We start from the raw sequence: 230,686 nt of genomic DNA, 5'->3' as shown, positions 1-230,686 counted from the left end.
TTGAACACCTTTTTGCACCGAGGGGTGAGGGAACCCTCATTTCATTCGTCAAACCACCATCATGCTGGCGACGACCCGGAAGGGAACATTATACCCATCTTGGCGAGACGGCACGAGCCACGAGTGCGTGACGGATTTCTCGAGACCCAAGGATCTTGCTTCACTGAGCGATGCAAACCAGCAACAACGCTTCATTGATTCACCGTTAACTCATTGGTTAATCAGGGCTGGCAAGGCGCTTAAAGATTTACTAAATCAGTATAGTAGGAGAATGATAACAAACGGTGTGAAACATGCCGGTAAATGACATTCACAGACGGACCGCATGGCTTGATGTTCCAGGAGAATATCCATGAATACACACCAACCAGCCGTACAGCTGCTTGATGCCGGGGAGCCCGCCTTCCATGACGCCACCAACCTGCTTAAAGCCATGGCCAATGAAAATAGGCTCCGCATCCTCTGTCTTCTCGCCGGACAGGAACTCTCAGTCTCGGAGCTCAATGCCAAGCTCAGCCTTAGCCAATCGGCACTTTCACAACATCTCGCCATTCTCCGCCGGGAGAGCATCGTCACGACACGACGTGCATCGCAGACGATCTACTACTCCCTCCATGGCGAACAGGCGCATCACATCATCTCGGCGTTGTCGGATCTTTATGCAGCACAGTAAGGGGCCTCAACGCTTCAACCAGCGGGTCGCATCCACTGCTTCAATAGCACGCTGAACCCCTCGTTCCACACCTTGCTCCAGAGCGAGACCCATTCGAGCAGCAACACCCTTCCGCGTTTCCAACTGCAGTGTCATGACTTTGGCCTGCTGCATCCGTTCCAATAAATACGCTTCACTGGTCTTTACAGCATCAGCCAAGCCGTTTTCCACCGCATCGGTGCCATACCAGACTTCCCCGGTCGCCACTGAATCAATATCGAGTCCAGGGCGGCGCTGACCGACATACTGTTTGAACAGATCATGGATGTGTTGGAGGTCGCCACGGAACTTCTCACGTCCCTCATCAGTATTTTCGCCCAACACTGTCAACGTCCGTTTATATCGGCCGGCAGTCATGACCTCGACATCGATATCATGGCGCTTGAGCAGGCGATGCACGTTCGGAAGCTGGGCAACCACGCCGATCGAGCCGAGAACGGCAAACGGTGCCACGATCAACCTTTCGGCACAGCAAGCCATGAGGTAACCACCGCTAGCCGCCACTTTATCGACGCACACTGTGGTATGGATGCCCGACTCCCTTAGACGATCAAATTCTGCCGCTGCCTGGCCATAGGCATGGACCAGGCCACCGGCAGATTCCAACCTCAACACGACCTCGTCCCCCTCACCAGCGATTCCCAGCAGCGTCGATACCTCCTGGGACAATCGGGATGTTGCCGATGCTTTCAAATCGCCATGAAAATCCAACACCCAGACACGGCTATCGGCCGACTCCTCGGAGCGCCTGCGGACCGACAGCTTGTCCTCTTTGCGGAAGGCCTTGATCATCGACTTACGAGCTTTCGACGTCAGACCGGACAAACGGAGTTGACGGTAGCGCTTACGATAACGCTGGTTCAAATCCTCGACTCGCAAGCGCGATTTCTCTCCTCCCTGCATCGACCGGGAGCGCGTCACCAGCGCGATCGCCACCACCAGCGCCACTAACAGCGTAAGTATCTGGGCGAGAAACATCGCAAAATCATTCAACCATTCATTCACTCTCGACTCCTTGCCAGCTCAACACAAATAACCGCATTATGCGCCTGCATGCTGCTTATGATACAGATGCGACTTGATTTAAACGAACGTTTTAAATACGCTGAAATCACGTAAGGAACATCACAAGGCCATCCCCATGAATCAACCTATCATCGATAAACTCCAGCAACGCTTCGATGCCGGTGCAGCACAAGGCATGAATAATATCTTTCAGTTCTGTTTCAGTGATGCAGATGATTACTACCTGGTTATTCGTGACGGCACCTTGGATGTACTGCAAGGGGAGCACGAGGATCCCTCAGTGACACTATCCATGAGTACCGATACCTTGAAAGGCATCATGAGTGGTGACATCAATGGCATGAACGCTTTCATGACGGGCAAACTCAAAGCCAGCGGCAATGTCATGCTAGCGACTCGCCTGACAAGCCTGTTTCCCAAGCATGAGTAATCAGCGCCTTGCCACTCCCTTGAGGTGAGTTTCGATGAGGGCCCGCGAGATGGAATAAGGCGGGGGTAACTGTGGCAAGTGTCCTGGAGAAAACCAGGCAGCATCAATGATCTCCTCGTGGTCGATCATGATCCGACGACTCGCCGCCTCCGCATAAAACCCCAGCATCAATGAGTGAGGAAACGGCCACGCCTGACTGCGGAAATAGCGAATCCGGCCGAGGCTGAGCCCCACTTCTTCATGCACTTCTCGGCGAACGGCACCCTCGGCATCTTCCCCCGGCTCGATGAAACCCGCCAGCGTGGAATATCGTCCAGGAGGAAAACGTGGGCTGCGAGCCAGTAATAATTCATCCCCGTGCGTTACCAGTGTAATGATACACGGGGAAATCCGTGGATAATTGCGGTGACCGCACGACGAACAGTGCATCGCGAACTCGCCGGGCACTTGAGTCGTGATTGAACCGCAACGGCCACAATACCGATGATTTCGCCGCCAGCTGGCCACCTGTAGCGCCGTCGATAACAGGGCAAACCGAGACGCTGGCAAACGGGCGAGCCAAGTGCGCCCTTCCGGCCAGTTCGCTCCCGCCGCCGCCTCCTCAACGACCACGGCTACCGGTTCATCGTGCCAGAAGCCGAGAGGCACGGCATGATCCGGCCACGGACCAGCGGGCTGCAAGAATCCGTCATCATCTGCCGGTTTGACGTTGCCGGCAGCCACATGAATCGTTCGTCCAGCCGAGACCCCCAGCGACGGCATATCGCGGCGAAACATCAATGCCTCGTTACCGTATCGTCATCGACGTATTGTTCCAGGCTATCCCAAAGACATTGCCCGGCAGACTCACGAATCCCCTGCAGCTTGGCTTCATGCGCCTGACGCTCCGTTTCATCCGGAAGACGAACCGAGAGCCGCGGTCGTTGTTCGTCAAGGCGGCGGATTCCCTGAGTCATCGATTGCTGCTGCCCTGATGCATTCACTGTCGCCGTCGCTTCGGCATCCAGTGAAAGAGCGGTCTGCCCCCCTGTCATTGCCAGATAGACATCCGCCAGGATTTCCGCATCGAGCAAGGCACCATGCAGAACGCGATGGCCATTATCGATGTCATAACGCTTGCAGAGAGCGTCGAGACTGTTTCTTTGCCCTGGGTGCTTTTCACGAGCCATCGTCAAGGTATCAAGCACGCCGCAGTGTTTGGCAACAGGACCGAGAAGAGGCTCGCCCCTCACCGCGTTCAGTTTTTCAAATTCATGATCGATAAAGCCGACATCGAAGGGAGCGTTGTGAATGACCAACTCCGCGCCCTTGATGAATTCCCAGAACGCGTCGGCGACCTCGGCAAAAACCGGCTCGTCGGCAACACGTTCGTTGGTGATGCCATGCACTTCAATGGCTTCGGCCTCGATCTCACGCTCAGGGTTGATGAATTGATGATAGGTTCGCCCGGTGAAGCGTCGATTGATCATTTCGACGCCCCCGATTTCGATCAACCGGTGTCCTTCACGCGGATCGATACCCGTCGTTTCCGTATCCAGAATGACCTGACGCATAGCGTCCTCTTATATCGCAGTGTCTGATGTTTCCCGCGCCGCCCCTCAAGCCAGCGCATCATCGATAGCCTGGTTAGCCAGTGCATCGGCCTGTTCGTTACCTGGATGCCCGTTGTGGCCCTTGACCCAATGCCAGTCGATCCGATGACGGCGGGTTTCATCCAGAAGTTCGCGCCATAGTTCGGCATTCTTGACCGGCTGGCGCGATGCTGTCTTCCAGTTACGTCGCTGCCAGTTGGGAAGCCATTGGGTCATCCCTTTTCGCAAGTATTCGGAATCGGTCCACAACTCGACATGGCAAGGTCGCTTGAGTGCCCTGAGCGCCATGATGGCGGCTTTCAGCTCCATGCGATTATTGGTCGTATCCGGCTCGTAACCATTGAGGGCCTTGTCATGATCTCCGCTTTGCAGCCAAGCCCCCCAACCTCCGGGACCAGGATTTCCACGGCATGCGCCATCGGTATAGATAATCACGTGCGGTAGTCGGGTGTCGGGCTCAGGCGACTCGTTCACTTTCCACCTTGAGGTCTGATTGTCGAATCATTCGGGTCGCATGACCCAATGTCGGTTGGTTCAGAGGGACTGCCAACGGCATACGCGACGGTTGCGCCTGGATCGATTGAGAACGTCGTTTGGCGCGAATCATGAACGTATCGCCCAAAGGCAGATTGTGACGTCGCCCCAGTGACTCCAACCAGGCGTTGCGGGGCACGCTACCCGGCCAATGAAAACCGCAGTAGTCTACGCGCTCGATTTCGAAATCGACAAATGCCAGCCAGTCGCGCAGACGTCCGGGAGTGCGCCAGTGACCATTCCATGGCATATGCCGCCGCCGACGCGGCAGCGCACGAGACAATCCACTCAACCCCATGGGCCCCCATCCGAATATGACCAGGCGGCCACTGTCTGCAGTCACACGAGCCGCCTCCTGAAGCACATGGTGAGGGTTGGGAACGATCTCGAATAGATGATGGACCACGACCAACTGTATGCTTTCATCCGGTAGCGGAAGTTGGTCAGGGGGACATACCAGGGTCGAGGGTCCTTTGGCGAGCTCAACGGTCGGTGACCACTCCATGGCATGGCGTATCGGACACATGTCCGACAGCGGCGGTGCCATGCTCAATTCCAGACGATGAAGGCCATGCAGGCTTTCACATACCGGCCCAAGACAGGCACGTTCTGCTTGCCAGTGGGCCTGACCATCGGTTGAAGCCCAGTAACGACGGCCGTCACGAACCATTTGCGCCAGAGATATCGTCATATCCGAATTTGACACACTAGGCCAGAGCCTCCAAAGTCTCACAGTTTATGATTCGATCAAGTTACAGTCATTATGGCAGCAGTTCGAGCGTCATGTCTCTCATGGCAGCGGCTGTTGCATGACTATAACGGGAGCTGCCTGATTGGTTAAGTCATTAATCTCGATCAAACCGAGGACAGTATCGCCATGCTCAGTGTGACACCGATTCCAGCCCTCAATGATAACTATATCTGGGTGTTACGCCAGGATACCACCTCACGAGTTGCCGTCGTCGACCCGGGAGACGCCTCGCCGGTGATCGACTATCTCGAGCGTGAAGCGCTGCAGCTCGACAGCATTCTCATCACGCACCATCACCATGATCATACAGGCGGATTGGCCGATCTCGTGCAACGTTATCGCCCTCGTGTCTATGGCCCGGCCAATCCTGATATCAAGGGGATCGACGAGCATCTCGGTGAGGGTGACGAATGCCTGGTCATGGGACGTCAGTTTCAGGTGATCGACGTTCCAGGCCATACACTGGATCATATTGCCTATTTTGCAGCCGGTGTCCCTCCTCTGCTGTTCGCTGGTGACAGCCTCTTTTCTGCTGGATGTGGACGGCTATTCGAAGGCAGTCCTGAACAGATGTTCGCATCCCTGAATAAATTAGCCGACTTGCCCGACGACACTCTGATTTTCGCCGGGCATGAATACACACTGGCCAATCTGCGCTTTGCCAAGGCCGTTGAACCGGATAATCCGAACATCGATGACTACGCCAGTGAGTGCCAACGCTTACGCGACCTCGATCGACCGACACTGCCATCGACCATGGGACGCGAAGCATTGATCAACCCATTCTTGCGTACCCAGCAGGACACCGTGCGCCAACAAGCCGCCACCCAAGGTGACGCGGATAGTACACTGGCCACCTTCACCACGCTTCGCGCCTGGAAAGACCGCTTCTGACCTGATCCAAGACAGACTTATTGATGGACGCCATAAAGCGCCCGGAGACACTCATGACTTACCGAACGACGCGTCGTTTCACACTTGGTTTGGCAGGCAGCGCGTTACTGTGCAGCATCCTCATTTCTGCCGCCGGAGCCCACGCCGAGAATCGTGCTCGGACCGATGACTCTGCCTATCGCAGTTCATCGGCCATGGTGCAGGACACCCATTTCTGGGATGCCCTGGAGCTGGAGCCCGCCGTTCACGAAGATGCCTGGGCTCGCTTGCGTGACAACTTTCAATGGCAACGCGATGTCGACCATCAACGTGTTCAAGAATGGATCGACCACTATCGCGCCAGCCCGGAGAACATTGCCGAGATCACTGAGCGGGCCCGTCCCTGGCTATCGTGGATCATTCAGCAACTGGAAGAGCGTGACATGCCGGGCGAGCTTGCTCTCGTTCCCTTTGTCGAGAGTTCATTTGATCCGACGGCACGCAATCCCGGTGGGGCTACCGGCCTGTGGCAGTTCATGCCCGGAACCAGCGACGCCCTCGGATTGTCGCGTACCAATGGTTATGACGGCAGGCTCGACGTCGTCGCCTCCACCGATGCCGCCCTGGATTATCTGGAGGAACAGGCCGATCGCTGGTACGACGGTGATATCGAATTGTCGTTGGCTGCCTACAATGCTGGATCGGGAACCGTCAACCAGGCACGAGAGGCGGCCCGCCATCGTGGGGAGTCGGGGGATTACTGGGACCTCCAGCTACCGCGTGAGACCATGAACTATGTGCCGAAGCTGTTGGCACTCGCCGCCATCATCGACGATCCCGAGCATTACGATGTCGCGCTACCGGAGATCGATGACTCCGCAGCGTTCGCCGAGGTCGAGGTCGATCGCCCGATCAGTCTTGACAAGGCGGCCGAACTCGCCGGCACCACCCGTACTCGGTTGGAAGAGTTGAACCCGGCGCTGGTGCATGGACGGCTCGATCCGAATGTAACGACAGCTCTGCTAGTGCCCGCCGGCAAGCAGGAAGAACTGCAGGCATCGCTGAACAACGGCGACACCATGACAGCATCCAATAGTAGCGGCGGCGACACCTATCACGTCCAGCAGGGTGACAGCCTATCGGCCATTGCCAATCAGCATGGTACAACCGTCAACGAGCTTCGCGCGGCTAATTCATTAAACGACAACACTCTCCAGGTCGGACAGACACTGCAGATTCCCGACTCGACAACGACACTGGCCCAGTCTTCAGACGACCAAGCAGAGCGTCCTCACACCGACAGTTGATAAAACGCTAACCACCGCCGTTTACAAGTGCCGCTCTCGCTGACACCTTAGCCAGAGCGGTAAGGCGCGTGACCAGGAGACACGTCATCGGCGTCCGACATCGCTGCAACATGGAACGACTCCGTCTCTTCGGAATCACAGTCAGGATCCACTCATGTCGGTCAACTCACCATCAAGATACGCCTTGCTATTCATCGTCATTCCGTGGTTGCTACCCGCATCGCTTCTTGCGGACCCTGCGGAAGACGTTGAAACGGTTCACGGTCTCTCGCTTTATGACGAACCGGCCCTGTCCGAGGATTTCGATCACTTTCCGCATGTCAACCCTGACGCACCGAAAGGCGGCACTCTCCGTCGTGCCGCGACAGGCAGTTTCGACTCGACCAACCCATTTATCACTAGCGGCACCTCTGCCTCCGGGCTTACCCAGACCTATGACACCCTGCTGGTCGCCAACCCTGACGAACCCTTCTCCATGTATGGCCTGGTGGCAGAAGGTATCCGCCTGGATCCTGATCGTCGCTGGATGGAGTTCGATTTACGTTCCGAAGCGCATTTCCATGATGGCGAACCCCTGACAGCGGACGATGTCGTTTTCAGCCTTGAAACGCTCGTTGAAAAAGGTCAACCATTCTATGCCTCTTACTATGCTGATGTGACCGATGCCAAAGCCATGGACGATCACACGGTTCGTTTCGAATTCGCCGAGGAAAACTCTCGCGAATTGCCTCTGATACTCGGGCAGATGCCTATTCTTCCCGAGCATTTCTGGAAAGACAGGGAGTTCAACCGCTCAACGCTTGATCCCCTCCTGGGCTCGGGTCCTTACCGTATCGACGAAATCGATCCCGGTCGTCGAATCACTTACCGTCGGGTCGAGGATTATTGGGGGCGAGATCTGGCCGTCAATCAGGGACGCTATAATATCGACCGCCTGATCTATGATTATTACCGGGACCAGACCGTTGCACTGGAAGCATTCAAGGCCGGCAATCTCGATATGCGCCAGGAAACCAGTGCCCGGCTTTGGGCGACCGCTTACGATTTTCCTGCTGCCGAAGACGGTTACATAGAACGCCTGATCATCCCTGACGGGCAACCGGCCGGAATGCAGGCGTACGTCATGAACCTTCGTCGCGAGACATTTCAGGATCGTCGCGTTCGCGAGGCCCTGAATCTGGCATTCAATTTTCCCTGGCTCAATGACAATCTCTTCTACGGGGCCTATGAACAGACACACAGCTTCTTCGAAAACTCGGAAATGGCTGCCGAAGGCATGCCGTCCGAGGAAGAACTGGCACTTCTGGAGCCTCATCGCGATGAGTTGCCGGACGAGGTCTTTGACGAACCATTACCCATCGATCATCCGGAGGATCGTCGAGAACGACTGAAAAAGGCTTACGAGTTACTCCTTGATGCCGGCTACGAAGTCCGCGATGGCGTGCTTGTCGATACCGAAAACGGCAGGCCATTGCGACTGGAAGTCCTGCTCTACGACAGTCAGTTCGAGCGCGTGACCCAACCGCTGTTGCATAATCTCGAGCGCTTGGGCATACAGGGCAATATCCGCCTGGTCGACGTCAACCAATACCTGAACCGCTTGAGCAATTTCGATTTCGACATGATCGTCGGCAGCTTCCCGCAATCAGCCAATCCCGGCAATGAACAGCGCGAGTTCTGGACGACACCCTATGCAGACAGGCCGCGAAGCCGCAATCTGATAGGACTTCGCGACCCGGTGATCGATACGCTGGTCGAACAATTGATCCGTGCCGATTCCCGCGAGGCGCTCGATACGGCGGCCCGCGCGCTTGATCGCGTGCTGCGCTGGGGGTTCTATGTCATCCCCCAGTGGCATATGTCAGGGACCCGAATCGCCATGTGGGACAAGTTCGAGTGGCCCGAACCCTTTCCGGAGTACCAGCGAGACATGGATGCTTGGTGGATCGATCCCGAGCGGGAACGCGCCGTGCGAGAACGCCAGCGTAATGAATAACGATCAGGCTCAGGAGTCACCGTGGGCACTTATGTAGTTCGTCGTCTATTGCTGATGATCCCCACCCTGTTGGGCATTCTGCTGCTCAATTTCATTATCGTGCAAGCAGCACCGGGCGGGCCTATCGATCAGATGCTCGCACGCTTCGAAGGCATGCAGGGAGCGTCGAGCACGCGTCTGGAGGGTGGCGGTGGCGATACAATCGCCACCAGTGAATCTCGGGGAGCCAGAGGTGTCGAAGAACGCTTCGTTCAACAGCTTGAACAGCAGTTCGGCTTCGACCAGCCTGCCCATGAGCGTTTCATCACGATGGTGGGCAATTACGCCCGCTTCGATTTCGGTGAGAGTTTCTTTCGCAATCGCGATGTGCTCGACCTCATGATCGACCGGTTACCCGTCTCGATCTCCCTGGGACTGTGGACCACCCTTCTCGTCTATTTCGTTTCGATCCCTCTGGGGATTCGCAAGGCATTACACCATGGCTCACGATTCGATGTGTGGTCTTCCGGACTCGTCATCGTCGGTTACGCGATCCCAGGGTTTCTGTTCGCGATCCTGCTGATCGTCTTGTTCGCCGGCGGTAGCTACTGGGAACTGTTCCCGCTTCGTGGCCTGACATCCCCGAACTTCGATGAACTCTCCCTATTTGGCAAGATCAAGGATTATTTCTGGCATATCACGCTCCCGGTACTCGCCTCTGCCATCGGTAGTTTCGCCACCCTGACCATGCTGACGAAGAACAGCTTCCTCGACGAGATTCACAAACAATACGTTCTTACTGCTCGGGCCAAGGGAGCCGGCGACCGTCGGGTACTGTACGGGCACGTCTTCCGAAACGCCATGCTGATCATCATCGCCGGGTTGCCTTCCGCGCTGATCGGCATATTCTTCACCGGCGCCTTGCTCATAGAGGTCATCTTTTCACTCGATGGTTTGGGACTGCTCGGTTTTGAAGCCGTAATGCAGCGGGATTATCCCGTCATTTTCGGAACCTTGTTTATCTACACACTGATTGGCCTGATACTCAAATTGATCTCCGATCTGACCTATGTCTGGGTCGACCCACGCATTGATTTCGAGACCCGGGAGTCCTGATGGCAATGTTACGGTCTCTTACCACACGACTTTCTCCCATCACGCAACGGCGACTGTCGGTATTCCGACACAACCGGCGCGCCTACCTCTCTCTATGGATTTTCGGGCTCCTGTTCCTAGTCAGCTTATGTGCGGAACTGATCGCCAATGACAAGCCGCTGATCATGAAGTATCAGGATCAATGGTACGTCCCCGTCCTGGTCGACTATCCCGAGACCGAATTCGGCGGTTTCCTACCGACACCCGCCGACTACCATGACCCTTTCGTACGCGACCAGATCGAATCGGATGGCTGGGCCGTGTGGCCTATCATCCCCTATTCCTACCAAACGCTCGATATGGATCTGGGGCGTCCGGCACCTTCACCGCCCGAAAGTGAACACTGGCTCGGTACCGATGACCAGGGCCGTGACGTCCTTGCCCGCGTCATCTACGGCTTTCGCCTGTCGGTGATCTTTGCTCTGGTGTTGACGGCAGGCTCATTGATCATGGGCGTGGTCTTTGGCGGTATTCAGGGCTATTTCGGTGGAAAAATCGACCTGATCGGACAACGATTGACCGAAATATGGTCCGGCCTACCAGTGCTCTTCCTGCTGATCATTCTTTCCAGCCTCGTCGAACCCAATCTATGGTGGTTACTGGGTATCATGCTGTTGTTTTCCTGGCTGGGACTGGTCGATATCGTAAGAGCGGAATTTCTCAGGGCACGCAATCTGGAGTACGTTCGAGCGGCTAAAGCCCTGGGATTGCCATCACGGTTGATCATGTGGCGTCACGTGCTACCCAATGCCATGGTTGCCACCATGACATTCATTCCCTTCATTTTCACTGGTGCCATCACCACACTGACAGCACTCGATTTCCTCGGCTTCGGGCTGCCACCCGGTTCTCCCTCACTCGGCGAACTGGTCGCACAGGGCAAGAGCAACCTGCAGGCTCCCTGGTTGGGAATCACTGCCTTTTTGAGCCTTTCCATCATGCTTTCACTACTCGTTTTCATCGGTGAAGGGCTGCGTGATGCATTCGATCCACGTCATATCCAAGCAGCGGCTCCTTCACCAGCAGCCACTGCCCCCAGGGAGACTACCGATGGCGCGTCCTGACATCTTGCTGCGAATGGATGATCTATCGATCGAATTCGATGGCAGCCGTGTCGTCGACCGGCTGACACTGGAGATCGGCCGTGGAGAGACATTGGCTCTGGTCGGCGAATCCGGATCGGGAAAATCCGTCAGTGCCCTGGGAGCCATGAACCTGCTGCCACCCAACGCCAAGATTACCGGTGAACGCTGGTTAGGCGATACCGATCTGGCCCGTCTTTCCATGCAAGGCTGGCAACATGTGCTGGGGTCACGGGTTGGATTCATCTTTCAGGAACCCATGACATCCCTCAATCCTCTGCATACCGTCGCCAAACAGATCGGGGAATCATTGAGACTCCACCAGGGACTGCGCGGCAAGGCGGCTAGACAACGCGCTCGAGAACTTCTGGAGCGTGTACAGCTACCACGCCCCGACGAGCTACTCGATGCCTGGCCGCATCAACTCTCAGGCGGCCAGCGCCAGCGAGTCATGATCGCCATGGCCATCGCCAATCAACCTGACCTGCTGATCGCCGATGAGCCGACCACGGCGCTGGATGTCACAGTACAACAGGAGATACTGACGCTGTTGGCGGAGCTGCGCGATCAACAGGGAATGGGGATGCTGTTCATCACTCATGATCTCAATCTGGTACGAAGCCATGCCGAGCGAGTATGCGTCATGCACCACGGCAAGGTTCAGGAAACCGGCTCCGTATCACAGGTCTTTACCTCACCAGCGAGCGATTACACGCGCACCTTGCTTGACGCCGAACCTGTCGGCAAACCTGCACGCCTCACGCATGCCACGACTCTGCTGCGCGCCAGCCAATTCAGCGTAAGCTTTTCACGTCCACGGCGCCTGTTTTCTCGACGCCCGCCCCCCTTCGTGGCCGTTCAACCCTTGTCGCTGAATGTCGCCAAAGGGGAAACATTAGGCATTGTCGGTGAATCCGGCTCGGGGAAGACAACGCTGGCGCAGGCCTTGCTGCGCCTGGTCCCCAGCCAAGGGGAAATCGATTTCGATGGCCAGCGGCTCGACACCCTCACCGGTAATGCATTGAGACGTCACCGCAACCGCTTCCAGATCGTTTTTCAAGACCCCTATGGCTCCCTTTCGCCACGCCTGCCTGTATCAGCCATCATCAGTGAAGGGTTGCGCTTCCACCATCCGGAACTTGATGACCGGGAGGTCGAACGTCGTGTCAGAACCACACTGAGTGAAGTCGGCTTACCTACGGACTGTGCGGCACGCTATCCCCACGAGTTTTCGGGAGGTCAACGCCAACGAATCGCGATTGCCAGGGCTATCATTCTCGAGCCGGAGCTGATAGTGCTCGATGAACCGACGTCAGCCCTGGACAGAACGGTTCAAAAACATCTGGTGGAACTGCTTCGTGACCTGCAGGTGCGTCGCGGTCTGAGCTATTTGTTCATCAGTCACGACCTGAGTGTTGTCCGGGCCATGGCACACCGTGTCGTCGTGCTCAAAGATGGCGAAATCGTCGAGAAAGGCGACTGCGAGCAAGTGCTCAATACCCCTTCACATCCCTATACTCGAACGCTCATCGAAGCTGCTCGACCAGCCAACACTTGATGACGTGGTCCGCTTAACTTTCAATCAAATGAGCAGGCCTTGGGTAGATAACGGTATAAATCGACGCATGACGACGCTTTTCAAAAGGATAGAATTTCAGCTTGTCGAAGCATTCGACTCTCGCCGGGGGCAAGGTCGGGATCCAGGCTCACCGGCCCGACCGACTCCCGGTGCAGTGCTTCGACATGGTTACCGAAAGCAGCAAACATCCGCCGTACCTGATGATACTTGCCCTCTTGAATCGTTATCCGCGCGTCCACGGGAGACAATAGCTCCAGACTGGCAGGACGGGTGACCCTGTTCTCCCCCTTCAACTGTACACCTTCAGCAAAGGCCTTTTTCACCTTTTCAGCCACTTCCCCTTCCAGGGGATCGGCCAGCGTGGCGAGATACACTTTCTTGCAGGCATGACGTGGAGAGGTCACCCGATGCGACCACTGCCCGTCATCGGTCAGAAAAACCAGGCCGGTCGTATCGACATCCAGACGTCCCGCGGAATGCAAACGCTGCACGTTCGGCAGATCTATCAATTCGAACACGGTCTGATAATGGGACGAATGCGACGTACACTCGATCCCCGACGGCTTGTTCATCATCAGGTACCGTGGACCGGAAAGTACCAGGCGCTGCCCCAGCCATTCGACGTCATTCTCTTCGGTCACTTGCATCGCCGCATCCCGGGTGACATGGCCATCGACCCGCACTTCTTCACGTCGGATCGCCCGTTTGGCGAGATTACGCGTCAGCGACGCCGTGTCACAAAGATACTTGTCCAATCGCATCAGACCTCCAGGGTAAAGCGGTCGGCATCCATCCAGGCCGGAAACTTGTCACGAAAACGATCCAGCCCATCACGATCTAGACTCCCCGTCTTGATGAACGGTGAATCGCAGGGTTCGTCGATCAATGGGTCGCCCTTGTAATCGATCAGCATCGAATCGCCCGCATAATTGAGCCCCTTGGCATCTGCCCCCACACGATTCACACCGATGACATAACAGAGATTTTCAATGGCTCGCGCCTGCAGCAATGTCCGCCAGGGATGCCTTCTGGGAGCCGGCCAATTGGCAACACACAGCAACGCATCATATTCGAAATGGTCATCACCGCGAGGTTGCTGACGCAACCACACCGGAAAGCGCAGGTCATAGCAGACCGTCAGCAACAATCGAACCCCCTTGAGCTCGACAATGACACGATCATTCCCCATCCCATAGCGCTCATGTTCACCGGCCATACGGAAGAGATGGCGTTTATCGTAATGCGCGAGGCTTCCGTCCGGCCGGGCCCAGATCAGTCGATTGAAATATGTCTCTCCCTCCTTGATCGCCAGGCTACCAGTAACGACACACCCCCGTTGGCGGGCCTGGCTCTGCATCCAGGCCAGTGGTTCGCTATCGTCCACCGATTGCGCCATCTCGCGTGAGTTCATGGTGAAACCGGTAGCAAACATTTCAGGTAGAACGATAAGATCGGTTTCACTTGCGTCGATATCTTCCAGCTGTCCAGCCAGGCGCTGACAATTGGTGGCGGGATCCTCCCAACGCAAGTCACACTGCACCAGTGTCGTTCTCAGTTCGCTCATCAGCCACCCCCTCACACGGTCATGGATGCTCTCAAGCAGCAACGGACCCTCATCGTGACGTTCGACGACATCTCCATGCCGGCGCGCATGCCATATGGTACATTAGGCGTTTTCGATCATGAGGATACCATGGCTGCCTCGACACCCCCTACTCCGGATCGCCACGCAATCAAAGGGGTCGGATACGGGCTGACCGCATATTTGATGTGGGGCTGTTTTCCTCTTTTCTTTGCCCTTTTCGAGGGGATTCCCTCCTGGGAAGTCCTTATCCACCGCGTTCTGTGGTCCTGCGTTTTTCTGGCTGGCCTGATCACCTTGCTGCAACGCTGGAGGCCGGTCATTACGGCCCTTTCACAACCGCAACGGCTGGGTCGTGTCCTGGCCTGTGCCTTGCTCATCGGCTTGAACTGGGGGATTTACATCTATGCCGTCGAGAGTCGGCAGGTCTTTCAGGCCAGCCTCGGCTACTTTCTCACACCGCTGGTCAACGTTGCGCTCGGTATGCTGGTATTGCGAGAGCGTATGACATGGTTACAGGGCGTCGCCGTAGGGCTTGCCACACTGGCGATTGCCATCCAGTTGATTGGACTGGATCAGCTTCCCTGGATAACCCTGACCCTGGCATTGTCATTCGGGACATACGGGCTCCTGCGCAAACAGGTGCCACTGGATGGATTGTCGGGGTTATTCGTGGAAACGCTGCTGATATTCCCTCTGGCGCTGTTGGCCATCGGATGGCTGACCTCGTCGGCCGACTCGCACTTTCTCGAGGCCCCCCGTACGACGCTGTTGCTGATCGCCAGCGGTATCATCACAGCACTTCCATTGATGGCCTTTGCCGGCGCCGCGCGTCGCTTGCGACTGGCCACATTGGGCTTTTTGATGTACCTCAACCCTACCATCCAGTTCATGATTGCCCTGCTGGTTTTTCATGAACCGTTATCAAACGCCCAGCTCGGTACCTTCGTGCTCATCTGGATCGGCTTGGGCCTGTATTCATGGTCGGCTTGGCAAGGGCGCCCCCGGGACACCGTACGGAAAGCACAGGACAAGACCACCTAGGCTCCCCGTTTCGTCATCACGGATACCAGATAATCCAACAAGGCATCAAGCACCTTCATGGTGGGTACTGTGCCTTGCCACAACGTGACGCCCTCCTTCAGCGCAAGACTCTCCCGGTACAAACGCGCCTGGGTATCACTGGAACGATCCATCAAACCGGTCATTCCCAATGATGACAGGATATCGCCATCGAGCCCTGGCAGCATGATCTGGCACTGATGTACGCCTTGTGAATTCAGTACGAAACGGTAAGCGTCATCCTGCAGCCTCCATTCGCTCAAGCGAAGCCGGCTGATATGCCTGATCCATTCGGCACGAGGATCCTTTCGCAACACCTCGTGGGCGATCCGGCCATTGATACGGCGACTCTGGTACCTGACATTGATCATCGGATAGAGAAAACCACGACGTTGGATCATCCAGTCCAGCGCCTGCTCCAGAGCAACGCTCTTGCCTGCAGTCAGTGCCAATTCACGTCGAGATAGCGCATTTTTTACCGTGCTTTCGCGCAACTGGCATGCCGCGGCGATCTCTCGAGACACGACGAAACCGGGGTTATTTAGTTGCAGGTTCAAATGCCGGGCCTGTACCAGGCCCGGCTCAGGCTCCAGTTTCAAACGCAAGGCGCCCAGGGCCAGCATATGCTCCAGACGTTGAACCGACTCGACCTGATCACGACGATGTTCCAGCCCTCGCAATAAGGCAACGAAGGCTACGAAGTCCTGGCAATCGAGGGCTCTGTCAGCAACCAGAGGACTCTCCCCCAGAATGAGCGATCGCCAACGTTCTGCCTGCTTGTTCAGACGCGCCCACCATGTCGCTTCATTGGAGCTCTCGGATTCCGAATGCTTCAACAAGGACTGCAAGGATCCAACGATCGAGCGGCTCGCTACCTCGAGATCCTCGGCCACGACCGATGCTGTCAATACTCTCTCGAGTCGCTGCCCCAACAATCCAGGATGCAACCCCTGCACCGACGCCCCAATGCCATTTGACATGCACGCTCCATGAAAGCCCGACTTCCCGAGAGGAAGGTGATTATCGATAAGTATTTAATAATACTTAACGGCAAAACAAGCGTCTTCTTGAGGAAAACGTATCGAAAAGAGGTCAATTGACCGAAAATGCAAAGCTGTTCTCACGTCCTCGCTCGTGTCATGACATCGCTTCCGGGTGATAGCCGATGCGAAATCCTCCCCAATGCCTACCTGCGACAAAGACCGGTACCGACAAATCATGCATGACCTCGCCGGTATCCCGCTTGTATGTCTGCACCAACAAAGGCGATTGATGGGCACCACAACGACTCCCCGTAGGATCATCGAAGAGTCGTTTACTACGACTGTATTTCAGATCCGTTTCGTAATCACCGGTCGGTTCCTGGCTGACGTGCTGGTTATGGGTCGGTACATACCCACGTTGGTCACAAGTGATGGCATAGGTCGCGCCCAACGATGTCAGCAGCGGCTCCTGAATGTTCGGTAGATGGCGATCCGTGAAGTCATCATAGCCAGTTCGATACTTTTGGGGATGCGTGTTGTCGATGGGATGGTAATCCCCAGAGAAAAGTTGTTGTTCGCTTAGCGAACCCTCGGACAATGCCTTTTCGAACAGTCGACCGATAGTATCCGCGGCAGCACGTGCTGCTGCATAAACCTGCTGATGCCGGCCCGGTAGCCGTTGTTGCGCCAATTCACCATCCACCCCTTCCGCTGCCTCCATCAGGGCATGCGCCTGAGACGCAAGGTCATGCATATCGCGATTCCCTTCATCGACCTCGTCCTCCAGGATCGATAGCGTGCTGGCCACCTGTTGGCTATGTTCGTTCGTATTGCTGATGGCCTCGGCGATGCCCGTTACTTGCTGTTCGACATTCTCGAAGTCGTGCGACACGATCTCGAGTTGAGCCCCCACATCCTCCACGGCCTTGGCTCGGTTCCCGACCCGGTGCATGAGATGCCCGATCGTATCCACCACTCGGTGGCTGCTATCGCCAATTTCACTGACCAATGACTCGACCTGAGACGTCGCCTTGGCGGTCCGGTGCGCCAACTCGCGGACTTCCCCCGCTACCACCGCGAAACCACGGCCATGCTCACCGGCTCGAGCGGCCTCAATAGACGCATTGAGCGACAACAGATTGGTCTGTTCTGCGATATCTTCAATCAAACTGGTCACATGGCGAACACTATCGCTCTTGGTATTCAGGGCCTCCAGCAATTCCAGCGACTCGTCTGAGCGTTCCGCCAACGCACGCATTTCCTCGATCACACGACCCAAGGCGTCGCGGCTGGAGAGATTCGAGTCACGAGAGCGGCTCGCCAGATCTGCCACCGCCTCGGCGCTGCGCGAAACCTGTTCAATCGATGCCGAAATCGCCTCCATGCTGGATACTGCCTCTTTGACGACTCGGCCTTGTCGCTCCAGACGCTGATCCATCCTGTCGGCATGAAAGGAAACCTCGGCTGACGCAATCGCCGTACTGCTTGCGCGTTGCATCAAACGATGCGCCATCCCCCTGAGGGATCGATAGTCTCTTTGTGGTGAAATCCATCCCAGGCGCTTATCCGCCGCCAAGGCTTTCGAATCGGAAGCGTAAATGGACCAGAAGCTGCCGACCGTCAATCCTGCCCCTGCTAACGCTGCCATCCCCAATGACAGGTAGACGACTTCATTTGCCCCGCGCATGACCGTTAAGCCGACCGCTACCAACAACAACGTAGCGGACACCACCACACAGAGTTTATGCATATCCACTCCCAAGCATGTGCATTGGAATATCTATCTTTTTTATCGGTCATGCTTGAAAAATCTGCGTAGGACTTTGGCAGTATCGACCAACGTTGACTTATCCTTTCAGACAGGCCTGTTCATGGATAAGGACAAGAAAGGGGCGCCAAAAGGGCGCCCCAGCGTTAACACATGGAATGAGCATGCAGAAGACCGGAGGCGATTACTGCCCCCCGGAGGGGAAATGGAATTCCGCTTGGGTCGTTTCGTAGGGGGAAGGCCAGCGTTGCGACACCGCCTTGCGACGCGTGTAGAAACGCACGGCATCCGGCCCGTAAGCATGCAAATCGCCGAACAGTGAGCGTTTCCAGCCACCGAAGCTGTGATAGGCGACAGGCACTGGCAGCGGGACATTGATACCCACCATGCCGACTTCGATGCTGTCGGCGAATCGGCGGGCCGCTTCTCCGTCACGAGTGAAAAGGCAAGTACCATTGCCATACTCGTGCGCATTGATCAAGTCTATCGCGGCATCCAGGCTGCTGACCCGCACCACGCAGAGAACCGGGCCAAAAATTTCTTCTCGGTAAATGCGCATATCGGGTGTCACCCGATCGAAGAGACAACCTCCCACGAAGAAACCATCCTCGTACCCACGAACCTTATGGCCGCGACCATCAGACACCAAATCGGCGCCGGCAGCCACGCCGTCGTCGATGTAACCCAACACCTTGTCACGGTGCTCTGAGGTAACCAGCGGTCCCATATCGAGCCCCTTGTCGGTGCCGGGGCCGATTTTCAATTCAGCTATCTTGGGTTTGAGGGATTCAATCAGACGATCCGCGGTTTCATCCCCCACACATACCGCGACGGAAATCGCCATACAGCGTTCACCACAACTGCCATATGCGGCCCCCATCAACGTGTTGGCAGCGTTATCGATATCGGCATCGGGCAATACCACTGCATGATTCTTGGCCCCACCCAATGCCTGGACACGCTTGCCGTTGGTGCAACCCCGTGAATAAATCGTCTCTGCGATCGGCGTGGAGCCGACAAAAGACAATGCCTTGACATCGGGCGCATCAAGCAACGTTTCCACCGCCTCACGACCCCCATGGACCACATTGATCACCCCACTGGGCGCGCCCGCTTCTTCCAGCAGTTCAGCAATGGCCAACGATGACGTCGGGTCCTTTTCCGACGGCTTGAGAATGAAGGTATTGCCGCAGGCAATCGCCATCGGATACATCCACAGCGGCACCATGGCCGGAAAATTGAATGGCGTAATGCCGGCCACGACGCCCAATGGCTGGAAATTGGACCATGCATCGATAGCCGGGCCGACATTATGGGAATACTCCCCTTTCAACAGTTCGGGCACCCCACAGGCATACTCGACATTTTCGATGCCGCGCTTGAGTTCGCCCAAGGCATCCTCGACCGTTTTACCGTGCTCCTCGCTGATCAGCTGTACCAAGCGGTCGGCATGTTGTTCCAACAATTGCTTGAAACGATACATCACCTGCGCGCGCTTGGCGGGAGGCGTGTCGCGCCATGCCGGATAGGCCGCCTTGGCCGCGGCAATGGCCTTCTCTACAGTAGTGGCATCGGCATCCGCCACTTCACGAACCACCTGCCCCGTGGATGGATTGGTCACCTCCAGGCGACGGTCACCGGCGATATGTTCTCCGCCAATGAAATGTGAAATGAATTCCATCGAGTGCTCCTGACAAATGTCTCGTTTAATAGAATGGCTGATCAGCTCAATCGAGCCGGTTCAGGGTCGAGGCCACGGCATCGAAAAGCCGTTCCAGTTCGACCGCTGTAGTAGAGAACGGCGGGCCGAACTGCAGCGTGTCACCACCATAGCGGACGTAGAAACCAGCCTCCCAGAGAGTCACGGCGGCATCACGCGGCCTGACGGTCGGATCACCATCGCGGGGTGCCAGCTGTAGCGCGCCGGCCAAGCCATAATTGCGTATATCCACGATATGCGCCCCGCCTTTGAGCGCATGCAACCCATCCTCGAAAACGGGTGACAACGCACGCACCTGAGCGGGAAAATCCTCACGTTCGAACAGATCCAAAGCCGCCAGCGCAGCAGCACAGGCCACAGGATGCGCACTGTAAGTGTAGCCGTGGGAAAATTCGATGGCATGCTGGGGACTATCGACCGCCATGAAGGCATCGAAGATCGCATTGGATGCAATGACGGCACCCATCGGCACGGCACCATTGGTCAACTGTTTGGCGACGTTCATGATATCGGGCGTGACACCGAATGCATCAGCACCCGTATTGGCTCCGCAACGTCCGAATCCGGTGATCACTTCATCGAAGATCAGCAGGATGTCGTGTTGATCACAGATCTCCCGTAAACGTTGCAGATAGCCGATCGGCGGGACGATGACGCCGGCGGAACCCGACATCGGTTCGACGATGACCGCGGCAATGTTGGACGCATCATGCAAGGCGATCTGGTCGAGCAGTGCGTCGGCCAGTTCCGCGCCACTTGTCGCCTGCCCTCTTGTGAAGGTCTGGTCGGTCTGCAAGGTATGCGGCAGATGCGTCACATCCATCAACTGGCCGTACTGCTTGCGATTGGGACCAATGCCGCCCAGACTGGTACCGCCGACATTCACCCCGTGGTAGCCTTTGGCACGACCAATCAACCGGGTCTTTTCCGGCTTGCCCTTCAGCCGCCAATAAGCCTTGGCCATTTTGATCGATGTATCCGCCGCCTCGGAACCCGAGTTGGTAAAAAAGACATGATCCAAGCCGGCCGGCATCAGACTCGCCACTTTCTCGGCCAATTCGAAAGCCAGGGGATGGCCTACCTGAAACCCCGGGGCAAAGTCGAGCCGACCCAGCTGTTTGGCAACCGCCTGCTGAATTTCCTGCCGGTTGTGACCTGCACCGCACGTCCAGAGACCTGACAGAGAATCGAACAATCTACGCCCTTGCCGATCGATGAGATAGCGTCCATCTGCCTCGGCCACCATTCGTGGATGAGCACGAAAATCGCGATTGGCCGTGAATGGCATCCAATAGGCGGTACTCGAAGCGATCGAGTCATCACTGACAGCCTCGAAGGCGGACGTCGGCGACACATCCCAAGGGCCCATGAGCAAACTCCTGTGATCATTGATACGGTGTATTGTGCAGGCACTCATAGCTTGGCTGGCCTTATGTGTTTATAAAAGGCATAACTACCAACATTCACGTCAGTAAATCGTTACGTGATTCCCCCATTACACCGTGTCCCTCAAAATCAAACGCGCATTCAGGTAGCCTTGCACCCTGACGATACTCACGCTCAAGGGCCCATCATGCTGAAGCGCTATTTGCCGATACTGCAGTGGCTTCCTCACTACAACCGACATGCGATGGTCGACGATACACTTGCTGCCTTTGTCGTTACCTTGATGGTGATCCCCCAGGCCCTGGCTTATGCCCTCCTGGCCGGTCTGCCTGCTGTCGTCGGCCTGTATGCGAGCATTCTGCCTCTCGTGGTCTATACGCTGTTCGGCACCAGCCGCACCCTGGCCATCGGCCCGATGGCGTTGATTTCCCTGATGACCGCCGCCGCGTTATCCAAGGTGGCACCACAAGGCAGTGACGCCTATATCGAAGCGGCTATCACCTTGACCTTGATGGTCGGCATTCTGCTGACGCTGATGGGCGCATTGCGTCTGGGTTTTTTTGCCAACTTCCTGAGTCACCCCGTCATTTCAGGCCTCTTGAGTGCCTCAGGAGTCCTGATCGCCGCCAGTCAGCTTGCCAATATTGCCGGACTCCCCGGTTCAGGCTTCACGCTGACCACACAGTTGGCCAATATCTGGCACCATCTCGATCAACTCCACCCGTTGACCCTCGCCATCGGCGTGGTCTCCTTGATCCTGTTATTGGCGATTCGCCGCTCACGCCCACTGCTTGAACGTATCGGGCTATCAGCCATCTGGGCGCAATTCTCGGTCAAGATGGGGCCGATCCTGGTGGTAGGCATATCGACCTGGCTCTGCTGGGTGTGTGATTTTGCCGCGCAAGGCCTGGATGTCGTGGGTGATATTCCCAGCCGTCTCCCGCCACTCGGCATTCCCTCGACGGATGGAGAGGTATGGCAGTCATTATTGGTGCCGGCCCTGATGATCAGCGTCGTCGGGTTCATCGAGTCGGTGGCCCTGGCCCAGATGCTTGCTGCGAAGCGCCGTGAGAGCATTTCTCCCAATCAGGAGCTCATCGGTCTGGGCACCGCCAACATTGCCTCCGCGCTCTCTTCGGGCATGCCGGTCATCGGCAGTTTGTCGCGCACGATGGTGAATTTCGATGCCGGAGCACGTACACCGGCCGCGGGAGCGCTGGCAGGACTCGGCGTTGCATTGGTAACGCTTTTTCTGACACCGCTCATCAAATATCTGCCAATAGCCACCCTGGCCGCAATCATCATCGCCTCTTCGATCCCTCTGATCGATATCGCTACCATTCGTCGTACCTGGCGCTATTCGCGCAGTGACTCTTCCGCCATGGGCGCCACTATCGTTCTGACGCTTCTGGAAGGCGTGGAATTGGGCATCATGGCCGGTGTCACCTTGTCCATCGCCTTGTTCCTTTACAGAACCAGCCGGCCGCACAGCGCTCTGGTAGGTCGATTACCCGGCACGGAACATTTTCGCAACATCGATCGCCACGAGGTGGAAAGCGCCAGGCACTTGGCCCTGCTACGAATCGATGAAAGTCTCTATTTTGCCAATGCGCGTTATCTGGAAGATACCGTCTATGACCTGGTTGCCAAACATCCGGATATCGAGCATGTAGTGCTGATTTGCTCGGCAGTCAATCTTATCGATGCCTCGGCCCTGGAGAGTCTGGAGGCCATCAACAATCGTCTCGACGACTCTCGGGTCACCCTGCATCTGGCCGAGGTCAAGGGGCCGGTAATGGACAAGCTCAAATCCAGCGATCTGCTTGATCACTTGACCGGTCGGGTGTTCCTCAGCACTTATGATGCCTGGCGAACGCTCCATTGACGACGCCCTGCCATCGTTTACCCTTCTTCCACCTGAGACTTGACCTTGTCGACGATATAACGACCGATGGGAATCGCCGATGTGGCCGCCGGCGACGGGGCATTGCACACATTGACCGTGCGTCGGGTGTTGACGAAGAGAAAGTCATCAATGAGTTTGCCCTGGCGTGACACGGCTTGTGCACGAACCCCCGCCGGGTAAGGCTCCAGGTCGTCCAATGACAGGCTGGGGCAGTATCGACGCACGTCGTTGAGATAGCCTTTCTTGAACCAGGAGTTCTTCAGCTCCGTCAGTCCCGGGCGCCAGTATGCCGACAGCACCTTGCGAATCCCGCGGTCGGCCAGCAAGCCAACCGTATCCGGTAATGACACATCACGCTTGCGATAACCTTCACGCTTCAACGCCATGACGGCATTGGGCCCGACGGTGACCGTTCCATCGATCATACGTGTCAGGTGAACCCCCAGAAACGGCATGCTGGGGTCCGGAATCGGATATATCAGATGGCGAACGATCGAATCGTGCTGACGAGACAGTCGGTAGTACTCGCCCCGAAAAGGACAGATAGTGAATTTCGGATCCTTGCCCAGAAGCTTGACGACACGATCGGCCATCAACCCAGCGCAAGCGATCATGTATCGTCCGACAAACTCGCCGCGGTTGGTTTTGACCACGACTTCACCGATTCGCTCTTCCAGCCCGGTGACGCGTGTCGAAAGCCGAATCTCGCCACCCAGTGACTCGAATTCTTCGGCCATGGCCTGGGCGACACGACGATAATCGACGATGCCACTGGACGGCACGAAGATCGCCCCGCGGCCGGTGATGGCCGGCTCGCGCTCATGGAGTTCATCGCCGCTCAGCCACTGGCGCTCGAGACCATTGGCGGCCGTGCGTTCCCATAACGCTTTCATACGCTCCATTTCAATATCATTGGTCGCGACCAGGAGTTTGCCGCATTCTTCGTAGGGAATGTCATGCTGCTCACAGAACGCCTTGGTCTGGCGATTACCTTCACGGCAGAAGCGAGCCTTGAGACTCCCTGGCGTGTAATAGACACCGGCATGAATGACACCGCTGTTGTGACCGCTTTGATGGCTCGCCAACGTCTCTTCCTTGTCGATCACGACGATCCGGTGGCCCGGATATTCCTCAGCGAGTTGTTTGGCGGTCGACAGGCCAAGAATACCGCCGCCGATGATGATGAAATCGTACACAAGCACCTCAGAATCGATGTCCTGCCCTGTGCTATACAGCGTCAAGGCTTCCCGCTCGCCACTTGATGGCTATGCTCGATATAATCCCATGATTGTAGAATATCGACATTCGAGAACAATGTCCTTCGTCGCAAGGAAATGCTGCATCAATGGATAATCCCCCTCGACAGAACCTTGGCATCAGCGCTTATCAGCATCTCAAGCGCGATATCATTCGTGGTGTCTTCGCTCCCGACGAGAAATTGCTGATGAGTCGGCTCAAATCACGTTACGACCTGGGTGTCGGGCCGTTGAGAGAAGCGCTCTCGCAATTGGTCGCAGAACGATTGGTCGTGGCCATCAGCCAGCGCGGTTATCGCGTCGCCCCCGTCTCGCTGGCGGAACTGGAAGACATCTATGATGCACGCGCCGAACTCGAGGCGATGATGCTGCGCCTGTCCATCGAACGCGGTGACGATAGCTGGGAAGCGGACATCCTGGCGACTTCACATACGTTGAACAAGGTCATGGAAGTCCACAGCCCCGATGATGTTCTGGATATCTGGGACAACCGCCATAAAGCCTTTCACGCCGCTCTCGTCGCCGGTTGCGGTTCGAATCACTTGCTTCGGGCGCGAGCCGGACTCTTCGATCAGGCGGAACGTTACCGCCATCTTTGGCTTCAGGAAACCGTATTCTCGGATCAGGCGCTAGAAGAGAAACGGCGCCAGCACAATGCGCTGGTCGATGTCGCCTTGAGCCGGGATGCCGAGCGTGCCAGCCGTATGATGCGCGACCACTTGCTGACGCCAGTACCGGTCATTACCGATGTATTGAAGCGACGAGAATTGGTGTAACCGCTCCCCGCCTCAGGCAAGAAAGCGGCTCAAAAAATCATGATGTTCGCGCTGTGCCTGACCCAATGCCACGGGCTGCAAGCGAACCACCTGACCTGGCTGGCACTGGGCCAGGCGCGAACAAGCCAATGGGGTCAATGTTCCCATCCGCGGATACCCTCCAATCGTCTGCCGATCGTTGAGCAACACGATGGGCTGCCCGTCCGACGGCACTTGCACTGCGCCAAGCGCGATACCTTCGGATATCATCGAGGTCACACGGCTTCGTAGCGATGGACCGGCCAGGCGTACGCCCATGCGATCGGCCCGGTCGTCGATATGCCAGTCGGCGTGAAACGCGGTGAATAGACTACGCCCCGTGAACTCGGCCACCTGGGCACCGGGCACCATCGACAATGAGCTCTCCTCCTGATAGTTGATTGTCGGGACCTCTGCCGGCGATGGCAAGCGCCGGTCGGCCGACAATGCATCGTCTGCCGCGAATGCCACTCTGTCACCGCTTGCCAGTGCATGCCCCTGTCCATCGTGCCCTCCCAGGCCGTCACGAATGACGCAAGCCACACTGCCCAGTACCGGATCAGCGACAAAGCCGCCTACCACAGCCAGATAAGCGCGAATCCCGTTGACCGGCACTTGGAAGGTCAGGTATTGCCCCTCTCGAACAGCGAAGGTCTCTCCCGGTTTCACTGGACGCCCATCCAGGCATGCCTGTAAGTCCGCTCCCATCAGCGCCAGCGTGGCATCGCGTTCGACAACAAGCGAAAGGTTGCCAAGCACGATTTCCAACGCCGGAGTATTCCAGGGATTGCCAAGCAGATAGTTGCTCCAGGCCCAGCCATGCAAATCCGCTGGACCCCCTTGCGTGGCACCCAACCGTCGGACACCGAAACGGCCGGCATCCTGCAGCGTTGTCAATGGTCCCGCACGTTCGACTCGCAAGCCGCTCATTCGCGATCTCCCTGATCCTCTGTGGCCGACTGGCTAGAACGTTCCTCGACAGGCGTTACATCGCCCCCCATCTCCACGAACGTGTCGCGATCGATGGCCACGAAGCGTACCCGATCACCGACCTGAAGCAGACTGAACCCTTCTGTCTGGCGGTCGAACAGTCTCACAGGCGTCCGTCCGATCAGATTCCATCCCCCGGGCGACAGACTCGGATAAGCCGCCGTCTGGCGTTCCGCCACAGCGACACTCCCGGCAGGCACCCGCTTGCGAGGCGTTGCCAGCCTCGGGACGACCAGGGGATCGTCGAGCCGCCCCATGAAGGCATAACCGGGCGCGAATCCCAACGCAAATACGCGATAGTCACGACCGCGATGCATATCGATGACACCATCGAGATCGAGGCCACTGGCGGCCTGCAACCGCGCGAGTTCCGGCCCCACCGATTCGTCATACCAGACAGGGAGCTCCTTCAATGGGGCATCGGCACTCACATCATCCGGTGCAAGCCCTTCAAGGATACGAACAAGCCGCTGCCGGGCGTCACCGGCATCAAGCTTCATGACATCGTAATGGACCAGTACCGTGGTATAGGAGGGAACGAGGTCGACCAGAGCATCGTCGAATACACTTTCGCATTGCCGACAAAACGACGTCAGCCACGGCATATTCGCCTCATCGATAGTATCGAACAGCCGCACGACCCACGCATCGATACCGGCATTTTCCAGACGCGGTAAACTCAATATCTGTCTCCCATGCAGGGCTTGCGAAGTCGCGGATCATCCGCACAGCATCACCGTATATCCATGATCTTATGCCCCGGGCATGAGGCAAGACCACTATCACACAGCGCGCGGATTGCGTGGGTAGAAGCGCTCGGGCTGGCATTCGATGTGAGGAAAGAATTTGGTGTCCTTGTAGGGCATTTTCATATACCCCGATACCCCCAACCCTTCGATGCGATCCACCGCTTTCAGAATATCGTCGAGGCAGCTACGAAACTCGGCTTCTCTCGAGGGATCGAGCAAACGATAATAGCTGTGAATCTTGAGATGCCTTGGCAACGCTTCGAAGATGATCATGCCGGTATGGTGAATACGGTTCAGTGCTTCCAGGCATGTCATGATACGTTCCGGCAGCACCAGGAACTCTTCAGGATCGGGCCCATCCTCGAAGTATGAGTGCTCGCGAGACCTGTCTTCCAGTTCAGGGACATCACTGACTTCATAAGACAGTGTCATTCCCTCGGGCAGAATAAAAGGCGCCTCAGACGAGTCGCGGTCGATATGCAAGGTGTTTCTGGCGTTGAAGAGACAACTCTTGAAGATACCGCGCCGATGGATCGCCCTGGCCAACGTTACCAGATTGTTGACTGCCACGATAAAGGCCGGCTTGAGCGATCGATCATGCAGGTTCAGTGAGGTATCGAAATACACGCCTTCCGCTTCCCAGCGGATTGCCAACCCCCCGACCACTGGATAACGGCCAAGACGGCTGACGGCGGCGAGAAAGGCTTTCTCCGTATCCCCCATGCCCTGCATGAAGTTCTTGTAATAACGATCGAGCTGAACGTCATTGACATCATTCAATGACGTTATCGAACTCTCCTCACGCAGGAACGCCTTGCGGGAGCTATAAACCACGGTATCGATATCCCGATCCAGTGAGCGCCCCCAGATCGGCACCAGCGGCGTTTCAGGTGGTCGCGGGAGATCGAGCATGACCGTACGTGCCATGCGCGGCATGGCATCGAGAAAATAGTCGCCGGCCTGCCGGCGAACCGAGCCATCCGTCGACAGCATGGCATCCAGCACGCGGGCGAATTCTCTCGGTAGACCCAGCGAAACCGCAGGCATCACCCGGCAACCAAAACGGCAGGACTGCCCTGATGCCAGCGCGTAGAGCGTTGCTGCCGCCCCCTGTTCATCGAAGCGAGGCGATGACAGCGCTCCATCCAGTTGCTCTTCACCGATGAAATACACATCACCCAAGCGCGCATTGCTCTGCTGCAGATTGTCGGGCATCAACTCCATGGCATGAGTGGATACGAACTGCAAGTCGGCATCGAGCTGAGCGAATACCGACGACCCCCAATCGATCAACGCCACGGATTCCCGATCAGGATCAAACACCAGATTCGATGGTTTGATATCACCATGCACGACGGGCTGGCCTGCCGGACCGATATCACGCCGCAGGTAGCGAAGGATATCTGCCAGCTGCGCGGCAATACGAATGATCAGCCTCGGTGACAAGCGCCCATGTCGCAGTGAGACGTCTTCGAGATTGGTCCCGGGAGCCCGCTCCATGACCAGCATCGACTGTTGCCGCACTCGTTGGAATGCGATCAGCCGGGGAACATGGGAGTGAGCAACATGACCGAGCATGAAGGCTTCTTCCTCCAGTCGATCCTGAACATGACGGGGCAAGGTGATACGGGTGAATTTGAAAACGTGCTCGCTACCATCCCCCACTCGCCCGGCGAAGACAAACGCATACGCTCCCTTGCCGACGAGCTCGATATCCCGATAACCGAGCTGCTCGAGCTGCTGCTGACAAAGCCCGATCCAATCCTTGAGTTTCTTGGCATCCTGATGGCTGAGCAGATAGATCGACTGCTCTTCGGGAATGTAGAACTGTTGCAAGGCCGGCGTGGTCATATATACGCCTCACCCCATGTGCAGCAGCATTGTCTCCGGCGATTCCAGGTAGCTTTTCCAGTCATTGCAGAAACGCGCCATGGTTCCCCCATCAAGCACTCGGTGATCGCCGGCCCAGCTTACCGTCATGATCGCCCGTGACACGACGTTGTTCTGCACGTCAAAGCGTGGCAACCATTGAATCCGGCCCAATGCGACAATAGCCACTTCAGGCGCGTTGATGATCGGCGCCGCATAGGTCCCTCCCAGCACGCCGATATTGGACATACTTATCGTCCCTCCCTGTAAATCCGCTCTGGCGAGTCGTCCTTGACGAGCGTCTTCCGTGAGCCGGGCGATTTCCGCCGCGATTTCCAGCAATGTCAAACGTTCGGCATGCTTGACATTGGGTACGACCAGTCCGTTTTCACTGTCCACGGCCATGCCGATATGGCAGGCAGGCTGATAATGAATTTCACTGGCATCCTCATTGAGCCGAGCATTGATCAACGGGTGTTCCCGTATGGCCAGTGCCAACGATTTCATGAACAGCGCCATCAAGGTCAAGCGTATCCCGGCTCGCTCGGCACCGGATTTTAGCCGCTCATACACTGTCAGCAGCTCGGTAACATCGACTTCATCGCCATAGACGAAATGGGGAATGGTCCTTGCCGCTGCCTCCATGTGTCTGGCCATGACCGACCGAATCCCCGTCATGGGCTCGACCTGCGCCGTCACCTGCTCATCCGTTTCGAGACAGGCCAGCACATCCTCCTTGAGCACTCGCCCATCCTTACCGGATCCCGCAATCGTGTCGAGATTCAATCCATGCTCGCGTACCAGACGTCGTACTGCCGGACTGGCAGGCGTGCGTTGACGATGCGGTGATGATGAGATCGACTCGTTCGCCGGTATGGTATCAGCCCTCGATTCCCTGGCCGCCGATACCGGTTCGTCAGCATCGTTCTCCGACGTCGGTTCGACGCCAGACGCGTCGCTTTCCTCCCAGGCAAACAATGGCGAATCGACCTTGGCCACGTCCCCTTCCCGATAATACAAACGGGCAATACGTCCCGTCGCAGGCGCGGGAATTTCCACCAGTGCCTTGTCCGTCATGACCTCCACCACCGGCTGGTCTTCTTCGACTCTGTCGCCCTCGGCAACCAGCCATTTGACCAGCTCACACTCCACGATGCCCTCACCGATATCGGGTAGAATGAAATCGCTCATCATGGACCTCCGTCCGGATCAGAATTCGATGCTGGCCTTGATCGCGTCATGCAGTTTCCACTGATCCGGCATGTACTCCTTTTCCAGTGTGAGCGGAAACGGCGTATCCAGACCGGCGACGCGGGCGATCGGTGATTCGAGATAAAGGAAACAGCGCTCTTGTATCGTCGCGGCAATTTCACCGGCAAATCCACCGGTCAAAGGCGCTTCATGCGTGATGACCAAGCGCCCGGTCTTGAAAACCGACTCGGCTACGGTGTCCACGTCCCATGGCAATAGTGTTCGCAGATCGATCACTTCACAGGAGACTCCCTCGTTTTCTACCATCTCCACCGCGGCCTCGATCATCGTCATCTGTGCTCCCCAGCCAAGCACGGTGACATCGTTACCCTCCTTGAGGATTTCAGCGTTACCCAAGGGCAACTGGTAATCCGCATCGGGCACCTCACCGGTTGCGGCTCGATACAGCCGTTTCGGCTCGAAAAACAACACAGGATTGGCATCACGGATCGAGGCCAGGAGCAACCCTTTAGCCTGGTATGGATTACGCGGTACAACGATCTTCAGGCCTGGAGTATGCGTGAAATACGCCTCCGGGGACTGGGAGTGGTAAAGTCCCCCGGAAATGCCACCGCCATATGGGGCACGAATCGTCAGTCCCGCCACATTGAAGAGATTGCCCGAACGGTAGCGGAACTTGGCGGTTTCATTAACGAGTTGATCGAATGCCGGAAAGATGTAATCGGCAAACTGGATCTCGGCAATGGGAACGGCCCCCTGAGCAGCCAGCCCGTTGGCGAAACCGACGATACCCTGCTCGACTAGGGGCGTGTTGAAACAACGCGCCTTGCCGTAACGCTCCTGGAGATGACTGGTGGCCCGGAACACTCCGCCGAAGGTGCCGACATCCTCTCCGAAGCAGATCACACGCTCATCTGATGCCATGGCCATATCGAGCGCATTATTGATGGCCTGCAACATATTCATGGTAGGCATCGTTACGTCCTTCCCTGCGGCTCATCGGTATTATCGATCCCGAGAGATCGGGCGCCACGCGGATACTGCTCCGGATAGCGACGAATATGAGCTTCCAGTGCATCGAACTGCTCCTGGAGCCGCAGGGGCACTTCATCGTAGACATCGCTGACCAGGCTCTCGAGTGGTGGGGGCGGTCGTTTTTCGGCTCGTTTCATGCTTTCGAGCACATCGCGTCGATAGCGTTCGAGCAATTCGTTCTCCTCGTCCTCACTCCACCATGATCGGTCGATCAACCACCGTTTCATGCGACGGATGGGGTCCTTGACACGCCAGGCTTCCTCCTCCTTGCGCGAGCGATAACCTGACGGGTCATCGGAGGATGAGTGTGCTGCCAACCGATAGGTCATCGCTTCGATCAGGACAGGATGATGATGTTCCACAGCCAGACGACGCGCCTCGCGTGTCGCCTCATGAACGGCAAGTACATCGTTGCCATCGACACGCACCACATGCATCCGATAGCCGAATGCTCGTGGCGCTACCCCATCGGCCGCGTACTGTTCAATAGCCGGCGTGGAGATCGCGTAGCCATTGTTACGACAGAAAAAGATCACCGGTACGCGATGCACCGTCGCCATGTTCAAGGCCGCATGAAAGTCCCCTTCCGAGGCCGCGCCTTCGCCGAAGAAGGTGATGGTGCAATGCCCTTCACCCGCCAGCTTCTGCCCGTACGCATAACCGGTCGCCTGAGGAATCTGGGTAGCCAATGGGGAGGAAATCGTCATGTAATGCAGCTCGGCCGACCCATAATGAATAGGCATCTGGCGCCCCCGACCATAGTCGAGGTCATTGCCGAACAGTTGGTTCATGAACTCATCGATACTGAACCCTCGATAAGCCAGTGCCCCCTGCTCACGATACTGCGCCATGATCATGTCACTATCGTCCAGTGCCGCGGTAGCACCGATGACAGCCGCCTCCTCTCCCGTGCATTGCAGATAGAAGCTCAAACGGCCCTGACGCTGGGCTGCCATCATGCGTTCATCCAGCACCCGGGTGAACACCATCGCCCGATAGATGTGCAGCGCCTTGTCACGCTCCAGGGACGGCGCGTCTATGCCGGGGTACAGCACGCCTTCCTGATCGAGTAACGCAAAGGTGGGCAAGCGATATTCGTCGCCATCGAGGAATTCGAGAACGTTGACAACGTTCGATTTAGCGGTGGAACTCATGACCTCATCCTCGGGTATCGGCGGAGGTACACCGCTCCCTTGTGGGGAACGGAGGGCCACGATCGTCCCGGTCAGGATGTGCCGAGGACGATACTCTATTTAACGTTAACGTAAAATGAATGAAAGCACACACTCCTGACAAGCAGGGAGGCGTCAACCTTGGTCGTATGCTGCCAGACCGCAACCGACGCGTTCGAAAATGCTATCGACACAAAGCGCCAACAGGGCTATCACGATCGCTCCCTGGACGATATAGGCACCGTTGCCATTGACGATACCTGCTATCAAGGGGTCTCCCAATGTCTTGGCGCCGATGGTCGAACCAATCGCCGCCGTCGCGATATTGATGGTGACGGACGTCCGGATACCGGCCAGAAGAATCGTGCTGGCCAATGGCAGCTCGACCTGCCACAACCGCTGCATCGACGACAGGCCCATCCCTTTGGCAGCTTCCATCACATCCGCATCGATACCCTGCAAACCCGCCAGCGTATTGCGAACGATAGGTAGCAAGCCATAGAGCACCAGGGCGATGATGGTCGGCACAGTCCCGAACCCCAGGGCAGGTACCGACAGCGCCAGCACGGCGACAGGAGGAAAGGTCTGGCCGATGGAGGCCAGTTGGCTGACCAATGGCAGAAAATCCCGTCCCCAATCACGGGTGACGGCAATACCGGCACCGACCCCGATTGCTGTCGCGATCACGCCGGCAATGGCGACAATGGCAATGTGATTGCCCAATAGCGCAAGGAATGAGTCACGCCGATAGATGACATCCCCCATAGCCGGTAACCACAAACGCATTAGCGTGTCGAGATGCGGCAACGCCACGACGACCACCAACAGCAGGAGACTCCATAACAGTAACCGCCAATTGGCGCGACGCACCTGCCTCATTCGTGCGACTCCCGGATCACGTCCTGCCAATGCAGTGTACCGATACGCCCCCCCCCCGCCATCCAGCACCGGCAGCTGAGCCGTTTTGCGCCATAGCATGACCGATAACGCATCGCGCAATGAATCCGTATTACGGACCCCTTCGACATCGGATGCCCCTACCGCACTGTCATGACGCATCCGAGCCGATACTGTCATCAGGGAAGCGTGCTTCAAGCCACGATCCCGGCCTCCCAGTAACGATTCCACGTAGGCGTCGGCTGGCCGACCGAGCAAATCCATCGGCGTCCCCTGCTGTACGATACGACCGGCTTGCATGACGACAATGCGATCCGCCAGCTTGAGCGCCTCATCCATATCATGGGTGACGAAAACAATGGTCTTCTTGAGCCGCCCCTGCAAAGCGAGCAGTTCTTCCTGAAGCGTTTCCCGGGTGATGGGATCAAGCGCACCAAAAGGTTCGTCCATCAAGAGCACGTCCGGGTCAGCCGCCAACGCGCGAGCGACTCCCACCCGCTGCGCCTGACCACCGGAAAGCTGTGCGGGATACTTTCCGGCGAATGCCTCGAAATCGAGATCCAGCATGGACATCAACTCTTCCACTCGCGCTTCGATGCGTGTGGATGGCCACTTGAGCAATCGCGGTACCAGACCAATATTGCGAGCCACCGACCAGTGCGGAAACAGACCGGTATTCTGGATCGCATAACCGATACGGCGGCGCAACTGGTCAGGGTTGAACGAACGAATCTGCTGACCTTCGATACGGATTTCACCGGCACTGTGTTCGATCAGGCGATTGATCATGCGTAACGTGGTCGATTTACCGCACCCCGACGTTCCCACGAGCACGCACAGCTCGCCATGACCTACAGACAAGTGGATATCGTCAACCGCAACTTCCTGACCGAAGCGTTTCGTCACGCCATCAAGGGCGATCATGGATGCATGATCGTCACGCATTGACATCTCCTCGTCGGCACCACGCGGCCAGTGCACTCAGCGCCGTATCCACGAGCACGGCCATGATGATGATTGGCAGCGCCCCCAGCAGCACCATATCCATGGCAGCCTGCCCCAGTCCCTGGAAGACGAAGGTTCCGAAACCACCGGCACCGATCAACGCTGCCACGGCCGCCAATCCGATCGCCTGGACACTGGTTATGCGGACGCCTTCGATGATGACGGGCAACGCCAGTGGCAACCTCACCTGAAAGAACACTTGCCAACGGCTCATCCCCATGCCGCGGGCGGCATCGATCACCTGAGGATCGATACTCTCGAGAGCGACATAAGTGTTACGTGTCATGGGCAGAAGACTATACCCGACCAACGCCAATAAAGCCGGTGCCCAACCGATACCCTGAACGCCCAGATCGGCCAGTATCGAAAATCGCGACGACAACCAGGCCAGAGGTGCGAGCAACAAACCGAATAACGCCAGGCTCGGTATCGTCTGGATGACGCTGAGTACCGCAAAGACACCCCGCTGCAAGCGTTCATGACTGCGCATCAATAGCGCCAGCAATACGGCCAACATCAGGCTGACAGCGACCACAGCACTGACGAGGGCAACGTGATAGTGCATCGCGTCCATGAATTGTTCGGTATTCCCCTGATATTCACGCACCAGTGCCAGGTCGCTCAAGGCACCCAGCCAGAAGGGAAGCGATATCAATGCGATCAGTGACAGCCACAGTGACCAGCGTCCGAATCGAGGGACATGCAACCTGGCCTGTAATTCGAGCAGGATCAGCAGGGAGAAGAATAGCCACGCCCACAGACCGGGACCGATACTGGCTCGTGCCGCCTGTTGAGAAGAGTCGACCACCATTTGGCAGAACAGACTCAACGCCCAGGGCCATGATACCAGGTAGACAAGCGTGATCGTCAGCATCGCATAGTCTCCCCAGCGCGGAGGAGACCACCACGACAGGCAAACCACACCGACCAGAGGCAAGAGAACCGGAATCAGCCATTCGAAGCCGACAATGGCGACCAGTGAATAGTCTTCGCCGGGTGCAATACGATTCGGCTGGACGCTGACCACACTGAGCAGGGCCAACGTCAGCAATGCAGCCATCGATAAAACGACGAGCACTCGGTTATGCGGCGGCCGGAGCACGGCAGAGCATCCACTCAGGCAATGAAGTGATCAAATGCACGATCACTCTTCCATGGAGGCCAGAAAGTCCTCGGCCACACTGGCAGCATCGACACCTTGCACAGCCACTTCGCCATTGAGTCGCTGCAGGGTTTCGAGATCCAGCGCCTCGAACACCGGCGTCAAGAGCGATTCGATTTCCGGATGCGCCTCGAGGACGTCACGACGCACCAATGGCGCTGGTTGATAGACAGGCTGTACGCCAAGGGAGTCTTCCAGCACGACCAAATCGAGGGCACCGAGACCGCCATCTGTCCCATACGCCATGGCGGCATTCACCCCATCGGTTTGTCGTGCTGCAGCACGCAGGGTAGCAGCCGTATTGCCGCCGGACAGAACGACCAACTGATCGGAGGAAAGCTCGAACCCATACGCCTCTTCAAAGGCGGGTAAAGCGGAAGGCGACTCGACGAACTCGGAACTGGCAGCGAACTTGAATTCACCACCGTTCTGGAGATAGTCCGCCAGATCTTCGAGCGTTTGGAGATCATGCTCGCGCGCAAGGTCGCCGCGAACACTCATGGCCCAGGTATTATTGGCATCGGCCGGAGTCAGCCAGACGAGATCGTTTTCCGCCTCATCGAGCTGCTTGACTTCCTCGTAGGCGGCCTCTGCATCCTGCCAGACCTCGCTGTCTTCTCGGTCGAAGAAAAACGCACCATTCCCGGTATATTCAGGATAGATATCGATTTCACCCGCAATGATGGCTTCACGTACGATGCTGGTCCCACCCAGCTGCAAACGGTCCTCGACCTCGAGGCCGCCCTCTTCCAGTGTCTGGATGATCAATTCGCCCAATACCGAGCCTTCGGTATCGATTTTCGACGAGACGACAACAGGATTGTCAGCATGAGCATGGCCCACCAGCATGCCGCCACCCACTACCAGCGCGACGATACCCTTCAACGTCCTGTCCATGGGGACGCTCCCTTATCAGCAAACCAATGTGTTTCCAGTATAAGGAAGCTCTTCCCCGCTGTCAGGGATCATCGGCCAGGAGACAATCAACGCTCGGTGTCTCCGTGACTCACATCGTTAACGCTGGGGTTGTCGATCAAGAACCCAGGTTGTCCCCTCTCGCGAATCCTTGAGGATGATGCCCATAGCCGCCAATTCATCACGAATGCGATCGGCCGTCGCGAAATCCTTCGCGTTCTTGGCCTCTTGCCGTTCGGCAATACGTGCCTCGATGTCGGCTTCGCTGAGAGGTAATGCACTGTTTACACCGCGCAGGAAATCAGCAGGGCGTTGATAGAACAGCCCCAGTACCTCGCCCAACCTGAGGAGTTCGGCCGCCAGGGCAGGTGCTCTCCCCTCGTCCTCCGACTTGGCCCGGTTGAGTTCTCGAGCCAGGTCGAACAGTGCCGCCAACGCTTCAGGCGTATTGAAATCATCCGCCATGGCGGACGAAAAGCGCTGAGCAAAACGATCGTCGACACGCCCGGCCTCCGGCGTCACGCCATCGAGAGCGTTGTAGAAACGTTCCAGTGACTTGCGCGATTCATCGAGTGCCTCAACGGAATAGTTGATCGGGCTACGATAGTGGCTGGCGACCAGCAGATAACGCACGACTTCCGGATCATGAACCTCGAGGATTTCCCGAATGGTGAAGAAGTTGCCCAATGACTTGGACATTTTCTCATCATCCACCCTGACAGCACCGGCGTGCATCCAGGTATTGACGTAACGCTTGCCGGTAGCGGCCTCACTCTGAGCGATTTCGTTTTCATGGTGAGGAAAGGTGAGATCAGGCCCGCCACCATGAATATCGAAGGTTTCACCGAGGCAGCATGTCGACATGGCCGAACATTCGATGTGCCAACCGGGGCGCCCCATTCCCCAAGGAGAGGGCCAGCTGACCTCGCCGGACTTTGCCGCTTTCCACAATACGAAATCGAGGGGGTCCTCTTTGTGTTCGTCGACGTCGACGCGCGCGCCGGCCCGCATATCATCGAGATCGCGGTTATTGAGCTTGCCATAGGCCTCGAAACGACGCACGCGGTAATAGACGTCGCCATTGTCGGCAGAGTAGGCATACCCCTTGTCGATCAGCGTACTGATCATCGCCACGATGGCATCGATATGAGCGGTGGCACGAGGCTCCTCATCGGGACGAAGCACGTTCAAGCGCGTTTCATCCTCATGCATCGCTTCTATCATGCGGTGCGTCAAACGATCGATCGGCTCACCATTCTCTTCCGCACGGCGAAGGATCTTGTCATCGATATCGGTGATATTGCGCACATAAGTGACATCATATCCCGCCTGGCGCAAATAACGGGTAATGACATCGAATGCCACCATGACGCGTGCATGGCCCAGGTGACAATAGTCATAGACGGTCATGCCGCACACATACATGCGGATCTTTCCGGCTTCCAACGGTACGAACGCTTCCTTACGACGAGTCAGGGTATTGTAGATCTGCATGCTCAGCTCTTCTTTTGCATTTTCGCCCAGGTATCCTTTAGCCCAACGATACGATTGAAGACCAGCGCTCCATCGCGACAGGCATAGCGATCCGCACAGAAGTAGCCGACACGTTCGAACTGGAAGCGTGATTCAGGCACCGTCTCCTTGAGACCAGGCTCAGCGATACCTTTCAGGGTGACCAATGACTCGGGGTTCAAGTGCTCGAGAAAATCAGCATCCCTGTCCTTATCGGGCATCTCCACCTGGAACAGGTTATCGTATAACCGCAGCTCCACCGGGACGCCATGTGTGGCACTGACCCAATGGATCACTCCCTTCACCTTGCGCCCTTCCGGATTCTTACCCAAGGTGTCGAAATCCACTGAACAATGAAGTGCCTCGATCTCCCCTGTGTCGTTCTTGATGACGTCGTCACAACGGATCACGTAACTGTTGCGCAGACGCACTTCCTTGCCGGGCGCCAACCGGAAGAACTTCTTGGGAGGCTCCTCCATGAAATCATCACGGTCGATCCATATCTCCCGATTGAGGGGAATACGGCGTGAAGGCATGTCGTCACGCGCCGGATGCCCCTTGACGTCGTACACCTCTTCAAAATCTTCAGGTACATTGGTGAGGATCACCTTCAGCGGCCTCAGTACACACATGGCCCGCGGCGCGTTATCCTCGAGGTCGGAACGGATGGCGTGATACAGCATCGCGATATCCACCAGGCCACCATCGGCACGAGTCACGCCGATCATCTCGCAGAACTTGCGGATCGACGCCGGTGTATAACCACGCCGACGCATGCCGGATAATGTCGGCATACGGGGATCATCCCAGCCATCGACGAAACCATTGTCCACGAGCAACTTGAGTTTGCGTTTGGATGTCAGCGTGTAATTCATGTTCAGGCGCGCAAACTCGATTTGCCTGGGGACACTGGGCACTGGCAGATTCTCGAGGAACCATTCGTACAGTGGGCGGTGATCTTCGAACTCCAGAGTGCAAATGGAGTGAGTGACCCCTTCGATCGCATCCGACTGACCATGCGTAAAATCGTACGATGGGTAGATTTTCCACTTGTCACCACTCTGATGGTGGCTGGCATGGCGAATCCGATACAGAATAGGATCACGAAGATTGATATTGGGTGATGACATATCGATCTTGGCACGCAGAACCTTTTCGCCTTCGGCAAACTCTCCGACCCGCATGCGTTCGAGAAGATCCAGATTTTCCTCCACCGAACGATCTCGATAGGGACTCGGCTGACCAGGCTCAGTCAGGGTGCCACGGTACTCCCGGATTTCATCGGGAGAGAGGTCGTCGACATAGGCCTTGCCTTCCCGCACCAGATGCTGTGCCCAGGCGTATAGTTGATCGAAATAGTCCGACGCATAACGCACATCACCCGCCCATTGAAAACCCAGCCACTGCACATCGTCCTTGATCGCATCGATATAGGCCTGCTCCTCCTTGGCGGGGTTGGTATCGTCAAAGCGCAGATGGCAGTCACCACCGAACTGTTCGGCCAGACCGAAATTCAGACAGATCGATTTTGCATGGCCGATATGCAGAAAACCATTCGGCTCCGGTGGAAAGCGAGTAACGACTTTTTCGACCTTGCCCGCTTCGACCTCTTCTCGAATCTGTGTACGAATGAAATTCGGGGCAGTGGTGCTGTCATGGCTCATGAGTAATCTGCAAACCTCTTGCTAGGTACCGGAAGGACAGAAGTCGACTTCGCGTATCGGTGCAAAACGGCTATTATAGCGTGACGCTACCGCGCAACGCCAAGGCACACCCGTTCATTTGTTGCTGGCTACCATGCCACGACGGGTATGATGCCAACACATCACGTAATCGAGAATCACGTCATGATCGTTCTAGAAACCAGTTTCGGCGACATCATCGTCGAATTGCATCACGACAAGGCACCACAAACCGCCGCCAATTTTGAACGCTACGTCGCCGACGGGCATTATGACGACACATTGTTTCACCGTGTCATTGATGGATTCATGATTCAGGGCGGCGGTTTCGATACTCGCTTCGAGCAAAAGCCGACCCGCGCCCCCATCGACAATGAGGCTGATAACGGACTATCCAACCATCGTGGTTCGCTGGCCATGGCCCGCACTCAAGATCCCCACTCCGCATCGGCGCAGTTCTTCATCAATGTCGCCGATAATGACTTCCTGGATCATCGTGACAAGTCGATCCAGGGTTGGGGGTATTGCGTGTTTGCCAACGTGGTTTCCGGCATGGACGTGGTCGACAAGATACGTGCCGTGCCAACGACCCGTCGGGGTATGCATGCCGATGTTCCCGCCGAAGACGTGCTCATTCGGCGTGCCTATCGCCAGGACTGATATCCTCTCAGCATCGACTTTTCACCTGCGATCTGGAACAACTCATGACGACGCTGTTGATAGCCGACCTGCACCTCCATCCCGGCGCTCCAGAAATTGCCGACGGTTTTTTCAACTACATCGAGCATCGCGCACAACATGCCGAGACACTTTACATTCTCGGTGATTTCTTCGATGCCTGGATCGGCGATGACATTCTCGATACACCGGGCATGCATCCACTCGCTGAACGTGTGGTTGCCAGCCTGTCGGCACTAAGTCGACAGGGAACCGCTGTCTATCTGATGCACGGCAATCGCGACTTTCTTCTTGGTCAGCGTTTCGCCGATCAGTGTGGGGCGACGTTGCTGGACGAGGCCACCGTATCGGAAATCGGAGGCCAACGTTACCTTATGATGCATGGTGATAGTCTATGTACGCGGGATGACGCCTATATGGCATTTCGTGCCCAGGCGCGAGACCCTGAGTGGCAAGCCTATATTCTGTCGTTACCCATAGAACAACGCCTGGAGCTGGCCAAGACCCTGAGAACCGAATCCGGTGATGCCATCTCCAACAAAGCCGAAGACATCATGGATGTCACACCGGTGGAAGTCGAAACGATAATGGCAAAACATGCAGTAACCACGTTGATCCACGGACATACGCATCGACCGGACGTTCATGACCTGACCGTCGATGGAAAGCCGGCAAAACGTTACGTACTTGGCGACTGGCGACCCGACCAAGGGTGGGACATACTCATCACTTCCGGTCAAGCACCTCAACTCCGCCGTTTCCCACTTAGAGAGCCGCTCTCCCGGGACTGACGACAAAGCGGCCGGTTGAGTTCCAACCGGCCGCCTGACCTGATCCCGCTTGCGTAGATAATACCGTTACCGGTCGATCGTCGCTTCACTCCTGAGGTTTTCCAGGAGCCCTTCAATCGCCGCTTGAGCGCGGAGACGCTCCGCCATGTCCGTCACAGAGTTCTCGGGTGACTCAGCCTCGCCTTCCTGGACGCTGTCCAACGCGATCAAGGCAACCGAATCGTTGGTTGTCGCCCGACCATACGTCGACTCATCACCTTCCGGTGCCTGCAAACGGAATGCACCACGCACAATCGCTGATTCAACCTCATCATACTCGCGAGTGACATCTTCAACCCGTTGCCAGTCGATATCCAGCGACTCGCCGTTACGCAGGCTTTCCAGATGTGACTGAGCCAACTCTTCGAGAGCGTCCTGCAGCTGATCTTCCTCAACAGCAGCTTCCACCTCCTCCCTGACTTCATCCAACGACAACGTCGTCTCAGAACGGTGATCCACCACCCTCACAACGAGATGACGATCGTCATCCAGCTCAATGACTTCGCTGTTGTAGCCATTCTCCAGTACATCCTCACTGAAAGCCGCTTCCATGACACCAGACTCGCCAAGGACACCATCGGCGCCATCACGAGACACCCAATCGCTCTCCTCGAGGGGCACACCAATATCTTCGGCAACACTGGCCAGGTCATCCGCCGCAAAACTTTCATCGATCAACTGCTGGACGCGATCGTTGAACTCTTCCTCGACTTTGTCCTGCGCAACGTCATCGCGAAGCGTATCGCGCATCTCGTCAAAAGATGGCATATCCATTTCGGTGACCTTGATCAAGTGGAGACCATTATCGGTCTCCACGATATCGGAAACCTCACCCTCGTCGAGAGAAAAAGCGGCCTCATCAAACGCCCCCCCAAAAATACCGGGGGTAATGACACCAAGATCGCCACCCTCTTCCGCCGACCCGGAATCATCAGAATACTCAGCAGCCAGCTCAGAAAAATCGTCACCCTCATTAATGCGATCACGTATCTCTGCTAATTGCTCTTCAGCGTCGTCACGATCACGCTCATCCAGCGACAGCATGATGTGGGAGACTCGGCGGTCCGCATCCTGTGATCGCTCGGCATATGCATCACGTAATGCCTCTTCATCGACCTCGATATTCTCAGACAACCGCTGACGATCTACGATCACATACTCCAGCTTTACTTGCTCCGGCCGCCGATAGTCATCCTGATGCTGTTCATAATACGTCTCGATGTCATCGTCACTGACGTCAGGCATCGCCTCGAGATCATCTTCGGTAAGATGATGATAACGAAAGCTGCGACGCTGATTCTCGAGAGTATTCAAGCGTTCCGCTTCATAAGGCAACGAAAATTCACTCATCGCCAGGCCTTGTTGCAGCTGACGTTGCTGCAAATCCTGTCTAAGCCTTTCACGAAACGTAGTAGGGGTATACCCGGCTCGGGACAAGCGCTGCTGGAAGAGTTCAGAAGAGAACTCCCCATCACTATTCTGGAATTCCGACAGCGAAACGATAACCTCATCAAGCTGTTGCTTGGACAAGGTCACACCGCCATCTTCAGCATATTGCGTAAGCAGCGTCGTAGTGATCAGCTCATCCAGAATTTCCTGCCGTGCCTCGTCTTCCTCTCCTGATGAGATCTGGCCACTCTGCATCGCTCGCTGGAAATTCATGTCCAGTTCTTGGCGGGAAATGCTTTCGCCATTAACTTCCGCGATTTCGTTCTCGTCATCGCCAAACAATCCAAGCAAGGATTCAGCTCCGAACAGAGCCATAGCCAGGACGACAACGCCAATAATGATCTTGACACCCCAACTGCTGGAGCCTTCCCGGATACGTTGCAGCATGTGCTGGCCTCACACTACGCACTTAACATCAATCTCAAGTGCAAAATTCAACAGACTAACAAAAAGGCGCACCGCTCACGCGATGCGCCTGGATACGAACAACAGTGTCGAACACTATCGGGTTCTCAGTTGACCGAATCCTTGAGCGCTTTACCTGCCTTGAAACTCGGCACTTTAGCAGCATTGATCTGGATGGTTTCACCCGTTTGCGGATTACGACCCGTGCGAGCCGCACGCTCCTTGACGGAGAAAGTGCCGAAACCTACCAAAGAGACTGAATCGCCTTTTTTCAAGCTGTCCGTCACACTATCAACCATGGCATCCAAGGCACGGCTGGCAGCAGCTTTAGGAATATCGGCAGACGCGGCGATCGCTTCGATCAGCTCGGATTTGTTCACACTTCACCCCTTGACTGTTACGGAATTTGACTCTTGATTGGCGCTTTCTCAGGCTACCTTGCATTATCTATTAAAGAGACATTTTATAGCAATGCCTTGAAACAACGTCAAGCAACCTTTCTCGCCAACCCCATCATGTCAGGCTTTGCTTTCTGGCACTTGGGAAAATTATCACTAATGCGTACTAATCACTGAATGGGAAGAGACAGGATCATTTCGATGTTTTTCATCGTTTTCAATCTCAGTATTCCCAGCCAAGGCCACGTCCAGAACATCGTCAATCCAGCGCACTGGCCTTATCTCCAACGCATCCTTGATATTGTCCGGGACCTCTTTGAGGTCGCGCCGGTTTTCCTCGGGTATTAGCACAACCTTTATACCACCCCGTCGGGCCGCCAGCAATTTCTCCTTTAGCCCACCGATCGGCATGACTTCGCCACGGAGGTTGACTTCACCTGTCATCGCCACATCGCAACGAACCGGGCGCTCAGTATAGGCCGAAACCATCGCTGTCACCATGGCAATCCCGGCACTCGGACCATCCTTGGGTGTCGCACCCTCAGGCACATGGATATGCAGGTCCTCTTTCTCGAAGCGTTCCGGATCGACGCCCAGCTGCAGAGCTCGAGCCCGCACCACCGTCAGGGCGGCACTCACGGACTCCTTCATGACATCTCCCAAGGAGCCTGTCTTATTCGTGCGTCCCTTACCTGGCGTGACCACGGACTCGATATTCAAGAGTTCGCCTCCGACGGAGGTCCAGGCCAGCCCGGTAACTCGTCCAACCTGATCTTGCTGATCCGCCAGCCCATAACTGTAGCGACGTACACCAGCATACGTTTCAATATCGTTCGCTGCCAAGGCATGGGGCGCTTGAGCACCTTCCTTCTTCTCCGCCTCGAGGCGTTGGCGCAGGACCTTCCGGCAAACTTTGGCCACTTGACGCTCCAACTCACGCACACCCGCTTCACGCGTATAATAGCGAATGAGCTCCAACAACGCGTCATCACCAAAGGTCAACTCATCCGACTTGAACCCATTGGCCTTCAATTGTTTGGGAACCAGGTAACGGCGCGCGATCGCCAGTTTTTCATCTTCCGTATACCCCGGCAATCGAATGATTTCCATACGATCCAGCAGAGGTTCAGGAATATTCATCGAGTTGGCAGTGCAGATGAACATGGTGTCGGACAGGTCGTAGTCCAACTCGAGGTAGTGATCGCTGAACTTGTCATTCTGTTCCGGGTCGAGAACTTCCAACAGCGCAGACGATGGATCACCTCGATGATCCATTCCCAGCTTGTCGACCTCATCCAGCAGGAACAGCGGGTTTCTAACGCCTGCCTTGCTCATCCGCTGTACGATCTTGCCCGGCAATGAACCAATGTACGTGCGGCGGTGGCCACGAATTTCCGACTCGTCGCGGACGCCACCCAATGCCAGACGAACGTACTTGCGGTTAGTCGCCCTGGCGATCGATTGTCCCAGTGACGTTTTACCAACCCCGGGCGGCCCCACCAGGCACAGCACCGGTCCTTTGAGCTTCTTGACACGTTTCTGGACAGCCAGATACTCAAGAATGCGCTCTTTGACTTCCTCGAGTCCGTGATGGTCTTCATCCAGAACGTTGGCTGCCCTGACCAGATCATGCTTGACGCGTGTACGCTTTTTCCAGGGAACGGAAATCAGCCAATCCAGGTAGGAACGTACTACCGTTGCCTCAGCCGAGGTCGGCGCCATCATCTTCAGCTTGCCAAGCTCCTGGTTGGCTTTTTCGGCAGCCTCCTTGGGCATACCGGAATCCTTGATGGCCTGTTCGTACTTATCGGCTTCGTTCGGTGCATTTTCGAGCTCACCCATCTCCTTCTGGATGGCTTTCATTTGCTCATTGAGATAATACTCGCGCTGGGACTTCTCCATCTGATCCTTGACCCGCGAGCGAATACGCTTCTCTACCTGCAGTAGATCAATCTCGGACTCAATGAGCGCCATCAGGTGTTCGATACGGTCACGAACACGGTCCATTTCCAGCAGTTCCTGCTTGTCGTCGATCTTTAATGACAAGTGAGCACAGATCGTATCGACTAGCCGACTCGGATCTTCAATGCCTGATAAGGAACTCAGTACCTCGTTAGGTACCTTTTTGGAGAGTTTGACGTACTGCTCGAACTGATTGAGCAACACACGTACCAGTGACTCTTGCTCACGGGAACTCAGCGGCTCACTTTCTCTCAGAACGATTTCAGCTTGCGTATAGCCACCTTCGGCCAGACTGATCTTGCCGACATCCGCACGGGAATCACCTTCGATCAGCACTTTGACCGTGCCATCAGGTAGCTTCAGAAGCTGCATGATTTCGGCAACGGTTCCTACCGAAAACAAATCGGCACTGTCAGGATCATCCTGGCCCGCTTCGCGTTGAGCTACGAGAAGAACGCGTTTATCGGCTTCCATTGCCGCTTCAAGTGCCTGAATGGACTTCTCGCGGCCAACAAACAATGGAATTACCATCTGCGGGTAGACGACCACATCGCGCAACGGTAACAGGGGGAGACTCATGGTCTGTGCGTCGTGCTGCTGCATCGCAGACGTACCTCAAAGATAAAGATATTTAATCAGGTGATGGGGATGAATAGAGGCAATTCCAAGGTGTGACAACGCAAACATCACTGTTTATCCGCCGCCCATCATGTAAAAGGGGCCGCAAGGCGGCCCCTTAACTCATTAGCACGTCTTAACCGCCCTTGCCGGCCACCTTGTTCTCTTCGTGCTGAGAATAAATCAGCAACGGATCGCTTTCACCTGCTATCACCGATTCGTCGATAACCACCTTGGCCACACCCTCCAGGGAAGGCACCTTATACATCGTATCCAGCAAAACCCCTTCGAGAATGGAACGCAAACCACGAGCTCCCGTCTTGCGAGCCATGGCCTTGCCGGCAACGGCGCGAAGCGCATCCTCCCGGAAATCCAACTCCACTCCTTCCATCTCGAACAGTTTGACATACTGTTTGATCAGTGAGTTCTTGGGTTCCGTCAGAATCTGGACCAGCGCATCCTCGGACAACTCGGTGAGTGTCGCGATGACGGGTAGACGACCGACGAATTCCGGGATCAGTCCGAATTTGACCAGATCTTCGGGCTCGACATCCATGAGGACGTCTCCGACCCCTTTCTCGGTTTCCTTGCTTTTGACCGTTGCATTGAAACCGATACCACCTTTTTCGGCACGGTCTCTAATCACTTTGTCGAGCCCGGCAAATGCCCCGCCGACGATAAACAAGATATTTCCTGTGTCGACCTGAAGAAATTCCTGTTGTGGGTGTTTGCGACCGCCTTGAGGTGGAATCGACGCTGTCGTGCCCTCAATCAGCTTGAGCAGCGCTTGCTGAACCCCCTCACCCGACACATCGCGAGTAATCGACGGGTTATCGGACTTGCGGGATATCTTGTCGATCTCATCGATGTAGACGATACCCTTCTGGGCCTTCTCGACATCGTAATCACACTTCTGAAGCAACTTCTGAATGATGTTCTCGACATCCTCACCGACATAGCCCGCTTCGGTGAGAGTGGTAGCGTCGGCAATGGTGAAGGGCACATTAAGCAGACGAGCCAGCGTTTCCGCAAGCAACGTCTTGCCACTGCCTGTCGGTCCAATCAGAAGAATATTCGACTTGCCGAGTTCGACGTCGTCAGACTTCGTGTCAGCGCGAAGACGCTTGTAGTGATTGTAAACAGCAACCGACAGCACCATTTTGGCACGATCCTGCCCAATCACATAGTCATCGAGCGTATGACGCAGTTCACTTGGCGCCGGCAGCCGCTCTTCCTCGACCTCGGAATCGGCTTCAAGCACTTCCTCGCGAATGATGTCGTTGCAAAGATCGACACACTCATCGCAGATATAAACGGACGGGCCTGCAATCAGTTTACGAACTTCGTTCTGGTTCTTGCCGCAGAACGAGCAGTACAGTAGCTTGCCGCTCTCGTCCTTGCCCTTGCCGTCGGCCATTCGCGTACCTCTCGACTTGCAGCGGCCTCATGGGCTCACTGGAAAATACATGTAATTAATGCGTTGCAATCCACGCTATCAGGATGTCGGGCGCTTATCCAGCATGGCATCGATCAAGCCGTACTCGGCAGCCTGCTCACCGGTCATGAAATTATCACGATCCGTATCCGTGGCAATCGTTTCGATAGACTGGCCGGTATGGTGCGCCAGTATGGTATTGAGGCGATGCCGGATGCTCAGAATCTCCTTGGTATGGATCTCGATATCTGATGCCTGCCCCTGATAACCACCCAATGGCTGATGAATCATCATACGTGAATTGGGCAGGCAGTATCGCTTACCGGCAGCGCCGCCAGTCAGCAGAAGCGCCCCCATACTGGCCGCTTGCCCGATACAGACGGTCGATACGTCCGGCTGGATGAACTGCATGGTGTCATAGATGGACAAGCCTGCCGTCACCGCACCACCCGGCGAATTGATATAGAAATGAATATCCTTATCCGGGTTTTCGGACTCGAGATACAACATTTGCGCCACAATCAGATTGGCGGTGTAGTCCTCGACAGGTCCAACGAGGAAGACGACGCGCTCCTTCAGCAGGCGCGAATAAATATCATAGGCCCGCTCACCGCGTGCGTTCTGCTCGACCACCATCGGCACCAGGCCGCCCGCGTTTTGAATATCGAAATCGCTGCTCATCGCTGTGACGTCCTTCAACGTGCTTGGGTATTCGCATAACTGACGACGATAGGCCCCCGACCCGATCCTGGCAAGCCAGGTAAATGTCCGGGGCAGATCACCATCAGGCTTGAGTCTCGTCCTCGGACGCCTCGTTTTCATCAGCGTCATCGTCTTCAGACTGCTGCTGTGCCGCCTGAAGCGCTTCCTGATATGACATCTCGACATCCTTGACGCTGGCCTGTTCCAACAGCCTATCGACAGCCTTGTCTTCCAGGATCGACGATTTGATCTGATTCTTGAGCTGCTCGTTGTTCATATAATACTCAACGACCTGCTCAGGCTCCTGGTATTGCTGGGCAACTTCCTCGACCTTGGCCTGAATCTCGTCATCGCTGGCATCGATCTCGTTGACCTTGATGACTTCTGCCAGCAGCAAACCAACCTGTACCCGGCTTTTGGCCTGCTCGCTGAAAAGTTCATTCGGCAATTGGGAGACATCGAAATCTTCCCCCAAGCCGAATTGCTGAGCTGCCTGTCGCTTGAGCCCATCGGTTTCCTGATCGATGAGAGACTGAGGCACAGCAATATCATTGGCCTTTTTCAAGGCTTCCAGCACCTGCTGCTTGACACGATTGTCAATTGCCTTATCGGCCTCGCGCTGCATATTCTTCAGAACTTCAGCACGAAACGTCTCCTCACTGCCATCTTCCACGCCAAACTTCTCGAAAAACTCGGCGTCGATTTCAGGCAACTGCTGAGTGCTGACCTTATGAATCGTGACTTCGAAGGTTGCCTCTTTGCCAGCCAATTGCTCGGCTTGGTAATCCGTCGGGAAGGTTACATTGAGCGTCTTGTCTTCCCCGGGCTTGGCACCAACGAGCTGTTCTTCGAAACCGGGTATGAAGCTACCCGACCCCAGTACCAGTTCATGGTTGTCAGCTTTACCGCCGTCGAAGGGCTCACCATCGATATATCCCTGGAAGTCGATGGTGACCTGATCGCCCTCGGCAGCTTCACGATCGACCTCTTCCCATGTCGCGTGCTGCTTGCGAAGCGTCTCGATCATCTCATCGACATCAGCATCGGAGATATCGACAACCGGCCGCTCGACTTCGGCGCCCTCGACACCATTCAACTCAACTTGTGGGTAAATCTCCAGTGTCGCCACGAACTCGAGATCTTTACCTTCCTCGTCAACCGTCGGCTCGATTTGCGGGTACCCTGCTGGATTGAGGCTCTCCTGGGTAATCGCCTGGACATACCGCTCACGCATCATTTCACTGACGACTTCGTTGCGAACACCACGCCCGTAACGTTGACGGATCACCGACATGGGCACCTTGCCCTGACGAAAACCATTGAGACGAACGTTCTTCGCGGTGTCCTTGAGACGAGACGCGACGGCCTGATCCACCTCGCTCGCGGGCACTTGAACCTTGACGCGACGTTCGATCTGGGAGGTCGTTTCGACGGAAACTTGCATGAATAGTCCTCTACCGACTGGAGGCGTTCCAGTGAATGCGTTGAAAAGAAGATCAAAGGGGTAATTTTAAGAACCCTACACTGCGCTGGCAAGCGCCATGGTAACTATATGGGGGCGTGAATGGTGGCATTACAACCATCCAATACCGATTTTTACACCCGACATGGCGTAAAAGAGCCTCAAGCATGGCTCATGACGATGCCATGGTAACGCAGAAAAGGAATAGTCGGAAATCAGGCCAGGAAGGAGATGGGGTGGATGATGGGGATCGAACCCACGACCACCGGAGCCACAATCCGGGGCTCTACCACTGAGCTACATCCACCACGACAACAGCCGAAGATAGGGGGCACGCGTGCTGCTACGACTCGAAACGGCGGCCGGCCCGAACACGAGAAGCGAAATGGGGTGGATGATGGGGATCGAACCCACGACCACCGGAGCCACAATCCGGGGCTCTACCACTGAGCTACATCCACCACGACTGCATCACACTTCAGCAAAGACCATCAGTATCCATCCAACCAGGCAAGTGGCACGCCCAGCAGGACTTGAACCTGCAACCTACGGCTTAGAAGGCCGTTGCTCTATCCGGTTGAGCTATGGGCGCATACTACTGGTCATGTGTCCTGCAAGCAACTTACAACTGACCAACATGCCAACCGAATCAACACGTTATGGTCGGGGTGGAGGGATTTGAACCCCCGACATCCTGCTCCCAAAGCAGGCGCGCTACCAGACTGCGCTACACCCCGATGCCAGCCGCTGCACGACCTCAATGCCGCTACCACAGGCTCGCCAATGCGAGGCGTATTCTACGGATGTTTTCCCGTCGGTCAAGTCATTACGCTCACAAACGAACAGCGACTTTGCTACACACTCAGCACGTGCGAAAATCACGCCTCTTCATCCACGGACTTTGCGGGAGACATGCATGACCGCTCGACTGATCGATGGCAAGGCGATTTCCGCCCACATTCGCCAACAGGTAGCCCACCAAGTCGCTGCTCGCATCGAATCAGGTCACCGGCCACCGGGGCTGGCCGTCGTATTGGTTGGCGAGGATCCCGCTTCGGAAATCTACGTTCGCAACAAGCATCATGCGTGCGAAGAGGCTGGCCTGCTGTCGAGGCGGTATCAACTACCCTCCGATACTCGCCAGGAAGACCTTGAAGCTTTGATAGATGACTTGAATGCAGACTCTTGCATTGACGGCATTCTTCTCCAGTTGCCGTTGCCCGAACACCTCGATGCCCGCCCTCTGCTGGAACGCATTCATCCCGACAAGGATGTCGATGGCTTCCACCCTTACAATCTCGGTCGACTGGCGCAACGACTTCCCTTGTTACGCCCCTGCACCCCCAAGGGCATCATGACACTACTCCAGGAGAGCGGCCTGGCCGTGCGCAGTCTGGATGCCACGATCGTCGGTGCTTCAAATATCGTTGGCCGCCCCATGGCACTGGAACTCATGCTGGCCGGCTGCACCACAACCGTCTGCCATCGCTTTACCGAAAACCTGGCGTCTCACGTGCACCGCGCCGACCTGCTGGTCGTTGCGGTTGGCAAGCCCGGCATCGTCGATGCGAACTGGGTCAAAGACGGCGCCATTGTCATCGATGTCGGCATCAATCGGAACAGCGAGGGCCACCTGACAGGGGATATCGACTTCGAGGTGGCCTCAAAGCGAGCGAGCCATATCACCCCGGTACCGGGAGGCGTAGGCCCCATGACTGTCGCATCGCTTCTCGAGAACACCTTGTTTGCTGCCGAATTGCACGACGCCGAGTAGACGCGAAACCTCCATCAGACTCAGGCCGCCCTGGCCTCTAAAGCTTTCACTTCGCTTGTCGATAACCTTCAAGGGCCCATTCAGAAAAAAGACAAGGGAGTGAGAAAACGCATCATGAGCGATCCTATTCATGACCTGAGCCAGGGAACCCAAGGGCTGACTCCACAGCAGCGTCTGGACACGATGCTCGCCCATCTCGGCAGACAACCAGGACCGACGATGGCCGAAGAGGATGCCGCGCAGAGCGAAGACGCACCACCAACTCGCGGTGAATTGACGGCATCCCTGTCACGCATCAACGAAGCGATGCGCCCTTATCGCATATCGTTCGACATCAACAGCTATGAGAATCGCACGGTTGCCATGATCATCGACCGGAACACCGGCGAAGTGATACGCCAGATTCCGCGAGAGGAGGTGTTGCGTATCGCCGAATCATTGAGTGAAATGCAGGGACGACTCATCGACTTGAAGGCCTGATCATTTCATGCCCCCCATCTCCAGGGAAACACGTGACGACTCTCGAAGACACCTTCCTCTCCTGGTCATCTACACTGGAGGCACTATCGGCATGGTGCCAAGCAAGCGAGGCCTGGCCGCATCGCCGCATTTCGAGCCGAGGTTGAGAAACGCATTAGTGACACTGCCTCAAGAGCGTCGCGATGCCCTGCCCACATTCGATGTCATCGAGACCTCTCCTGCCATCGACTCCAGTGCCGCCTCGCCCCATGACTGGCAACGACTCGCTGACCTGGCAAAGGCTCGACAGTCAGGCTACAAGGGTATCGTCATTCTGCATGGCACCGACACACTGGCATGGACAGCCAGTAGCCTGGCATTTCAACTTCAAGGCATAGGCATACCGATCGTCGTCACAGGTGCCATGCGTCCACTTGGAAGTGACGGCAGCGATGCGCTGGATAATATCGAGGCCGCCTTGCGCTTTGCTTCTTGTCCCGAGCTTCAGGAAGTCGCGGTCTGTTTTGCAGGCAAGCTCACTCGTGCCACCAGGACACGCAAGCAGCATACGCACGCACTGGATGCATTCGACAGCCCTAACCTCGCGCCCATCGGGGAACTTGTCGATCACCACCCGGTCATCAAGCCCTCTCGGACATTAGCAGCGCAGGGGCGTCCGGCTCCACCGACTGCCGCCGATTATCAGACACTCCACCCCTCGGCAGTGGCCCGAATCGTTTTATGGCCGGGGATCGATGCGAAACTGGTCAGACAATGGCTTTCCAATGCCCATGTCCGAGGTGCGCTTCTGGAAGTCTGGGGCGGGGGGAATATTCCGGATGATAGCGCCTTGGCCAACACCCTGGCCGAAGCGTCAGCGTCAGGGCGCTTGCTGGCGGCCATCAGTCAGTGTCCCAAGGGAGAAATATCGATAGGGGCTTATGCTGCCAGCCATAGCCTGGAGAATGCCAACGTCCTGTCCGGTGGTGACATGACGCCAGAAGCGGCCATGACCAAACTGTTTCATCTTCTCGCCCTCCCCATCAGCCATGAAGCGCGTCGCCACCGGTTCATGGCATCACTCGCCGGAGAGCGATAGGCATCAAACCTGCATGTTCATGATATCCTTGTAGGCCGTCACCAGTCGGTTCCTGACCTGCACCCCCATTTCAAAGGCGACACTCGCCTTCTGCTTGTCGATCATCACATCATTAAGGGCCACGTCGGGGTCACCCGCCTGAAATGCGCGCTCCTGACTTTTCGACGCCTGCTTGAGCTCATTAATCCTCTCTATCGAAGACTGCAGCTCATCAGCAAAGCCCGTATCGCCCACTGCAGTTGAGACCTGCTGCCCTTTTTCAGGCGTCATCGATGCCTGGCTGGCCATGGACTGCATCTGCGCCAAGGCGTCTTGCATAGCGCTTGAACTCATATCCAACTCCTGCATATGAACCGAGTGACAGCAAGCCTAGCAAGTTCCAGGAATCACCAACCCCTCAATTGCCGCATAAAAAGTCGGCTTTTCTTCCCTTTAGCCTTGTCGCGTTCACGCATAATGTCGTCCATCACTCGTCCGCCCGTGGAATACCAGTCGCGATGAGCCACGTGGGATAGACGCAGACCACCGGGTCGTAGAGCAAATGAAGATTGCTGAATCGATGGATTGTGGAGCCGAAAGTCGCAATGAATCCCGTAATCACCCCCTCGACAACCGGAGGGGAGCATGAGTAACGCCGCCTCGGCCAACGAGACGACGAACAGGAATACGTCGAGTCAAGCTGCCAATGGCCGGCAAATGCTCACACGACTACAGGAACAGCTTCGCGGCAACCCTCTGGTGCCGCTGCTGATCGTTGTCGCTGCAGTCATTGCCATCATTGTCGCACTGATTCTCTGGGCGCAAAGCCCGGACTACCGCGTTCTATACAGCAATCTGGCAGAATCGGATGGTGGTCAGATCATTGATGAGCTCGATCAGCGGGAAATCCCCTATCAGCTCAGCAACGGCGGCAGCACCTTGCTGGTTCCCAGTGACCAGGTCCATACGCTGCGGTTACAGCTGGCCGAGCAGGGATTGCCTGAGGGCGGCAATGTCGGCTTCGAAATCATGGACAACCAGGCATTCGGGGTCAGCCAATTCACCGAGCATGTCAACTATCAACGCGGCCTCGAGGGTGAACTGGCCCAGTCGATGGAATCTCTCGGCCCCGTCTCCAGCGCCCGTGTCCATATCGCCATGGCGAAACCTTCTGTCTTCGTGCGTGAGGAAGAGCCCGCCAAGGCCTCCGTTGTCCTGACACTACATGGTGGACGTACATTGGGCGATGGGCAGGTCAATTCCATCGTCCACATGGTTTCAAGCAGTGTCCCCGAGCTGGCTGCCGAAGATGTCAGCGTCGTCGATCAACGAGGCAACCTGCTGTCCAAACCCGATGATGGCAACGGAGACCTCGATGGCACCCAGCTGAGTTATGTCGACGAAATCGAACGCTCCTATCAGCAGCGCGTTGAAAACATCTTGTCCCCGATCCTTGGTCGGGACAATGTTCGTGCCCAGGTCGCGGCCCAGATCGACTTTTCAAGCCGCGAAGAAACACGAGAGCAATACGGTCCCAATCAGGCGCCCAATGAAGCAGCGATTCGTAGCGCCCAGGAAAGCGCCTCATATGAAGGCGGTGATGAACTCGCGCTCGGCGTCCCCGGCGCCCTTTCCAATACGCCTCCCGGCACGGCTGCTTCCCCCATTCAGAATCCCGCTGATGGCGCAGGTGATGAAGAAGGGGATGCCGGCAATGACGACGAGGGCGCCGATGAGGAAGGAGACGAGGACAACGGTACGCCAGGACGTCAGCAGCATGATCGTGTCATCAACTATGAAGTCGACCGTAATGTCGAGCATATTCAGCATCGACGAGGCAAGGTCGATCGCCTGTCCGTCGCCGTTGTCGTCGATTACCAGGAGAGCACCAACGAAGACGGCGAGGTCGAAGCCACTCCCATCAGTGACGAGCGGATGAACCAGATTCAGGGACTGGTACGTCAGGCCATGGGCTTCTCCGAAGCGCGTGGCGATCAACTGGAGATCGTCAACAGTCCGTTCACCGACGAAGGAGAACAAGAAGCCGAGAGAGTCTGGTGGCAATCTTCCGAAATCCAGCATCTGGCATTCACTCTCGGACGTTACCTGCTTGTCGCCATCGCCGCCCTGTTGCTGTACTGGCTGATACTGCGCCCGTTCATCCGGCGTTATACCGAACAGCCGACCCTCGCACCCGCCGGCACTTATGCCATCAGCGACGACAGCGAGGATGAAGAAGATGATGACGAAGAACCACGCGAGGCAGAGTCCTATACACCACCGCGCCGTAAGGGCCCTCAACCGGCCGATTATGAGCAGAGCCTCAAGGACGTCCGTGAGATCGCCCAGGAAGATCCTCGCTTGATTGCCATGATCGTACGCAGCTGGATTAATCAAGATGACTAATTTTGCGACCCAGAAGATGTCCAGTGCCCGCCGAAGCGCCATTCTGCTTCTGGCCCTGGACGAGGACAGCGCTGCGGAAGTGTTCAAGTACCTCTCCCCCAAGGAGGTGCAGGATGTCAGCCAGGAAATGGCGACCCTGGATCAGGTGTCGCACAAGGAGATGCATCAGGTACTGACAGAGTTTCACGACGAAGCCCAGCAGTTCACGGCCGTCAACCTGCATTCCAGTGATCACATCCGCTCGGTCCTGACCAAGGCATTGGGGAACGAACGAGCCTCCAGCCTGATCGAGGATATCCTCGAAACCACCGGTACCGGCTCAGGGATCGATGCGCTAAATCTCATGGAAGCGTCCATTGTCGCCGAGATGATCCGTGACGAGCATCCACAGATCATCGCCACCATTCTGGTTCACCTCGAGCGGCATCAGGCAGCGGATATCATCGAACTGTTCGACCAGAGCCTGCGTGACGACGTCGTGCTCCGCATTGCCACTTTCAGCGGTGTGCAACCCGCAGCCCTGCAGGAATTGACGGAAGTTCTCGGCGGTATGCTGGACGGCCAGAACCTCAAGCGCAGCAAGATGGGCGGGGTCCGCACCGCAGCCGAAATTCTCAACCTGATGAATTCCAGTCAGGAGGAGGAAGTCATCGATACGGTAAGAGCCCACAGCGAGGACCTGGCGCAAAAGATCATCGACGAGATGTTCCTGTTCGAGAACCTGCTCGATCTGGACGACCGCAGTATTCAACTGGTCCTCAAGGAAGTCGACACCAACTCACTGGTGGTCGCGCTGAAAGGTGCTCCCGATGCCCTGATGGAAAAGTTCATGCGCAACATGTCGCAGCGTGCCGCACAACTGCTCCAGGAAGATATGGAATCACGCGGTCCGATACGTGTTTCCCAGGTCGAAAACGAGCAGAAAACCATTCTGCAAGTGGTCAGAAGGTTAGCAGATAGCGGCGAAATCGTCCTCAGCGGTGGAGACGACACCTATGTCTGATCCTCTCTTCTCCCATCCTCATACCAAAGGGGACCAGTGGCGCCGTTGGCAGATGGACGAACTGGGCAAGCGCGAACAAGATCAACATTCGCGTGATCGTCAGCGACGAGAGGCGATCCGGCAGCAGGCCTACAAGCGTAATGCCGAATATGAAGCGTTACGAGAAAAGGCCCGCGAAGAAGCTCGCAAGGAGGGATACCAAGCCGGATATGAAGCCGGTTACGCCGATGGGCATGCCAAAGGAGAGGAAGAAGGTCGTTCGGTGGGCCAACAAGCAATGCAAGCGCAGGCACGTGATCTTCTCGAGCCCATAACGCCATTGGCCCAGCGTTTCAGCCAGGCTCTCGAACGGCTTGACGAAGAGATAGCGAACGAACTTGTGGCGTTGGCCTTGTCGACAGGACGTCAGCTCGCCGGCGATGCGCTGCAAACCTCTCCGGAACAGATCCTCGAGCTGGTTCGGGAATTACTCCACGCCGAACCAGCGCTGACGGGCAAGCCCCGCCTGTGGCTGCATCCCGACGATCTCGATCTTGTCAAGCAGCATTTAGGCGTCGAATTCGAGGCTGCCGGCTGGCAACTTCAACCCGATGACCAGATATCACGAGGCGGCTGCCGGGCCACTAGCGCCAATGGTGAACTCGATGCCACTTGGGAAGAGCGCTGGCGAACCATCACCCGCCAAGTCAGGCATCGCTACCAGGCAACCGACTCTTCGACCGAGGACGATCAGGCATGACGCTCGTTGCGACCGCCAATCCGCACCACTCTCACTGGCAGCAGACACTGCAGCGAGTCGGTGCCCGGGTCGATCGGATTCCCCGTTACCGGGCCAGTGGTCGGATCATCCGTGCGACAGGGCTGGTGCTGGAAGCAGTCGGACTACAGGTTGCATTGGGCAGTGCCTGCCATATCGAACTGCATGCCCATGAAGGCGAACGCGGCAGACAGTTCGCGGAAGCGGAAGTCGTCGGTTTTGCCGGAGAAAAAGTGTTCCTGATGCCACTGGCCGAGTTGAGCGGTCTGGTGCCCGGTGCTCGCGTATACCCTCTTGGTGATGGAGATGCCAGCAGTGCCCGCCGCTTCCCGCTGGGAGATACGCTGCTCGGCCGTATCGTGGACGGCAACGGACGCCCGCTGGACAGCGGCCCGCCGCTTGGTGAAGCGCCGCACGCTCCGCTTGCCACACCGCCACTGAACCCGTTGAATCGTGCGCCGATCGAGACGCAGATCGATGTCGGTATCCGTGCCATCAATGCCCTTCTCTGTGTCGGCCGCGGTCAACGCATGGGGCTTTTCGCCGGTTCCGGGGTCGGCAAATCCGTGCTACTGGGCATGATGGCCCGTTACACGCAGGCGGATGTCATCGTCGTGGGATTGATCGGTGAGCGAGGACGAGAAGTCCAGGATTTCATCGACAACATCCTTGGAGAGGAAGGTCGACAACGTGCCGTGGTCGTCGCGGCGCCAGCGGACACCTCTCCGCTGCAGCGGCTTCAAGGCGCGTCCTACGCCACACGTCTGGCGGAAGATTACCGTGACGCAGGATGTAATGTCCTACTGATCATGGATTCTCTGACGCGCTATGCCATGGCGCAGCGGGAAATCGCTCTGGCCATTGGAGAACCACCGGCTACCAAAGGTTATCCCCCATCGGTTTTCGCCAAACTCCCTAATCTCGTGGAACGAGCTGGCAACGGCAAACGCGGAGGTGGCTCGATCACGGCGTTCTATACGGTTCTCACCGAGGGGGATGACCCCCAGGATCCAATCGCCGATTCGGCACGCGCCATCCTCGATGGACACATCGTACTGTCGCGAGAACTCGCTGAAGCCGGACACTATCCGGCTATCGACATCGAAGCGTCCATAAGCCGCGCCATGGGGGCCATCACTGACGGGCGGCATCAGCATCAGGCCCAGCAGTTCAAACAACTCGTTTCACGCTATCAGCGCAACCGGGACCTGATCAGTGTGGGGGCCTACAGTCCGGGACACGACCCCGACCTGGATCAAGCCGTACAGATGTACCCGCAACTCGAACGCTTCCTGCAACAAGGCATGCAAGAACGCGCCGATATTGATGCATCACAGCAAGCCATGGCGGCACTGATGGGAGGTAAGCGATGACAGACCGGACACCGCTGGACACACTGGTCGACCTGGCACGCGAAGCACGGAATAGTGCTGCGAAGGCCCTTGCCGATGAACGTCAGACCCAGCAACAGGCGCATGCCCAGATCAAGACTCTCGAAAACTATCGGCTGGAGTATGCCCGACGGCTCCAGAGCGCCATGAACAGTGGTATCGATCCGGCCAGCATGCAGAACTACCAACAATTTCTGCATTCCCTTGATGCCGCCATCGATCGCGCCCATCAAACACTGGCCCAGCAGCGGCAGCGGGTCAGCAAGAGCCAGGAACAATGGCAGCAGAAGCAACGAACGCTCTCATCGTACGATACCTTGATCTCACGACGGGAGGCGCGGGAACAATGGATACAGCACCGTAGGGAAATGCGCTTCAACGACGAAATGAGTGCCAATATGCAGCGCCGGCAACAGGGCGGCCATCAGGAAGATTCCGGGTATGGCTACTAGCCTGGTGCGGCGAGTTTCCCCCGGGTGGTGAGTGATATACGCGATAACGACAGCCAGGAAACGGCGTGTGCCGTTACCTGAATGAGGAGGCCACATGGATATTACGACATTATTGGCCGCAACCGGCAAACCCTCTGCATCGGCATCAGGGCAATCACGGGATGCCGGAGGCGACATGGATGCATTCGCCCGTCAACTGGAACACGTCAGCCGTCAGCGAGAAGGCAAGGCTGGCGATGAGGTCGATATGCCTCTGGCAACACAAGTCGATGGTGACAAGGGAGCATCCCTTTCTCTGACGCAGATCATGCAGCAGCTGGCCGACCCAGATGGGCTATCTGACGACACGATAGACAGCTTGGCTGACAAGCTGGCCACCCTGCTCGACGCGGATCAACTGGGTCCTGATGCCTTCGTCAAGAAACTGAACGATGACGCATTATTGGATGAAGGCATGCCACTCGGCGATCTCATGATCGAACAAGGGATCGACCTGGACAAACTGTCCAACGATGAAGCGTTCGCCGCCATCCAGCAGCAGTTATCCCAAATCGATGATGCCGGTCAGCTCAACCAGATTGCCGCCAGCATTGCGGATACCGGAGTTTTCGGTCGTAATGCCCAAGCTACCGTCGAGGGCCAGCCATCCCCAAGCCCCACCAGGCTGACCGGTGACGGTTTGGCTAATGCCTCTTCGCAGAATGGCAACGGTAACCAGAGCCAACTGTTGTCCCAGGAACTGCTGACCAGTCGCCATGCCCTGGCTCAGGCTCAACTGTCTCAGCAGCCCAATACGCAAGCATCGGCCATGACCGTGATGACCCAATCCGGCCAGGGGGAAGCCGAGGCTCTATGGAAGGATGTCGGTCTCCGGGACAACCCACTATTATCCAAAGGAGACGACTCTCCTCGCCATGCTGATCTTCAAGCCGGCTTGACCTCTCTCTCTTCACCGGCCCAGGGCATGACATCCGGAGCGACGTCCACGTCGGCTACCGCCATGCCCACTCCCACATTGACGCAACCTATCTCCAGCCAGGCCTGGCAGCAGCAATTGGGACAGCAGATGATCAACATGTCACGTCAGGGGGATCAGCAGGTCGACCTGAAGCTCAACCCACCTGAGTTGGGGCCGCTTTCGGTCAGCCTGAAGGTGGGTGATCAGGGCGCCCAGGCGCAATTCCTCTCCTCCCATGCACAGGTGCGACAGGCAGTAGAACAGGCCATACCACAGTTGCGTGAGGCTCTGGAAGAGCAAGGAATATCACTCGGTGAAGCCATGGTCGGGGAACATCCCCAAGGTCAGCAGCAACAAGCCGGGTTTAGCGACGAGGGTTCAGGGAACCGGGTTGCCATACCGGGAGGGAGCAGCGGATCGGTCCTCGATGAGCAGCAGACCGGTCTCATACCCGCTTCGACCGACATCAACACAAGCTTGAATGGTCGAGTCGATCTGTATGCGTGAATTCAACCATGGGCCGGTGGCACTAGCCTACATTCTTGCCAATATCCGCCGATAACCCTAGCAGAGCCGGTTACAATCATCGCAAAGCGTGAAGATAAGCGTGATAGTCCGGCTTTTTCAAACCATGGCGATGGCTTGGCTATCGCCATAATTTTCACTGCCTCCAGATCGACACCGCAAGGGCCGATTGGAGGCCGACCGAAAGCAAAATGGCGAAGGTAATGGCAAAGCAACGTAGCAGCGGAACACGCAAACCCTGGTGGATACTGGGCCTGCTGATCATTTTTCTATCCATGGGAAGCTCGGCAGCCGTCTACTATCTTCTGGATGACGGTGGTGGCGATACGGGTGAGCAGCAGACGCAGCAAGAGACGGAGCAGCCCACACCCAAGCCCAGCTATGTGAAGATCGAACCGTTTACGGTCAATCTGCAAAGCGATGAATACGACCAGCGTCTGTTGTATGTCGGGCTGTCACTGCAGGTGACTGACGAATCGACGAAAGAGACACTTGAAGAAAACATGCCGCAAGTCCGCAGTCGGCTTCTGCTACTGATGTCCAGCCAGAATGCTGAAGAACTGACATCTTCAGAAGGCAAAGATGCGCTGACTGACCAGATCATCAGTCTCTTTGACCGTCCCATCGCGGGAAGTGATGAGCCACTGACCATCGACGACGTGTTGTATACCGAATTCATCGTCCAGTAAACGTCATACGACGACTGGCGGGCCAAGACTACGGAAGTGCTCTAGCGCTATGTCCCAAGACGATCTGCTATCGCAGGATGAAATCGACGCCCTCCTCAAGGGAGTGAGTGGCGAAGAAGAATCGGCCCCTGCCGCCGACCAGGGTGATGATTCTCGGATCAAGCCTTATGATCCTGCCACGCAACACCGGGTGATCCGCGAGCGACTCCATGCGTTGGATATCATTAACGAGCGCTTCGCTCGCCACTTCCGCATGAGCCTCTTCAACCTGTTGCGGCGCAGTGCCGATATCACGGTGGATACCGTGCGATACCAGAGCTATAGCGATTTCGCACGTAATGTTCCCGTGCCGACCAACATTAACCTGATTGCGATGAAACCGCTACGAGGCTCCGCGGTTGTGCTGTTTCCGCCCAATCTGGTTTTCATGGTGGTCGATAACCTCTTTGGCGGCGATGGACGCTTCCTGACCAAATCGGAAGGACGGGAATTCACCCATACCGAACAGCGCATTATCCAGCGCATGCTCAAGCTTGCCATCGACGGCTATCAGGAAGCCTGGACGTCCGTCTATCCGCTCGAAATCGAGTATGTGCGTTCGGAAATGCAGATCAAATTCGCCAATATTACCAATTCACCGAACGAGATCGTCGTCAACAGCACGTTCCACCTGGAAGTAGGCAATCTCAGCAGCTACTTCCAGGTCTGCATGCCGTATTCGATGATCGAGCCACTGCGCGACCAGTTGACCGGCCCACTTACCGACAGTCATCCCGAGGAGGACCGTCAGTGGGGACAGCGCATGGCCGGTGAAATCAAGCAATCCAATGTCGAGTTGATTGCGAATTTCGTCGACATCCCCTCGACCCTCGGTGAGGTCATGTCGCTCAAGGTCGGGGACGTACTTCCCATCGATCTGCCGGAAAACGTGACAGCCAACGTCGATGGCGTACCTGTCATGCACTGCGACTACGGCAGCCAGAATGAGCAACGTGCTCTGCGAGTCAAGCAGCTGATCGACCACGCACCGGGTCATCATGCCAAGCAGGACACCTTCGTCAAACAGTCGACGCCGCAAGCCAAGGAATCTGACAATGACTGATCCCAAAAACCCCGAAAACCAAGACGAACCCAACCTGGACGATGATTGGGCAGACGCCATGGCGGAACAAGGGGCCGATAGTGGCGAGGAGGATCCCTGGGCAGCGGCGCTTGCCGAACAAGAGGCCGCTGAACAGGCATCTGAGCAGGACGCGCCTCAGGAAGAAACTCCACAACCATCTCAAGCCGCCGGCGACCAGGTTTTCAAACCACTGGACAAGGATTCCGGCAACAGCGGCATGCGTGATCTGGAAATGATCATGGATATCCCGGTCAAGCTGACTGTCGAGCTCGGCCGGACACGCATCACGATCAAGCAATTGCTGGAACTGGCCCAGGGGTCCGTCATTGAACTCGATGGGCTGGCCGGTGAGCCCATGGATATATTGATCAATGGTTACCTGATCGCCCAGGGCGAGGTCGTCGTCGTCGATGACAAATACGGCATTCGTATCACCGAGATCATCACCCCATCCGAGCGTGTCCAGAAACTCAACCGATGAGCGAACCGTCCACCGCATCACAAGGGAGCCAACCCAGCGTCGATACCAGTGGGGTCGACGCACTTTCTGCCAACGACTGGGAATCGGTCGCATCGGGTAGCGATGCATTGCTGAGCATGGCGGCACTGGGCAAGACGGCTGCCGTCCTGGCACTGGTCATCGCCTTGATTCTGTTATGCAGCTATTTGCTCAAGCGGTTCGGCGGCCACCGTCATATCGGTGGGCGTCACTTGCAGGTCGTGGGTAGCGTCGGTGTCGGTCAAAAAGAGCGGGTCGTCATTGTTGCTGTCGAGGATACCTGGCTGGTCTTGGGTGTTGGCAATGGGCAGGTCAACAAGCTTCACGACCTACCGGCCCCCACTGCAGACCTCCACGACGCCCCCGACGCCTCCGGGGGAGAACACGGCAATGACGGTTTTGCCTCCCGTTTCGCACGAGCGATGCGCGACACGACTCGCGAGCGACTGTCATCACGGAATTCACGAGGTCAACGGTGAAGCCGCTATTCTCGATCCTGATGCCGGCACTGCTCATGCTATTGCCGGCACATGGCATGGCTCAGGAAATTCCCGGGATCGTCAGCCAACCCACGGAAGACGGCGGTCAACAGTGGTCCATCCAGCTTCAGACCCTGTTGCTTCTCAGTGCCATGGCATTCTTGCCGGCAATGCTGTTGATGATGACGAGTTTCACACGGATCATCATCGTCCTGAGCTTGCTGCGAACCGCCATGGGCACGCAATCCACGCCCCCCAATCAGGTCATTCTGGGATTGGCGCTCTTCATGACGCTGTTCATCATGTCGCCGGTGTTCGCTGAAGTCTATGAGGTCGCCTGGCAGCCACTCTCCAATGACGAGATCAACTTTGACACCTTCCTGGAGCGCGGAGTGCAGCCATTCCGGGAGTTCATGCTGGCTCAGACACGGGAGCCGGATCTCGCGCTTTTCGCACGTCTGTCCGATACCGGCGAGATGCAAGGCCCCGAGGATGTCCCCTTGCAAGTGCTTCTCCCCTCGTTCGTTACCAGCGAACTGAAAACCGCCTTTCAGATCGGCTTCACCATCTTCATTCCTTTTTTGATCATCGACCTGGTCGTCGCCAGTGTCTTGATGTCCCTGGGCATGATGATGGTACCGCCGGCGACAATTTCACTGCCATTCAAGTTGATGCTGTTCGTTCTGGTCGATGGCTGGCAGTTGCTGGTGGGCTCATTGGCGGAAAGCTTTTATTTATGACCCCGTTAACGACAATATATGATCCGCTATCGCTACGCGCGGATACCAGGTAGGCGCAACGCGCCGAGGAGGTCCGACAATGTCACCGGAAATGGTTATGGGCATGGCGTATCAAGGCATGCGTGTCACGCTATTTCTCGCGGCTCCACTGCTTCTCACAGCCCTCGCCATCGGTTTGTTGGTCAGCCTGTTCCAGGCCGCGACTCAGATCAACGAGATGACGCTGTCCTTCATACCCAAGATGATCGGTGTGTTCGCCGCTCTCACCGTGGCGGGTCCGTGGCTACTGAAAGTGATCACGGATTTCACGCGGGAACTGTTCACCAATATTCCCACGATGATCAGCTAGTGCCATGGTCGAGGTGACCTTCGCACAATTGCAGGCATGGCTGGTCGCCTTCTTGTGGCCATTTACGCGCATTACGGCATTCTTCATGGCCTCACCGCTATGGGGGCACAGCAGCGTCCCGAATCAGGCCAAAATTGGGCTCGGTGCGTTGCTTGCCATCGTCATCGCTCCGACCCTGCCCTCCATGCCGGAGATACCGATCATGTCCTGGGCAGGGCTGGGCATCATGGTCGAACAGGTCGTCATCGGTGTATCGATCGGTATCGTGATGCGTGTCATGTTCGCCGCCGTTCAAGCGGCCGGCGAGTTCATCGGGCTGCAGATGGGCCTAGCCTTTGCCACCTTCTTTTCGCCTGATACCGGGGCCAACTCCATGGTCCTGTCCCGTATCTTCTACATGATCGCCCTGCTGATGTTCCTGGCGCTGAACGGCCACCTCATCGTCATCGAAATTCTAGCCACCTCGTTCGATACCTTACCGATCGGCATGGGACGCTTCGATGCCGGTGCCTTCGAGATGATCGCCCGATTCGGATCGACCATTTTCCTGTCAGGCATGCTGCTTGCCATCCCTCTGGTCGGCGCCCTGCTGATCATCAATCTGTCTCTGGGAATTCTCAATCGCGCCGCACCACAGCTGACGGTATTCAACATCGGCTTTCCCATGTCACTGACGGTAGGCGTCATTCTGTTGATGGTCTTGATGACCGACTATCAACGCTTTCTCGAAGGGCTTTTCAGTGAGACGCTCTTCTTCCTGAGAGACATGCTGGACACCATGGCACCCCTGAACGGTCAAGGGCCCCGATAAACGGAGCCCTTCCCTGCCATGTCCCGCGTTATCCTGTACTACTCAGATCTGATCGAACAACGACAGACTATTGATGTCGGCAAACGCTTTCTGTGATGCCTGAAGTCCGACTTGCGCCAGGCTGTACTCGGATATCGCTTCGGCGTAGTCGAGATCCACGAGCTCGGACATGTTGTTCTCGTAGCTCAATGTCCGATTGTCACCGACAGCATCGACGACATCGAGCTCATTGATGCGCGCCCCGACGGAAGCACGAACCGTCAACACATTGTCGAGGCTGTTATCCAACTCGCGGCTGACGCTCGACAAGGTATTACGCAAGGCGGCATCATCGGCCGGCGTCTGATTCTCGTTTTCCAATGCCGCGATGGCGTCTTCCATGCTCCTGAACAAGTTGGTATTACCCTCTTCCGCCGGTGCGACATGGAAGCTGTCACCGTCTCCGGGAGCGTCTCCCTTGAATGTCATTTCCAGGCCTGCGAACGACAGCGGCACATCACCATTTTCGAGGCTCGAATACGCGAGGCTCGTATCCCCGGTTTCGTTGAGCTCCATGGGATCGCCAGCTTCATCGAGAACCTCGACACGCATCTCCCCACCATCCTCGTAGAACTCAACGTCGTAGGCTTCACCGTAGCCGTCGGCCGTCGCATCCACGCGGTTGGGACCCTTGAAGGTCACATCACCGATGTTGCCGTCATCGGCACGCGCCACGTATCCCGCGCCGTTCGGCACACTATTGAATACCGCGTCGCCACTGTCTCCGGACGGCATCTTGCGCGAAGCATCGATCTGCTGTTCCTTGACCTGGTCGTCACCGACGTAGCGCACTTCACCATCACTGCTGACATAGGGCGGATCCGATTCCTGGTAGCCGCCGAACAGGTAGCGTCCGTTGCCGTCGGTGCTGTTGGCTTGACCGATCAGGGTTTCATAAATGCCTTTCAATTCGCTGGAAACGGATTCTCGGTCGGCATCACTGAGCGTGTCATTGCCGGCCTGCACGATCAGTGTCTTGGCACTGCTGATGGCATCGCTGACACTGTCAAGGACGCTCTCTTCCTGGCTGAGGCTGTTGCGTGCCGACACCCGTGCATCGGCATACTGCTCGGTCACGGCCAGGGACTGCGATACCCCAACCGCTCGCGATGCCGCCTGGGGATCATCGGATGGATTGACGACCTTGCGTCCACTGGCGATCTGCTGACCGACCTGCATGAATTCGCTCTGCTGGCGATTCATGGATGACATGCCCTGTTCGAACATGGTCACGCTACTGATACGCATCATGCCCTTCGTCTCCTTGACTTATTCGGCTCAGCGCAATCCGAGAATAGTATCCATCAGGGTCGTGCCGGTTTCGATGACCTTGGCATTGGCCTGGTAGAACTGCTGGTAACGCACCAGATTGGCAGCTTCCTCATCGAGGTTGACTCCGGATTCGGATTGCTGCACCTCCCGGAGTTGTTCGGTCAGCCCTTCCTGGGCATCCAGGTTGACCTGGGCGATATTGGTGTCATTGCCAACGTCGCTGACCATCGACGCGTAGGCTTCACTGAAACTGGCCTGGTTGCCAACGACATCTTCATCCTGAAGGTTCTGCATCGCCAGTGCATTGCGGTTATCGCCACTGCCGGATGCGGCCTGTCCCATGACGAGCGAGTCATCGACCTCCGGCATGCCATCCAGCGTCATGCTGACACCGTCAATGGTCAGGGTATCGCCGGATTCAAGCTCGACACTCGTCGTGTCTGCTACGGCTTCACCATTGACAAGGACATCGGTCCCCAAGGCGTCATTACCCGGATCGGACGCATTCTCCAGGGTAAAGGAATCGCCATCCGTATCAGACACCGTCATCTCAAGAGGGTCGTCAGGCAGGTTATACCCCGCTTCCGTACGAATCTCATCGACGGCAAGCTCGCCCTGATTTCCCGCTCCGGGTTCGACGGCCAACAACTGGCCGGCGGCGATATCCGCGCCTTCGTTGATCAGGTTCTCGATACCGCCGGCGGCATCACGAGTCGGTTGCACCTGAAAACGATCCCCCGCGTCCGGCTCCTGATCGAGCGACACTTGAACGCCATCAAAGGTGAGGTCATTACCATCCTCCTCGAAAGCGACATCTTTTCCGGTATCCAGGCGCGTGACGCTATAGTCATCACCGTCATACTGAATTTCATAATCGCCGGTCGTCAGCTGGCGCGTATCGGTAAACGATGCCTCAATACCGGCATCGCTGGTGTTGTTGTCGTTAGCGATCGCCTTGGGAGCCGCCATGGAGAACATGTCTGCTCCCCGTTCCCCGTTGAGGTCGACGCCCTGACGCTGTTGATCGTTGAATTCAGCGGCAATGTTGATGGCCAACTGCCCTATCTGATTCTGTACCTTGTCGAGCGACTCATTGCGAAAGCGCAGCAAGCCACCCAGTTCCCCCTCTTCGAAGGTCTCCGAATCGAGTTCCTGAAGATTGCCCCCGGAGTCGCGATATCCCACTACCGTACGCTCGGGGTCGGCGCTGGAACTCATGGTTTCGAGCTTGTTGACCCGATCGCCTGAGACCAGAGACTTCCCATTGCCGATCGTGAGGTTGTAGGTGTCGCCGTCCTGCTTGACCACGTCCACGTCGGCAATCTCGCTGATATCGGAGATCAACTGATCGCGCTGGTTGAGCAGACCGTTGGGTGCCTCACCGTTCTTGGCCCTGGCCAGAGTGATTTCCTTGTTAAGACTGGCCAGCTCTTCGGCGGAGTTGTTCAACTCCGTGACCGCATCCTCGATACGTCCATTGATACCTGACTGCATATCGTTGAGATAGCTATCGAACGACCGGAACTGCGCCGCCAGCGTATCGGCATTCCCCATGACTCCCTGACGCGCCGCCGGGTCGGAAGGCGATCCCGCCAGATCTTCCATCGATGAGAAGAAGTCCTGGATCAATGGCGACAAACCGGCTTCACGATCCGCCAACAAGTCATCCACTTGACTGATCTGGCCTTCATAAGCTTCCAATGCGCTGGACGCACTCTTGGCCTCATTGAGCTGGCCGGCCACGAATTCATCGAATTGCCGCTGAACATCGTTGACCTGGACACCACCGCCGGTGACATTCTCTCCCAGCAGCGTCAACTGACGATTGTAACCTTCGGTATTGACGTTACTGATGTTGCTACTGGTGGTCGACAGTGCTTGCTGTGCCGTATTCAGACCACTCAACCCAATCGAAAAGATACTCATGATTCCCTTCCCCAGGCGATACTACTCAGGTTATCGACCCATCACCGAAAAACTTGAGGGGGGCGATACAAAATGGCGGCCACTGAATCAGAAAATTCGTGAAGGCACCTGCTCGGTGGAGAAAGACGCCCGGCTGGCCGTCGTGGTGGTCTCGTCATTGCCTTCCGCACCGCTGTCGAAGCCATTCATGACGGCAATCAGCTTGTCCGCATAGGCGGGATCCGTCGCATATCCCGCCTGCTGTAGCTCACGGGCGGCCGCTTCAGGTGACGATGCCGTCAATACACCGGCATAGCGCGGATTGTCACCTATCAAGCGCGCATAATCCGTAAAGGCGGATTCGAAGTCATCGTAGACACGGAAGCGATCTCGCACGCTGCGGGACTGACCGTCGATATACTCTGTGGTCGCGATATCGGTGGTTTTCCCCTCCCATTGGCTGCCGGCCTTGATACCAAACAGGTTGTGACTGTTGCCGCCGTCAGCCGTGGGGATCTCACGACGCCCCCAACCAGTTTCCAGTGCGGCCTGTGCCAGAATCACGTCGGCCGGCACCCCGGTTTCGTCACTCGCGGCCTGGGCCGGCGCTTTCAGATCATTGAGGAAGGCCTGTTTGTGTGACTCGGTTTCCGTTGCCACAGACTCATTGCGACTCTCTGCTTGCGATGCAGCCGGCCGAACATCCAGTTCGTCAGCAAGTCGTGACTCACTGCTCACCGTCGCGGATGGCTCTTGATCCGACGTCTCGTCGATTCCCAGAACTCGGGGGGTACCACGAGGAATACCGGCAATCAGATCATCACCGTCGCCACCATTTTCGGCATCACCGTCTGCCGAGTCGGCCGGAGGCACCATGCCCCGTTGCTCGAGTTGTTCGACCAACTGATCCGCCACGCCGAGTCCTTTGCCGGACAGATGCTGCGACCATTGCTGGTCGAGCATCTGCGTATAGAATTCCGTCTGCTTGCTGCTTAAAAGGCCGGATTCAGGCACCGTGTCACGCATGCTTTTCATGACCATCTGCAGCAGAATCGATTCGAACTGCTTGGCGGCCTGCTCCATCTCCTGTCGCGGTGCATCCCGAGCACTCTGCTTCATGCGCTCCAGACCTTGCATATCCAGCGAAAACTGTGAGCTCAGATCATTGCCGATAGTCATCAGATGATCTCCAGCTCAGCCCGCAGCGACCCTGCCGCTTTCAGCGCTTGTAGAATGGAGATGAGATCCTGCGGTGTCGCACCCAATGTATTGAGCGCGTTGACGACATCGACCAGATCGGCACTATCATCCATGTATTGCAGGGGCGCTTCCTGTTGCTCGATATTGATATCGGCCTCGGGCGTGACGACAGTCTCCCCCTCCCCGAAGGGATTCGGCTGCGATGCATTGAAACGCTGACTGATCGTGACCGAGAGATTGCCATGAGCCACAGCGGCACGATGCAATGACACCGCACTGGATAACACCACCGAGCCCGTCCGTGAGTTGACCACGACCTTGGCCGGCCCTTCCCCGGGATCGACATCCAGATTCTCGACACGCGCCAGGAAGTTGACCCGTTCGTTCTCGGTCATCGGCGCCCGCAAGCGAATGACCCGGCTATTGACGGCACTGGCAACCGTTGAATCGAATTCGCCATTGATCGCTTCAACGACATCGCGCGCTGTCCCGAAGTCGGCCTCATTCAGCTCCAACTCCATGGTCCCGTCCTCGGCAGCCATTTGAAGCGGGACTTCCCGCTCCACCGTCGCGCCGCCATTGATCCGTCCACCCGCCTGCTGGTTGATCTCGACACTACTGCCGGCCGCTTCGGCACTGGCCCCCCCGACATGCAGGTTGCCTTGCGCCATGGCATAGATTTCACCATCCGCCCCCTTGAGCGGAGTCATCAACAACGTGCCACCACGCAAGCTGCGGGCATTACCGACCGAAGAAACCACCACATCCAGTTCCTGCCCCTGCTGCGAGAACGGCGGTAATTCCGCCGTCACCATGACCGACGCGACATTTCGGACCTGCATATTGGTGCCTTCCGGCACATCGGTACCCAGTTGCGACAGCATGTTCTCCAGGCTCTGCCCCGTGAAGGGGGTCTGCATGGTCTGGTCACCGGTCCCGTCAAGACCAACGACCAGGCCATACCCCACGAGCGCGTTGTTGCGGACACCCGCAAAACTGGCCAGGTCACGCAAACGTTCGCTGTAGGCAGGCGCACTGAACGACAGCAGCGTCGTCAGGGTCAACAGCAGGGCCAAAGGTCGAGAAGCACGGCGATACGAGATCATCTGAATCATACTCTTGAGGTGATACGGGCCAGGGTCAAGGACATCGACATCGGGTCAGAACGGCGACACATTGAGGAAGAAGCGTTGCAACCAGCCCATATGCTGTGCTTCATCAATGTAGCCATCTCCCACATATTCGATACGCGCATCCGCCACTTCGGTGGATGGAACCCGGTTGCTGCCATCGATGGAACGTGGGTTGACCACACCTGAAAAACGAATGAACTCAACGCCCTGATTGATGGCGATCTGTTTTTCGCCACGAACACGTAGATTGCCGTTGTTCATCACTTCCAGCACGGTCACGGTCATGGTCCCAGTAAAGGAGTTGCTCGCTTCGGAGCCACCGCCCCCTTCGAAGTCGTTCTGGCCCTCCAGCTCATAGCCGTATTCCGCCAGGGCATCCAGGGCATCCGGCAACTGTTCCAGTCCCAGCGAACTCGACCCATTGCGGTTGGCGGAGGAAGACGAATCCTTGCTGGCGCTGACTTCCTCATCGACGACGATCGTCAGCACATCCCCGGGGGCCCGTGGGCGCCGATCCTCGAAGAGAGGCCGGTAACCGCCATTGGACTGATAGATGGCGCCATTAGCCTGGCCTTCCTGGGGTTCCGGTATATCAATCTGCTCTTGTTCCCCCACCACGGACGGGCGCGGCAGCTGGGCACAGCCGACCAGCGCTACCATCAGCAAGAGAGCGAATGACAGACGAAGATAACGGTATAAAACCAGTCTATGCATCATGACCGCTCCGCCAGAATCACAACTGGCTCAACCGGCCGAGCATCTCATCGGATGTCTGAACCGCCTTGCTATTGATCTCGTAGGCACGCTGGTTCTGGATCATGCTGACCATTTCCTCGACGACATTGACATTGGATGTCTCGACATAGCCCTGCTCAATGGTTCCCACCCCATTCATGCCGGGGATGTTGTCATTACGCGGCCCGGAGGCTTCGGTTTCCCGGTACAAGTTTTCACCGATACTTTCCAGTCCCGTCGGATTCACGAATGAGGAAAGCGTCAACTGCCCGACTTCATTCTCCTGTGGCGTACCGGGCTCGGTCACGGAAACGATGCCATCCTTGCTGACATTCACCGAAAGCGCATTTTCCGGGATCGTGATAGCCGGCTCGACCGGATAGCCATTGGCCGTGACGAGCTGGCCGTTCTGATCCAGCTGGAAGCTGCCATCCCGCGTAAACGCGGTCGTTCCATCCGGCATCATGACCTGGAAGAATCCGTCACCCTCGATGGCAAGATCACGCGAATTGCCGGTATTTTCCAGGTTGCCCTGGGTATGGAGACGTTCGGTCGCCACGGGACGAACCCCGGTCCCCACTTGCATGCCGGACGGCAACGTATCCTGGGCATTGGATTGGGCCCCGGGCTGACGCATGTTCTGGTACAGAAGGTCCTCGAAAACCGCCCGGGAACTTTTGAAGCCATTGGTCGACACGTTGGCCAGGTTGTTGGACGTTACGTCCATCTGAACCTGCTGGGATTCCAGACCGGTCTTGGCGGTCCATAATGATTTGATCATGATTGCATCTTCCCTGCGTACACGGCGTCAGCCGCTGATTGAGAGCAAGTTATTGGCGCGCTGAGCATTTTCATCAGCGGTTTCGATGCCCTTCATCTGCATGTCATACCGACGTGCACTGTCGATCATTGCTACCATCGTCTCGATCGGGCTGACATTACTGCCCTCGAGCGTACCGGTCGCAATGCGCACGTCTTCATTCTGCGGCAAGGCATTGATATTGCCTTCATCATCAGGAAGCGGACGGAACAAGCCATCATCGCCACGTTCCAGCGATTGATCCTCGGGGTCGACCAGTTTCAGTCGACCGACATTGGCAATCGCATCCGGAGGCTGGCCCTCTTCGAGCGCACTGATGGTGCCATCTTCACCAATGCTGACATCCGCACCGAGGGGGATGACGATAGGACCGTTTTCACCGATGACGGGGCGCCCGCCACTGGTCAGGAGGCCATCTGCATCGACCTGAAGATCACCACGACGCGTATAGGCTTCACCGCCGTCGTCGGATTGCACGGCCAGCCAGCCGTCATCCTGAATCGCCACGTCCAGTGCCCGGCCAGTGGCATTCATCGGACCCGACGACATATCGGCCACCGGCGTGGATGCCGCCACGGAAACCCGCGTCGGCATGCCTTCCCCCTCGACGGGAACCGCACGCATGGCGGACATCTGGGCGCGAAATCCGGTGGTAGAAGCATTGGCCAGGTTATTGCTGACCACGGCTTGTTGATCCATGGTCTGCTTGGCACCGCTCATCGCGGTATAGAGAACGCGATCCATCTCAGCCCCCGATTAACGTAGGTTGACGGTGCCCTGCAGCACTTCGTCCTGCACCTTCACGGTTTGCGAGTTGGCCTGATAGTTGCGCTGGGCAATGATCAGGTCGACCAGTTCGCCGTTCAGGTCCACGTTGGAGGTTTCGATGGTGCCGGACTCGATCGAACCGAACACCCCTTCACCGGCCTGGCCCAGCAATGCCTGACCGGACTCACTGGTTTCGGCCCAGGCGTTATCGCCTACCGGGTCGAGCCCTTCCGGATTGCGGAAATTGGCCATGGCGATGGTGCCCAGTACCTGGGACTCTTCATTGGAGTAATTGCCGATGATATTACCGGACTCATCGATGGTGGTGCCGACCAGGCTGCCGGAGCTGTAACCATCCTGGTTGAGGGAGCTCAGCTCGAAATCGTTGCCGAACTGGGTGGAGCCGGCAAAGTCGAAATCGAAGTCCATTTCTTCGGCACCATTGCCCGGATCGTAGGTGTAGTTACCAATGGCGTTGCCATCCAAGGTGCCATCGTCATTGAAGCTCAATGAGGTATCTCCACCTGTATCAGCTGATTCGCCATCGATAGTGGGTTGCATCTCCCACTCATTCTCGGCGACCTTGGCAAAATACATGGTCACGTCATGGGAGTTACCTAACGAATCATAGACCGTGGCACTGTTTGAGTAGGAATAAGTATCAGAGTCATTAGGATCAATACCTCCCGCAGTGAGCTCCTCAGATCCCGAATCCAGATTCAAGCTGGCCTCGACGCCAGTAGTCGCTGTCGCTTCCAGCGCATCGGAGGGAACCTGCAACTCTTCCGGCTGTCCACCCGCGCCGACGCCTGCCGGGTATCCCGTCAAGCGTGCGCCCTGGGCGTTTTGCAGATAGCCGTCGGAGGTCATGGAGAGCTGGCCGTTACGGGAATAGACGACCTGATCGTTCTGTGTCATGCGGAAAAAACCGTCGCCGCTGATCGCCAGATCGAGGTCACGGCCACTGCTTTCCAGGGTGCCATCGGAAAAGTCCTGCATAACGCCGGAAACCCGAGTACCCAGACCGACTTCGGCGCCGGCATAGACATCGGCGAACTGTGTGTTCGAGCTTTTGAACCCGACAGTCTGCGAGTTGGAGATATTGTTACCGACCACATCCAGGTTATCGGCGGCGGCATTGATACCGCTGAGCGCTTGTGAAAAACCCATGTTCAGCTCCCTGTGCTTTTGCTTGTGCTACCGGCTTGCGTACCGGTATGCGCCTTGATAATTACCGCGATGCGTATGTACCGTTACGATCCGATCAATTCAGAATCTGTCGGATATCGGCCATGCCGACCTGCCCCAGATCCAGGGCCCCGCCAAGATCCAGCAACGGACCGTTTTCACCTTCCGCCACACCAGACACACGGGCATAGCCGAGCGTCTCATGCGCTACCGACTCTCCGTCCTGCGTGGCCTCTATCGACACGTTATAGGTACCATCAGGTGCCGTTTCACCATTTTCCAGGGTGCCATCCCAGGTAAAGGACTCGACCCCTTCGTCAAGTGACCCGACATCGAAGCTCCGAACGGCTTCGCCGTTGCCGTTAGTGATGGTGGCGGTGACTTCCTCAGCCGGTGAATCCAGCTCGATGCCGAACGGTGTCGTCGACCCTTCGCTGACCAGCACGTGATCCGCAGGTACCAGTACGCCTTGATCGATCAGTGAAGCTGCCTGGAGAGTATGCCCCTCGTCGATCTGGCTATTGATATCCTCCAGAGAAGAGTTGAGGTCATTGATCCCCTGGACCGTATTGATCTGCGCCATTTGCGAGGTCATCTCGGCGTTTTCCATCGGGTTCATGGGATCCTGGTTCTCGAGTTGTGCCACCAGCAATGTCATGAAACTGTCACTGATGTCCTCGATTCCGCCACCCGTCGTGCCGCCAAGACCACCAGAAGCGCTACTCCCTGCATTGACGCTATCGAGCACCGAGCTATCGATCGTGTTACTCATCGTGCTGACTCCGATTAGTTCTCGCCGATGGTCAAGGTTTTGGTCATCAGCTGTTTACTGGTATTCATCACCTCGACGTTGGCCTGATAGGAACGCGACGCCGAGATCATGTTGACCATTTCATGGGCCGGCTCGACGTTGGGCATCGTGACGTAGCCCTCTTCATCGGCGAGCGGATGATCCGGCTGGTACTCTTGTCGCATGGGGGATTGATCTTCAATCACCTCATCGACACCCACACCGCCAATGCCATTGCGACGATCGGCCCGTGTCTCGAACAAGACCTGCTTGGCACGATAAGCTTCGCCATCCGGACCCGCCACACTATCCGCATTGGCCAGGTTGCTGGCGGTGACATTCATACGCTGTGACTGCGCACTCATGGCCGAACCGGAAATGTCAAAAACGGAAAACATCGACATATGATGTCACTCCTGTTGAATCGTTACTCGGGCTGCATAGCGCTCTTGAGCCCCTGGATACGGCTATTCGCGAACGTCAGGCTGGCCTGATAACGCATGGCATTGTCGGCGAATTGAGTGCGCTCACGATCCATATCCACGGTATTTCCATCCAGACTGGGCTGGTCGGGCACGCGATACTTCATATCCACACCGGCGGAGGCAGGAGCCTGACCGGCAATATGACGTGAAGAGGTCACCGCCAATTCGGTTCCACGACTTTCGGCCCGCCCCTGTTGCATGACTCGCGACAACTCACTGGAGAAATCGAAATCGCGCGCCTTGTAATTCGGCGTGTCGGCATTGGCGATATTGCTGCTCAACACCTCATGGCGTTGTGAACGCAGGTTGAGCGCTTCCTTGTCAAAGCCCAAGGCGGCACTTAATTGGTCGATCATCCTTCTGGCCTCGTTACTGTCACCGAAATGTCTCGGCAATCACCAAAGGAAATTGGTCACGATGAAGAATAGTGGCGTTCCTGTCAGGACAAAGGGATGAATAGACCCGTTTTCGATAGCCATTTTCCGAGATGCCTTGCTCCGGCACGCTCTAGAATTGGCAGTCAGGATAGACTCAATCTGTTCAACCGCGATCGATCGGATATCGCCATGTCTCTAGCCAGTCCTTCATCACAGTGCCGATGGTTTCTGTGGGGCATTCTGCTCTCGGTCCTGCTCGCTCCCAATGTCATGGCGAGTGAGGAAGTGGTCCAGCGCGTTCAGCAATTTCTCTACGAGCGTGCCAGTGAAATGGGGGATGAAGTCCAGATCGATGTTCGGCCTCCCTCAGCCCAACTCAACGAGTGCGTTGCACCGGAGCCATTCCTGACCAATGAAAACACCGAGCTTGCCGGACGCGTCTCGGTCGGGGTCAAATGCGGAGACAATGGTCAGCAAGTTCGTTACATGAGAGCCAATGTCGAAATCATTGGAGATCATGTCGTACCCAGACAGGACATCGCTCCGAATACCGTCATCAAGGCTGACATGCTGGAAACAAAGGAGGCCGAACTTGGCAGCCTCCCCCGTGATGCCATCGTGACCCCCGAACAGGCGATCGGACAGGAAGCCGCACGCATGCTCTCTTCTGGCGAACCGTTCACCGAACGCCAACTGCGTGAAGTCGCGCTGGTCGAACGCGGGGCTCGGGTCAAGGTCGAGGCGCGCGGCGAAGGCTTCTCCGTCTCGCGTAAAGGCGAGGCCATCGACAGTGGCGGCATGGGTTCCAAAGTTCGAGTACGGATGGACAATCGCGATACCTTGACGGCACGCGTTACCGGCGAGGATCATCTGGAAGTCGATCTGCAATAATCAGGGTTCAAGTTCTTTCCCGAGTTGCCGATACTGAGGGAAAGACATGCTCGAGAGATATGCCCGTGAAAATCGATAGCACTCAGCCGCTGACTCGCCCGGATCAACAGCAAGGCAGCGACAAGGCGCAGAAATCGCATGGCAAAGGCGAGACCGCCGACGTCTCGTCGCCCGCTGCCGTAACGCATCTTGGCCAGCATAGCGGCGATACCAGTCAGGATATCGACAGTGCTCGGGTCGAGGAAATTCGCCAGGCCATCAGTGAAGGGCGGCTCGAAATTCGCGCCGACAAGATTGCCGACGGCCTCATCGAAAGTGTGCGTGACATCCTCGACCCGTCACCCCGCGAATAACGAGCAACGTTCACCGCATCTATCACAGGATCCGACATGAGCTTGAGCAACCATCTCAAACGACAGCGGCAATGCCTGTCAGGCCTGCTTGACCTGCTCGAGGAAGAGCGCCGCAACCTGGCCGTCGGTCGGGTCGATGGTGAGCGGCTCAATGACCTGTCGGAACGCAAGCGACAATGGTTCGAGCAGCTTGAGCAACTGGAATCACAACGTCGCCATGCACTCCAACGGCTCGGCTATGCAGACACGCGTCAGGGCAGTGACCAGGCGGCACGTGATGCCGGTTGTCAGGATGAATGGCAGTCATTTCGCGACATGGCCGAGCGCGTTCGCCGACTCAACCATCTCAACGGCGAGATCATTCAGAATCGCTTGAGCCACAACCAGCGTCTGCTGAATTTCCTCCATGAAGCAGCCGACAATGGCCTCTATGGCGCAGATGGCCAGGCCCGCAGACAGGGCCTTGGTCGCGTTGCCTCCCGGGCCTGATGGGTGTTGTACACCATCCTGCCCTAAAGACGCGCTTCGACGCGCTCCAGGATCTGTCGGCTTACCTGATTGACCAATGGCTTGGCCGCTTTGTTGACGGCCTTCTCGATCAATCGATTACGAATCTGATATTCCAAGGTCAACGTCACTTTCGTACCCTCCTCAACCGGCGCCAGACGATAACGCCCTTGGTTATGGACGCCATGTAGCGATTCCCAGGCGAGTACGTCAGGGGCACGCGATTCGGTGATCTTGACATCGAACATCCAGTCCATTCCGACAGCGTGGACATGCCAGCGGTAACAACGATCGCCCAGCGGCTCGATCGCCTGTATCAGATCGGAATAGTCGACGAAATCCTCGACACGCTCCAGCAACGCAAAAACGCGTTCCGGTGGAGCATGGAGAATTTCGCTGTGTTCGATGATTGCCATATCGCTCCCTGGCGGTGGTTCTGCAACACACGAGAGTAACGGTCGCGGGTGAAGATCGCTACCCCGATTCTGGCTACTGTCAGCCATGGTGGTTACAATAGCGCATCATGTTCGGACCGGACCCCGGACACCCTTTCTGCTGCTCGGGCAGTGGGGACCAACAAATTCTCCGATACAGGCCATTCCCATCATGTCTACTTCTCCATCGGACGCGTCCCAGGACGATGATGCCGTTGTCATCTATTCAGGCGGCATGGACTCCTTCACCGTCCTGCATCATGCGATTCACCTCGGCTACCGCATACACGCCCTATCTTTCCACTATGGGCAGCGTCATGCCCGAGAACTCGATGTCGCCGCACAGGTATGTCGACAATTGAAAGTGCCACACCAAGTCGTTGATATCCGCTCTATCCATGGCTTGATCGATCGCTCCGCCTTGACGGATAGCGACCGCGACATGCCTGGCGGAGAATACGATCACGACACCATGGCCGCCACGGTCGTTCCCAATCGCAACATGATCCTACTGTCCCTGGCCATTGCCAAAGCCGTCAATATCGGTGCCAGACGAGTTTTTTATGGCGCGCATGGTGGCGATCACGTCCTTTATCCAGACTGTCGCCCCGCCTTCGTGCAGCGAATGAACGATGTGGCCGCTATCGCCAACTTTGACGCCGTCGATATCGTGGCGCCCTACCTGGAATATGACAAGGCCGACATCCTTGCTGATGGATTGGCGATGGGGCTCGATTACCGCGATACCTGGACATGCTATCTTGGCGAGGAGAAAGCGTGCGGTGATTGCGGCAGCTGCCGGGAACGCCTAGCGGCCTTCAATGCCAACGGCGTGGTCGATCCCCTTCCCTACCGACAAGGGGGACGCTGATGTATCACGTCAAGGAAGCCTTTTACACACTGCAGGGAGAAGGTGCGCAAACCGGTCGCGCCAGCGTATTCTGTCGTTTCAGTGGCTGCAACCTGTGGTCGGGACGTGAGTCGGACCGCACGAAAAGCCTATGCCGGTTCTGCGATACCGACTTCGTCGGAACCGATGGCCAGAATGGCGGCCGTTTCGCGAACGCCGAATCCCTTGCCGATCACCTGCATGCACTCTGGCCCACCCGAGCCATGAGAAGCTCCCCCTATGTCGTCTTCACCGGCGGAGAACCCCTGCTGCAGCTCGATGATGCTCTCATCACCGCCATGCAGGCACGGGGTTTCGAGGTCGCCGTGGAAACCAACGGCACGCTACCCGTGCCGCCCGGTATCGACTGGTTATGCGTCAGTCCGAAGGGCAAGAGTCCACTCGTCATCGAGTCCGGCGATGAACTGAAGCTGGTCTATCCGCAGGTTGATGCGCCTCCGGAACGTTTCGATACCCTGCGCTTCACGTATTTCTTCCTCCAGCCGATGGATACATCGCCACGGGAGCAAAACAGTCACACAGTGCCCGACACCGTTGCCTACTGCCTGCGATACCCCCAATGGCGACTGTCTCTGCAAACCCACAAGATCATAGGGATCGACTGATGACGCTTTTCGTCAACGATTTGACGCATATGGATGTGTCACTGTATTGCCCAGAACGAGGTCTGGTGGGCGCCTCATGGCATGTCGATGTGGTTCTCGACGGTGAATTGGGCCATGACGGCATGCTGTTCGATTTCGGAGAGGTCAAGCCCTGGATCAAGGCTCGACTCGACGGCGGCATGGATCACACATTACTGGTACCGACCGAGGCTCCCGGCATCACTGTGATCGAATGCAGTGAAGGACTCTGCCTGCGAGCCTCGCAACCCTATCCCCTGGAAATCCGCGGCCCCAGGCAGGCGTTCACATTGCTCCCATGGAAGGAAATCACTCATGGACGTCTGGCCGAGCGACTTTCCGCCGATTTGATGCGCCGCCCTCCTCCCCGGGTCAATGACATTCGCCTCGAGTTGCGTCCGGAATCCATTGACGGTGCCGGTTACCAGTACAGCCATGGACTCAGACACCATGAGGGCAACTGTCAGCGCATTGCCCATGGCCATCGCTCAAGACTCCACCTTTGGGTGCAGGGTCAGCGAGCCCCCGATCTGGAGAGGCAATGGGCGGAATGGTTAGACGGTCGCTATCTGGTGGATGAACACGATATTGTCCCCGCCAGTGATGACGACATCCGTGGGTTCTTGACACTCCGGTATCAGGCATCACAAGGCCGTTTCTACCTTCGACTGCCCAGCGCGCGGTGTGTCATCATGCCGACGCCGACCACGATCGAACACATAGCCGCCTGGTTGGCACAACGGGTTGCAGAAAGTAGTGGACAGTCGATACGCATAGCAGCCTTCGAAGGTATCGACAAAGGTGCAATGGCCGAGGCTCACCCGTGATGTCGATTGTTATCGCGTCCGATACCCACACCCACGACGGTGAATGCCGCCCAGGCTGCGGTGCTTGTTGCATCGCCCCGTCCATCACATCACCGATCCCCGGTATGCCGGACGGCAAGCCACCCGGCGTGCCCTGCGTCAATCTGGATGATGATTACTTGTGCCAGCTCTTCGGTGATCCGAGACGTCCTCAAGTATGTCAACGCTTCGATTACGACCCTGAGCTGTGCGGCGACAACAGGCAACAGGCATTAGCCACGTTAGCCGCATGGGAAGAAGCGACCTGACCTTATTATCGTCTCCTTCAGGATTCGACATCGACCGGATGCGCCTGACGCTGATCCAACAAGGTTCGCCAACGTACCAGCACCGGGGCATCGGTATGCGAGACTTGGGCAAACAGTCGTCTGAAGCGTACCCGAGCTTCATCATCACCCGGCTCGATCAGCGTCAACCAGAGTTCCAGCGCCCCCAGTTGTTGATGCAGATTTTCATGTTCTCTCGCCTGATCCAACGCTTGCTGGACAAGCACGCGTAACGTGGACACCGGCTGTCCCAGACGATGACGTACCCGTGCCAGCTGACAGGCGAGCTCCGGAACGTACAAAGACTGACGCTCCTGGGCAAACAGCAGGCATTGGTCCAGATAATCCTCCGCTCTGCTATATTCCCCCAAGGCAATACAGGCATCGACATACCAGAGGATAGGACGTTGATAGCGATCACGTCCTGTCACTTCATCGAACTCTTCCATCGCACTTTCAAGCTGCTCGAGCCCGGCCGGGTCGCCAGACAACGCCCGTTTCCAGCCGAGCGTACACTGCGATGACAACTGCCACAGATGCAGGTCCGGAGAGCCGGTGAGGTCGAAAGCTCGTTGGGCACGATCGTCAGCAAGATGGACATGCCCGAGCTGTCGATACAGCGCCGCAGCGAACAACAAGGCCATGGCCAGAGAGCCGGGGTGGTTGTAGGCTTCCGCCATCCGCACGGCCGCTTCGGTCTGACGCTCGGCACGCCGATAGTCGCCGCGCAGGCACAGCGCCCAGCCCTGGAAACAGGCGGCCGCTACCTGTGGATGATCCGAGAACGGCAGCCATTCGATCAGCATCGGTTGATTGAGCGGATCAATCTCCTCCAGATGACCGTAGGCCTGGCGAATACGACCGGCCCAGTATTCACAGTTGGCGCGCGCATAGTCGGCCAGACGACGATAACGTGGATCGTCCATTCCGGCCGCCAGATCGGCCAGCTTGGAGGCCAGCGTGAAGGCGTCGGCATGCGCATGACGCTGACTGCATCCGACCCACAGTCCCCAGGTCACGAGGAAGCGCGGTTCCAGATCCTCTTCATCCTCCAAGGCCTGATCGCTCCCCTGCGCTTCAAGCAGTTGCCGGGCCTTGACGAAACTGTCATGGGCTGTCGGCGAACCATGCCCTTCCAAGGCAAACGCCGCTTGCCCCCGCACCGTCAACAGGCTGATCTCACGCTCATCCTGGTCATCGACATGCCTCAGACTCGCCAGGCCGAAATCCGCCATTTTCAGCGCCGTACGGTTGGCACTCACCTTGAGTGCTTCACGGGCGGCCAACTCGAAATAACGTGCCCCACGTGCGTAGTGACCACTGCGGCGAAGATGCATCGCGAAATCTCCCGGATGGCGACTGATCCATACCGGGAAGCGTTCTTCGATCAGGCTGACGATCTGGCGATGAATGCCTACCCGCACATCACGCGGGCAAGACAGGTAGGCCGCTTCCTGAAGCAATTGGTGGCTGAACTGGTAATCACACTCATCATCACGACCGCAGGGCTCGACGATCTCCAATCGGCACATCTGCTCAAGAGCTCGTTTCAATCGTGCATCCTGCCACCCACTGCAGGCGGCCAGGAAATCAAGTCGGAACTGACGACCCAGAACGGCAGCCATATAGGCGATATCACGGTCAGTATCGAGTTGATCGATACGACTTGCCAGTAAGCCGAGCAGGCCACGCGGCAATTCGTCGACATCGATGCTACGCCCCTCACGACGATCCATATCCAGGCGTCGACAGATCTCTTGCAGGTACAGGGGAACCCCATCGCAGCGCTCGATCAACTGGCTGCGTAGACGTGGACTGAGGTGTAAACGATAACGACGAGCCAATTGCGACAACAGGCGTGATGATTGCTCTTTATCGAGCCGATCCAGGACGATCTGTTGATCCCAGCGTAACTTGACCGGCAGCGACTCACGGCCGTGGTGGCTTGCCACCAGCAGCAATGGGCAGTTGATAGGCAAGCGCGCCTGCAATCCGGCCAACACCTTGACGGAAGGTTCATCCAGCCACTGCAGATCATCGATCATCAAGACCAGTGGGCGACTGGCAGTCGTTTCCTCAATGAGTCGATGCAGGAGTTGCACCACCAGTTCGACAGCCTCGCCACTTTGGGTCAATGCCGATGTCCGAGCCGGTTCGCGTAACCCCAGGGCCTCTTCGAGCCATTCACGCTGCCCCGGCTCGAGATCCCATTGCATCGCCCCGAGCAAGGTATCGATATGTGTGGTCTGCAGCTCTTCCCCCAGATGCCAACGCAACACATATCGCGCCACACCATACGGTACCTGCACCGACAGTCGAGTATTGGGTTGCCAGCAGACCGCAGCTTCACGGCGACGCTCGAGTTGACGAAACCCCACCAACAACGCCGATTTTCCCATTCCCGAGGCACCCCGCACCAACACGCTCTGGCGAAGACCGATACCGGCCCGAGCGAGGGCGTCACGCAACATACGCAATGCCGACTCTCGGCCCACCAGCGTCGGGGGCAAGGCATCCCGCCCCCCCTCGTTGGTTCCCAGTACCAGAGCACGTAGATGTACCTTGCCATCGCTAGCCAGTAGTCTCGACGACAGGCGGGGCTGCAGATCCAGCGCCGGCGGCATGTGCTGGCTCGCCTCCTGCGAAATCACCAGCTCACTGCCCTCGGCTGCACTCATCAGTTCCAGAGCACGCTGGGTGACCTGCCCAAGCGGGTCGACCAGTTGGCGCTCGGGGAGATAGACCGCCCGCCCGCTATTGAGGCCAGCCGCGAGTTCGAATCGGGGTGCCTCGCCCTCTCCGGACCAGTGGCGTGCGCTCTCATCCGGTAACGCGCGACGGCAATGCTCATATAGTGCCACCAATTCAGCCAACTGGTGCGCCTGGCCATGGGTTCCGAAACAAGCCAGCCCTAACCCTCCGGTCGCCCCGGGCAACCAGAATCCGCCGAGATGATGACATTGCTGCTCCAGCCAGCGCATCAACTCGAACTGCAACGAGAGACAAGCCCGGGTTTCAGCACGATCCTGACACGCCTCCACAAGGCGCAGTCGAATGGCCATCACTGATAGCTGGCGATGATCGACCTCATCTTCATGGATAGGTGCCGTATCCAGAGACAGTGCGCGAGAAAACGCCCCCTGCGGAGAAAGCCCCTGCATATCGGGCTGACCTTCGGACCAATAGCGGGCCAGCTGCAGGAAACTCGGCTCGGGTTGCTGACCGGACAGTGCCAGCAACTGCAAATACGCGTTATACTGTTCATGAGCTGCTGCCGACTGCCCCTGTTCGGCCAACTGGCGTACCAATCGCTCATGAAAGGGACCGTAGCCGGAAAAACGGCTTACCAGGGTCCTCAATACCTGATCGGGGACATGATCATGCTGATCAAGCACCGTTTCGGCAAAGGCAATGACGCGCTGCCGCCATTCGCTACGCACGCGAACCAACCAGCGCTGGAACTCGGCGCATGAGGTCAACTGCAACTCTTCGACCAGATCACCGCGATAAGCCTCCAGTATCCGTTCCAGCGTGGCGACCTCGGCTGTCGATTCGAGCAACTCCTGCAGCTCGTGGAGGTCGAAATGCCAGTGTTCCGGTATCCGGAACGCAATGGTCTGACGTGACACGCTCAATACCTGATCAGCGTCCTGCCCCAGTGATTGACGCAAGCAGTGCAGCGCATGACGTAGGTTCGTACGCCCCGATGACAGCCCTTGATCAGGCCACAAAAGCTCAGCAAGCGTGGCTCGGTTGACCGGCTGTTCGTGCAACAGCAGATAGACAAGTAATGCCTTGACCTTGTCGTAACTGAATTGAGTCAGGACATCCTCACCGAGCGTGAGGGAGAAATGACCGAACAACGATAACTGCTCGTTGACAGAGACGTCCCGCATGGTTCTGGTTCCTGCGTTGTTCTGGTTTAGCAATCGTCGTCCACCCGATGCCGATGCCCTTCTTGCGTGGCCTTTCAGGCAGCAGACGGCATGCCACTATGGAAGCGGAAGCTCGCGTCCGGCGAACTGATCAACTGCTCTTCCACGGCCAGGAATGCATCGATTCTCGCATCGACATCCTCATCCTTGATACCGGCAGCCACATCCCTTGCCAACATCAGATAGTCCTCGTAATGACGCCCCTCTGACTTAACCAGACTGCGATAGAACTTGGCAAGCTCCGCATCGAGGTGAGGGATCAATTGAGCGAACCTTTCACAGCTACGCGCTTCGATAATGGCGCCCACAATCAGAATATCGACCAACCGGCGAGGCTCTTCACTGCGAACGTGTGCATGCAACTCCTTGGCGTAACGGGAGGCGCTCAACTGTCGGTACGTGATCCCCCGCTCCTGCATCAATTTGACGACCTGCTCGAAATGCAGGAGTTCTTCACGTGCGAGCTGCGACATCTTGGTCAACAATACCGGCCGGTCCACATACCGATACATCAAACTCATCGCCGTCGACGCGGCTTTCTTCTCGCACTGGGCATGATCGATCAGGAGCAATTCCTGATGCTCGAGCGCTGTCTGAATCCACGCCTGGGGTGTCACGCAGGGCAGAAACTGCAACAGTTCCTGAGGTAATAGCGATTCAATACTGTCATTCATTGCATGTCCTCATGGCTACCTAGCTTACTCCAACGGGTCTCGGAACACAGTATCATCCTGCCACTGCATCCTCATCGACCAAAGTCCGAGGATTGTCGACAACGTTTCGCTTAACATTGTCGACATTTTCACGTAGAATCCGCCCCACTTGACGGACGCTGTTTCCGGAACACATAACGATCTTTTCGCCGACGTTCGCCGCCGTAGACAGAACATACCCAGACATGACTCTGGAGATCGGGTGCACACACCATGTCGCGACGCTGCATTCCTTGACCGGGATGCCGTCTGATTGGTGACAAAGGTCGTTTCAGCAACGCAACTTGATGAGGGCTTTATCGTGCTTGAATCCTATCGCCAACATGTCGAGGAACGCGCCCAGCAGGGAGTACCGCCCAAACCACTGGATGCCGAGCAGGTCGCCGGGTTGATCGAACTCCTCAAGAATCCGCCCGCCGGGGAAGAAACGTTTCTTCTGGAACTGCTGACGGACCGCGTGCCTCCCGGCGTCGATGAAGCGGCCTATGTCAAAGCCGGCTTTTTGACGGCCATCGCCAAGGGAGAAACACACTCTCCGCTGATCGACAAGGCACAAGCCGTCAAGCTACTGGGGACCATGCAAGGCGGTTATAATATCGCCACGCTGGTCGAATTGCTCGACGACCCCGTCCTGGCCGAGGAAGCAGGCGAACAGCTCAAGCATACCTTGCTGATGTTCGACGCCTTTCACGATGTTGCCGATCGCGCCAAGGCTGGCAACCCTGTCGCCCAGTCCGTCCTGAAATCCTGGGCTGAAGCGGAGTGGTTCCTTTCCAAGCCCAAGCTCGATGAGAAGATCACTTTGACGGTCTTCAAGGTTCCGGGTGAAACCAATACGGATGATCTCTCCCCTGCCCCGGATGCCTGGTCACGGCCCGATATTCCACTGCACGCCAACGCCATGCTCAAGAATCCCCGGGATGGCATCGACCCCGATGCACCTGGAGAAAAAGGCCCGCTGTCTCAGATCGAAGCGGTTCGCGCCAAGGGGCATCCCGTCGTTTACGTCGGGGACGTGGTCGGCACGGGTTCTTCGCGCAAGTCCGCCACTAACTCCGTCCTGTGGTTCTTCGGTGATGACATTCCTAATGTCCCGAACAAGCGTTCCGGTAGCTTCGTGTTTGGCGGCAAGATTGCCCCGATCTTTTTCAATACCATGGAAGATGCCGGCGCACTGCCCATCGAAATGGACGTCTCCGGAATGGACATGGGTGACGTCATCGACGTCTATCCATACCAAGGCAAGGTTTGCAGGCACGGCACCGATGACGTTCTGACCACGTTTGAACTCAAGACTCGCGTCATCCTCGATGAAGTTCGTGCCGGGGGGCGTATTCCCTTGATCATCGGGCGCGGCTTGACTGACAAGGCCCGCAATGAGCTCGGCCTTGGGCCATCCGATGTCTTCAAAAAGCCTGAGCAACCGGCTGACAGCGACAAAGGGTATACACTGGCGCAAAAAATGGTTGGCAAGGCATGTGGCATGGAAGGTGTGCGTCCTGGCATGTACTGCGAACCGAAGATGACTACTGTCGGCTCACAGGATACGACTGGCCCGATGACACGAGACGAGCTCAAGGATCTGGCCTGTCTCGGCTTCCAATCCGACCTCGTCATGCAGTCCTTCTGCCACACCAGTGCCTACCCCAAGCCGGTCGATGTGGAAACCCATCACACCCTTCCTGACTTCATCATGAACCGTGGCGGCGTCTCTCTGCGTCCAGGGGATGGCATCATTCACTCCTGGCTCAATCGCATGCTGCTACCTGATACGGTCGGTACCGGCGGTGACTCGCATACGCGCTTCCCGATGGGTATCTCGTTCCCGGCCGGCTCCGGCCTGGTCGCCTTTGCCGCAGCGACAGGCGTGATGCCGTTAGATATGCCGGAGTCGGTACTGGTTCGATTCAAAGGCAAGCGACAGCCTGGCGTTACCCTGCGCGATCTGGTTCACGCGATACCCTATTACGCCATCAAACAGGGGCTGCTGACCGTCGAGAAATCCGGCAAGCAGAATGCCTTTTCCGGACGTGTCCTTGAAATCGAGGGACTCGAAGACCTTACTGTCGAGCAGGCATTCGAGCTCTCGGACGCATCAGCCGAACGCAGTGCCGCCGGCTGCACCATCACGCTTTCCGAAGAGAGCGTCAGCGAGTATCTGAAATCCAACATCACGCTGTTGAAGTGGATGATCAGCAACGGATATGGCGATGAGCGTACGATTGGTCGGCGCATCCAGGCAATGGAAGAATGGCTGGAGAATCCCAGCTTGATGCGTGCCGATAGCGATGCCGAGTATGCCGAAGTGATCGAGATCGATCTTGACGAGATCAGCGAGCCGATTCTGTGCGCTCCCAACGACCCGGACGATGCACGTACGCTCTCCGATGTGGCTGGTCAGCAGATCGATGAAGTCTTCATTGGCTCGTGCATGACCAATATCGGCCACTTCCGCGCTGCCGGCAAGCTGCTCGAGAAACAACCCGCCGGCAGTCTGAAGACGCGCCTGTGGCTGGCCCCGCCGACCAAGATGGATCAGCACCAATTGACCGAGGAAGGCTACTACGGTATCTATGGTCGTGCCGGTGCGCGAATGGAGATGCCCGGTTGTTCACTGTGTATGGGCAACCAGGCACGGGTCACGCCGAACTCCACGGTCGTATCCACCTCGACTCGCAACTTTCCCAATCGTCTGGGAGACGGAGCCAATGTCTTCCTGGCCTCGGCAGAGCTCGCCGCAGTCGCTGCCGTCGAAGGACGATTGCCGACCGCAGATGAGTACCGGGGATACATGCGTGAATTCGACGCGATGGCTGGAGAGATCTATCGTTACATGAACTTCCATGAAATCGAGGAATTTCAGAAAGCCGCCTCGAACGTGATCCCCATCGCCCAGGAGGCCTGACTGCCACCTCAGGATTCAGGAAGTCTGGGAATTTCGACTCCGATGCTCGCAACATCGCAGGCGATACGTCGCCGGAGCCGATGACCGAAACACCCCGCCGAATTGTGCGGGGTGTTTTTTTTGTCGGCACATGGCAACAGCCTCCGTACGTTTTTTCACAGGGCAAACATTGTCTACATCATCAGACCACACCTACAGTAAATGAGTCATACGTGTGTTTGCCGACACGGAAGGCGGCAAGGTATGTGGCCAGTGTCATCGCAACCTGAGCGTTCTCTGTTTTCAAGGAGAGAGACTATGCAAATCAAGACGATTGTTGCCGCCTCACTAGCATCCTCCACCCTCCTGGGAGCCACCAGCCTCATGGCTGCACCCAGCGATGTCGAGGGGCTCTATTTCGGTCTCGGCACCGGATTCAGTTCACTGGAAAATGACCGAGACGACGTCGACGATTTTGTTGAAGCCGGCGCCGAGGACTATGAGCTGGACGATGACGACAATGTCTGGAAAGGGTTTGTCGGCTATGAATTCTCGCCCTACTTCGCGACGGAACTCTTTTATGCAGACCTCGGACGTACTCGCCTGAAGGGTAATGATGGTGCCAACACCGACCTGGAGTCGGATGCCTACGGAGTCAACCTGATAGGCCAATTGCCCGTTACATCCTGGTTCACGGCATTCGCCAAGGTTGGGATGGCCGATTGGAAAACCGATGTCGATGGTAATCTGGGTAATGCCAATGTCGACCTCAAGGACAATGATGGCACGGATCCGGTGTACGGTGTCGGCGCACAATTCAACTTCGATCCATTCATGGTACGTACCGAATACGAACGTTACGATTTCGACAGCGACTACCAGATCGACACCTTTACCGCCTCAGCCGGCTGGCGTTTCTGAAGGCCCCGTCGTCACCGTGTTCTTATAATGCCGGACAACCTGTCCGGCATTTTATTGTCCAGCGGCAAGGCCAGTAAGGCCATGGAAGGATTTACCTGCGCGATGACTATGGCATGATTCCAGGCACATCAATTCGCAACATCATGGAGCCTTTATCATGAGCCACATCATCACGCCGGACATTTGCGATGCGCACCCTCAGGTTGAGGTGCTTGATCCGATTTTCGTCAACTGCGGAGGACCTGATGCGTTTTACGGTCCAATCCGTACAGTAAAGTGCTTCGAAGACAATTCCCGTATCAAGGAAGCCGTTGCCGAACCCGGTGAGGGCGCCGTGCTGGTCGTGGACGCCGGTGGATCGACGCGATGTGCAGTACTGGGCGACATGCTCGCCGAACAAGCCGCCGGTAACGGCTGGGCGGGCATTGTCATATATGGATGTGTCCGGGACATCGATGTGCTGGCGGAAACAGACCTCGGTATTCAGGCATTGGGAACGCATCCCCGCAAGAGCGAGAAGCATGGTGAAGGGCAACGCGATGTCGATGTGACATTCGCCGGTGTCACCATCACTCCAGGACAGTGGCTCTATGCCGACAACAATGGCATTCTCATCGCCGATGACCGGCTCCCTCTTGAAAACTGAGGTGGCTGGACTCATGGCGTTTGATGGCTGGCATTGCCAAGCGATGCGCGCAATGCGAGAGTAACCGGCATGCCTGATCATGCCGATGCCAACCTGACATTCGTCAGGCTGACCAAGGATGTCGTCCGCTCACTGCGTGAGCATTTACGGCCATTGGCCATTTTCCATCTATTTTTCACCGTCTTGGCCGTGACCGTCCTGTTGCCGGCCACGGCCTGGTCACTCGCCAATCTGCTCCGCCAGATCAACCGCCCGATCATTACCAACCATCAACTATGGGAATTGATACTCTCTCCCTTGGGCGTGTTCTGGGCGCTGGCGACACTGTCCCTGACATTCCTGATTCTCTACCTGCAACAAGCCGGCATGATTCTGGTAGCTATTCGACCGCGCGGCAATCGCTACCGCGTTGCCATCGAGGCACTCTGGTCCGTCGCTTGGCGCTTGCCGGGGGTGGCCGCACTCACCGTGATACAAGTCGGCGCCCATCTCCTGCTCGCTCTGCCTGGACTGCTCGCCCTCGGCTGGCTCTATGAGCTGCTGCTGGGGCATCTGGACAGCTACTACATTCAACGTATACGCCCCCCCGCCTTCTGGTATTTCATCACGGCCTGCATCCCCATCGTGTTGTTATGGTTTTATCTGGCATCACGACTGTTCCTTCGTTGGCACCTGTCGTTACCGGCTCTGATTCTCGAAGGCGTCTCTCCGCACGTTGCACTGACCCGTAGCCATCAGCTCACCCGCGGACATAAATCGCGACTGTTCACTCCCGTCGCCGTGGTCGTACTGGCTATCGTGGCATTACCAATCACCACCAGTTGGTTATTCAACAGTGCTGCCATACCGCTTCTGGACCTTATCAACGAAGATACCCGCATCGTCATTCCGACGATGCTGGCCTATCTGGTCATTTACTTGATCTTGACCCTGGCCGTGACCTTTGTCGGTATCGCCGCCAACAGTTTGCTGATGAGTTGTCTGTATCTTCGACTGGCACATCGACAGCCGCGACCGGCTCCACCGCCACCGGGTAACCACCCCTGGGGATTGGCCTGGGCAGCGGAGGCTCTCGTGATGTTTATTGCGATTTTCCAGGCCTGGAGCATTCTCAACAGTTTCGAGCTACGTGATGATGTCACGGTCACGGCCCATCGCGGCAGTTCGATGGCGGCTCCCGAAAACACGATTGCCGCCATCGAACAGGCGATCGTCGATGGCGCGGACTATATCGAGATCGATGTCCGCTTGACCAGCGACAACGAAGTGGTGCTATTTCACGATAGCAACCTGCAACGCTTGAGCGGCAGTTCAATGGTCATTGCCGATACCCCGCTGGAGACGTTGAAAACCGCGGATGTCGGCAGCTGGTTCGGCGACCCCTATCAGGGAGAACGCATTCCGACACTGGAAGAAGCACTCGACCACACCCGTGGACGCGGCAAACTCTACATCGAGCTGAAGCCCAGCGCCGGTACGGCCGGTCGTCTGATCGATGCTGTCATCGAGGCGTTGGAAGAAGAACAGGAAGTTCGAGAGACCTGCCATGAGCAACAAGCGATACGACACCGTTGCGGCAACCCGAATATATTCGATGAAATCATCATCGCTTCCATGTCGCCGACTCTGGTCCGCGAGGTACAAGCCAGGGCGCCACGAATACATACCACCCTGTTCGCCCAATTCGTCCTGCCCGGTGCGCTGGACCGGAGCAGCTTCGATATCCTCGGACTACGGTACAACCGAATCAGCGAGGACGATATCGAAACCGCATCTCGTTATGGCCATGAACTCCACGCCTGGACGGTCAACGATCCCGCCGACATGTCACGCCTGATCGACATGGGTGTCGACAACATCATTACTGACCGTCCGGCCACCTTGACCGAGCTACTCGATATCCGGCGAGACCTCAGCGACGGCGAACTCATGCTGGTCAAGCTGCGCAACTGGTTGCGCTCGTAATCGAGCCGCTTTGCCGTCGTCTGGAGGATACGTCCTCAGGCCAACGTCTCGCCCGCCAGCATGAACCAGGTCTCCAGCACGGCATCGGGATTGAGAGAGACCGAATCGATCTGCTGTTCCATCAGCCACTTGGCCAGATCCGGGTGGTCCGAGGGCCCCTGACCGCATATCCCCACATACTTACCTTGCGCCTTGCAGGCGGCAATGGCCATGGACAGCAATTTCTTCACGGCCGGATTGCGTTCATCAAACAGGTGCGCAATGACCCCTGAATCCCTGTCCAGCCCCAGGGTGAGCTGCGTCAGGTCGTTGGAACCGATCGAAAAACCATCGAAATACTCGAGAAACTCATCCGCGAGCAACGCATTGGCAGGCAACTCACACATCATGATGATGCGAAGTCCATTCTGACCGCGTTCCAGGCCACAGGCTGCAAGTAGTTCATTAACCTCTCTCGCCTCATCGAGAGTGCGAACGAAAGGCACCATGATCTCGACATTATCGAGCCCCATGACATCGCGCACCCGTCGAATGGCTCGACACTCCAGTTCAAAGCAATCACGGAAGGATTCCGCGATATAGCGTGATGCGCCGCGGAAACCGAGCATCGGGTTTTCCTCCCCCGGCTCGTAGAGTTTACCGCCGATGAGGTTCTCGTATTCGTTCGATTTGAAGTCGGAGAGTCGCACGATGACGCGTTGCGGATAGAACGCTGCGGCCAGCGTCGAGATACCTTCCACCAATTTGTCGACATAGAAGCTGACCGGGTCATCATAACCGGCAGTACGCACGTCAATGATCTGCTGTAGATCGATCGGTAGCGTGTCGTAATCCTTCAGTGCCTTGGGGTGAACCCCGATCATGCGGTTGATGATGAACTCCAGCCGCGCCAGACCGACTCCCGCATTGGGCAGGCTGGAGAAAGCAAAGGCGCGATCGGGGTTGCCGACGTTCATCATGATCTTGAACGGCAGCTCCGGCATCGCATCGACACTGGTGGTCTTGCATTCGTAATCGAGCAAACCGTCATAGACATGACCGGTATCCCCTTCCGCGCAGGATACCGTCACATCACGCCCTTCTGTAAGGCATTCGGTCGCCTCACCACAACCGACCACCGCAGGTATTCCCAGCTCGCGAGCGATGATCGCTGCGTGACATGTGCGCCCGCCACGATCCGTGACGATAGCCGAGGCCCGTTTCATGACCGGCTCCCAATCAGGATCCGTCATATCGGTAACCAGGACATCGCCATCATGTACCTTATCCATATCGTCCGGCGTCATGACGACTTTCACGGTACCTCGGCCGATACGCTGCCCGATGGCGCGCCCTGTAACCAATGTGCGGCCCTTTTCGTGCAGATGGAATCGCTCGAGCTTTCCCCCTTCCTGCTGAGAGACCACGGTTTCTGGACGGGCTTGAACGATATAGAGGTGCCCGTCATCACCGTCCAGCGCCCACTCGATATCCATGGGACGACCATAATGAGATTCAATGGTGACCGCTTGACGGGCCAGTTCCATGATCTGGTCGTCGTTGATACAAAAACGTGCTCGATCCTCGAGCGGTACATCCACCGTAGCTACCGATTTACCGGCACTGGCATCATCGGTATAAACCATCTTGATCAGTTTGGAACCAAGGTTGCGGCGCAGGACGGCAGGACGTCCCGCTTTCAGGGTCGGTTTGTGAACATAGAATTCGTCCGGATTGACAGCACCCTGTACGACCGTTTCCCCCAACCCCCAGGAGGCAGTCACGAATACGGCATCGCGAAAACCCGATTCGGTGTCCAGCGTGAACATCACACCACTCGCACCGGTCTCGGAACGCACCATTTTCTGGATACCCGCCGATAACGCGACGTTTTCGTGGGGATACCCTCGATGGACACGGTAGGCGATGGCACGATCATTGAACAGCGAGGCGAATACTTCATGGACGGCCCGCTTGATATTGTCGAACCCATCGATATTCAGAAAGGTTTCCTGCTGGCCGGCAAACGATGCATCGGGGAGATCCTCCGCCGTCGCTGAGCTACGCACGGCGGCCTTGAGGTTGGGATAACGCGAAACGAGTTCCTGATAGGCTTCTCGCAATACCTGTTCGAACGTAGGTGGCAACGGGGTATCGATAACCCATTGCCGAATCTCGGCGCCGGTTCTGGCCAGTGCCGCGACATCGTCGACATCCAGTCGCGCCAGGGCGTCGTTGATCCGCTCGTTGAGACCGTCATGGGCCAGGAATTCCCGATACGCATGCGCTGTTGTCGCAAAACCTCCGGGAACGCTGACACCAGCCTCGGCCAGGTGCGAAATCATTTCGCCCAGCGAGGCGTTCTTGCCACCCACCCGGCTGACGTCATCCATGCCCAGTTGGTCGAACCACAGAATGTACTCGTTCACGCAACCCCCTTCATTCTCACAGATGAGGCAATACCGGTGCTGTTGCCACTGATCGCAAAGTGACTCGCACCCTATCAGGCGGGAACCGTATTCGCCATTCGTCTAACAGCGAAGTCACTGGAGAATTTTTACAACAATCGAGCTATCGTAGGGCATTGTGTAGTCGATCATTCATCAATAGCGGACCCTTTCATGTCACGCACGGCCTTTTTCATCTCCGATGGTACCGGTATTACCGCAGAAACGCTGGGACGAAGCCTGTTGGCTCAGTTCGAAACCGTCGACATGAACAAGATAACAAAGCCTTATATCGACACGACAGACAAAGCATATGCCCTTGTTCAGGTCATTGAAGCCACCGCCATACGCGATGGCTCCACCCCCATCATCATCGATACCATCGTCGATGCCGCGATACGCAACATCATCAACCAGGCACCAGGCTTCAAGGTCGATATCTTCTCGACTTTTCTTGCACCGCTGGAACAGGAGTTGGCGACTCACTCGACGTATACGGTCGGCCGAACCCACTCCATCGGTCAGGATGAGGTCTATATGGATCGCATTCACTCGGTCCACTTCGCGCTCGATAACGACGATGGCGCCCGCACGCACCAATACGACAAGGCGGACGTGATCCTGATCGGGGTCTCCCGCTGTGGCAAGACGCCGACCTCGCTATATCTGGCACTCCAGTTCGGTATTCGCGCGGCTAATTACCCGCTCACCGAAGACGACCAGGATGAAGACGGGATATTGAAATTGCCGGAGGTGCTCGCACCTTATCGTCACAAGTTGTTCGGCCTGACGATCGATGCCCGGCGGCTGGCAGCGATACGCAGCGAACGACGTCCCAACAGCCGTTACTGCTCAATGGACCAGTGTCTTCAGGAAGTTCAGCAGGCCGAGACGCTCTACCGTCGCCTGCATATTCCGCACATCGACACGACCCGGTTCTCCATCGAGGAGATATCCACGCGCATGATTGCCGAAACCGGTCTCAGCCGACGCTTTTCTCCCCACTAGGAGGCAGGCAACCGATATTCGTTCCGGAGAACGTCAGGATACGATTCCCTGTTTACGCAGTTCGGCGATCTGGGCCGATGTCAGTCCCATCCCAGCCAGCACGTCGTCACTATCCTGACCCAATGATGGCGGTGGGCGCTGGCTGGTACGTGTCGCTCCATCAAAACGTAAGGGATTGGCAACTTGCGGGATGGGTACCTCGCCTCGCATCAGCTGCGTCACCATCCCTCGGTGCTGTACCTGGGGATCCTGTAACGCTTCGGTGATGGAGTTGATAGGCCCGGCGGGAATACCGCAGCGCTCGAACTCGGACAGCCAGTCGTCGCGATCCCGTGCCAGTAGACATTCTGCAATCATCGGTACCAGCATTTCACGATGCGTGACGCGCGCCGCATTGGTCGCATACGCCGGATCATTACGCCACTCCGGCTTGCCCAGCAAATCGGCCAGACGAGCGAATTGCTCATCATTGCCCACCGTTAACACCAGGTAGCCATCTCGGCAGGCAAAGGCCTGATACGGTACGATATTGGGATGTGCATTACCATGACGGTCGGGATCCTTTCCGCCAACCAGCGCATTGAGTGCCTGATTGGCAAGGGTGGCGATCTGAACATCCAGTAACGCCACGTCGATATATCGGCCCCGCCCTGTGCGGCTGCGCTCATCGAGTGCCGCCAACACGCCGATGGCAGCGTACAGGCCGGTCATGACATCCGTGATGGCGACCCCGGTTTTCATCGGCATGCCATCGGGATTTCCTGTCACGCTCATCAAACCGCCCATGGCCTGGATCATGAAATCGTATCCGGCTCGCTTGGCGTAAGGCCCGTCCTGACCGAAACCGGTGATGGAACAACCGATCAAACCGGGGTTGGTTCTAGCCAAGGTGGCATAATCCAGCCCATAACGTTCCAGCCCACCGACCTTGAAGTTTTCGATCAGAATATCGGCGTCTTCAGCCAGGCGGCGTACCAACGCCTGTCCCTGCGGGTGAGCGATATCGATGGCCAACGATTGCTTGCCCCGATTGGCACAAAGATAATAAGCCGCCTCATGGACATCATTGGCACGGTCTTCCAACCAAGGCGGGCCCCAGCTACGCGTGTCATCACCTCGCTGTGGCCGTTCGATCTTGATGACCCGAGCCCCGAGATCCGCCAGCATCTGACCTGCCCAAGGTCCCGCCAGCACGCGCGACATATCGAGCACCAGGCGCCCTTCGAGCGGTTGTGTCATGTCATTCTCCGAACACTGTCATGAGGCAAAGGCTGGTATACCGGTCTGGGCACGTCCCAGAATCAGAGCATGTATGTCGTGCGTGCCTTCATACGTGTTCACGGCCTCAAGATTCATGACATGACGGATGACATGATATTCGTCGGCGATGCCGTTACCGCCGTGCATATCACGGGCCACACGGGCAATATCGAGTGCCTTCCCGCAATTGTTACGCTTGATCAGCGAGATCGTCTCTGGAACCAGCTGCCCCTCATCGATCATCCGGCCGACACGCAGTGCGGCCTGAAGCCCCAGCGTAATCTCGGTCTGCATATCGGCCAGTTTCTTCTGTATCAATTGATTGGCGGCCAGCGGTCGGCCGAATTGTTTGCGCTCCAGCGTATACTCGAGAGCGCCATGCCAGCATGCTTCGGCCGCGCCCATGCTGCCCCAGGCAATCCCGTAACGGGCTCGGTTCAGACACGAAAAAGGCCCCTTGAACCCTTCGACGTTCGGGAGCCGTTGTGCATCGTCGACCTCGACATCTTCCATAGCGATCTGGCCGGTGATGGAAGCACGCAGACTGAACTTGCCATCGATCTTGGGCGCACTGAGTCCTTTCATCCCCTTTTCGAGAATGAAACCACGCAAGCAATCGTCCTCGTCACGCGCCCAGATGACGAAAACATCGGCGATCGGTGAGTTCGTGATCCAGGTCTTGGTGCCATTGAGACGCCACCCGTTATCGGTTCGCCTTGCTCGCGTTGCCATGCCACCAGGGTCGGAGCCGTGATCCGGTTCCGTCAGACCAAAACACCCGACCCACTCGCCACTCGCCAGTTTGGGAAGATACTTCTCGCGTTGAGCGTCGCTGCCAAATGCATGTATGGGAAACATCACCAGACTCGACTGCACGCTCATCGCACTGCGATAACCGGAATCGACTCGCTCGACCTCACGGGCTATCAATCCATAGCTGACATAGTTGAGTCCGGCACAGCCATATCCATCGATAGTCGCCCCCAACAGACCCAACTCACCCATTTCGGTGAGGATGGCTCGATCGAAATGCTCATGGCGGTTGGCTTCGATGACCCGGGGTAACAGCTTGTCCTGGCAATAATCCCGGGCCGTCTGCTGAACCATACGCTCCTCTTCATCGAGCTGATCGATCAGGCGAAACGGATCATCCCAGGTCATGGGGGCAATCTGACTCATGGCGAACTCCAAAATATCTACATTTTTGATTAATGTAGACTAAACGGGAATGAATGCCAAGCGTCGCTTCACAAATGCCGTAACGGATGTGTCGGTTCACTCCACAATGGAGTCAGCATCGCCTCGACATCGGACTCCAATACATCGGCGACATCTGCATGTCGCCAACGAGGTCGTTTATCTTTGTCGATCAGCAGAGCACGCACACCTTCACCCAGATCGCCCTGAAGACAGCATTGCACGGAGAGATTCAATTCATCACGAAAAACATCGGACAGGCTCGAGTGACGATGTCTCTCCAGCATGCGCCAGGCGATGTGCGCCGTCAGGGGACAGCCGGACGCCAACCGTGTCCGGTTATCGGTCAGCCAGGAATTATCCTCCCGGGAATCATCGAGAATACGTGACACGGCGTCGTTAACATCCGCTACCCCTGTCAAGGCATGCACATGATCCCGCTCGCACCAGACACGCCCAGGTGGTGCCAGGGAACGCGCCTCGAACGCATCGAGCACGGACATGATCGCTGCCTCCTCGAGTCCTGCGGAATAATCGGCGTCCAACAGGGCTTCCAACAGCTCGTTACGCCGCTCTCGGGGGATGAAACGATCGGCCAATCCCAGGTCAAGCGCATCCCTGGCGTTCAACTGGGCTCCCGTAAGCGCCAGATAGGCGCCTATCCCAGAGGGCATGTGATTGAGAAACCAACTGGCGGCAACGTCGGGATACAAACCGATGGTGATCTCAGGCATGGCCAGCAGTGACGTTTCTGTAACCAGACGCTGCCTCGCGCCGGCCATCAGCCCTAAACCACCTCCCATCACGATGCCATCTCCCCATACCAGCAATGGTTTGGGATAGACATGAATCCGGTGATCCAGAGCATACTCAGCCGTGAAATAACGTGTCGCAAACGCTTGCACCTCAGCCTCGCCATGCTGCATGGCACGGTAGAGTGCAACGATATCGCCTCCGGCACAGAAGGCCTTGTCACCCTCACCTTCAAGCCATACCGCCACGATAGCATCGTCTTGCGCCCAGTCATCCAAGCGTGACGTCAAGGCATCGATCATCGCCAGTGACAGTGCATTGAGCGAGCGGGGCGCATTCAGGATCGCAATACCAATTCGGCCACCGTTACGCACCGACTTTTCTTCAAATCGTACAGGAGTCTCCGTCATGCAATGCTCTCCTTCTTATTGTCGGGTTGAACCCATCAACGAGATTCCACACAATGCACTTCTTCACTTGACGTCAACGTCAACTTGACCGAATCAACTGCGGGGGAAAACGTGTATGGCCACGCCTCATCGTACAAGCAAATCCTCATCATCTTCCACGACATCAGGGGCCGCACGCACCTATACGATCGGCGAACTGGCGCGCCACTTCGGCATCACTTCCCGCACTATCCGCTTCTATGAGCAAGAAGGTCTCCTGGAGCCGGAGCGACGCGGCCAGACCCGGATCTATCGCGATCGCGAACGCGTCAGACTCAAGTTGACCTTACGCGGCAAACGGCTGGGGTTCTCTCTGGCCGAAATACGCGAGGTGGTGACCCTGTACGATGCCATGCCTGATGGCGATATCCAGCAATTACGTCGATTGATGGAATTGCTGGCCGAAAAGCGCACCGAGATGCAACGGCGACTCGAGGACATCAAGCTGATGCAGCGCGAACTCGACGACGTCGAAAATCAGTGCCGCGAGGCACTCGACACGTTGCTCGAACGACACTAAACCGACAGTGGCGGGAGGTTATTGCCCCCTCGGTGCAAAGATTCCCGGTGCATTGCGCCAATATCCCTTGTAATCCATACCGAAACCGAACACGTAGCGATCCGCCACTTCAAGGCCGCAATAGTCGGCTTTCAGGCCAGCAACCGCCTTACGGTCATGACGTTTATCGACCAATACCGCAGTGGAAATACTGGCAGCGCCGGCTTGGTGGCAATAATCGAGGATTGCCGCCAGGGTGGTCCCCTCGTCGAGAATGTCATCGACAATGACGACATGCCGACCGGCCATGGGGATCTCGGGCGAGACACGCCAGAACAGCTCACCACCACGCGTATCGCCGCGGTAGCGCGTCGCATGCAGGTAGTCGACCTCCAACGGGAACCCCAGGCGCGTCAACAAATGGCCGGTGGTAATCAACCCACCATTCATGACGCAGTAGAATACCGGCAGCTTATCACCCAACGAGGCGGTGATATCAGCTGCCATACGGTCCAATGCCTGTTCAACCTGCGACTGATCGATCAGACAATCGGCATTGTTCATGAGGTCACGCATGCTGCTCAAGGAGTCCTGTTCATCGGGCAAAAGCTTAGGCATCGGCATCCTGATCACTGACTTGAGAATTGGCTGAAGGCTCGTCGCCTCGCAATGGGCGCGAACCGGTCGAACGGTATTGACCCGGAGTTCCCGGATGGTCGCTGGCAGCACGCTGCTCATCCCTATCGTGACTAACGGGCCTTGTCTCGTCATAGAGATGGATTTCACGTGCCGGCGTGGCCAGAGCGGCATCATGAGAGGTGATGATGTCGGCGATACGCAATAATATGTCCTGTTGAATATCCTGGTGCTCGGCCCAATCAGTGGTACGAGTGTAGGCATGCAGAAAGAGTTCCAGATTGTCATCACCGAAGCGCTGGAAGTTCACCAGTGTCGCTTGTTGATGATCTATGTGTTCATGCTCTTCCAGCATACGGTGCACATCATTGACGATATCGCGAACCTGAACGATGTCGCAGTAACGCAGGGCAAGTTGTTGAAAGATGCGTCGATTGAACATCCGAGAAGGATTTTCCACGCTGATATTGCTGAATGTGGCATTCGGAACGTAAAGAGGCCGGGAATCGAACGTTCGAATGCGCGTCAAACGCCAACCGATATCTTCCACGATGCCTTCGATATCTCGATCCGGCGAGCGTATCCAGTCACCCACCTTGAATGGGTCATCCAAATGAATTGCCAGACCACTGAAGAAATTCGCCAGCACATCCCGAGCGGCGAAACCGATCATGATTCCACCGATACCACCAAAGGCCAACAAGCCCGACAGATTCATTCCCAACAGCTGAAACCCGAGCAGACACACGACCACCATGATAGCGGCACCCACCACTTTGCTGATGGCCGATGCCGTCGTGGGATCCAGTGATTTCGCTTTGTGTTTCGCAGGCGGAAATATGAGCCGCTGCTCGATCAGGCCGACCAGACGCACACCAACCCAGGCAAGCATCAACAAACTGAATAGCCCGGCGACACGGCCATCATTGTCGTTGATCCAGTTCAGCTCCAGTCGCAAGCCAGTGAACCGTAGCAGGCCAATGAATGCCATGCTCCAGATCCAGACCCGCAAGGGCTTGCGTAACGCCATGATGATCGTGTCATCCCAGCGGTTGCGGGTGCGCTCCAACAATGGGCCCAGGCGCCAGATGATCAGCCAGGCCAGCAGATCGATGACGATCGTGACCAGGACGATCAACACAGGAATCACCAACCATGTCGGCACGCCTAGACGTGCCTCGATGAGCGTCTCCAGAGGCGTTATCCATTCCTGCATGTCAACGTCCGTCTTGACGAGTGCCACCGGTTGTAGGCGTGCTGGCCAGGGCTTCAAGGCGCGCATGAGTGCGACGCCAGCGGGACAAGGCGGATAGCGAATCGAGGTTGGGCCTGGCCCGGCCATAGCGCAGCCGTGCGTGACGTTTGCCTTGTCGCTCCTGACAGATCGGGAGCGCAGACAGGACCGCTTCACGGTCATTACATACCAATGCCATGTCACAGCCGGCATCCAACGCAGCGGTGACACGATGGGCGGTGCCTCCGGCCACACCGGCGGCTGTCATGGACAGGTCATCGGAGAAGATCGCTCCCTTGAATCCGACATCCTCACGCAACATGCCCAACCAATAGGGCGAGAATCCGGCCGGCCGATGATCGAAAGCGGAGTAGATGACATGAGCGGGCATCACCCCCTGGAGTCGTGACGCCAACGCGGCAAAAGGAACGAGATCACGTGCACGCAGCGTCTCCATAGGACGTGGATCGACGGGAACCTCGTGGTGCGAATCGGCTTCCACGCCGCCGTGCCCGGGGAAATGCTTGCCAATGGCCACCATCCCCGCTTCATGCAACCCGTCGATGAATGCGCCACCCAGCGCTGTGACCACTTCAGGGCTGTGCGAAAAGCTGCGGTCACCGATAACCGACGAGATACCACTGTCCACATCCAGAACCGGCGCAAAAACGATATCCAACCCACATGCCGCCATTTCCAGACCAAGCAGCCAACCGGCATCCTGGCAACGTTGAATCACGGTTTCCGGCTGTTCATCGTATCCCGAGGCCAACACCGCCATGGACGGTAAACGGGTCACGCCTTCGCGCAAACGCTGGACACGTCCCCCCTCCTGATCGATGGCCAGGAGTAAATCAGGACGCACACGACGAACCTCTTCACACAGCGCCTGCACCTGGCCGGCATCCTCGATGTTGCGGGAGAACAGAATGACACCGCCCACTTCGGGGCGCATGAGCAGATCGCTCTCCTCAGACGTCAGCCATGTGCCTTCGAGATCCAGCATCAAAGGGCCGAGGGGTTGAGTCATGAGCAAGTTCCTTGGCGTTGAAGGCGACGATTCTAGAGCAATGCATTATCAGACAACAGAGATCGACATGGCATCATCCCGATCGTCGGCTTGATAAGCCGTCAATCGTGTAGCCAGACCGGCGTGCCGGGAGTGACACGATCGAAGACATCGAGCAGGTCCGGATCACGTAACCTGACACAACCATGCGAAGCAGGTATGCCCATTGGCTCGTCAGGTGGCGTACCATGAAGATAGATATAGCGGCGTTGAGAATCGACCTGACCACCGCGATTCCAACCGGGTTCCAGACCGCACAGCCAGAGGATGCGTGTCAATATCCAGTCACGTCCCGGATACTTCGCCGACAACCCCGGCACATAAACTTCTCCGGTAGGACGTCGCCCTCGGAATACCGTACCCACCGGCATCCCCGCGCCGATCATGGCACGTATGTAATGCCACCCGGCCGGTGTCTGACCACTCCCCTCGTATTGCCCAGTACCGGCAGCCCCGGTCGAGACAACATAGGTCGTGTCGCGGACCTGGCCCTCGCACAAATACAGGCGCTGCTCGGTCAGGTCGATTTCCAGCCAGGTCCCTACTGAAGGCGGTAATTGATCGAGACACGGGGTGTGCATGAACGACACTCAACTGGCGGTAGACAGATTATCGGTTTCTAGCGGGGGCAAGGGGGCCTGCATGGCAGCCACCACCACAGGACGCAACCGATCGATTAACCCACGCACGCTGACATGTTCACCATAGTCCTTTTCTGCAATATCGCGTAATGCATCCAATCCCGACAAGGTGAAGATCACGGTGCCCAGAACGAAGTGCAACCGCCAGAAGCGCTCAGCATCCGGCAGTTCCGGTGTTGCCTGTCGCACCAATGACGAGAATCGTGAGAATACGCTACCGTAGTGCTCCTGGATGTAGCGGCGCAAATGCCCCTGGGCCTGACTGTAAGCCAAGCCCAATAAGCGCATGAACACCTTGAGGCTATTACGCTCGGCAGGCACCTCCAATACCGTTCTGGCCATATTGTCGAGCAACACTTCGAGGGGAATCACCTCGCCCGCATAACGCTGCTCCAAGTCATCGAGCACGGTATGGAAGCGCTCCGTGAATGGATCCAGATATCGCGCGAACACTGCCTGAATCAGTGACTTCTTGGAACCGAAGTGGTAATTGACAGCTGCCAGGTTGACTCTGGCCTTACTCGTGATATGCCGCAGTGACGTCTCGGCAAATCCGCGCTCGGCGAACAACACTTCAGCGGTATCGAGAATTCGCGTCACTGTATCATTCTGAGCCATGAGTTCGTCTCTTGTTAAATTATAAACATTTGTTTTAAACGTACTATAATAGTACGCGTCTTGGGCACACCTCACAATCCAACGCGTTTCAAACGCTGACACGACAATGTGGCCACAATCCCGATGGATGGCTGACACTGACCGATGACTGGATACAATTCCATGCTGTATACTTAATCACGTAGCCATCGATAATGGAGAGAGGTACATGGCCCGCTCGCTTACACCGCGCCAACAGAATGTCTATGACTTCATCGTCAAGACCATGAACGAGTTGGGCTATCCGCCGACTCGTGCCGAAATAGCTAGAGCGCTGGGGTTCCGCTCACCCAATGCCGCCGAGGAGCATTTGCGCGCCCTCAACAAGAAAGGCGTGATTCGCATGATCGCCGGCACATCGCGAGGTATCCGCCTCATCGCATCGGACGATGGCAACCCTAGCCTCGTCGAGGACGATAGTGACAACCACCCCGTCAGTACAGGACTTCCCATCATCGGCGAGGTTGCTGCCGGCAGCCCGATCCTGGCCGAGGAGCACGTGGATCGCTATTGCCCTCTGGCCCCCGATTTCTTCAGTCCCAAAGCCGACTATCTGCTACGTGTCAGGGGGCTATCAATGAAAGATATCGGCATTTACGACGGTGACCTGCTGGCCGTGCATCGTACCGATCAAGTCCGTGACGGCCAGATCGTGGTTGCCAGGCTCGAAGACGATGTCACCGTTAAACGATTCCAACGCCATGGACGACATGTCCGCTTGGTTGCGGAAAATACGGACTACCCCTCCATCGAGATCGACCTGGCTACCGACCATCTGGAGATCGAAGGCGTCGGTGTCGGTGTCATTCGGGGTGGCAATGGGCAAGCGCTACACTAGATAGGCATGACTACACCGACTCGCAAGATTCTCCACGCCGATTGCGACTGCTTCTATGCCGCCGTTGAAATGCGCGACCGCCCGGAGTTGGCCGACGTGCCGCTGGCAGTTGGCGGAAGTGCTGAAAAGCGTGGTGTGATCGCGACGTGCAATTATCCTGCACGCGCTTATGGCGTGCGGTCGGCGATGCCCACGGCAAAAGCGCTTCGGTTGTGTCCCGATCTCATGGTGCTTCCCCCCGATTTCGAACGTTACCGGGTCGTGTCACGGCAGATTCAAGCGATATTTCATGATCTCACGGCGTTGGTGGAACCATTGTCGCTGGATGAGGCCTATCTAGACGTCAGCACGGTGACACGCTTTCGAGGAAGCGCCACCTGGATGGCGCAATGGCTCAAGCAGGAGACCTACCAGCACACGGGGATCACGCTATCGGTCGGCGCGGCCCCCTCGAAATTTCTCGCCAAGGTGGCCAGCGACTGGAACAAGCCGGATGGTCTATGCGTCATCGAACCCGAACGGGTCGACGCATTTCTACAGGAGTTATCCGTCAAGCGACTGCACGGCGTCGGCCCAGCGACCGCCGCCAAGCTCGAAGAAATGGCCATTCATACCTGTGGGGAGCTGCGCGAATGGCCTCTCGACATCCTTATCGACCGCTTCGGTAAATTCGGCTATCGCCTGTATGAGTTGTCACGCGGGATCGACGAACGGGAAGTTGCCGTGACACGCGAACGCAAGTCGGTAAGTGTCGAAACGACATTTGACCGTGACCTTCCTGACTTCGAGGCATGCTCGCAGGCCCTTGACCCACTTAATCACAAGTTGAGACAACGACTCGAGCGCCAGGGAAATCCGCCCCTGGACAAGGTATTCATCAAGGTACGCTTCGACGACTTCAGCATAACGACCCAGGAAACCGCTGGACAGGAGCCCAGTTCAACGCATTATCGCTCACTACTGGAACAAATCTGGTATCGCAACCCGCGCCCCGTCAGATTATTGGGTGTCGGGGTCCGTCTGACACCACCCGAGGGCCAGCGCCAGCTGAGTTTATCCCTGGGTACTGTCTGATTGGCCCGAGCCAGCTCGCCTCACGCAAACACGATCGTCTTGTTGCCGTGAATCAACACCCGATCCTGCAAGTGCCAGCGTAAACCACGCGCCAACACGAGCTTCTCGATATCCCGACCGAACCGGACCAGATCGGATGTCGTATGACAATGTGTCACCCGGTGGACATCCTGCTCGATAATCGGTCCGGCATCCAATTCGGCAGTGACGTAGTGGCATGTCGCACCAATCAGCTTGACCCCTCTTTCATAGGCTTGGTGATAAGGCCTGGCACCGGCAAATGATGGCAGGAAGCTGTGGTGAATATTGATGATCCTGCCCTGGTAACGCTCACACAATGCGGCCGGGAGAATCTGCATATAACGCGCCAGTACGATGGTATCGGCCTCGACCTCTTCGATGAGCCGTTCGACCTCGGCAAAAGCCGTCGTTTTGTCATGCCGATCAACCGGTACATGGTGGTAATCGATACCATGCCATTCAACCAGTGATCTCAAATCATCATGATTGGAAATCACGCACGCCAACTCACAATCCAGTTCTGCGGCGGTCCATCGATACAGTAAATCGACCAGGCAATGGGAGTCCTGCGAGACCATCAACACCACACGGGGACGATGCGAAGTATCCGATAACCCCCATTCCATATCGAATTCTGCAGCAATAGGTGAGAAGGATTCCTTGAGTGTCTCCGCATCCATCGCAATGGAATCCGCCAGAATTTCATAACGCATGAAGAACTGGCCGGTCATCAGATCGGAGTGCTGATTCGCTTCAGTGATCGACCCGCCCTGCTCCGCTATGAAGCCGGAGACTCGGGATACGATACCGACACGATCAGGGCAGGAAACCACCAAACGATAGTAGTGTGACATGCGTAAAACCATCGGCGGGAGTGGAAAGTTGTGGCGAGTCGCCTTCTGCAGCCGCTTAGTCTAGCGGATAGAGGCATGTTCGGTCACATACATTGTGGGCCGACTCGGCCATCCCGTATGATGGCGTTTTGTTTCTTGACGGCCTATCAGCATGACCCAACACCGCGTTCAGATTCATCGTCGACGTCGCCCCGCTCTACGATTTCTCACTCTGGGAGGATGCGGTGAAATAGGAATGAATTTCAGCCTTTATGGCTATGGGGGACACTGGATCGCCGTCGATTGCGGGATGATGATCCGGCAGGACCTCCCCGATACCCCACTACAGGTCCCCAATATGGCGACCTTGACCGAGCGGGCAATTACTCCGGACGCCTTATTGGTGACTCATGGCCATGAAGATCACATCGGTGCCATCGCCTGGCTATGGCCTTATTGGGGCTGTCCTATTTATGCCACTCCTCTCACTGCCGCGCTATTGCGTGCCAAATTTCATGATCATGGACTGGCCGGTGATGCCATTCGAATCATCGACCCCGGTGATGCCTGCGAATGCGGTCCGTTCAATGTGCGTTTCCTGCCCGTGACACATTCGATTCCGGAAAGCTGTGCGATACTGATAGTTACGCCATCACAGCGCGTACTCCATACGGGTGACTGGAAGCTGGATAACGAGCCTCTCATCGGCTTCCCCACCGATCCCGAGCGCTTTCGTTCGATCGCTCCCATCGATTTGATCGTTGGTGATTCCACCAATGCTCCCGAGCGTGAAGGGACGGCAAACGAAGGCGACGTGGCGCGAGCCCTTGAGCAGACGATACCGGAGTGCAAGGGGCGAGTCGTGGTGACCTGCTTTGCCAGCAATCTTGCCCGCGTGTTGGCTATCGGACGGGCTGCGGAACGTTGTGGCAGACGTGTCAGCCTGATGGGTCGGTCCATGGAACGCATGGTCACTATTGCACGAGGACTGGGCTACCTCGATGATTTTCCGCCAATCGTCCCCGTTCAAGACCTTGGCTATCTTCCCCCGGAGGAGGTACTTGTCATTGCCACTGGAAGCCAGGGAGAACCACGCTCGGCATTGTCCCGCCTGGCGCGAAGTCAGCACCCGAACTTTGAGTTGGTCGCCGGTGATACCGTCATTTTTTCAGCCAAGGCCATTCCGGGGAACGAACCGCTGATCGAGCGCCTGCAACAAGGGCTCAGGCAACTTGGCGTCATCATCTACGATGGCGAAAGCCACCCTGCGCTGCACGCCTCAGGCCACCCGGGACAGGAAGAAATTCGACAGCTCTATGCTTGGGTGAACCCCCGCCATCTATTGCCGATCCACGGTGAGCAAGCCCATCAAACGACTCACCGCGACCTAGCATTGCAACTGGGTATCGACTGCCCCTTGATTCCCGTAAACGGCGACATGATCCGTTTCGATGAGCAAGGACTGACACGGGAAGCACGTTATCCTCAACCCCCCTGCATGATCGATCGAAACCGCGTCATGCCCATGCCTGAGTTATTTCACGAAACGATGGGCAACGGCAATCGGCACGGCACACTGTTCCTGGCTATTCCCGTTACTCCACAGGGAGAGGGGTGGTCCCGTATCGGGCTACCCGTGATCGATTCCCACACGACGTCCCCTCTGGACGAGACGGCACTGATGGAATGGCTAGATGAACATTTGCCGACACTGGCCAACGAGCATCTTGCCCAACTTCGTCAGGCACTACGTCCTTTACTCTTGGACTATTTATCGAACCACATGCGCCATTTACCTTCCGTGCATCTACAACTGATTGCCAATTAAGCCCTCGGGGCAGTCACGGAAGTCATTATGCTAAAGCCCGACCGAACCTGCTGGCCGGACGGGGCAATAGAGCAATCAGGACTTCTTGTTGGCATTTTTGGGGGGACGACCACGGCGCCGCTTGGGCTGTTCCGGAACGAGATCGTTTACTGACAACCCGGCATCATTGATCGCTTCTCGAATTTCAGCCAGCTTGCGTTCCTTCATGGCTTCCTCTTCCCGGCGCTTTTTCTCCTCTTCCTGTTTTTGCTCTATGACCTCCCCGATCACCTCAGACAGCTTGTTTAGCTGCTCCATACTCAATTGGCGTGCCGCAGCACGAGCGACATTCTTGTTCCGAGCGATGCGCTCCAGGGATTCGGAAGACATTGGCCTCCTCCATGCTGAGGGTCAACAAATAAGGTATCTGACGATACTGTGGTAAAAAGTATATGCAGATATGGCACTTTGGCAAGAAAAGTCAATCAACAAATTTTCTGCCAAGGCGCCATAAAAAGGAGGCAAGTCGTAAGCAAAGCGCGGAAAATAGTCGTGGGTTAAGTTATCAACCGCCCGTCATGTTCATGAATCGAACGATCTGCACATCGCCATCAGTGGTGAAATGGTGACGTTCCGGCTTGAGTGGCATCGCATCGATAATACGCTGTTTCAGTACATCCATATCACCGGGATGACGTCGCAGGACCTCTCGTAAATCAACCGAATGCTCATTGCCAAGGCATAACAGCAAACGCCCTTCCACCGTCACACGCACACGGTTACAGGTAGAACAAAAATTATGGCTATGCGGAGAAATAAATCCGATTCGGGTATCGCTGTCCGACATTCGGAAATAGCGCGAAGGCCCTAACGTGGTTTCCGTCGTAGGCACCAGAGGATGGTGCTGTTCGATCATGGCTTGCACTTCATCACTGGAGCAGAACGTTTCGGCACGTGAATGATCAGATACATCGCCTAGAGGCATCTCCTCGATGAAACTGATATCCACGTTTTCCTGCCGAGCAAACTCTACCAGGTCGAGCACTTCATCATCATTGCGCCCTTTGAGGATGACCGCGTTGAGCTTGATACGCTCGAACCCCGCTTCTTTCGCCGCATGTATTCCATCAATCACTTTCGATAATTGCCCGGTTCTCGTCACACGACGAAAACGCTCGGCATCGAGTGAGTCGAGGCTGATATTGAGGCGCTGCATACCGCCTTTACGCAAGGTTTCGGCATGCTTTCGCAAACTGGCCCCGTTGGTGGTCATGGTGAAATCCTTGAGTCCAGGCAATGCCCCGATATCCGATACAAGTTGATCAATACCACGACGTACCAGCGGTTCACCGCCGGTCAAGCGGATTTTTTCCACCCCCAACTCGACGAATGCCCTGGCAACCATGGTCAACTCTTCCAGAGTCAGGACCTGGGCACGCGGCAGAAAAGTCATGTCTTCACTCATGCAATAGACACAACGGAAATCGCAACGGTCGGTTACCGAAATGCGAACATAGCGTACCTGGCGATCGAAATTATCGACCAATGTTGTCATTGTCATTCCTCCCAGCGATTCGCATCGCGCTGATCGGTTTCGCGCTCCGCTACCCAATAGTGGCCGCTATGGGTATGCTCTTTTTTCCAGAACGGTGCGCGCGTCTTCAGATAATCCATAATGAAATCACAAGCCATGAAGGCCTCACGTCGATGCGCACTGGCTACGACGACAAGAACGATAGGATCGCCGGGGGACAGACGTCCGACTCGATGAATGATTCGCACCCCCTGCAGCGACCAGCGACGACGCGCTTGGTCCTCGATGTCGGCCAACGCCGTTTCCGTCATCCCCGGATAATGTTCCAGAGTCAACCCGGTGACATCCGGCCGCTCGTTGAAATCACGAACCAGCCCGGTAAAACTGACAATGGCACCAATATCGGTTCGCCCATCCGTCAATGCACGCTGCTCTTCGCCCGGATCGAATGGTGTCTGCTGGACACGATTCATGTCACCCTCCCGTCACGGGCGGAAAGAAAGCCACCTCGTCGCCGTCACTCAAAGGGGTTTCATCGCTCCCCATTACCTGGTTGACGGCACACAGTATTCGCTGCTCGCTCAAGTGTGAAAATCGCGAATCCCGATTTCGCAACGCCTTTTTCAGGCCGGCAATATTGGCCACCTCAAGCTCATCGAATTCAATGTCCAATTCATGGACGCCAAGCCGCTCCCGCAACTCCGCCAGACATTTGACCCGTAGTCCCGATCGCCGGCTCGGCATCCCGATCTCGCCATCCCCACACGACGCCGTGACGATCTGTTCATCATCAGCGACACGTCGATAGTCACCCGATTTACCCCCCGTCTTGGTATCGAGCTGGATACTGCCTATGATCATGCCCTTATCGACCGCCTTGCACATGTCATAGAGCGTCAGACACGTCACGGAAACCGCGGTCAAGGCTTCCATTTCCACCCCCGTTCGCCCCTTGAGTCGACATGTGGCCGATACACGGACCCGCGAATGGGTTTCGTCAATCTGAAAATCGACCTCTACGTTCGATAAGGGCAATGCATGGCAAAGGGGGATCAACTCATGTGTTCGCTTGGCCGCCTGAATACCGGCAATGCGTGCGGTTGCCAGCACGTCACCTTTGGGCAACTCCCCATCGACCAGTAACGCCAAGGTAGCGGGAAGCATCTGTATATAACCACTGGCAACCGCTTCCCGGCGACTCTCCTCTTTATCGGCGACATCGACCATATGGGCCTCGCCGCGAGCGTTGATATGACTCAGATTCTTCATGGTAGTCCCACTCATAACAAGTCGTGAAAGGGAAGCACAAGTACGGATTCACCAGGATCGACGGCATCACTCTCCTCGCCGATTTCAATCAGGCAATTGGCTGCCACTACCGACGACAGGATGCCAGATCCCTGCTGACCGGTAGTGGTCACCCACAGCTGTCCCCGATCATCACAACGATAGAAGCCGCGGAGATAATCGACACGCCCGCGACGGCTGCGCAAAGGACTCTCGGCCAATGCCGTCAGGTGCCAAGGGGTCCACTTGAACTCTCCCTCCAGACGCCGCAAGGCCGGTTGCACGAACTGCAGAAATGTCACCACCACTGCTACCGGATTGCCAGGCAGACCGAAGAACGGGACTCGACGCTCACCAAGCAACCCGAACGCCAAGGGACGACCCGGGCGCAAGGCGATACGCCAGAACCCCAACTCGCCGAAATCATCCAGTGCCGCCTTGATCCAATCCGCCTCTCCTACCGACACGCCGCCACTGGTCACCACGGCATCCGACTGTCCGGCCGCCGTTTGCAAGGCGGCTCGAATGGCCTCGCGCCGATCGGGAAGAATGCCGGCATCGATGATTTCACATCCCAGGCGTTGCAATAACCCCAGCAAGGCGAAACGGTTGGTATCGTAGATACCGGCCTCCGGTAACGGCTCTCCCGGTGCATTGACCTCGTCGCCGGTGGAAAAGATTGTCACTCGCGGACGACGATACACACTGACTTGTGCAATACCGAGCGATGCCAGGAGTCCGAGGTGCTGAGGCTTCAATCGGGTTCCCGCAGACAATGCCAGGTCACCGCGAGCCACATCTTCCCCGGCCTGACGCACATTCTGTCCCTGCTTGACGGTTTCCGGACGTGCCACCTCGACCCATGATACGCCGTCACTGTCCTGATATTGCGTCAGTTGCTCGTTCATGATCACCGTATCGGTCCCGTCCGGCATCGGTGCTCCGGTGGTAATGGCCACGGCTTCGCCGTGGGCAATGGCGGTATCGTATCGCTGCCCGGCCAGAACACGACCTACCAGTTTCCACCGAAGATGCCCGGCGTCATTCCCTGGCCACGCCAATGCGATGCCATCCATGGCCGCATTCGTCTGCTGAGGCACATTGATTGACGATGCCACCTCTTCCGCCGCTACCCGCCCCAATAGAGACGATAACGGTATATATTCGCTGTTCAGAGGGCCGGGAACGAATTCGCGCAGCGCCGACAGCGCTTCATCCACTGAAAGCATCCGCTCGCCGAGATCGAAACAGGACAAGGTCATGACCCGGCCTCCCCACTGCGCACGTCGGACTGCTCATCGGTCTCTGGTCGGGACATCCGCATGGCAGACCAGCGCGCCGGCCAGGCGGCGATCCAGTCCGTGATGCCATCGAGATCATCAAGCTCCAGTGACGCCACACCCCGAGGCAGCGACAATGGCCCGTCACTGGCCACCGCTCGCACCCAAGGATCCTCAGGTGCCAGTAGCGTCTTTCCCAACGATGCCCGATATAATTCCAGCTTGGGCAACGGCCAACTCTTGAACCCTTCGATCAGCACCATATCGGGCCGGAGTGGACGAACCTGCTCGATCAACATCGGCAGGTCGGCCTCCTCTTGGTCCGGGGTCTCCATCATCAAGGCAAAGCGGGCTCGTGACGCGACCACCATGGGACTGGCCCCGACCTGGCGCAGACGGTGACTATCCTTGCCCGGCTGGTCGATATCGAACTGGTGGTGAGCGTGCTTGATGACGGCCACATGCAATCCACGGGCACGTAAGCCGGGTAACAAGCGTTCGAGCAATGTCGTCTTGCCGGTGCCGCTCCAGGCGGCAATACCCAGTAACGGAAGCGGTTCCTGATCGAGTGATAGCGTCATGTCATACATTTCCACTCATTGGTCACCCGGTACGCGATGCAAGACGCTCTTCCAGCATCGTCTTGTCATCCTCGCTGTTGAGATTGACGAAAGCCGCCGGACAATCACTGAAATCCACATAACACCATGCGTGGCGGTCATACCAGCGATCGATCTTTCGCTCCCCCGCCTGCAAGGCGGACTCAAGATCGCCGGCCAGCGAGGTTCGCATGAGGGCCACTACCGGATGCGCTCTTTCACCATCATGGGCCACGGCAATGTCGTGCTCTCCCTTGCCCTGCCATAATCTCTCGACCAGACATTCAGGCAACATGGGGCTATCACAAGGAACGATGACCAGCCACTGGGTATGTGCCGCACACAGACCGCTCCATATCCCCATGAGCGGTCCCTGGTATCCACCTTGTCTATCCACAATGACCTGCCCGCCATATTGACGGTATGTCTCCAGATGGCGGTTGGCATTGATCAACAACTCATTGACATGTCGGCGCAAGGGGCGACAGGCATAATCGATCAGTGTGCCGTCGGCAAACGGCTCGAGCCCCTTGTCACGGCCTCCCATGCGGCGGCCTTGACCGCCGGCAAGCACCAGGCCAGATAACGATTCGGTATGCATTTGGCGAGTTTCCGATAACTACGGCATCCATGGGCTTCATTGATTGAAAGGGTACCGCAAATGCCAGAGTGGGCATACAGCCGGCCTGACGCTTACACGACGAAAGTCGCTGATCGACGATGTGTTTCGATGACTGCCGGTCGAGCGGTATCATGTGTCCAGGATCTTGAACAAGGACCCATCATGAGTGGATTCGATGTCGGAGGCCGCCTTAGAGCACTCCGTATTGAGCGTGACCTGTCGCAACGCGAACTTGCCAAGCGGGCCAATGTTACCAATAGCACCATTTCGCTGATCGAGCAGAACAGCGTCAGCCCTTCCGTCAGCTCGCTGAAGAAGATTCTGGATGCCTTGCCGGTATCCATCAGCGAATTCTTCGCCGGTGAGCCGAGTCAGGAAGAGCCCAAGGTTTTCTATCGTGCCGAGGAGTTGACCGATATCGGTGACGGGCAGTTGTCATGGCGACTTATCGGCGCCAGGCGCCCCGGTCGAAGCATGTCGATCCTGCACGAACGCTACCCTCCCGGCGCCGATACCGGCGAGACAATGCTCGAGCACGATGGCGAGGAAGGCGGCGTCATCGTTTCAGGGACCATCGAACTCACGGTGGGCAACGAAGTTCAGCAACTCGGTACAGGCGATGCCTATTATTTCGACTCCCGGTTGCCACACCGCTTTCGTAATGTCGGCGACCGTGAATGCGTGATCGTCAGTGCCAACACGCCGCCTTCGTTTTCAGACGGTGGCGATGCCTGCCACCATGTGTGAGTTCCCTGTCACTCCTTGGCCGGCGGCAACAGTAGATTGAGTATGATACCTACCAATGCCGCCAGGCTGACACCCTGCAGGGTGAACTGACCACTGCCGATCTGCATGCCGCCGATTCCGAATACCAGTATCAATGAAACCACGACCAGGTTGCGAGGTGCAGTCAGTGGCTTGCCGGCTCTCACCAGTGTGTTCATGCCAACCACGGCGATCGAGCCAAACAGCAAGGTCATGATGCCGCCCATCACGGGGCCGGGGATGGACTGGAGCATGGCCCCCAATTTGCCGACGAATGCCAGAACGATCGCCAGACAGGCAGCCACCAGCATGATGTGGGGATTGAATGCCCGCGTCAGTGTGACCGCGCCGGTCACTTCCGAATACGTCGTGTTGGGCGGGCCACCAAACAAGGCCGCCGTTGACGTCGCCAGCCCATCCCCCAGCAGGGTCCGATGCAGCCCCGGTGAATCGAGATAATTGCGTCGTGTCACTGAACCGATCGCCACCATGTCGCCGATGTGTTCGACAGCGGGAGCAATCGCTACGGGTATCATGAAAAGGATCGCCGCCCAATGAAACGAAGGCGGCGTAAAGCTCGGCAGTGCCAGCCACTTAGCCTCGTAGACCGGGGCCAATTCGACCACACCCATGGCCAGTGCCAGGAGATAACCTACGACGATACCGCCAAGAATAGGGACCAGACGCAACAAGCCGCGTCCGAAAACGGCCAGGATCAGAGTCACGAGCAAACTGATCATGGACAAGATGAGAGCCTGGTCGTAATCGATGTGATCGCTGGTGTCACCGATGGCCATATCCACGGCCACCGGTGCCAGTGCCAAGCCAATCACCATGATGACCGGACCGACCACAACCGGTGGCAACAAGCGATGGAGCCAAGCGGTCCCCTTTAACCGCACGAACTGCGAAATGGCCACATAAACCAGCCCGGATACCAGCAATCCCCCTAATGTAGCGGAAATACCGAAACTGTCGACCGAGCCCTGGATCGGTGCAATGAACGCAAACGAAGAGGCAAGAAATACCGGGATACAACGCCCAGTCACCCAATGAAACACCAAGGTGCCAAGGCCGGCCGTAAACATGGCGACATTCGTATCCAGACCGGTCAACAAAGGCACCAGGACCAGTGCGCCAAAGGCCACGAACAACATCTGCGCCCCGGTCAGCAGCGTACGGGGCAGGGAGTCGACTGGGGTTTCCGCGGCAGTAGCGGCATCACTCATGAGGGAAATCTCCTTGACGGCAGGATGAGACGAAGCCGGAGTGCCAGCCGTAGGCCACCGGCGCCGCGCAGTTTACCCCACATCACCGCCTTCGAGATATTCCTGGAGCCGTTGATCTGCCGTATCCCCAAAGAGAATGTCACACGCCTCACGAAGGCCGGGCGATTGACGGATTGCCTCCTCCGGGACGACCAGCGATATTTTCGAACGCCGTCGCAAGAAGTCTTCCAGACGGGTCACCATTTCCCGTCGAGCGGCTTGGCGGACTTCGCAACGCAAGTACTCGGTTCCCTCGATCAGTACTTCGCCCTGGCGTGGATCCTGGCGAATATCTTCCAGCATCTCGAGGGCCGTGGCACCATAACGACGCCAGAGTCGCTCACTCAACGACTCCGCAGCGGAGGTATCGTTACGTAACGCATCGAGTCTCATCAACCGCGCCTGATGCATGAAGGCCGCTCTGACTGAGTCAGAGGGTTCCCCATACCAACGATACGCCGGGAACGGAATGTCCACTCCCAGTTGACTGACTGACTCGACCACCTCTTCGCCGACATTCAAGCAATCCGTCAACTTGCCGCCGAAAATACTCAGATGCCTGCGCCGCATGTCGACATCGATCACATGCTTGCGTGACAGCTGCAGAAAATCCCGATCATCACTGATATCAGCTTTGACCGCCAACGGCCGCACACCGCAACGAGTGGCAATGATGTCTTGCTCTCGCAGTGGACTGCCAAGCTGCAATCGTTTGTTGATGTTATCGAGCACGAATTGAATGTCCTCGTGCGTCACCTCGACTTCCGGCGTATCGACCCGGGTATCGGTCGTTCCCACACAGGTTCGAGGTCCCATCGGAATCACGAAGAACAGGCGTCCATCGTCGGCAAAAAACGCCAATACACGCTGACTGTCCGTTAAACGCGGCACGATCAGATGAATTCCCTTGGAGAAAACGTGTCGATGTTCGGTAGGCTGCGAGGACAGACGATTCAGCGTATCGACCCAGGGCCCGGTGGCATTGATCAACACCCGGGACCGGATCGAAAAGACCTCCCCGTTCTCACGATCGCGTACCTGAGTCGTCCAGCCATTCTCATCGCATTCCGCCCCCAGCGACTCGACATAATTCGCTGCAACCGCACCGTAATCCAGAGCCCTGCGAATGAGATTGAAGACGAATCTGGCATCATTGTCATGCAGGTAAGCATCAGAGTATTCGATCCCGCCAAGAGCCCGCGATGTATCGATGACCGGTTCGCGAGAAGCGATATCACCGACACGCAGGTAATGCGGGATACGGGTGAAGGCGCTACCTATCAGCCAGTATAACCAGGTGCCCAACCACAAGTAGCGGGGATGGTAACGGAAACCACGATAAATCGTGGTCAAAAAACGAATTTCCCTGACGGTCGAAGGATAGTGCTTGATCAAGTGGTTGCGGCTTTTGCACAACTTACGCACCAAGGCAAAATCATGGCTCTCCATGTACTTGATGCCACCCCAGACCAGATTCGAGGAATGCATGCTGGTACTACTGGCAAAATCGCCTCGTTCGATGAGTGCCACCCGAACGCCCTTGCCACTCAAGGCCGAAGCCGCCGACGCACCATTGATCCCTCCGCCGATCACCAGGACATCGAAATCACGCGCTTTCAGTTGACGAATATTATTCTGCCTAAGCTGCATAACAGGGCCCCATGAAGACAAAAGCCCCACTCGGCCTGCGCCGAGCGGGGCTACACCCGTTCGGGCAACCGGTCACTGTAAATGTCGGGCTCGACTGCTGCCGAGCCATCGGGCGGACACCTGCCCGCCCTCATCGATCAGCGGGTACCGGCAGCCATCCAATCTTCCATCATTTCGTCATAGGGGATGGTCTCTCCCTGGGGCATCTCATTATCGAGCTTGGGCTTGGGCGCCCCCTCTTCATCGAGCCACTCCTGAGGATCACGCTCCTCATTGAGCTGCGGCGAGTAAACCTCGAACACTTCGGCGCGAGCCAGACGCTGCATGATGTTATCGAGATCTGCCGCCAGGTCATCCAATGCCTCCTGGGGAGTGACATCACCATTGACCGCCGGCGCCAGGTTCTGCCACCACAGCGGTGCCATACGCGGATAGTCAGGCACATTGGTGCTCGAAGGCGTCCAGTTGGCTTCGTTGGGGCTACGATAGAACTCCACCAGCCCGCCGAGCTTGGGCGCCATCTCGGTCATCTGGTCGGAGAAGATATCCGACTCACGAATCGGCGTGAGACCGGTCATCAATTTTTCCAGCGATACCGTCTTCGACACGGTGAACTGGGCAAACAGCCAGGCCGCGGTACGGCGATCCTCAGGCGTGGAATCGAAGAAGGTCCAGGACCCCACATCCTGATACCCCACCTTCATGCCCTCTTCCCAGTATGGGCCGGTGGGCGAAGGTGCCATGCGCCATTTCGGCGTACCATCGTCATTGTTGATCGGCAGTTCCGGATCGGTCATGTCGGCCGTGAAGGTCGTGTACCAGAACATTTGCTGGGCAATGTTACCCTGCGCCGGCACCGGCCCTGCCTCTCCGAATGTCATGCCACTCGCTTCAGGTGGCGCATAGTTTTCCAGCCACTCGACCATCTTGGTCACGGCAAAGACTGATGCCGGGGAGTTGGTGGCGCCACCTCGACTGACACTGGCCCCTACCGGCTGACTCTCTTCATTGACCCGGATACCCCAGTCATCGACGGGATTGCCGAAGGGGACGCCAGGGCTGCCCATTCCGGCCATGGAGAGCCAGGAGTCGTGAAAACGCCACCCCAGCGAGGGATCACGTCGACCGTAGTCCATATGGCCGTAGACGGTTTCCCCATCGATCTCGCCAACATGTTCCGTGAAGAATTCGGCGATATCTTCATAGGCAGTCCAGTTGGTGGGAACGCCCAGGTCGTAACCATAGATGTCCCTGAACTGTTCCTGAAAATCCTCGCGCTCGAACCAGTCATAGCGGAACCAATAAAGGTTCGCGAACTGTTGGTCCGGTAACTGATAGATGCTGCCATCCGGTCCAGTGGTGTATTGCAGACCGATGAAATCGTCGAGATCCAATGTCGGCAGCGTGTAGTCGGCCCACTCGTTTTCCATGGCATCCGAAAGATTGATGGTCGTACCATAGCGAATGTGAGTACCGATGGCATCGGAGTCGTTTACATAGCCGTCATAGATATTTCGACCCGATTGCATCTGGGTCTGCATGTTATCGACGACATCGCCTTCACCGATGATATCGTGCGTGACTTCGATCCCCGTCAGTTCCTCGAAGGCTTCGGCCAGCACATCGCGCTCATAGGTGTGGGTGGTCAATCCCTCGGCGACGGTGTTGATCTCCATGTCACGAAACGGCTCGGCCGCTTCTGCGAACCACAGGAGCTCCTCGATTTGCTCCTCACGGCTCAATGTCGAGTTCTGGAAATGTTCATCGACCAGCCGCTCGGCAACGGCACGGGCATCTTGTTCTTCGGCGTGCAAGGCGCCACTTGCCGACATGACGCAAGCAGCTATGAGAGAGAGTCGCATTGTTATCGGTTTCATAATGACCTCTTTTTGGTGTGGTCCATCCTTGAACGATGGGGTCCGCGGGTAATGGTCAGCCCCAGCGCAGCAATACGAGCATCAGAAGTATCGAGGCGCCAAGGGCCGACCAGAGACTGAACGGAGTGAACCCAACGACGGCCAGATGGATATAGGCCGCAGCAAGTAGGCCGATAAAGAATCGGTCACCCCGTGTCGTCGAGATGGGCAGAAAGCCCTTTCGTTCAACGGTGGGAGAAATGACTTCCCACACCGTCATACCGGTCAGCAGTACGGCAATGGTGATGAAAAACAGCGTGGTAGGCAGTGTCCAGACCATCCATGCCATGACGATTCCTCCGTCAGGTACGCCCCAGGGCGAAGCCTTTGGCGATATGATTGCGAACGAAATAGACCACGAAGATCCCCGGCAAGATGGTTAGCACCCCTGCGGCTGCCAAGGTTCCCCAATCGACCCCCGACGCCGTCGATGTCCGGGTCATGACCGATGCAATCGGCTGTGCTCCGGTAGAGGTCAGGGTTCGGGCAAGCAGCAGTTCAACCCAGGAGAACATGAACAGGAAAAACAGTGTCACCCCGATGCCTGAGCGGATCATTGGAATGAAAATCTTGACGAAAAACCGCGGAAAGCTGTAACCATCGATGAAGGCCGTTTCGTCGATCTCCTTGGGTACACTGCTCATGAATCCCTCCAGTATCCATACGGCCAAGGGGATATTGAACAGACAATGTGCCAGCGCAACAGCCACATGCGTATCGAAGAGTCCCACTGTGTAATAGAGCTGGAAATACGGCAGCAGGAAGACGGCAGGCGGTGCCATCAAATTGGTCAACAACCAGAAGAAGAGATGCTTATCGCCGATGAATTGGAAACGACTGAAAGCGTAAGCGGCAGGCAGTGCGACCAGAATGCTGATCAGCATGTTGATGAGTACGTAGATCAGCGAGTTGACGTACCCCATGTACCAACTCGAATCGGTGAATATTTTCATATAGTGCTCCAGGGTGATGTCCTGGGGCACAAAACTGAATTGACCGAGAATTTCACTATTCGACTGAAAGGACATATTGAGGAGCCAGTAGATCGGCAACAGCACGAACAATAGGTAGGCTCCCAACAACAGCTTCGGTCGCCAGCGGCGCAGCGCTGTCCGTGACCGCCGCCGACGACGGGCGGCCTCTTTTGCCGCTTGCTGGTTTACGGCCTCAGGAGTCGTCGGCTTCGCATTCGTCATCTCAAGACTCTCCATGGTATTTCTCTTTCTGCATATTCATGATCGCCGTATAGAAAACCCAGCAGACCAGCAGAATGATCAGGAAATAGATCAATGAGAACGCTGCCGATGGCCCTAGATCCTGTTGTGCAATAGCCATGGTGGTCAGCGATTGACTAAGGAACGTGGTAGAACTACCGGGCCCTCCACCGGTCAGGACGAAAGGCTCGGCATAAATCATGAACGAGTGCATGAAGCGCAGGAGAATGCCGATGACAAGGACATTGGTAAGCTTAGGCAACTGGATGTACCGGAACACCGACCATTTCGATGCCCGATCGATCCTGGCTGCTTGATAATATGCCTCGGGGATAGCCCGCAGACCGCTGTAACAAAGCAATGCAATCAACGGGGTCCAGTGCCAGACATCCATCAGAACAATGGTCGCCCAGGCATCAACGGCACTACTGGTAATGCTGTACCCGTAGCCCATCCCACGCAGGCCGACCCCCATCAAACCAATATCCCCGCGGGTGAATATCTGCCAGATACTGCCAACGACATTCCAGGGAATGAGCAACGGCAATGTCACCAGAACCAATACGGCGGATGCCTGCCATCCTCGTTTAGGCATCAGTAAAGCGATTCCGATACCCAGTGGTACCTCGATGGCCAGCACGGTAAAGGAGAATGCAAACTGACGTAACAAGGCCGCCTGCAGATCCCGGTCATTGAGCGTGGCTTCGAACCATTCCGTGCCCGTGAAAAACCGGGTATGCGCATCAAATACATCCTGAACCGAGTAGTTCACGACCGTCATCAAGGGAATGATGGCCGAAAAGGCAACCAGCAGGAGCATCGGCAATATCAGCAGCCATGCTCTATTGTTGCGAATTTTATTCATCGCCTGACTCCACTCGGTATTCATCGACATACAGCCCCGTCCAAGCTTCAGGGAAGTGAATGTATGCTTTGTCAGCAGGTAAGGGTTCGCCTTCTTCAACACGGGCCTTTAAAGCGACATTCCCCAGGCGAAGGGAGAGAATCGAATAGGTACCCAAGTCTTGTACCTGTATCACCTCTGATTCCAGGGCCCGCTCGACGGGCGTGTCATGGACCTCGATGAACTCGGGACGGATTCCCAATTGGATATTGTCGGACGTACAACGAGTCACGTTCTCATAAAGGGAGGAACTGGTGATCGGCAGCAATACGTCGCCGCTGTAAAGATGGCCATCACTGGCACGAACCCGCATGAAGTTCATTCCGGGGCTACCGATGAAATAACCGACGAATGTGTGTCCCGGCCGTTCGAAAAGCTCGCGCGGGGAACCGAATTGCACGACCTGCCCTTCATACATCACCGCAATCTTGTCGGCGAACGTCGACGCCTCCAATTGATCGTGCGTCACGTAAATCATGGTGATGTTGAAGCGCTGATGAATCTCCTTGAGCTTGCGGCGCAGCTTCCACTTCAAATGAGGATCGATGACCGTCAGAGGCTCATCGAAAAGAATGGCAGAGACGTCGTCACGGACCAGACCCCGTCCCATGGAAACTTTCTGTTTCTCATCCGCTGTCAGGTTCTTGGCCTTGCGTTTGAGTAGAGAGGTCAAATCCAGGACGTCGGCAACTTCCTCGACACGTTCCGACACCTTGGTCTCGGAAGTCTCCACATTACGTAATGGAAACGCCAGATTGTCATATACCGTCATGGTGTCGTAGACCACCGGAAACTGGAAAACCTGGGCGATGTTGCGCTCTTCCGGAGGCAGGGGGTTGACGACATTGCCATCGAAATGTACCTCACCACTGGTCGGCACCAATAAGCCAGAAATGATGTTCAACAATGTCGACTTACCGCACCCTGATGGACCCAGCAAGGCATAAGCACCGCCTTGTTGCCAGACATGGGTCATCTCACGAATCGCAAAGTCCTCGGCATGACGAGGGGATTCCAGATAGGAATGTGCCAGCGACTTGAGCATGATTTCCGCCATCAGCTCTCTCCCAGATAGGCAGGAACATGAGCCACGCTCCCCTGAGCATCGAAGGCGTAAACCTTGTGCACGGGAAAATAGAGAGTGACCTCGTCATCTACCTCGAATTCGTGGATCCCGGCCAGGTGCACCGTCATGTCGGACTGCTGGTCATGAACGTGCAGGAAGGTTTCCGAACCACTGATTTCCGCCAGATCCACGCGCACATCCATCGCAATGTCACGATCATCATTCGGGATCAATGAAATGTGCGATGCCCTGATTCCGAAACGGTACGAACCCGGCGGCAAGTGGAGAAAACCGGCATTGTCAGGCAGGCGATAGCGCTCACCGATGATGACACTGGAATCGGTGATTTCTCCATCGAGAAAGTTCATGGGAGGTTCGGAAAACATCTCCGCCGCGCGTGTACTATTCGGCCAGCGATACACCTCTTCTGTCGGGCCGTATTGCAAAACCTGACCTTGGTGCAATACTGCCGTGTGGCCGCCCAGGGAGAGAGCCTCAGATGGCTCTGTCGTTGCATAGACAGCAATGCAATGACGCTCGGCAAATAGCGTTCTCAGTTCTTCCCGCAACTCTTCGCGAAGTTTGTAGTCCAGGTTGACCAGCGGCTCATCGAACAGGATGACATCCGCATCCTTGACCAACGCCCGTCCCATGGCAGTGCGCTGCTGTTGACCACCGGAAAGCTCCAGAGGATACCGCTCCAGCAAATGTTCGATATGCAACATTTCTGCCGTCTCATGGACGCGACGGTCAATCTCTTCCTGATCCACCTTGGCCAGACGGAGTGGCGAAGCGATGTTCTCGTAGAGCGTCATCCCCGGGTAGTTGATAAACTGCTGATAGACCATGGAAACATTACGTTGCCGTACCGACAGGCGAGTGACATCATGACCATTCATGACGATACGGCCACGGGTCGGCATCTCTAACCCCGCCATCAGCCGCATCAGTGTCGTTTTACCGGCCAACGTACGACCCAAAAGCACATTGAAGGAGCCTGGAGCCAACTCGAGACTCGCCCTATCGATGTGCATTTCCCGGCCTACCTGCAGATCGACATCTTCAAGAATCAGCGACATTCGTATCCCGACATTGTTGTTGTGAACTGGCGTATGACCTAACGTGTGTTCACAGTAGTCGAGATTCACTTTCAGACACAAATGTAATCTAACGAAAGCCAAGGTCAGATGTTGTGGAACGGCCGAAAATCATGATTAACATCATGATAATAAATGACTTTAAAGAAGGTTATACTTTAGACGGAGAGAGCGGAGGTGAGCAGACAAGTAGAGAGTACCCAGTGATTTTTTCGAATCCGAAATCAAAGGAGGCACAACGGCCGTTATCAAGGGTATCGAGTACCGTCCCTGAACAGGAACGGTTTGACAACAGGATGAGCGTTACCGGGTTCCAAAAATCTTGTCGCCGGCATCTCCCAGGCCAGGCACGATATAGCCGTTTTCATCGAGTCGTTCGTCGATCGCCGCCGTGTAAATCTCGATATCGGGATAGGCTTCCTGAACACGCCGGAGTCCCTCCGGTGCCGCCACCAGCACGATCACTTTCATCAAAGGACAGCCACGGGCTTTCAACATGTCCAGCGTAGCCACCATCGATCCACCAGTGGCGAGCATCGGGTCAATCACGATGGCGAGACGCTCGTGAAGATCATTAGTGAATTTCTCGAAATAGGGAACCGGCTCCAGGGTCTCTTCATTACGGTACAACCCTACGACACTGACTCGAGCGCTAGGGATCAAATCCGTCACGCCGTCGAGCATTCCCAGTCCGGCACGCAGGATCGGCACGACGGTTACCTTCTTACCCTTCAAATGTTCGATTTCGATGGGCGTCCCATTCCATCCGTTGATCGTTGCCGGCTCCACCTCGAGGTCCTGGGTCGCTTCATAGGTCAGCAACTTGGCCACCTCGCCTGCCAGCTCACGAAAGCTTTTCGTGCTGATACCAGCAGCGCGCATCAGTCCCAGCTTGTGTTTGACCAGAGGATGTTGGATCGCATGGACACTCATGAGGGCTCCCGGGACATGACTGTTGTGGACTGAATGAATCGGGCGGCATTCTAGCTCGATCGAGAGCGCAGGTTAAAGTGCAGCTTCAAGACGGTGACTCCGGTAACTGCCAGTCGATTGCCCCATGGCCCCGTGATTCCAGAAAGGCGTTGGCTTGTGAAAAATGCCGGGTACCGAAAAACCCTCGATGCGCGGACAGCGGGGAGGGATGTGGCGCATGCAGCACCAAATGACGCTGACGATCGACAAAACTGGCTTTCTTCTGCGCGTAACTTCCCCACAAGAGGAACACCACCCCCTCGCACTGTTCATTGACCGTCGCAATAGCGCGATCAGTAAACGTTTCCCACCCCTGACCGCGGTGTGAACCGGCATTGCCTCGTTCCACAGTCAATACACTGTTGAGCAACAGCACACCCTGACGGGCCCATGGCTCCAGAAAGCCGTGATTGACGGAGGTCGTGCCGACATCCTGGGCCAATTCCTTATAGATATTGACGAGCGATGGCGGTGTCGGCACGCCAGGACGCACCGAGAAACAGAGACCGTGTGCCTGATTGGGGCCATGATAGGGATCCTGCCCCAATACGACGACCCGCACACGATCGAGTGGTGTCAGCTCAAATGCTCGAAACCAATTGGAGGAATGCGGATAGATGACTTTTCGTGCGGCTTTTTCACGCGCCAGAAAATGCTTCAGTTGCTTCATGTAGGGAGCATCGAACTCCTCTCCCAAGTAACGGTTCCAGCTTTCCGGCAGTGGCGATGATGACATCGTCCTCAATCCTTGCGCTTGACCTGATCGACAAGTGGCTCGACATACGCGACCCCGAGATCCCAGGGAAACTGAATCCAGCAATCCTGAGCGACTTCGGTCAAATATTGATCGACCAGGGGACGGCCTTCTGGCTTGGCGTAAACGGTCACGAAGTGGGCTTTCGGCAACATTTCTCTGACCTGTCGAGCCGTCCTTCCCGTATCCACCAGATCGTCCACCAGCAGCCAGTGTTCACCATCATGGTCGATACCCTTCAGAACCTGAAGACCGCCTTGATCCATGTGCTCGTAGCTTTTGATACACACGGTATCGATCAATCGGACATTGAGTTCGCGTGCAATCAAGGCTGCTGGAATCAAGCCCCCACGAGTAATGGCGGCAATGCCGACGAAATCACGCTCGATGAGGTTGTGGCACAGGGCACGAACGTCCCGGTGCAGTTGATCCCAGGAAACCGTGAAGTGTTGATGATAACGATGGCTAGTCATGGCACGGCTCACTCATCTTCGGTAAAAGAGCAGACCGAGAACACGCCAAAACCGGCATCACGGATCTTCTGGGCCCCACCCAGATCAGGTAGATCAATGATCGTTGCCGTTTCCACGACCCGCCCACCGCTGCGGGAAATCAGCTTGGCTGCCGCCAGCATGGTACCTCCAGTCGCGATCAGATCATCCATGATCAGAATCCGATCATTCTCGCGAAAGGCATCGGAATGCAACTCGACTTCCGCTTGGCCGTATTCGAGTGTATACGTTTCGCTGATGGTCCTGAATGGCAACTTGCCCTTCTTTCGCACCGGTACGAAACTGCAGTTCAGTTCATATGCCAGCGGCGCTCCAATGATGAATCCACGAGCGTCGATGGCGGCTATCGCATCAAGATTCATTTCCTGGTAACGATGCACGAAGCTGTCTATCAGTTTACGAAACGCCGCACTGTTCTGCAGTAGCGGCGTGATATCACGGAAATTGACCCCCGGCTGCGGCCAGTCGGGGACAGTGCGAATGACGGACTTGATATAGTCGCCGTAGATGCTCATTGCCACTCTCAGTCAAGGAAAAGAAATTTAAGAATGAATACGATCGCCAGTATTATCACGGCCGGATTGAGATCGCGGAAACGCCCTGACAACGTCTTGATGCCTGCATAGCTGATAAAACCCAGCGCGATCCCTTCAGCGATCGAGAACGTCAACGGCATCGCCAACGCCGCTATCAGCACCGGAGCTGCCTCGGTCGCATCTTCCCAGTCGGCATGGGCCAGGCTGCCTGCCATCAACACGGCCACATAGAGCAACGCGCCAGCGGTCGCATAGGCCGGAATCGAGCCTGCCAGAGGCGCAAAAAACAGGCTGATGAGGAACAGGATCGCCACGACTACCGCAGTCAGTCCTGTGCGTCCACCGGAGGCGATACCCGCTGCACTCTCTATATAACTCGTTGTCGTGGACGTCCCTAATGCCGCCCCGGCCATCGACGCTGTGGAATCAGCCATCAGCGCACGCCCCAACCGCGGCAACTTTCCTTGCTTATCGAGCAGACCGCCACGATGCGCGACCCCGATCAACGTCCCGGACGTATCAAACAGGTCGACGAACAGAAACGCGAAGATCACGCTCAACATGGCCACATCGAGAGCACCCGCCACATCCATTGCCAGAAAAGTGGGAGCAATCGACGGTGGAGCGGACACCAGGCCATCGTATTCATTATGGCCCAACAACATGGCCAGCACGGTGACACCGAGAATGCCGATCATCACTGCACCGGTCACCCGCAGATGGGCCAATGCCGTAATGACAAAGAACCCCAACAATGCATATAACGCTTCCGGAGACGACAAATCCCCCAACGCCAGCAGGGTGGCATCATTATCGACAACGATACCGGCATTCTGCAGGGCGATCATCGCCAGAAAGAGGCCGATACCGGCCGCGATACCAAGCCGCAGCGACATCGGTATCGAATTGATGATCCACTCTCGAATCTTGAAGATGCTCAGCAGGAAAAAAGTCACACCGGACAGGAAAACGGCACCCAATGCCGCTTCCCAACTATAGCCCATGCCTAGAACCACACCATAGGTAAAGAAGGCATTCAGCCCCATACCGGGCGCCAGCGCTATGGGATAATTAGCCCACAGCCCCATGATCAGACACCCTATCGCAGCGGCCAGGCAGGTCGCGACGAATACGGCACCGTAATCGACACCCGCCTCGGAGAGAATGCTCGGGTTGACGAAAATGATGTAGGCCATGGTGAGAAAGGTCGTGATCCCGGCAATGACCTCGGTACGTACACTGGTTCCGTGTTCATCCAGCTTGAAGTGATTATTCAACAGATGTTTCATCATTGTTCATCCAGTCCTACGCACGGACAGCGGAGTCCCTGCTCCATGAAAGCCGCACATGGTAACCAAAGCCAATCGCCGTTGCGAGGCGCGGCTGAGTCACCGTGTCGACACCAAGCCTCAGCATACAAGCAAGTACCGCACCGGATGCCAACCCATCGACCAACGAAGACTTGACGGAACGGTCAAATCCTATTTCCTCTCCATCCCTCGCTGACTGGCCAAGACTCGCTCGACCGTCTCGACAACGGCTTGTGTCTGGGGATCAATCTCGATATTGACATGGTCATTGACACGTCGGTCGCCCAATGTGGTGCGCTGCAAGGTTTCCGGTATCAAGTTGACACAGAAACGAATTCGCCCTTGCTTGGAGGCAACGACTTCGCCGACGGTCAAACTGATGCCATCGACACCGATATATCCCTTGTCGAACACGAAACGTCCCTGTTCATCGGGTACCTCGAACCATAATCTCAGGTTATTGGGCGTCTTGTTCACTTCTACCAGTGTCGCCATACAGGACACATGTCCTGACATGGCGTGCCCCCCTATCTCGTCACCGAAACGAGCTGCCCGCTCGATGTTGACACGATCACCGACGCCCAATGCCCCCAGGTTGCTGACGCGGAGCGTTTCACGCATCAGATCGAAGCTGACATCATTACCGTCGACCGAGGTGACCGTCAGGCAGACGCCATTGTGAGATACAGATGCCCCGGGTTTCAGACCCTCCAGCAGTGAGTCATCCAATCTAACCACATGCGTTCTGAACGCCTCATCGTCGATGACCGAGACAATCTCGGCTGTGCCCTGCACGATTCCCGTGAACATGCTGTCGCCTCGCAAGTGATTTGTGCGGTTCCGGACCTGTCCGGATGCGCTGTCAAAGAGGCCTTTAGTCTAGGGAAACGAGCCTGGCAGCGTCCACGTATATTCAAACAGCACACACCGATACGAAAACCACCCTACATTTTTCGGCTTAGAGGACGGTTGTCAGCAATATCAACTAATCAGCCGGCCAATCCACAAAACATGCACCAAAATGATTGACATATCCCTTAACCATCACCAGAATATTGCGTCTATTTTCTGGCGCCGATTTGTTCCCGGATTGCGGGCGCCCCCACGGAATGGCACGCTTCACGCTGTCAACGTGGGAAGTGCAGCTAAAAGGGTGTGTCCAGCGTTGATGGCCACCCGCCAGGGTGGCTTTTTTTATGCCGGGTCACCCAGTCGTCCACATCGCTCAAAGGCATTCCAATGGCCGACAGGATCATGATCGCCCTCGACAACGTCTCCAAGATCTACGGCAGTGGCCAGCACGCCATCACTGCCTTGAAAGATGTCAATCTGCATGTCCCGCAAGGCGACATCCATGGTGTCATCGGTCTTTCCGGTGCCGGCAAGTCGACGCTGATCCGCTGCGTCAATCTACTGGAACGCCCGACTACCGGGCATGTCTCCGTCGATGATCAGGAGCTGACCGCCCTCGACCGGGCGACGCTCAATCGTGCCCGTCATGGCATCGGCATGATCTTTCAGCACTTCAATCTCCTGACGTCGCGCACCGTCTTCGATAATGTCGCCCTGCCCTTGGAGCTCATGCGAATGGACAAAAACACCATTCGCGAACGCGTCCAGCCACTGTTGGATCTCACCGGGCTGGCCGATAAGGCGGACAGTTACCCTGCTGAGCTATCGGGAGGCCAGAAGCAGCGGGTCGCGATTGCCCGGGCTCTTGCCAGTCGCCCTAAAGTACTGCTGTGTGACGAGGCCACCTCGGCACTCGACCCGCAAACCACCAGCTCGATTCTCGGTTTGCTGGAAGACATCAACCGCCGGCTTGGCTTGACCATCCTGCTCATCACGCATGAAATGGAAGTGGTCAAAAGCATCTGCCATCGCGTCAGCCTGATTTCAGACGGCGAACTGGTCGAAGAAGCGGAAGTCGGCGATTTCTTCACCTCGCCGCGCACTCATCTGGCTCGACGTTTCATCAACGACTTCCTGGAGATCGAGCCACCTCAGTCCTTACTCGACCACCTGCAGAACGACCCGACCCCCGGTTCACACCCGGTGCTGCGTCTCGCCTATTCGGGCGATGAGATTTCCACACCGTTAATCTCACGACTGGCTCGCGCCTGCGATATCGATATCAGCATCCTCGAAGCCAAGGTCGAGTCGATTCGACACCGTACCCTGGGCTTGATGATCGCCGAACTGGTCGGCCCGCCTGAAAAGACGCGTGAAGCGCTGGCCTATCTCGAAGACCATGACCTGACTGTGGAGGTTCTCGGCCATGTCCGACGCCATGATTGAGTTGATTCTCTCTTCGACACTCGACACCCTTTACATGGTAGGGATTTCCGGACTGATCTCCGCGCTGGCAGGCATTCCCTTGGGCGTGTTGCTATATGTCACCCGCCCGCGTCAATTTCTCGCGTTGCCGATCCTCAATCATCTGCTCGGCGTCATCACCAACATCGGCCGCTCGATTCCTTTCATCATATTGATGGTGGCAATCATTCCCTTTACGCGCATGATCGTGGGGAGCTCCATCGGCCTCAATGCCGCCGTCGTCCCATTGACCATTGCCGCCATTCCTTTTGTGGCGCGACTCGTCGAAGGTGCGCTCAACGAGATATCCCCCGGCCTGATCGAGGCAGCTCAATCAATGGGGGCGACGCCTTGGCAAATCATCATGAAGGTTCTCCTTCCGGAAGCTCGAGGCGGTATCATCACCGGCTTGACCATCACTGTCGTGACACTGGTGAGCTACTCTGCCATGGCAGGCGCCGTAGGCGGCGGAGGCCTTGGCGACCTCGGCATTCGTTACGGTTACAACCGGTTCGAGCCCACGATCATGTTGATCACGGTCGCGATCCTGGTGGTCATGGTTCAAGGCTTTCAAAGCTTGGGAGATTATCTCGTGCGCAGGAGCGATCACAAATGAATGCATCACCGTAATAACTAAAAAGCATTTGGATTCTCTTGTTTATACCTATAAATTCATTTTCTGAATCAATGACGGAAGACCCAGTCAAGGAGATCATCAATGAAGTCGACTATTAGCACACTGTTCGGTAGCGCCTTGTTGAGCATCGGCCTTCTCGGTGGAACGGCCTTGGCCGCTGATGACGACGATCACATCAAGGTCGGTACTGTCGCTGGCCCTGAAACCGATATCATGCGGCTTGCTGCGGAGATCGCCGAAGAGGAATACGACCTGGACGTCGAAATCGTCGAATTCACCGATTACGTGACCCCCAATGCTGCCCTGGCCGACGGCAGCCTCGATGCCAACGCCTATCAGCATGAGCCCTATATGCAAGGAATGGTCGAGGATCGCGGCTATGATTTTGCCATTGCCGGCTACACCTTTGTGTATCCTATCGGCGCCTATTCGGAAAAGTACGAGACTATCGACGAACTACCGGACGGAGCGACCATCGCGCTGCCCAATGATCCGTCCAATGAAGGTCGGGCCTTGATTCTGATGCACAAGGAAGGATTGATCGAGCTCGATGATCCGGAAAACCTGGAAGCTACGCCGATCGACATCGTCGATAATCCCCATGACTTCGAGTTCCGGGAGATCGAAGCCGCGCAATTACCTCGCGTCCTGCCCGACGTCGACATGGCATTCATCAACAACACCTTCGCACAGCCCGCTGGGCTTCATCTCGACGACGCGCTGATCAGCGAAGGCGCCGACTCACCCTATGTCAATCTGATCGTGGTGCGCCAGGGCGACGAGGATCGTGAAGCCATTCAACAACTGGTCGACGCTTACCAAACCGACGCCGTTGCCGAGAAAGCCGAAGAGCTATTCAAGGGAGGAGCCGTTCCCGGCTGGGAATGACACATGATTGACGCCACAGACGGGCCGGCCACCATGTCGGTCCGTGTTCTTCGGGGAGATGAACGGATGCCCGACTACAGCCTGCTGGTTCGGCAGCTCACGTCGTTGCTGGATACACGCGACCCCTTGGTCAACACCTCACAGACTTGCGCCTTAATCATGCAAGAGGTCCCTGAACTCAATTGGGTCGGCTTCTACATTCACCGTGAGCCGAACATGCTGGCCCTGGGCCCCTTTCAGGGCAAACCGGCTTGCCACCCGATCCCCTTCGACAAGGGGGTCTGCGGTGCTGCTGCACGAACCCGCCAGTCCCAGCGCATCGATGATGTTGATGCCATTGCCGATCACATTGCCTGCGACGCTGCCTCGAAGGCTGAGCTCGTCATACCCATAATTACTGGTGACCGTTTGTGGGGCGTACTGGACCTCGACAGCCCGACATCAGGACGCTTCTCGGAAGCGGACCAGGCCGGTATCGAATCCCTGGTAGCCACCTTCGTTCACCGAACGGACCTGCACGATCTCGCCAGGACGGAATGAACCGTCGTCGCGGCTGCTTCGAGAACGGACGTGATGTCAAAAAAACGCCCCGTAGTGCGGCACACTGCGGGGCGTTTTCGATGTTGGTAGGACCAAGCGGATTTGAACCGCTGACCTCCACGATGTCAACGTGGCGCTCTAACCAACTGAGCTATGGTCCTGTAGGATCGGCTATCAACATCTGGCGCAAATGCGGGGATTGCTGGTAGGACCAAGCGGATTTGAACCGCTGACCTCCACGATGTCAACGTGGCGCTCTAACCAACTGAGCTATGGTCCTTCCCCAACATCGCCATTAGCGATGACAACGGCTGCGTATTCTACGGATTCATCCCATGAATGCAAGACTTGGCATCAGCATTTAACGCGCTCGACCGCATCCAACCAGCCTCGATACAGCTTGTCACGCTCGGTGTCCGACATTTGCGGGATGAACGTCCTTTCACATTGCCACAGACTGGCGACTTCACCGAGATTTTGATACCAGCCGACCTGCAACCCCGCCAGGTAAGCGGCTCCCAATGCCGTCGTTTCGAGAACGGTCGGCCGGTCGACAGGGACCCCCAACATATCGGCCAGAAACTGCATGACCCAGTTGTTTCTCACCATTCCACCGTCGACACGCAAGGTCCCTGTACTCGCTGAAATATCATCATTCATGCAAGCCTGCAGATCCCGCGTCTGATAGCAGACAGCCTGCAGGCCCGCAGCAACGATTTCGGCAATTCCCGTATCCCGGGTAAGACCAAAAATGGCTCCACGAGCCTGAGGGTCCCAGTGCGGCGCGCCCAGGCCAGTAAACGCGGGAACCAGATAGACGCTATGTCCACTCCGCGTCTGTTCGGCAAGGGTTTCCGTATCAGCAGCGTCCGCGAACAGTTTCAGCCCATCCCGCATCCACTGCACAGTGGCGCCCGCCACGAAGATACTGCCTTCCATGGCATACGTCGTCTTGCCATCCAGTCGATAGCCAACTGTCGTCAGCAGACGGTTGCGAGAGAGTTCGGCACGCTCACCGGTATTGAGAATCATGAAACACCCCGTGCCGTAAGTGCTCTTTCCCATTCCCGGCTCGAAACAGGCCTGCCCGATCAATGCCGCCTGCTGATCCCCTGCCACGCCGGCAATGGGAATTTCATCGCCAAGCCACTGCGCCTCGACTCGACCGAAATCATCACTGCAATCCTTGACTTCGGGTAACAGAGCGGCCGGAATACCAAACAACGCCAGCAACTCATCATCCCATTGCTGAGCGTGAATATTGAACATTGCGGTACGCGAGGCATTGGTTGCATCGGTGGCATGGACCCGCCCTCCCGTCAGCCGCCACATCAAGAAGGTATCCACGGTACCGAAGGCGAGTTCGCCACGTTCAGCCCGCTGCCGTGCCCCCTCGACGTTATCCAGCATCCAGGCCAGCTTGGTCGCTGAAAAATACGGGTCGATAAGCAAACCTGTACGCGACTGTACCCATTCGGTGTGCCCATCGCCTCGTAATGACTGGCACGTTTCCGCTGTACGACGATCCTGCCAAACGATAGCAGGATGTAACACCTCACCGGTTTTTCGATCCCACAGCAATGTGGTTTCGCGCTGGTTGGTAATCCCGATGCCGGCAACGTCCCGAGCATCAACTCCCTGATCGGCCATGACCTGCCGACATGTACTTATGACAGAGTCCCATATCTGCTCCCCGTCGTGCTCTACCCAGCCATCCTGGGGAAAATACTGCGGAAACTCCTGTTGAGCGACACCAACGACGTTCGCGTCACGGTCGAACAGGATGGCCCGAGAGCTGGTCGTGCCTTGATCGATGGCAAGCAGATAGGAAGCCATGGTCTAATTCCTCGGTGGTCATGTGAGCAGCGCGTGTGGGAGGTTTTCGTTTTTCGCGCTCCGCATGTTCGTTTTTGCTATCATGATGTTCGTTTTCGATAATTACGAGACTAAACCAGCGCCTACCGCGCCTCAATCGCTCAATGCCACTGGCAACTAGCACCTTAGTTGTAGATTCACTCAAGATCCGGCTGAACAGACTATCAGGATGGCTGACAAGGAGACGATATGACACAGCAGGAACGCCAGGAATCCATCGTCGATCTGGTCAGGCGACAAGGATACGCTTCCATCGAACAGCTGACCGCGCATTTCATCGTCACCCCCCAGACAATCCGCCGTGACTTGAATGCGTTGGCCAACGAAGGGCTGATCCGTCGCGTGCATGGAGGTGCTGGTCTGGAGTCGAGTACTGTCAATACGTCTTACCATACTCGCAAGACATTGAATCTCGAGGCCAAACAGCGCATCGCTGCCTTGCTCGCCTCGAAGATCCCCAACGATTCCTCACTCTTTATCAATATCGGCACCAGCAATGAAGTCGTGGCCGAAGCATTACGGCATCATCGTGGCCTGGAAGTCATCACCAACAACCTCAACGTGGCGGCAATCCTGCAACACAATGAGGACTTCAATGTCATCATCGCGGGGGGACAGGTGCGCTCACGAGATGGCGGCATCATCGGCGAAGCGACCATCGATTTCATCAACCAGTTCAAGGTCGACTATGGGATTATCGGTATCAGTGGCATCGATGAAGATGGTTCGCTATTGGAATTCGATTATCAGGAAGTGCGTGTAGCACAGGCAATCATCGAAAATTCACGTCAGGTTTTTCTGGCAGCGGACCATTCCAAGTTCCATCGCAATCCAGTGGTACGCCAGGGCAATGTAGCTCAACTCAATGCCCTATTCACCGACCGACAACCACCGGACAGCCTGATTCGGCTCCTGGAAACGCATGACGTCGCCTTGCATATTGCCTGACGTCAATCAAGAGAAACAAGGAGGTATCGGCATGTTGGGCGCACTTCTCGCGTTGGTAGCTTGTAGCCTGCTGTTTGCCACCCTGCTTGGTAAACTGCCGCTACACGCCTGGTGGATTCGGGCCTGCGAGTTTCCCCGACTGCAAATTGCCGGCCTGGCACTTCTGACTCTGATCGGCTCACTGTTCATCGAGTCCGATTGGCAGTTGCCCACGATTATTGCTTGTCTGATTGTCTTGGCATTCCAGGGCTACCGAATCCTGCCATGGACCCGCTGTTGGCCAACGCAGGTACAACGCGCCGAAGCTGGCCAAGAAGACCGCCATGTCACCCTACTCATCGCCAATGTATTGACATCGAACCGCCGCAGCCAGCGCCTCATCGACCATATTCGCCTGCATCAACCGGATATCGTGCTGACATTGGAAAGCGATATCTGGTGGCAACATCAACTCGACTCTGTGCTCGATCGCGATTACCCCTACACACTCAAGATGCCCCTGGATAATTTATACGGCATGCACCTTTATTCGCGTCTGCCATTGGAGGAACCGGCGATCGAGTGGCTGATCCAGGACGATATTCCCTCGATGCATGCCTGGGTAGTGTTGCGCAGTGGCCACCGAATCAAACTGCATGCACTCCACCCCAGACCCCCTGCCCCGAATGAAAGTGAAGAATCCTTGTGGCGGGATGCCGAACTGCTGCTCGTCGGGAAAACCATCCATCAGACAGGGGAGCCGGCACTGGTCGCCGGCGATCTCAACGACGTCGCCTGGTCACGAACGACACGGCTGTTCTGTCGAGTGAGCGGTATGCTGGATCCGCGCCGCGGACGAGGCATGTACAGCACGTTTCACGCCGGTTATCCACTGATACGCTGGCCATTGGACCATATCTTCGTTAGTGAACAGTTCACTCTCGTCTCCCTGCACCGCCTGTCGTACATCGGTTCGGACCACTTTCCCATGCTGGCAACGCTCTGCTTTCGGCCATCGAGAGCCGACGAACACGATCCCCCCGAAGCGGATGGGACAGAGCGCCAGGATGCCGTCGACACTATCGAGGAAGCGCAATCGCGCGAACAGTCATCCTGACACGATGCTCTCCTGACCCTGACAAGAAGGGAGAATCATTCCGGAATGCCTCCCTGGGTCAATTTGGTTGGGTCCAGAATGCGCTCGAGTTCATCGCGACCGAGATCCGTCTCTTCATCGGCAACGTCGAGAATCGGGCGTCCGGCTTGGTAGGCCTTCTTGGCGATGGCCGCTGCCGCATCGTAGCCTATGACCGAATTCAATGCGGTCACCAGAATGGGATTACGTGACAAGGGAGAGGCCAGGTTGTCTTCACGCACGGTGAAGGTCGCGATAGCCCGATCGGCGAGCAACCGACTCGTCTGGGTCATCAGTGTCAACGATGACAACAGGTTATGAGCTACCAACGGCAGCATCACATTGAGTTGAAAATTGCCACTCTGCCCGGCAACGGTCACGGCGGAATCCAGACCCATGACTTGTGCGGCCGCTTGTGCTGCGGACTCCGGAATCACAGGATTGACCTTGCCCGGCATGATCGAACTCCCCGGTTGAAGTGCCTCCAATTCGATCTCGCCCAGTCCAGCCAGCGGCCCGGAATTCATCCAACGCAGGTCATTGGCGATCTTCATGATGGTACAGGCGTAACCACGGAGATGGCCTGACAATTCCACCGCGGTATCTTGAGAGGAGAGACTGGCAAAGAAGCTGTCGTTACTTACGAGTTCCAAGCCCGTCTGTTGACTCAATGCATTGGCCACCCGTGAAGCGAATTCCGGATGGGCATTGATCCCGGTACCGACGGCAGTCCCCCCTTGTGCGAGGCGATTCAGCCGAGTTTGGCATGCTTCGAAACGCTCTATCGCTTGGCCGACCTGACTGGCCCAACCCATGAGCTCCTGGCTCATCCGCACCGGCATCGCATCCATCAGATGCGTGCGTCCGGTCTTGACGACAGAATCCAGTGCGGCGGCACGCGTTTCAATCACGTCACGCAAATGGTGCAAGGCCGGCATCAGTTCGTCCCGGAGCGCCAACGATGACGACAGGTGTATTGCCGTCGGGATGACATCATTGCTCGACTGTCCCATATTGACGTGATCGTTGGGTCCTACAGTCAGGCCGTCTCCAGAGGCCAGATGCGAGATGACCTCATTGACATTCATGTTGCTCGAGGTCCCTGATCCCGTCTGGAACACATCGATCGGGAACTGGTCATCATGGTGACCCGCGATGATCTCCTGGGCGGCCTGAATGATGGCATCAGCACGCGCGTTGTCCAACAGACCCAGGTCGGTGTTGACCTCCGCAGCGGCGAGTTTGATGCGAGCAATGGCATGAATGAATCGTTTGGGCATGGTCTGTCCGCTGACCGGAAAGTTGTTCACGGCGCGCTGTGTCTGAGCGCCATACAAAGCCCCCTCGGGAACCGCCAGCTCCCCCATGCTATCGCGCTCGATCCGGGTATCACTCATGACTCCACTCCTTTTGCTGTATCTCATCGGGCGCTTGCGCTTGCGGCAGTGTCCGCGATGTCCTGCTCAATTTTCGAAGGTTGGGCCCGTTTCCTTGACGTTCAAGGTATTTGTCGCTGATGAGGAAAATCATACTGCAACCTGAGATTGATCCTCTTATGGTAATACCGCAGTGCAGCGTAATTCATCAGTGGACTTGGGGCGTTGACAACGCAATACCTCGAATCCGGGGATGCCTGCAATACTTGAAGTCAGCAAGGTGTCATTCAGAGGGAGTCACCGATGGATACCACGCCCGAGCTACGTACGGACATCCTCCGGTTGCTCGACAGCAGTGCCGGCATCCTGTTCGTCAAGCATCTGTGGGAACATTTTCCTGAGCACATGTTCATTATACGTGTCGAAGGGCCAGAGGACTTCATTATCGAAGCGGTCAATCCAGCCCAACAGGCTACACTGGGCCATGAGACTGCTTGTGTCGGCAAACGCATCGATGAGTTGCTCTCCTCTCCTACAGCCGACGATGTGATCGCCAACTATTCCCGCTGCGTTGAAGAAGGCAAGCCCATTCGCTATGAAGAAAAGGGAATCTATATCGGACCTGATGGTGCCCACCGCAGTGGTCACTGGCTGACATTACTGGTCCCTATTCATGATCGCAGCGGTAAGATTTCGCATCTTTTTGGGGTTGCCCAGAACCTGACCGAATTGAGACTGGCCAGACAGGCCCTGGAACGGCACAACCTGGAACTGGAGCGTCGCGTCGCCGAAAGGACCGCTGAATTGATGGAAGTCAATCAACAGTTGACTCATCTGGCGACTCACGACTATCTCACCAACACATACAACCGGCGTCATCTGGTTCACTTGGCCGAGATAGAACTACGGCGATCACACCGCTATGACTTGCCATTGTGCTTGATGATGCTGGATATCGATGACTTCAAGACCATCAATGACCATAATGGTCATGCGGCCGGCGATGCGGCATTACGCGAAATTGCCGATATCGTCATTCAAACGGTGCGCGATTGCGATCTGGTCGGACGCTACGGCGGTGATGAATTCCTGATCATGATGCCGGAAACGACGTTATCCGGTGCCAAAGAGACGGCGGAGCGTCTTTGTCGTGCCCTGCAGAGGACACGAGAGGTCCGTTTGACCCTCAGTATCGGCATCACTGCCAGAGAGCCGGGGGAAGAGCTTCTCGATCCACTGGTCCAGCGTGCCGATGAGTTATTGCTCAGAGCCAAGCGTCAGGGACGTAACCGTATAGAAACAGAAGTGAGCGGGCCGGAGGCTAAACGGCAATGAGTCGAGACGTGGACACGAAGACATGGCGTGGTGTCTTACGGGTGTCGATAGTATGTCTGATACTGACAGGTTGTCAGGCGATTGACCCATGGCAGGATCGATCGACAAGACGTGTCGAAGTCATCGAAGCTGGTGAGGATGCCAAAGACGCCGAACGGAAGGAGCCTGAACCGGAAGCGGCTCCCCGGCCGAGTGAACAGCAACGCGCCAAGCGCCAGGTCGCATTTCCCGAAGAAGAGTACGCCGCTCTTGAAAAAAGCGGTAATGCGTCCATTGCAGGGCGCATCTCTCTCAATACGGCATCGGGCGTCAAGTACGGTGCCGACACCACCATTTCCGTCGCCCCCGTCACGACGTATTCGGCTGAAGCTGCAGAGATGGCGCTAGCCGGTAAGGCAGTCGAACCTGCTGACCCTCGGGCTCAGGCCTATACTCACCGAACTCGGACGGATTCACGAGGCTATTTCGAACTCAATGGCCTGCCGGCGGGGGATTTCTACGTATCGGGCAGTATCCAGCCATCGCCGGGGGCCCGGCCACGGATCATCATCAATCAAGTCAGTGTCGGTCATGGGCAGACCGTTCGTGTCGACCTGACACGGTAACGTCTGCCGCCCTTACCACCCCAACGCTTGCTTGACGAAGGGAATGGTCAGCTTGCGCTGAGCCGACAGGGACGCGTTATCCAGTTTCTCCAGGGTGTCGAACAAGGAGCTAAGCCGTCTTGGCCCCCGGTGCAGGATGTATCTTGCCACCTCATCGGGTAACTGCATGCCACGCACACCGGCACGTAATTGCAGGGCCCGAGCTCGCCCCTCGTCATCCAGCCGCTGGACATGGAACGTCACCCCCCAGCTCATTCGGGAAGCGAGATCGGGCAAGCGGATCTCGAGCTGACGGGGCGATGCATCGGCCGATATCACCAAGCGCGACCCGGCATCCCGCAACCGATTGAAGCAATGAAACAGCGACTCCTCCCAGCGCTGACGTCCGAGAACGCGTTCTAAATCATCTATCGCCACCAGATCGAGCTGCTCCAGCCCTTCGAGAATGTGCGGAGGGAAGTGCCAGAGTTCGGACAGCGGTAAATACAAGGCGCGTTTACCGCGCGCGCTGGCCTCATGACACGCCGCCTGGAGCAAGTGACTGCGACCGACATCCTCGCCTCCCCACAGAAACAGCAACGGCTCACCATCCGTGTCGAGTTGGCGACGCAATCTGTCGACCAGCGACGCATTACCACACGGAAGGTAATTGTCAAAGGTGGCATCATCCCGGATGCCGACCTCCAGCGGTAACTGTGCCGGCCCCCGGCTCATGAAGACTCCTCGTCTTGGCGGCGTTGAGTGGAATCGTAGAGACTACTGTGCTTGTAGCGTTCATAAAGATAACGCAACACTACCATGATGACGGCGGCAACAGGCAGAGCCAACAGTACGCCGGTGAAGCCGAACAGCTGACCGCCGGCGAGTACGGCAAAAATCACTGCCACCGGATGTAAACCGATGCGATCCCCCAGGAGCTTGGGCTGCAACACCATACTTTCGATCAATTGGCCAACTGCAAACACGACCCCGACTCCCAGCAGCGGCAGGATATCGCCAAACTGAAAGAATGCCACGGTCGCCGCCACCGAAATACCGACGATTACACCAAGATAGGGAACGATACTGGCCAAGCCAGAGAGCAGCCCGATCAGCACACCAAAGCGGACCCCCAGCAGAGTCAAGCCGATGGCATAGAGGATCCCCAACGAGACCATGACCACTAACTGACCGCGCAGGAACGCCGCGAGTACCTCATCGCACTCCTTTGCCAGTCTGGAGATATCCGGCTCCCAATGGCGCGGCAAGAGTTCCCGAATATTGGCAATCAAGCGATCCCAGTCGAGTAGTAAGTAGAACGTCACGACCGGAATCAATGCCAAGTTGCCGATCCAGGCCAAAAAGGCTAGTCCCGACCGCGAGGCCTGAGCCAGTAGATTGGCAGCGAATGTCCCCGTTTCACGCCAGTTATCGATGACGGTTTCACGCATCTGGTTGATATCTGGAGTAAAATCGATCCCCGTCAACGACTGGACACGTGGCACGACCGTCGATTCCACCCAACCCAGAATCGCGGGAATCAACTCAACCAATTGCCCCAGTTGGCGTCCCAGGATCGGTATCAGGATCAACAATCCCAGCACCGCGATCACGGTCAATAACAGAAAGACCACCGATACCGACAAGCGACGGGATAGCCCCCGGGCTTCCAGCATATCGGCGAGAGGATCTCCCAGATAAGCGAATACCATGCTGACGAAAAATGGCATCAATATGGGTTCGATGCTGACCAGCGCCCATAGGAGTGCCGCAGCGCCAAGCACCAACCACCATGATCTACGCATACTGACTCTCCCTGATCATCTTCTGGTGCACTCCACGTCGTCACACACACGGCTTGGCCGATGCGTCATAGACCACTCGATGCTACAATCCATGGCGATTTATGTCCCCTGGCCCATCATATGCTGTTGCAACAGGAAGCCTCATGACTTCGAGTTCATCGGATACTCCCTCCAACGCAGCGTCGGATCGCGCTTCGCTGAGCTACAAGGATGCCGGCGTAGATATCACCGCCGGCAATGCCCTGGTCGAACGCATCAAGGGCGTCGCCAAGCGTACCACGCGTCCCGAGGTCCTGGGGGGACTGGGTGGTTTCGGTGCCTTGTGCGAGTTGCCCGCCGGCTATCGTGAACCCGTATTGGTTTCCGGTACCGATGGCGTCGGTACCAAGCTTCGTCTGGCCATGGATCTCGACAAGCATGACACTATCGGCATCGACCTGGTCGCCATGTGCGTCAATGACCTGATTGTTGCTGGCGCAGAACCGTTGCTGTTTCTTGATTACTATGCCACAGGCAAGCTGGATGTGGACATTGCTGCCGATGTCGTGACAGGGATCGGTGAAGGTTGCTCTCGGGCCGGCTGTGCCCTGGTCGGCGGTGAAACCGCCGAGATGCCCGGCATGTACGAGGGGAATGATTATGACCTGGCGGGCTTCTGTGTCGGAGTGGTCGAAAAATCGCGGATCCTTGATGGCCAACGTGTCGCCGAAGGCGATGTCATCCTCGGTCTGGCGTCGTCGGGACCGCACTCCAATGGCTACTCGCTGATCCGCAAGATCCTCGAAACAGGCGACTCGCCACTGGATGAGGACGTGGATGGCCAACCGTTGCGGACCGCGTTGCTCGAACCGACCCGAGTCTATGTCAAACCGTTGCTCTCTCTGTTGCGTGAGAGTGATGTCGATGTCCACGCCCTGTCACACATTACCGGTGGTGGCTTGCTGGAAAACCTGCCCCGAGTTCTCCCGGAATCCTTGTCTGCCAGCATTGATATTCAGTCATGGCAACGTCCGGCCGTCTTCGATTGGCTTCAACGCCAGGGCAATGTCGACACGCAGGAGATGTACCGCGTTTTCAATTGCGGGATTGGCATGGTCGTCGTCGTACCGGGTGAGCAAGCCGACCAGGCACAGGCCCATCTTGAGGCCCAGGGTGAAAGCGTTCATCGGATCGGCACAATCATCGCGCGGCAGAATGACGACGAACAAGTCCGACTGGAGAATTTCAACTCATGAGTGATGCAAGTAACACTGGCGATGATAATACCTTTCAAGCGGAACCCGCAGAACCTCCGCGTGTTGTCGTGCTGATCTCCGGTAATGGAAGCAACCTGCAAGCCCTTATCGACGCCCAGTCCTACGATGAACTGGGAGGGGAAATCGTCGCTGTGGTTTCCAATAAAGCCGATGCCTATGGACTCAAGCGAGCCCGAGACGCGGGGATCGAAGCCGTGGCGTTGCCTCATCAAGAATACGAAAGCCGAGAAGCCTACGATGGTGCGCTGATCAAGGTCATCGAACGACACGAGCCCGACTTGATCGCCCTGGCCGGGTTCATGCGTATCCTCACCCCGATTTTCGTGCAACGCTTCTTCGGTCGTCTATTGAATATCCATCCCTCGTTGTTGCCGGCGTATCAGGGGCTGAATACCCATGCCAGGGCCCTGGCTGACGGCGCCCGGGAGCACGGTGCCAGCGTACATTTCGTCACGGAAGAACTGGATGGCGGCCCCGTCGCTCTACAAGCCGTGGTCAACATCGCCGCCGACGATACCGAGGCCACCCTCAAGGAAAAAGTGCAAGCCCGCGAACACCTGATCTACCCGATCGCCGTTCGATGGTTCCTTGAAGGACGTCTGCAGCTTGTCGGCGATGACGTGACGTTCGATGACACGCCTTTGCCGCCGACCGGGTTGCGACTCTCCCATGCCGACGCTGCCGAAGAACTCGACGAGAACGACGCGACCTGAATCCCGCTTACTGGCCCGATGACGGGCTGGGCCTGGCTCGATCGAACTGCTCCCTGACGGCAGCCAAACGTTCAGCGGCATGTTCCGACAATGGGCCGCTGGCAGCGAGCACATGCTCGATATGGGCCAGATCGGCGTCGATTTCCGCATTACTGGCGTCCGTCAACATTGCAGGTAATGCATCCAGGGCCGCCTTGCGATCCATTCTCAGGATAAAGAATTGATCACGCACCAAGGCCTTGAAGGCAGCAAGATCGAGCTCACCCTTGAACTCCTCACGCGAGGCCTTGAGCCGTTGGAAATTGCGTTCATCGGTTGCCGGCGCGCCCCCCAGTATGTAAATCAACGCGCGCAATACCGCTTCCAAACTGCCGCCCTCCTCGATGCGCTCGGTCAGCTCTGACTTACGCGCGGCAATAAAGCGTCGATGTTCTGGTTCGATACCGGGACGACGACTCAACGGCTCGGCGGTTGCTCCCAACCCCACCATGGTCTGCAACCAGGGCTGTCCGTAAAGTTGCATGAAGAGGGTTTCGGTCATTTGGTCTCGCTGACGTCGATATGCATCGAGTGACGCAGCGATCTGATCCGAAACCATCCCTTCCAGGATCCGCCAGGTATTATCTGACGCGATGACATGACGTTCCCGCTTGACGATCTCGGCCATGACCGGCACCGGCACCATCAAGGGATTACGGTCGGAGAACAGCTTGTAACCCAGTCTGATGGGATGCATGCGCCGAATCCAACGCGCCGCCGACGGTGTCATGATGGCTTGCATCCACGGCTGCACCATCATCTGATAGATACCCAGATTAATCTGCGATACCCGTTCCACAGTCGCGAAACGGCGCTCATCCTCGTCGATGGGCATGACGATTTCCTCAACGTCTTCCAGCGTACGTGGAGAAAATTCGAGCAGATAATCACCATCGATGTGCGCCGACTCTCTGGCCCCCTGTGCCGCTTTCTCGGTCACCTGGGTCTCATACAACCCGGGCGGCAATACATCGATATAATCCATGTTAGCCGTGAATTCAGCATGCTCCTTGCGGGACACATTGCCCGATACGAAAATGCCCAGGTGACCGGTACTGTCATGCACACAGTAAACGATGGTCTGCTCGTGCGCCTGGATATCATCGACATCGGCATACAGGTCACGAATCCATCCCAATGCCTGAGGCGGCGGCGTAATGTCATCACCTTGGGAACAGAACACCACGATCGGTGAGCGCACATTACGCAGATCTATCCGCCGCCCGTCCCGTGTCGTCAACTTGGCGCAACTCAGACGATTCCCGACGAACAGGTTATCAACGATATACTGGATCTCTTCACCGCCCAGGACGACGTGGCCGCCCCACCAACGTTCGAAATTCAGGTAACGCTCTGCCTCCTCGTCGACATTGGCATACAACCGATACTGTTTTGTCCAGAGTGTATTGGCCGGATTGAGCTTCTCGAAGTTCTGAACCAACCACGCGCCATCGAATAAACCGGCCCCCAGATCACTGGCGAACGCCGTCAACCAGCTACCACCGGTCATGCCGGCACTGTAGCGCATGGGGGCCTTGCCGCGCTCTCCCGCCCAGTATGACAGGGGCGCACCGGCAATCAGGATGGGGCCGAAACACTCCGGCTCCAGAGCCGCCGCCATCATCAACTGCCAGCCCGCCTGACAATTACCGACCACCATGGGTTTCTCGGAAATATGGGAGTGGCGAGTATTGATCTCGCGCAGGAAGGCAATCTCGGCATCAGCGACGTCTTCCACCGTTTGCCCCTGTACCGGGAATGGCAGAAACCCGATGAAATAGCACGGATGGCCAGCCCGCAACGCGACCCCGATCTCGCTATCGGGCTTGAATCCACCAATGCCCGGACCGTGTCCCGCCCGGGGATCGACAACGACAAACGGCCGCATATCGGGATCGATTTCGACACCCTCAGGCGGCTGAATACGCAGCAGTTCGTAGTTCACGGGACGTGGCAATTCCCGTCCATCCATCAGAATCTCGGCGTCAAAACCCAGCACATTGGGCTTGGTCTGCTCCATATGCTCGAGATACTGATTGCCGCGCTGGCGCATGACATCCAGGAAAAGTACCTGTCGCTCGATACTGTCGCGCCAGTAGTCCAACGCAGCGCGCCCCAAGCCCAGCGGATCGTAGAAACTCAATGCCGTGTTCGCCAGGGAATGATAAGCCGATAGCATGATGTCATCTCCAGTACATCGATAACGATTTCTCAGTTGATGAGAAACGACCGATTGCTGCATCGCAAAATACAGCCTAGCGCGAAACCCTGGAAACTGTCATGCACAATAAAGGCTTCAATGGTGAGTATATCGATCAATCGATCTCGATCAGAACCTCTCCCGGCGTCACACGATCGCCGCGGACGACATGAATGGCTCGGACGACACCGCTCTGTCGAGCATGCACCTCCGTTTCCATTTTCATCGCTTCGGTGATCAATACGGGTTGGCCTGCTTCCACCAAGTCCCCCTCGACCACCAGCACATCGACAATATTTCCCGGCATGGCCGTCGTGACATGGCCCGGTGACGAGGCCTGTGCACGACCGCTCGCTTGCGGGTCGGGGCGATAGCTGTCCCGGGGTTCGAACACCACGGATTCAGGCATCCCATCCAGTGTCAGGTAGACCTGACGCTTGCCACTGGTATTGCTACCCACCCCCGTGATCTGCACCTCATAGGATTCTCCGTGAACGTCAATAACGAACTCGGTGGGCGTTCCTTCGGTCATGGGGCGCTGGCTTTGCTGTGGCGGCGACAAGAGTTCCGGCATCAAGGTGCCATCACGTCGTCCGACGAGGAAATCCCGCCCGATATCGGGAAACATGGCGTACGTCAGGACGTCATCCTCGTTTTTCGCCAGATCCCCGATATCTTCGGTAAGACGTGGCATCTCGGAGTCCATATGATCTGCGGGACGTCCCTCCTCGACCAACTGATTGCCGATGGCACGATGCCGGATCGCCTCATCGACAGGTGCCGGAGGCTGTCCGTATCCGCCTGACAAGTAGCGTTTGACTTCATTGGTGATCGACTTGTAACGACTGCCCATCAGCACATTGATGACGGCTTGCGAGCCGACGATCTGGGACGTTGGTGTCACCAGCGGCGGGTAACCCAACTCTGCACGTACACGAGGAATCTCTTCGAAGACATCCTGGATCCGAGACAGCGCATTCTGTTCCTTCAGTTGATGGGCCAGGTTGGACATCATGCCCCCGGGGATCTGATTGAGCTGCACCGAGATATTTTCCTGCGTGTACTCGCTTTCGAACGCCGCATATTTTCGACGCACGTCGCGCAGCTTATCACCCACCTTCTGGATCGATTCCAGATCCAATCCAGTGTCGTACTGCGTTCCCTGGAAGGCGGCTACCATGGTTTCCGTAGCGGGATGGCTGGTACCGCCGGCGAAGGCTGCACTGCAGGTATCGATGTACCGACAACCGGCTTCAACCGCCTTGAGATGACACTGTGATGCCAGCCCCGATGTAGCATGAGCGTGCAAGTGAACCGGAACATCCACTGCCTCGATCAGAGCCCCCATCAGGTCATAGGTCGCATAAGGTGTCAGTAACCCCGCCATATCCTTGATGGCGATGGAATCGGCCCCCATCTCGACGAGTCGCTTGGCATCGGCGACATACATGTCGAGGTCATGTACCGGACTCACGGTGTAACAGAGCGTACCCTGGGCATGTTTTCCCACCGACTTGACCGCCCCTATTGCCGTCTCCAGGTTCCGCAGATCATTGAGGGCGTCGAATATCCGGAAGATGTCGATCCCCCCCTCCGCCGCTCGGGCAACGAAACGGGTCACCACATCATCGGCATAGTGTCGATATCCCACGAGATTCTGCCCGCGCAACAGCATCTGCAACGGTGTATGCGGTAACGCTGCCTTGAGTCGATGCAAACGCTCCCAGGGGTCTTCTTTGAGAAAACGAACACAGGCATCGAAAGTGGCTCCCCCCCAGACTTCCAGGGAGTGGAACCCGATGGCATCCAGGTCACTGCATACCGGTAGCATGTCATCAGTACGCAGCCGCGTGGCAATCAGTGATTGATGGCCATCACGAAGTACCACATCGGTCACATGAACACGGGAGGCCGATGTCTCGCTCATGATGCTCTCCTTATAACCCGGCATGCGCTGCGATGGCCGCAGCGATCGCCAATGCCGCTTCCTCGGGGTTGCGTTTGACCGAGTAATTCAACAGTTCAGGGTGCGCAGCGACAAAGCCTGTATCGAAGCTGCCACGCCGAAACTGAGGATGACGAAGAATCTCTTCGTAAAAGGGTGCCGTGGTCTTGATCCCTTGTAACCGCATGTCATTTAGCGCACGGATGCCTCGGTCGAGCGTCTCTTCCCAACTCATACCCCACACGATCAGTTTCAAGCACAAGGCATCGAAATAGGGAGGAATCTGATAGCCGGTATAGATCGCCGTATCGGTGCGTACTCCCGGACCACCAGGTGCATAGTACCGTGTAACGCGTCCGAAAGAAGGCAGAAAATCATTACGTGGATCTTCCGCATTGATCCGAAACTGAATCGCATGCCCATGATGGCGGACATCTTCCTGACGAAACGAAAGCTTCAGGCCTGCGGCAATACGAATCTGTTCGCGCACGATATCCATGCCGGTGATGGCTTCCGTGATCGTGTGCTCGACCTGAATCCGCGTATTCATCTCCATGAAATAGATCTCGTTGCCCTTGACCAGGAACTCGACCGTACCGGCATTTTCGTATCCCACGGTTTTTGCGGCCCTGACCGCCAATTCACCGACATAAGCACGTTGCTCCGGCGTCAGATGTGGGCTCGGTGCCACTTCCATCAATTTCTGATTGCGGCGCTGGATCGAACAATCACGTTCGAACAGATGAATGACGCCACCATGCCGGTCCGCCATGACCTGCACTTCAATGTGGTGGGAATCATCAATGCATTTCTCGAGAAACACCTCGGCCGATCCGAACGCCTTGCTGGCCTCGGATAGCACACGATGCCAGGCCTGCTCCAACTGTTCCGGATCATTGCAACGGCGGATCCCGAGCCCACCGCCCCCCGACGTCGCCTTGAACATGACGGGATAGCCAATCTTGCCGGCAAGCCGACGCGCCTCATCAAGATCCGGCACCTTGCCATCAGAGCCTGGCGTTACGGGCACGCCGGCCTGTCGCATCGCCTGACGCGCCGAGGTCTTGTCACTCATGCGTGCCATGACGTCAGCATTGGGGCCAATGAAGACGATGCCGGTTTCAGTACATACACGGGCCAGTTCGGCATTCTCCGCCAACAGGCCATAGCCGGGATGAATGGCATCGCACCCCGTCTCACGGGCCAGATCGACCAGGCGACGTACGTCAAGGTAACCGGCCAAAGGGTCGTCACCGACATAATACGCTTCGTCAGCACGTTTGACGTGCAATCCGAATCGATCGGGTTCAGTGTAAACCGCTACCGATCGAATCCCCATTTCCGCACAGGCACGGCCGATACGTACAGCAATTTCACCACGATTGGCAATCAGGAGTTTACGGAACACGATAGTCTCTCCGGGGTTGCGTCCAGCGCGGGCATACGAAACACTCGGGGGTAATGGCGTGCCAGCGGACGCACTAGATGTATTACGCTACCCGCCCAGGCACGAATAGAAAAATTGATATTTTTTTGCCAACCTATAAGTATCAACTTATAACTAGCGGATGCATTGATGACACGCCCCAGTCTGCTCAACCGCTTGACCTTTCGCCAGCTTCAGGTCTTTCAGGCCGTCCATCGTCAGCAATCGTATTCGCGTGCTGCGGAGCAGCTCGGTCTTACACAGCCCGCCGTCAGTGCGCAGATTCGCCAGCTGGAGCAAGCTCTCGAGCAACCGTTGTTCAAGTACGCCGGCAAGACACTGCATGTCCTCCCGGCCGCCGATGCGCTGGCCGCTTCCGTGCAATCCATCTTTGGTCAAGTCTCCAGCCTGCAGATGGAACTCTCCGAACTGGCCGGCACCATTCGTGGTGAATTGAACCTGGCGGCCGTCTCGACGGCTCAGTACGTCGTACCCCATATTCTGGCACGCTTTCGAGCCCGCTATCCGGAAGTCCAGATTCGCCTCAGAGTCTGCAATCGGGGACAGGCGCTGGAGCGACTAGCCGAGCGCCGTGACGACCTTGTGATCATGGGCATGGTACCCGAAGATCCCAATCTTTCCTTCATGCCGATCCTCGATAACGAAATGATCCCGGTGGTCTGGCCGGGCCACCCGCTATTGAACGAGGAGCGGCCGACGCTTGATGACTTTGCCCGACATTATGTACTGATGCGGGAACCCGGCTCGGGAACGCGTACGGCCTTCGAGGAATTTGCTGCACGTGAACGGGTTTCCCTGTCCCACACGATTGAACTGGGTACCAATGAAGCCATCAAACAAGGCGTCATGGCACATCTCGGCGTCGCGGTTCTGCCACGACTTTCCGTACAGCTGGAACTGGCTTCGGGCCTGCTGGCATCACCCTCGCTGCCCGGATTTCCCTTACGCCGCTCCTGGTGCACGGTGTATCCCAAGGATCGCCATCCTTCACCGGTCACCGAGCTCTTTTTACGTTTCGTGAGGGAGTTGCTTCCGGAACTCAACCGGCACTTCCAGTCTCCCCTGGAGCCGATGCCGGGTCACGGCGTCGTGTGCCTACCGGTGGCGGAGAATACCAAACTATAGACCGGATCCGGACAGACAGTTTTCAGCGTCCGGATCCAGTAGTGGTGGGGGTGGGTCGTTAACGGACCGCTTATTTCACTTCGACGCCGTGCGCCTGCTTGTCGGCATGATACGAGGATCGTACCAACGGTCCGGACGCAACATGGGTAAAGCCCATGGCCTTGCCCTGTTCGGCAAACCAGTCGAAGGTATCGGGATGCACCCAACGGTCGACCGGTAAGTGATCACGAGATGGCTGCATGTACTGTCCCAGTGTCAACATATCGACATCGTGCTCACGCAAATCTCGCATCACCTCGATGACCTGCTCGTCGGTTTCTCCGACCCCCAGCATCAGACCGGACTTGGTCAGGATATCGGGGCGACGCTCCTTGTAAAGCTTCAGCAGATCCAGGGACCACTGGTAATCCGCCCCCGGACGCACCTTGCGATACAGCGCTGGAACGGTCTCCAGGTTATGGTTGAAAACATCCGGCGGTGTCTGCTCGAATGCATCCAACGCTACATTCATGCGTCCCCGGAAATCAGGTACCAGCACTTCAACCTCGATATCGGGGCTGTCATTGCGGATTTCACGAATGCAGTCAGCGAAATGCTGGGCTCCTCCGTCACGCAAGTCGTCACGATCAACCGAAGTGACAACGACATAGTTCAGGCGCATTTCGGCAATCGCTTCCGCCAGCTCTCGAGGCTCCTTTTCATTGAGGGCGTTGGGACGACCATGGGCCACGTCGCAGAAGGGGCACCGTCGCGTACAGATGTCTCCCATGATCATGAAGGTAGCGGTGCCACCATTGAAGCACTCTCCCAGATTGGGACAGGATGCCTCCTCGCATACCGTATACAGACCATGCTTACGCAGCGTCTGCTTGATGCGAGTGACCTCCTGAGAAACCGGCATCCTGACCTTGAGCCACTCGGGTTTTTTGGGAATGGTCTCGGTGGGTATCACCTTGACCGGGATACGCGCTACCTTTTCAGCGCCGCGCAACTTCACGCCACGCTCGACACGGCCTTTCTTGGCAGCAGCGGCCTTGCTCTGTGAAGCGGCGATAGTGTCGGTCATGATCGTTATCCTGCTGTTCGAATACGTGAGAGAAACTAGGCAGTCGCCGACTCATTGGCTATGAGTGCAGGCGGCATACCTGACTGATTCAGTGCATTACAGCCCAAACGAGATGCCAGACAACGCACCAGGCGTGCCGTCTCGACATGACGATCAAGCGTCTTTGTTGTCAGCTCGGCCATTTGGGTCATGGCCTGGCCAGCATAGCCACATGGGTTGATTCGCGAAAATGGCGATAAATCCATATCCAGATTGATGGCAATGCCATGGAAACTACAGCCGCGGCGTATACGCAACCCCAGCGACGCGATCTTGGCCTCATCAACGTATACGCCCGGGGCATCCGGCCTGGCTCGGGCGGCAATCCCATGCTCGGCCAGTGCATCGACAACGGCATTTTCCAATGCATCCACCAGCACTCGTACCCCAAGCCCGGCCCGCCTGACATCCAGCAGCGGATACATCACCAATTGACCTGGACCGTGATATGTCACCTGGCCACCACGATCCGTTTCGACAACGGGAATCTCGCCAGGTAGAAGCAAATGCTCCGCTTTTCCTGTCTGGCCCTGAGTAAAGACCGGCTCGTGCTCCACGACCCATAATTGATCACGCTCTCGAACCCCACGAGAATCCGTATATTCACGCATGGCCCGCCAGACCGGGCCATAAGGTTGTCGCCCTAGATGATAGACGTCGAGTTCCGTGTCACTTGTCATCTACAGTACCATGTGGACACGACCGGTTGCCTTGAGATCGGCGAAAAGCGCCTGTAGTTGCTCATTGCCGGTCGCCGTGATGGTAACCCGCAACGACTGGAATCGGCCATTGCGGCTATCGACAATCTGGACCTGACGTCGATCGAACTCGGGCGCATGGTATTCGACAATGGCGATCATCTCATCATGAAAGCCATCGTCGGCATCCCCTACGATCTTCAATGGATAGCGGCAAGGAAACTCGATCTTGGGGCGCTCTCCCGCATCGCCTGATGGTTTACGGAGATCACGCAATGACGAATCACTCATGAGTGTCTACTCGATAATCTCTATTTCCGAGTATTCTACTCAACCTAACGGCAACTACCAAACTAACGTCGAATGGCAGGAGGATAGGTAAACGCCACACCTTCTGCCACGCTTCTGCTCATCCCCATGGAAGCAAACCGAGCCATCAATCGAAGAACCCGGTGACGAAACGCTTGATGATATCCATCATCCGTTTGAAGAAGCTCCCTTCATCAAGGTCCTCAAGGGCGACCAAGGGCACCTCCTTGACCACTTCATCGGCAAGGGTGATTTCCAGCGTACCGATACGATCCCCTTGAGCGACCGGAACATCGATCGATTCCGGCATATTCAGGCTGGCTGACAACTCATCATTACTCCCGCGCGGCAGCGTCAAACGCACTTCCTCATCAACGCCAACGCTCAAGTGATCCGCTTCACCTCCCCAGACACGAGGGGAATCCAGCTCTTCACCGGCATCATAGAGGGTCGTCGTCTCGAAGAAACGGAAGCCATAGCTCATCAGGCGCTGAGTCTCTTCAGCACGAGCGTTCTCGGATTCCGTCCCCATGACGACAGAGATCAAACGCATGTCATCACGTTCCGCCGATGCCACCAGGCAGTATCCTGCGGCTTCGGTATGCCCGGTTTTCAAGCCATCGTAACTGGAATCACGCCACAGGAGACGGTTACGGTTCGACTGGCGGATATCGTTGTAAGTGAATTCGCGTTCGGCATAGATAGCGTAATGCTCCGGATAGTCCTCGATGATGTGTCGGGAAAGCTTGGCCAAATCACGGGCCGAGGAGTAGTGATCCGGATCCGGCAGGCCTGTCGAATTAACGAAATGGGTATTGTCCATATCAAGACGCTCGGCCTGCTGATTCATCAGGTCGGCAAATGAGGACTCACTACCGGCAATATGTTCAGCCACCGCAACGCTGGCGTCATTCCCCGAGGCGATGATGATGCCTCTCAACAACTCTTCCAGCGCTACATTGCTTCCTTCCTGGATGAACATCCGTGAGCCCCCTGTACGCCAGGCGTTTTCACTGACACTGACCTGATCGTCCAGGCTGAGGTTGCCTTGATTGAGTTCATGCTCGACCAGATAGGCCGTCATCAACTTCGTCAAGCTCGCCGGCGGCAAGGCCTCATCCGCATTGTGCTCAACCAGCACTTCACCGGTATCCGCATCCATCAGCAACCAGGATGTCGCATTCAACTCAGGAGGCGCCGGAATCAGCGCCTGCGCCCCGGGGACTTCCTGAGAGGACGCTGTTACCGGAGACAGCACAAGGCAGATCAACGACAGGAAAAGGACTAGACGACGCAGGCCCATGGATGGCAATGACTCTCTCATGACAGCATTTCTCGTGATGACGAAGGAATGAGTGGTTATTGGATGCACGCGTGCAGACAATTTTTATATCCCGGCTTCAGTGCCGTGACGGTTGATACGAGACAGCATGAAATCATATCAGTGCTGAGTACGTACCACCACGGTCTGCTCAATGCCCGTTTGGCGAAGTCGTTCGCGAATCGGTTCAATGTCCTCTTCGTTGCCGAGAGGTCCGACTTGAACGCGATGAATCCCGCTGTCGCTGGCGACCCGTACAGGCTGCTCCAGCGCCTCCTGCAGGCGGGATTGCATGGACCGGGCATTGCTGGAGGAGCCCAACGCCGCGACCTGCAGAAAGACGTGCTGGCTGTTGACATCATTGTCATTGCGAGCAGGTTCATCACTTTCCTGCTTGTCCTCGACCGCCATGATCCGGGCGGCACGCCGAGCACTCTCGCCAACCTCTCCCGAAGGTTCCATATCGACGGCCTCGGAGAAGGTCGAGTCTCTTCCTTGACTGGAGTCGGCCGAAGCTACTCGCTGCTCACGGTCATCGACACGTTCAGCAAGTTGTCCGGACGAACCATGCTCTCGTTGCCACTGTCTCGGATCGATCACCTCGACACGAACACGTCCCGTTCCCTCACCGAGAATTTCCAGCCGTGCCGCCGCCGCATAGGAAAGATCGATTTCTCGATCATCATGAAAAGGACCACGGTCATTGACCTTGACGATCACCGAGCGACCATTGTCCACATTCGTCACCCTGGCATAGGAAGGCAATGGCAATGACTTGTGAGCGGCGGTCATCTTGTACATATCATAGATTTCGCCATTGGACGTGGTGTACCCATGGAATTTTTCACCATACCAGGAGGCCGTCCCCCGGTTCTCGTATCCCTGCGCATCATCGAGCACGTAATACTGCTTCCCCAGTACCTCATAAGGCGTCGTATTACCCCGTCGGGAACGCGGCTCCACCCGGGGCTCGGCATTCGGCACATCCGACACGTCCGGGGGCAGATCGGGGTAGGCATCCTCGCTTCTGGAATAGCGTCCTGTCGCCGTATCGGGAGCATCTGTCGACGTCTGCCCACGCGAGTCACTCCGAGGAGAGTCCGTATCACTACCGGAACTCGCACACCCTGCCAACAACGATATCAGGGCAAGGCAGCTCGCGATCGAGCGAGCGTAACGGCTCATCGTCATTCCATTCATCAGGACTCCTTCCCTTTCTCACGAATGGCGTCGGCCAACTCGGTAACGGCCATGGCGTAAAGATGACTGTGGTTGTAACGGGTGATCACATAAAAATTACGGTGTCCCAACCGATAGGTGTACCGAACGCCGTCTTCAGTGCCATGATCGAGAGCAACAGGAATCACACGGGTTGCCCCATCTAGCATGCCTTCCGGTTCGATGCCCTGAGATGCGAGGTCCTCTAGCGATGCATAGGGTGGCTGAGTCGCGTTGAACTCGATACCACGGGGACGGGAGGACGGTCCCGTCGCCCGGGTCGTCACGGGTTCACCCTGGCGCCACCCATGTTCGGCGAAATAATTTCCGACACTGCCAATGGCATCGACCGGGTTTCGCCAGAGATCTCTTTCACCGTCACTATCGAAATCGACAGCATAGGCACGGTAGCTGGTCGGGATGAACTGTGGGTACCCCATAGCGCCGGCATAGGAACCTTTCGGCTGTCGCGGATCAACGGATTCACGATGGGTGATCTGTAAAAAAGCCGCCAGCTCACTTCGGAAAAAGTCGCCACGTGTGGGATGCGCGAAAGCTAGTGTGGCAAGCGAATCCAGAACGCGATGCTCCCCCTTGTGTCGGCCATAAGCGGTTTCCACACCGATAATGGCCGACACGATTTCGCGCGCCACGCCATATTCGGCCTCCACCCGTTCGAAGGCCTCTTGATGAGCTTCGATGAATGCCACACCACGGTCAATCCGCTGATCGGTCAGAAAGATATCCCGGTATTCATCCCAGCGCAGGCGCTTTTCAGCAGCAGAATCCATGGCATCAAGCACCCGTTGTTCGAACCTGGCATCACGCATGGCTGACTCGAGCCAGGCCCGATCCCCTCCTTTTTCCGTCAGTTCGTCGACAAATGCCGCTGTTTCGGTATTCTCACTCGGATCGAACTGCGTGGCGCCGACAGACAGGGAAAATGTCATGGCAAGGCCGACTATCAGGCACGCACCTCCATGGATGACATGTCGGGTCACTCCCTGATCGCTACACACTGTCATCGGGTTGGTTTCTCCATTGGCTGACCGACGTCTACTATCGAGGCAATAAGCGACGATGGGAATGAACGGACATGAGAATACCGAAACCGGCCAGCAAGGTCACGCTTGAGGTCCCTCCAAAACTGACCAACGGCAGCGGAACACCGACCACTGGCAACAAGCCGCTCACCATTCCCACGTTGACGAACACATAAATGAAGAATGTCAGGACAATACTGCCGCCCAGCAACCGTCCGAAGCTGTCCTGTGCATCATTGGCTAACCAAAGTCCTCGCAAGACGATCAGCAGATACAATGTCAGAACAGCGATCATTCCAGTGAGCCCGAACTCCTCACCCAGAACGGCGACGATGAAGTCGGTATGCCGCTCGGGCAGGAACTCAAGCTGTGATTGTGTACCTTCAAGCCACCCTTTACCCAGCACGCCGCCACTGCCGATAGCCGTCGTGGATTGGATGATATTCCAACCGGCTCCCAAGGGGTCGGTATCCGGGTTGAGAAACGTCAATACGCGCTGACGTTGGTAATTATGCATGTTGAGCCACAGGACCGGCAGTATTGCCGCTACCAATAGCGCAAACACACCGATGAAACGCCAGGTCAATCCCGCCAACAGAATAATGAAGACAGCCGAGCAGGCAACGAGCAGCGACGTACCCAAGTCCGGCTGACGCGCAATCATCACGATCGGTATTACCACCAACACTAACGAGACCAACAAATCCCGCCACCTGGGAGGCAGTTCCCGACGACTCAGGTAAGCCGCCAATACCAGAGGCATGGCGAGTTTCATCAACTCGGAAGGCTGAAAACGAACAACACCGGGAATCACCAGCCACCGCTGCGCCCCCATGCCCATATCCCCCATGATTTCTACGGCCAGCAGCATCAGCACCGTTGCGCCATAGACCAGGGGGGCCCATCGAAGCATCGTCGCCGGAGAGAATTGTGCAATGATGAACATGATGGCCAACGCAATCAGAAAGCGCGTCAGTTGTGCAATGACCGTATTCATGTTCTGCCCACTGGCACTGTAGAGCACGACCAGTCCCGCCCCCATAAGAATGAACAGCAACAGCAGCAACCAGGGATCGAGATGGAGTCGGCTCCACAGACTACTCTTGCGCGTCATTCTTTCCCGTCTGGCTGTCAGTTCCATCCTGTTCCTCACCCCTGAGTGTCGGGCATGGCATCTTCGTCACTGTCGGCTTCATCCAGCACCTCCTCCGGATCAAGCCCACTCTCTTCGGGATCCAATAGCCAGGCGTCAGTCATGGCGCGGGCCAGGTGAGCCGCATGTGTGCTGCCCCCGCCGGCATTCTCGACGATGACGGCTACCGCGATCTCAGGGTCCTCTACTGGGGCGAAGGCAATGAACAACGCATGATCCCGAAGCCGTTCTTCAAGCTCATCCGCTTCGTATTTTTCATCCTGGCCCAGCGAGAACACCTGAGAGGTCCCCGATTTTCCAGCCAGTCGGTACTCGAGGTCCTTGCCGATACGCCGGGCGGTTCCTTCACTTCCGGACACGACCTGCTCCATGCCGGTATATACCGTCTCCCACCAATCCTCGTTCTCCAGAACCAAGTCATCCTTGGTCCCCGGCTGTTCTACTTCGACCGTTTCATCCCCGATCTTTTGCGCGAGCCGAGGGCGAACCCACTCACCATGATTGGCCAATACCGCCGTGGCTGTCGCCAGTTGCAAGGGCGTCACCTGCCAATACCCCTGTCCGATACCCACCGATAACGTTTCTCCCGGATACCAGGCATCACCAAAGCGTTCACGCTTCCACTCACGTGACGGCATGATCCCGCTACTGCCTCCTTGAATATCCAGGCCCACTCGCTCACCAAACCCGAAGCGATGCATATAGTCGGAAATCGTGTCGATTCCCATTTCATTGGCCAGGTTATAAAAATAGGTGTTATTGGAAACGGTGATGGCACGCTTCATGTCGACCTTGCCGTGTCCCCACCGCAACCAGTTGCGATAGCGGCGGGAATCATTGGGCAGTTGGAAATAGCCCGGGTCATTGATGGTCTTGTCGGGAGTGATCTCGCCACTGGCCAGCCCCGCCATTGCCAGGAATGGCTTGACGGTCGACCCAGGCGGATAGGTGCCACGAATCGCACGATTGAAAAGCGGCAGGTCAATGTCTTCCTGTAATTCCTGGTAGGCCTTCTGGTCGATGCCGGTGACGAACAGATTGCTGTCGAATCCCGGTGCCGACGCCATCGCCAGAATGCCTCCCGTATCGGGCTCAATGGCGACGATCGCACCACGGCGCCCATCGAGCAGGTCATAAGCCAGAGCCTGCATGTCTTTGTCGAGGGTCAAGGTCAAATCAAGCCCCGGTTCAGGATCCGTGCGCCCCAGTTCACGTAATACCCGGCCACTGGCATTGGTTTCTACCTGGCGAACCCCCGCCTTGCCGTGCAACTCATCCTCGTAGAAACGCTCAACCCCGGTTTTACCGATGAAGTGCGTCCCTGCATAGTCATTACTATCCAGGGTTTCCAGCTCTTGTTTGTTGATGCGCCCGACGAACCCCAGGGCGTGTGACATGATTCTGGCATCGGGATAATGCCGTTGTAGCTGCCCTTCCACCTCGACGCCGGGCAGTCGATGACGGTTGATAGCCAGTTCGGCGATTTCTTCATCATCGAGACCGCTCATCAATAGCGCAGGTTGGTAAGGGCGTTGAGGCCGACGTGCACGCTCACGAAAGGCATCAGCCTCCTCCTCGGAAAGGTCCAGAATATCGACCAATAACGACAGCGTTTCATCAAGGTCATCGACACGCTCACGAACCAGCGTAAGGTTATACGTGGGTCGATTCTCGGCCAGCAATTCGCCATTACGATCATAGATCAACCCCCTGTTCGGCGTCAGAGGCTCGACCCGGACCCGATTTTTTTCAGACCGAGTGATAAACACATCATGCTGTACGACTTGTAGATAGAAAAGTCGCCCCATCAATAGCCCGGTAAGGAGAATGACAACCACGACGGCCAGCAGCGAACGGACACGAAAAATGTGAGCTTCATGCCGAGTATTCTTCAGGGTATGGGGTGGTTGTACCGCCGAACGGCGCTGATTACGCATGAAGCCTACCCGACGCCTTCATTGGCATCCCACACATTACAACTCTCTCTTGATCACGTTGGCATGACATCAGCGATGATATGGATGGCCCACCAGTAGCGTCCATGCCCGATAGATTTGCTCGGCAACCACCAAACGCACCAACGGATGCGGCAGTGTCAACGGCGATAGCGACCAATGCTGTTCGGATGCGGAGGAAAGCCCAGGGTCCAAGCCGTCAGGGCCACCGACGAGAAGCGCCACATCGCGACCATCAAGCCGCCATGCCTCGGCTTCGCGCGCCAAACGCTCGGTACTCCAGGTGTCACCGGTCACTTCCAGTGCGACGCACTTGTCATTGCCCCGCAATCGTTCACGTATACGCTCGGCTTCCAACGCCATGGCCCGCTTGGTGTCAGCATTCTTGCCACGGGCACCAGGCGGGATTTCATGAATTTCCAAAGCAAAATCACGTGGCAATCGCTTACGGTACTCCGCCACGCCTTGTTCAACCCATCCTGGCATGCGCGTCCCAACAGCAAGCAACTTAACCTTCACGCCTGTTCCCCGCGACGTACCTCATTGATATCACTAGGAAAGTCTGACCACAGGCGTTCCAGATCATACATTTCTCGCGTCTCGGCCTGCATCAAATGAACCACCAGATCGCCCAAGTCGACCAGCACCCATTCGGCACCAGCACGCCCTTCGACACCCAAGGGCTGGACGCCTTGCTGCTTGGCTCTTTCGACGACATTATCGGCCAGGGCCACCACATGCCTCGACGACGTACCACTGGCGACCAGCATCAAATCCGTCACACTGGTCAAACGTGAAACGTCCATAGAGACAATATCCTGCCCCTTGAGTTCTTCGACGGCCTCTGTCACCAGGGACTTGAGTGCATTGATATGCATAGCTCCTCGTGGTTGTGGGGATTCCTCAATCACCATTCTACTCCAGATTTATTCCCGATAGGCCCCCGACACCTCCAGATAGGAGGCAACGGCATCGGGTACCAGGTAACGAATGCTTTCACCTCGACGACACCGGGCACGAATATCGGTGGCGGAAATCGGCAACGCCGTGGATAGCGCCATACGCAGCACCCGCCCGGCCGGTGACGCCATTAATGCTTCAGGTGTCTCCACCATCCGCTCCCTTATCAAGTCAACCAGTTCGTGAGGCAATGCCCCCGTATGCCCCGGACGGTCGATGACAACCAGATTGGCCAATTCGAAAAGGCGCTCGGGACGGTGCCACTGTGCCAGCTTGAGAAAGGCATCGTGACCGACTGCCATGATGAGACAGGCACCGTCGCCATACGCTTCGCGCAAGCAGGCAAGCGTATCGACCGAATAGGAAGGCCCGTTACGGCTGAGTTCACGATCATCGGCTATGAGGCCCGGGGTATCACCGATCCCCAGACGCAGCATCTCCAATCGGGACTGCCCCGAGATCGCTGGATCGTTCCGATGAGGGGGGACATGCGCAGGAACCATATGCACATGATCAAGCATCAACGCTTCCCGCAACTCGACGGCACTACGCAAGTGTCCTATATGCACGGGATCATACGTTCCCCCGAACATGGCAACGCGAGTCGAGGCCGGTTTCGTCACTTGTCGGGATGCACCATCAAACACGGATATGGCCATCCCCCAATACGATATATTTGCGGGTCGTCAGACCTTCAAGGCCGACAGGGCCACGAGCATGCAGCTTGTCCGTGGAAATTCCAATTTCCGCTCCGAGCCCATATTCATTGCCATCCGCAAAACGGGTCGATGCATTGACCATGACGGAACTGGAATCGACCTCGGCCATGAAGCGGCGGGCCCGACCATAATTCTCGGTCACGATCGCATCGGTATGATGCGATCCATAGCGATCGATATGCGCCATTGCTTCTTCCATACCGTCGACGACACGTATCGACAGCACGGGCGCCAGATATTCGGCATACCAGTCACTGTCATTGGCGGCGACCAGTTCCGGCAGGATCTCGCGGGCACGCTCGCATCCGCGCAACTCGACACCGTACTCCGCATACGCGGCCACGAGCCGTGGTAACAACGCCTCGGCAACTGCCGCATCCAGCAGCAACGTCTCCATGGTATTGCAGGTGCCATAGCGATGCGTCTTGGCATTGACGGCAATCGCCAGTGCCTTGTCGAGATCTGCATCCGTATCGACATAGACATGGCAAACCCCATCCAGGTGTTTGATGACCGGGACCCGAGCCTCCTTGGAAATCCGCTCGATCAACGATTTACCGCCTCTGGGAATGATGACATCGACATAGGATGTCATCGCAATCAAGTGGCCAACGGCGGCACGATCCGTTGTCGCCACGATCTGTACCGCTGCCTCTGGCACCATTGCCTCACGCAAGCCGGCTCTGATACAGGCCGCGATCGCCGCATTACTCTCCCTGGCTTCCGAACCACCACGCAGAATGCAGGCATTGCCGGCCTTGAGACAGAGGCTGGCCGCTTCGACTGTCACATTCGGGCGAGATTCATAGATGATGCCGACAACACCGAGAGGAACACGCATCTGCCCTACCTGAATGCCACTGGGACGGGATCGTAATCCATCGATCTCGCCTACCGGATCGGGCAAGGCCGCCACTTGGTGTAACCCTTCGATCATGGCATCGATTCGCGCCTCATCGAGCGCCAACCGATCGAGTAGCGCTGCATCCAGACCGTTCTCGCGCCCCCGCTCGAGGTCGATACGGTTGGCCTCGAGCAGTTCAGTACGTGCCGAAGCCAGGTTGGCTGCCATGGCTTGAAGAGCGGTATTCTTGGTGCCACTGTCAAGACTGCGCATCACAGTGGCTGCCATGCGCGCCTGTTGACCCAACTGGTCCATATAAGCGCCAATATCGGTGATCGGCTCGACCACCTCGTCAACAGTGGAGCGGGAAGCGTGCGACAACATGCAGATTAACGTCTCCTCGATGAAATATGATATTCAGTATAATCGATGTGCGCAGGCGCATGACTCACCATAAGAACTGAAAGCTGTCGGATCCATAAAACGACAGACTCGCGCAAGGACCATGATAAGTCACGATGCAAAACGTGTACAAAGCCGAACTCTATCGTTTTAGCCTGATTGCCAGTACGTCGCTTTGCGTCATGCTGTCAACGCTTACCGACGCCCCTCCAGCAAAAGCGGCCTTGCTGCTGGGCGCTTTGTGGCTGTTCCTGACAGCTTGCTTGCTCAAGTCTACACCACGCTGGCCTCTACCGATTCCTTGGCATTGTATTCCCAGTTTGCTGCTGGCGATACTGATAAGCATCGATCCCGGCCGTTACGCTATCTGGTCATGGTGTTGGGCGCTACTGCTGATACTCCCCCAACCACGCTGGACCGGCATCTTTCATCTGGGGCTGGCACTATTCGGCTGGTGGCAATTTCGCGATATGGTCGACACGCCATCCTGGTTTTTTTATGGGCTGTTGTTGGCACTTCTCATGTTGACCGGCCAATCACGCGCCATCCAGCTACGCTCACTATGGGAAAATGCGACCCAATGCGACCAGCTCGCCACCGGCCAGCGGCTCTGGTCGCCTGACAGCCTCGCGGATGATATCGCCCGGGAACACGCGCGCAGCGACAGGGAGGGAACTCACGCCGAACTCCTTCTGCTTCGTACCGCACGACGCCAACAGAACCAAGCCGCTGCAGCGCTATGGCATTGTCTAGCGGCTTTCGAACAAGGCTACAAAATTGATCAACAAACACTCGCGGCCCTGCTGATAAGCAGGGATCTCTCCCATGCACGACAACGCCGCGAGGCATTACTGACGGCCTTGCCGGATACCGCCCGCATCCGTGTCATCTACTTGAGCCAGGCATTACCTCTTGAGGCGGAAATCCAAGCACTGGAGACACAACAGGCCCCCCAGTACTGCACCGAGGAAGCCACCCGACATGGATAACCCGACCAGAGGCAGTACCACCACACACTTGCCCCTTTCATGTTACGTCGGTGGCTCGCTGATCGTTACCGTCTACACCGTGTGGCAGTACTTGATGGGCCACTATGGGAACCTGCCACTTCCCGCGACCCTTGTCTTCTTCCTGGTGGTCGCGACACTGCTACGTTCCCTGGGACCTCCTCCATTCCACCGTATCGCCACGATGCTTGCTCTGGCTGGCGCCTACCTCTTGACGGCTGTGACGATATACCGAATGGGCGAATGGTCGACCCTATGGCTCGGTTTCAGTGTCATCCTCACGTTTCTCGCGTTGCCCTTGGCGGCCGCCTGGACGGTCAATCTACTACTCGCGCCCTTATGGCTGGTCCTGATGGGGGACTCCTCCATTCCTCCCGTAACACTGCTGACCTATCTATCGCTACTGTTATTCGGCACCTTGGTTCCCTGGGAGCAGAATCGTTTACGTGCGCGCTTGTATACGAGCAATCAATACGACCCCTCATGCGATGCGCTGCATTCAGGAAGGATACGCGAACGCCTCGCTGCTGAAGTTGCCCGCACCCAAATGCTGGAACGTCCGTTGAGTGTTCTCGTCATTCACCTGACACAATACGACATGGCTCATGAACAATTCGGGTCCCGCCTCAGTCATGTCTTGATACAACGCTTCTGTCATACGGCGCAGCACACGTGTCGGGGCCAGGATAGCCTCGGACGTGCGGACGACTCCGTATTCTGGCTCCTGCTCCCCAATACCGGCGAAAATGGCGCCTTGATGGTCAAGAACCGCCTCATTAGTGCACTTGACACGACCGTACTCCCCGAAACCGGTCCAATCCGGGCCGACATCCTCGTCAGCCGACCGCGCCCGGAAGAAGACCCAACTGAGTACTGTCATCGACTGGATACCCAGGGCATTGCATTGAAGGAACACATGCATTGATCAACGATGAGTGGTTATACCAGCTAACCCCCTCTCCCGAATTATTGCTTCTGCTCATTGCCACCATTGCCTTGCTGGAGTCATTGGCACTGGTAGGTCTGCTCATCCCCGGCATTGCCCTGTTGACGGCGGCAGCGAGCCTCGCCGGACATCAACAGCTCAGCTTGACTCTCCTGCTGTCGGCCGCCGCCTTCGGCGCCATTATCGGTGATGGCCTGAGCTTCATCCTGGGCTATACGCAACGCGAAAGCATTCCCCATCGCTGGCCATTTCGTCACCACCCGCAGTGGCTGGCCCAAGGAGCCCGTTTTTTCCAGCGTTATGGGTTGCTATCGGTTTTCATTGGCCGTTTTGTCGGCCCGGTCAGGCCAATCGTTCCGATGATCGCAGGCATGCTGCATATGTCTCCCTGGGCATTCGTCAGTGCCAACATAGGGTCAGCCCTGCTATGGGCGCCTGCCTACCTCCTCCCCGGCTACCTGCTAGGCAGGTCCTGGCATCACTGGCTGGATCTACCAGAGGGCAGCTTCCGCTGGCTCACGCTGTTCGCCACTGCCATTGTCATACTCGCGTTTATCTTTTCCTGGCTACGTCACCAATTGGGGCGCGAAGGGCGGCTATACCGAGGTGTCGCGAGCTTGGCGCGGTATCGGAAATGGTCCCGACGCTGGTGGCTACGATTGCAAAGACGGCGGCCGCACAGCGAGCTCCCCTTGGCCTCACTCTCGTTGTTGCTGATCTCCTTGACCATGTTGAGCGCCTGGACACTCCGGGTTCTAGAGGCCGACGCGCCACTCGCCATGGACGAGCAGATTCGAGCCCTCATCGCTTATTGGCAGACACCGGTCACTCTCAAGGTCAGTGACATTCTGGCAAAAATGGGTGATACCTACGGGGTCCTTGCACTCTGTTTGCCCTGGATGATCTGGCTACTGTGGTCACGGCACATCGCAACACTAGGGCATGTGGTAGTCGCTCTCGGCGCAACGGCACTCACCAACACGGTCTTCAAGGCAATAGCAAGCCGAGCCCGACCCGAGACGCCGCTCTACCTCGCCGACTCCTATGCCTACCCAAGCGCGCACACGTCCATCACCGTGGTGCTATTCGGCCTGGCTGCAGCGTACGTTGCCCAAGAGCTTCCTCGGCACCGCCGCTTCCTTGCCTATTGGGCGGCGATATTGCTCTGTATACCGATGGGATTGTCACGCTTGACTCTCGATGTGCACTGGGCAAGTGATGTCGTGGGGGGCACCCTGCTGGGCCTTGTCATCTGCGCCTTGACCCGCATCAGCTATCAACGGCTTCCCCATCCGTCACTGGCCCACGCCCCGTGGCCAGCAATACTGTTGTCATCGGCCGTCCTATTGAGCATTCGGCTACTCTGGCTGCCCCACGCCTGACCCCCAGGAAGGCATAAGCCGGTGCTCGATACCCAGTTGATTGAGGATACGTGCCACGATGAAATCGATTAGATCATCAATCCGTTCGGGGTTGTGATAAAAACCCGGAGCCGCAGGCAATATCACGGCGCCCATACGAGTCAATGACAGCATATGCTCCAGATGGATCGCCGATAACGGGGTTTCCCGCGGCACCATGACCAGTCGGCGACGCTCCTTGAGCGCGACATCGGCCGCCCTCTCGATCAAATTATTACTGGCGCCGGTGGCAACCGCCGACAAGGTGCCGGTGGAACAAGGGCAAATCACCATTGAGGCCGATGCACCCGAACCGGAAGCGACCGGCGCCATCCAATCCTCCCGACCGAAGCAACGAATCTGACCTTCGACAGCGCCATTACGCTCACTCAGCGCAGCAGCCAGGCGGGCCGGCTGGGCAGGTAACTGAACCTCGGTTTCGGTGGTGATGACCAGGTGCGCCGCCTTGGAGATCATGACCCAGACTTCATGGCCTGCCGCAACCAGGCAATCAATCAACCGCAGACCATAGGGAGCCCCTGACGCACCGGTTAACGCGACTGTCACCGGCGGGTACAGCCCTTTGCCGTCATGCTGACTCATGTCTCGCCTCCAGTGCTGACAGGAGCTTCTCATGGATACCGCCGAAGCCCCCATTGGACATCACGACGATGCGATCACCCGATCTGGCGTGTGTCACGACGGCAGAAACTATCTCATCAATGGATGACACCAGGCGTGCCGGCACGGGACTCTGCTGGACTACCGCCTCCAGTGACCAGTCCAACCCCTCGGGCTGATACCAGAAGACCTGGTCGGCACAAGCCACACTGGCAGCCAGACGCTCCTTCAAGCTGCCCAACCGCATGGTGTTCGAACGCGGCTCGATGACCGCCAACACGCGTCCATCCGATGTCGAGGCACGCAGCCCTTCCAGTGTGGCGGCAATGGCCGTGGGATGATGGGCGAAATCATCGATGACCTGAACGCCACCGACCTGCCCCCGCAATTCCTGACGTCGACGTGGACTCTCGAACGACGTCAATGCATCGACGCCGAAAGCCAATCCCACGCCACATTCGGCGGCCGCGGCCAATGCAGCAATAGCATTACGCGCGTTATGGCTGCCTGTGAGAGGCCAATCGACAATGGCCTCCTCGCGCCCCACAGCTGCCTGGCGAATGATCCGAAAGCGACAGGCGTCTTCCTGATCCAGTACGAGACGCCATGTACTGTTCGAGTCATCGCCGAATCGTGTGACAGGCGTCCAGACACCTTGGGCCAGCACACGCTCGAGTGCCGGCTGTCGATCGGCGACCAACAAGGCACCATCGCCCGGTATGACACGTACCAAGTGGTGAAACTGGCGCTCTATGGCTGCCAGATCGTCGAAAATATCGGCATGATCGAACTCGAGATTGCCGAGTATCGCGACATCCGGCCGATAGTGAACGAATTTGGAGCGTTTATCGAAGAACGCGGTATCATATTCGTCGGCCTCGACGACGAAAGGGCCTGCTCCATCGCCCAACCGTGCCGACACGCCAAAGTTACGTGGTACGCCACCGATCAGGAACCCGGGGGATTGCCCTGCCTTTTCCAGCAACCAGGCCAGTATGCTGGCTGTCGTCGTCTTACCGTGAGTCCCCGCAACCGCGAGCACTCGACGACCGGGCAGCACCTCTTCGGCCAACCACTGAGGACCGGAGACATAGGGCAACCGCGACTTCAATACAGCCTCCACCTCGGGATTCCCCCGAGACAACGCATTGCCGATGATCACCTTGTCCGGTCTCGGCATCAGGTTGTCGGCATGATAGCCCTCCATGAGAATGATCCCCGCCTCGCTCAACTGGGTACTCATGGGGGGATAGACATTAGCATCCGAACCGCTGACACGATGCCCCAACTCTCTGGCAAGTAATGCCAGGCTGCCCATGAAGGTACCGCAAATGCCTACGATATGAAGGTGCATACCGGTGTCGAACTCCCTGAAAGCCAGACCATCTGCCATAATGGCAGGGAGCCTAGCATGAGGCCCACTCGTGCTCCACAGGCATGTGTACCACGACACCGTTTTCTACATGGTCTCGGGTTGGTTTCGACAATTCACGATTTCGACGACCGGTGGACTTTCAACTAAGATAACGCCCTCGTTTACAACGCTCAGGTTGATTCGCTCACGATATAGCGCAGGAGCAAAATAGCCCCATGGCTCAGCACAACGCTTTCTATGCCCAGTCTGGTGGAGTTACCGCCGTCATCAACGCCAGCGCCTGCGGCGTCATAGAAGCCTGCCGGCGTCACGACGACCGCATCGGCAAAGTCTATGCCGGGCGCAATGGCATCATTGGCGCCTTAACCGAAGATCTGATCGATGTCTCTCAAGAAAGCGACGAGACGATCGCCGCACTTCGACATACGCCAGGTGGCGCATTCGGCTCCTGCCGTTACAAGCTCAAGGACATCGAGACGCATCGCGTCCAGTACGAGCGGTTAATCGACGTTTTCAGGGCCCATGACATTCGATACTTCTTCTACAATGGCGGCGGCGATAGTGCCGATACCTGCCTGAAGGTCTCGCAACTTTCGGAGCACATGGGCTATCCTCTGACGGCTATCCACGTCCCCAAGACCATCGATAACGACCTGCCGATCACTGACAATTCCCCCGGTTTCGGCAGCGTGGCCAAGTATATTGCCACGTCGACCCTCGAAACATCACAAGATATCGCTTCGATGTGTGCCACCTCCACCAAGGTTTTCGTGCTCGAGGTGATGGGCCGTCATGCTGGCTGGATCGCGGCGGCCGGTGCGTTGGCTGGCAACGGGGAAGGCGAACCGCCCCACATGGTCATTTTTCCCGAAATCGCGTTCTCCCGTGAAGCAGTGATGAACCGCGTTCAGGAAGCCGTGAAACGTTATGGTTACTGTGTCATTGTGGTATCCGAAGGGGCCCGATACCCCGACGGTACCTTCCTTGCCGATTCAGGCAACACGGATGTGTTCGGACATCGCCAACTTGGCGGGGTGGCCCCCACGCTTGCCGGAATGATCAAGCAGGATCTCGGTTACAAGTACCACTGGGCCGTTGCCGACTATCTGCAACGTGCCGCACGCCACCTCGCCTCCCGAACCGATGTCGAACAATCTTACGCGGTCGGAACTCATGCCGTTGAACTGGCTCTGGCAGGCAAGAACGCCATGATGCCGACGATAGAGCGTGTTTCCGACACCCCCTATGAATGGCGTATCGGAGCCGCTCCCTTGGCTGAAGTCGCCAACCGTGAGAAATTCATGCCCCGCGACTTCATTCGCGAGGACGGCTTTGGCATTACCGAAACGTGCCGACGTTACCTGGAGCCGTTGATTCAGGGCGAGGATTACCCGCCATATGACAATGGACTACCACGCATCGCAACCCCTAAACTCGCCAGAGTGGCGCGGAAATTGCCCGATTTCGAGTTGTAACGTTTCCCGAATCATCGTGAACATTCGTCGCACAATTGACTGCCGAGGCCATCGGCAGTCACCTGAGCAACCACGAAAGCACCAGTAACACCAGCAGAATGCCGGCGATACCCTGCCAGAAGTTGGCGGGTTCGCGGAAAACGCGTGGGCTGGTTCGGCGGCGGGCTTCCTCCTTGGGTTCGCGCAGCGTCACCAGGAATTCCGACAGTCGGCGGAATCGTAAAGCGCGCTGGGGATCCAGAGCACGACGTAACGCCTTGTCCAGGTCAGGGTTGACCTCCGGATTGGCGATGCGTGCACTGCGATAGCTCAACCGCTCGAGATCGGTATGTCCACGCAACTGATGAGGCGGCAACTCATAGGGCAGTTGGCCGGTCAGTAGCCAATAGATGGTGGATGCCAGGGCATACTGATCACTACGACGACCCACATCATCATCAAGGGCATATTCCGGCGCGCTATGCTCTGTCAGCCCCAACTGCCGCGCCAGTTCCCGAGAGCGTTTGTGACCGTCGCCCTCACGTAACCGACAAGCACTGAAATCCGCCAGCACGACCTGTCCATGACTATCGATGAGCACATTGTCAGGGTGGATCTGCTGGTGCAGCAGGTCGCGGCGATGCAATGCCTGTACCGCCTTGCCTAGTTGACGGGCAATATCCAGCCGCTGCGACAGGCTCGCCTGTGGGTGGCGCCGCGCCCAATCACTCAACCGCTCCCCATCGATATATCGCATCAAATAATACAGATACCGTCGGGGACGAGACGCTTCCATCACCTTGGCCACGAACGGCGAGTTGACCCGCTCCACGACCCACTGCTGCAGCAGGAAGTGTTCCAGATAGGCATTGCGACTGGACAGTTCTGGGCTGGGGGCCTTCATGACCATCTCGCGACCGCCGTGGACATCGTGTACCCGGTAGACACGAGACTGGGCCGTGCGCGATAGCACTTCCTGCACTTCCAGTCCATCGAGCCGGTCCCCTGCTTCCAACTCCGGCGGCACTGGCAAATCACCGTAGACTTTACCGGGTTCGTCACTCTCTTCTTCCGGCAATTGATCGACACGCAGCAACTGGAAGCAGAAAGCACTCCCCGCATAACCACGCTCTTGAGCACGTGCCTGGGCCTCATCGCACAGACGCTCACAGGCTGCATCCAGGTTACTGGCATCCTGTCGGATCAACTGTACGTAGTCCGAGGGCATCAGAGTGCCCCCTACGGCCCGAGTGGTGAAGAGAAAGAGATCCCCTTGCTTGAGCGGTGTCTTTATATAGTCAATGTCGATACTGGCGTCCATGCCTAACGCACGGGATGGATAGCGGTACCCTCCCAGATCCGTCACGTGATCGCGCGAGAGCTGCTCAAATTCTGCCCCTCGAAGGCGAAATACCAGCGTATCACCCATATGAAACAGATGCGCTTCGCTGCCACGAAACACCATGGCCGAGAGAGAAGCAATATAACTGCCACCGGCGACATGACGGCTCTGACTGAAACACCAACTATTGAGGGCGTACAGCACGCGGGTCGCCGAGGTCTTGATATCCCAATGTTCAGGAGTGGAGTAATAATCCGCCAGAAATCCTCTGACACTGAGGTCGCCGGCCTGCTTGGCGATGGAATTGCGTGATGTGGAGTCGCTGATGACAGCGCTGACTCCTTTGCAACCCAGGAGCGGCTGCTCGGGAATTCGAACCGACATCGAACTGCGATGGTAGCGCCGATCCGGGGCGACATACGCTTGCCCAACACTCAGTGACAACGTCGCATCCTGCTGAACAGACTCCTTCATGATGGGAAAACCTCTCGGCCGAACACGTAGCGCTCCTTTCCTGGCAATGAGCGTCCTATCATACACGTCATACCCCATCCCCTTGTCCAGACAATCGTCGAACCGGACTGGGGAGCCGCATTCGTTGAATTGGTAATCGGGCGACGCAATTCGTATAATTCAGCCGATTTTTCATCGGTAGCTCCGGCTACTGGTCATTGATGCCCACATCGACCGGTCCCGGTGCCGCTACGACTGAGCCTGTAAATCCCCAGGCCTTTTCCAATAGCCATTGCAAGGATTCAACGATGAGTTTCGACAAGATTCCCGCTGGCAAGGACCTTCCGAACGATGTCTTTGTTGCCATCGAGATTCCCGCTAACCATGAACCGATCAAGTACGAGATCGACAAGGATCTCGACGCCTTGTTGGTTGACCGTTTCATGGCGACTCCCATGTTCTACCCGGCCAACTACGGTTTCATTCCCAACACCCTGGCCGATGACGGCGATCCACTCGATGCTCTGGTGGTAACGCCTTATCCGGTTCAGCCCGGCAGTGTCATTCGCGCACGCCCCGTCGGCATCCTGAACATGACGGACGAGGCCGGTGAAGACGCCAAACTGGTCTGTGTCCCTCACCAGAAACTGACCGAACTGTACGATCATGTGCAGGAAGTCACCGACCTGCCTGAGCTGCTGCGTCAGCAGATCGCTCATTTCTTCGAGAATTACAAGGACCTGGAAAAAGGCAAATGGGTCAAGGTGGAATCCTGGGAAGGCGCTGAGGCTGCACGCAAGGCCATTGAGAAAGCGGTCGACGCTTATACCAAAGCCTGACCTTCACTCGGCAAGCACGCATTGCGACGGACGTTGACACGACGTCCGTCGCGTATCGTGGCCCCACACGCCAGATCACTCCTGATTCGACTCATCGGATGCCTCTTCGCCGTCTGAGTCCTCGACACTTTCGTTGGAGGATTCATCAGAGCCTTCCTCTTCCGCCCCTTCATCCTGACGTTGCGTATCGGTATCAGATGGTGATGAAGCGTCCCCTTCGCCGACCTCGACACTTTCCAATTGCTGTGACAGGTCGGTGATCAGCTCGCCAGCCCGTTGGGTATAGTTGGCCATCATCAATGAATGGTTGGCGAATACACCAAACCCTGAACCATTGAGGACCACGGGACTCCAGAGCCTGCGCTGGGTCCGCTCCAGCTCAGCGACGATACCATCCACCAGGGCGGTGGCATCCGCCGCCTCCAGTAATGAGGCCTGATCGCGCTGCAATGCCTGGAACAAATGCATCAACGCCCATGCACTGCCACGCGCTTCATAAAAGTAGTCATCGACTTTGTACCATGGCGTCTTGGCAGGCCCGTCTTCACTATCGACATCCACCCCCTGCAAGACATCAGGATCATCAACGCTGGCGGACAACCGGGATGTCAGTGAATCCAACCGATCATCGACACGTTCCAACCAGGCCACCATGGCGTCACCTTCACCATGAAAGCCCTCGGCCTCACCAGCGCCGAGCGCGACCAGATAGTTTCCAAGTGCATCCCTGCCCTGCTCCAGGCGACGCTCCGTCGATGGATACAACCAGTCACGGCTATTGGCCTGAAACCGTTGCGTTGCGGCTTCGACTGACTCAGGTTCACCAGCATCGAACGACGACAGAGCCGATGACATGTCCCGGACCTGTCTGAGTACCCCATATTCCCAATTCGGCTGATTATCGAGCCAGAGCCCTGGCGGCATCATGTCATTGCGTAGATAGCCACCAGGCTTGTCCAGCAACGTGTCCACCATCGTCATCAAGGTTGCTGCGGTGACGGCACCGGAGCGCGCCTCGGCAGAAGCCGCATCGGCTGTATCATCGGCGGCATTACCGCGCTGTACATCCACAACCCGGCTGACATCGAATGGCTCGGGTTCCCGGCTCCACCAGAACCCCAATGCGATAGTCACCAGCAGGTAGAGAACCAGCAATGCCAGCAATGGCTTCCAGATCCATCCGTAGTCCGGGCGCTCAAGTACATCGGATGTTCTGTCGGGTGTCGCAGTCTTGCGTTTACCGAATACGGCCATGATCACGCCATCCTTGAACCAAGTGAAAACGGAAAGTACCGGTGAAAAGCTCGCCGATACCATGACATGAGAGTTATCCTAGCATGCCAAATCGCGGTCGCCTTCCAACGATCGGAACTTGCCCCCGCTCCACGAGTCGTAGATGCGCGCCCGGATACAGCTATCGTCGTTTTTCAGGCTTTGAGGATCTCACGTTGCTACACCGATTGATTCGACTGGCGGGTATCGCTTTATTGGCACTGTCCAGTGCTGCATCCGCGCAATGGTTTGCATCGGACGACGAGGAGGATTTCCTCCCGGTAAATGAAGCGTTTCAAGCCAGCGCCTGGCACGACGACGAGACTCTCTATATCGGTTTCGAGACCGCCGAAGACTACTATCTCTATCGACATCGTTTTCAGGTCGATAGCCGTGATGACACCCGCCTGGGAGAATTGGAACTACCGCCCGGCGAACCCAAGACCGATGAGTTCCTGGGTGATGTCAATGTCTATTATGATCGTGTCGTCATCGAAGCCCCGCTCGAGAGCGAGCCTGCCGATCCCCTGCCGCTCGAAGTCACCTTTCAAGGATGTGCCGACGCCGGTCTCTGTTACCCACCTGAAACCATTGAGCTCGACGCCGGGGCGAGTTCTCCCCCGGCCCGTTTCGCCGATTGGCAATCGGCAGACGCCAATGGTAATGGTGAAGCTTCCACGACGAGTGAGTCGACCCAACCAGCCAGTGAGGCAACACGCCCTGCTCCGCCATCGAGCGATGATGAACGTTTTCACCAGTTACTGGGAAATGCCAGCCCGCTGATGATGTCGGGCCTATTTTTTCTGGCTGGACTGGGACTGACGTTCACCCCCTGTGTACTCCCGATGATACCGATCCTGTCATCGATCATCGTCGGCCAGAACCCCTCTCGCCCCCGCGCCTTCCTGCTCTCCACGAGTTATGTCACAGGCATGGCGCTGACTTATGCCGCAGCAGGTGTACTGATGGGCCTGTTCGGTGCAGGACTCAACCTGCAGGCACGTTTACAATCGCCCCCTGTTCTCATTGCTTTCGCCACGCTTTTTTCACTCTTTGCGCTGGCTATGTTCGGCGTGTTCAATCTGCGGCTCGCCCCCCGACTCGCCGGTCGAGTCGAAACATGGCAACAGCATGTCCAGGGCTGGGGCGTCCCGGGTCTGGCATTGGCAGGCGCCTTGTCTGTCCTCATCGTTTCCCCCTGCGTCTCGGCCCCACTAGCCGGAGCCCTCGTCTTCATCTCGACGACAGGTGATGCCCTGATGGGTGGGATAGCCTTGTTGATGCTGGCCTTGGGAATGGGAGTGCCGCTGCTGCTTGTCGGCACCTTCGGCTCCACCTTGCTGCCACGTAGTGGAAACTGGATGAATGGGATCAAGGCGGCTTTCGGCGTCTTGCTTCTTGGTATTGCCATATGGTTGGTCGAAAGGCTGCTTCCCGCCTCCCTGACGCTGATTCTCTGGGCGGCATTGGCCACGGGAAGCGCTCTAGCGATGGGAGCTCTACGTTTCGACACACCACAGGGATGGCCTCGACTACGACAGGCGGTCGGCATTTTGTTGCTGGTCTGGGGGATCGCCTTGGTGCTGGGTGCAGCGCGAGGTGGTCACGATCCCCTGCAACCACTGGCCACAGCAACCCCACCTCAGGCATCCTCGGAGCAACCCGAACCCCGCCGGGACACCGGAAATGATCAAGAGATCAAAACGGTGACACGCCTGGATGAATTGCGGGATGCCCTGGCATCGACAGGTACCAGCCAGCAACCCGCCTTCGTGGACGTTACCGCGGATTGGTGCATTTCCTGCCAACGTATGGAGCGGCAGGTTTATACCGACCCTGACGTCTCCGGCCCCCTCTCTTCTTTCCGCCGTATTCAGGTTGACGTGACCGACAGTACTCCTGAAACACGACGGATTCTGGAACATTTCAACCTGTTCGGCCCTCCAAGCCTACTGTTCTTTGAAGGAAACGAGGAAATCCGTGATGCACGAATCCAGGGCGAAGTCGATAGCGACAGTTTTGCAACCCATTTGAACCAGTTGCTTGATTGGCTCGAGGATCGTCAGCGTTCCTGACGACAGGGGTATGTTCGGCAATACCTACCTCCGCTGGACACGTTGATCTTTTTTCGGCAAACTCCGCCGCTAATGCCTATCAGGGCTTCTTGAGACGGCAACGTGCAGGATCGTGCCGTGATCTCAACAAATTTTGAGCAGGTTGACAGCGCTTCGAGGAGAGAGTCCCTGCGCCACGACAACCGAGCATGAACGATCGAGAACCGATCACCGATACACATCACCAAGACACTACCGGTCGAGATAGACAACATGGATATCCGCAAGGTCAAAAAGCTGATCGAGTTGTTGGAAGAGTCCAATATCAGCGAAATCGAAATCCAGGAAGGTGAAGAGTCGGTACGCATCAGCCGCCATCCCAATGGTGTACCGCAACCCGCCGCAACAGCGGCTGCACCGCAACCACTGGCCCCTGCCGCCGTACCCGCTCAGGAAACGCCTCAAGCGCCATCGCCTGCCCAGGACAGTGTACCGGCACAGCCAGAAGGTCATTCGGTGGGCTCCCCGATGGTCGGCACCTTCTATCGTGCTCCCGCCCCGGGGTCAAAGCCGTTCGTGGAAGTCGGCCAAAGTGTCAAGAAAGGCGAACCGGTGTGCATCGTCGAGGCAATGAAGATGATGAACCAGATCGAAGCCGATCGCGATGGCGTGGTGGAAGCCATCCTGGTAGAGGACGGCGAGCCGGTCGAGTTCGACCAGCCACTGGTCATGTTGGGATAACCCCAAGGCACTGTTCACCATGCCACTGAACGGCATGATCTTTTTACCCCTTATGACAACCTGGGCGTATAAATGATGTTGGACAAGGTACTCATCGCCAATCGTGGCGAGATCGCCCTGCGCATACTGCGTGCGTGCAAGGAACTGGGCATCAGGACAGTAGCGGTGCACTCCAAGGCCGACCGCGAACTCATGCATGTACGCTTGGCCGATGAAGCGGTATGCATCGGACCGGCCGCCTCAGCACAGTCCTATCTCAATATCCCCGCACTTATCAGTGCTGCCGAAGTCACCGATGCCAGCGCCATCCATCCGGGATACGGCTTTCTGTCCGAGAATGCCAACTTTGCCGAACAGGTCGAACGCTCCGGATTCACCTTCGTCGGGCCTCGTGCAGAAACCATTCGCCTGATGGGCGACAAGGTCAGCGCCATTGAAGCCATGAAGAAAGCCGGCGTACCTACGGTTCCCGGCTCCAACGGTCCGCTACCCGACGATGAAGCCAAGGTGCTGGCCATGGGGCGGCACATAGGTTATCCGGTCATCATCAAAGCGGCCGCAGGCGGCGGCGGACGCGGCATGCGTGTCGTCCATACCGAAGCCAACCTGCTATCGGCTATCAGTGTCACACAGAACGAAGCAAACGCCTCTTTCGGTGATGGCACGGTCTACATGGAAAAGTTTCTCGAACAGCCGCGCCATGTCGAAGTACAGGTACTTGCCGACGGACAGGGCAATGTCATTCACCTCTTCGATCGTGACTGTTCACTGCAGCGTCGGCACCAGAAAGTTCTGGAAGAAGCACCAGCTCCGCAAATCGATGAGACTGCCCGCCAGCAGGTGCTCAAAGCGTGTACCGATGCCTGTCTGGAAATTGGCTACCGCGGTGCCGGCACATTCGAATTCCTGTATGAAAATGGGGAATTCTTCTTCATTGAAATGAATACTCGAGTACAGGTCGAACATCCAGTGACCGAAATGGTGACCGGGGTGGATATCGTCAAGGAGCAATTGCGTATTGCTTCCGGTGAGCCTCTGTCAATCAGACAGGAAGACATCAAGCTCAACGGCCACGCGTTCGAGTGTCGCATCAATGCCGAGGACTCCCGAACCTTCACGCCATCGCCTGGCCGGATCACCCTGTATCATCCGCCCGGTGGGCTGGGAGTACGTATGGATTCCCACATTTACACCGGGTATTCGGTCCCACCCTATTACGACTCACTGATCGGTAAACTGATCACATGGGGGGAAACCCGGGAGTACGCACTGACCCGTATGCGAAATGCATTGGATGAGTTGCTCGTTGAAGGCATCAAGACAAATATCGACCTGCATAAGGATCTTGTGCGCGATGCCCACTTCCAGCAGGGCGGCATCAACATCCACTACCTGGAAAAGAAACTCGGGTCGTAATGCTGACCTTCTCGAACACACCTGAGGTAACACCATGGCCTGGCTGCAACTGAAAGCACGGGTTGCCCCGGAGCAGGCAGAACAGCTCGAAGAGCTGCTGATCGCTGAAGGAGCCAGCGCAATCAGCCTGCAGGACGCACATGATGATCCCGTGCTGGAGCCGGAGCTCGGCACGACGCCGCTGTGGGACGACACCGTGTTGACAGGGCTGTACGATGACCTGGACGACATCCAGGCCATGATCGAGCGGGTCAGACAAGCGTGGTCGACGCATATTCCGGATGAACCCTGCCCCGAGATTCACTTTGAACTGCTCGCCGACCGTGACTGGGAGCGCGAGTGGATGGACAGCTTCGAACCGCTAAAAATGGGGCAGCGACTCTGGATCGTACCCAGTTGGCATGACAGCCCCGACCCTCAAGGCGTCAATCTGATTCTGGACCCGGGACTCGCATTCGGCACCGGGACGCATCCCACGACCGCTCTGTGTCTCGAATGGCTCGACGAGCAGGCGCTCGCCGGACAGCTCGATCGGCGCAACGTCCTGGATATAGGCTGTGGCTCGGGCATTCTCGCCATCGCCGCCCTCAAACTCGGCGCCAACCGGGCTGCAGGCACCGATATCGACCCACAAGCACTGACCGCTAGTCGGGAAAATGCAGAACGCAATGGTATCGACATGGCACGCCTGTCCCTTAGCGTTCCCGATACGTTTGAAGGTGGCGAATTCCCGATCGTGCTCGCCAACATCCTTGCCGGACCGCTGATCGAACAGGCCCCGATGATCACCAGCCACCTTGCTCCCGGCGGCCGTCTGGTGCTATCGGGGATACTGTCGCACCAAGCGGATGAGGTCCTTGATGTGTATCGGGACCGAGGGATTACCATGGATGCACCGGTCGAACGCGATGGATGGGTCCGACTGAGCGGCCACCGCCCCGGCAAGTGAAACTCGACTAATTTCAGCTTTTCGTGGCGGGTGCCGATCAGTATGATAGACGCCCCTCTTGGAATGGCACTTGGTGGCGCATGCTTGTTGATAGCCAAACGGCGATGCCTGCTATCGGTCAACATCGACTGACCAATCGTGTAATCCTGGCTCCCATGGCAGGAGTCACCGATCGCCCTTTTCGTCAGCTATGCCGACGGTTGGGCGCCGGTCTGGTCGTCTCGGAAATGGTGACATCCGATCCCAGTCTGTGGCATACGCGTAAGTCACGATTGCGACTCGACCATCATGGCGAACCGGGACCTCGCTCAGTCCAGATTGCCGGTGGTGACGCCGACATGCTCGCCAGGGCGGCTCAACTGAATGTCGAACATGGCGCCGAAATCGTCGACATCAACATGGGCTGCCCGGCCAAGAAGGTTTGCAACAAGGCTGCCGGCTCCGCTCTGTTGCGAGACGAGCGACTGGTTGCCCAAATTCTTGAGCGAGTGGTCGCAGCCGTCGATGTCCCCGTGACACTCAAGATCCGTACGGGGTGGTGTGCCAACAGTCGTAATGGTGAACGGATTGCAAAAATGGCCGAGTCCAGTGGCATTCAGGCCTTGGCGGTGCATGGCAGAACGCGAGAACAGCGTTATCAGGGAGACGCCGAATACGACACTATCGCGGCGATCAAAAGTCAGGTAAATATTCCGGTTTTCGCCAATGGCGATATCGATTCACCTGCCAAGGCCCGTGATGTTCTCGACTATACTGGTGCGGATGCGGTGATGATCGGTCGTGGCGCTCAAGGCAATCCTTGGATCTTTGCCCAGATCAATTACTTTCTGCGCCATGGTCATTCAGCAGTACCGCCGTCTGCTGCCGAATGCCGGCAGGTCATGCATCACCATCTTGCCGGCCTGCATGAGTTTTACGGCGACACCATGGGGATGCGGATTGCACGGAAACACTTGGGTTGGTATCTGGACAAGCATTATCCGGCCACAGACCGGTCAAAGAGCGACGTTGACGCCAAGGCGCTGAAAAAAGCCTTCAATGCGCTTGAGAGCACCGCACAGCAATACCGATTCGTGGATGAACTGTTTCACCATGACGTCGTCCATTCAGGACAGCGCATGGCACTGGATGGAATCAGCGCAGCATGAACAGCAGGCAAGCGACGACCTCTGAACAGAGCGTGAATGGTAGCCAGGACGCATTGGATCCGGGCACGACCATGGATGCACCGACAGTATCGGCTGACTCTCAAGAACAACCTCTAAGAGAGGCTGTCGATACCGCCATGCGTCGCTATTTCGAACATCTCGACGGCGAGACGGTGACGGATCTTTATGCCATGGTACTGGCCGAAGTGGAGTCACCGCTACTGGCTCGGGTGTTGGAGTATGCTGACGGCAACCAGACGCGTGCCGCCGAAATCCTCGGCCTGAATCGCGGTACACTGCGCAAGAAGCTCAAGTACTATGAGCTGATCTGATCTTCTCATGTTTCACAGGAGTCATACGGTACCTTCATGACCACCTCAGCGCCTTCCGAGTCATCTTCTCAGCCTGTCCGGCGCGCCCTCATCAGCGTGTCCGACAAGAACGGCATCGTCGACTTTGCCCGCGAGTTGTCCAACCGCGGAGTGGAACTATTATCCACCGGGGGCACCTTCAGGCTCCTGACCGAACACGACATCGCCGTGACTGAAGTTTCCGAATACACCGGTTTTCCTGAAATCATGGATGGCCGCGTCAAAACATTGCACCCGCGCATACATGGCGGCCTTCTGGGAAGACGCGGCCAGGATGATGAGGTCATGGAAGCACATGACATCCCCCCGATCGACATGGTGGTGGTCAACCTCTACCCCTTTGCGCAAACCATCGCCAAACCGGACTGCACGCTTGATGATGCCATCGAGAACATCGATATCGGTGGGCCGACCATGGTACGGGCGTGTGCCAAGAATCATGCTTACACGACCATCGTCGTCGACAATGCCGATTATTCACGCCTCATCGAGGAGATGGATCAGAACGGAAGCATCATTGGTGACGCAACGCGTTTCGATCTGGCGGTAAAAGCCTTCGAACACACTGCAGGCTATGATGCCGCTATCGCCAACTACCTGGGGCAGCGTGTGGACAGCAACGATGACGGTTTTCCTCGAACCTACAATCGCCAGTTCCGCAAGCGTCAATCGATGCGCTACGGCGAGAACCCGCACCAGCGCGCCGCCTTTTACGTCGATGAAGAGGCTAGCGAAGCCAGCGTCGCAACCGCTGTCTCACTTCAGGGAAAGGCGCTTTCTTTCAACAATGTCGCCGACACCGACGCCGCACTGGAGTGCGTCAAGTCCTTCACGGAAACCGCGTGCGTGATCGTCAAGCACGCCAACCCTTGCGGAGTCGCCCTCGCAACGACGACCAAAGATGCTTACGACAAGGCATTCGCCACCGATCCCACCAGCGCTTTCGGTGGAATCATCGCCTTCAATCGCGCGCTGAATGCCGATACCGCACGCGCCATCATCGACCGACAGTTCGTCGAGGTCATCATTGCTCCAGGGGTCAGTGACCAGGCAGCAGCAATCATTGCCGAGAAGAAGAATGTACGCCTCCTTGACGTTGGCGATACCTGGTCAAACGAACGACGCCCCGACCATGACTTGAAACGGGTCACTGGCGGTCTTCTGATTCAGGATCGTGATCTGGGGATGGTGAAGCAGAGCGACTTGCAGGTCGTCAGTGAGCGGGCACCGAGCGAAACCGAACTTCGTGATCTCGCCTTCGCATGGCGTGTCGCCAAATATGTGAAATCCAATGCCATCGTCTATGCCAAAGAAGGACGAACGATCGGTGTCGGCGCAGGCCAGATGAGTCGTGTGTATTCCGCCAAGATAGCAGGCATTAAAGCTGCTGATGAAAACCTCGCGGTGTCCGGCTCGGTCATGGCATCAGATGCTTTCTTCCCTTTTCGTGACGGTATCGACGCCGCCGCCACCGCCGGTATTACTGCCGTGATCCAGCCCGGTGGCTCCATGCGCGACCAGGAGGTCATCGACGCCGCCAATGAAGCCGGCATCGCCATGGTGTTCACCGGCATGCGACATTTCAGGCACTAGAGGTTCCGGCCAAACCGTCCCCCACCTGACGGTGCAGGCGGGGGACGATTCATGGCTTATAGCAATCACCTATCAGTCACTCGCCGAGGTCGATACACAGATACTTGGTCTCGACGAACTCCTCAAGCCCCTGATGTCCCCCTTCACGACCCAGACCAGAGGCCTTGACGCCACCGAACGGTGTCGCGGCATTGGATATCAATCCTGTATTGATCCCGACCATGCCGTATTCCAGCGCCTCGGCAATTCGCCATACCCGACTTAGATCACGCGAGTAGAAATAGGCGGCCAAGCCGTATTGCGTATCATTGGACATGGCAACGGCATCTTCCTCATCCTCGAACGGGAAAACCGCCGCGAGCGGGCCAAAGGTTTCTTCTTGAGCCACTTTCATTTCGCCGTTGGCATCGGTCACGAGGGTTGGCGTAAAGAAATTGCCACCCAACGGATGCGGATTTCCTCCGAGGAGCACATGTGCACCATGTTCCACCGCATCCTGTACGTGTTCGGAGACTTTGGTTACCGCGTTACCGTCGATCAATGGACCGATATTGATCCCCGGTTGCGTCCCGTCACCGACATGCAGCTCGCTGTTCATGGCCGCCGCCAGTTTTTCGCAGAACGCATTGACCACACTGGACTGGACCAGGAAACGGTTGGTGCAGACACAGGTTTGCCCGCCATTGCGGAACTTCGCGGCCATGGCCCCATCCACGGCAGCATCCAGATCAGCGTCTTCAAACACCAGAAACGGCGCGTTCCCCCCAAGCTCCAACGAAATTTTCTGGATATGCCGGGACGCCTTGGCCATGAGATCCCGGCCGACCTCTGTCGAACCGGTAAAGGTAATCTTGCGTACCAGCGATGACTCGGTCAGGGCTGCGGCGATCTCGCTCGCCTTGCCTGGTACGACATTGAAGACGCCACGGGGTACTCCAGCCCATTCCGCCAAAAGCGCCAGTGCTGTCGCCGAAAACGGTGTCTGACTGGCCGGTTTGATAACGATCGGACAGCCGGCAGCCAGGGCAGCGCCTGCCTTTCGAGTTATCATGGCCGCCGGGAAATTCCAGGGAGTAATGGCACCGACGACACCAACAGGCTGCTTGATCACCAGTACTCGCTGGTTGGATTTGGCAGCGGGAATGGTCTCGCCATAGACACGGCGAGCCTGCTCGGCGAACCAGCGGAGGAAGCTTGCGGCATACGCTATTTCACCAGCGGCTTCCTTGAGTGGCTTACCCTGTTCCAGTGTCATGATTCGTGCCAATTCGTCCTGATGTTCATGCATCAGGTCATGCCACTTCATCAAGACATCGGCGCGTTCCAGGGCGGTCAGCCCTTTCCAGTTGGCAAACGAAGCCTCTGCAGCGGTAATGGCACGATCGGTTTCATCACGTCCCAATCGGGGAACCCGACCAATGACCTCGCCAGTGGCAGGATTGACCACATCGATCTGTTCGCCGCTGTCTGCCGCGACCCAACTCCCATCGATATAGGCAAAGGGGCGGAACAGCGGGCTGTCTTGCAGGGATTCCATGATTTTCTCCTTGCGGGATCCAGCGGCTGCCACGCCGCCGTTCAACGCGATCATTCTTACAAGGTAACGATGCTGATACCGGTAGAAAACTCAAGACCGACCGTCGTCACGCGAATCCGATAGCGTGATCGATACGGAATCGGCAAAACGCAGTGCATGGGGTTTGTCGATTTCCACTTGAGCGGTCAGCACCTGCTCATAGGACATGATGACATCAAGGACTTCCCGCGTCATGCGTTCCAACAGCAGGAAGCGATTGTCCTCCACATGCGCAATCACATGCTTGGTGATGGTGCGATAGTTCAGGGCCTGATCAATATGATTGAACATCACCGCTCGATCAGCACGATAGCGGATCACGGCGTTAATGACGACGTCCTGACGATTCTGGATCTCTTCGTCCTTGATACCGACATAGGTACGCAGTCTAAGATTCTTGATACGAATCGTCGCCAGGTCATGATCAAAATGCTGATCGGTCAGGGCATGAATGGTCATGAGCACGACACTCCCTTGATCCTGGTGGCAATCAGCGACCGCTGACCAACGTCAGAAACTCCTGTCGGGTCGGCTGATTCTCCCGGAAAGCTCCGAGCATCACCGAGCTGGTCATGCTGGAATTCTGCTTCTCAACGCCGCGCATCATCATGCACATATGTTTGGCTTCAATGACCACGGCGACACCCCTGGCTTCCGTGACCTCTTGAATCGCCTCGGCAATCTGGCGCGTCAGGTCTTCCTGGATCTGTAGCCGTCGTGCGTACATATCCACGATACGCGCGAACTTGGATAGCCCTAGTACCCGACCATTGGGCAGATAGGCAATATGGCATTTGCCGATGAAAGGCAACATATGGTGCTCACACATCGAATAGAGCTCGATGTCCTTGATCAGCACCATTTCATCGGTCTCTGATTCGAATACCGCACCATTGACCAACGTCGCAAGCGATTGCCCATACCCTCGGGTCAAGAATCTCATGGCATCAGCCGCACGCCGAGGCGTATCCCGCAATCCTTCGCGTTCCGGATCTTCTCCCACTCCCTGGAGAATCTGGTAGTAATGGTCGGTAAGTTGTTCACTCATGGCATGGTCCGCTGAAGGCATCGACGCTAACGGTGGATTATGCAAAAACTTTACTGATCAAGTCATTCTGTACAACTTTTGCTCCCTAGTAAAACGATTTTAACGCAACTGCACACGCAACGCAGTCTAATGCCCTGATAAATCGGCTTGATCGATTTCCTTCATGCCAACCAGAACGGGGACGATTGCAACGCCAACCGCTGCTGTTCTAGATCGCGCAAATGCTGTTCCCAGAAGCTCTCTTCGATCACCCAAGGGAAGGCCCGGGGAAAGGCGGGATCCTCCCAGCGCGCAACGAGCCAGGCGCTATGCCGAAGCAGCCGCAATGTGCGTAGCGGTTCAATCAACGACAATTCACGGCGGTCAAACGCCCGCCATTGCTCATAGCCTTCCAGAATTTCCGCAAGTTGCATGCGCATGTCGACGTCATGCTGGGCAGTCAACAGCATCCATATATCCTGCACGGCGGGCGCCATGACGGCATCGTCGAAGTCAACGAGCGTGAATGCCTCATCACGCCCCAACATATTCCCCAAATGACAATCGCCATGAACACGAATCATCGATGCCGGTGACCAGGCAAAAGGTGTCAAATCACGCCAGAGTGACTCGGTCAACCGTTCGTAGGTACCCCGCTGCCGCCGAGTCAGCCAGGGACACGCCAATACGCGCTCACGACTTTCCGCCACCATGGCATCCAGATCGAGTCGCCGGCGGACCGAGAACCGTCCACGTTCAGCTACCGAATGCAAATGCCCGAGTAGTTCCCCTAGCGCAAACAGGTGAGCGGGATTTTCCAATTCGGGAGCCTGACCGACGACATGAGGAAACATGGCCAGTCGATATCCTTCATAGTGATGCAAGCTACGATCATCGGCATCACGCCATGGTGCACTCACCGGGACGCGAGCAACATCGAGCTCCTTCAGAAAGTCATGCTCTTCCTGGATCTGATCATCGCTCCATCGTCCAGGCCTGTAGCACTTCACGACCCAGCGCTGTCCCGCTTCATCACGTAGCGAAAATACCCGGTTCTCGTAGCTGTTGAGAGCAAACGGTTCATTGGCGACCCAAAAGCCGAGTGACTCCACGGCCGCCACCACTCGCGCCGGATCGAGCTGTGCGAATGGATGCGGCGATGCAGCGACCATGATGATTCTCCCGATGACAGATATAACGGGCATCCTAACAGACTTCGCCTGGCCTCATCAGGCAGGTACGCTCATGTCATCGGGGTTCTCGCCACGGCCCAGACCTCGACATGAGTTGCGCCGGCTGACTGACAGGCTTTACCGAGAGCATCGAGCGTGGCACCAGTGGTCATGACGTCATCCAGAATGGCCACACGGTAAGGTAACGGCGTATCAATGGCGAAGGCGCCATCAAGATTGGTACGGCGCCGTTTACGAGACAGCCCGCGTTGTGTCGGTGTCGATCTGACGCGCCGGGCTCGCAGGTACCGCATCCCCAAGCGTCTGGCCAACCGGGATGCCAGCCAGTCGGCCTGATCGAAGCCCCGTTGTTTGGCACGTTCCTCATGCAGCGGTACGGCAATGAGCACCTCCGGCAACCGCTCTCCCGTACCTGGCAGCGAGCGCTCCAGGAGCGCCAGCAAGATCGCCCCTGCACGTGGTGATCCGGAAAACTTGAAAGCCTGAACTTGTGCAGCAACTTCCCCACTGTAGCGCAGCGGCACATGGGCACGAATAAACGACGGTGGATCACTCAGGCATCTCCCGCAATACCTTCCCGACGGCGCCACACGGTTCGGCAATGGTTCTGCACAACGAGAACAGGCATGCTCATTCCAAGGCAACTCAATCAGGCAGTGCTGGCACCAGGGAGCCCCCCGCACCGCTGTTCCGAGACAGAAGGCACAGCGCCCCGGCAAAAGGTGGCGCAACCATCTGTCAACCTTCTCCAAAACCAAGGTTGACAGAAGACTCGAAGTCCCTATCATTTGCCGAATCACGCTCATGCTGACCCCCTGTCCGCTTTTTCCATTCACCATCCTTGGACTTACGGTATGACCTTACCCCGCACTCATGACGCTGGCCACGACATTCGCCATGACTGGTGCCTAGACGAGATCGAAGCGTTGTTCGCGCTGCCTTTCAACGATTTGCTATGGCAGGCGCAGCAGGTGCACCGGCGATATTTCGATCCGAATGCAGTCCAGGTCTCGACGTTGCTCTCGATCAAGACCGGCGCTTGCCCGGAGGATTGCAAATATTGTCCTCAGTCGGGTCATTACAATACCGGCCTGGGCAAGGAAAAATTGCTCGAGATCGATACCGTCGTGGCCCAGGCGGAAGCCGCCAAAAACGCGGGTGCCAGTCGCTTCTGCATGGGAGCCGCCTGGCGGCGGCCTCGTGAACGCGATCTGGACGTGGTTCTGGAAATGGTCCGACGGGTGAAGGCATTAGGTCTGGAAACCTGCATGACACTGGGCATGCTTGATGTCGAGCAGTCACAACGCCTCGCCGATGCAGGCCTGGACTACTACAACCACAACCTGGATACATCACCGGACTACTATGGCGAAGTCATCACCACTCGCACCTATACCGACAGGCTCGAGACCTTGGCCAATGTCCGTGACGCTGGCATGAAAGTCTGCTGCGGCGGGATCCTGGGCATGGGAGAGCAGCCCAGCGACAGAGCCGGCCTGCTTCAGCAACTGGCGTGTCTCGACCCGCATCCCGAGTCCGTCCCGATCAACATGCTGGTAAAGGTACCCGGCACCCCACTGGAAAATGTCGAGGATCTCGATCCCATCGACTTTATCCGTGCCATCGCCGTGGCGCGCATACTGATGCCGCGCAGCCATGTCAGACTATCCGCCGGCCGTGAACAGATGGCAGAATCGACGCAGAGCCTGGCTTTTCTGGCGGGCGCCAATTCGATTTTTTACGGCGACACACTACTGACCACTGACAACCCGGAAGTGGCACGCGACCACGCCCTCTTCGAAAAACTGGGACTCCACGCCGAATCGGGGCATACTGAGAATGATAACGGTACGCAGGCTGCCGAACTCGAGACTGCTCTATGGCAGCGCAATAACACTGAGCATCCCCAGTTTTACGATGCAATGCTATGAAAGAACGACTGCTGGACACCCAAGCCGGTTCAACCGAACGGTGGCGACAATGGCTGGAAACACGACTCGCTAGACGACGAGACGATGGATTATGGCGCGAACGGTTGACCATGTCCCCGTCCCCCTCGGCCACCCTTCGTGATTTCGCCAGCAATGACTATCTTGGTCTGGCTCGCGATCCGCGTCTAGCCGAAGCCCAGGCCGCGGCCTCACGCCACTACGGTACCGGTAGCCGGGCCTCTCATCTGGTCAATGGCCATTTCGAAATTCATGACCAGCTCGAATCACGCCTGGCCGAACTGACCGGACGCCCACGTGCACTGTTATTTTCCACTGGCTACATGGCTAACCTGGGAGTTCTGCAGGCACTGTGCGATACCAAGACCCATATTTTCCAGGACCGTTACAACCACGCATCGCTACTCGATGGGGCAGCGCTCTCCGGCGCCCGCTCACGACGTTTCCATCATAATGCCCTAGAAGATCTTGCATTACTGCTGGCACGCTCTCCTGAAGACAGCCTGAAACTGGTAGCCAGTGACGGCGTTTTCAGCATGGATGGGGATTGTGCCAACATCGAGGGACTGTCGACGCTTTGTCAGCGCTACGGTGCGGCCTTGATGATCGATGATGCCCACGGGCTAGGCGTGCTGGGAGCACACGGTGATGGGTGCGTCGGCAGGGCCTACTCCACGCGGGAAGTGCCCATCCTGGTCGGCACACTGGGCAAGGCCCTGGGAACAGCCGGTGCGTTCGTCGCTGGCGACGATATCCTGATCGATGCCCTGATCCAGTTCTCGCGTCCTTATCTGTATACGACGGCCCAGCCGCCTGGAGTTACCGCAGCCACACTGGCAGCACTCGATATCCTGCGCGATGAGCCAGAACGCCGGGAACGCTTGCATAATCACATCACCTATTTCCGACATCATGGTCATGCACTGGGGCTGCCCTTGATGGGGTCCCAGACGCCTATCCAACCGCTCATGCTCGGTGATGTCGAGCGGGTCAGGCGCTGGAGCGACACGCTACGCAGCCATGGCTTCATGATCGGCGCCATTCGCGAGCCTACGGTGCCCAGCGGCATGGCCCGATTGCGCATTGCATTGTCCTCCGATCATGAGCGAAGCGATATCGATGCCCTGCTGGACATCCTGGAGACGCTGATCCAGCGGGAGCGATCATGACCCCAGTGGTGCTACTCTCCGGATGGGGCATTGATGCACGCATCTGGCACCCGCTCGCCCCATATTGGCCGGGTGACTGGCGTGTCCTGACACCCGACTGGCCCGGTTATCGAGACCATCCCCCATTGACAGACCCCGGTAATCTCGACGAGCTCGCTGGACGTATGGCTGACTCGCTACCGGCAGACAGTCTCTGGGTCGGCTGGTCCCTGGGCGGATTGCTGGCGGCCTGTCTACTGAACCGGTTGCCCCGCCCCCGGGCCCTGGTCATGCTTGGCATGGGCGATCGTTTCATCAACGACCAGCAGCTCGGGCAGAGCATGACTCATCAAGCCCTGAATGACTTCATCGAGGCGTTCGAACGTAACTCATCGGCTGCATGGCACCATTTTATCCGTTGGCAACTACGGGGTGAGCCTCAGTCACGTCAAGCGCTGAGCCAATTACGCAGTTGGTCGGGGGACACACCGCCCGCCGACTCGCTGACGCTGCGTCATGGCCTACGACACTTACAGTCACTGAATGTCGGCCCTGCCCTGCACACCGCTCGCTGCCCTGTCTATCGGCTACGCGGTATCCATGATCCCCTGGTGCCACCACACGAGGATGAGCATACGCTAAAAGGGTGTGGTCATTGCCCCCAGCTTTCTCAACCCAAGGTCCTCGTTGAACGGCTGCTCCAAGTGGCGACGTCCGCACAGGTGACCGAACGATGACACTGGCTGAAGCCCGCGTTTCCTACACTGATCATGATGCCCACATAGCATGGCGACAACGAGTGGCGCGCGCCTTTGATCGTGCGGCTCCCCATTATGATCGACGCGCTTCGGCGCAACACGATATGGGGCAGCATCTCTGGGAATCACTCCCCGCTCACGCCACTCGCATTCTCGACCTGGGTTGCGGTCCCGGCCAATGGACGGACACACTGGCCTGTCACTATCCGGATGCGCAAATCGTCGGGGTCGACCTGTCATCAGCCATGCTCGATAAAGCCAAGCAAGCGCATTGCCATGTCGCTAACTGGGTCTGTGCCGATGCAGCGCACCTCCCGTTTCCCCACAACCAATTCGACCTGATCTTCTCCAACCTGGCCATTCAGTGGTGCGACGACCTTGTCAGCTTATTCGCCGCTCTATATCGAATTTTAGCGCCCGGAGGCATCGCTCTGATCAATACCCTGGTGCCAGGCACACTCGCCGAAATCGACCATGCCTGGTCACGACCCGGACAGCCCGCCGCCCTGTTGACCTTTCACTCAATTCGTGACTATCAACGGTTGGCACGCGTCAATGGATTCACGTCTCCCCGCCTCAATCAACGCAGGTGCCGTTTTCATTACCCCGACCTGGGCGCCGTGATGGCCTCGATCAAAGGCGTCGGTGCTCAGGTAAGTCGCCCAGGAGGACAATTGACCCGAGGCGATGTGGCCCGTGCTGCAAAACGCTATGAATTGTTGCGCGAGCCTCCAGGTCTCCCGGTGACTTACGAGCTCCTGACATTGTCACTCACAAAACCATCGTGACTTATCTGAGGTACGGATGAACGTCCCACCCAAGCCTTCCACTTACTTCGTGACCGGCACTGACACGGATGCTGGTAAAACCCTTGTCACCAGTGGGCTACTCGCTCTGGCCTCAGGCCAGGGTTTGACGACTCTGGGGTTGAAACCGATCGCCTCAGGCTGTCAGCGAACATCTGATGGTTTACGCAACCGCGATGCGCAAGTCCTACAAGCATACTCAAGGCCTTATCCGGCCTACCACACAGTCAACCCTTATGCCTTCGAGCCGGCTATCGCCCCGCATTTGGCGGCACGTCAAGCCGGGGAGACGGTTTCTCTGGACGACCTGCTGACTACGCTCGAGCAGAGGCCGATGGCATCTCATGAATTGACATTAATCGAAGGTGCCGGCGGCTGGCGTGTTCCCCTGAACGAGGAGGACGATCTGGCCGATATCGCCAGAAGTCTCCAACTCCCGGTCATCCTTGTCGTAGGCATGCGTCTGGGAGCCATCAACCACGCCCGCTTGACGGCGGAAGCGATACGCGCCGATGGATTGACACTTGCCGGCTGGGTTGCCAATTCGATGGCACTCGATTTCACCGAGCGTGATGCCAATGTCGACACGCTTGAACGTCACCTGGCCACGCCCTGTCTCGGACGGATCCCCTATCTCGGCGACGATGCAGATGACATCGAACTTGCCCGCCGTGCCGCCAATTATCTGGTTCTACCAGGTAGCGATTGACTTGCTTTCGGGGTTCCGTAGAATATGGGCGGCCTCAATGGCATGCGGAAGTGGTGGAATTGGTAGACACGCCAGATTTAGGTTCTGGTGCCGAAAGGTGTGGGGGTTCGAGTCCCCCCTTCCGCACCAGACTGAGACTTCTCAACACCCGAGCGCGCTCCTCGTCCCTGAGGATGGCAATGTTTCCTCCTGTCACGTCATTTGCCAGAAAACCCATGACAGCAATCCCCACCTGCCTCAATGCTATAACATAGGGCGAGCACATCAATCGGATCGACTGGCAGCAGAAGGCGCTGAAACGCCTTTGCCAGCTTCTCGATCCGGAACACTTATAACATTGCTGCCCTCAGCAGATGGCAGACAAGCTGCAATTTGACGTGTAAGCGCGCGAGTTGACATCAAGAGTGATGCTTCCACTCGATGTATTATAGAAGAATGGCGCATACCCCTCTTCCGACCCAGCCAGTCTGTATAATCCGCAGATGCCGTAGCCGTAACGGACTTCCTGCAGCTTTTCGAGTTCTATCTCGCTTGACGTATCGTGTACTGTAGCGAGTGCATGCTGAATCTCACTATCTACGCTATTATCGGACAAGGCTTGGCCTCCGAAAATAAGACCACCAACGACCACAGCCATGAGCAAAGGAACAATAATGAGCATGATGAAAGGACGATAGCCTGGCATGGTCACTTCATTCCTCGGCAACCAACTGATCCAGGTCCGACACGATATCCTGCATGGAATCGGTATCACGTATCATGAACTGTGCTTCGCCGTTTTGGTCGAAAGCGAATACGGCACTTGAATGCGTGACATCGTAATTGCCATCCGAGTCTTCTTCACCATAGGAATACGTCACCCGATAACGCTTGGTCACTGCATCAAGTGCAGAATTATCACCACTGAGACCGATAAACTGTGGTCCGAATGCGTCCGTATAACGACTCAATACCTCAGGCGTATCGCGACCTGGATCAACCGAGACGAACAGCACTCGAATGTCATCACGGACCTCAGCGTCAAGTTGTCCGATAGCCGTCGCAAGCCGGGACAAGGTATTCGGACAGACGTCAGGACAGTAGGTAAACCCAAAATACAATAGCGTAGGGTTTCCAAGGTATTCATCATCCGTCACAGCCTCGCCATTCTCGTCGACGAGTTCAAAATCAAGGTCAGGCATGATGTCGGAGATACTGGTGGTACGCCAACTTTGGTCACTACACCCCGCAAGCCAGAGAATGCTGAATGTGATGAGACACCACTTATATATAGCCACGTTTGCTATCATCGTACGATCTACATCGACGCTGGAGAGACAACTTCAAAGTTTACGGGAAGGCGTCGTTCATTATCGAACAACAGGGTGACTTCAACCTCATCGCCCACGGAAAGGGATGTTTTCCGTTTCATGAACATCAGATGATAGCCTTTTGGAGCGAATTCGATCTGCTCATCTGCAGCCACCTCGAGCTCAGAGACGGATTGCATACTGGCCATGCCATCCTCATCCGAGCTGACATGCATTTCAACGTTTTCAAAATCAGAGCTTTCAGCCCGTACCAACGTGACTGACTCATCGCTTGCGTTATGAAGTTGAAAGTAGCCAGCGCCCGGACGGTCGCCAGGCAATATACTCAGACGAGCATCCGTCACCTTTAAATCATCCGCATAGACACTGCCGGCAGATAACATCAATGCCAGCAGACCTCCAGCGATCCAGCGAAAAGGCCGATGCTGCATATCGATTCTCCGTTTATCCAGACCATTCTTCACCCGCACGAGCCTCAGCATAGTGTCTTCCCAGGCACCTGCGAACCCTCTGCGTCAATGTGTCTCATGGATTATTGTCAGCGTCCGACTTCGTGGACGTACCAGGTCATGAATAGGGAAGCAATGTATTGATCCATCGACATCATGCATTCTCGGCGCCCGCCCCAATCAGTCTCGAATCATTATTGTCCGGGCACTCCATCGAACCGGTCTCAGGAAAGGCTTGACCAACCAACGGCTCAATGACAGCAATGGCAAGAGAATCAGCGTCCACCCCAGCCACTGCACCAACCAGCTGGGCCACCCCAAAACCCGCGCCGCCCCGGCGAGCAGATCATTGATCAAGCCGGGATGACGGACAGCCATATATCCCATGCCCACCACGACGGGCCATTTAGCATAGCGCGTGCCTTGCAGCCCGAAACGGATGGCATTCCCCACTCGTGAGGTGTACAGACTCCCACGTGTCGAGAGACTTGCCGAGCGCCCGCCAACAATCCCTGACTGCCCCGCACGCACAAGCTTGACGGCACTCGCCATGATCGCCACATCGACACTGGCCCAGGCCAGATCCACTGCACTGACATCTTCGCCGAGTCGGTACTGTGTTTCCAGCTCGCGAATGCCACCGGCAAAGAAAGCGTTGATAGTTTCCAACCAACGCTCGCTCTGAATCCACGCTATATTGCCGTCGTCATCGATCCGAAACTGACCCAGAAAGTCATGTCCACCCGCGTCGATGAACGCAAGGGCATACTCGCCCCGGCGACGTGAATTCAACTCTTCATTGACGCCACCTGCATCGTCATCCTTCTGATGCCACCAACGGGACAGCGAATCCACCGCCTCGTCAGCCGCATGTCGGACCTTAAGCGTTGGCAGTTCATGCTGCATGAAATAATGGATCGGGATCACTACCACCGCCCCATAGCGCCGCAGGACGTCGCGGAACACAGGGTATGTCCCATACATCGCCAGGATGTCACGAGCCAATCCGGGATATTGTTGCAGCGCCGCACGCGCCTTGAGCACCAACACGTCGTCACCCGACACGGCATAGTCAACGAGAGCAGCCTGTACCCCCAATGGTTCGTGGCGCAAGTGCTCGGCTGCCTCAGGCAACTGCTCCTGCATCTGTAGACGAATCACCCGGGCTTCTACCTTCATGGGCTCACTGATGATTGCAATCAAAGCCGACATCAGACTCGCCGCCACAAGCATCCAGACGAAACGTCTCACATGCTTTCTCCCCTGACGACGGAAGTACCGGTTTTTAGAATAGCCGGTTCAAACCATTCTGTGCGGCTACACGGTAAGCTTCTGCCATGGTCGGATAGTTGAAGGTCGTGTTGATGAAGTACTCAAGCGTATTCGCCGCCCCTTCCTGCTGCATGATCGCCTGGCCAATGTGAACGATTTCAGACGCCTGATCGCCGAAACAGTGGATACCGAGAATCTGCAGCGTATCACGATGGAACAAGATCTTGAGCATCCCCACCGTGTCGCCGGTAATTTGCGCCCGAGCCGTATCCTTGAAAAAGGCTTGAGCCACTTCGTACGGTACTTTGGCTTCGGTCAGTTCACGCTCATTCTGACCGACCGAACTGATTTCCGGAATGGTATATATCCCGGTAGGCACATCATCGACAAAACGAAAATCTTCATCGAGAAGATCGTCACTCGCGTTCTTTCCCTGGTCGTATGCCGCACTCGCTAGACTCGGCCAGCCGATGACATCGCCCACGGCATAAATATGGGGAATCGTGGTTCGGTAGTGCTCATCAACCTGCAGCTGTCCACGTCCGTTGGGCTCCAACCCAATATTCTCCAGTCCTAGGTTATCCGTATTTCCAGTGCGGCCATTGGCCCAAAGGAAGGCATCGGCCCGGACCCGCTTACCCGACTTCAGGTAGACGACCACACCGGAGTCATCCGGCTCGATGCGCTCATAATCCTCCTGGTGACGAATCAACACGCCGTTCTGACGTAGATGATAGGAGAGTGCATCGCTGATTTCGTCATCCAGAAACGACAAGAGCCGATCACGCGAATCAATCAGATCGACCTTTACGCCTAACCCGGAGAAGATGGAAGCGTACTCGCTACCGATCACCCCCGCCCCGAAAATAGCCAGTGTACGAGGGGTGTGAGAGAGTCCGAGGATGGTATCGGAACAATAGATTCGCGGATGGCGAAAATCGATATCAGGGGGTCGATAAGGGCGCGACCCGGTAGCAATCACGATTTTCTGGGCATTGATTTCTTCGACACCTTCATGGTTATCGCGCACCACGACGGTATGTTCATCCTTGAAGCGTGCGGTACCGAAAAACACCTCAATACGATTTCGCGCGTAGAAGCGAGTCCGCATCTCGACCTGCTGATCGATCGTGACCCGTGACCGTTCCAACACCCGCGGAAAAGAGAACCAGCGTGGCTCGCCGATATCACGGAACATGCGGTTGGTATTGAACTGCATGATCTGTTTGACCTGGTGACGAAGCGCTTTGGAAGGAATCGTCCCCCAGTGAGTGCAATTACCGCCAACTGCCTGCTGCTTCTCGATAATTGCAACCCGCTTGCCATGCTTGGCGGCGTTGATAGCCGAACTCTCGCCGGCCGGCCCCGTACCGATCACCACCACATCGTAATTATGAACTGCCATCTGTTACCGTTTCCCCTTCTGATCCCTTAAGTATCCATTGCAGATCGTTCAACCCGATAACTCCGCTTCCAGCGGAAACCTCGCTGGCAGTGGCCCTCCCGTTCGCAAAACGGGCTGTCGAACCGGTCAACGACGCGTGGCATCATATCCTAGATCGGTACCACGATTTTCATCACTCATTCGGCGAGCGCTGGCACTACGTCTACGGCCCTCTTCTTCGCAGGCCTTGTCGTTACCGCCGCACACTTCACACCCCTCTTTCATGCCGATCTGATTGAGCCCCCCACACGAGCCAGCGATAGGCTTGCGCCCCATGATCACGCCGATGGCCATGGCCGCCATCAATAACAGCATGAAACCGAGCACCAATAGCCAAGTCGTCATACAATCTCCTTTCAGCCCTGTTGGATTGTCCGTGACAGCTCCCTTCCTCTACGTTAGGACAATCATCAGGCGGCAATGTTTTATGCGACTCACCAACGATCGGGGCCGACCCAGTGGGTCGGCCCCGAAGCCAGTGGTCGTTAGCCACCGAAGTCATCCAGAGCGATATTCTCTGGCTCGACCCCCATGTCGATGAGCATCTTGATTACGGAGGCATTCATCATCGGCGGACCGCACATATAGTATTCGCAATCTTCAGGGGCCGGATGGTCCTTGAGATACATATCGTAAAGGACATTGTGGATGAACCCGGTAGGTCCTTCCCAATTATCTTCCGGCAGCGGATCAGAAAGTGCCAGATGCCACTCGAAATTATCGTTCTCTTCCTGGAGTTGGTCGAACTCTTCATTATAGAAGGTCTCACGCCAACTGCGGGCACCGTACCAGAACGAAATCTTGCGGTTGGTCTTGATACGCTTGAGCTGATCGAAGATATGGCTGCGCATGGGCGCCATGCCTGCCCCACCGCCGATGAAGACCATCTCGGCGTCGGTGTCCTTGGCAAAGAACTCGCCGAACGGCCCCATTACCGTCACCTTGTCGCCCGGCTTAAGACTGAAGCAATAGGTGGACATCACGCCTGGCGGGTGGCTGGTACCGGGAGGCGGTGTCGCGATACGGATATTGAACTTGAGGATGCCTTTCTCTTCAGGATAATTGGCCATCGAGTACGCGCGGATGACCTCTTCATCGCTCTTGTGGGAAATATCGAAAAGGTTGAATTTTTCCCAGTCTCCACGATACTCCTCCTCGATATCGAAGTCGGAGAACTTGACCTCGTAAGGTGGCGCCACCAGCTGGACATAACCGCCGGCGCGGAAATCCACATCCTCGCCTTCCGGCAAACGCAGATTGAGCTCCTTGATGAAGGTGGCGACGTTCGGGTTGCTGATGACTTCGCACTCCCACTTCTTGACGCCGAATACTTCTTCGGGCACCTCGATTCTCATGTCCTGCTTGACAGGGACCTGGCAGGAAAGGCGCCAGCCCTCCTTCTTCTCACGTAATGTGAAGGCCGACTCCTCTGTCGGCAGAATCGCGCCTCCCCCTTCTTCCACGCGGCATTTGCACTGAGCGCACGAGCCGCCGCCCCCGCAGGCGGAAGAGAGGAAGATGCCGTTGGCGGCCAATGTTTGCAGCAGTTTTCCACCGGCCTGCGTGGTGATGGTGTTGTCGGGATCGCCATTGATCTCTATGGACACATCACCACTACTAACCAAGCGGCTTCGTGCGGCGAGAATGATCATCACCAGCGCGATAACCACCAGTGTGAACATCCCGACGCCGAGCAAGATGACAGTCGTATCAACCATGTCAGTTCCTATTCTTGAAGCCTACGCACTGTGAAGCTTTATAGCTGCACGCCGGAGAAGGACATGAAGCCCAGCGACATGAGCCCTACGGTGATGAATGTCACGCCCAGACCCTGCAGGCCCGCCGGTACATCACTGTACTTGAGTTTCTCGCGGATACCCGCCAAGGCGGCAATGGCCAGTGCCCAACCGAATCCGGCACCGAAGCCATATATCACGGATTCACCGAACTCATAATTGCGCTCGACCATGAACAGGGTGCCACCAAGAATCGCGCAATTCACGGTAATCAATGGCAGGAATACACCCAAGGCGTTATAAAGCGCTGGAACGTATTTATCGAGAAACATCTCGAGAATCTGTACCAGGGCCGCAATGACGCCGATGTAACTCAATAAGCCGAGAAACGAGAGGTCGATGTTCTCGGCCCCTTCGAGCCCAGTCCATGTCAGGGCGCCCTCTTCAAGCAAATACGTCAGAATCAGATTATTGACCGGCACTGTGATGGTCAGCACCACGATGACAGCGATCCCCAGACCAATGGCGGAGGAGACTTTCTTTGACACGGCAAGAAACGTACACATACCGAGGAAGAACGCCAACGCCATGTTTTCGACGAAGACCGCCGCAATGAACAAGCTGAGATAATGCTCAAACATTTACACGGCCTCCTTCGGCTGAGTGTTTTCTTTCATCACGAACTGATTCTCTTCCACCTGCTCCGGATGGAATGAGCGAATCACCCAGATCATCAGGCCGATCACAAAGAAGGCCGACGGCGGCAGCAGCATCAGCCCATTGGGTACATACCAACCGCCATCCTGTACCGGTGCCAGTACCGTGAAACCGAACACACTGCCGGAACCCAGAAGCTCGCGGAAAAAGCCGACGACCATGAGAATCATGCCGTAACCGAGACCGTTGCCGATACCATCAAGGAACGACATGACCGGGCCGTTCTGCATGGCAAACCCTTCGGCACGACCCATGACGATACAATTCGTGATGATAAGACCAACGAATACCGAGAGTTGCTTGGACATCTCGTAGGCGAAGGCTTTCAATACCTGATCGACCACGATGACCAATGACGCAATGATCGTCATTTGTACGATGATCCGAATAGACGAAGGAATATTTTTGCGGATCAAGGAGACAAACAGGTTGGAAAAGGCCGTCACCGCAATGACTGCCAAAGCCATGACCAGCGATACACTCATACTGCTGGTCACCGCCAATGCCGAACAGATACCTAGGATCTGTAAAGCAATGGGATTGTTCTTGAAGATCGGCGTGAGCAGCACGCCTTTGGGAGTTGCAGCTGACATGATTACGCTCCTTCAGACGACTCACGGAACCTGTCGAGGTAAGGGCCGAAGCCATTCTCACCAAGCCAGAATTGAACAAGGTCAGTCACCCCATTGCTGGTCAACGTCGCACCTGACAAGGCATCGATCTCGGTCTCGCTACTGGCACCGCCCTTGACCAATTCGATATCGGGCATGCCATCTTCCCCAAGATCATCGTAAACCTTCTTGCCTTCCCATTTGGCCTTCCAACGGGGGTTGTCGACTTCGCCACCCAATCCGGGCGTTTCGCTATGCGAGTAGAAAGTGATCCCTACAATGGTATTGCCATCACCCTCGAGTGCCAAGAAGCCCCGCATCAATCCCCAGAGGCCCTGGCCGCGAACGGGGATGATGATCTGCTCTGGCTCGTCTTCATCGCCGACGAGGTAGACGACCGAATATTCCTCCTGGCGTGACAATCCGGCAATATCGTCTTCTCCTGACAAGGTCCGGGACTGCGCGGGATCACGAGCGGCCTCGAAGGGGCTGTATGTCTCGGGATCAAGTTCATCCGAGTATTCGCCGGTACGCAACTCCACGACCCGTGGCGTAATCTGCTCGAACTGCTCGTCGATGGACTGCCCCGGCTCAAGCATGTCGGCAACTTCGAGAATATTGCTGCGACGGTCGTTCTCCTCGTTGGCCTGCTGTAGTGGCCGCAGTGCCACAGCCGCAGTGGAGACGATCACCGAGCAGACGATGCAGAGCGCGAAGGCGACGATCAATATCTGTTTGATCGAGTTGTTACTGGCCATCAGGCTGTCTCCTCGGCCACGGCGCCGGTACGCTTTTCACGACGCTTGATATTGGCCTGCACGAAATAGTGATCAATCAGCGGGGCAAACAGGTTGGCAAACAGGATTGCCAGCATGATTCCTTCCGGAAACGCCGGGTTGGCCACGCGAATCATGACGGTCATGGCACCAATCAGAATACCGAAAATCAAGCGGCCGGGATTGGTCATCGATGCCGACACCGGATCAGTGGCCATGAAAACCATCCCGAACGCGAAACCACCGACCACCAGATGCCAATACCACGGCATGGCAAACATCGGGTTCGAGTCGGATCCAACCAGGTTGAACAACAAGCTGGTAGCCACCATGCCGACGAACACGCCCAGGATGATTCGCCACGACGCAATCTTGGTCCATAACAGCACGACCATGCCGATCAGGATGGCCAATGTCGAGGTTTCTCCCAGGGAACCCGGGATGAATCCAAGAAACGCATCCCACCAGCTGTATTCGCTGCTCAAATCAGCCATGCCATTCTGGAAGGCGATCGATAGCGGCGTGGCGCCAGTATAGCCATCCGCCGCCACCCAGATCGAATCCCCGGACAACTGGGCAGGATAAGCAAAGTAGAGAAACGCACGTCCTGTCAATGCCGGATTCAGGAAGTTCTTCCCCGTACCGCCGAAGATTTCCTTGCCGATGACCACGCCGAAAGTGATACCCAACGCGACCTGCCATAACGGTGTCGTGGCAGGGAGAATCAGCGCATAGAGCACCGAAGTGACAAAGAAGCCTTCATTGACCTCATGGCCTCGCTTGACAGCAAACAGTACTTCCCAGAAACCGCCAACGACAAAGGTCACCAGGTAAATCGGAAGAAAATAGGTAGCACCCAGCACGAAGTTAGACCAGACATTCCCGGCGTCATGACCGCCGGCCAGCAGCATCAGGATGGCTTCGCGCCAGCCATCCATCGACTCGTACCCGTTGGCGATGGCCGTATTGGCCAACCAGCCCGCATTCCACATACCGAAGAACATGGCGGGAAAGGTGCAGAGCCATACCGTGATCATGATGCGCTTCAAATCGACACCGTCACGGATATGTGCTGTGGTCTTGGTGACATCGGGTGGTGAGTAGAAGATCGTATCGACCGCTTCATAAAGCGGATAGAACTTCTCGTACTTGCCCCCTTTATGAAAATGGGGTTCTAGATTATCGAGTGTCTGTCGGATCCCCATCATCAGGCCTCTTTCTCAATCGTGGTGAGGTTGTCGCGCAAGATGGGACCGTATTCGTATTTCCCCGGGCACACATAGGTGCACAGAGCCAGGTCCTCTTCATCCAGCTCTAAACAGCCCAGCTGCATCGACGTTTCGATATCGCCGACAATCAATGAGCGCAGCAGTTGAGTCGGCAGGATATCCAGCGGCATCACGGCTTCGTAATTACCCACTGGCACCATGGCCCGTTCGGAACCGTTGGTCGATGTATCCGGCGCGTAATCGGATAACCCCAGAAATTTGGAGACATAAATACCCATGACCGAATGGCGCTTGATACCAGGCGACAACCATCCCATGAATTCACGCTTGTTACCTTCCTCGAGAAGGCTGATCTGGTTATGAAACCGCCCGAGATAACGTAAGCTCCCTTCCGCCGTTACGCCGGAGAATACCGATCCGGAGATGACACGGGTATCGTCGGGCGAGACGATCTCGCCCTGCAGGATTTCATCGGTGTGGGCCCCCATGCGGGTGCGCAGAAGCCGCGGTTTCTCGGCTCGCGGCCCTCCGACAGCGATGACACGATTGACATCAAGACGGCCTTCGACGAACAACTTGCCGAACGCAATCACGTCCTGATAACCGATATGCCAGACCCGTTTATGCAGGGCAACGGGTGACAGGAAGTGGATATGTGTTCCCACCAATCCCGCAGGATGCGGACCACTGAAGGTCTGCACATCGACACTCGGCACATCCGTTCCGGGCAAGGAGGCATCCGGTGACTGACAAAGGAATACCTTGCCTTGAGTCAAACGTGACAACACCCTGAGTCCGTGCTCGAAGGCCTTGGGCTGTTCGTTGATGATCAGCGCCGGGTCAGCGCTCAGCGGATGGGTATCGATGGCCGTGACGAAGATATTCTCCGGTTCACCATCCAGTGCCGGCGTGCGCGAGTAAGGCCGGGTCCGCAATGCGGTCCAGAGACCTGACTCGACAAGCTGGTCTACCACTGTCTGGCGTTCCAGATTGTCGATATTGTCGGCGCCATGAGCCGTAAAGGTCTCGGCCTCCTCCTTCTCATCAACTTCAATGACCACCGACAACAGGCGTCGCTTTTCTCCCCTATTGATCGCCACGACCTTACCGGCCGCAGGGGCGGTAAAACGCACTCCCTGAATCTTCTTGTCGGTGAAGAGCAATTGGCCCAGCTTGACGGTATCTCCCTCCCGGACCTCCATGGTCGGCTTCATGCCGACATAGTCGGTCCCCAGGACAGCCACGTGGCGAACCGGCCGCGCATCCTCGATACGCTGGTCGGGCGCCCCCGCGATGGGGAGATCCAGGCCTCTTTTGACTTCGATCATAGTCTCGCCCAGTTGTGGATCTGATATACCAGGAAAGGGTTTCGATGGACGCACGGACTAGCAGGCACCAAGACAGCCGGCCCAGTCGGACGTCACGGTGTTCGAATTCTTTTCTTATCAGAAGGTTGCTTCTATGGCCCGTGGATTCACGCGCCACGACCTAAAATCCTGAGCATTATAAATAGATACAGCCCGAAAGGCCACACGGAAAGGAGGGATAAACGCGGTTGGCTACGGGAATCACCTCCCCGTAGCCGGTCATCGAGAGTTAATCGCGATCCTTGGGAAAAGCCAGAAAGCTGACGTTGGACATATGCTGCAAGGCGCGGACGACCTGGCAACTGTAGCCAAATTCATTGTCATACCAGACGTAAAGCACCACGCTCTTGCCATCCGCGATGGTTGCCTTGGCATCAACAATACCGGCATGGCGGTTGCCGACGAAATCCGATGACACCACTTCCGGCGAGTCGACGTAGTCGATCTGCTTCTGCATGGGGGAATGAATCGCGACCCGACGCAGGTAATCGTTCAGCGCTTCCCTGTCGACCTCGGAATGAAGGCGCAGGTTGAGAATGGCCATCGACACATTCGGAGTCGGAACGCGGATGGCATTCCCGGTCAGTTTCCCTTCCAGTTCAGGCAATGCTTTAGCCACCGCCTTGGCAGCGCCCGTTTCTGTCAGCACCATGTTGAGAGGCGCACTGCGACCACGCCGCTCAGCCTTGTGGTAATTGTCGATCAGGTTCTGGTCATTGGTATAGGCATGCACGGTTTCAACATGACCATGCTCGATGCCGAAGTGATCATTGACGGCCTTGAGCACCGGCACGATCGCATTGGTGGTACACGATGCCGCGGAGACGATGCGATCAGCACCGGTAATATCGTCGTGATTGATCCCATAGACGACATTGGGGATGTTGCCTTTGCCCGGTGCCGTCAAGAACGCCTTGGATGCACCACTACAGGCCAGGTGCTGACCCAGGCCTTCCTCATCACGCCATAAACCGGTGTTGTCGACGACGATGGCATCGTGAATGTCATATTCCGTGTAATTCACGTCACGCGGCGAATCGGCATAAATGACCTTGATGTAATTGCCGTTGGCAATCAACGCGCTGTTCTCGTGATCCACGGCGATCGAACCGGCAAACGGGCCATGGACAGAATCGCGTCGCAGCAGACTAGCGCGCTTTTCCAGATCCTGGACGAGGTCACCATGCCCTCGCACGACAATGGCCCGCAAGCGCAGCATATTGCCACCGCCGGCCTTCTCGATCAGAATCCGCGCCAGAATACGCCCAATACGGCCGAAGCCATAAAGCACGACATCCTTGGGCTTGCCGTTGCCCATCTGAGCATCATGCTTGCCGACGATCTCATCCAGCTCACTTTCCAGGAACGCCTTGGCGTCACCATTCCCCTTATGCTTGAAGGCGACAGCCAACTTGCCGACATCCACATGGGCCGGCCCCAGATCCATCTCGGTCATGGCCTTGACCAGCGGATAGGTGTCTCGAACACTGAGCTCGGTGCCTTCGACCTTCTTGACGAACCGATGATCCTTCAGAATACGAATCACCGACTGGTTGATAAGAGAGCGGCCAAACAGTGAGGTCACAATGTTATATTGGCGATAAAGCCGTCCCAACAAAGGAATCATCTCTTCGGCCAGAGTTTCATTGCTCTGCCATTCTTCAAAAACGCTCTCGAGCTTTTGCTGACTCACGTGGGCCTCTCTTTCGTCAATAAACGATCGGCGTGGTTGATCAGGTACCCTTGTGCACCCATGTAATATCGAGAGGTCATTATCTTGATGACGTTGCAGCGCCGCAATCGAAGGATAGTCGCACTCGCTGTAAGGTAATTACAGAAATCGGGGGTTGACTACAAGATTCCTGTGAGGCTGCTATCATCACCGCTCTCAACAATAGGCTACCGACACGATTCTAGACATGCCGCAGTTTTCGCCGCTTACCCCGCCACACCCCGAAGGGGTCCGCGACACACGTTACTGGCACGCACCGCATGGCAGCGCCACGGCGCTGGCGTTATCGCGTCTTGCCGACGACGCGCCCCTGATGATCATCACTCCCGATACCGCCAGCGCCCAACGCCTGGAAAGCGAGCTGAGATTCTTTGCCAGAGAGCCGGTAATGCCGTTTCCCGACTGGGAGACATTGCCTTATGACAGTTTCTCCCCACACCAGGATATCGTCTCGGCGCGTCTCAGGACGCTCCGCCAGCTTCAGGACGCACGCAATGGCATCGTACTCGTCCCCGTCAACACCCTGATGCAGCGTCTGGCGCCGGTTGAGTACATTGCCGGACGCGTCATGACACTGGCGACGGGAACCAGACTGGACCGCGAGGCCTTCCGGGAAACGCTGTCACGAGCCGGCTATCGCGCGGTGGAAACCGTCTACGAGCCGGGAGAATATGCACTACGAGGCGCGCTGATCGATCTCTACCCGATGGGGACCGAATACCCCTTGCGTATCGATCTTTTCGATGACGAAATCGACACGTTGCGCCATTTCGATCCGGATACACAACGCAGCCACGACAAGGTCGAGTCGGTGGAATTGCTGCCGGCCCACGAATATTCGCTATCGCGCTCCGCTATTGCCTGCTTTCGCGAAGGATTCGAAACCCTGTTCGATGTCGATCCTCGTCAATGTCCGCTTTATGTGGATGCACTCAAGGGCATCCCCTCACCGGGACTGGAACAGTACCTGCCTCTTTTCTTCGAAGAGACGTCAACGCTGTTCGATCATCTTATTGATACGGCCAGGGTCGCCCTGTTGCCAGGCGTACACGAGGCTGCCGAACATCATTGGTCATCCATTCAGAGCCGCTATGAGAACCTGGGGGTCGACCCGACGCGACCGCTGCTTCCTCCACACAAGGCCTTCGTCCCGGTACCGGAAGTCTTTGCCGCCATCAAACGGTATCCTCGAGTCGAATTAGTCGATGAGGAACAACATCCTCACGCCCATACGCCGCTGACGGACACGCCTCCCTCAGTGGCCATCAACAGCCGGGCCCAGCGCCCCCTCGCAGCCCTTGAGCACTTTCTCGATACCCATGCATCCCAGCGGATACTGTTCGTAGCAGAGTCCCGGGGACGACGCGAAGCTCTGGAGGAAATGCTGTCCCCGCTTCATCTGGAACTTCCCCATGTCGAAGGCTGGGACGACTATCTGGATCAGACACATTCGCTTGCGATCACTGAAGGAGAGCTGAGTACAGGACTGACACTGACGGATCCCGAGCTTTCTGTCATCACCGAAACCGAATTGTTCGGCGAGGTCGTACGGCAATCCAGGCGCCGGGCAAAAGCCACCGATGACAACGAACTCGCCATCCGGCACCTCTCGGAGCTCAAACCCGGCGCCCCGGTCGTTCACCAGAACCATGGCGTTGGCCGTTATCGCGGACTGGAAACACTCGATGCCGGAGGTCAGGCAGCCGAATTCGTGACTCTGGAATATGCCGACGGTGCTCGTCTCTACGTCCCGGTGGATAGCCTGCACCTGATCTCACGTTATGCCGGCGCTTCCGATGAACTCGCTCCGCTGCACAAACTCGGTTCGGATACCTGGGACAAAGCCAAGAAGAAAGCGGCCGAGAAAATTCGTGACACCGCTGCCGAACTGCTCGATGTCTACGCCCGTCGCGAAGCACGTGAAGGCTTCAGTTGCGATCCTCCTGGCGAGGAATACGCTCGTTTCGCGGCCAGCTTCCCCTTTGAAGAAACGCCTGATCAACACGCGGCCATTGAGGCCGTCATCAATGACATGACGGCGTCCCAGCCGATGGATCGCGTGGTTTGTGGCGACGTCGGCTTCGGGAAAACGGAAGTCGCCATGCGAGCTGCGTTCCTGGCCGTTCATTCCGGACGTCAGGTCGTGGTACTCGTGCCCACCACACTTCTTGCACAGCAACATTACGATAACTTCCGCGACCGCTTCGCCGACACCGCTGTCCAGATCGAGTTGATTTCACGTTTCACTGGCGGCAAGAACCAGGAAGCGGCACTCGAAAGAATACGCAACGGCCGCGCCGATATCGTCATAGGGACCCATAAACTGCTGTCCAGGAACATGCAGTTTCCCAATATGGGCTTGCTGGTGATCGATGAAGAGCATCGCTTCGGGGTTTCTCAAAAAGAGCGACTCAAGAGTCTGCGTGCCGAGGTCGATATACTCACACTGACGGCAACGCCGATCCCCCGTACCCTCAACATGGCCATGAATGGTATTCGCGACCTATCGATCATCGCGACACCGCCGGCCCGGCGCCTGTCGGTCAAGACCTTTGTCCAGCAACGTAACGAGCCAGTCATCAAGGAGGCCATTCTTCGCGAAATCCTGCGTGGCGGTCAGGTCTACTTCCTGCACAATGAAGTCAAGACCATCGAGACGACTGCCGAGAAAGTGCGAGAACTGGTACCGGACGCGCGTATCGGCGTGGCCCATGGCCAGCTCCCTGAGCGCTCACTGGAGCGCGTGATGTCGGACTTCTACCACAAGCGTTTCAATGTGCTGGTGTGCTCGACGATCATCGAAACAGGCATCGACGTGCCGACCGCCAACACCATCGTTATCGAGCGGGCTGACAAGTTCGGTCTCGCCCAACTTCACCAGCTGCGCGGTCGTGTCGGCCGTAGCCACCATCAGGCTTATGCCTACCTGTTGACGCCCCCACCCAAAGCCATGACCAAGGATGCCGCCAAACGGCTCGAGGCGATCAGTCAATCCGATGATCTGGGGGCCGGTTTCACGCTGGCCAGCCACGACATGGAAATTCGCGGTGCCGGTGAGCTGCTGGGCGATGAGCAGAGTGGTCAGATGGAAACCATCGGCTACAGCCTCTACATGCAGATGCTCGACCGCGCTGTCAAAGCCATCCGTGACGGCAAGACCCCCAACATCGAGGCCCCTCTCGATGAGGGTGTCGAAATCAGCCTCAATGTACCGGCGCTGATCCCTGATGATTATCTGCACGACGTTCAGCAACGGTTGATCATGTACAAGCGAATCGCCAATGCTACCACTGACGCCGAACTCAAGGAGCTTCAGGTCGAAATGGTCGATCGCTATGGACTGCTCCCGGAACCGGTCAAGAATTTGATGCGACTGACACGACTTCGCCAGCGAGCGGAACGTCTGGGCATATCACGCCTGGAAGCCGGACCGGAACAAGGCAGAGTGATGTTTTCCGGCAGCACGAGCGTCGACCCCATGACACTGGTCAACATGATACAGAAGGACCCGGTACATTACCGCCTGGATGGTGCCGACACACTGCGTTTCGAGATCGACATGGAAAGCACCGATGCACGTTTTCAAGCCATCGAGAATCTACTGGAACGCCTGAACGTCAAGACGGAAGCGGCTTGAAGCTTCCTTATACCGATTCAAGCACTGACACGGCAAATTCGATATACTCGTATCCACATACACCGAGAAAGGGATAGTTCATGGCACGACTCAGGCAACGACTGCCAGGCCGGTTCACCGTTCCCGGCCTTTCGTGTGCTTTACTCACTGCAATGCTAGTGATCTCGGCTCCCACGACTGCCTGGGCACAGGATGATGAGAAAGCCAGCCGACCCGATGATGTTCCCGAGCAGGACGAACAGGAACAGCAAGGCACTCGTCTGGTCTATCCGATCCCGGAAGATGGCGATGTCGTTGGTGAAGTCCAGACAGTCATCGCCGATGAAGACGACACCTTGATCGATATCGGTCGTGCGCATGGACTCGGCTACGAAGAGATGCGTCGTGCCAATCCGGGACTAAGCATGTGGTATCCCGGCGAGGGTGCTGAAGTGGTTCTACCGAAACGGTTCATACTGCCCCCGGGCCCCCGCGAAGGTATCGTAATCAACCTGTCCGAACTACGACTGTATTATTATCCGGAGGTCGAGGAAGGAGAAACACCTGTTGTCGAGACCTATCCCATCAGTGTGGGTCGTGAGGGATTCTCCACCCCATTGGGAGAGACCCGAACAACCATGAAAGTCAAGGATCCTTCCTGGTCTCCTCCGGAATCCATGCGCCGTGAAGCCGCTGAACGAGGAGATCCACCGCCCGAGATCGTTCCCCCGGGGCCAGATAACCCCCTTGGACGTCATGCCGTTCTGCTGGATATTCCAGGCTATCTGATCCATGGGACCAACCGCCCCGACGGAGTCGGCATGCGTGTCAGCCGTGGCTGTGTCAGGTTGTATCCGGAAAATATCGAGTACTTATACGAAAACCTGCCCAACAACACTCAAGTTCGCATCATTAACGAACCCTTCAAGGTGGGCTGGTCAGATGACATGCTCTATGTACAGTCTTATCCCCTGCTCAAGGATGACGATATTGCCTTTGAGCCCATCATCAACGCTGTCGATGCGGTCGATGACGTCATGAAGGAAGCAGACGGAGACTCGCCGCCTGTCGATTACGCGCGGGTTCGCTACGCCATAGATGCTTCTCGGGGCCAGCCAGAGCCCGTATTGAGTTCTGCACCCTTGCTGGTCGACACCGCCCCCGTTGAGGCACTTGACTTGCGTACGGACTTTTTCCGTGAAATCGATACGGACGCTACCTGGTCGGATCGATCGACACTCTATGATGCTCTCGAATTGAGTGAACGATAGATTCAACGCCGTTTACGGAAGATAAGTCTGCGAAAGGCGACCCTATTGGTCGCCTTTTTTGTTTTCTCACCACGACGCTTGCCACGTCCTCCATCTCCAAAATGTGCTAAAACGCTCATTGCGATCACCCAAACTTGCCTTAGCTCTCGTCAACCCGTAATTAAGGGGATGGCAGGGAGCACTACTACAATGAACACAAGCCCTGAGAGTTCGAAGGTGTAACCGGTTAACACCTTGATGAGATGTGACCTAGGGGCCCGATAATGCTTAACGATATGATACGTGCCGAGATATGGCTCCAGGAGCGACTGGAATCTCGGGAAGGAATCGATGACCTGGCTGAACGCCTGGGCTATTCGGTCTCACAAGTCAGACGTAACTTCAAACGTTACTTTGGTGCGTCGCCAAGTGTTTACCGAGAACAACTGCGACTGGCTCAGGCAGCCATGTTCCTGGCGTTCAGTCAACGCAATATTAATCGAATCGCGCAACAATGCGGTTATCGCAACCACTCGGCGTTTTCGCGCACCTTCTTCAAACGTTTTCGAATATCACCGAGAAAATACCGTCAAGAGCAACATAGGACGCTGAAAGCTCACTATCGGGCAATCATGCAAGATTATCCGGTTGCTATACAGCGCACTCAAGGATTGCAAGCCATTGTGACGCGACTTTATGAGGATAAGGACGTGTTCAAGTCCTTACCGCAGTGGCCCATGGCAGATTGTCTTGACAAACTGCCGGAGCGACTGAGGCAGAATGCACCTGTGGCACTCATCCACGGCCACCCTATGACAGCGCAATTACAACGCACCGATCTGGGAGTCACCATTGACCCTCGTACAGCAGAGGATATGGCCCCTCCTCTCCCTTTCCGCAAGCTATCCTTGCCACTTTGTCGCTATGCGTCGGTCAGCATAGACCATCCTGATCAATGCAAAGATGCTTTGACACATCTATTGGTAACCAACCTGCTGGATAACAAGGAAAGCATCAGCGGATTGCCGATTCATCTACAGTGGGTATATAAGAACGCAAAAGCTGGCTGTGAAAGACAGAACGGGACCATGATCGAACTACGCTTACCACTTGTCGATCATGACCGCTGATACCGACCGCTCCCTAGATGGAGCGGTCGAGCGTTCTAAAACGCGATGGTGCAAGTGGTTTACTGCTCTACACGGACCAACCAGGATTCGACGGTATCGTTACCATATTCATCCTTCCAGGCCTTCAAGGTCTTCTGGTTACCGCCGCGGGTTTCCACGACCTCACCAGTATGAGGGTTCTTGTAAATCTTCAACTTGCGCTTACGGCGAGTACCGCCGGCCCCACCGGATGCTGACTTGGCAGTTGATTTGGCGGCCGATTGCGGATCCAGCAGTTCGATGACATCCGCTGCACTCTTGTTGAATTCGGACATCAAGGATTCAAGCTTTTCCTTGAATTCAAGTTCTGCCTTGAGTCGCGGATCGTTCTGAAGCTTTTCAAGCTGTTCACTCAGCTCCTTTAGCTTCTGTTCCTGCTGCAGATAGGTACTAAGTAATGACATTTAACTTTTCCTTTTAGATTCAGTACGGGATGCGTCATTATTATCAACCTTATAAAGGCTTCCTGCCAAGAGGTCAATAATTATAGCGATCCTATCAAGTTTATATCTATTTCGCCATATCATGAATTTAATAAAACTATAACATAGAGCCGCTCTGTTACGGCTGCCGTTATCTGTTAAGCCGATTATACACTGACTGTATCATTACCCGTCTCTGTTCCCATTTCTCCACAGATGTTAACCTTAAATAACCACAAGGGTTAACAAAGAGACGCCGCTATGTCTTCACTATGGCACCCCTATTCACAAATGCAGACACAACCCCCAGCGCCGGAGGTGATCGGGGGAGAGGGCCCTTATTTCACCCTTGCCAACGAAGAGCATTTACTGGATGCAACTTGCTCCTGGTGGTGCATGATTCATGGCTACCGCCACCCCAGGCTCGTAAAGGCCATCCAATCGCAAGCCGACGAGCTCTGCCACGTCATGCTTGGTGGTTTGACACATGACCCCGCCTCTCGGCTGGCTGATGAACTGGTTCGTGTCACGCCGGCAGGACTCAATCACGTATTCTTTTCCGATAGTGGCTCTGTTGGCATGGAAGTCGCCATGAAAATGGCTGTGCAGTACCAGGTCCAACGAGGCAGGCCTGATAAATATCGCATGTTGTCATTGATGCGTGCCTATCATGGAGATACAACGGGCTGTATGGCTGTCTGTGACCCAGAAGAAGGCATGCATTCCCTATTTGCAGGCTTTCTCCCTCAACACCATTTTGCGCCAGCCCCGACCGCCCCATTCAATGCCTCAGCGAGCGAGGCATCATCGGACATACAGGCACTTCGAGAGGTACTGGAAGCGCATCACCACGAGATCGCGGCACTGTTGATGGAACCCCTGCTGCAGGCGGCAGGCGGACTCAATATGACATCTCCCTATTATGTACAAGCTGCCAGGGAGCTTTGCGATGAGTTCAACGTATTACTCGTTTTCGATGAAGTGGCCACGGGCTTCGGCCGAACCGGTCAATGGTTCGCCGCCGATCACGCCAATGTGACTCCCGATATCATGGTTCTGTCCAAAGGGTTGACTGGAGGATACCTGGGGCACGCCGCCACACTTGCCACAAGTCACGTGTATGACGCTTTTCTGAGCGCTGACGACGAGCATGCATTCATGCATGGCCCAACCTTCATGGGCAATCCCTTGGCGTGCCGTGTTGCCCTGGAAAGTCTCGCCATATTCGAGGAGGAAGATTATCTCGGCAAGATCGCCACCCTGAACGGTATTCTTCGTCAGGAACTCCTGGATGATACTGGCAACTGGTCCGCTCATCCGAATATCGAAGATATTCGCGTGCTGGGCGCGACGGCAGTCATCGAGGTCGATGATCCGGCGGTGCTGCAAGGGGTTAAGGAGTATGCCCGTCAACAAGGCGTATGGATCCGTCCGTTCGGACGATGGCTCTACACTATGCCCGCCTATATCACGACTCCAGACGAGTTGCGTCGTATCACAGACGTCATGAAAGGGTGGTTCGGTGCATGACAGAAAAAGCGCCGCCTCGTTGGGGGGCGGCGCTTTTTAACAGTCAGGTGACTTGTCGAATAATGACGATCAGTCCTGATCCATTTGCTGCTTGATCAGGTCGCCAATGGTGGTCGGACCATCGCTTTCTGTCTCGGATTGCTCGCGTAACTTGCTCATGTTGCGGCGAGTCTCATCCTGGTCCTTGGCCTTGATGGACAGGCTGATCTGGCGATTCTTGCGATCCACGCTGATGATGCGTGCCTCGACGGTATCACCTTCGCTCAGCACATTGCGTGCGTCTTCGACACGATCAGCGCTGATCTCGGACGCTTTCAATGTCGCAATGACATCGGTCGCCAATTCGACACTCGCTTCCTTGGCATCAACTTCAACGACACGGCCTGTGACGATAGAGCCCTTGTCATTGACAGCCAGGAATTCGGATACCGGATCGGTTTCAAGCTGCTTGATACCGAGCGAAATACGCTCACGCTCCGGATCGATGGAGAGAATGACCGCTTCGGCTTCATCACCCTTCTTGAACTCGCGTACGGCCTCCTCGCCGGTCTCGGTCCAGGAGATATCGGACAGATGGACCAAGCCGTCGATGCCACCTTCCAGACCGATAAAGATACCGAAATCGGTAATCGACTTAATGGTGCCCGTAACGCGGTCACCCTTGTTGTAGCGAGCGCTGAAGTCTTCCCAGGGATTGGTAGTGCACTGCTTGATACCCAGAGAGATACGACGACGCTCTTCGTCGATATCCAGCACCATGACTTCGACGTCATCACCGATCTGAACGACCTTGGAGGGGTGGATGTTCTTGTTGGTCCAATCCATTTCGGAGACGTGGACCAGCCCTTCGACCCCTTCCTCGATCTCGGCAAAGCAGCCGTAATCGGTCAGATTGGTGACCTGAGCCATGACCCGAGTACCTTCCGGATACCGGTTCTTGATATTGACCCATGGGTCCTCGCCGAGCTGCTTGAGTCCCAGCGAGACACGGTTGCGTTCACGATCGAACTTCAACACCTTGACGTTGATTTCGTCGCCTACCGAAACGATCTCGGACGGGTGCTTGATACGCTTCCAGGCCATATCGGTGATATGGAGCAAGCCATCGACCCCACCCAAATCGACAAAGGCACCGTAATCGGTGAGGTTCTTGACGATACCCTTGATCTGCTGACCTTCCTGGAGTGTCGCCAACAGCGCGTCACGCTCGGCACTGTTCTCGGCTTCCAGAACCGCGCGACGTGAAACGACCACGTTGTTGCGCTTGGGATCCAGTTTGATGACCTTGAAGTCCAGTTCCTTGTTTTCAAGGTGCGCGGTATCGCGAACCGGGCGCACATCGACCAGGGAGCCCGGCAGGAAAGCGCGGATGGAGTCGACATCGACGGTAAAGCCGCCCTTGACCTTGCCGTTGATCACGCCCTTGACAATCTCTTCTTTCTCGAAGGCCGCTTCCAGACCTTTCCAAGCCTCGGCGCGCTTGGCTTTCTCGCGCGACAGGCGCGTTTCACCGAAGCCGTCTTCCACCGCTTCGAGAGCGACCTTGACTTCATCGCCGACGCCAATGGTCAATTCACCATTCTCGTCGCGGAATTGGGCCGCGGGAATCTGACCTTCAGACTTCAATCCAGCATTGACAGTGATCCAGTCACCCTCAATGTCGACGACCGTCGCCATGACGATGGCGCCCGGCTCCATGTTGATGTCCTGAAGCGACTGTTCAAACAACTCAGCAAAGCTTTCGCTCATGATGTTCCTACGTGATCAACGTTAATAGCGGGTTACCGCTGTTCTCCGCACCACCAGCAAGCACGGGCCTACTCCACACTCTTCGGGGACGTTGTCGCTGGTTCGACCTGATCGGGCTCTCGGCTTCCAAAGCTAGGGGTGCCCAATCACGTCATGACGTCTGACCGAAGCCTCCGCAAGTGATCATCGAGTATCCGGCATCATGCCCCGTTGGACAAGATAAGCCGTCAACTGATCCACGACTTCCGGTATCGTCAGGTCCGTGGTGTCCAACTCGACCGCATCGTCAGCGGGCTCGAGAGGCGCAACACTGCGCTGAGTATCTCGCGCGTCACGTTCCTGAATTTCTCTTAAAAGACTCGGAAGACTAGCATTTTCACCAGATTCCTGCAACTGGAGGTAGCGCCGTCGCGCACGTTCTTCAGCACTTGCCGTCAGGAAAACCTTTAGAGGCGCGTCGGGAAAGACCACCGTTCCCATATCACGGCCATCAGCCACCAGCCCAGGCATTACCCGAAAATCGCGCTGCCTCTGCAGCAATGCGCGTCGCACCTCGGGCAAGGCGGCAACTTGTGACGCCAGATTCCCGACATCCTCGGTTCGAATGGTCGTCGTGACATCATCGCCTTCAAGCAATATCCGCGGCTCTCCCTGATCGACCAAGAAAGCCACATCAAGCTCGACCGCAAGCCGGGTCAGAGAATCCATATCATCAACGGCGATACCATGCCGTAATGCGGCCAATGCCGTGAGACGATAAAGCGCTCCGGAATCCAGCAAATGCCACCCCAGACGCTCGGCGACCAGGCGACTGATGGTGCCTTTTCCTGCACCTCCAGGACCATCGACAGTCACGACCGGAACAGTGTCAGCGAAAGAGACATCGTTCATGAGGCCTCCTCGGTAACTTGCATTCCGATACGATTGACCAGCTCGACGAAACCGGGGAACGAAGTCGCGACGTTGGTGCAATCATCGATGAGAATCTCGTCGGCGGCCCGCAATCCGGCAATCGTGAATGCCATCGCGATCCGGTGGTCTCCCAGGCTGTCGACATGACCGCCCCCATAGGCAGGTCCCTGGTTCGTGCAGCCAATGATATCGATGCCATCGTCATGGACACGGTTTTCGACACCCAGAACGCTCAAACCATCCGCCATTGCTTTGATCCGGTCGGATTCCTTGACTCGCAACTCCTCAGCGCCACGAAGCCGGGTGGTCCCTTCGGCATTGGCAGCGGCAATGAATAACGCCGGAAACTCATCGATCGCCAGCGGCACTTGGTCAACCGGGATATCGATGCCCTTGAGAGGCGCATAACGAACGCGAATGTCGGCGACCGGCTCACCACCGACTTCATGCGGATTGAGCAACGCCAGGTCAGCTCCCATCGCCTGCAGTATATTGATGACGCCGATACGGGTGGGATTGACGCCGACATGCTCGAGCGTCAAATCCGCTCCAGGCGTTATCACTGCCGCAACCAGGAAAAAAGCTGCCGACGAAATATCGGAGGGAACATCAATCGGCCCCGCCGTGAGCCTTCCGCCCCCACGCAACCAGCATGTATCACCGTCTCGCTGTACCGGGTAGCCAAAGCCATTGAGCATACGTTCCGTGTGGTCACGAGTCGGCGCGGGTTCTCGAACCCGGGTTTCCCCCTGTGCATACATCCCTGCCAACAGGAGGCAGGACTTGACCTGCGCACTGGCCATAGGCATATCGTAGTCAATGCCCTGGAGAGATTGGCCGCCACGAATCGTCAACGGGGGACGACCTCCTTCTGCGGTCTCGATCACCGCGCCCATCTGACGTAGCGGATCGGCCACCCGGTCCATGGGTCGTTTGGTCAATGACGCATCACCGGTCAACTCGGTATCGAAGGCCTGCCCCGCCAGCAGCCCAGCAAACAACCGCATGGCCGTTCCGGAATTGCCGACATAAATCGCTCCGGCAGGCGCCTTCAGACCGTGCATGCCGACACCATGAATCGTCACGCGCCCCTGATGAGGTCCCTCGATCGCCACCCCCATTTCGCGAAAGGCCTGCAACGTAGCCAGGCTATCCTCCCCTTCGAGGAATCCCGTCACTTCGGAAACTCCCTCGGCCAAAGCGCCCAGCATGATTGAACGGTGCGAGACCGACTTATCACCGGGCACGCGGATATGTCCAGTGGCATGGCCTCCGGGAGCGACTCGATAATGACGTTTCTTATGTTCCATGGTCTGATAACCCACTTGATAACTGGTCTGCTTCATGAGCGTATCGAAATAACGCCGGGCATGACTGGCTCTATCGAAGGTGGCCAGCATCGCATCGCCATCGCCCATCGCGATGGCGTCACGAAGTCTGCCCAACCCCTCCTCGAAATCGTCCAGGGCGGCAAGCACGGCATCACGATTGGCGGTAAAGATATCCCGCCACATGACGGGATCACTGCCGGCGATACGGGTGAAATCCCGAAACCCGCCGGCGGCATACCGAAAAATTTCCAGCCGCTCATCGCCTCGTGCCAGCGTGTCCACCAACGAGAACGCCAACAAGTGGGGCAGATGGCTGGTTCGGGCCAGGACCTCATCATGATGATCGATCCCCATTGCCACCACCTCAGCACCGCAACAGGTCCACAGGGCCTGCACGCGACCGATTGCTTCGGCCTCCGTCGCATCGTCAGGGGTAAGAATGACCTTGTGATGTCGAAACAAGCCCGCATCAGCGGCCGTCACCCCGGTTTTCTCCGAACCGGCAATCGGGTGACCCGGAACGAAGCGCGTGGGCAAACCACCAAATGTCCGCTCGGCTGCATCACGGATCGCCTTCTTGGTACTCCCCACATCAGTAATCACGGCCTTGCCATCACCCGCGCGGGCAAGTCGCTCAAGTACCGCCTCCATGGCCATGACAGGAACGGCCAGTACGATCATCGTGCAACCAGGCAATAGGGCTTCGAGATCAGTATCACCTTGATCGATGATGCCCATCGAGATCCCGCGTTCAATTTCGCAGCTATCGCGGTCACACGCCAGTATCTCACCGGGAAATCCGTACTGCTTGAGCGCTGCCGCCAACGACCCACCAATCAAACCGAGCCCAACGATGAGAATACGTGATTCGCGCAGAGGCATTATCCCCTGCTCACGCTCCCCACCAGTTTCCGATGGCGCCGATGTCCCCATTGTCACAACACACCCATGGGATACGAACCCAGGACCTTGAGCTCGGCCGAACGCAGTCGTACCTCTTCCAGCACGGCGGCCACCTCAGGCTCATCCCGATGCCCCTTGAAATCGATGAAGAAGACGTAATTCCACACACCGGTACGCGATGGGCGTGTCTCCAGCCGGGTCAAGTCGATCTGATGGCGGTGAAACGGCTCCAGCAGCTCATGCAAGGCGCCCGGCTGATTGCGCATGGCAACCACGATAGAGGTCTTGTCTTCCCCGGACATGGGAACATTATGGTTACCGATGATCAGGAAACGCGTCGAATTATCGGGACTATCCTCGATCTTCTCTGCTATCTTCTCCAGACCATACAGTCTGGCCGCCATATCACCGGCAATGGCGGCACTATGCCATTCGGTCTTGACCAGCTTCGCTGCCTCGGCATTGGAGGCTACCGCCACACGTTCCGCGTGGGGATAATGGGCATCGAGCCATTTGCGGCATTGCGCAAAGGATTGCGGATGTGAATAGATCCGCGACACCTTGTCCTTGAGCGTATTACTGGACACCAACAGATGATGGTGGATTCGCAGCACGACTTCCCCATCGATTTGCATGGCGGAATCCATGAACGAGTCCAGGGTGTGGTTGACGACCCCTTCGGTGGAGTTTTCGACAGGAACGACACCGTAATTGGCGGCACCGGCTTCGACCTCGCGAAACACATCATCAATAGCGGCCATCGGCATACTGACGGCACTATGGCCGAAATGCTTGAGCGCGGCCTGTTGCGTAAACGTGCCCTCGGGGCCGAGATAAGCCACTTTGACCGGTTGTTCCAAAGCCAGACAGGCGGACATGATTTCCCGGAACAAGCGGGCCATTTCCTCATCGTCCAACGGCCCGTCGTTGAGCGCCATGATCCGTCGCAAGACCTGGGCTTCCCGCTCCGGCCGATAGAAGACCGTACCGGGATCATCCTTGGTCTTGATATCGGCCACCTGTTTGGCACAGCGGGCACGATCACTGATCAGGCGCAGGATATTGTCATCCAGCTGATCGATACGCTGGCGCAACTCATCAAGATTATTGGGGGTGTCGCTCATTCGTTTTCCCCTGATGCAAGATGCTTGAAAGCCGTCATGCTGCTCTTAATCCAACCCGAGGCGGGGTTTGACTGACAGTTTATCGCTGCCGGCTCGCCGAGAGAATCAGCCTCTTCGTCTTTCAAAATCCGTCATGAAATCTATCAGTGTATCGACCGCCTTCTCAGGAACGGCATTATAGAGGCTGGCACGCATGCCACCGACACTGCGGTGCCCCTTGAGATTGAGAAGGCCGACTGCCTCGGCCTCATCGAGAAAGGATTGATTCAATCCGTCATCGGCCAGCACAAAGGGAATGTTCATGAGCGACCGGTTCAACGGGGCGATGGGGTTGGTATAAAAATCGCTGCCATCGATAGCGGCATAAAGCTTATCGGCTTTGCGGCGATTGATGGTCTCCATTGCTGCCAGGCCGCCCACATCCTCCTTCAACCACTGGAAGACAAGCCCAGCCAGATACCAGGCGTAGGTAGGCGGCGTATTGATCATCGATCCTGCCTCGGCCAGCGCGCGATAACTGAACAGGCCTGGCATATCGCTTCGCCCCCGTCCCAACAGGTCTTCATGCACGATCACCACCGTCAGGCCGGCAGGCCCGATATTCTTTTGCGCACCTGCGTAGATCACACCATAATCGCTGACATCAATCGGTCCGGAGAGAATCGAAGACGACATGTCGCAGACGATCGGCAAACCGCCCCCCTGCGGGGACGCCATCTTCGGCACATAATCGAATGCCAGTCCGCCGATCGTTTCATTGGCCGTATAGTGCAGATACGCCGCATCATCAGAGAGGTCGATATCATCCGGACGCGGCACAGCGGTCAAGCGGTTGGCTTCACTGGACGCGGCAATATGGGCCCCGCCCAGATGCTCGGCCTCAGCAATCGCTTTCTTGGCCCAGATACCGGTGTGCAGATAATTGGGTGTTCCGCCTTGTCCCAGCAAATTGTAGGGCACCATGGCAAACTGCATGGTAGCGCCCCCCTGCAGGAACAGTACCCGATAGTCATCCGGCACGGATAGCAGGTCACGCAAATCCTGTTCGGCACGCTCGGCAATGGCCACGAACTCGGGGCTGCGATGACTCATTTCCATGACCGACAGGCCGCGTCCCTGGTAATCAAGCAATTCGTCTTGAGCGCGTTCGAGCACGGCTTCCGGCAATGCCGCCGGGCCGGCACAGAAATTATAGTGACGTGTCATGAGTGTGAATCCCGATCCTCTTGTCGTTGCGTTATGATCCGCTCCTGATCCTGCCCTGGCGACTGCCGCCGGGCGCCTGAAGGCGCTCCTACTCCTTCGATGCGTCGTCGCTTTCGTCATCGCGACTCTCGGAGAGATCTGCGTCCGCGGTATCCGCGTTCTCTTCATCCTCTTCGGGTTCATCGATGCGCACGGTCTTGACCAATCGCTCCTCATTGCCGAGGCGGATCAACATGACGCCCTGGGTATTCCGTGACGTGACCGACACTTCATCGACCCGCGTACGGACCAAGGTGCCTCGATCGGTGATGAGCATCATTTCATCGCTTGCATACACCTGCATGGCAGCGACCAGAGCCCCATTGCGTTCACTGGTCTGCATCGCGATCACGCCCTGACCACCTCGGCCTCGTAGCGGAAACTCTTCCAGTCGCGTGCGTTTGCCATAGCCATTCTCCGAGGCGGTGAGGATGTAGACCTGTTCGCCATTCCCGCCCTCGGAGACAACATTGCCATCCACATCCTCGTCGACGTCGGCTTCGGCATCGATGTTGCGCGATTTCGGGATGATCAGACTGATGACTTCGGCATTGCCCTGCAGGCGCATTCCTCGCACGCCACGCGCCGTCCTGCCCATCGCTCGAACCTTCGATTCATCGAAGCGGATCGCCTTGCCATTGGATGAGAGCAGCATGGCATGATCGGTACCGGAGGTGATCGCGGCCCCCACCAGACGATCGTCGTCTTCGAGATCGATCGCAATCAATCCGACGCTGCGGGGACGCGAGAACTGATCAAGCGAGGTCCGCTTGACGGTTCCCCGCGCCGTCGCAAAGAAGATGTAGCTATCCTGATGGTACTCACGAACCGGTAGCATCGCCGAGATCGACTCGTCCTCATCCAGCGGCAGCAAGTTGACCATCGGCTTGCCACGCGACCCTCGACTGGCAGTCGGCATTTCGTAGACCTTGAGCCAGTAGACCTTACCGCGATTGGAGAACAGCAGCACGGTGTCATGTGTCGATGCCACCAGCAGATGCTCGATGACATCTTCGTCCTTCATGCTGGTCGCCGACTTGCCGCGACCGCCGCGGCGTTGCGCCTGATAATCGGACAAGGGCTGCGTCTTGGCATAACCACTGCGCGAGATGGTAACGACCATGTCTTCTTCAGCGATCAGATCTTCGATACTGAGGTCCAGATGGCTAGCCTGAATCTCGGTCCGACGCGTATCGCCGTACTGGTCACGGACGGCTTCCAGTTCTTCACGGATGACCTGCAGCAAGCGATCAGCCGAGGCCAGGATATCGGTCAACTCGGCAATTTTTTCGAGAATACCGAGATACTCATTGAGAAGTTTCTCGGTCTCCAGACCCGTCAAACGATGCAGCCGAAGTTCAAGAATGGCCTGTGCCTGGGCAGGTGACAACCAGTATTCCCGAGTCGAATCATCGAGACCGTAGCCCTCATCCAGGTCTTCCGGCTTGCATGAGTAGGCACCGGCACGTTCAAGCATGTCAGTGACCTGTCCGGGCTGCCAGCTTCTGGCGAGCAATTTTTCCTTGGCCTCGGATGCCGATGGCGACGCCTTGATCAGATCGATCACTTCATCGATGTTGGAAATCGCGACCGCCAACCCTTCAAGAATGTGTCCTCGCTCACGTGCTTTCCGCAATTCATGGAGAGTGCGTCGCGTAACGACCTCGCGACGGTGGCGAATGAACGCCTCGAGCATGTCCTTGAGGTTGAGCGTCTTCGGCTGCCCCTCGTCGAGCGCCACCATATTGATACCGAAGACGTTCTGGAGCTGGGTCTGAGCGAACAGGTTGTTCACGACGACATCGCCCGATTCGCCGCGCTTGACCTCGATCACCACGCGCAAGCCTTCCTTGTCGGATTCATCACGCAACTCGGCAATACCGTCAATGCGTTTGTCCTTGACGAGTTCGGCGATCTTCTCGATCAAGCGCGCTTTGTTCACCTGATACGGCAACTCGTCGATGATGATATGGTCACGGCCGGTTTTCTCATCATGCTCGATGGTGTGCCGAGCTCGCACATAGATTCGCCCGCGACCGGTACGGTAAGCATCCAGTATACCGGCACGGCCATTGATGATGCCGCCCGTGGGAAAATCCGGCCCCGGCACGTACTCCATCAGGTCATCGACTGACAACGTGGAATCGTTGATCAGTGCCAGACAGGCTTCGATGATCTCGCGCATGTTATGCGGCGGAATGTTGGTCGCCATACCGACTGCGATACCGGACGACCCATTGATCAGCAGGTTGGGAATCCGGGTCGGCAAGACTTCCGGGATGCGCTCGGTGCCATCGTAGTTATCGACCCAGTCAACCGTGTCCTTTTCCAGATCGGAAAGCAGCTCATGGGCGAGCTTGGCCATCCGCACCTCGGTGTAACGCATCGCTGCGGCGTTGTCGCCGTCGATGGAACCGAAGTTCCCCTGTCCATCGACCAGCACATGGCGCATCGAGAAATCCTGCGCCATCCGCACGATGGTGTCATATACCGCGCTATCACCATGTGGGTGGTATTTACCGATAACGTCACCGACCACGCGCGCGGATTTCTTGTAAGGCTTGTTCCAGTCATTGCCCAGTTCATGCATGGCGAACAATACGCGCCGATGCACCGGCTTCAGGCCATCGCGTACATCGGGCAGTGCCCGGCCGATGATCACGCTCATCGCGTAATCGAGGTACGATTGCTTGAGTTCGTCCTCGATATTGACTGGCAGAATCTCTCTGGCGATGTCACCCATGGGTCGTCAAATCCTTTGCACTGCAACAGGTCGGCGCTACGACGATGCGTTGATGCATCTCGCAACGGAAAACACCGATTGTATCACTCACTGACTGGCAAAGGCAGCCGCGACCAGGGTCGAAAATGCGCAGCCCTAGCACCTGACGCTGCCTTTCGCCATAATATGCGTTCATTTTTTCGACCGAGACAGTCCATGTGGTTCAAGCACTTGCATTTGTATCGCCTGCATGACGCCCCGGTGGTCCCGCTGACCACGCTCGAGGATGTGCTGGCCGAGCAGGCCGCGCGCCCTCTTGGCGACAACGATGCTCGCCGTCTCGGTTGGGGGACGCCGGGCGGACGCAACAGCACACGATTCTGCCACGAAGTGCAGGGCCATCGCCTTTTGTCGGCCCAGCGACAGGAGCGACTGCTGCCCGCCAGTATTGTTCGGGAAGCCGTCGAAGAGCGCGTTGATGAACGCGAACGCGCCGAAGGCGGCCCTTTGCCCCGCAAGGAAAAACAAGCCATCAAGGAACAGGTCTATGAGGATCTGTTACCGCAGGCCTTCGTCCGTAGCCAACGCATCGACTTGTGGTGGGATACCCAGCGCGACCTGATCGGCATCAATGCCAGTAGCGCCAAACGTGCCGAAGAGGTGTTGGATCTACTACGACAGACATTGGGAAGCCTCAAGGTCACGCCATTGGCAACGAAGACCCTGCCCATTCGTGCCATGACGGAATGGCTGCATGACCCGACCAGTCGCCCTGATGACCTTGCTCTGGGGGATCAGGTCGAACTGCAGACACCCAGCGATGAAGGCGTGCTCCGTGCTCGGCGTGTCGATCTCGACAGCGAGGAGATAACGACCTTATTGTCTGGGGATCGTCAGGCGACACGACTGGCCATCGAAGTCGATGAGCGGGTATCACTGATGCTTCACGACGATCTGGCACTCAAGTCACTCCGATTCGCGGATTCAGTGATCGAGGAGGCTTCACAAAGCGACGATGGCGATGATGCTATCCAACGACTGGAAACCGACTTCATCCTGATGGCACAGACGCTGGCCGATACTACCGAACGATTGCTCGATTGGCTCGGAGGAGAGGCCACCCCGGAATCCCAACAAGACACCGCTAGCGTGACTTCATAACGTGACTTCAACATCACCGTCCATGACGCCAACCAACAGTTTCGACGACATTCGACCGTACCGCGACGACGAAGTGGCAGATGTCCTGTCACGACTTGCCCATGATACCGAGCTGCTCGATGCCCTGACGCAGTACAAGCTCCCCAGATTGGCCCGATACGCACCTCGCTTGGCCAGAGCCGTCGGTAGCATGGCAGTTCGTCGAGAAATGCGCGGTGTCGATAGCATACGGGCCTTCCAGTTGCGGATCGCCGATTACATGGCGCGCATGATTCGCACCAGTACCGATGCCTTTGACGTCAGGGGTGTCGAAAACTTGTCCGCCGACAGTGCGTATCTGTTCATCAGCAACCACCGCGATATCGCTCTCGATCCGGCATTCGTCAACTATGCGCTGTACCTTTCAGGGCGTAATACCGTGCGCATTGCCATCGGTGACAACTTGCTGCAAAAGCCTTATGTCACCGACCTGATGCGCCTTAACAAAAGCTTCATCGTACCACGCTCGGCCAAGGGCAAGCGTGAGATGCTGGTCGCCTACCAGACGCTGTCACGCTATATCCGGCACTCGATCGTCGAGGACAATCACTCGATATGGATGGCCCAGCGTGAAGGCCGCGCCAAGGACGGTATCGATCGCACCGACCCGGCTATCGTCAAGATGCTGACCATGGCCCGACGCCAGTCCGACCGCCATGCCGGTCTGAATGATGCCATTGCCGAATTGCGTATCGTCCCGGTTTCCATCAGCTACGAATATGATCCCTGCGCTCTCCAGAAAGCGCGGGAGCTATACGCCATGCATGCGGAAGGCCGCTACCAAAAGGTGGAGTTCGAGGATATCCTCTCCATCGTCGCCGGCATCACCGGTGACAAGGGCCGCATCCAGTTGACCTTCGGCACGCCCCTGGAAACCGATGCGGATACGCCCGATGCCGTGGCCGCCGCCATCGACCGACAGATATTGGAGGGTTACAAGCTCTTCCCTAGCCATCAACTGGCACTCGAGGCCAGTGGCCTGGCACCGGATCTGGTCGACCTCAGTGAGGTCAGCGAAGCCGACAGGGCGCGCTTTTCCAAACACCTGGCCGACGTGCCGACGCATTTGCGGGAGTGGTGGCTGGCACAATATGCCAATCCAGCTCTCCATCGAGCCGGGCGACTGGAACGTTGAGGAGCAAATACCTTTGCAATACACTCAAGTATTTCGATGGATGGTTTCTTGAATTAGACTATCCAGGTTTTCAACCACTTCAGTGTCACGGTCGAGGAACCCCCTAGATGGGAAGTTTCAGTGCACATCGGCTCAGCCCCGCCCACACACGTGAAGCGCATCGCGTCACGCTGGTGGGCGCTATCATCGATGCAGCACTGGGCATAGCCAAGGTCATCACCGGCATCATCGTCGGTTCCGCCGCCCTCATTGCCGACGGCATTCACTCGTTCTCCGACCTGATCACCGACGCCATGGTTCTCGTGGCCACCCATTTCGGTCGCCAGGCGCCGGACCACAACCACCCCTACGGCCATGGACGTATCGAAACACTGGCGACACTGTGGCTGGGTAGCGTATTGATCTTCGTGGCAGGGGGTATCGCCTGGGCCAGTCTGTCACGACTCATGGCCGGTACACCGATTCCCGCCCCCGGACAGTGGGCCATCCTGCTGTCCTTGATTGCATTAGTCCTCAAGGAGTGGATATTCCACTATACCTTGCGAGTGGCGAAGCGTGTGCGCTCCCGGCTGCTCGAAGCCAACGCCTGGCACTCCCGCTCCGATGCCCTTTCCAGCATCGTCGTGCTGATCGGCTTGGTGGGCGCGCAATTCGGTATCGGTTGGCTGGATGGTGTCGCCGCCATCATCGTCGGACTGCTGGTCGGCAAGATCGGTTGGGATCTGCTCTGGGATGCGGGGCATGAACTCGTCGATACCGCCCTCCCGGTTGAACAGCAACACCGCATGCAGGAAACCGTCACCAGCGTCCCGGGAGTCGAAAGCGTACATGAAATGCGGACACGCACGATCGGTGGTCGCGTCCTGCTCGATATGCACCTCGTGGTGTCACCTCGCATTTCCGTTTCCGAAGCACATGAAGTCGGCAACCAGGCACACAGGGATCTGCATGACGCCTTCCCGCGGCTGACCGACGTCACCTTCCACATCGATCCTGAAGACGATTCGGATGTCCCGGACATCGAGCAGCGCCCCGGCCTGCCGCTTCGTGATGATGTCGAAGTGGCGCTGGAAGCCCGCTGGGGGCACCTACCCGCCTGGCAGCAACGTATTGATCTGGGACTGCACTATCTGGACGATCGGATCGAACTCTCGCTGTACATACCGGACTCCCTTTCCACCAATGGTCAATCGCTGGACGGCATGGCTGACGAACTGCAGGAAGCCGCCAGGGATCTGGGTTGGCTCGGCCAACTTCGGCTATGGCAAGGGAATAGCACCTACTGATACATTACCCGTAATACGATAATCACCACCAGTATCAGGGAACTCATGCGCTACCGGCGCAAATCCATGCATGGCCAATTCCCGACTCGTCAGTTCCTTTCGCCCTGACCGACGCCGTTTCCTTGCGACGTTGGGCGGAACCGTCCTCGCCTGTGCCGTTGGCGTTCACGCCATACCGGCAACGGGCAGCATGGATCCGTCACGGCTACGTGAGTCCATGCGAGCCCAGTATGGCTCGAGCGGCCTCGATGTCATCGAGGAGTGGTTGGCGTTGCTCGATCGCTTGTCGAATAGCGATCTGGACACCCAGTTACGTGAAGTCAACGACTTCTTCAACCGGCGTGTCAAATGGGTCGACGACATCGATATCTGGGGCCAGAAGGACTATTGGGCGACACCACTGGAAACCTTGGGCGAAGGCCGGGGCGACTGTGAAGATTATTCCATCGCCAAGTACATTACGCTCGTTCAACTGGGAGTACCGGTCGCCAAGCTGCGCATGATCTATGTCAAGGCCCGCCCGGGACGCAGCGACGAAACCATTGCGCACATGGTGCTGGGGTATTATGAAACGCCCAGTGCCGAGCCCCGTATTCTGGATAATCTTCAGCCAAGCATCGTTCCCGCCAGCCAGCGCACCGACCTCGACCCTGTCTTCAGCTTCAACAGTGAAGGCCTGTGGACGGGTAGTTCGACGACATCGAAAGCCGATCCGGTAGCACGATTGTCGCGCTGGCGACGCGTGCTGGCACGCATGGAGGAGCAAGGGTTCTTATGATCATCGGTATACCGAACAATCATTCAATATTTCGACGGCCGACCGTCGGCTTGCAGGGAGAACGCTGACATGTCGCTTATCAAGCAGTTATGGCTGACCATACTGGTGCTCTTGCTGATCGCCTTTGGCGGAAGCCTGTTCATCGCGATCACCACGACCAAACAAGCGCTCGAACAAGAGGTCAGTATCAAGAATGCCGACAATGCCAATGCGCTTGCCCTGTCGATGAGCCAGCTCAGCAAGGATCCGACGGAAATGGAATTGCTGATTGCCGCCCAGTTCGACACAGGACACTATCGGCGTATCGAGCTACGCGATACGGATGGCGACATCATGGAAGCGCGAGAAGCCGATGAAACCATCGATGAAGTTCCCGGTTGGTTCGTCGACCTGACACGCTTCTCGATCCCTGCCGGCGAAGCCGTCATTCAGGATGGTTGGCAGCAATACGCCACTATCGAAGTCGAAACGCAACACAGCTATGCCTACCGCTCTCTCTGGCGTAGCACATTACAACTGCTTGGCTGGTTCGGACTCGCGGCCATCGTCAGCGGCCTGCTGGCCTGGTGGATCGTCCATACCATTCGACGCCCCCTGCAAGCCGTTATTGATCAGGCCCGGGAAATCGGTCGTCGGCGTTTCACGACATCCCGATTACCCAAGACGCGGGAGTTGCGCGACGTGGTGGAAGCCATGAACCAACTCTCCGCCAGTGTCAGCAGCATGCTCAGTCAAGAAGGCGACAAGCTTGAACAATTGAGGCGTCGCCTGCAGCACGACAGCATCACCGGCGCCGTCAATCGCGATCACTTCATGCGTCTGCTCGACACAGCGCTCAAGCGTGAAGACGACAATACGATGGGCTGTATCGCCATCATTCGTGTCGCTCAACTTGCCGAACTCAACGAACAACTAGGGCGGTCGGCCACCGACAAACTGTTGGCCGAACTCACCCGCGAACTCCAGCAAATCGCCAGAAGCGTCGACAATGGCCAGGTCGGCCGGCTTAACGGAAGCGATTTTGCCTTGCTACTTCCCGGTGAAGACGACCTCGAAGCGCTCTCAGCACGACTCACCGACAAACTGCATGCGCATCTGGACGGCCAGCCCTTGCGCATTGCACTGCCCATGGCGATACGCATATACCACCAGCACGAAACGCGTGCTCAAGTGCTCAGCGCCCTCGACGGCGAACTCGCTCGTGCTGAAAGTCAAGGTGACCGAGCGGTCATCCTCGACAGGGGCGAAGGCGAAGCCGTTCTGTTCCAAACCCATGACGAGTGGCGAGCAGCGCTCGTTCAGGCAATTCATGACGGCGTGTCCCTGGCCCGTTATCCGGTTCTGGACAACCAGGGCGGGCTCCTCCACTACGAAGCGCCCTCACGGCTGAGGCTGTGCGACAAATGGCAACCCGCCGGTGTCTTCATGCCGTGGATTTCACGCCTGGGAATGAACAGTGACATGGACCTGGCCGTAGTGGACACCGCCTTGCGGACCGTCGCCGAGAATACGACACCTGTCGCACTCAACATCTCACCACGTGCCGCCAATGATCCGGCATTCATCAGCGCATTAAAAGCCCGGTTACAGGCCGCCCCCGAAGCCGCCCCGCATCTCTGGTTCGAAGTGCCGGAAATCATGGCGGTCCATCATCTGGAGAGCTTCCGTTCGCTGTGCCGGGAATTGGAACGTTTCGGCTGCCGCATGGGACTGGAACACGTCGGGCCGGAGTTCTCCAAAATCGCTCAACTACATGATGTCGGGTTGAGCTATCTCAAGATCGATGCATCACTGGTGAACAACGTGGATGACAGCGTCGATCAACAATCCATACTGCGAGGCATGGCTACGCTCTGCCACTCCATCGGTATCAAGATCATCGCAGAAGGTGTCGAAACCGACGCTGAACATACGACCCTGCTCGAGCTCGGCTTCGACGGTATGACCGGCCCGGGTATCCGGCTATCAGACTAACCGGTCTCAGATGACACCGTCGTCGCCGTCATCCCCCAGGAGACCCACGCTATTGGCCCGCTGACGCATTGACTGGCGGGCCATCAGCTTCTCTCTGGCGGCGTCAGGCAGGTCGGTAAAGCTGATCACGCCCTTATCCATCAGGATCTCGATCACATCCTCCAGCACCCGCACGAACTCGAGATCCGATTGTCGCAGTTCATGCAGTTCTTCAGGCGCGGTCTCCCGACCAAGAAATGCCGACAACTCCGGTGAATCCGATTCCACAAATTCCCGACACTCGGGACTCGCCTCGCGACACACCATCACGATCGTCCCCTGTTCATCACGCTTGACGAACATTGCTCGCCTCCTGAGCCTTTTCCATTTCCGCATCCTACAAGAACGCCGTATCCGGCGCTAACCGGATACGGCGCACATGAGCCTCAAAAGGCTTGGCAGAACTTACTGATCGATCTTCAACTGTCCCTCATCGATCATGTTCTGTATGACATCCTCATTATAGGACACTCCATCCAGTGTGACCGTTTGATCGGCCCCTTCGCCATCCTGGCTCAGATTGCCACTGGTACTGACATGGAGCACGGTATCGCCGTCCTCGTTCTGCGAGGCCTGCAGGAAGTCGGAGAGCTCATCGCTCTCCTCCCGATCCTGCAGCAACTCGGAGAGATCCAGCTTGTCTCCCTCATCCTCACCGGAAGCATTGAAGTCCTTGACGGTATCCTCGGCCGGCTCATTCTCGGTTCCCTCATCGCCCAGTTCCCAGGCGAAGGTATCGGCGCCGAGCCCGCCATAGAGATCATCGTTACCGGCACCGCCGTAGAGGGTGTCGTTACCGGCACCGCCATACAGAATATCGTTACCGGCACCCGCATCCAGAGTATCGTCGCCACCTTGATCAGCCGGTACATGCAACGACTCATGGTTATCCTGAAGGAAGGTCAATACTTCATCATCCGTCGGCGCCTGACCATTCTGAGCCTCGAGCTCATCCAGAATGCCCTGGAAGCCCTCTCCCTCATGATCGGGATGCTCTACCGTGTCGCCGAAGAGGATGTCATCACCGTCTCCGCCAATTAACTCGTCATCACCGACATCGACGGGCACCTCTTCCGTACTGCCTCCCTCGAGGACATTGTCGAGTTCTTCGGCAGACATTATGACGGATGGCTGACCGATATCTCCGGTGACTCGATCAGGAATCGACAGCTCGATATCGTGGAGTTCCAGCTTGGCATCACTCCACCCCCAGCTATTATCTTCAACAGAAAATACCAGACGATAGTCCCCAGCTCCCAAATCTGAACCTATCGTTCGATAACTCTGCCAGCTATTAAGCTGACCATTTTCGACTTCGCTCCAAGAACCTTCGGATAACTTCTCAAGCGACCAGGAAAAGTCATCATCCTGATAATAATCATCTACTGCATATTGCAGGCCAATAGATCCTCCGTCCTCACTTATAGAAAAGGAATCGCTGCGAGCAGTGACGGAACTGCCGTCCGAATCTAACTCCAGATAGTTTCCCCATCCATTCCGATCAACAGAGCCACCTCCGTTAATGACAGTCCAGCTCTCCTCACCATCGATAGGATCATCACCACCGTGGAAATCGGCAAGAGTCGTTTCTGTCGTCGAGCCAAAGTCAACAGTCGCCTGTCCATTGGGGTCCGTATTGTCAAAATACCTCAAGTAGTCTTCGTTGACATTTCCGTTATCATAGATATCAAGCCCAATGCCATGGACGGTACTAATATCTGACAAGGGCCCAAAGGCATCAAGGGCATTCTGCAAGTTCGCCTGACTCGTCTGTGAACCATTCCCATCGTTGGTCGGATCACCCCATTCATTAAGATGATAAGTGGGATCACCATCCGTCAGGAAGTACGTCAGGTTCTCATAGCCGTTCTCTTGTCCATCGAACCATTCTTTGGCTTCTCGGAATGCCGCCTCGTAGTTGGTGCCGCCATCGGCGCCCAGATCAGCAATTGCCGATTCAATAGTGCTCAAGGCATTATCGACATTAGTGATGTCATCCAGGGTTAGCTCTGTATCAGCATTCTTCGCAAAACTGACCAACTGAAGATTGACAGAACCATCATGATTGACGAGCTGGCCGGCCAGTTTATTGAGGGAATCTTTCAAAAGCGAAAGTTGATTCTCAATGCTGCCGGACGAGTCGACTATCAACGACACATTATAGTCTTGTCCAGGAGTGATATTGGTTTTCTTGCCACCGATATCACCCACCAGCACGTCGTTACCACCAGCCGTTTCCAGGCCAGAACTACTGGAATTTCCATCCACAAGCAGTTCGTCCGGTACCGGCGGTTCGGGATCAGGAATATCCCCCTCGTTGTCAATACCAAAATTCAGTTCTGCATCATCTAAATCACCATCTTCATCTCTCATCGTATAGGTAAAGTTATCTTCCGCCGCCCCTTGGTAGGCAGAATAACTCAACCCATTAACGACATATCCCTGATTGGAGTTTGATCCCGTATCGAGTCCAAAGCTGAGATAGCTGAAGGGTTCATCGGTATCAATATCCACCGAGAACGGTTTACCATTATTGGTCTCACCTTCGAATGTTCCTGAACCGACAAGGTTTCCGTCACTATCAAATGCTTGCCATTGACCCGTTTCAGTTTGATTCGCATTGAACTGGCCGATGCTGACTACTGCACTAGAAGCAGGGCCATTAAGGGCCATGACGAGATTTTCACCGTCATCGATCACACCTGACTGGGAAATATCAACACCGAGCCCTTTCTTGGAGCCATTGTTAAACTTGACGTCATCTTCAGCTGCAGATGTCAACTGAGAGATATCAAGCTTTCCTTGTCCATCCAGTGGTGCTCCCATGAACCCATAAACACCTGACAAGGCGCCTTGCCAATCTTCCAATGAATTATTTGGCACCGTCACCGTTGACTCTATCGGATTAGCAGAATATTGGTAATCGCCATCCTGGTACAATGTCAGTGTGCCATGATCGGTTTCCAGCTCGATGTAATCGCCATTCCCATCATTTTTGACATCGTCGGGGTTGTCGAAGGAGACGGCACCAGCCGACTCATGCGAAACGCCGGTCACTGAAGTTGGTTGCTCAACGGCCGTATCATTGTTCAGCACATTGCCGCTAATAGACTCTCCCGCTACAACATCAGCGGAGTCATCAGTGGCATCAGGCAGCGCGTCACTCACGGTCATGTCGACCATGCCGGTGGCATCGTCGCCGTCTGCCTCGCTGGCGATCACTTCGAGACCGTCGATGGTCAGCTCGTCGACGTTCGCATCGTGCGGCAGCGCATCGAGCAGCTCGGCGGTGACCGTCACCGTGCCGCTGGTCTGCGCGCCGATCGGGCCGCCGTTCAGGCTCAGCTTGAGCACGTCGTCGCCGTCCAGGCTGCCGACCAGGTTGCCGTCGCCGTCGGCCGTCCAGTCCAGCTCACCGTCCAGGCCGTCGACCGTCAGGTTGGCGGGGTCGCCGAAGGCGAACTCGGTGATGTCGTCACTGCCGGCGGTAAAGGCAAGCTCGCCGTCGGTGCTGTCGGTGGCGCCATCTTCCGTGGCGGTATCGGCCAGGTTGAGGCTGAGCGTCTTGCCGTCGCCGTCGCTGTCGCCCGGCGTCGGACCGGCGCCGTCGTCTACCGCGACGGTGTGCGTGGCACGTGCCTCGTCACCGTCGTTGTCCAGCGTGACCAGCTCGAAGTCGAAGCCGGTATTCTCGGCGTTGGTGCCAGGCACGAAGCTCCAGGTGCCACCGCTGTTGACCGTCAACTCGCCGCTGCCGGTGTCGATGGCTTCATCCAGCGCGTAGCTCTCGCCGCCGAACTCGACCGTGGTGCTGCCCACGCCGTCGGCGCCGGCTTCCTCGCTCCAGGTGCCGTCGATCGCCACGCCGCCTTCGGTGGCTTCCTTATCACCGCCCAGAGTGTTCTCGGGCTGGGCGTCCGTGACGGTGACGTCCACCGTGCCGCTGGCACGGTCGCCGTCCGCTTCGCTGGCGATCACTTCGAGTCCGCCGATGGTCAGCTCGTCGACGTTCGCATCGTGCGGCAGCGCATCGAGCAACTCGGCGGTGACCGTCACCGTGCCGCTGGTCTGGGCGCCGATCGGGCCGCCGTTCAGGCTCAGCTTGAGCACGTCGTCGCCGTCCAGGCTGCCGACCAGGTTGCCGTCGCCATCGGTCGTCCAGTTCAGGTCACCGTCCAGGCCGTCAACCGTCAGATTGGCGGGGTCACCGAAGGCGAAGTCG

Annotated in this window: 208 protein-coding genes, 7 tRNA genes and 3 pseudogenes (1 of these 218 cut by a window edge); 84 read left to right on the top strand and 134 right to left on the bottom strand. The window is 56.6% G+C overall.

What is annotated here, in order from left to right; translation table 11 throughout:
- Position 1: a 1-nt sliver of a 7-cyano-7-deazaguanine/7-aminomethyl-7-deazaguanine transporter gene (locus BLW01_RS11135; RefSeq protein ID WP_092569673.1), read on the bottom strand. Its footprint begins 680 nt before the window's first position; only 1 of the gene's 681 nt is visible here; its start codon straddles the left edge of the window (only 1 of its three bases is visible, at position 1); its stop codon lies beyond the left edge, outside the window.
- Positions 2-352: 351 nt separating this feature from the next.
- Between BLW01_RS11135 and BLW01_RS11130 the strand changes: the two genes are divergently transcribed.
- Positions 353-673: an ArsR/SmtB family transcription factor gene (locus BLW01_RS11130; protein WP_175529821.1), complete on the top strand. Its 321-nt coding sequence runs from the start codon at positions 353-355 to the stop codon at positions 671-673.
- A 6-nt stretch (positions 674-679) separates the two neighbouring features.
- On the opposite strand, the gene sohB is transcribed toward BLW01_RS11130, so the two are convergent.
- Positions 680-1,717 (bottom strand): protease SohB, encoded by a 1,038-nt coding sequence (sohB, locus tag BLW01_RS11125; protein WP_092569669.1) that lies wholly within the window; start codon positions 1,715-1,717, stop codon positions 680-682.
- 136 nt (positions 1,718-1,853) lie between these two features.
- Here sohB and BLW01_RS11120 point away from each other — a divergent pair, with 136 nt between their 5' ends.
- Positions 1,854-2,168, top strand: a complete 315-nt coding sequence (locus BLW01_RS11120) for an SCP2 sterol-binding domain-containing protein (RefSeq protein WP_092569667.1) — start codon at positions 1,854-1,856, stop codon at positions 2,166-2,168.
- Here BLW01_RS11120 and nudC read toward each other — a convergent pair whose 3' ends face one another.
- From nudC to BLW01_RS11100, 4 genes are read right to left on the bottom strand one after another with little or no spacing between them, the layout of a single operon-like run.
- A complete protein-coding gene (gene nudC, locus BLW01_RS11115) occupies positions 2,169-2,945 on the bottom strand; it encodes an NAD(+) diphosphatase (RefSeq protein ID WP_092569665.1) in 777 nt (258 codons plus the stop codon).
- Positions 2,945-3,721: a DNA polymerase III subunit epsilon gene (gene dnaQ, locus BLW01_RS11110; RefSeq protein WP_092569663.1), complete on the bottom strand. Its 777-nt coding sequence runs from the start codon at positions 3,719-3,721 to the stop codon at positions 2,945-2,947. The genes nudC and dnaQ overlap by 1 nt, the downstream gene beginning before the upstream one ends.
- Positions 3,722-3,766: 45 nt before the next feature.
- Complete coding sequence (gene rnhA / locus BLW01_RS11105) at positions 3,767-4,234, bottom strand: ribonuclease HI (protein ID WP_092569661.1); 468 nt, start codon at positions 4,232-4,234, stop codon at positions 3,767-3,769.
- On the bottom strand, positions 4,218-4,985 hold the full coding sequence (locus tag BLW01_RS11100; RefSeq protein WP_092569659.1) for a methyltransferase domain-containing protein: 768 nt from the start codon (positions 4,983-4,985) through the stop codon (positions 4,218-4,220). The genes rnhA and BLW01_RS11100 overlap by 17 nt, the downstream gene beginning before the upstream one ends.
- 186 nt (positions 4,986-5,171) lie before the next feature.
- Between BLW01_RS11100 and gloB the strand changes: the two genes are divergently transcribed.
- From gloB to BLW01_RS11070, 6 genes are all read left to right on the top strand, one after another.
- Positions 5,172-5,939: a hydroxyacylglutathione hydrolase gene (gloB, locus tag BLW01_RS11095; RefSeq protein WP_092569657.1), complete on the top strand. Its 768-nt coding sequence runs from the start codon at positions 5,172-5,174 to the stop codon at positions 5,937-5,939.
- A gap of 53 nt (positions 5,940-5,992) precedes the next feature.
- Positions 5,993-7,225 (top strand): transglycosylase SLT domain-containing protein, encoded by a 1,233-nt coding sequence (locus BLW01_RS11090; RefSeq protein WP_092569655.1) that lies wholly within the window; start codon positions 5,993-5,995, stop codon positions 7,223-7,225.
- A gap of 154 nt (positions 7,226-7,379) precedes the next feature.
- Positions 7,380-9,221 carry an extracellular solute-binding protein gene (locus tag BLW01_RS11085; RefSeq protein ID WP_092569654.1) on the top strand — a complete coding sequence of 614 codons (1,842 nt, stop codon included), beginning with the start codon at positions 7,380-7,382 and terminating at the stop codon, positions 9,219-9,221.
- Positions 9,222-9,275: 54 nt separating this feature from the next.
- The gene (locus BLW01_RS11080) at positions 9,276-10,316 is read left to right on the top strand and encodes a microcin C ABC transporter permease YejB (RefSeq protein ID WP_373294132.1); all 1,041 of its coding nucleotides are present in this window, start codon (positions 9,276-9,278) and stop codon (positions 10,314-10,316) included.
- On the top strand, positions 10,316-11,419 hold the full coding sequence (locus tag BLW01_RS11075; protein WP_373294104.1) for an ABC transporter permease: 1,104 nt from the start codon (positions 10,316-10,318) through the stop codon (positions 11,417-11,419). Before BLW01_RS11080 ends, BLW01_RS11075 begins: the two co-directional genes overlap by 1 nt.
- Complete coding sequence (locus tag BLW01_RS11070; protein ID WP_092569650.1) at positions 11,406-12,995, top strand: ABC transporter ATP-binding protein; 1,590 nt, start codon at positions 11,406-11,408, stop codon at positions 12,993-12,995. Before BLW01_RS11075 ends, BLW01_RS11070 begins: the two co-directional genes overlap by 14 nt.
- 80 nt (positions 12,996-13,075) lie before the next feature.
- Here BLW01_RS11070 and rsuA read toward each other — a convergent pair whose 3' ends face one another.
- Both rsuA and BLW01_RS11060 read right to left on the bottom strand, forming a co-directional pair.
- Positions 13,076-13,777 (bottom strand): 16S rRNA pseudouridine(516) synthase RsuA, encoded by a 702-nt coding sequence (gene rsuA, locus BLW01_RS11065; protein WP_092569648.1) that lies wholly within the window; start codon positions 13,775-13,777, stop codon positions 13,076-13,078.
- Complete coding sequence (locus BLW01_RS11060) at positions 13,777-14,580, bottom strand: amidohydrolase (protein ID WP_092569646.1); 804 nt, start codon at positions 14,578-14,580, stop codon at positions 13,777-13,779. Before BLW01_RS11060 ends, rsuA begins: the two co-directional genes overlap by 1 nt.
- 129 nt (positions 14,581-14,709) lie before the next feature.
- Between BLW01_RS11060 and rarD the strand changes: the two genes are divergently transcribed.
- Positions 14,710-15,642 carry an EamA family transporter RarD gene (gene rarD, locus BLW01_RS11055; protein WP_092569982.1) on the top strand — a complete coding sequence of 311 codons (933 nt, stop codon included), beginning with the start codon at positions 14,710-14,712 and terminating at the stop codon, positions 15,640-15,642.
- Here rarD and BLW01_RS11050 read toward each other — a convergent pair.
- The 4 genes from BLW01_RS11050 to aptA all read right to left on the bottom strand — a co-directional run bounded on the left by BLW01_RS11050 (position 15,639) and on the right by aptA (position 21,419).
- Positions 15,639-16,640: a hypothetical protein gene (locus BLW01_RS11050; RefSeq protein ID WP_092569644.1), complete on the bottom strand. Its 1,002-nt coding sequence runs from the start codon at positions 16,638-16,640 to the stop codon at positions 15,639-15,641. The two genes, rarD and BLW01_RS11050, sit on opposite strands and share 4 nt — an antisense overlap.
- A gap of 157 nt (positions 16,641-16,797) precedes the next feature.
- Positions 16,798-18,393, bottom strand: a complete 1,596-nt coding sequence (locus BLW01_RS11045; protein ID WP_139243930.1) for a methyl-accepting chemotaxis protein — start codon at positions 18,391-18,393, stop codon at positions 16,798-16,800.
- A 202-nt stretch (positions 18,394-18,595) separates the two neighbouring features.
- A complete protein-coding gene (locus tag BLW01_RS11040) occupies positions 18,596-20,092 on the bottom strand; it encodes a CoA-acylating methylmalonate-semialdehyde dehydrogenase (protein WP_092569642.1) in 1,497 nt (498 codons plus the stop codon).
- Positions 20,093-20,138: 46 nt separating this feature from the next.
- Entirely contained in the window at positions 20,139-21,419 is a 1,281-nt protein-coding gene (aptA, locus tag BLW01_RS11035; RefSeq protein WP_229806424.1) for an omega-aminotransferase AptA, read from the bottom strand.
- A 285-nt stretch (positions 21,420-21,704) separates the two neighbouring features.
- On the opposite strand from aptA, the gene BLW01_RS11030 reads away from it, so the two are divergent.
- The gene (locus BLW01_RS11030; RefSeq protein ID WP_092569638.1) at positions 21,705-23,402 is read left to right on the top strand and encodes a SulP family inorganic anion transporter; all 1,698 of its coding nucleotides are present in this window, start codon (positions 21,705-21,707) and stop codon (positions 23,400-23,402) included.
- A 17-nt stretch (positions 23,403-23,419) separates the two neighbouring features.
- Here BLW01_RS11030 and lhgO read toward each other — a convergent pair whose 3' ends face one another.
- Positions 23,420-24,619 (bottom strand): L-2-hydroxyglutarate oxidase, encoded by a 1,200-nt coding sequence (gene lhgO, locus BLW01_RS11025; RefSeq protein WP_092569636.1) that lies wholly within the window; start codon positions 24,617-24,619, stop codon positions 23,420-23,422.
- 149 nt (positions 24,620-24,768) lie between these two features.
- Between lhgO and csiR the strand changes: the two genes are divergently transcribed.
- Positions 24,769-25,455 carry a DNA-binding transcriptional regulator CsiR gene (gene csiR / locus BLW01_RS11020; RefSeq protein WP_092569634.1) on the top strand — a complete coding sequence of 229 codons (687 nt, stop codon included), beginning with the start codon at positions 24,769-24,771 and terminating at the stop codon, positions 25,453-25,455.
- Between the two features lie 12 nt (positions 25,456-25,467).
- Here csiR and BLW01_RS11015 read toward each other — a convergent pair whose 3' ends face one another.
- The 12 genes and pseudogenes from BLW01_RS11015 to BLW01_RS10965 form a co-directional block, all read right to left on the bottom strand.
- Positions 25,468-26,403 (bottom strand): 5-oxoprolinase subunit C family protein, encoded by a 936-nt coding sequence (locus BLW01_RS11015; RefSeq protein ID WP_092569632.1) that lies wholly within the window; start codon positions 26,401-26,403, stop codon positions 25,468-25,470.
- Complete coding sequence (locus BLW01_RS11010; protein ID WP_092569630.1) at positions 26,400-27,146, bottom strand: 5-oxoprolinase subunit B family protein; 747 nt, start codon at positions 27,144-27,146, stop codon at positions 26,400-26,402. Before BLW01_RS11010 ends, BLW01_RS11015 begins: the two co-directional genes overlap by 4 nt.
- 99 nt (positions 27,147-27,245) lie before the next feature.
- A complete protein-coding gene (locus BLW01_RS11005; protein WP_092569628.1) occupies positions 27,246-29,063 on the bottom strand; it encodes a serine/threonine protein kinase in 1,818 nt (605 codons plus the stop codon).
- A 9-nt stretch (positions 29,064-29,072) separates the two neighbouring features.
- The gene (locus BLW01_RS11000; protein ID WP_092569626.1) at positions 29,073-30,272 is read right to left on the bottom strand and encodes a 2-oxo acid dehydrogenase subunit E2; all 1,200 of its coding nucleotides are present in this window, start codon (positions 30,270-30,272) and stop codon (positions 29,073-29,075) included.
- Between the two features lie 18 nt (positions 30,273-30,290).
- The gene (locus tag BLW01_RS10995; RefSeq protein WP_092569624.1) at positions 30,291-31,268 is read right to left on the bottom strand and encodes an alpha-ketoacid dehydrogenase subunit beta; all 978 of its coding nucleotides are present in this window, start codon (positions 31,266-31,268) and stop codon (positions 30,291-30,293) included.
- A gap of 2 nt (positions 31,269-31,270) precedes the next feature.
- Positions 31,271-32,482, bottom strand: a complete 1,212-nt coding sequence (locus tag BLW01_RS10990; RefSeq protein WP_092569622.1) for a thiamine pyrophosphate-dependent dehydrogenase E1 component subunit alpha — start codon at positions 32,480-32,482, stop codon at positions 31,271-31,273.
- A 153-nt stretch (positions 32,483-32,635) separates the two neighbouring features.
- A pseudogene (locus BLW01_RS18385) lies at positions 32,636-33,157 on the bottom strand (ABC transporter permease); the annotation flags it as partial.
- Positions 33,158-33,439: 282 nt separating this feature from the next.
- Positions 33,440-34,321 (bottom strand): annotated as a pseudogene (locus tag BLW01_RS10985) (ABC transporter ATP-binding protein); the annotation flags it as partial.
- Between the two features lie 13 nt (positions 34,322-34,334).
- On the bottom strand, positions 34,335-35,462 hold the full coding sequence (locus BLW01_RS10980) for an ABC transporter permease (protein ID WP_092569620.1): 1,128 nt from the start codon (positions 35,460-35,462) through the stop codon (positions 34,335-34,337).
- Positions 35,463-35,546: 84 nt separating this feature from the next.
- A complete protein-coding gene (gene osmF / locus BLW01_RS10975; protein WP_229806423.1) occupies positions 35,547-36,413 on the bottom strand; it encodes a glycine betaine ABC transporter substrate-binding protein OsmF in 867 nt (288 codons plus the stop codon).
- A 165-nt stretch (positions 36,414-36,578) separates the two neighbouring features.
- The gene (gene cysS, locus BLW01_RS10970; protein ID WP_092569616.1) at positions 36,579-37,973 is read right to left on the bottom strand and encodes a cysteine--tRNA ligase; all 1,395 of its coding nucleotides are present in this window, start codon (positions 37,971-37,973) and stop codon (positions 36,579-36,581) included.
- 2 nt (positions 37,974-37,975) lie between these two features.
- Positions 37,976-39,655 carry a glutamine--tRNA ligase/YqeY domain fusion protein gene (locus tag BLW01_RS10965; protein ID WP_092569614.1) on the bottom strand — a complete coding sequence of 560 codons (1,680 nt, stop codon included), beginning with the start codon at positions 39,653-39,655 and terminating at the stop codon, positions 37,976-37,978.
- Between the two features lie 183 nt (positions 39,656-39,838).
- Between BLW01_RS10965 and BLW01_RS10960 the strand changes: the two genes are divergently transcribed.
- Positions 39,839-40,333, top strand: a complete 495-nt coding sequence (locus BLW01_RS10960) for a peptidylprolyl isomerase (RefSeq protein ID WP_092569612.1) — start codon at positions 39,839-39,841, stop codon at positions 40,331-40,333.
- Between the two features lie 44 nt (positions 40,334-40,377).
- Positions 40,378-41,142: a UDP-2,3-diacylglucosamine diphosphatase gene (locus tag BLW01_RS10955; RefSeq protein ID WP_092569610.1), complete on the top strand. Its 765-nt coding sequence runs from the start codon at positions 40,378-40,380 to the stop codon at positions 41,140-41,142.
- A 66-nt stretch (positions 41,143-41,208) separates the two neighbouring features.
- Here the strand turns inward: BLW01_RS10955 and BLW01_RS10950 are convergent, their stop codons facing one another.
- The 10 genes from BLW01_RS10950 to BLW01_RS10905 form a co-directional block, all read right to left on the bottom strand.
- Positions 41,209-43,017 carry a SurA N-terminal domain-containing protein gene (locus BLW01_RS10950; RefSeq protein ID WP_092569608.1) on the bottom strand — a complete coding sequence of 603 codons (1,809 nt, stop codon included), beginning with the start codon at positions 43,015-43,017 and terminating at the stop codon, positions 41,209-41,211.
- A gap of 125 nt (positions 43,018-43,142) precedes the next feature.
- Positions 43,143-43,415 carry an HU family DNA-binding protein gene (locus BLW01_RS10945; protein WP_092569606.1) on the bottom strand — a complete coding sequence of 91 codons (273 nt, stop codon included), beginning with the start codon at positions 43,413-43,415 and terminating at the stop codon, positions 43,143-43,145.
- A 174-nt stretch (positions 43,416-43,589) separates the two neighbouring features.
- Positions 43,590-45,998: an endopeptidase La gene (gene lon, locus BLW01_RS10940; RefSeq protein WP_092569604.1), complete on the bottom strand. Its 2,409-nt coding sequence runs from the start codon at positions 45,996-45,998 to the stop codon at positions 43,590-43,592.
- Between the two features lie 151 nt (positions 45,999-46,149).
- The gene (clpX, locus tag BLW01_RS10935) at positions 46,150-47,430 is read right to left on the bottom strand and encodes an ATP-dependent Clp protease ATP-binding subunit ClpX (protein WP_092569602.1); all 1,281 of its coding nucleotides are present in this window, start codon (positions 47,428-47,430) and stop codon (positions 46,150-46,152) included.
- A gap of 78 nt (positions 47,431-47,508) precedes the next feature.
- Complete coding sequence (gene clpP, locus BLW01_RS10930; protein WP_092569600.1) at positions 47,509-48,129, bottom strand: ATP-dependent Clp endopeptidase proteolytic subunit ClpP; 621 nt, start codon at positions 48,127-48,129, stop codon at positions 47,509-47,511.
- Positions 48,130-48,232: 103 nt separating this feature from the next.
- Positions 48,233-49,594: a trigger factor gene (tig, locus tag BLW01_RS10925; protein ID WP_092569598.1), complete on the bottom strand. Its 1,362-nt coding sequence runs from the start codon at positions 49,592-49,594 to the stop codon at positions 48,233-48,235.
- Between the two features lie 250 nt (positions 49,595-49,844).
- Positions 49,845-49,919, bottom strand: a tRNA-His gene (locus tag BLW01_RS10920).
- Positions 49,920-49,998: 79 nt separating this feature from the next.
- Positions 49,999-50,073 (bottom strand) — tRNA-His (locus BLW01_RS10915).
- Between the two features lie 54 nt (positions 50,074-50,127).
- Positions 50,128-50,204: transfer RNA gene (locus BLW01_RS10910), tRNA-Arg, on the bottom strand.
- Positions 50,205-50,272: 68 nt separating this feature from the next.
- Positions 50,273-50,349 (bottom strand) — tRNA-Pro (locus BLW01_RS10905).
- Positions 50,350-50,528: 179 nt separating this feature from the next.
- Here BLW01_RS10905 and folD point away from each other — a divergent pair.
- From folD to BLW01_RS10890, 3 genes are all read left to right on the top strand, one after another.
- Positions 50,529-51,386 carry a bifunctional methylenetetrahydrofolate dehydrogenase/methenyltetrahydrofolate cyclohydrolase FolD gene (folD, locus tag BLW01_RS10900; RefSeq protein ID WP_092569596.1) on the top strand — a complete coding sequence of 286 codons (858 nt, stop codon included), beginning with the start codon at positions 50,529-50,531 and terminating at the stop codon, positions 51,384-51,386.
- Between the two features lie 114 nt (positions 51,387-51,500).
- Entirely contained in the window at positions 51,501-51,866 is a 366-nt protein-coding gene (locus BLW01_RS10895) for a flagellar protein FlaG (RefSeq protein ID WP_092569594.1), read from the top strand.
- Between the two features lie 7 nt (positions 51,867-51,873).
- Positions 51,874-52,944, top strand: coding sequence for an asparaginase (locus tag BLW01_RS10890; RefSeq protein ID WP_092569593.1), 1,071 nt, complete (start codon positions 51,874-51,876; stop codon positions 52,942-52,944).
- 3 nt (positions 52,945-52,947) lie between these two features.
- Here the strand turns inward: BLW01_RS10890 and fliE are convergent, their stop codons facing one another.
- The gene (gene fliE / locus BLW01_RS10885) at positions 52,948-53,277 is read right to left on the bottom strand and encodes a flagellar hook-basal body complex protein FliE (protein WP_092569591.1); all 330 of its coding nucleotides are present in this window, start codon (positions 53,275-53,277) and stop codon (positions 52,948-52,950) included.
- A gap of 291 nt (positions 53,278-53,568) precedes the next feature.
- On the opposite strand from fliE, the gene fliF reads away from it, so the two are divergent.
- The 13 genes from fliF to fliR all read left to right on the top strand — a co-directional run bounded on the left by fliF (position 53,569) and on the right by fliR (position 65,105).
- Positions 53,569-55,329 (top strand): flagellar basal-body MS-ring/collar protein FliF, encoded by a 1,761-nt coding sequence (fliF, locus tag BLW01_RS10880; protein WP_092569589.1) that lies wholly within the window; start codon positions 53,569-53,571, stop codon positions 55,327-55,329.
- Complete coding sequence (gene fliG, locus BLW01_RS10875; protein WP_092569587.1) at positions 55,322-56,332, top strand: flagellar motor switch protein FliG; 1,011 nt, start codon at positions 55,322-55,324, stop codon at positions 56,330-56,332. Before fliF ends, fliG begins: the two co-directional genes overlap by 8 nt.
- On the top strand, positions 56,325-57,071 hold the full coding sequence (gene fliH / locus BLW01_RS10870; RefSeq protein ID WP_092569585.1) for a flagellar assembly protein FliH: 747 nt from the start codon (positions 56,325-56,327) through the stop codon (positions 57,069-57,071). Before fliG ends, fliH begins: the two co-directional genes overlap by 8 nt.
- The gene (gene fliI, locus BLW01_RS10865) at positions 57,068-58,462 is read left to right on the top strand and encodes a flagellar protein export ATPase FliI (protein ID WP_092569583.1); all 1,395 of its coding nucleotides are present in this window, start codon (positions 57,068-57,070) and stop codon (positions 58,460-58,462) included. The genes fliH and fliI overlap by 4 nt, the downstream gene beginning before the upstream one ends.
- Complete coding sequence (gene fliJ / locus BLW01_RS10860; protein ID WP_092569581.1) at positions 58,459-58,932, top strand: flagellar export protein FliJ; 474 nt, start codon at positions 58,459-58,461, stop codon at positions 58,930-58,932. The genes fliI and fliJ overlap by 4 nt, the downstream gene beginning before the upstream one ends.
- A gap of 94 nt (positions 58,933-59,026) precedes the next feature.
- The gene (locus BLW01_RS10855) at positions 59,027-60,397 is read left to right on the top strand and encodes a flagellar hook-length control protein FliK (RefSeq protein ID WP_092569579.1); all 1,371 of its coding nucleotides are present in this window, start codon (positions 59,027-59,029) and stop codon (positions 60,395-60,397) included.
- A gap of 221 nt (positions 60,398-60,618) precedes the next feature.
- Complete coding sequence (gene fliL / locus BLW01_RS10850) at positions 60,619-61,104, top strand: flagellar basal body-associated protein FliL (RefSeq protein ID WP_229806407.1); 486 nt, start codon at positions 60,619-60,621, stop codon at positions 61,102-61,104.
- Positions 61,105-61,153: 49 nt separating this feature from the next.
- On the top strand, positions 61,154-62,206 hold the full coding sequence (gene fliM / locus BLW01_RS10845; RefSeq protein ID WP_092569575.1) for a flagellar motor switch protein FliM: 1,053 nt from the start codon (positions 61,154-61,156) through the stop codon (positions 62,204-62,206).
- Complete coding sequence (gene fliN / locus BLW01_RS10840; RefSeq protein WP_092569573.1) at positions 62,199-62,708, top strand: flagellar motor switch protein FliN; 510 nt, start codon at positions 62,199-62,201, stop codon at positions 62,706-62,708. Before fliM ends, fliN begins: the two co-directional genes overlap by 8 nt.
- Complete coding sequence (fliO, locus tag BLW01_RS10835) at positions 62,705-63,205, top strand: flagellar biosynthetic protein FliO (RefSeq protein WP_092569571.1); 501 nt, start codon at positions 62,705-62,707, stop codon at positions 63,203-63,205. The genes fliN and fliO overlap by 4 nt, the downstream gene beginning before the upstream one ends.
- A 20-nt stretch (positions 63,206-63,225) precedes the next feature.
- A complete protein-coding gene (gene fliP / locus BLW01_RS10830) occupies positions 63,226-63,945 on the top strand; it encodes a flagellar type III secretion system pore protein FliP (RefSeq protein ID WP_092569978.1) in 720 nt (239 codons plus the stop codon).
- 79 nt (positions 63,946-64,024) lie between these two features.
- Positions 64,025-64,294, top strand: coding sequence for a flagellar biosynthesis protein FliQ (gene fliQ, locus BLW01_RS10825; protein WP_092569569.1), 270 nt, complete (start codon positions 64,025-64,027; stop codon positions 64,292-64,294).
- A 4-nt stretch (positions 64,295-64,298) separates the two neighbouring features.
- Complete coding sequence (fliR, locus tag BLW01_RS10820; protein WP_092569567.1) at positions 64,299-65,105, top strand: flagellar biosynthetic protein FliR; 807 nt, start codon at positions 64,299-64,301, stop codon at positions 65,103-65,105.
- Between the two features lie 42 nt (positions 65,106-65,147).
- Here the strand turns inward: fliR and flgL are convergent, their stop codons facing one another.
- The 11 genes from flgL to flgB all read right to left on the bottom strand — a co-directional run bounded on the left by flgL (position 65,148) and on the right by flgB (position 75,796).
- Entirely contained in the window at positions 65,148-66,392 is a 1,245-nt protein-coding gene (gene flgL / locus BLW01_RS10815; protein ID WP_092569976.1) for a flagellar hook-associated protein FlgL, read from the bottom strand.
- 30 nt (positions 66,393-66,422) lie between these two features.
- Positions 66,423-68,342 carry a flagellar hook-associated protein FlgK gene (flgK, locus tag BLW01_RS10810; protein WP_092569565.1) on the bottom strand — a complete coding sequence of 640 codons (1,920 nt, stop codon included), beginning with the start codon at positions 68,340-68,342 and terminating at the stop codon, positions 66,423-66,425.
- A gap of 87 nt (positions 68,343-68,429) precedes the next feature.
- The gene (gene flgJ, locus BLW01_RS10805; RefSeq protein ID WP_092569563.1) at positions 68,430-69,500 is read right to left on the bottom strand and encodes a flagellar assembly peptidoglycan hydrolase FlgJ; all 1,071 of its coding nucleotides are present in this window, start codon (positions 69,498-69,500) and stop codon (positions 68,430-68,432) included.
- Positions 69,500-70,627 carry a flagellar basal body P-ring protein FlgI gene (locus BLW01_RS10800; RefSeq protein ID WP_175529820.1) on the bottom strand — a complete coding sequence of 376 codons (1,128 nt, stop codon included), beginning with the start codon at positions 70,625-70,627 and terminating at the stop codon, positions 69,500-69,502. The genes flgJ and BLW01_RS10800 overlap by 1 nt, the downstream gene beginning before the upstream one ends.
- A gap of 54 nt (positions 70,628-70,681) precedes the next feature.
- Complete coding sequence (locus tag BLW01_RS10795) at positions 70,682-71,314, bottom strand: flagellar basal body L-ring protein FlgH (RefSeq protein ID WP_373294130.1); 633 nt, start codon at positions 71,312-71,314, stop codon at positions 70,682-70,684.
- A 73-nt stretch (positions 71,315-71,387) separates the two neighbouring features.
- Complete coding sequence (gene flgG, locus BLW01_RS10790; protein WP_092569559.1) at positions 71,388-72,170, bottom strand: flagellar basal-body rod protein FlgG; 783 nt, start codon at positions 72,168-72,170, stop codon at positions 71,388-71,390.
- Between the two features lie 27 nt (positions 72,171-72,197).
- A complete protein-coding gene (gene flgF, locus BLW01_RS10785) occupies positions 72,198-72,953 on the bottom strand; it encodes a flagellar basal-body rod protein FlgF (RefSeq protein ID WP_092569556.1) in 756 nt (251 codons plus the stop codon).
- A 12-nt stretch (positions 72,954-72,965) separates the two neighbouring features.
- Entirely contained in the window at positions 72,966-74,147 is a 1,182-nt protein-coding gene (gene flgE, locus BLW01_RS10780) for a flagellar hook protein FlgE (protein WP_092569555.1), read from the bottom strand.
- A 94-nt stretch (positions 74,148-74,241) separates the two neighbouring features.
- The gene (gene flgD, locus BLW01_RS10775) at positions 74,242-74,937 is read right to left on the bottom strand and encodes a flagellar hook assembly protein FlgD (RefSeq protein WP_092569553.1); all 696 of its coding nucleotides are present in this window, start codon (positions 74,935-74,937) and stop codon (positions 74,242-74,244) included.
- A gap of 14 nt (positions 74,938-74,951) precedes the next feature.
- Positions 74,952-75,359 (bottom strand): flagellar basal body rod protein FlgC, encoded by a 408-nt coding sequence (gene flgC, locus BLW01_RS10770; RefSeq protein ID WP_092569551.1) that lies wholly within the window; start codon positions 75,357-75,359, stop codon positions 74,952-74,954.
- Between the two features lie 23 nt (positions 75,360-75,382).
- Positions 75,383-75,796, bottom strand: a complete 414-nt coding sequence (gene flgB, locus BLW01_RS10765) for a flagellar basal body rod protein FlgB (protein ID WP_092569549.1) — start codon at positions 75,794-75,796, stop codon at positions 75,383-75,385.
- A gap of 210 nt (positions 75,797-76,006) precedes the next feature.
- On the opposite strand from flgB, the gene flgA reads away from it, so the two are divergent.
- From flgA to BLW01_RS10750, 3 genes are all read left to right on the top strand, one after another.
- The gene (gene flgA, locus BLW01_RS10760) at positions 76,007-76,708 is read left to right on the top strand and encodes a flagellar basal body P-ring formation chaperone FlgA (RefSeq protein WP_175529819.1); all 702 of its coding nucleotides are present in this window, start codon (positions 76,007-76,009) and stop codon (positions 76,706-76,708) included.
- A gap of 65 nt (positions 76,709-76,773) precedes the next feature.
- Positions 76,774-77,061: a flagellar biosynthesis anti-sigma factor FlgM gene (gene flgM / locus BLW01_RS10755; RefSeq protein ID WP_092569972.1), complete on the top strand. Its 288-nt coding sequence runs from the start codon at positions 76,774-76,776 to the stop codon at positions 77,059-77,061.
- A gap of 36 nt (positions 77,062-77,097) precedes the next feature.
- On the top strand, positions 77,098-77,550 hold the full coding sequence (locus BLW01_RS10750; protein ID WP_092569545.1) for a flagella synthesis protein FlgN: 453 nt from the start codon (positions 77,098-77,100) through the stop codon (positions 77,548-77,550).
- Positions 77,551-77,573: 23 nt separating this feature from the next.
- Here the strand turns inward: BLW01_RS10750 and BLW01_RS10745 are convergent, their stop codons facing one another.
- Positions 77,574-77,984: an SRPBCC family protein gene (locus BLW01_RS10745; RefSeq protein ID WP_092569543.1), complete on the bottom strand. Its 411-nt coding sequence runs from the start codon at positions 77,982-77,984 to the stop codon at positions 77,574-77,576.
- A 190-nt stretch (positions 77,985-78,174) separates the two neighbouring features.
- On the opposite strand from BLW01_RS10745, the gene queC reads away from it, so the two are divergent.
- From queC to BLW01_RS10725, 4 genes are read left to right on the top strand one after another with little or no spacing between them, the layout of a single operon-like run.
- The gene (queC, locus tag BLW01_RS10740) at positions 78,175-78,873 is read left to right on the top strand and encodes a 7-cyano-7-deazaguanine synthase QueC (protein ID WP_092569541.1); all 699 of its coding nucleotides are present in this window, start codon (positions 78,175-78,177) and stop codon (positions 78,871-78,873) included.
- The gene (gene queE, locus BLW01_RS10735) at positions 78,873-79,517 is read left to right on the top strand and encodes a 7-carboxy-7-deazaguanine synthase (protein WP_092569539.1); all 645 of its coding nucleotides are present in this window, start codon (positions 78,873-78,875) and stop codon (positions 79,515-79,517) included. Before queC ends, queE begins: the two co-directional genes overlap by 1 nt.
- The gene (locus tag BLW01_RS10730) at positions 79,517-80,362 is read left to right on the top strand and encodes a 6-carboxytetrahydropterin synthase (RefSeq protein ID WP_092569537.1); all 846 of its coding nucleotides are present in this window, start codon (positions 79,517-79,519) and stop codon (positions 80,360-80,362) included. Before queE ends, BLW01_RS10730 begins: the two co-directional genes overlap by 1 nt.
- A complete protein-coding gene (locus tag BLW01_RS10725; protein WP_092569536.1) occupies positions 80,362-80,649 on the top strand; it encodes a YkgJ family cysteine cluster protein in 288 nt (95 codons plus the stop codon). The genes BLW01_RS10730 and BLW01_RS10725 overlap by 1 nt, the downstream gene beginning before the upstream one ends.
- A 17-nt stretch (positions 80,650-80,666) precedes the next feature.
- Here the strand turns inward: BLW01_RS10725 and BLW01_RS10720 are convergent, their stop codons facing one another.
- Both BLW01_RS10720 and BLW01_RS10715 read right to left on the bottom strand, forming a co-directional pair.
- Positions 80,667-84,563, bottom strand: a complete 3,897-nt coding sequence (locus BLW01_RS10720; RefSeq protein WP_092569534.1) for an ATP-binding protein — start codon at positions 84,561-84,563, stop codon at positions 80,667-80,669.
- A gap of 74 nt (positions 84,564-84,637) precedes the next feature.
- On the bottom strand, positions 84,638-85,276 hold the full coding sequence (locus BLW01_RS10715) for a MiaE family protein (protein ID WP_092569532.1): 639 nt from the start codon (positions 85,274-85,276) through the stop codon (positions 84,638-84,640).
- 340 nt (positions 85,277-85,616) lie between these two features.
- Between BLW01_RS10715 and acnB the strand changes: the two genes are divergently transcribed.
- The 4 genes from acnB to BLW01_RS10695 all read left to right on the top strand — a co-directional run bounded on the left by acnB (position 85,617) and on the right by BLW01_RS10695 (position 91,731).
- Entirely contained in the window at positions 85,617-88,220 is a 2,604-nt protein-coding gene (gene acnB / locus BLW01_RS10710) for a bifunctional aconitate hydratase 2/2-methylisocitrate dehydratase (protein WP_092569530.1), read from the top strand.
- Positions 88,221-88,517: 297 nt separating this feature from the next.
- Positions 88,518-89,120 carry a porin family protein gene (locus BLW01_RS10705; RefSeq protein ID WP_092569527.1) on the top strand — a complete coding sequence of 201 codons (603 nt, stop codon included), beginning with the start codon at positions 88,518-88,520 and terminating at the stop codon, positions 89,118-89,120.
- Between the two features lie 157 nt (positions 89,121-89,277).
- The gene (gene rraA / locus BLW01_RS10700; RefSeq protein WP_092569525.1) at positions 89,278-89,766 is read left to right on the top strand and encodes a ribonuclease E activity regulator RraA; all 489 of its coding nucleotides are present in this window, start codon (positions 89,278-89,280) and stop codon (positions 89,764-89,766) included.
- Between the two features lie 69 nt (positions 89,767-89,835).
- A complete protein-coding gene (locus BLW01_RS10695) occupies positions 89,836-91,731 on the top strand; it encodes a glycerophosphodiester phosphodiesterase family protein (RefSeq protein WP_092569523.1) in 1,896 nt (631 codons plus the stop codon).
- Between the two features lie 35 nt (positions 91,732-91,766).
- Here BLW01_RS10695 and ppsA read toward each other — a convergent pair whose 3' ends face one another.
- Positions 91,767-94,139: a phosphoenolpyruvate synthase gene (ppsA, locus tag BLW01_RS10690; RefSeq protein WP_092569521.1), complete on the bottom strand. Its 2,373-nt coding sequence runs from the start codon at positions 94,137-94,139 to the stop codon at positions 91,767-91,769.
- Positions 94,140-94,331: 192 nt separating this feature from the next.
- Between ppsA and ppsR the strand changes: the two genes are divergently transcribed.
- Entirely contained in the window at positions 94,332-95,165 is an 834-nt protein-coding gene (gene ppsR / locus BLW01_RS10685) for a posphoenolpyruvate synthetase regulatory kinase/phosphorylase PpsR (protein ID WP_092569519.1), read from the top strand.
- A gap of 33 nt (positions 95,166-95,198) precedes the next feature.
- Here ppsR and BLW01_RS10680 read toward each other — a convergent pair whose 3' ends face one another.
- The 3 genes from BLW01_RS10680 to BLW01_RS10670 all read right to left on the bottom strand — a co-directional run bounded on the left by BLW01_RS10680 (position 95,199) and on the right by BLW01_RS10670 (position 98,785).
- The gene (locus tag BLW01_RS10680) at positions 95,199-96,404 is read right to left on the bottom strand and encodes a CaiB/BaiF CoA transferase family protein (protein WP_092569517.1); all 1,206 of its coding nucleotides are present in this window, start codon (positions 96,402-96,404) and stop codon (positions 95,199-95,201) included.
- Between the two features lie 18 nt (positions 96,405-96,422).
- Positions 96,423-97,604, bottom strand: a complete 1,182-nt coding sequence (locus BLW01_RS10675; protein ID WP_092569515.1) for an acyl-CoA dehydrogenase — start codon at positions 97,602-97,604, stop codon at positions 96,423-96,425.
- Positions 97,605-97,672: 68 nt separating this feature from the next.
- On the bottom strand, positions 97,673-98,785 hold the full coding sequence (locus tag BLW01_RS10670; protein ID WP_092569513.1) for an enoyl-CoA hydratase/isomerase family protein: 1,113 nt from the start codon (positions 98,783-98,785) through the stop codon (positions 97,673-97,675).
- Positions 98,786-98,900: 115 nt separating this feature from the next.
- Here BLW01_RS10670 and BLW01_RS10665 point away from each other — a divergent pair, with 115 nt between their 5' ends.
- On the top strand, positions 98,901-99,344 hold the full coding sequence (locus tag BLW01_RS10665; RefSeq protein WP_092569511.1) for a MerR family transcriptional regulator: 444 nt from the start codon (positions 98,901-98,903) through the stop codon (positions 99,342-99,344).
- An 18-nt stretch (positions 99,345-99,362) separates the two neighbouring features.
- Here the strand turns inward: BLW01_RS10665 and BLW01_RS10660 are convergent, their stop codons facing one another.
- From BLW01_RS10660 to BLW01_RS10640, 5 genes are all read right to left on the bottom strand, one after another.
- Entirely contained in the window at positions 99,363-99,941 is a 579-nt protein-coding gene (locus BLW01_RS10660) for a hypoxanthine-guanine phosphoribosyltransferase (RefSeq protein WP_092569509.1), read from the bottom strand.
- Positions 99,934-101,175, bottom strand: coding sequence for a mechanosensitive ion channel family protein (locus BLW01_RS10655; protein ID WP_175529817.1), 1,242 nt, complete (start codon positions 101,173-101,175; stop codon positions 99,934-99,936). The genes BLW01_RS10660 and BLW01_RS10655 overlap by 8 nt, the downstream gene beginning before the upstream one ends.
- A 1-nt stretch (position 101,176) precedes the next feature.
- Positions 101,177-102,223: a beta-N-acetylhexosaminidase gene (gene nagZ / locus BLW01_RS10650; protein WP_092569505.1), complete on the bottom strand. Its 1,047-nt coding sequence runs from the start codon at positions 102,221-102,223 to the stop codon at positions 101,177-101,179.
- 101 nt (positions 102,224-102,324) lie between these two features.
- Positions 102,325-102,843 (bottom strand): L,D-transpeptidase, encoded by a 519-nt coding sequence (locus tag BLW01_RS10645; protein ID WP_092569503.1) that lies wholly within the window; start codon positions 102,841-102,843, stop codon positions 102,325-102,327.
- A gap of 9 nt (positions 102,844-102,852) precedes the next feature.
- Positions 102,853-103,521, bottom strand: coding sequence for a TetR/AcrR family transcriptional regulator (locus BLW01_RS10640; protein WP_092569501.1), 669 nt, complete (start codon positions 103,519-103,521; stop codon positions 102,853-102,855).
- 208 nt (positions 103,522-103,729) lie between these two features.
- Here BLW01_RS10640 and lexA point away from each other — a divergent pair, with 208 nt between their 5' ends.
- Positions 103,730-104,398 carry a transcriptional repressor LexA gene (gene lexA / locus BLW01_RS10635; protein WP_092569500.1) on the top strand — a complete coding sequence of 223 codons (669 nt, stop codon included), beginning with the start codon at positions 103,730-103,732 and terminating at the stop codon, positions 104,396-104,398.
- 6 nt (positions 104,399-104,404) lie between these two features.
- Positions 104,405-105,472, top strand: a complete 1,068-nt coding sequence (gene dinB, locus BLW01_RS10630; RefSeq protein ID WP_092569498.1) for a DNA polymerase IV — start codon at positions 104,405-104,407, stop codon at positions 105,470-105,472.
- 20 nt (positions 105,473-105,492) lie between these two features.
- Here the strand turns inward: dinB and purU are convergent, their stop codons facing one another.
- A complete protein-coding gene (purU, locus tag BLW01_RS10625) occupies positions 105,493-106,347 on the bottom strand; it encodes a formyltetrahydrofolate deformylase (protein WP_092569497.1) in 855 nt (284 codons plus the stop codon).
- Positions 106,348-106,582: 235 nt separating this feature from the next.
- On the opposite strand from purU, the gene BLW01_RS10620 reads away from it, so the two are divergent.
- Positions 106,583-108,154: a ribonuclease J gene (locus BLW01_RS10620; protein WP_092569496.1), complete on the top strand. Its 1,572-nt coding sequence runs from the start codon at positions 106,583-106,585 to the stop codon at positions 108,152-108,154.
- A 75-nt stretch (positions 108,155-108,229) separates the two neighbouring features.
- Here the strand turns inward: BLW01_RS10620 and BLW01_RS10615 are convergent, their stop codons facing one another.
- The 7 genes from BLW01_RS10615 to mobA all read right to left on the bottom strand — a co-directional run bounded on the left by BLW01_RS10615 (position 108,230) and on the right by mobA (position 113,434).
- Entirely contained in the window at positions 108,230-108,523 is a 294-nt protein-coding gene (locus tag BLW01_RS10615) for an H-NS family histone-like protein (protein WP_092569495.1), read from the bottom strand.
- Positions 108,524-108,698: 175 nt separating this feature from the next.
- Positions 108,699-109,688, bottom strand: a complete 990-nt coding sequence (moaA, locus tag BLW01_RS10610; protein WP_092569494.1) for a GTP 3',8-cyclase MoaA — start codon at positions 109,686-109,688, stop codon at positions 108,699-108,701.
- A 2-nt stretch (positions 109,689-109,690) separates the two neighbouring features.
- Positions 109,691-110,140, bottom strand: coding sequence for a molybdopterin synthase catalytic subunit MoaE (gene moaE, locus BLW01_RS10605; RefSeq protein WP_092569492.1), 450 nt, complete (start codon positions 110,138-110,140; stop codon positions 109,691-109,693).
- A gap of 1 nt (position 110,141) precedes the next feature.
- Positions 110,142-110,936 carry a cyclic pyranopterin monophosphate synthase MoaC gene (moaC, locus tag BLW01_RS10600; protein ID WP_092569490.1) on the bottom strand — a complete coding sequence of 265 codons (795 nt, stop codon included), beginning with the start codon at positions 110,934-110,936 and terminating at the stop codon, positions 110,142-110,144.
- Between the two features lie 11 nt (positions 110,937-110,947).
- Complete coding sequence (locus tag BLW01_RS10595; protein ID WP_092569488.1) at positions 110,948-112,216, bottom strand: bifunctional molybdopterin-guanine dinucleotide biosynthesis adaptor protein MobB/molybdopterin molybdotransferase MoeA; 1,269 nt, start codon at positions 112,214-112,216, stop codon at positions 110,948-110,950.
- Positions 112,213-112,815 (bottom strand): molybdopterin-guanine dinucleotide biosynthesis protein B, encoded by a 603-nt coding sequence (mobB, locus tag BLW01_RS10590; RefSeq protein WP_092569970.1) that lies wholly within the window; start codon positions 112,813-112,815, stop codon positions 112,213-112,215. The genes BLW01_RS10595 and mobB overlap by 4 nt, the downstream gene beginning before the upstream one ends.
- A 22-nt stretch (positions 112,816-112,837) precedes the next feature.
- Positions 112,838-113,434, bottom strand: coding sequence for a molybdenum cofactor guanylyltransferase MobA (gene mobA / locus BLW01_RS10585; RefSeq protein WP_092569486.1), 597 nt, complete (start codon positions 113,432-113,434; stop codon positions 112,838-112,840).
- Between the two features lie 183 nt (positions 113,435-113,617).
- On the opposite strand from mobA, the gene BLW01_RS10580 reads away from it, so the two are divergent.
- Positions 113,618-114,202, top strand: a complete 585-nt coding sequence (locus tag BLW01_RS10580) for a cupin domain-containing protein (RefSeq protein ID WP_092569485.1) — start codon at positions 113,618-113,620, stop codon at positions 114,200-114,202.
- A gap of 8 nt (positions 114,203-114,210) precedes the next feature.
- Here BLW01_RS10580 and BLW01_RS10575 read toward each other — a convergent pair whose 3' ends face one another.
- The 14 genes from BLW01_RS10575 to BLW01_RS10510 form a co-directional block, all read right to left on the bottom strand.
- Entirely contained in the window at positions 114,211-115,449 is a 1,239-nt protein-coding gene (locus tag BLW01_RS10575) for a uracil-xanthine permease family protein (RefSeq protein ID WP_092569484.1), read from the bottom strand.
- A 72-nt stretch (positions 115,450-115,521) separates the two neighbouring features.
- Positions 115,522-117,138 carry a glycerol-3-phosphate dehydrogenase/oxidase gene (locus BLW01_RS10570; RefSeq protein WP_092569483.1) on the bottom strand — a complete coding sequence of 539 codons (1,617 nt, stop codon included), beginning with the start codon at positions 117,136-117,138 and terminating at the stop codon, positions 115,522-115,524.
- Positions 117,139-117,275: 137 nt separating this feature from the next.
- A complete protein-coding gene (locus BLW01_RS10565; RefSeq protein WP_092569482.1) occupies positions 117,276-119,015 on the bottom strand; it encodes an ABC transporter substrate-binding protein in 1,740 nt (579 codons plus the stop codon).
- Positions 119,016-119,070: 55 nt separating this feature from the next.
- Positions 119,071-119,343 (bottom strand): DUF2160 domain-containing protein, encoded by a 273-nt coding sequence (locus tag BLW01_RS10560; RefSeq protein WP_092569481.1) that lies wholly within the window; start codon positions 119,341-119,343, stop codon positions 119,071-119,073.
- Positions 119,344-119,356: 13 nt separating this feature from the next.
- On the bottom strand, positions 119,357-120,250 hold the full coding sequence (locus BLW01_RS10555; protein WP_092569480.1) for a carbohydrate ABC transporter permease: 894 nt from the start codon (positions 120,248-120,250) through the stop codon (positions 119,357-119,359).
- 1 nt (position 120,251) lies between these two features.
- The gene (locus BLW01_RS10550) at positions 120,252-121,133 is read right to left on the bottom strand and encodes a carbohydrate ABC transporter permease (protein ID WP_092569479.1); all 882 of its coding nucleotides are present in this window, start codon (positions 121,131-121,133) and stop codon (positions 120,252-120,254) included.
- Positions 121,126-122,229 carry an ABC transporter ATP-binding protein gene (locus BLW01_RS10545; RefSeq protein ID WP_092569478.1) on the bottom strand — a complete coding sequence of 368 codons (1,104 nt, stop codon included), beginning with the start codon at positions 122,227-122,229 and terminating at the stop codon, positions 121,126-121,128. Before BLW01_RS10545 ends, BLW01_RS10550 begins: the two co-directional genes overlap by 8 nt.
- Complete coding sequence (locus BLW01_RS10540) at positions 122,229-123,317, bottom strand: ABC transporter ATP-binding protein (RefSeq protein WP_092569477.1); 1,089 nt, start codon at positions 123,315-123,317, stop codon at positions 122,229-122,231. The genes BLW01_RS10545 and BLW01_RS10540 overlap by 1 nt, the downstream gene beginning before the upstream one ends.
- A 321-nt stretch (positions 123,318-123,638) precedes the next feature.
- On the bottom strand, positions 123,639-124,268 hold the full coding sequence (gene upp, locus BLW01_RS10535) for a uracil phosphoribosyltransferase (protein ID WP_092569476.1): 630 nt from the start codon (positions 124,266-124,268) through the stop codon (positions 123,639-123,641).
- A gap of 85 nt (positions 124,269-124,353) precedes the next feature.
- A complete protein-coding gene (gene ung / locus BLW01_RS10530) occupies positions 124,354-125,043 on the bottom strand; it encodes a uracil-DNA glycosylase (protein WP_092569475.1) in 690 nt (229 codons plus the stop codon).
- Positions 125,044-125,048: 5 nt separating this feature from the next.
- The gene (gene gpt / locus BLW01_RS10525) at positions 125,049-125,534 is read right to left on the bottom strand and encodes a xanthine phosphoribosyltransferase (RefSeq protein WP_092569474.1); all 486 of its coding nucleotides are present in this window, start codon (positions 125,532-125,534) and stop codon (positions 125,049-125,051) included.
- An 8-nt stretch (positions 125,535-125,542) separates the two neighbouring features.
- Positions 125,543-126,088, bottom strand: coding sequence for an adenine phosphoribosyltransferase (locus BLW01_RS10520; RefSeq protein WP_092569473.1), 546 nt, complete (start codon positions 126,086-126,088; stop codon positions 125,543-125,545).
- An 8-nt stretch (positions 126,089-126,096) separates the two neighbouring features.
- Entirely contained in the window at positions 126,097-127,401 is a 1,305-nt protein-coding gene (locus tag BLW01_RS10515; RefSeq protein WP_373294083.1) for an NCS2 family permease, read from the bottom strand.
- Between the two features lie 189 nt (positions 127,402-127,590).
- Positions 127,591-128,229, bottom strand: a complete 639-nt coding sequence (locus BLW01_RS10510; protein WP_092569472.1) for a riboflavin synthase subunit alpha — start codon at positions 128,227-128,229, stop codon at positions 127,591-127,593.
- 444 nt (positions 128,230-128,673) lie between these two features.
- On the opposite strand from BLW01_RS10510, the gene BLW01_RS10505 reads away from it, so the two are divergent.
- From BLW01_RS10505 to BLW01_RS10490, 4 genes are all read left to right on the top strand, one after another.
- Positions 128,674-129,717, top strand: coding sequence for a methionine ABC transporter ATP-binding protein (locus BLW01_RS10505; RefSeq protein ID WP_092569966.1), 1,044 nt, complete (start codon positions 128,674-128,676; stop codon positions 129,715-129,717).
- Positions 129,698-130,351, top strand: coding sequence for a methionine ABC transporter permease (locus BLW01_RS10500; protein ID WP_092569471.1), 654 nt, complete (start codon positions 129,698-129,700; stop codon positions 130,349-130,351). The genes BLW01_RS10505 and BLW01_RS10500 overlap by 20 nt, the downstream gene beginning before the upstream one ends.
- A gap of 102 nt (positions 130,352-130,453) precedes the next feature.
- On the top strand, positions 130,454-131,260 hold the full coding sequence (locus tag BLW01_RS10495) for a MetQ/NlpA family ABC transporter substrate-binding protein (RefSeq protein ID WP_092569470.1): 807 nt from the start codon (positions 130,454-130,456) through the stop codon (positions 131,258-131,260).
- A 66-nt stretch (positions 131,261-131,326) separates the two neighbouring features.
- Positions 131,327-131,800 carry a GAF domain-containing protein gene (locus BLW01_RS10490; protein ID WP_092569964.1) on the top strand — a complete coding sequence of 158 codons (474 nt, stop codon included), beginning with the start codon at positions 131,327-131,329 and terminating at the stop codon, positions 131,798-131,800.
- An 84-nt stretch (positions 131,801-131,884) separates the two neighbouring features.
- On the opposite strand, the gene BLW01_RS10485 is transcribed toward BLW01_RS10490, so the two are convergent.
- The 3 genes from BLW01_RS10485 to glpK all read right to left on the bottom strand — a co-directional run bounded on the left by BLW01_RS10485 (position 131,885) and on the right by glpK (position 133,636).
- Positions 131,885-131,961 (bottom strand) — tRNA-Val (locus BLW01_RS10485).
- 42 nt (positions 131,962-132,003) lie between these two features.
- Positions 132,004-132,080 (bottom strand) — tRNA-Val (locus BLW01_RS10480).
- Between the two features lie 74 nt (positions 132,081-132,154).
- Complete coding sequence (gene glpK, locus BLW01_RS10475; protein WP_092569469.1) at positions 132,155-133,636, bottom strand: glycerol kinase GlpK; 1,482 nt, start codon at positions 133,634-133,636, stop codon at positions 132,155-132,157.
- A gap of 228 nt (positions 133,637-133,864) precedes the next feature.
- Between glpK and BLW01_RS10470 the strand changes: the two genes are divergently transcribed.
- Both BLW01_RS10470 and BLW01_RS10465 read left to right on the top strand, forming a co-directional pair.
- Positions 133,865-134,623, top strand: coding sequence for a DeoR/GlpR family transcriptional regulator (locus BLW01_RS10470; RefSeq protein WP_092569468.1), 759 nt, complete (start codon positions 133,865-133,867; stop codon positions 134,621-134,623).
- A gap of 31 nt (positions 134,624-134,654) precedes the next feature.
- The gene (locus BLW01_RS10465) at positions 134,655-135,719 is read left to right on the top strand and encodes an endonuclease/exonuclease/phosphatase family protein (protein WP_092569467.1); all 1,065 of its coding nucleotides are present in this window, start codon (positions 134,655-134,657) and stop codon (positions 135,717-135,719) included.
- A gap of 35 nt (positions 135,720-135,754) precedes the next feature.
- Here the strand turns inward: BLW01_RS10465 and BLW01_RS10460 are convergent, their stop codons facing one another.
- A complete protein-coding gene (locus BLW01_RS10460) occupies positions 135,755-137,134 on the bottom strand; it encodes a class II fumarate hydratase (protein ID WP_092569466.1) in 1,380 nt (459 codons plus the stop codon).
- A 282-nt stretch (positions 137,135-137,416) separates the two neighbouring features.
- Here BLW01_RS10460 and BLW01_RS10455 point away from each other — a divergent pair, with 282 nt between their 5' ends.
- Both BLW01_RS10455 and BLW01_RS10450 read left to right on the top strand, forming a co-directional pair.
- Positions 137,417-138,448: a sensor domain-containing diguanylate cyclase gene (locus BLW01_RS10455; protein ID WP_092569465.1), complete on the top strand. Its 1,032-nt coding sequence runs from the start codon at positions 137,417-137,419 to the stop codon at positions 138,446-138,448.
- Positions 138,449-138,456: 8 nt separating this feature from the next.
- The gene (locus tag BLW01_RS10450; RefSeq protein WP_229806406.1) at positions 138,457-139,053 is read left to right on the top strand and encodes a carboxypeptidase-like regulatory domain-containing protein; all 597 of its coding nucleotides are present in this window, start codon (positions 138,457-138,459) and stop codon (positions 139,051-139,053) included.
- Between the two features lie 12 nt (positions 139,054-139,065).
- Here BLW01_RS10450 and hda read toward each other — a convergent pair whose 3' ends face one another.
- Positions 139,066-139,767, bottom strand: a complete 702-nt coding sequence (hda, locus tag BLW01_RS10445; protein WP_092569463.1) for a DnaA regulatory inactivator Hda — start codon at positions 139,765-139,767, stop codon at positions 139,066-139,068.
- A complete protein-coding gene (locus tag BLW01_RS10440) occupies positions 139,764-140,837 on the bottom strand; it encodes an AI-2E family transporter (protein WP_092569462.1) in 1,074 nt (357 codons plus the stop codon). The genes hda and BLW01_RS10440 overlap by 4 nt, the downstream gene beginning before the upstream one ends.
- Before the next feature lie 143 nt (positions 140,838-140,980).
- On the opposite strand from BLW01_RS10440, the gene purM reads away from it, so the two are divergent.
- On the top strand, positions 140,981-142,072 hold the full coding sequence (gene purM, locus BLW01_RS10435) for a phosphoribosylformylglycinamidine cyclo-ligase (protein WP_092569461.1): 1,092 nt from the start codon (positions 140,981-140,983) through the stop codon (positions 142,070-142,072).
- Complete coding sequence (gene purN, locus BLW01_RS10430; protein WP_092569460.1) at positions 142,069-142,806, top strand: phosphoribosylglycinamide formyltransferase; 738 nt, start codon at positions 142,069-142,071, stop codon at positions 142,804-142,806. The genes purM and purN overlap by 4 nt, the downstream gene beginning before the upstream one ends.
- A 7-nt stretch (positions 142,807-142,813) precedes the next feature.
- On the opposite strand, the gene BLW01_RS10425 is transcribed toward purN, so the two are convergent.
- The 3 genes from BLW01_RS10425 to BLW01_RS10415 all read right to left on the bottom strand — a co-directional run bounded on the left by BLW01_RS10425 (position 142,814) and on the right by BLW01_RS10415 (position 148,398).
- Complete coding sequence (locus tag BLW01_RS10425) at positions 142,814-145,024, bottom strand: DUF3141 domain-containing protein (RefSeq protein ID WP_092569459.1); 2,211 nt, start codon at positions 145,022-145,024, stop codon at positions 142,814-142,816.
- Between the two features lie 136 nt (positions 145,025-145,160).
- Entirely contained in the window at positions 145,161-146,972 is a 1,812-nt protein-coding gene (gene oadA, locus BLW01_RS10420) for a sodium-extruding oxaloacetate decarboxylase subunit alpha (RefSeq protein ID WP_092569458.1), read from the bottom strand.
- Positions 146,973-146,982: 10 nt separating this feature from the next.
- Positions 146,983-148,398, bottom strand: a complete 1,416-nt coding sequence (locus BLW01_RS10415; RefSeq protein WP_092569457.1) for an acetyl-CoA carboxylase biotin carboxylase subunit — start codon at positions 148,396-148,398, stop codon at positions 146,983-146,985.
- Positions 148,399-148,566: 168 nt separating this feature from the next.
- On the opposite strand from BLW01_RS10415, the gene BLW01_RS10410 reads away from it, so the two are divergent.
- Positions 148,567-149,562, top strand: a complete 996-nt coding sequence (locus BLW01_RS10410) for a LysR family transcriptional regulator (protein ID WP_092569456.1) — start codon at positions 148,567-148,569, stop codon at positions 149,560-149,562.
- A 70-nt stretch (positions 149,563-149,632) separates the two neighbouring features.
- Here the strand turns inward: BLW01_RS10410 and lipA are convergent, their stop codons facing one another.
- From lipA to BLW01_RS10350, 12 genes are all read right to left on the bottom strand, one after another.
- Entirely contained in the window at positions 149,633-150,628 is a 996-nt protein-coding gene (lipA, locus tag BLW01_RS10405) for a lipoyl synthase (RefSeq protein ID WP_092569455.1), read from the bottom strand.
- A gap of 35 nt (positions 150,629-150,663) precedes the next feature.
- On the bottom strand, positions 150,664-151,347 hold the full coding sequence (gene lipB, locus BLW01_RS10400) for a lipoyl(octanoyl) transferase LipB (protein ID WP_092569454.1): 684 nt from the start codon (positions 151,345-151,347) through the stop codon (positions 150,664-150,666).
- Positions 151,348-151,656 (bottom strand): HP0495 family protein, encoded by a 309-nt coding sequence (locus BLW01_RS10395; protein WP_092569453.1) that lies wholly within the window; start codon positions 151,654-151,656, stop codon positions 151,348-151,350. It lies immediately after the preceding gene.
- 145 nt (positions 151,657-151,801) lie between these two features.
- A complete protein-coding gene (locus BLW01_RS10390) occupies positions 151,802-152,998 on the bottom strand; it encodes a D-alanyl-D-alanine carboxypeptidase family protein (RefSeq protein WP_229806405.1) in 1,197 nt (398 codons plus the stop codon).
- Positions 152,999-153,115: 117 nt separating this feature from the next.
- Positions 153,116-154,195 carry a septal ring lytic transglycosylase RlpA family protein gene (locus BLW01_RS10385; protein ID WP_092569451.1) on the bottom strand — a complete coding sequence of 360 codons (1,080 nt, stop codon included), beginning with the start codon at positions 154,193-154,195 and terminating at the stop codon, positions 153,116-153,118.
- Positions 154,195-155,238 carry a lytic murein transglycosylase B gene (gene mltB / locus BLW01_RS10380; RefSeq protein ID WP_229806404.1) on the bottom strand — a complete coding sequence of 348 codons (1,044 nt, stop codon included), beginning with the start codon at positions 155,236-155,238 and terminating at the stop codon, positions 154,195-154,197. Before mltB ends, BLW01_RS10385 begins: the two co-directional genes overlap by 1 nt.
- 34 nt (positions 155,239-155,272) lie before the next feature.
- A complete protein-coding gene (gene rodA / locus BLW01_RS10375) occupies positions 155,273-156,370 on the bottom strand; it encodes a rod shape-determining protein RodA (protein WP_229806403.1) in 1,098 nt (365 codons plus the stop codon).
- Between the two features lie 35 nt (positions 156,371-156,405).
- On the bottom strand, positions 156,406-158,346 hold the full coding sequence (gene mrdA / locus BLW01_RS10370) for a penicillin-binding protein 2 (protein WP_092569449.1): 1,941 nt from the start codon (positions 158,344-158,346) through the stop codon (positions 156,406-156,408).
- 69 nt (positions 158,347-158,415) lie between these two features.
- A complete protein-coding gene (gene rlmH, locus BLW01_RS10365; RefSeq protein ID WP_092569448.1) occupies positions 158,416-158,883 on the bottom strand; it encodes a 23S rRNA (pseudouridine(1915)-N(3))-methyltransferase RlmH in 468 nt (155 codons plus the stop codon).
- Positions 158,880-159,242, bottom strand: a complete 363-nt coding sequence (gene rsfS, locus BLW01_RS10360; RefSeq protein WP_092569447.1) for a ribosome silencing factor — start codon at positions 159,240-159,242, stop codon at positions 158,880-158,882. Before rsfS ends, rlmH begins: the two co-directional genes overlap by 4 nt.
- A gap of 48 nt (positions 159,243-159,290) precedes the next feature.
- The gene (gene nadD / locus BLW01_RS10355; protein WP_229806422.1) at positions 159,291-159,917 is read right to left on the bottom strand and encodes a nicotinate-nucleotide adenylyltransferase; all 627 of its coding nucleotides are present in this window, start codon (positions 159,915-159,917) and stop codon (positions 159,291-159,293) included.
- A gap of 46 nt (positions 159,918-159,963) precedes the next feature.
- Positions 159,964-161,271, bottom strand: coding sequence for a glutamate-5-semialdehyde dehydrogenase (locus BLW01_RS10350; RefSeq protein WP_092569445.1), 1,308 nt, complete (start codon positions 161,269-161,271; stop codon positions 159,964-159,966).
- Positions 161,272-161,405: 134 nt separating this feature from the next.
- Here BLW01_RS10350 and BLW01_RS10345 point away from each other — a divergent pair, with 134 nt between their 5' ends.
- The 3 genes from BLW01_RS10345 to BLW01_RS10335 are packed head-to-tail and all read left to right on the top strand — an operon-like array spanning position 161,406 to position 164,624.
- Entirely contained in the window at positions 161,406-162,278 is an 873-nt protein-coding gene (locus BLW01_RS10345) for a hypothetical protein (RefSeq protein ID WP_092569444.1), read from the top strand.
- Positions 162,271-163,221 (top strand): GGDEF domain-containing protein, encoded by a 951-nt coding sequence (locus tag BLW01_RS10340; protein WP_092569443.1) that lies wholly within the window; start codon positions 162,271-162,273, stop codon positions 163,219-163,221. The genes BLW01_RS10345 and BLW01_RS10340 overlap by 8 nt, the downstream gene beginning before the upstream one ends.
- Complete coding sequence (locus BLW01_RS10335) at positions 163,218-164,624, top strand: bifunctional DedA family/phosphatase PAP2 family protein (RefSeq protein WP_092569442.1); 1,407 nt, start codon at positions 163,218-163,220, stop codon at positions 164,622-164,624. The genes BLW01_RS10340 and BLW01_RS10335 overlap by 4 nt, the downstream gene beginning before the upstream one ends.
- Here the strand turns inward: BLW01_RS10335 and BLW01_RS10330 are convergent.
- Both BLW01_RS10330 and mpl read right to left on the bottom strand, forming a co-directional pair.
- On the bottom strand, positions 164,601-165,245 hold the full coding sequence (locus BLW01_RS10330) for a flavin prenyltransferase UbiX (RefSeq protein ID WP_092569441.1): 645 nt from the start codon (positions 165,243-165,245) through the stop codon (positions 164,601-164,603). The two genes, BLW01_RS10335 and BLW01_RS10330, sit on opposite strands and share 24 nt — an antisense overlap.
- Positions 165,232-166,617, bottom strand: coding sequence for a UDP-N-acetylmuramate:L-alanyl-gamma-D-glutamyl-meso-diaminopimelate ligase (mpl, locus tag BLW01_RS10325; protein WP_092569957.1), 1,386 nt, complete (start codon positions 166,615-166,617; stop codon positions 165,232-165,234). The genes BLW01_RS10330 and mpl overlap by 14 nt, the downstream gene beginning before the upstream one ends.
- A gap of 236 nt (positions 166,618-166,853) precedes the next feature.
- Here mpl and BLW01_RS10320 point away from each other — a divergent pair, with 236 nt between their 5' ends.
- Entirely contained in the window at positions 166,854-168,113 is a 1,260-nt protein-coding gene (locus BLW01_RS10320; RefSeq protein ID WP_092569440.1) for a 6-phosphofructokinase, read from the top strand.
- A gap of 58 nt (positions 168,114-168,171) precedes the next feature.
- Here the strand turns inward: BLW01_RS10320 and BLW01_RS10315 are convergent, their stop codons facing one another.
- Positions 168,172-169,908 (bottom strand): bifunctional protein-serine/threonine kinase/phosphatase, encoded by a 1,737-nt coding sequence (locus BLW01_RS10315; protein WP_229806402.1) that lies wholly within the window; start codon positions 169,906-169,908, stop codon positions 168,172-168,174.
- Between the two features lie 287 nt (positions 169,909-170,195).
- On the opposite strand from BLW01_RS10315, the gene ppa reads away from it, so the two are divergent.
- Positions 170,196-170,726 (top strand): inorganic diphosphatase, encoded by a 531-nt coding sequence (gene ppa / locus BLW01_RS10310; RefSeq protein ID WP_092569439.1) that lies wholly within the window; start codon positions 170,196-170,198, stop codon positions 170,724-170,726.
- A 75-nt stretch (positions 170,727-170,801) separates the two neighbouring features.
- On the opposite strand, the gene BLW01_RS10305 is transcribed toward ppa, so the two are convergent.
- Positions 170,802-172,043, bottom strand: a complete 1,242-nt coding sequence (locus BLW01_RS10305; RefSeq protein WP_229806401.1) for a DUF2333 family protein — start codon at positions 172,041-172,043, stop codon at positions 170,802-170,804.
- A 131-nt stretch (positions 172,044-172,174) separates the two neighbouring features.
- Between BLW01_RS10305 and dsbD the strand changes: the two genes are divergently transcribed.
- From dsbD to purH, 7 genes are all read left to right on the top strand, one after another.
- The gene (dsbD, locus tag BLW01_RS10300) at positions 172,175-174,073 is read left to right on the top strand and encodes a protein-disulfide reductase DsbD (protein ID WP_229806400.1); all 1,899 of its coding nucleotides are present in this window, start codon (positions 172,175-172,177) and stop codon (positions 174,071-174,073) included.
- 252 nt (positions 174,074-174,325) lie between these two features.
- Positions 174,326-174,793: an acetyl-CoA carboxylase biotin carboxyl carrier protein gene (gene accB, locus BLW01_RS10295; protein ID WP_092569437.1), complete on the top strand. Its 468-nt coding sequence runs from the start codon at positions 174,326-174,328 to the stop codon at positions 174,791-174,793.
- Between the two features lie 75 nt (positions 174,794-174,868).
- Positions 174,869-176,209, top strand: a complete 1,341-nt coding sequence (accC, locus tag BLW01_RS10290) for an acetyl-CoA carboxylase biotin carboxylase subunit (RefSeq protein WP_092569952.1) — start codon at positions 174,869-174,871, stop codon at positions 176,207-176,209.
- Between the two features lie 34 nt (positions 176,210-176,243).
- Entirely contained in the window at positions 176,244-177,158 is a 915-nt protein-coding gene (prmA, locus tag BLW01_RS10285; RefSeq protein WP_092569436.1) for a 50S ribosomal protein L11 methyltransferase, read from the top strand.
- 80 nt (positions 177,159-177,238) lie between these two features.
- A complete protein-coding gene (gene dusB, locus BLW01_RS10280; RefSeq protein ID WP_092569435.1) occupies positions 177,239-178,306 on the top strand; it encodes a tRNA dihydrouridine synthase DusB in 1,068 nt (355 codons plus the stop codon).
- Between the two features lie 71 nt (positions 178,307-178,377).
- The gene (fis, locus tag BLW01_RS10275; RefSeq protein WP_092569950.1) at positions 178,378-178,638 is read left to right on the top strand and encodes a DNA-binding transcriptional regulator Fis; all 261 of its coding nucleotides are present in this window, start codon (positions 178,378-178,380) and stop codon (positions 178,636-178,638) included.
- A 36-nt stretch (positions 178,639-178,674) separates the two neighbouring features.
- On the top strand, positions 178,675-180,270 hold the full coding sequence (gene purH, locus BLW01_RS10270) for a bifunctional phosphoribosylaminoimidazolecarboxamide formyltransferase/IMP cyclohydrolase (protein WP_092569434.1): 1,596 nt from the start codon (positions 178,675-178,677) through the stop codon (positions 180,268-180,270).
- Between the two features lie 76 nt (positions 180,271-180,346).
- Here purH and BLW01_RS10265 read toward each other — a convergent pair whose 3' ends face one another.
- The 6 genes and pseudogenes from BLW01_RS10265 to BLW01_RS18740 all read right to left on the bottom strand — a co-directional run.
- Positions 180,347-181,807 (bottom strand): NAD-dependent succinate-semialdehyde dehydrogenase, encoded by a 1,461-nt coding sequence (locus tag BLW01_RS10265; RefSeq protein WP_092569433.1) that lies wholly within the window; start codon positions 181,805-181,807, stop codon positions 180,347-180,349.
- A 90-nt stretch (positions 181,808-181,897) separates the two neighbouring features.
- Complete coding sequence (gene folX / locus BLW01_RS10260) at positions 181,898-182,305, bottom strand: dihydroneopterin triphosphate 2'-epimerase (protein ID WP_092569432.1); 408 nt, start codon at positions 182,303-182,305, stop codon at positions 181,898-181,900.
- Between the two features lie 31 nt (positions 182,306-182,336).
- A complete protein-coding gene (gene folE / locus BLW01_RS10255) occupies positions 182,337-182,894 on the bottom strand; it encodes a GTP cyclohydrolase I FolE (RefSeq protein WP_092569431.1) in 558 nt (185 codons plus the stop codon).
- Positions 182,895-183,055: 161 nt separating this feature from the next.
- Positions 183,056-184,045, bottom strand: a complete 990-nt coding sequence (locus BLW01_RS10250; protein ID WP_092569430.1) for a serine/threonine protein kinase — start codon at positions 184,043-184,045, stop codon at positions 183,056-183,058.
- Positions 184,046-184,116: 71 nt separating this feature from the next.
- On the bottom strand, positions 184,117-184,509 hold the full coding sequence (locus BLW01_RS18745) for a ComF family protein (protein WP_229806426.1): 393 nt from the start codon (positions 184,507-184,509) through the stop codon (positions 184,117-184,119).
- A gap of 123 nt (positions 184,510-184,632) precedes the next feature.
- Positions 184,633-184,854, bottom strand: a pseudogene (locus BLW01_RS18740) (double zinc ribbon domain-containing protein); the annotation flags it as partial.
- Positions 184,855-184,920: 66 nt separating this feature from the next.
- Between BLW01_RS18740 and bioB the strand changes: the two are divergent.
- The 6 genes from bioB (at position 184,921) to BLW01_RS10215 (ending at position 189,565) form a co-directional block, all read left to right on the top strand.
- Positions 184,921-185,997: a biotin synthase BioB gene (gene bioB / locus BLW01_RS10240; RefSeq protein ID WP_092569429.1), complete on the top strand. Its 1,077-nt coding sequence runs from the start codon at positions 184,921-184,923 to the stop codon at positions 185,995-185,997.
- Positions 185,994-187,184, top strand: a complete 1,191-nt coding sequence (bioF, locus tag BLW01_RS10235) for an 8-amino-7-oxononanoate synthase (RefSeq protein WP_092569428.1) — start codon at positions 185,994-185,996, stop codon at positions 187,182-187,184. Before bioB ends, bioF begins: the two co-directional genes overlap by 4 nt.
- Positions 187,181-187,900 (top strand): alpha/beta fold hydrolase, encoded by a 720-nt coding sequence (locus BLW01_RS10230; RefSeq protein ID WP_092569427.1) that lies wholly within the window; start codon positions 187,181-187,183, stop codon positions 187,898-187,900. Before bioF ends, BLW01_RS10230 begins: the two co-directional genes overlap by 4 nt.
- The gene (bioC, locus tag BLW01_RS10225; RefSeq protein ID WP_092569426.1) at positions 187,897-188,709 is read left to right on the top strand and encodes a malonyl-ACP O-methyltransferase BioC; all 813 of its coding nucleotides are present in this window, start codon (positions 187,897-187,899) and stop codon (positions 188,707-188,709) included. Before BLW01_RS10230 ends, bioC begins: the two co-directional genes overlap by 4 nt.
- A gap of 16 nt (positions 188,710-188,725) precedes the next feature.
- Positions 188,726-189,436 carry a dethiobiotin synthase gene (gene bioD, locus BLW01_RS10220; RefSeq protein ID WP_092569425.1) on the top strand — a complete coding sequence of 237 codons (711 nt, stop codon included), beginning with the start codon at positions 188,726-188,728 and terminating at the stop codon, positions 189,434-189,436.
- Positions 189,437-189,480: 44 nt separating this feature from the next.
- Positions 189,481-189,565 (top strand) — tRNA-Leu (locus BLW01_RS10215).
- Between the two features lie 217 nt (positions 189,566-189,782).
- On the opposite strand, the gene BLW01_RS10210 is transcribed toward BLW01_RS10215, so the two are convergent.
- From BLW01_RS10210 to BLW01_RS10150, 13 genes are all read right to left on the bottom strand, one after another.
- On the bottom strand, positions 189,783-190,121 hold the full coding sequence (locus BLW01_RS10210; protein ID WP_092569424.1) for a hypothetical protein: 339 nt from the start codon (positions 190,119-190,121) through the stop codon (positions 189,783-189,785).
- Between the two features lie 7 nt (positions 190,122-190,128).
- On the bottom strand, positions 190,129-190,713 hold the full coding sequence (locus BLW01_RS10205; RefSeq protein ID WP_308428091.1) for an SCO family protein: 585 nt from the start codon (positions 190,711-190,713) through the stop codon (positions 190,129-190,131).
- A 20-nt stretch (positions 190,714-190,733) separates the two neighbouring features.
- On the bottom strand, positions 190,734-191,228 hold the full coding sequence (locus BLW01_RS10200) for a copper chaperone PCu(A)C (RefSeq protein WP_229806399.1): 495 nt from the start codon (positions 191,226-191,228) through the stop codon (positions 190,734-190,736).
- A gap of 147 nt (positions 191,229-191,375) precedes the next feature.
- Positions 191,376-192,446: a hypothetical protein gene (locus BLW01_RS10195; RefSeq protein ID WP_092569421.1), complete on the bottom strand. Its 1,071-nt coding sequence runs from the start codon at positions 192,444-192,446 to the stop codon at positions 191,376-191,378.
- Positions 192,447-192,480: 34 nt separating this feature from the next.
- Positions 192,481-193,872: a Si-specific NAD(P)(+) transhydrogenase gene (sthA, locus tag BLW01_RS10190; RefSeq protein WP_092569420.1), complete on the bottom strand. Its 1,392-nt coding sequence runs from the start codon at positions 193,870-193,872 to the stop codon at positions 192,481-192,483.
- Between the two features lie 126 nt (positions 193,873-193,998).
- Positions 193,999-194,256 carry a (Na+)-NQR maturation NqrM gene (gene nqrM, locus BLW01_RS10185; protein ID WP_092569419.1) on the bottom strand — a complete coding sequence of 86 codons (258 nt, stop codon included), beginning with the start codon at positions 194,254-194,256 and terminating at the stop codon, positions 193,999-194,001.
- A gap of 140 nt (positions 194,257-194,396) precedes the next feature.
- A complete protein-coding gene (nqrF, locus tag BLW01_RS10180) occupies positions 194,397-195,629 on the bottom strand; it encodes an NADH:ubiquinone reductase (Na(+)-transporting) subunit F (protein WP_092569418.1) in 1,233 nt (410 codons plus the stop codon).
- A gap of 38 nt (positions 195,630-195,667) precedes the next feature.
- On the bottom strand, positions 195,668-196,288 hold the full coding sequence (nqrE, locus tag BLW01_RS10175; RefSeq protein ID WP_092569417.1) for an NADH:ubiquinone reductase (Na(+)-transporting) subunit E: 621 nt from the start codon (positions 196,286-196,288) through the stop codon (positions 195,668-195,670).
- The gene (locus tag BLW01_RS10170; protein ID WP_092569416.1) at positions 196,289-196,957 is read right to left on the bottom strand and encodes an NADH:ubiquinone reductase (Na(+)-transporting) subunit D; all 669 of its coding nucleotides are present in this window, start codon (positions 196,955-196,957) and stop codon (positions 196,289-196,291) included.
- Between the two features lie 2 nt (positions 196,958-196,959).
- Positions 196,960-197,736 carry a Na(+)-translocating NADH-quinone reductase subunit C gene (locus BLW01_RS10165; protein WP_092569415.1) on the bottom strand — a complete coding sequence of 259 codons (777 nt, stop codon included), beginning with the start codon at positions 197,734-197,736 and terminating at the stop codon, positions 196,960-196,962.
- Entirely contained in the window at positions 197,733-198,959 is a 1,227-nt protein-coding gene (locus BLW01_RS10160) for an NADH:ubiquinone reductase (Na(+)-transporting) subunit B (protein WP_092569414.1), read from the bottom strand. Before BLW01_RS10160 ends, BLW01_RS10165 begins: the two co-directional genes overlap by 4 nt.
- Positions 198,959-200,308 (bottom strand): Na(+)-translocating NADH-quinone reductase subunit A, encoded by a 1,350-nt coding sequence (locus BLW01_RS10155; protein WP_092569413.1) that lies wholly within the window; start codon positions 200,306-200,308, stop codon positions 198,959-198,961. Before BLW01_RS10155 ends, BLW01_RS10160 begins: the two co-directional genes overlap by 1 nt.
- 268 nt (positions 200,309-200,576) lie before the next feature.
- Positions 200,577-202,040, bottom strand: a complete 1,464-nt coding sequence (locus BLW01_RS10150) for a glyceraldehyde-3-phosphate dehydrogenase (protein ID WP_092569412.1) — start codon at positions 202,038-202,040, stop codon at positions 200,577-200,579.
- 226 nt (positions 202,041-202,266) lie between these two features.
- Here BLW01_RS10150 and mfd point away from each other — a divergent pair, with 226 nt between their 5' ends.
- The 3 genes from mfd to BLW01_RS10135 all read left to right on the top strand — a co-directional run bounded on the left by mfd (position 202,267) and on the right by BLW01_RS10135 (position 208,075).
- Entirely contained in the window at positions 202,267-205,716 is a 3,450-nt protein-coding gene (gene mfd, locus BLW01_RS10145; protein ID WP_092569411.1) for a transcription-repair coupling factor, read from the top strand.
- Between the two features lie 80 nt (positions 205,717-205,796).
- Positions 205,797-206,966: a L,D-transpeptidase family protein gene (locus BLW01_RS10140; RefSeq protein ID WP_092569410.1), complete on the top strand. Its 1,170-nt coding sequence runs from the start codon at positions 205,797-205,799 to the stop codon at positions 206,964-206,966.
- 263 nt (positions 206,967-207,229) lie between these two features.
- Positions 207,230-208,075, top strand: coding sequence for a helix-turn-helix domain-containing protein (locus BLW01_RS10135; RefSeq protein WP_092569409.1), 846 nt, complete (start codon positions 207,230-207,232; stop codon positions 208,073-208,075).
- Positions 208,076-208,134: 59 nt separating this feature from the next.
- Here BLW01_RS10135 and BLW01_RS10130 read toward each other — a convergent pair whose 3' ends face one another.
- Positions 208,135-208,518 (bottom strand): histone-like nucleoid-structuring protein, MvaT/MvaU family, encoded by a 384-nt coding sequence (locus BLW01_RS10130; protein WP_092569408.1) that lies wholly within the window; start codon positions 208,516-208,518, stop codon positions 208,135-208,137.
- 279 nt (positions 208,519-208,797) lie between these two features.
- On the opposite strand from BLW01_RS10130, the gene bioA reads away from it, so the two are divergent.
- Positions 208,798-210,066, top strand: a complete 1,269-nt coding sequence (gene bioA, locus BLW01_RS10125; protein ID WP_092569407.1) for an adenosylmethionine--8-amino-7-oxononanoate transaminase — start codon at positions 208,798-208,800, stop codon at positions 210,064-210,066.
- A gap of 69 nt (positions 210,067-210,135) precedes the next feature.
- On the opposite strand, the gene rpsA is transcribed toward bioA, so the two are convergent.
- From rpsA to gyrA, 6 genes are all read right to left on the bottom strand, one after another.
- Positions 210,136-211,815, bottom strand: coding sequence for a 30S ribosomal protein S1 (rpsA, locus tag BLW01_RS10120; protein ID WP_092569406.1), 1,680 nt, complete (start codon positions 211,813-211,815; stop codon positions 210,136-210,138).
- A 183-nt stretch (positions 211,816-211,998) separates the two neighbouring features.
- A complete protein-coding gene (gene cmk, locus BLW01_RS10115; RefSeq protein ID WP_092569405.1) occupies positions 211,999-212,706 on the bottom strand; it encodes a (d)CMP kinase in 708 nt (235 codons plus the stop codon).
- The gene (locus BLW01_RS10110) at positions 212,703-214,940 is read right to left on the bottom strand and encodes a bifunctional prephenate dehydrogenase/3-phosphoshikimate 1-carboxyvinyltransferase (protein ID WP_092569404.1); all 2,238 of its coding nucleotides are present in this window, start codon (positions 214,938-214,940) and stop codon (positions 212,703-212,705) included. The genes cmk and BLW01_RS10110 overlap by 4 nt, the downstream gene beginning before the upstream one ends.
- Before the next feature lie 53 nt (positions 214,941-214,993).
- On the bottom strand, positions 214,994-216,085 hold the full coding sequence (gene pheA / locus BLW01_RS10105; protein ID WP_092569403.1) for a prephenate dehydratase: 1,092 nt from the start codon (positions 216,083-216,085) through the stop codon (positions 214,994-214,996).
- Between the two features lie 105 nt (positions 216,086-216,190).
- Positions 216,191-217,291, bottom strand: coding sequence for a 3-phosphoserine/phosphohydroxythreonine transaminase (gene serC, locus BLW01_RS10100; protein WP_092569402.1), 1,101 nt, complete (start codon positions 217,289-217,291; stop codon positions 216,191-216,193).
- 88 nt (positions 217,292-217,379) lie between these two features.
- A complete protein-coding gene (gene gyrA / locus BLW01_RS10095) occupies positions 217,380-220,073 on the bottom strand; it encodes a DNA gyrase subunit A (RefSeq protein WP_092569401.1) in 2,694 nt (897 codons plus the stop codon).
- A 195-nt stretch (positions 220,074-220,268) separates the two neighbouring features.
- On the opposite strand from gyrA, the gene BLW01_RS10090 reads away from it, so the two are divergent.
- From BLW01_RS10090 to BLW01_RS10070, 5 genes are all read left to right on the top strand, one after another.
- Positions 220,269-221,213 carry a recombination-associated protein RdgC gene (locus BLW01_RS10090; protein ID WP_092569400.1) on the top strand — a complete coding sequence of 315 codons (945 nt, stop codon included), beginning with the start codon at positions 220,269-220,271 and terminating at the stop codon, positions 221,211-221,213.
- Between the two features lie 22 nt (positions 221,214-221,235).
- Positions 221,236-222,387, top strand: coding sequence for a 1-acyl-sn-glycerol-3-phosphate acyltransferase (locus BLW01_RS10085; protein ID WP_092569399.1), 1,152 nt, complete (start codon positions 221,236-221,238; stop codon positions 222,385-222,387).
- A gap of 107 nt (positions 222,388-222,494) precedes the next feature.
- Positions 222,495-223,673, top strand: a complete 1,179-nt coding sequence (locus BLW01_RS10080) for a cation diffusion facilitator family transporter (protein WP_092569398.1) — start codon at positions 222,495-222,497, stop codon at positions 223,671-223,673.
- Positions 223,674-223,743: 70 nt separating this feature from the next.
- Positions 223,744-224,451, top strand: a complete 708-nt coding sequence (locus tag BLW01_RS10075; protein WP_092569397.1) for a transglutaminase-like cysteine peptidase — start codon at positions 223,744-223,746, stop codon at positions 224,449-224,451.
- A gap of 69 nt (positions 224,452-224,520) precedes the next feature.
- Positions 224,521-226,425, top strand: a complete 1,905-nt coding sequence (locus BLW01_RS10070) for an EAL domain-containing protein (protein WP_092569396.1) — start codon at positions 224,521-224,523, stop codon at positions 226,423-226,425.
- Between the two features lie 6 nt (positions 226,426-226,431).
- On the opposite strand, the gene BLW01_RS10065 is transcribed toward BLW01_RS10070, so the two are convergent.
- Together BLW01_RS10065 and BLW01_RS18875 are read right to left on the bottom strand one after the other, a co-directional pair.
- Positions 226,432-226,767, bottom strand: a complete 336-nt coding sequence (locus BLW01_RS10065) for a tryptophan synthase subunit beta like protein (RefSeq protein ID WP_092569395.1) — start codon at positions 226,765-226,767, stop codon at positions 226,432-226,434.
- Positions 226,768-226,869: 102 nt separating this feature from the next.
- Positions 226,870-230,686: type I secretion C-terminal target domain-containing protein (locus BLW01_RS18875; protein WP_092569394.1), on the bottom strand; the 3,817-nt coding region annotated here is incomplete at its 5' end.

Source organism: Aidingimonas halophila, from assembly GCF_900106955.1.
Lineage (GTDB): Bacteria > Pseudomonadota > Gammaproteobacteria > Pseudomonadales > Halomonadaceae > Aidingimonas > Aidingimonas halophila.
This window is presented reverse-complemented; position numbering and strand designations above follow the sequence as displayed.

Bases quoted from the DNA above. Each gene is read 5' to 3' on its own strand.
- BLW01_RS11130 (WP_175529821.1), top strand. From the start codon at position 353: ATGAATACACACCAACCAGCCGTACAGCTGCTTGATGCCGGGGAGCCC.
- BLW01_RS11120 (WP_092569667.1), top strand. From the start codon at position 1,854: ATGAATCAACCTATCATCGATAAACTCCAGCAACGCTTCGATGCCGGT.
- nudC (WP_092569665.1), bottom strand. From the start codon at position 2,945: ATGTTTCGCCGCGATATGCCGTCGCTGGGGGTCTCGGCTGGACGAACG.
- dnaQ (WP_092569663.1), bottom strand. From the start codon at position 3,721: ATGCGTCAGGTCATTCTGGATACGGAAACGACGGGTATCGATCCGCGT.
- BLW01_RS11100 (WP_092569659.1), bottom strand. From the start codon at position 4,985: ATGACGATATCTCTGGCGCAAATGGTTCGTGACGGCCGTCGTTACTGG.
- gloB (WP_092569657.1), top strand. From the start codon at position 5,172: ATGCTCAGTGTGACACCGATTCCAGCCCTCAATGATAACTATATCTGG.
- BLW01_RS11090 (WP_092569655.1), top strand. From the start codon at position 5,993: ATGACTTACCGAACGACGCGTCGTTTCACACTTGGTTTGGCAGGCAGC.
- BLW01_RS11085 (WP_092569654.1), top strand. From the start codon at position 7,380: ATGTCGGTCAACTCACCATCAAGATACGCCTTGCTATTCATCGTCATT.
- BLW01_RS11080 (WP_373294132.1), top strand. From the start codon at position 9,276: ATGATCCCCACCCTGTTGGGCATTCTGCTGCTCAATTTCATTATCGTG.
- BLW01_RS11075 (WP_373294104.1), top strand. From the start codon at position 10,316: ATGGCAATGTTACGGTCTCTTACCACACGACTTTCTCCCATCACGCAA.
- BLW01_RS11070 (WP_092569650.1), top strand. From the start codon at position 11,406: ATGGCGCGTCCTGACATCTTGCTGCGAATGGATGATCTATCGATCGAA.
- rsuA (WP_092569648.1), bottom strand. From the start codon at position 13,777: ATGCGATTGGACAAGTATCTTTGTGACACGGCGTCGCTGACGCGTAAT.
- BLW01_RS11060 (WP_092569646.1), bottom strand. From the start codon at position 14,580: ATGAGCGAACTGAGAACGACACTGGTGCAGTGTGACTTGCGTTGGGAG.
- rarD (WP_092569982.1), top strand. From the start codon at position 14,710: ATGGCTGCCTCGACACCCCCTACTCCGGATCGCCACGCAATCAAAGGG.
- BLW01_RS11050 (WP_092569644.1), bottom strand. From the start codon at position 16,640: ATGTCAAATGGCATTGGGGCGTCGGTGCAGGGGTTGCATCCTGGATTG.
- BLW01_RS11045 (WP_139243930.1), bottom strand. From the start codon at position 18,393: ATGCATAAACTCTGTGTGGTGGTGTCCGCTACGTTGTTGTTGGTAGCG.
- BLW01_RS11040 (WP_092569642.1), bottom strand. From the start codon at position 20,092: ATGGAATTCATTTCACATTTCATTGGCGGAGAACATATCGCCGGTGAC.
- aptA (WP_229806424.1), bottom strand. From the start codon at position 21,419: ATGCCATTCACGGCCAATCGCGATTTTCGTGCTCATCCACGAATGGTG.
- BLW01_RS11030 (WP_092569638.1), top strand. From the start codon at position 21,705: ATGCTGAAGCGCTATTTGCCGATACTGCAGTGGCTTCCTCACTACAAC.
- csiR (WP_092569634.1), top strand. From the start codon at position 24,769: ATGGATAATCCCCCTCGACAGAACCTTGGCATCAGCGCTTATCAGCAT.
- BLW01_RS11015 (WP_092569632.1), bottom strand. From the start codon at position 26,403: ATGAGCGGCTTGCGAGTCGAACGTGCGGGACCATTGACAACGCTGCAG.
- BLW01_RS11005 (WP_092569628.1), bottom strand. From the start codon at position 29,063: ATGACCACGCCGGCCTTGCAACAGTTCTACATTCCCGAAGAGCAGTCG.
- BLW01_RS11000 (WP_092569626.1), bottom strand. From the start codon at position 30,272: ATGAGCGATTTCATTCTACCCGATATCGGTGAGGGCATCGTGGAGTGT.
- BLW01_RS10995 (WP_092569624.1), bottom strand. From the start codon at position 31,268: ATGCCTACCATGAATATGTTGCAGGCCATCAATAATGCGCTCGATATG.
- BLW01_RS10990 (WP_092569622.1), bottom strand. From the start codon at position 32,482: ATGAGTTCCACCGCTAAATCGAACGTTGTCAACGTTCTCGAATTCCTC.
- BLW01_RS10980 (WP_092569620.1), bottom strand. From the start codon at position 35,462: ATGGCTGCATTGCTGACGTTGGCCCTGCTCAGTGTGGTCAGCGTCCAG.
- osmF (WP_229806423.1), bottom strand. From the start codon at position 36,413: ATGCTGGTGGGCCATGCTCATGCTGACAATCCTGTTGTCGTCTCGTCG.
- cysS (WP_092569616.1), bottom strand. From the start codon at position 37,973: ATGCAGATCTACAATACCCTGACTCGTCGTAAGGAAGCGTTCGTACCG.
- BLW01_RS10965 (WP_092569614.1), bottom strand. From the start codon at position 39,655: ATGAGCCATGACAGCACCACTGCCCCGAATTTCATTCGTACACAGATT.
- BLW01_RS10960 (WP_092569612.1), top strand. From the start codon at position 39,839: ATGATCGTTCTAGAAACCAGTTTCGGCGACATCATCGTCGAATTGCAT.
- BLW01_RS10955 (WP_092569610.1), top strand. From the start codon at position 40,378: ATGACGACGCTGTTGATAGCCGACCTGCACCTCCATCCCGGCGCTCCA.
- BLW01_RS10950 (WP_092569608.1), bottom strand. From the start codon at position 43,017: ATGCTGCAACGTATCCGGGAAGGCTCCAGCAGTTGGGGTGTCAAGATC.
- lon (WP_092569604.1), bottom strand. From the start codon at position 45,998: ATGCAGCAGCACGACGCACAGACCATGAGTCTCCCCCTGTTACCGTTG.
- clpX (WP_092569602.1), bottom strand. From the start codon at position 47,430: ATGGCCGACGGCAAGGGCAAGGACGAGAGCGGCAAGCTACTGTACTGC.
- clpP (WP_092569600.1), bottom strand. From the start codon at position 48,129: ATGAGCAGCGATTTCGATATTCAAAACGCGGGCGGCCTGGTGCCGATG.
- tig (WP_092569598.1), bottom strand. From the start codon at position 49,594: ATGCAAGTTTCCGTCGAAACGACCTCCCAGATCGAACGTCGCGTCAAG.
- folD (WP_092569596.1), top strand. From the start codon at position 50,529: ATGACCGCTCGACTGATCGATGGCAAGGCGATTTCCGCCCACATTCGC.
- BLW01_RS10895 (WP_092569594.1), top strand. From the start codon at position 51,501: ATGAGCGATCCTATTCATGACCTGAGCCAGGGAACCCAAGGGCTGACT.
- BLW01_RS10890 (WP_092569593.1), top strand. From the start codon at position 51,874: ATGCCCCCCATCTCCAGGGAAACACGTGACGACTCTCGAAGACACCTT.
- fliE (WP_092569591.1), bottom strand. From the start codon at position 53,277: ATGAGTTCAAGCGCTATGCAAGACGCCTTGGCGCAGATGCAGTCCATG.
- fliF (WP_092569589.1), top strand. From the start codon at position 53,569: ATGAGTAACGCCGCCTCGGCCAACGAGACGACGAACAGGAATACGTCG.
- fliG (WP_092569587.1), top strand. From the start codon at position 55,322: ATGACTAATTTTGCGACCCAGAAGATGTCCAGTGCCCGCCGAAGCGCC.
- fliH (WP_092569585.1), top strand. From the start codon at position 56,325: ATGTCTGATCCTCTCTTCTCCCATCCTCATACCAAAGGGGACCAGTGG.
- fliI (WP_092569583.1), top strand. From the start codon at position 57,068: ATGACGCTCGTTGCGACCGCCAATCCGCACCACTCTCACTGGCAGCAG.
- fliJ (WP_092569581.1), top strand. From the start codon at position 58,459: ATGACAGACCGGACACCGCTGGACACACTGGTCGACCTGGCACGCGAA.
- BLW01_RS10855 (WP_092569579.1), top strand. From the start codon at position 59,027: ATGGATATTACGACATTATTGGCCGCAACCGGCAAACCCTCTGCATCG.
- fliL (WP_229806407.1), top strand. From the start codon at position 60,619: ATGGCAAAGCAACGTAGCAGCGGAACACGCAAACCCTGGTGGATACTG.
- fliM (WP_092569575.1), top strand. From the start codon at position 61,154: ATGTCCCAAGACGATCTGCTATCGCAGGATGAAATCGACGCCCTCCTC.
- fliN (WP_092569573.1), top strand. From the start codon at position 62,199: ATGACTGATCCCAAAAACCCCGAAAACCAAGACGAACCCAACCTGGAC.
- fliO (WP_092569571.1), top strand. From the start codon at position 62,705: ATGAGCGAACCGTCCACCGCATCACAAGGGAGCCAACCCAGCGTCGAT.
- fliP (WP_092569978.1), top strand. From the start codon at position 63,226: ATGCCGGCACTGCTCATGCTATTGCCGGCACATGGCATGGCTCAGGAA.
- fliQ (WP_092569569.1), top strand. From the start codon at position 64,025: ATGTCACCGGAAATGGTTATGGGCATGGCGTATCAAGGCATGCGTGTC.
- fliR (WP_092569567.1), top strand. From the start codon at position 64,299: ATGGTCGAGGTGACCTTCGCACAATTGCAGGCATGGCTGGTCGCCTTC.
- flgL (WP_092569976.1), bottom strand. From the start codon at position 66,392: ATGCGTATCAGTAGCGTGACCATGTTCGAACAGGGCATGTCATCCATG.
- flgK (WP_092569565.1), bottom strand. From the start codon at position 68,342: ATGAGTATCTTTTCGATTGGGTTGAGTGGTCTGAATACGGCACAGCAA.
- flgJ (WP_092569563.1), bottom strand. From the start codon at position 69,500: ATGACTATCGGCAATGATCTGAGCTCACAGTTTTCGCTGGATATGCAA.
- BLW01_RS10800 (WP_175529820.1), bottom strand. From the start codon at position 70,627: ATGATCTCGTATCGCCGTGCTTCTCGACCTTTGGCCCTGCTGTTGACC.
- BLW01_RS10795 (WP_373294130.1), bottom strand. From the start codon at position 71,314: ATGGTAGCGCTGGTCGGCTGTGCCCAGCTGCCGCGCCCGTCCGTGGTG.
- flgG (WP_092569559.1), bottom strand. From the start codon at position 72,170: ATGATCAAATCATTATGGACCGCCAAGACCGGTCTGGAATCCCAGCAG.
- flgF (WP_092569556.1), bottom strand. From the start codon at position 72,953: ATGGATCGCGTTCTCTATACCGCGATGAGCGGTGCCAAGCAGACCATG.
- flgE (WP_092569555.1), bottom strand. From the start codon at position 74,147: ATGGGTTTTTCACAAGCGCTCAGCGGTATCAATGCCGCCGCCGATAAC.
- flgD (WP_092569553.1), bottom strand. From the start codon at position 74,937: ATGAGTAACACGATCGATAGCTCGGTGCTCGATAGCGTCAATGCAGGG.
- flgC (WP_092569551.1), bottom strand. From the start codon at position 75,359: ATGTCGATGTTTTCCGTTTTTGACATTTCCGGTTCGGCCATGAGTGCG.
- flgB (WP_092569549.1), bottom strand. From the start codon at position 75,796: ATGATCGACCAATTAAGTGCCGCCTTGGGCTTTGACAAGGAAGCGCTC.
- flgA (WP_175529819.1), top strand. From the start codon at position 76,007: ATGTCTCTAGCCAGTCCTTCATCACAGTGCCGATGGTTTCTGTGGGGC.
- BLW01_RS10750 (WP_092569545.1), top strand. From the start codon at position 77,098: ATGAGCTTGAGCAACCATCTCAAACGACAGCGGCAATGCCTGTCAGGC.
- BLW01_RS10745 (WP_092569543.1), bottom strand. From the start codon at position 77,984: ATGGCAATCATCGAACACAGCGAAATTCTCCATGCTCCACCGGAACGC.
- queC (WP_092569541.1), top strand. From the start codon at position 78,175: ATGTCTACTTCTCCATCGGACGCGTCCCAGGACGATGATGCCGTTGTC.
- queE (WP_092569539.1), top strand. From the start codon at position 78,873: ATGTATCACGTCAAGGAAGCCTTTTACACACTGCAGGGAGAAGGTGCG.
- BLW01_RS10730 (WP_092569537.1), top strand. From the start codon at position 79,517: ATGACGCTTTTCGTCAACGATTTGACGCATATGGATGTGTCACTGTAT.
- BLW01_RS10725 (WP_092569536.1), top strand. From the start codon at position 80,362: ATGTCGATTGTTATCGCGTCCGATACCCACACCCACGACGGTGAATGC.
- BLW01_RS10720 (WP_092569534.1), bottom strand. From the start codon at position 84,563: ATGCGGGACGTCTCTGTCAACGAGCAGTTATCGTTGTTCGGTCATTTC.
- BLW01_RS10715 (WP_092569532.1), bottom strand. From the start codon at position 85,276: ATGAATGACAGTATTGAATCGCTATTACCTCAGGAACTGTTGCAGTTT.
- BLW01_RS10705 (WP_092569527.1), top strand. From the start codon at position 88,518: ATGCAAATCAAGACGATTGTTGCCGCCTCACTAGCATCCTCCACCCTC.
- rraA (WP_092569525.1), top strand. From the start codon at position 89,278: ATGAGCCACATCATCACGCCGGACATTTGCGATGCGCACCCTCAGGTT.
- BLW01_RS10695 (WP_092569523.1), top strand. From the start codon at position 89,836: ATGCCTGATCATGCCGATGCCAACCTGACATTCGTCAGGCTGACCAAG.
- ppsR (WP_092569519.1), top strand. From the start codon at position 94,332: ATGTCACGCACGGCCTTTTTCATCTCCGATGGTACCGGTATTACCGCA.
- BLW01_RS10680 (WP_092569517.1), bottom strand. From the start codon at position 96,404: ATGACACAACCGCTCGAAGGGCGCCTGGTGCTCGATATGTCGCGCGTG.
- BLW01_RS10675 (WP_092569515.1), bottom strand. From the start codon at position 97,604: ATGAGTCAGATTGCCCCCATGACCTGGGATGATCCGTTTCGCCTGATC.
- BLW01_RS10670 (WP_092569513.1), bottom strand. From the start codon at position 98,785: ATGACGGAGACTCCTGTACGATTTGAAGAAAAGTCGGTGCGTAACGGT.
- BLW01_RS10665 (WP_092569511.1), top strand. From the start codon at position 98,901: ATGGCCACGCCTCATCGTACAAGCAAATCCTCATCATCTTCCACGACA.
- BLW01_RS10660 (WP_092569509.1), bottom strand. From the start codon at position 99,941: ATGCCTAAGCTTTTGCCCGATGAACAGGACTCCTTGAGCAGCATGCGT.
- BLW01_RS10655 (WP_175529817.1), bottom strand. From the start codon at position 101,175: ATGCAGGAATGGATAACGCCTCTGGAGACGCTCATCGAGGCACGTCTA.
- nagZ (WP_092569505.1), bottom strand. From the start codon at position 102,223: ATGACTCAACCCCTCGGCCCTTTGATGCTGGATCTCGAAGGCACATGG.
- BLW01_RS10645 (WP_092569503.1), bottom strand. From the start codon at position 102,843: ATGCACACCCCGTGTCTCGATCAATTACCGCCTTCAGTAGGGACCTGG.
- BLW01_RS10640 (WP_092569501.1), bottom strand. From the start codon at position 103,521: ATGGCTCAGAATGATACAGTGACGCGAATTCTCGATACCGCTGAAGTG.
- lexA (WP_092569500.1), top strand. From the start codon at position 103,730: ATGGCCCGCTCGCTTACACCGCGCCAACAGAATGTCTATGACTTCATC.
- dinB (WP_092569498.1), top strand. From the start codon at position 104,405: ATGACTACACCGACTCGCAAGATTCTCCACGCCGATTGCGACTGCTTC.
- purU (WP_092569497.1), bottom strand. From the start codon at position 106,347: ATGTCACACTACTATCGTTTGGTGGTTTCCTGCCCTGATCGTGTCGGT.
- BLW01_RS10620 (WP_092569496.1), top strand. From the start codon at position 106,583: ATGAATTTCAGCCTTTATGGCTATGGGGGACACTGGATCGCCGTCGAT.
- BLW01_RS10615 (WP_092569495.1), bottom strand. From the start codon at position 108,523: ATGTCTTCCGAATCCCTGGAGCGCATCGCTCGGAACAAGAATGTCGCT.
- moaA (WP_092569494.1), bottom strand. From the start codon at position 109,688: ATGACAACATTGGTCGATAATTTCGATCGCCAGGTACGCTATGTTCGC.
- moaE (WP_092569492.1), bottom strand. From the start codon at position 110,140: ATGAATCGTGTCCAGCAGACACCATTCGATCCGGGCGAAGAGCAGCGT.
- moaC (WP_092569490.1), bottom strand. From the start codon at position 110,936: ATGAAGAATCTGAGTCATATCAACGCTCGCGGCGAGGCCCATATGGTC.
- BLW01_RS10595 (WP_092569488.1), bottom strand. From the start codon at position 112,216: ATGACCTTGTCCTGTTTCGATCTCGGCGAGCGGATGCTTTCAGTGGAT.
- mobB (WP_092569970.1), bottom strand. From the start codon at position 112,815: ATGACGCTATCACTCGATCAGGAACCGCTTCCGTTACTGGGTATTGCC.
- mobA (WP_092569486.1), bottom strand. From the start codon at position 113,434: ATGCATACCGAATCGTTATCTGGCCTGGTGCTTGCCGGCGGTCAAGGC.
- BLW01_RS10580 (WP_092569485.1), top strand. From the start codon at position 113,618: ATGAGTGGATTCGATGTCGGAGGCCGCCTTAGAGCACTCCGTATTGAG.
- BLW01_RS10575 (WP_092569484.1), bottom strand. From the start codon at position 115,449: ATGAGTGATGCCGCTACTGCCGCGGAAACCCCAGTCGACTCCCTGCCC.
- BLW01_RS10570 (WP_092569483.1), bottom strand. From the start codon at position 117,138: ATGCAGCTTAGGCAGAATAATATTCGTCAACTGAAAGCGCGTGATTTC.
- BLW01_RS10565 (WP_092569482.1), bottom strand. From the start codon at position 119,015: ATGAAACCGATAACAATGCGACTCTCTCTCATAGCTGCTTGCGTCATG.
- BLW01_RS10560 (WP_092569481.1), bottom strand. From the start codon at position 119,343: ATGGCATGGATGGTCTGGACACTGCCTACCACGCTGTTTTTCATCACC.
- BLW01_RS10555 (WP_092569480.1), bottom strand. From the start codon at position 120,250: ATGACGAATGCGAAGCCGACGACTCCTGAGGCCGTAAACCAGCAAGCG.
- BLW01_RS10550 (WP_092569479.1), bottom strand. From the start codon at position 121,133: ATGAATAAAATTCGCAACAATAGAGCATGGCTGCTGATATTGCCGATG.
- BLW01_RS10545 (WP_092569478.1), bottom strand. From the start codon at position 122,229: ATGGCGGAAATCATGCTCAAGTCGCTGGCACATTCCTATCTGGAATCC.
- BLW01_RS10540 (WP_092569477.1), bottom strand. From the start codon at position 123,317: ATGTCGCTGATTCTTGAAGATGTCGATCTGCAGGTAGGCCGGGAAATG.
- upp (WP_092569476.1), bottom strand. From the start codon at position 124,268: ATGAGTGTCCATGCGATCCAACATCCTCTGGTCAAACACAAGCTGGGA.
- ung (WP_092569475.1), bottom strand. From the start codon at position 125,043: ATGTCATCATCGCCACTGCCGGAAAGCTGGAACCGTTACTTGGGAGAG.
- gpt (WP_092569474.1), bottom strand. From the start codon at position 125,534: ATGACTAGCCATCGTTATCATCAACACTTCACGGTTTCCTGGGATCAA.
- BLW01_RS10520 (WP_092569473.1), bottom strand. From the start codon at position 126,088: ATGAGCATCTACGGCGACTATATCAAGTCCGTCATTCGCACTGTCCCC.
- BLW01_RS10515 (WP_373294083.1), bottom strand. From the start codon at position 127,401: ATGATGAAACATCTGTTGAATAATCACTTCAAGCTGGATGAACACGGA.
- BLW01_RS10510 (WP_092569472.1), bottom strand. From the start codon at position 128,229: ATGTTCACGGGAATCGTGCAGGGCACAGCCGAGATTGTCTCGGTCATC.
- BLW01_RS10505 (WP_092569966.1), top strand. From the start codon at position 128,674: ATGATCGCCCTCGACAACGTCTCCAAGATCTACGGCAGTGGCCAGCAC.
- BLW01_RS10500 (WP_092569471.1), top strand. From the start codon at position 129,698: ATGTCCGACGCCATGATTGAGTTGATTCTCTCTTCGACACTCGACACC.
- BLW01_RS10495 (WP_092569470.1), top strand. From the start codon at position 130,454: ATGAAGTCGACTATTAGCACACTGTTCGGTAGCGCCTTGTTGAGCATC.
- BLW01_RS10490 (WP_092569964.1), top strand. From the start codon at position 131,327: ATGCCCGACTACAGCCTGCTGGTTCGGCAGCTCACGTCGTTGCTGGAT.
- glpK (WP_092569469.1), bottom strand. From the start codon at position 133,636: ATGGCTTCCTATCTGCTTGCCATCGATCAAGGCACGACCAGCTCTCGG.
- BLW01_RS10470 (WP_092569468.1), top strand. From the start codon at position 133,865: ATGACACAGCAGGAACGCCAGGAATCCATCGTCGATCTGGTCAGGCGA.
- BLW01_RS10465 (WP_092569467.1), top strand. From the start codon at position 134,655: ATGTTGGGCGCACTTCTCGCGTTGGTAGCTTGTAGCCTGCTGTTTGCC.
- BLW01_RS10460 (WP_092569466.1), bottom strand. From the start codon at position 137,134: ATGAGTGATACCCGGATCGAGCGCGATAGCATGGGGGAGCTGGCGGTT.
- BLW01_RS10455 (WP_092569465.1), top strand. From the start codon at position 137,417: ATGGATACCACGCCCGAGCTACGTACGGACATCCTCCGGTTGCTCGAC.
- hda (WP_092569463.1), bottom strand. From the start codon at position 139,767: ATGAGCCGGGGGCCGGCACAGTTACCGCTGGAGGTCGGCATCCGGGAT.
- BLW01_RS10440 (WP_092569462.1), bottom strand. From the start codon at position 140,837: ATGCGTAGATCATGGTGGTTGGTGCTTGGCGCTGCGGCACTCCTATGG.
- purM (WP_092569461.1), top strand. From the start codon at position 140,981: ATGACTTCGAGTTCATCGGATACTCCCTCCAACGCAGCGTCGGATCGC.
- purN (WP_092569460.1), top strand. From the start codon at position 142,069: ATGAGTGATGCAAGTAACACTGGCGATGATAATACCTTTCAAGCGGAA.
- BLW01_RS10425 (WP_092569459.1), bottom strand. From the start codon at position 145,024: ATGCTATCGGCTTATCATTCCCTGGCGAACACGGCATTGAGTTTCTAC.
- oadA (WP_092569458.1), bottom strand. From the start codon at position 146,972: ATGAGCGAGACATCGGCCTCCCGTGTTCATGTGACCGATGTGGTACTT.
- BLW01_RS10410 (WP_092569456.1), top strand. From the start codon at position 148,567: ATGACACGCCCCAGTCTGCTCAACCGCTTGACCTTTCGCCAGCTTCAG.
- lipA (WP_092569455.1), bottom strand. From the start codon at position 150,628: ATGACCGACACTATCGCCGCTTCACAGAGCAAGGCCGCTGCTGCCAAG.
- lipB (WP_092569454.1), bottom strand. From the start codon at position 151,347: ATGACAAGTGACACGGAACTCGACGTCTATCATCTAGGGCGACAACCT.
- BLW01_RS10395 (WP_092569453.1), bottom strand. From the start codon at position 151,656: ATGAGTGATTCGTCATTGCGTGATCTCCGTAAACCATCAGGCGATGCG.
- BLW01_RS10390 (WP_229806405.1), bottom strand. From the start codon at position 152,998: ATGAGAGAGTCATTGCCATCCATGGGCCTGCGTCGTCTAGTCCTTTTC.
- BLW01_RS10385 (WP_092569451.1), bottom strand. From the start codon at position 154,195: ATGAATGGAATGACGATGAGCCGTTACGCTCGCTCGATCGCGAGCTGC.
- mltB (WP_229806404.1), bottom strand. From the start codon at position 155,238: ATGACAGTGTGTAGCGATCAGGGAGTGACCCGACATGTCATCCATGGA.
- rodA (WP_229806403.1), bottom strand. From the start codon at position 156,370: ATGACGCGCAAGAGTAGTCTGTGGAGCCGACTCCATCTCGATCCCTGG.
- mrdA (WP_092569449.1), bottom strand. From the start codon at position 158,346: ATGCGTAATCAGCGCCGTTCGGCGGTACAACCACCCCATACCCTGAAG.
- rsfS (WP_092569447.1), bottom strand. From the start codon at position 159,242: ATGCATATCAATGCACTCAAGTCCCTGGTGACAGAGGCCGTCGAAGAA.
- nadD (WP_229806422.1), bottom strand. From the start codon at position 159,917: ATGTTCGGGGGAACGTATGATCCCGTGCATATAGGACACTTGCGTAGT.
- BLW01_RS10350 (WP_092569445.1), bottom strand. From the start codon at position 161,271: ATGTTGTCGCACGCTTCCCGCTCCACTGTTGACGAGGTGGTCGAGCCG.
- BLW01_RS10345 (WP_092569444.1), top strand. From the start codon at position 161,406: ATGCAAAACGTGTACAAAGCCGAACTCTATCGTTTTAGCCTGATTGCC.
- BLW01_RS10340 (WP_092569443.1), top strand. From the start codon at position 162,271: ATGGATAACCCGACCAGAGGCAGTACCACCACACACTTGCCCCTTTCA.
- BLW01_RS10330 (WP_092569441.1), bottom strand. From the start codon at position 165,245: ATGAGTCAGCATGACGGCAAAGGGCTGTACCCGCCGGTGACAGTCGCG.
- mpl (WP_092569957.1), bottom strand. From the start codon at position 166,617: ATGCACCTTCATATCGTAGGCATTTGCGGTACCTTCATGGGCAGCCTG.
- BLW01_RS10320 (WP_092569440.1), top strand. From the start codon at position 166,854: ATGGCTCAGCACAACGCTTTCTATGCCCAGTCTGGTGGAGTTACCGCC.
- BLW01_RS10315 (WP_229806402.1), bottom strand. From the start codon at position 169,908: ATGAAGGAGTCTGTTCAGCAGGATGCGACGTTGTCACTGAGTGTTGGG.
- ppa (WP_092569439.1), top strand. From the start codon at position 170,196: ATGAGTTTCGACAAGATTCCCGCTGGCAAGGACCTTCCGAACGATGTC.
- BLW01_RS10305 (WP_229806401.1), bottom strand. From the start codon at position 172,043: ATGGTATCGGCGAGCTTTTCACCGGTACTTTCCGTTTTCACTTGGTTC.
- accB (WP_092569437.1), top strand. From the start codon at position 174,326: ATGGATATCCGCAAGGTCAAAAAGCTGATCGAGTTGTTGGAAGAGTCC.
- accC (WP_092569952.1), top strand. From the start codon at position 174,869: ATGTTGGACAAGGTACTCATCGCCAATCGTGGCGAGATCGCCCTGCGC.
- prmA (WP_092569436.1), top strand. From the start codon at position 176,244: ATGGCCTGGCTGCAACTGAAAGCACGGGTTGCCCCGGAGCAGGCAGAA.
- dusB (WP_092569435.1), top strand. From the start codon at position 177,239: ATGCTTGTTGATAGCCAAACGGCGATGCCTGCTATCGGTCAACATCGA.
- fis (WP_092569950.1), top strand. From the start codon at position 178,378: ATGGATGCACCGACAGTATCGGCTGACTCTCAAGAACAACCTCTAAGA.
- purH (WP_092569434.1), top strand. From the start codon at position 178,675: ATGACCACCTCAGCGCCTTCCGAGTCATCTTCTCAGCCTGTCCGGCGC.
- BLW01_RS10265 (WP_092569433.1), bottom strand. From the start codon at position 181,807: ATGGAATCCCTGCAAGACAGCCCGCTGTTCCGCCCCTTTGCCTATATC.
- folX (WP_092569432.1), bottom strand. From the start codon at position 182,305: ATGACCATTCATGCCCTGACCGATCAGCATTTTGATCATGACCTGGCG.
- folE (WP_092569431.1), bottom strand. From the start codon at position 182,894: ATGAGTGAACAACTTACCGACCATTACTACCAGATTCTCCAGGGAGTG.
- BLW01_RS10250 (WP_092569430.1), bottom strand. From the start codon at position 184,045: ATGGTCGCTGCATCGCCGCATCCATTCGCACAGCTCGATCCGGCGCGA.
- bioB (WP_092569429.1), top strand. From the start codon at position 184,921: ATGACCTTACCCCGCACTCATGACGCTGGCCACGACATTCGCCATGAC.
- bioF (WP_092569428.1), top strand. From the start codon at position 185,994: ATGAAAGAACGACTGCTGGACACCCAAGCCGGTTCAACCGAACGGTGG.
- BLW01_RS10230 (WP_092569427.1), top strand. From the start codon at position 187,181: ATGACCCCAGTGGTGCTACTCTCCGGATGGGGCATTGATGCACGCATC.
- bioC (WP_092569426.1), top strand. From the start codon at position 187,897: ATGACACTGGCTGAAGCCCGCGTTTCCTACACTGATCATGATGCCCAC.
- bioD (WP_092569425.1), top strand. From the start codon at position 188,726: ATGAACGTCCCACCCAAGCCTTCCACTTACTTCGTGACCGGCACTGAC.
- BLW01_RS10210 (WP_092569424.1), bottom strand. From the start codon at position 190,121: ATGCCAGGCTATCGTCCTTTCATCATGCTCATTATTGTTCCTTTGCTC.
- BLW01_RS10200 (WP_229806399.1), bottom strand. From the start codon at position 191,228: ATGCTGAGGCTCGTGCGGGTGAAGAATGGTCTGGATAAACGGAGAATC.
- sthA (WP_092569420.1), bottom strand. From the start codon at position 193,872: ATGGCAGTTCATAATTACGATGTGGTGGTGATCGGTACGGGGCCGGCC.
- nqrM (WP_092569419.1), bottom strand. From the start codon at position 194,256: ATGACGACTTGGCTATTGGTGCTCGGTTTCATGCTGTTATTGATGGCG.
- nqrF (WP_092569418.1), bottom strand. From the start codon at position 195,629: ATGGTTGATACGACTGTCATCTTGCTCGGCGTCGGGATGTTCACACTG.
- nqrE (WP_092569417.1), bottom strand. From the start codon at position 196,288: ATGTTTGAGCATTATCTCAGCTTGTTCATTGCGGCGGTCTTCGTCGAA.
- BLW01_RS10170 (WP_092569416.1), bottom strand. From the start codon at position 196,957: ATGTCAGCTGCAACTCCCAAAGGCGTGCTGCTCACGCCGATCTTCAAG.
- BLW01_RS10160 (WP_092569414.1), bottom strand. From the start codon at position 198,959: ATGATGGGGATCCGACAGACACTCGATAATCTAGAACCCCATTTTCAT.
- BLW01_RS10155 (WP_092569413.1), bottom strand. From the start codon at position 200,308: ATGATCGAAGTCAAAAGAGGCCTGGATCTCCCCATCGCGGGGGCGCCC.
- mfd (WP_092569411.1), top strand. From the start codon at position 202,267: ATGCCGCAGTTTTCGCCGCTTACCCCGCCACACCCCGAAGGGGTCCGC.
- BLW01_RS10140 (WP_092569410.1), top strand. From the start codon at position 205,797: ATGGCACGACTCAGGCAACGACTGCCAGGCCGGTTCACCGTTCCCGGC.
- BLW01_RS10135 (WP_092569409.1), top strand. From the start codon at position 207,230: ATGCTTAACGATATGATACGTGCCGAGATATGGCTCCAGGAGCGACTG.
- BLW01_RS10130 (WP_092569408.1), bottom strand. From the start codon at position 208,518: ATGTCATTACTTAGTACCTATCTGCAGCAGGAACAGAAGCTAAAGGAG.
- bioA (WP_092569407.1), top strand. From the start codon at position 208,798: ATGTCTTCACTATGGCACCCCTATTCACAAATGCAGACACAACCCCCA.
- rpsA (WP_092569406.1), bottom strand. From the start codon at position 211,815: ATGAGCGAAAGCTTTGCTGAGTTGTTTGAACAGTCGCTTCAGGACATC.
- cmk (WP_092569405.1), bottom strand. From the start codon at position 212,706: ATGAACGATGTCTCTTTCGCTGACACTGTTCCGGTCGTGACTGTCGAT.
- BLW01_RS10110 (WP_092569404.1), bottom strand. From the start codon at position 214,940: ATGCCTCTGCGCGAATCACGTATTCTCATCGTTGGGCTCGGTTTGATT.
- pheA (WP_092569403.1), bottom strand. From the start codon at position 216,085: ATGAGCGACACCCCCAATAATCTTGATGAGTTGCGCCAGCGTATCGAT.
- serC (WP_092569402.1), bottom strand. From the start codon at position 217,291: ATGACACGTCACTATAATTTCTGTGCCGGCCCGGCGGCATTGCCGGAA.
- gyrA (WP_092569401.1), bottom strand. From the start codon at position 220,073: ATGGGTGACATCGCCAGAGAGATTCTGCCAGTCAATATCGAGGACGAA.
- BLW01_RS10090 (WP_092569400.1), top strand. From the start codon at position 220,269: ATGTGGTTCAAGCACTTGCATTTGTATCGCCTGCATGACGCCCCGGTG.
- BLW01_RS10085 (WP_092569399.1), top strand. From the start codon at position 221,236: ATGACGCCAACCAACAGTTTCGACGACATTCGACCGTACCGCGACGAC.
- BLW01_RS10080 (WP_092569398.1), top strand. From the start codon at position 222,495: ATGGGAAGTTTCAGTGCACATCGGCTCAGCCCCGCCCACACACGTGAA.
- BLW01_RS10075 (WP_092569397.1), top strand. From the start codon at position 223,744: ATGGCCAATTCCCGACTCGTCAGTTCCTTTCGCCCTGACCGACGCCGT.
- BLW01_RS10070 (WP_092569396.1), top strand. From the start codon at position 224,521: ATGTCGCTTATCAAGCAGTTATGGCTGACCATACTGGTGCTCTTGCTG.
- BLW01_RS10065 (WP_092569395.1), bottom strand. From the start codon at position 226,767: ATGTTCGTCAAGCGTGATGAACAGGGGACGATCGTGATGGTGTGTCGC.